Origin of the sequence: Bradyrhizobium sp. LA6.1, assembly GCF_040547805.1 — a bacterium.
In the GTDB taxonomy this organism is placed as follows: Bacteria; Pseudomonadota; Alphaproteobacteria; order Rhizobiales; family Xanthobacteraceae; genus Bradyrhizobium; species Bradyrhizobium barranii.
In genome coordinates this window covers 1-186,687 of the sequence record NZ_JBEPQK010000021.1, presented here as the reverse complement: position 1 = coordinate 186,687, position 186,687 = coordinate 1, and the positions used below count along the sequence as shown (strand labels likewise).

Annotated in this window: 167 protein-coding genes, 1 pseudogene and 1 riboswitch; of the genes and pseudogenes, 89 read left to right on the top strand and 79 right to left on the bottom strand. The window is 63.8% G+C overall.

Features of this window, described 5'->3' with window-relative positions; translation table 11 throughout:
• Window positions 1-208: 208 nt before the first annotated feature.
• The 5 genes from ABIB99_RS37165 to ABIB99_RS37145 form a co-directional block, all read right to left on the bottom strand.
• A complete protein-coding gene (locus tag ABIB99_RS37165) occupies window positions 209-1,039 on the bottom strand; it encodes an MlaD family protein (protein ID WP_354180547.1) in 831 nt (276 codons plus the stop codon).
• A 145-nt stretch (window positions 1,040-1,184) separates the two neighbouring features.
• A complete protein-coding gene (locus ABIB99_RS37160; RefSeq protein WP_354180545.1) occupies window positions 1,185-3,404 on the bottom strand; it encodes an acetate--CoA ligase family protein in 2,220 nt (739 codons plus the stop codon).
• 218 nt (window positions 3,405-3,622) lie between these two features.
• Window positions 3,623-4,615 carry a glycosyltransferase family 2 protein gene (locus tag ABIB99_RS37155; protein ID WP_354180543.1) on the bottom strand — a complete coding sequence of 331 codons (993 nt, stop codon included), beginning with the start codon at window positions 4,613-4,615 and terminating at the stop codon, window positions 3,623-3,625.
• 153 nt (window positions 4,616-4,768) lie between these two features.
• Window positions 4,769-5,338, bottom strand: a complete 570-nt coding sequence (locus ABIB99_RS37150) for a class GN sortase (RefSeq protein ID WP_354180541.1) — start codon at window positions 5,336-5,338, stop codon at window positions 4,769-4,771.
• A gap of 175 nt (window positions 5,339-5,513) precedes the next feature.
• Window positions 5,514-7,778, bottom strand: a complete 2,265-nt coding sequence (locus ABIB99_RS37145) for a marine proteobacterial sortase target protein (protein WP_354180539.1) — start codon at window positions 7,776-7,778, stop codon at window positions 5,514-5,516.
• Between the two features lie 187 nt (window positions 7,779-7,965).
• Here ABIB99_RS37145 and ABIB99_RS37140 point away from each other — a divergent pair, with 187 nt between their 5' ends.
• Window positions 7,966-8,736: a helix-turn-helix domain-containing protein gene (locus tag ABIB99_RS37140; protein ID WP_354180537.1), complete on the top strand. Its 771-nt coding sequence runs from the start codon at window positions 7,966-7,968 to the stop codon at window positions 8,734-8,736.
• 48 nt (window positions 8,737-8,784) lie between these two features.
• Window positions 8,785-10,275 carry a glycosyltransferase family 2 protein gene (locus ABIB99_RS37135; protein WP_354180535.1) on the top strand — a complete coding sequence of 497 codons (1,491 nt, stop codon included), beginning with the start codon at window positions 8,785-8,787 and terminating at the stop codon, window positions 10,273-10,275.
• Here the strand turns inward: ABIB99_RS37135 and ABIB99_RS37130 are convergent.
• A complete protein-coding gene (locus ABIB99_RS37130) occupies window positions 10,272-11,492 on the bottom strand; it encodes an ABC transporter substrate-binding protein (protein ID WP_038954632.1) in 1,221 nt (406 codons plus the stop codon). The two genes, ABIB99_RS37135 and ABIB99_RS37130, sit on opposite strands and share 4 nt — an antisense overlap.
• 88 nt (window positions 11,493-11,580) lie before the next feature.
• Window positions 11,581-13,131 carry an acyl-CoA synthetase gene (locus ABIB99_RS37125; RefSeq protein WP_354180533.1) on the bottom strand — a complete coding sequence of 517 codons (1,551 nt, stop codon included), beginning with the start codon at window positions 13,129-13,131 and terminating at the stop codon, window positions 11,581-11,583.
• A 267-nt stretch (window positions 13,132-13,398) separates the two neighbouring features.
• Here ABIB99_RS37125 and ABIB99_RS37120 point away from each other — a divergent pair, with 267 nt between their 5' ends.
• The 8 genes from ABIB99_RS37120 to ABIB99_RS37085 all read left to right on the top strand — a co-directional run bounded on the left by ABIB99_RS37120 (window position 13,399) and on the right by ABIB99_RS37085 (window position 23,346).
• On the top strand, window positions 13,399-14,535 hold the full coding sequence (locus ABIB99_RS37120; protein WP_283017843.1) for an acyl-CoA dehydrogenase family protein: 1,137 nt from the start codon (window positions 13,399-13,401) through the stop codon (window positions 14,533-14,535).
• Between the two features lie 133 nt (window positions 14,536-14,668).
• Window positions 14,669-15,832 (top strand): acyl-CoA dehydrogenase family protein, encoded by a 1,164-nt coding sequence (locus tag ABIB99_RS37115; protein WP_354180556.1) that lies wholly within the window; start codon window positions 14,669-14,671, stop codon window positions 15,830-15,832.
• Window positions 15,832-16,488, top strand: coding sequence for a glutathione S-transferase family protein (locus ABIB99_RS37110; RefSeq protein ID WP_354180530.1), 657 nt, complete (start codon window positions 15,832-15,834; stop codon window positions 16,486-16,488). The genes ABIB99_RS37115 and ABIB99_RS37110 overlap by 1 nt, the downstream gene beginning before the upstream one ends.
• A 175-nt stretch (window positions 16,489-16,663) precedes the next feature.
• Complete coding sequence (locus ABIB99_RS37105; RefSeq protein ID WP_063979985.1) at window positions 16,664-17,464, top strand: helix-turn-helix domain-containing protein; 801 nt, start codon at window positions 16,664-16,666, stop codon at window positions 17,462-17,464.
• A gap of 198 nt (window positions 17,465-17,662) precedes the next feature.
• Window positions 17,663-18,529 carry a beta-keto acid cleavage family enzyme gene (locus ABIB99_RS37100; protein WP_354180528.1) on the top strand — a complete coding sequence of 289 codons (867 nt, stop codon included), beginning with the start codon at window positions 17,663-17,665 and terminating at the stop codon, window positions 18,527-18,529.
• Between the two features lie 114 nt (window positions 18,530-18,643).
• Window positions 18,644-20,260 carry an acyl-CoA carboxylase subunit beta gene (locus ABIB99_RS37095; RefSeq protein ID WP_354180526.1) on the top strand — a complete coding sequence of 539 codons (1,617 nt, stop codon included), beginning with the start codon at window positions 18,644-18,646 and terminating at the stop codon, window positions 20,258-20,260.
• Window positions 20,257-22,233, top strand: coding sequence for an acetyl/propionyl/methylcrotonyl-CoA carboxylase subunit alpha (locus ABIB99_RS37090; protein WP_354180524.1), 1,977 nt, complete (start codon window positions 20,257-20,259; stop codon window positions 22,231-22,233). Before ABIB99_RS37095 ends, ABIB99_RS37090 begins: the two co-directional genes overlap by 4 nt.
• Before the next feature lie 300 nt (window positions 22,234-22,533).
• Complete coding sequence (locus ABIB99_RS37085; protein WP_354180522.1) at window positions 22,534-23,346, top strand: hypothetical protein; 813 nt, start codon at window positions 22,534-22,536, stop codon at window positions 23,344-23,346.
• On the opposite strand, the gene ABIB99_RS37080 is transcribed toward ABIB99_RS37085, so the two are convergent.
• The 7 genes from ABIB99_RS37080 to ABIB99_RS37050 form a co-directional block, all read right to left on the bottom strand.
• A complete protein-coding gene (locus tag ABIB99_RS37080) occupies window positions 23,318-24,304 on the bottom strand; it encodes an ABC transporter ATP-binding protein (protein ID WP_354180520.1) in 987 nt (328 codons plus the stop codon). The two genes, ABIB99_RS37085 and ABIB99_RS37080, sit on opposite strands and share 29 nt — an antisense overlap.
• Window positions 24,301-25,308 (bottom strand): ABC transporter ATP-binding protein, encoded by a 1,008-nt coding sequence (locus ABIB99_RS37075; protein WP_354180518.1) that lies wholly within the window; start codon window positions 25,306-25,308, stop codon window positions 24,301-24,303. Before ABIB99_RS37075 ends, ABIB99_RS37080 begins: the two co-directional genes overlap by 4 nt.
• A complete protein-coding gene (locus ABIB99_RS37070; RefSeq protein ID WP_166347925.1) occupies window positions 25,308-26,201 on the bottom strand; it encodes an ABC transporter permease in 894 nt (297 codons plus the stop codon). The genes ABIB99_RS37075 and ABIB99_RS37070 overlap by 1 nt, the downstream gene beginning before the upstream one ends.
• A gap of 9 nt (window positions 26,202-26,210) precedes the next feature.
• Window positions 26,211-27,158, bottom strand: coding sequence for an ABC transporter permease (locus ABIB99_RS37065; RefSeq protein WP_354180515.1), 948 nt, complete (start codon window positions 27,156-27,158; stop codon window positions 26,211-26,213).
• A gap of 35 nt (window positions 27,159-27,193) precedes the next feature.
• On the bottom strand, window positions 27,194-28,792 hold the full coding sequence (locus tag ABIB99_RS37060; RefSeq protein ID WP_354180513.1) for an ABC transporter substrate-binding protein: 1,599 nt from the start codon (window positions 28,790-28,792) through the stop codon (window positions 27,194-27,196).
• Window positions 28,793-29,165: 373 nt separating this feature from the next.
• Window positions 29,166-30,716 (bottom strand): AMP-binding protein, encoded by a 1,551-nt coding sequence (locus ABIB99_RS37055; RefSeq protein ID WP_354180511.1) that lies wholly within the window; start codon window positions 30,714-30,716, stop codon window positions 29,166-29,168.
• Window positions 30,717-30,734: 18 nt separating this feature from the next.
• On the bottom strand, window positions 30,735-31,889 hold the full coding sequence (locus ABIB99_RS37050) for an iron-containing alcohol dehydrogenase (RefSeq protein ID WP_354180509.1): 1,155 nt from the start codon (window positions 31,887-31,889) through the stop codon (window positions 30,735-30,737).
• 497 nt (window positions 31,890-32,386) lie between these two features.
• On the opposite strand from ABIB99_RS37050, the gene ABIB99_RS37045 reads away from it, so the two are divergent.
• From ABIB99_RS37045 to ABIB99_RS37035, 3 genes are all read left to right on the top strand, one after another.
• Window positions 32,387-33,598 carry an efflux RND transporter periplasmic adaptor subunit gene (locus tag ABIB99_RS37045; RefSeq protein WP_063979975.1) on the top strand — a complete coding sequence of 404 codons (1,212 nt, stop codon included), beginning with the start codon at window positions 32,387-32,389 and terminating at the stop codon, window positions 33,596-33,598.
• A complete protein-coding gene (locus ABIB99_RS37040) occupies window positions 33,595-36,765 on the top strand; it encodes an efflux RND transporter permease subunit (RefSeq protein WP_354180507.1) in 3,171 nt (1,056 codons plus the stop codon). Before ABIB99_RS37045 ends, ABIB99_RS37040 begins: the two co-directional genes overlap by 4 nt.
• A 292-nt stretch (window positions 36,766-37,057) precedes the next feature.
• Window positions 37,058-38,251, top strand: a complete 1,194-nt coding sequence (locus ABIB99_RS37035; protein WP_063979973.1) for an ABC transporter substrate-binding protein — start codon at window positions 37,058-37,060, stop codon at window positions 38,249-38,251.
• 207 nt (window positions 38,252-38,458) lie between these two features.
• Here the strand turns inward: ABIB99_RS37035 and ABIB99_RS37030 are convergent, their stop codons facing one another.
• Genes ABIB99_RS37030 through ABIB99_RS37015 form a run of 4 tightly spaced genes read right to left on the bottom strand, consistent with a single transcriptional unit; the run spans window position 38,459 to window position 43,057 of the window.
• Window positions 38,459-38,845: an MAPEG family protein gene (locus tag ABIB99_RS37030; protein WP_354180504.1), complete on the bottom strand. Its 387-nt coding sequence runs from the start codon at window positions 38,843-38,845 to the stop codon at window positions 38,459-38,461.
• Window positions 38,846-38,872: 27 nt separating this feature from the next.
• Window positions 38,873-39,955, bottom strand: coding sequence for a lipocalin-like domain-containing protein (locus ABIB99_RS37025; RefSeq protein WP_354180502.1), 1,083 nt, complete (start codon window positions 39,953-39,955; stop codon window positions 38,873-38,875).
• Window positions 39,945-42,407, bottom strand: coding sequence for an FtsX-like permease family protein (locus tag ABIB99_RS37020; RefSeq protein ID WP_354180500.1), 2,463 nt, complete (start codon window positions 42,405-42,407; stop codon window positions 39,945-39,947). The genes ABIB99_RS37025 and ABIB99_RS37020 overlap by 11 nt, the downstream gene beginning before the upstream one ends.
• Window positions 42,404-43,057, bottom strand: a complete 654-nt coding sequence (locus ABIB99_RS37015; protein ID WP_354180498.1) for an ABC transporter ATP-binding protein — start codon at window positions 43,055-43,057, stop codon at window positions 42,404-42,406. The genes ABIB99_RS37020 and ABIB99_RS37015 overlap by 4 nt, the downstream gene beginning before the upstream one ends.
• A 146-nt stretch (window positions 43,058-43,203) precedes the next feature.
• Between ABIB99_RS37015 and ABIB99_RS37010 the strand changes: the two genes are divergently transcribed.
• A complete protein-coding gene (locus ABIB99_RS37010) occupies window positions 43,204-44,541 on the top strand; it encodes an MFS transporter (protein ID WP_063979969.1) in 1,338 nt (445 codons plus the stop codon).
• Window positions 44,542-44,730: 189 nt separating this feature from the next.
• On the opposite strand, the gene ABIB99_RS37005 is transcribed toward ABIB99_RS37010, so the two are convergent.
• The 11 genes from ABIB99_RS37005 to soxX all read right to left on the bottom strand — a co-directional run bounded on the left by ABIB99_RS37005 (window position 44,731) and on the right by soxX (window position 54,333).
• The gene (locus ABIB99_RS37005; protein WP_231143707.1) at window positions 44,731-46,446 is read right to left on the bottom strand and encodes an N-acyl-D-amino-acid deacylase family protein; all 1,716 of its coding nucleotides are present in this window, start codon (window positions 46,444-46,446) and stop codon (window positions 44,731-44,733) included.
• 188 nt (window positions 46,447-46,634) lie between these two features.
• Window positions 46,635-47,843, bottom strand: a complete 1,209-nt coding sequence (locus ABIB99_RS37000; RefSeq protein WP_063979968.1) for an MFS transporter — start codon at window positions 47,841-47,843, stop codon at window positions 46,635-46,637.
• A 282-nt stretch (window positions 47,844-48,125) separates the two neighbouring features.
• Window positions 48,126-48,293, bottom strand: a complete 168-nt coding sequence (locus ABIB99_RS36995; RefSeq protein WP_187387843.1) for a hypothetical protein — start codon at window positions 48,291-48,293, stop codon at window positions 48,126-48,128.
• A gap of 81 nt (window positions 48,294-48,374) precedes the next feature.
• Window positions 48,375-49,412, bottom strand: coding sequence for an MBL fold metallo-hydrolase (locus tag ABIB99_RS36990; protein ID WP_166071018.1), 1,038 nt, complete (start codon window positions 49,410-49,412; stop codon window positions 48,375-48,377).
• Between the two features lie 294 nt (window positions 49,413-49,706).
• Entirely contained in the window at window positions 49,707-50,162 is a 456-nt protein-coding gene (locus ABIB99_RS36985; protein ID WP_354180494.1) for a DsrE family protein, read from the bottom strand.
• Complete coding sequence (gene soxB, locus ABIB99_RS36980; protein ID WP_071909083.1) at window positions 50,159-51,910, bottom strand: thiosulfohydrolase SoxB; 1,752 nt, start codon at window positions 51,908-51,910, stop codon at window positions 50,159-50,161. Before soxB ends, ABIB99_RS36985 begins: the two co-directional genes overlap by 4 nt.
• 56 nt (window positions 51,911-51,966) lie before the next feature.
• Window positions 51,967-52,272: a hypothetical protein gene (locus tag ABIB99_RS36975; RefSeq protein ID WP_028151965.1), complete on the bottom strand. Its 306-nt coding sequence runs from the start codon at window positions 52,270-52,272 to the stop codon at window positions 51,967-51,969.
• Window positions 52,269-53,132: a sulfur oxidation c-type cytochrome SoxA gene (soxA, locus tag ABIB99_RS36970; RefSeq protein WP_063979963.1), complete on the bottom strand. Its 864-nt coding sequence runs from the start codon at window positions 53,130-53,132 to the stop codon at window positions 52,269-52,271. The genes ABIB99_RS36975 and soxA overlap by 4 nt, the downstream gene beginning before the upstream one ends.
• Window positions 53,132-53,443, bottom strand: coding sequence for a thiosulfate oxidation carrier complex protein SoxZ (gene soxZ, locus ABIB99_RS36965; protein WP_063979962.1), 312 nt, complete (start codon window positions 53,441-53,443; stop codon window positions 53,132-53,134). The genes soxA and soxZ overlap by 1 nt, the downstream gene beginning before the upstream one ends.
• A 10-nt stretch (window positions 53,444-53,453) precedes the next feature.
• Window positions 53,454-53,939, bottom strand: a complete 486-nt coding sequence (soxY, locus tag ABIB99_RS36960) for a thiosulfate oxidation carrier protein SoxY (RefSeq protein ID WP_063985941.1) — start codon at window positions 53,937-53,939, stop codon at window positions 53,454-53,456.
• A gap of 37 nt (window positions 53,940-53,976) precedes the next feature.
• Window positions 53,977-54,333 (bottom strand): sulfur oxidation c-type cytochrome SoxX, encoded by a 357-nt coding sequence (soxX, locus tag ABIB99_RS36955; protein ID WP_028151969.1) that lies wholly within the window; start codon window positions 54,331-54,333, stop codon window positions 53,977-53,979.
• 246 nt (window positions 54,334-54,579) lie between these two features.
• On the opposite strand from soxX, the gene ABIB99_RS36950 reads away from it, so the two are divergent.
• Window positions 54,580-55,251: a DUF938 domain-containing protein gene (locus ABIB99_RS36950; protein WP_063979961.1), complete on the top strand. Its 672-nt coding sequence runs from the start codon at window positions 54,580-54,582 to the stop codon at window positions 55,249-55,251.
• Between the two features lie 104 nt (window positions 55,252-55,355).
• Here the strand turns inward: ABIB99_RS36950 and ABIB99_RS36945 are convergent, their stop codons facing one another.
• Entirely contained in the window at window positions 55,356-57,425 is a 2,070-nt protein-coding gene (locus tag ABIB99_RS36945) for a prolyl oligopeptidase family serine peptidase (RefSeq protein ID WP_354180490.1), read from the bottom strand.
• 198 nt (window positions 57,426-57,623) lie between these two features.
• On the opposite strand from ABIB99_RS36945, the gene ABIB99_RS36940 reads away from it, so the two are divergent.
• Both ABIB99_RS36940 and ABIB99_RS36935 read left to right on the top strand, forming a co-directional pair.
• Window positions 57,624-58,871 carry an MFS transporter gene (locus ABIB99_RS36940; protein WP_038942180.1) on the top strand — a complete coding sequence of 416 codons (1,248 nt, stop codon included), beginning with the start codon at window positions 57,624-57,626 and terminating at the stop codon, window positions 58,869-58,871.
• A gap of 175 nt (window positions 58,872-59,046) precedes the next feature.
• A complete protein-coding gene (locus ABIB99_RS36935; protein ID WP_354180487.1) occupies window positions 59,047-60,282 on the top strand; it encodes an MFS transporter in 1,236 nt (411 codons plus the stop codon).
• Window positions 60,283-60,409: 127 nt separating this feature from the next.
• Here the strand turns inward: ABIB99_RS36935 and ABIB99_RS36930 are convergent, their stop codons facing one another.
• The 3 genes from ABIB99_RS36930 to ABIB99_RS36920 all read right to left on the bottom strand — a co-directional run bounded on the left by ABIB99_RS36930 (window position 60,410) and on the right by ABIB99_RS36920 (window position 61,688).
• A complete protein-coding gene (locus ABIB99_RS36930; RefSeq protein ID WP_166347996.1) occupies window positions 60,410-60,904 on the bottom strand; it encodes a VOC family protein in 495 nt (164 codons plus the stop codon).
• 90 nt (window positions 60,905-60,994) lie between these two features.
• Entirely contained in the window at window positions 60,995-61,540 is a 546-nt protein-coding gene (locus ABIB99_RS36925; RefSeq protein ID WP_354180485.1) for a carboxymuconolactone decarboxylase family protein, read from the bottom strand.
• 19 nt (window positions 61,541-61,559) lie between these two features.
• Window positions 61,560-61,688, bottom strand: a complete 129-nt coding sequence (locus ABIB99_RS36920) for a hypothetical protein (protein WP_354180483.1) — start codon at window positions 61,686-61,688, stop codon at window positions 61,560-61,562.
• On the opposite strand from ABIB99_RS36920, the gene ABIB99_RS36915 reads away from it, so the two are divergent.
• Both ABIB99_RS36915 and ABIB99_RS36910 read left to right on the top strand, forming a co-directional pair.
• On the top strand, window positions 61,687-62,886 hold the full coding sequence (locus ABIB99_RS36915) for an acyl-CoA dehydrogenase family protein (protein ID WP_354180481.1): 1,200 nt from the start codon (window positions 61,687-61,689) through the stop codon (window positions 62,884-62,886). The two genes, ABIB99_RS36920 and ABIB99_RS36915, sit on opposite strands and share 2 nt — an antisense overlap.
• Window positions 62,887-63,027: 141 nt before the next feature.
• Entirely contained in the window at window positions 63,028-64,167 is a 1,140-nt protein-coding gene (locus tag ABIB99_RS36910; RefSeq protein WP_354180479.1) for an acyl-CoA dehydrogenase family protein, read from the top strand.
• Window positions 64,168-64,458: 291 nt separating this feature from the next.
• Here ABIB99_RS36910 and ABIB99_RS36905 read toward each other — a convergent pair whose 3' ends face one another.
• From ABIB99_RS36905 to ABIB99_RS36860, 10 genes are all read right to left on the bottom strand, one after another.
• Window positions 64,459-65,496, bottom strand: coding sequence for an amino acid ABC transporter substrate-binding protein (locus ABIB99_RS36905; protein WP_063985936.1), 1,038 nt, complete (start codon window positions 65,494-65,496; stop codon window positions 64,459-64,461).
• Window positions 65,497-65,551: 55 nt separating this feature from the next.
• On the bottom strand, window positions 65,552-66,145 hold the full coding sequence (locus ABIB99_RS36900; RefSeq protein ID WP_028151979.1) for a L,D-transpeptidase: 594 nt from the start codon (window positions 66,143-66,145) through the stop codon (window positions 65,552-65,554).
• Between the two features lie 449 nt (window positions 66,146-66,594).
• Window positions 66,595-67,569 carry a hypothetical protein gene (locus ABIB99_RS36895; protein WP_354180478.1) on the bottom strand — a complete coding sequence of 325 codons (975 nt, stop codon included), beginning with the start codon at window positions 67,567-67,569 and terminating at the stop codon, window positions 66,595-66,597.
• A gap of 84 nt (window positions 67,570-67,653) precedes the next feature.
• Complete coding sequence (locus tag ABIB99_RS36890) at window positions 67,654-68,217, bottom strand: thioredoxin family protein (RefSeq protein WP_354180477.1); 564 nt, start codon at window positions 68,215-68,217, stop codon at window positions 67,654-67,656.
• A 31-nt stretch (window positions 68,218-68,248) separates the two neighbouring features.
• On the bottom strand, window positions 68,249-68,947 hold the full coding sequence (locus tag ABIB99_RS36885; protein WP_085403979.1) for a cytochrome c biogenesis CcdA family protein: 699 nt from the start codon (window positions 68,945-68,947) through the stop codon (window positions 68,249-68,251).
• Between the two features lie 556 nt (window positions 68,948-69,503).
• Entirely contained in the window at window positions 69,504-70,115 is a 612-nt protein-coding gene (locus tag ABIB99_RS36880; protein WP_028151983.1) for a sigma-70 family RNA polymerase sigma factor, read from the bottom strand.
• Window positions 70,116-70,437: 322 nt separating this feature from the next.
• A complete protein-coding gene (locus ABIB99_RS36875) occupies window positions 70,438-71,169 on the bottom strand; it encodes a response regulator (RefSeq protein WP_028151984.1) in 732 nt (243 codons plus the stop codon).
• Between the two features lie 24 nt (window positions 71,170-71,193).
• Window positions 71,194-72,939: an ATP-binding response regulator gene (locus ABIB99_RS36870; protein ID WP_063979952.1), complete on the bottom strand. Its 1,746-nt coding sequence runs from the start codon at window positions 72,937-72,939 to the stop codon at window positions 71,194-71,196.
• A complete protein-coding gene (locus tag ABIB99_RS36865; RefSeq protein ID WP_223154137.1) occupies window positions 72,909-74,909 on the bottom strand; it encodes a sensor histidine kinase in 2,001 nt (666 codons plus the stop codon). Before ABIB99_RS36865 ends, ABIB99_RS36870 begins: the two co-directional genes overlap by 31 nt.
• Window positions 74,910-74,992: 83 nt before the next feature.
• A complete protein-coding gene (locus ABIB99_RS36860; RefSeq protein ID WP_354180474.1) occupies window positions 74,993-75,988 on the bottom strand; it encodes a TRAP transporter substrate-binding protein in 996 nt (331 codons plus the stop codon).
• A gap of 201 nt (window positions 75,989-76,189) precedes the next feature.
• Here ABIB99_RS36860 and ugpB point away from each other — a divergent pair, with 201 nt between their 5' ends.
• From ugpB to ABIB99_RS36810, 10 genes are all read left to right on the top strand, one after another.
• Entirely contained in the window at window positions 76,190-77,515 is a 1,326-nt protein-coding gene (gene ugpB / locus ABIB99_RS36855; protein WP_502917540.1) for a sn-glycerol-3-phosphate ABC transporter substrate-binding protein UgpB, read from the top strand.
• 191 nt (window positions 77,516-77,706) lie between these two features.
• Entirely contained in the window at window positions 77,707-78,654 is a 948-nt protein-coding gene (locus ABIB99_RS36850) for an aminoglycoside phosphotransferase family protein (protein ID WP_354180472.1), read from the top strand.
• A 259-nt stretch (window positions 78,655-78,913) separates the two neighbouring features.
• The gene (locus ABIB99_RS36845; RefSeq protein ID WP_354180470.1) at window positions 78,914-80,536 is read left to right on the top strand and encodes an ABC transporter substrate-binding protein; all 1,623 of its coding nucleotides are present in this window, start codon (window positions 78,914-78,916) and stop codon (window positions 80,534-80,536) included.
• A 254-nt stretch (window positions 80,537-80,790) separates the two neighbouring features.
• Complete coding sequence (locus ABIB99_RS36840; protein ID WP_354113881.1) at window positions 80,791-81,804, top strand: ABC transporter permease; 1,014 nt, start codon at window positions 80,791-80,793, stop codon at window positions 81,802-81,804.
• A gap of 3 nt (window positions 81,805-81,807) precedes the next feature.
• Window positions 81,808-82,707, top strand: a complete 900-nt coding sequence (locus tag ABIB99_RS36835; protein WP_014491237.1) for an ABC transporter permease — start codon at window positions 81,808-81,810, stop codon at window positions 82,705-82,707.
• 91 nt (window positions 82,708-82,798) lie between these two features.
• Window positions 82,799-84,604, top strand: a complete 1,806-nt coding sequence (locus ABIB99_RS36830; protein ID WP_354180467.1) for a dipeptide ABC transporter ATP-binding protein — start codon at window positions 82,799-82,801, stop codon at window positions 84,602-84,604.
• Window positions 84,605-84,634: 30 nt separating this feature from the next.
• Window positions 84,635-84,814 carry a DUF4089 domain-containing protein gene (locus ABIB99_RS36825; protein ID WP_071909097.1) on the top strand — a complete coding sequence of 60 codons (180 nt, stop codon included), beginning with the start codon at window positions 84,635-84,637 and terminating at the stop codon, window positions 84,812-84,814.
• A 7-nt stretch (window positions 84,815-84,821) separates the two neighbouring features.
• A complete protein-coding gene (locus ABIB99_RS36820) occupies window positions 84,822-86,216 on the top strand; it encodes an AtzE family amidohydrolase (protein ID WP_354180464.1) in 1,395 nt (464 codons plus the stop codon).
• Window positions 86,217-86,228: 12 nt separating this feature from the next.
• Window positions 86,229-86,621, top strand: coding sequence for an oxalurate catabolism protein HpxZ (hpxZ, locus tag ABIB99_RS36815; protein ID WP_014491241.1), 393 nt, complete (start codon window positions 86,229-86,231; stop codon window positions 86,619-86,621).
• A gap of 4 nt (window positions 86,622-86,625) precedes the next feature.
• On the top strand, window positions 86,626-87,348 hold the full coding sequence (locus ABIB99_RS36810; RefSeq protein ID WP_014491242.1) for a GntR family transcriptional regulator: 723 nt from the start codon (window positions 86,626-86,628) through the stop codon (window positions 87,346-87,348).
• Window positions 87,349-87,459: 111 nt separating this feature from the next.
• Here ABIB99_RS36810 and atzF read toward each other — a convergent pair whose 3' ends face one another.
• Both atzF and ABIB99_RS36800 read right to left on the bottom strand, forming a co-directional pair.
• Window positions 87,460-89,265: an allophanate hydrolase gene (atzF, locus tag ABIB99_RS36805; protein ID WP_354180461.1), complete on the bottom strand. Its 1,806-nt coding sequence runs from the start codon at window positions 89,263-89,265 to the stop codon at window positions 87,460-87,462.
• 192 nt (window positions 89,266-89,457) lie between these two features.
• Window positions 89,458-89,964, bottom strand: a complete 507-nt coding sequence (locus ABIB99_RS36800; RefSeq protein ID WP_354180459.1) for a MarR family winged helix-turn-helix transcriptional regulator — start codon at window positions 89,962-89,964, stop codon at window positions 89,458-89,460.
• A 148-nt stretch (window positions 89,965-90,112) separates the two neighbouring features.
• Here ABIB99_RS36800 and ABIB99_RS36795 point away from each other — a divergent pair, with 148 nt between their 5' ends.
• A complete protein-coding gene (locus ABIB99_RS36795; RefSeq protein ID WP_354180457.1) occupies window positions 90,113-91,963 on the top strand; it encodes a feruloyl-CoA synthase in 1,851 nt (616 codons plus the stop codon).
• Between the two features lie 347 nt (window positions 91,964-92,310).
• Here ABIB99_RS36795 and ABIB99_RS36790 read toward each other — a convergent pair whose 3' ends face one another.
• Window positions 92,311-92,817, bottom strand: coding sequence for a MarR family winged helix-turn-helix transcriptional regulator (locus tag ABIB99_RS36790; protein ID WP_247312848.1), 507 nt, complete (start codon window positions 92,815-92,817; stop codon window positions 92,311-92,313).
• 83 nt (window positions 92,818-92,900) lie between these two features.
• Here ABIB99_RS36790 and ABIB99_RS36785 point away from each other — a divergent pair, with 83 nt between their 5' ends.
• Genes ABIB99_RS36785 through ABIB99_RS36775 form a run of 3 tightly spaced genes read left to right on the top strand, consistent with a single transcriptional unit; the run spans window position 92,901 to window position 95,709 of the window.
• Window positions 92,901-94,109, top strand: a complete 1,209-nt coding sequence (locus ABIB99_RS36785; protein ID WP_247312845.1) for a cytochrome P450 — start codon at window positions 92,901-92,903, stop codon at window positions 94,107-94,109.
• A 12-nt stretch (window positions 94,110-94,121) separates the two neighbouring features.
• The gene (locus ABIB99_RS36780; RefSeq protein ID WP_247312842.1) at window positions 94,122-94,445 is read left to right on the top strand and encodes a 2Fe-2S iron-sulfur cluster-binding protein; all 324 of its coding nucleotides are present in this window, start codon (window positions 94,122-94,124) and stop codon (window positions 94,443-94,445) included.
• 52 nt (window positions 94,446-94,497) lie between these two features.
• Complete coding sequence (locus tag ABIB99_RS36775) at window positions 94,498-95,709, top strand: ABC transporter substrate-binding protein (protein ID WP_354180454.1); 1,212 nt, start codon at window positions 94,498-94,500, stop codon at window positions 95,707-95,709.
• Window positions 95,710-95,929: 220 nt separating this feature from the next.
• Here ABIB99_RS36775 and ABIB99_RS36770 read toward each other — a convergent pair whose 3' ends face one another.
• On the bottom strand, window positions 95,930-97,192 hold the full coding sequence (locus ABIB99_RS36770) for an NAD(P)/FAD-dependent oxidoreductase (RefSeq protein ID WP_354180452.1): 1,263 nt from the start codon (window positions 97,190-97,192) through the stop codon (window positions 95,930-95,932).
• Window positions 97,193-97,491: 299 nt separating this feature from the next.
• On the opposite strand from ABIB99_RS36770, the gene ABIB99_RS36765 reads away from it, so the two are divergent.
• Window positions 97,492-98,664 carry an ABC transporter substrate-binding protein gene (locus ABIB99_RS36765; protein ID WP_354180450.1) on the top strand — a complete coding sequence of 391 codons (1,173 nt, stop codon included), beginning with the start codon at window positions 97,492-97,494 and terminating at the stop codon, window positions 98,662-98,664.
• A gap of 283 nt (window positions 98,665-98,947) precedes the next feature.
• Here the strand turns inward: ABIB99_RS36765 and ABIB99_RS36760 are convergent, their stop codons facing one another.
• The 9 genes from ABIB99_RS36760 to ABIB99_RS36720 form a co-directional block, all read right to left on the bottom strand.
• Complete coding sequence (locus ABIB99_RS36760; RefSeq protein ID WP_354180448.1) at window positions 98,948-100,819, bottom strand: bifunctional sugar phosphate isomerase/epimerase/4-hydroxyphenylpyruvate dioxygenase family protein; 1,872 nt, start codon at window positions 100,817-100,819, stop codon at window positions 98,948-98,950.
• Window positions 100,816-101,553, bottom strand: a complete 738-nt coding sequence (locus ABIB99_RS36755; RefSeq protein WP_085399238.1) for an ABC transporter ATP-binding protein — start codon at window positions 101,551-101,553, stop codon at window positions 100,816-100,818. Before ABIB99_RS36755 ends, ABIB99_RS36760 begins: the two co-directional genes overlap by 4 nt.
• Before the next feature lie 9 nt (window positions 101,554-101,562).
• Window positions 101,563-102,306 (bottom strand): ABC transporter ATP-binding protein, encoded by a 744-nt coding sequence (locus ABIB99_RS36750; RefSeq protein WP_071909112.1) that lies wholly within the window; start codon window positions 102,304-102,306, stop codon window positions 101,563-101,565.
• Window positions 102,303-103,301 carry a branched-chain amino acid ABC transporter permease gene (locus ABIB99_RS36745; RefSeq protein WP_354180445.1) on the bottom strand — a complete coding sequence of 333 codons (999 nt, stop codon included), beginning with the start codon at window positions 103,299-103,301 and terminating at the stop codon, window positions 102,303-102,305. The genes ABIB99_RS36750 and ABIB99_RS36745 overlap by 4 nt, the downstream gene beginning before the upstream one ends.
• Window positions 103,298-104,173 carry a branched-chain amino acid ABC transporter permease gene (locus tag ABIB99_RS36740; RefSeq protein WP_063979909.1) on the bottom strand — a complete coding sequence of 292 codons (876 nt, stop codon included), beginning with the start codon at window positions 104,171-104,173 and terminating at the stop codon, window positions 103,298-103,300. The genes ABIB99_RS36745 and ABIB99_RS36740 overlap by 4 nt, the downstream gene beginning before the upstream one ends.
• A 237-nt stretch (window positions 104,174-104,410) precedes the next feature.
• Window positions 104,411-105,541, bottom strand: a complete 1,131-nt coding sequence (locus tag ABIB99_RS36735) for an ABC transporter substrate-binding protein (RefSeq protein ID WP_354180443.1) — start codon at window positions 105,539-105,541, stop codon at window positions 104,411-104,413.
• Between the two features lie 58 nt (window positions 105,542-105,599).
• Complete coding sequence (locus tag ABIB99_RS36730; protein ID WP_354180441.1) at window positions 105,600-106,478, bottom strand: shikimate dehydrogenase; 879 nt, start codon at window positions 106,476-106,478, stop codon at window positions 105,600-105,602.
• A 144-nt stretch (window positions 106,479-106,622) separates the two neighbouring features.
• Complete coding sequence (locus ABIB99_RS36725; protein ID WP_063979906.1) at window positions 106,623-107,561, bottom strand: LysR family transcriptional regulator; 939 nt, start codon at window positions 107,559-107,561, stop codon at window positions 106,623-106,625.
• Window positions 107,562-107,814: 253 nt separating this feature from the next.
• Window positions 107,815-107,991: a hypothetical protein gene (locus ABIB99_RS36720; RefSeq protein ID WP_014491261.1), complete on the bottom strand. Its 177-nt coding sequence runs from the start codon at window positions 107,989-107,991 to the stop codon at window positions 107,815-107,817.
• A 165-nt stretch (window positions 107,992-108,156) separates the two neighbouring features.
• On the opposite strand from ABIB99_RS36720, the gene ABIB99_RS36715 reads away from it, so the two are divergent.
• The 9 genes from ABIB99_RS36715 (at window position 108,157) to ABIB99_RS36675 (ending at window position 116,934) form a co-directional block, all read left to right on the top strand.
• Window positions 108,157-108,894, top strand: a complete 738-nt coding sequence (locus ABIB99_RS36715) for a helix-turn-helix transcriptional regulator (RefSeq protein WP_354180438.1) — start codon at window positions 108,157-108,159, stop codon at window positions 108,892-108,894.
• Window positions 108,895-108,977: 83 nt separating this feature from the next.
• Window positions 108,978-109,637, top strand: coding sequence for an acyl-homoserine-lactone synthase (locus tag ABIB99_RS36710; protein WP_071909116.1), 660 nt, complete (start codon window positions 108,978-108,980; stop codon window positions 109,635-109,637).
• Between the two features lies 1 nt (window position 109,638).
• Window positions 109,639-109,857, top strand: a complete 219-nt coding sequence (locus ABIB99_RS36705; protein WP_254146823.1) for a hypothetical protein — start codon at window positions 109,639-109,641, stop codon at window positions 109,855-109,857.
• Between the two features lie 301 nt (window positions 109,858-110,158).
• Window positions 110,159-111,076: a branched-chain amino acid ABC transporter permease gene (locus tag ABIB99_RS36700; protein WP_028148057.1), complete on the top strand. Its 918-nt coding sequence runs from the start codon at window positions 110,159-110,161 to the stop codon at window positions 111,074-111,076.
• Window positions 111,073-112,017, top strand: coding sequence for a branched-chain amino acid ABC transporter permease (locus ABIB99_RS36695; protein WP_354180434.1), 945 nt, complete (start codon window positions 111,073-111,075; stop codon window positions 112,015-112,017). Before ABIB99_RS36700 ends, ABIB99_RS36695 begins: the two co-directional genes overlap by 4 nt.
• Window positions 112,010-112,777, top strand: a complete 768-nt coding sequence (locus tag ABIB99_RS36690; protein ID WP_063979902.1) for an ABC transporter ATP-binding protein — start codon at window positions 112,010-112,012, stop codon at window positions 112,775-112,777. Before ABIB99_RS36695 ends, ABIB99_RS36690 begins: the two co-directional genes overlap by 8 nt.
• Window positions 112,770-113,498, top strand: a complete 729-nt coding sequence (locus tag ABIB99_RS36685; RefSeq protein ID WP_354180432.1) for an ABC transporter ATP-binding protein — start codon at window positions 112,770-112,772, stop codon at window positions 113,496-113,498. The genes ABIB99_RS36690 and ABIB99_RS36685 overlap by 8 nt, the downstream gene beginning before the upstream one ends.
• Before the next feature lie 152 nt (window positions 113,499-113,650).
• Complete coding sequence (locus ABIB99_RS36680; RefSeq protein WP_208067625.1) at window positions 113,651-114,532, top strand: helix-turn-helix transcriptional regulator; 882 nt, start codon at window positions 113,651-113,653, stop codon at window positions 114,530-114,532.
• A 110-nt stretch (window positions 114,533-114,642) separates the two neighbouring features.
• Window positions 114,643-116,934: a TonB-dependent siderophore receptor gene (locus ABIB99_RS36675; RefSeq protein WP_354180429.1), complete on the top strand. Its 2,292-nt coding sequence runs from the start codon at window positions 114,643-114,645 to the stop codon at window positions 116,932-116,934.
• Window positions 116,935-117,246: 312 nt separating this feature from the next.
• On the opposite strand, the gene ABIB99_RS36670 is transcribed toward ABIB99_RS36675, so the two are convergent.
• The gene (locus ABIB99_RS36670) at window positions 117,247-118,683 is read right to left on the bottom strand and encodes a glutamine synthetase family protein (RefSeq protein WP_354180427.1); all 1,437 of its coding nucleotides are present in this window, start codon (window positions 118,681-118,683) and stop codon (window positions 117,247-117,249) included.
• 163 nt (window positions 118,684-118,846) lie between these two features.
• Window positions 118,847-120,205 (bottom strand): aromatic ring-hydroxylating dioxygenase subunit alpha, encoded by a 1,359-nt coding sequence (locus ABIB99_RS36665; RefSeq protein ID WP_354180425.1) that lies wholly within the window; start codon window positions 120,203-120,205, stop codon window positions 118,847-118,849.
• Between the two features lie 113 nt (window positions 120,206-120,318).
• Between ABIB99_RS36665 and ABIB99_RS36660 the strand changes: the two genes are divergently transcribed.
• The 4 genes from ABIB99_RS36660 to ABIB99_RS36645 all read left to right on the top strand — a co-directional run bounded on the left by ABIB99_RS36660 (window position 120,319) and on the right by ABIB99_RS36645 (window position 123,535).
• Window positions 120,319-121,104 (top strand): IclR family transcriptional regulator domain-containing protein, encoded by a 786-nt coding sequence (locus ABIB99_RS36660; RefSeq protein ID WP_354180423.1) that lies wholly within the window; start codon window positions 120,319-120,321, stop codon window positions 121,102-121,104.
• Window positions 121,105-121,172: 68 nt separating this feature from the next.
• Window positions 121,173-121,505: a PRC-barrel domain-containing protein gene (locus ABIB99_RS36655; protein ID WP_247312794.1), complete on the top strand. Its 333-nt coding sequence runs from the start codon at window positions 121,173-121,175 to the stop codon at window positions 121,503-121,505.
• A gap of 85 nt (window positions 121,506-121,590) precedes the next feature.
• On the top strand, window positions 121,591-123,324 hold the full coding sequence (gene ybaL, locus ABIB99_RS36650; protein WP_354180421.1) for a YbaL family putative K(+) efflux transporter: 1,734 nt from the start codon (window positions 121,591-121,593) through the stop codon (window positions 123,322-123,324).
• On the top strand, window positions 123,275-123,535 hold the full coding sequence (locus ABIB99_RS36645) for a hypothetical protein (RefSeq protein WP_063979895.1): 261 nt from the start codon (window positions 123,275-123,277) through the stop codon (window positions 123,533-123,535). Before ybaL ends, ABIB99_RS36645 begins: the two co-directional genes overlap by 50 nt.
• A gap of 64 nt (window positions 123,536-123,599) precedes the next feature.
• Here ABIB99_RS36645 and ABIB99_RS36640 read toward each other — a convergent pair whose 3' ends face one another.
• Both ABIB99_RS36640 and ABIB99_RS36635 read right to left on the bottom strand, forming a co-directional pair.
• Window positions 123,600-123,995, bottom strand: a complete 396-nt coding sequence (locus ABIB99_RS36640; protein ID WP_354180419.1) for a group II truncated hemoglobin — start codon at window positions 123,993-123,995, stop codon at window positions 123,600-123,602.
• Window positions 123,996-124,260: 265 nt separating this feature from the next.
• The gene (locus ABIB99_RS36635; RefSeq protein ID WP_256376492.1) at window positions 124,261-125,277 is read right to left on the bottom strand and encodes a helix-turn-helix transcriptional regulator; all 1,017 of its coding nucleotides are present in this window, start codon (window positions 125,275-125,277) and stop codon (window positions 124,261-124,263) included.
• A 28-nt stretch (window positions 125,278-125,305) separates the two neighbouring features.
• On the opposite strand from ABIB99_RS36635, the gene ABIB99_RS36630 reads away from it, so the two are divergent.
• The 5 genes from ABIB99_RS36630 (at window position 125,306) to boxB (ending at window position 131,830) form a co-directional block, all read left to right on the top strand.
• Complete coding sequence (locus tag ABIB99_RS36630) at window positions 125,306-126,847, top strand: benzoate-CoA ligase family protein (RefSeq protein ID WP_354180417.1); 1,542 nt, start codon at window positions 125,306-125,308, stop codon at window positions 126,845-126,847.
• A gap of 247 nt (window positions 126,848-127,094) precedes the next feature.
• The gene (locus ABIB99_RS36625; protein WP_354180415.1) at window positions 127,095-127,913 is read left to right on the top strand and encodes an alpha/beta fold hydrolase; all 819 of its coding nucleotides are present in this window, start codon (window positions 127,095-127,097) and stop codon (window positions 127,911-127,913) included.
• Between the two features lie 18 nt (window positions 127,914-127,931).
• The gene (locus tag ABIB99_RS36620; RefSeq protein WP_354180413.1) at window positions 127,932-128,459 is read left to right on the top strand and encodes a DUF309 domain-containing protein; all 528 of its coding nucleotides are present in this window, start codon (window positions 127,932-127,934) and stop codon (window positions 128,457-128,459) included.
• 116 nt (window positions 128,460-128,575) lie between these two features.
• Complete coding sequence (boxC, locus tag ABIB99_RS36615) at window positions 128,576-130,264, top strand: 2,3-epoxybenzoyl-CoA dihydrolase (protein ID WP_354180411.1); 1,689 nt, start codon at window positions 128,576-128,578, stop codon at window positions 130,262-130,264.
• 129 nt (window positions 130,265-130,393) lie between these two features.
• On the top strand, window positions 130,394-131,830 hold the full coding sequence (gene boxB, locus ABIB99_RS36610; RefSeq protein ID WP_063985931.1) for a benzoyl-CoA 2,3-epoxidase subunit BoxB: 1,437 nt from the start codon (window positions 130,394-130,396) through the stop codon (window positions 131,828-131,830).
• Window positions 131,831-132,005: 175 nt separating this feature from the next.
• Here the strand turns inward: boxB and ABIB99_RS36605 are convergent, their stop codons facing one another.
• Together ABIB99_RS36605 and ABIB99_RS36600 are read right to left on the bottom strand one after the other, a co-directional pair.
• Window positions 132,006-132,806 (bottom strand): SDR family oxidoreductase, encoded by an 801-nt coding sequence (locus tag ABIB99_RS36605; protein WP_063979889.1) that lies wholly within the window; start codon window positions 132,804-132,806, stop codon window positions 132,006-132,008.
• 182 nt (window positions 132,807-132,988) lie between these two features.
• The gene (locus ABIB99_RS36600) at window positions 132,989-134,047 is read right to left on the bottom strand and encodes a polysaccharide deacetylase family protein (RefSeq protein ID WP_354180408.1); all 1,059 of its coding nucleotides are present in this window, start codon (window positions 134,045-134,047) and stop codon (window positions 132,989-132,991) included.
• A 164-nt stretch (window positions 134,048-134,211) separates the two neighbouring features.
• Here ABIB99_RS36600 and ABIB99_RS36595 point away from each other — a divergent pair, with 164 nt between their 5' ends.
• From ABIB99_RS36595 to phoB, 13 genes are all read left to right on the top strand, one after another.
• Window positions 134,212-135,606: an OmpA family protein gene (locus tag ABIB99_RS36595; RefSeq protein ID WP_354180406.1), complete on the top strand. Its 1,395-nt coding sequence runs from the start codon at window positions 134,212-134,214 to the stop codon at window positions 135,604-135,606.
• Between the two features lie 2 nt (window positions 135,607-135,608).
• Window positions 135,609-135,905 (top strand): hypothetical protein, encoded by a 297-nt coding sequence (locus ABIB99_RS36590; RefSeq protein WP_063979886.1) that lies wholly within the window; start codon window positions 135,609-135,611, stop codon window positions 135,903-135,905.
• A gap of 124 nt (window positions 135,906-136,029) precedes the next feature.
• Complete coding sequence (locus tag ABIB99_RS36585; RefSeq protein ID WP_354180404.1) at window positions 136,030-136,620, top strand: TetR/AcrR family transcriptional regulator; 591 nt, start codon at window positions 136,030-136,032, stop codon at window positions 136,618-136,620.
• Entirely contained in the window at window positions 136,617-137,549 is a 933-nt protein-coding gene (locus ABIB99_RS36580; protein ID WP_354180402.1) for a haloalkane dehalogenase, read from the top strand. The genes ABIB99_RS36585 and ABIB99_RS36580 overlap by 4 nt, the downstream gene beginning before the upstream one ends.
• An 11-nt stretch (window positions 137,550-137,560) precedes the next feature.
• On the top strand, window positions 137,561-137,788 hold the full coding sequence (locus tag ABIB99_RS36575; RefSeq protein ID WP_354118930.1) for an Rdx family protein: 228 nt from the start codon (window positions 137,561-137,563) through the stop codon (window positions 137,786-137,788).
• A 453-nt stretch (window positions 137,789-138,241) separates the two neighbouring features.
• Window positions 138,242-139,297 (top strand): putative bifunctional lysylphosphatidylglycerol flippase/synthetase, encoded by a 1,056-nt coding sequence (locus tag ABIB99_RS36570; RefSeq protein WP_063979882.1) that lies wholly within the window; start codon window positions 138,242-138,244, stop codon window positions 139,295-139,297.
• 31 nt (window positions 139,298-139,328) lie between these two features.
• Complete coding sequence (locus tag ABIB99_RS36565; RefSeq protein ID WP_063979881.1) at window positions 139,329-140,627, top strand: ATP-binding protein; 1,299 nt, start codon at window positions 139,329-139,331, stop codon at window positions 140,625-140,627.
• A gap of 144 nt (window positions 140,628-140,771) precedes the next feature.
• Window positions 140,772-141,785: a phosphate ABC transporter substrate-binding protein PstS gene (gene pstS, locus ABIB99_RS36560; protein WP_063985930.1), complete on the top strand. Its 1,014-nt coding sequence runs from the start codon at window positions 140,772-140,774 to the stop codon at window positions 141,783-141,785.
• A gap of 143 nt (window positions 141,786-141,928) precedes the next feature.
• Window positions 141,929-142,918 (top strand): phosphate ABC transporter permease subunit PstC, encoded by a 990-nt coding sequence (gene pstC / locus ABIB99_RS36555; protein WP_063979880.1) that lies wholly within the window; start codon window positions 141,929-141,931, stop codon window positions 142,916-142,918.
• Between the two features lies 1 nt (window position 142,919).
• A complete protein-coding gene (gene pstA / locus ABIB99_RS36550; RefSeq protein ID WP_063979879.1) occupies window positions 142,920-143,765 on the top strand; it encodes a phosphate ABC transporter permease PstA in 846 nt (281 codons plus the stop codon).
• Complete coding sequence (pstB, locus tag ABIB99_RS36545) at window positions 143,762-144,583, top strand: phosphate ABC transporter ATP-binding protein PstB (protein WP_063979878.1); 822 nt, start codon at window positions 143,762-143,764, stop codon at window positions 144,581-144,583. Before pstA ends, pstB begins: the two co-directional genes overlap by 4 nt.
• An 11-nt stretch (window positions 144,584-144,594) precedes the next feature.
• Complete coding sequence (phoU, locus tag ABIB99_RS36540) at window positions 144,595-145,311, top strand: phosphate signaling complex protein PhoU (RefSeq protein ID WP_028155152.1); 717 nt, start codon at window positions 144,595-144,597, stop codon at window positions 145,309-145,311.
• 15 nt (window positions 145,312-145,326) lie between these two features.
• A complete protein-coding gene (phoB, locus tag ABIB99_RS36535) occupies window positions 145,327-146,034 on the top strand; it encodes a phosphate regulon transcriptional regulator PhoB (protein WP_014491300.1) in 708 nt (235 codons plus the stop codon).
• A gap of 235 nt (window positions 146,035-146,269) precedes the next feature.
• On the opposite strand, the gene ABIB99_RS36530 is transcribed toward phoB, so the two are convergent.
• Window positions 146,270-146,782: a GcrA family cell cycle regulator gene (locus ABIB99_RS36530; protein ID WP_166348149.1), complete on the bottom strand. Its 513-nt coding sequence runs from the start codon at window positions 146,780-146,782 to the stop codon at window positions 146,270-146,272.
• A 456-nt stretch (window positions 146,783-147,238) separates the two neighbouring features.
• Between ABIB99_RS36530 and ABIB99_RS36525 the strand changes: the two genes are divergently transcribed.
• From ABIB99_RS36525 to ABIB99_RS36515, 3 genes are all read left to right on the top strand, one after another.
• Entirely contained in the window at window positions 147,239-148,447 is a 1,209-nt protein-coding gene (locus ABIB99_RS36525) for an aspartate aminotransferase family protein (RefSeq protein WP_212095151.1), read from the top strand.
• Entirely contained in the window at window positions 148,447-149,370 is a 924-nt protein-coding gene (argF, locus tag ABIB99_RS36520) for an ornithine carbamoyltransferase (RefSeq protein ID WP_354180396.1), read from the top strand. The genes ABIB99_RS36525 and argF overlap by 1 nt, the downstream gene beginning before the upstream one ends.
• Before the next feature lie 256 nt (window positions 149,371-149,626).
• Window positions 149,627-150,634 (top strand): Hsp33 family molecular chaperone, encoded by a 1,008-nt coding sequence (locus ABIB99_RS36515; protein WP_354180394.1) that lies wholly within the window; start codon window positions 149,627-149,629, stop codon window positions 150,632-150,634.
• 143 nt (window positions 150,635-150,777) lie between these two features.
• Here ABIB99_RS36515 and apaG read toward each other — a convergent pair whose 3' ends face one another.
• Window positions 150,778-151,170, bottom strand: coding sequence for a Co2+/Mg2+ efflux facilitator ApaG/CorD (apaG, locus tag ABIB99_RS36510; protein WP_014491305.1), 393 nt, complete (start codon window positions 151,168-151,170; stop codon window positions 150,778-150,780).
• A 180-nt stretch (window positions 151,171-151,350) separates the two neighbouring features.
• Here apaG and ABIB99_RS36505 point away from each other — a divergent pair, with 180 nt between their 5' ends.
• The 3 genes from ABIB99_RS36505 to ABIB99_RS36495 are packed head-to-tail and all read left to right on the top strand — an operon-like array spanning window position 151,351 to window position 154,397.
• Complete coding sequence (locus tag ABIB99_RS36505; RefSeq protein WP_063979876.1) at window positions 151,351-152,616, top strand: OpgC domain-containing protein; 1,266 nt, start codon at window positions 151,351-151,353, stop codon at window positions 152,614-152,616.
• The gene (locus tag ABIB99_RS36500; RefSeq protein ID WP_063979875.1) at window positions 152,616-153,395 is read left to right on the top strand and encodes an SGNH/GDSL hydrolase family protein; all 780 of its coding nucleotides are present in this window, start codon (window positions 152,616-152,618) and stop codon (window positions 153,393-153,395) included. The genes ABIB99_RS36505 and ABIB99_RS36500 overlap by 1 nt, the downstream gene beginning before the upstream one ends.
• A gap of 12 nt (window positions 153,396-153,407) precedes the next feature.
• The gene (locus ABIB99_RS36495; RefSeq protein ID WP_354180391.1) at window positions 153,408-154,397 is read left to right on the top strand and encodes an SGNH/GDSL hydrolase family protein; all 990 of its coding nucleotides are present in this window, start codon (window positions 153,408-153,410) and stop codon (window positions 154,395-154,397) included.
• 155 nt (window positions 154,398-154,552) lie between these two features.
• Here the strand turns inward: ABIB99_RS36495 and ABIB99_RS36490 are convergent, their stop codons facing one another.
• Window positions 154,553-155,749 (bottom strand): O-succinylhomoserine sulfhydrylase, encoded by a 1,197-nt coding sequence (locus ABIB99_RS36490; RefSeq protein ID WP_354180389.1) that lies wholly within the window; start codon window positions 155,747-155,749, stop codon window positions 154,553-154,555.
• Between the two features lie 71 nt (window positions 155,750-155,820).
• Window positions 155,821-155,900: riboswitch (SAM riboswitch) on the bottom strand.
• A gap of 80 nt (window positions 155,901-155,980) precedes the next feature.
• On the opposite strand from ABIB99_RS36490, the gene ABIB99_RS36485 reads away from it, so the two are divergent.
• The 4 genes from ABIB99_RS36485 to ABIB99_RS36470 all read left to right on the top strand — a co-directional run bounded on the left by ABIB99_RS36485 (window position 155,981) and on the right by ABIB99_RS36470 (window position 160,407).
• The gene (locus tag ABIB99_RS36485) at window positions 155,981-157,117 is read left to right on the top strand and encodes a 2'-deoxycytidine 5'-triphosphate deaminase (RefSeq protein ID WP_371496797.1); all 1,137 of its coding nucleotides are present in this window, start codon (window positions 155,981-155,983) and stop codon (window positions 157,115-157,117) included.
• 114 nt (window positions 157,118-157,231) lie between these two features.
• Entirely contained in the window at window positions 157,232-157,645 is a 414-nt protein-coding gene (locus tag ABIB99_RS36480) for a PAS domain-containing protein (RefSeq protein WP_063985928.1), read from the top strand.
• Window positions 157,646-157,749: 104 nt separating this feature from the next.
• Window positions 157,750-158,802, top strand: coding sequence for a hypothetical protein (locus ABIB99_RS36475; RefSeq protein WP_063979871.1), 1,053 nt, complete (start codon window positions 157,750-157,752; stop codon window positions 158,800-158,802).
• A 162-nt stretch (window positions 158,803-158,964) separates the two neighbouring features.
• Window positions 158,965-160,407, top strand: coding sequence for an MATE family efflux transporter (locus ABIB99_RS36470; protein WP_231143699.1), 1,443 nt, complete (start codon window positions 158,965-158,967; stop codon window positions 160,405-160,407).
• Here the strand turns inward: ABIB99_RS36470 and ABIB99_RS36465 are convergent.
• The 5 genes from ABIB99_RS36465 to ABIB99_RS36445 all read right to left on the bottom strand — a co-directional run bounded on the left by ABIB99_RS36465 (window position 160,404) and on the right by ABIB99_RS36445 (window position 163,512).
• Window positions 160,404-160,907, bottom strand: coding sequence for a hypothetical protein (locus ABIB99_RS36465; RefSeq protein WP_063979869.1), 504 nt, complete (start codon window positions 160,905-160,907; stop codon window positions 160,404-160,406). The genes ABIB99_RS36470 and ABIB99_RS36465 overlap by 4 nt on opposite strands.
• A gap of 100 nt (window positions 160,908-161,007) precedes the next feature.
• The gene (locus ABIB99_RS36460; RefSeq protein WP_028148013.1) at window positions 161,008-161,409 is read right to left on the bottom strand and encodes an SRPBCC family protein; all 402 of its coding nucleotides are present in this window, start codon (window positions 161,407-161,409) and stop codon (window positions 161,008-161,010) included.
• Between the two features lie 176 nt (window positions 161,410-161,585).
• The gene (locus ABIB99_RS36455; RefSeq protein ID WP_063985927.1) at window positions 161,586-161,945 is read right to left on the bottom strand and encodes a VOC family protein; all 360 of its coding nucleotides are present in this window, start codon (window positions 161,943-161,945) and stop codon (window positions 161,586-161,588) included.
• A 55-nt stretch (window positions 161,946-162,000) separates the two neighbouring features.
• Window positions 162,001-162,840, bottom strand: coding sequence for a helix-turn-helix transcriptional regulator (locus ABIB99_RS36450; RefSeq protein ID WP_231143698.1), 840 nt, complete (start codon window positions 162,838-162,840; stop codon window positions 162,001-162,003).
• Between the two features lie 96 nt (window positions 162,841-162,936).
• Window positions 162,937-163,512, bottom strand: coding sequence for a methylated-DNA--[protein]-cysteine S-methyltransferase (locus tag ABIB99_RS36445; RefSeq protein WP_063985926.1), 576 nt, complete (start codon window positions 163,510-163,512; stop codon window positions 162,937-162,939).
• A gap of 343 nt (window positions 163,513-163,855) precedes the next feature.
• Here ABIB99_RS36445 and ABIB99_RS36440 point away from each other — a divergent pair, with 343 nt between their 5' ends.
• Entirely contained in the window at window positions 163,856-164,974 is a 1,119-nt protein-coding gene (locus ABIB99_RS36440) for an integrase arm-type DNA-binding domain-containing protein (protein WP_354180384.1), read from the top strand.
• A 13-nt stretch (window positions 164,975-164,987) separates the two neighbouring features.
• Here the strand turns inward: ABIB99_RS36440 and ABIB99_RS36435 are convergent, their stop codons facing one another.
• A complete protein-coding gene (locus ABIB99_RS36435; RefSeq protein ID WP_354180382.1) occupies window positions 164,988-165,359 on the bottom strand; it encodes a DUF2934 domain-containing protein in 372 nt (123 codons plus the stop codon).
• Between the two features lie 211 nt (window positions 165,360-165,570).
• Here ABIB99_RS36435 and ABIB99_RS36430 point away from each other — a divergent pair, with 211 nt between their 5' ends.
• The 4 genes from ABIB99_RS36430 (at window position 165,571) to ABIB99_RS36415 (ending at window position 170,360) form a co-directional block, all read left to right on the top strand.
• The gene (locus ABIB99_RS36430; RefSeq protein WP_354180380.1) at window positions 165,571-166,047 is read left to right on the top strand and encodes a DUF3833 family protein; all 477 of its coding nucleotides are present in this window, start codon (window positions 165,571-165,573) and stop codon (window positions 166,045-166,047) included.
• 824 nt (window positions 166,048-166,871) lie between these two features.
• Window positions 166,872-167,090 (top strand): helix-turn-helix transcriptional regulator, encoded by a 219-nt coding sequence (locus ABIB99_RS36425; protein ID WP_354180378.1) that lies wholly within the window; start codon window positions 166,872-166,874, stop codon window positions 167,088-167,090.
• A 716-nt stretch (window positions 167,091-167,806) separates the two neighbouring features.
• The gene (locus tag ABIB99_RS36420) at window positions 167,807-168,250 is read left to right on the top strand and encodes a hypothetical protein (protein ID WP_354180376.1); all 444 of its coding nucleotides are present in this window, start codon (window positions 167,807-167,809) and stop codon (window positions 168,248-168,250) included.
• On the top strand, window positions 168,240-170,360 hold the full coding sequence (locus ABIB99_RS36415) for a type IV secretory system conjugative DNA transfer family protein (RefSeq protein ID WP_354180374.1): 2,121 nt from the start codon (window positions 168,240-168,242) through the stop codon (window positions 170,358-170,360). The genes ABIB99_RS36420 and ABIB99_RS36415 overlap by 11 nt, the downstream gene beginning before the upstream one ends.
• Before the next feature lie 39 nt (window positions 170,361-170,399).
• Here ABIB99_RS36415 and ABIB99_RS36410 read toward each other — a convergent pair whose 3' ends face one another.
• Complete coding sequence (locus ABIB99_RS36410) at window positions 170,400-170,585, bottom strand: hypothetical protein (protein ID WP_354180372.1); 186 nt, start codon at window positions 170,583-170,585, stop codon at window positions 170,400-170,402.
• 197 nt (window positions 170,586-170,782) lie between these two features.
• On the opposite strand from ABIB99_RS36410, the gene ABIB99_RS36405 reads away from it, so the two are divergent.
• Window positions 170,783-171,739, top strand: coding sequence for a replication-relaxation family protein (locus ABIB99_RS36405; protein WP_354180549.1), 957 nt, complete (start codon window positions 170,783-170,785; stop codon window positions 171,737-171,739).
• A 616-nt stretch (window positions 171,740-172,355) separates the two neighbouring features.
• Window positions 172,356-172,988: a LabA-like NYN domain-containing protein gene (locus ABIB99_RS36400; protein WP_354180370.1), complete on the top strand. Its 633-nt coding sequence runs from the start codon at window positions 172,356-172,358 to the stop codon at window positions 172,986-172,988.
• Between the two features lie 1,234 nt (window positions 172,989-174,222).
• Here the strand turns inward: ABIB99_RS36400 and ABIB99_RS36395 are convergent.
• Window positions 174,223-174,585, bottom strand: a complete 363-nt coding sequence (locus tag ABIB99_RS36395; protein WP_354180368.1) for a response regulator — start codon at window positions 174,583-174,585, stop codon at window positions 174,223-174,225.
• Between the two features lie 8 nt (window positions 174,586-174,593).
• Window positions 174,594-174,995: a response regulator gene (locus ABIB99_RS36390; RefSeq protein ID WP_354180366.1), complete on the bottom strand. Its 402-nt coding sequence runs from the start codon at window positions 174,993-174,995 to the stop codon at window positions 174,594-174,596.
• A gap of 818 nt (window positions 174,996-175,813) precedes the next feature.
• On the opposite strand from ABIB99_RS36390, the pseudogene ABIB99_RS36385 reads away from it, so the two are divergent.
• From ABIB99_RS36385 to ABIB99_RS36375, 3 genes and pseudogenes are all read left to right on the top strand, one after another.
• Window positions 175,814-176,078 (top strand): annotated as a pseudogene (locus tag ABIB99_RS36385) (transposase); the annotation flags it as partial.
• A gap of 344 nt (window positions 176,079-176,422) precedes the next feature.
• Complete coding sequence (locus ABIB99_RS36380; RefSeq protein WP_354180364.1) at window positions 176,423-176,941, top strand: septal ring lytic transglycosylase RlpA family protein; 519 nt, start codon at window positions 176,423-176,425, stop codon at window positions 176,939-176,941.
• Between the two features lie 358 nt (window positions 176,942-177,299).
• Complete coding sequence (locus tag ABIB99_RS36375; RefSeq protein ID WP_354180362.1) at window positions 177,300-177,566, top strand: hypothetical protein; 267 nt, start codon at window positions 177,300-177,302, stop codon at window positions 177,564-177,566.
• Between the two features lie 482 nt (window positions 177,567-178,048).
• Here the strand turns inward: ABIB99_RS36375 and ABIB99_RS36370 are convergent, their stop codons facing one another.
• Window positions 178,049-178,234, bottom strand: a complete 186-nt coding sequence (locus ABIB99_RS36370; protein ID WP_354180360.1) for a hypothetical protein — start codon at window positions 178,232-178,234, stop codon at window positions 178,049-178,051.
• Window positions 178,235-178,608: 374 nt separating this feature from the next.
• Between ABIB99_RS36370 and ABIB99_RS36365 the strand changes: the two genes are divergently transcribed.
• Both ABIB99_RS36365 and ABIB99_RS44540 read left to right on the top strand, forming a co-directional pair.
• Entirely contained in the window at window positions 178,609-179,334 is a 726-nt protein-coding gene (locus ABIB99_RS36365; protein WP_354180358.1) for a hypothetical protein, read from the top strand.
• Between the two features lie 618 nt (window positions 179,335-179,952).
• Window positions 179,953-180,396, top strand: a complete 444-nt coding sequence (locus ABIB99_RS44540; protein WP_502917538.1) for a DKNYY domain-containing protein — start codon at window positions 179,953-179,955, stop codon at window positions 180,394-180,396.
• Between the two features lie 33 nt (window positions 180,397-180,429).
• On the opposite strand, the gene ABIB99_RS36355 is transcribed toward ABIB99_RS44540, so the two are convergent.
• Window positions 180,430-183,135, bottom strand: a complete 2,706-nt coding sequence (locus ABIB99_RS36355; RefSeq protein WP_354180354.1) for a hypothetical protein — start codon at window positions 183,133-183,135, stop codon at window positions 180,430-180,432.
• Between the two features lie 689 nt (window positions 183,136-183,824).
• Between ABIB99_RS36355 and ABIB99_RS36350 the strand changes: the two genes are divergently transcribed.
• Together ABIB99_RS36350 and ABIB99_RS36345 are read left to right on the top strand one after the other, a co-directional pair.
• A complete protein-coding gene (locus ABIB99_RS36350) occupies window positions 183,825-184,142 on the top strand; it encodes a hypothetical protein (RefSeq protein ID WP_354180352.1) in 318 nt (105 codons plus the stop codon).
• Window positions 184,143-184,337: 195 nt separating this feature from the next.
• Window positions 184,338-184,643 (top strand): hypothetical protein, encoded by a 306-nt coding sequence (locus ABIB99_RS36345; RefSeq protein ID WP_354180350.1) that lies wholly within the window; start codon window positions 184,338-184,340, stop codon window positions 184,641-184,643.
• Window positions 184,644-184,746: 103 nt separating this feature from the next.
• Here the strand turns inward: ABIB99_RS36345 and ABIB99_RS36340 are convergent, their stop codons facing one another.
• From ABIB99_RS36340 to ABIB99_RS36330, 3 genes are all read right to left on the bottom strand, one after another.
• Entirely contained in the window at window positions 184,747-185,226 is a 480-nt protein-coding gene (locus ABIB99_RS36340; protein ID WP_354180348.1) for a hypothetical protein, read from the bottom strand.
• A 65-nt stretch (window positions 185,227-185,291) separates the two neighbouring features.
• The gene (locus ABIB99_RS36335) at window positions 185,292-185,645 is read right to left on the bottom strand and encodes a helix-turn-helix transcriptional regulator (protein WP_354180346.1); all 354 of its coding nucleotides are present in this window, start codon (window positions 185,643-185,645) and stop codon (window positions 185,292-185,294) included.
• Window positions 185,646-185,895: 250 nt separating this feature from the next.
• On the bottom strand, window positions 185,896-186,687 hold a 792-nt coding region (locus ABIB99_RS36330; RefSeq protein WP_354180344.1), incomplete at its 5' end, for a hypothetical protein.

The window sequence follows — 186,687 nt, the reverse complement described above, 5'->3', positions numbered from 1 at the left end:
CGCGGGGCGTTGGGGGGGGCTGGGGGGGGGGGGCGCGCCCCCCCCCCCCGGGGGGGGGGGGGGGGGGGGGCGCGCCGGGGGGGGGGGGGGGGGGCATCTCTCCACTCGGGCACTGCATGCTGGGAAGCACTTTCACCCCACCTCGGATCGCATTTCGCTTTGCTGCATGCGATCCGATCCTCCCCCTCCAGGGGAGGATAAGAAGACATCACTGCTTCTTCTGCGGAGGCTTGCGCGGCGGGCGCGGGGCGGCGGCAGGCGTGGGCGTGCCAGCCATCTTGTTGGCGGCGTCGCTGACGTCGAGCAGCGAGCGGCGGATGTCCTCGACGTAAGCAGCCGACTTCTTCTTCATGGCGTCGGCGAGCTCGTGCAGTCCCCTGATCTTCTCGAACAGCTCGTCCGCCTTGCCGTCGGCGAAGCCGGGGACCACGCCTTCGATCTTGGTGACCGCCTTGTCGAAGCCCGCGAAGGCGCTGTCGACCTTGGCCATGACGGAGTCGATTTCGCCGCCCTTGCTTCTGAGATCGGCGGTGTAGTTCTCGAACGTGCGCAGGCCGTCCTTGATCGCAGGGGCATTGCTGACGATCGTGCGATCGACGCTGTGCAGGGTGTCGACGATGGATTCGGCGTCGCTGAGATCGGCGATCAGCATGGGGACGCCGTCCGTATCCAGCGGCACCGGCGGCGCGGAGGGCGCGCCGCCGATCAACGAGATCGCGGCGACGCCGGTGAGACCCTGGAACTCGATGCCCGCAACCGTGTCCTTGCGGATCGGCGCGGTGTTGTCGAGCATCACCAGCGCCACGATCTTGCGCGGATTATCCAGCTTGATCGACAGGATCTGGCCCGCGGGAACACCGTCGAAATTGACCGGCCCGCCGCGGCGCAGTCCGCTGGCGGAGCCGCCCTCGAACACCACGCGTAACTGGCTCCGGCTCTGGGCGGTGCGCCATTTCTGCACGCCGAGCACGGCGCCGAACGCCACGGCGATGACCGCCAGCGTCGCCGTTCCGATTACGAGGTTGCTCGCGCGTGCCATGCAGGGGCGATTTTACGGCCAAAGCGGGATGGTTGGAAGGACGATGCTGCGGCCGCAATACTAGAGCGGGCGGGTTAACGACTTGTCCGCCGTAGCTCGAAGAGCGAAGGCGGAAGCGTAACCCGCCAATCCGCCTTACGCGACATCAATGCCCGGCCGCGCGTTTTGCAGCAGCATTATTCAATACGATCAGCGCGTCGACGGCGACGCCCGTTTTGGTGTTGATCAGGAACGGGTTGACGTCGATCGAGGCGATCCGGTCGCCGGCATCTGCGATCAAATTGGACAGGCCGACCAGCGCTTTCACCGCGGAGGCCTCGTGCAAGGCCGGCTTGCCGCGATAGCCGCGCATCTTGATGCCGGCCTTGGTGCGGCCGATCAGGAGCCGGGCCTCGGCCTCGCCGAGCGGTGCGCCGGCGAGTGCGACGTCCTTCATCAGCTCGATGTCGATGCCGCCGGTGCCGAACAGCACGACCGGACCCATCTCGGCATCGAGCGACGCGCCGACCACGAGCTCGAGATCGGCCTTGACCTGCTGCGCGATCAGGATGCCGTCGAGCTTCGGCTTGCCCTTCAACTTCGCCACCCGCGCGGTGATGTCGGCGAATGCCTTCTTCACCTCCGCCGCGCCGGCGAGGTTCAGCACCACGCCGCCGATGTCGGATTTGTGCAGGATCTCGGCGCTGACGACTTTTGCCACGACCGGGAAACCGATCTGCTTCGCGATCTTCGCGGCGTCCGCCGCCGTCTGCGCAATCGCCTCCTTCGAGATCGGGATGCCGTAGGCCTTCAGCAGCTTCTTCGAGGCAACCTCGTCGAGCGCGGCACCGCTCGCCGATTTCAGCGCCTTCTCCAGCACGGCGCGGGCTGCAGGCTTCGAGCTCGAGGCGATGTCGGGCACTGCCTTGCGCAGCTTCGCATAGTCGAGCAGCGATTTGATCGCGGTCACCGCGCGGTCCATGCCCTGCATGACCGCGAGATGCGGCAGCGATTTGCGCAAGCCTTTGGTGAATTCGGTGAAGCCGACCGACATCGCGCTGATGTAGATCACCGGCTTGCCGGCCCGGCTCGCCATCCCATCGACGATGCGCAGATTGCGCTCGCGCAACTCGTGCGGCGCCTTGGGCAGTTCGGCATCGATGATGACGATGTCGATATCGGGGTCGTCGATCATCAGCTCGATCGACTTCATGTAGACGGAGGGATCGACCACCGCGGCAAAGCCGGCATCGAGCGGATTGCCCACGATCGAGCCCGGCCCGAGCATCTTCGCCAGTTCGGAGCCGACGTGCGGGCTCAGCGGCGCAAAGTTCAGGCCTTCGGCATAGAAGGCGTCAAGCAGCATGCCACGCTTGCCGCCTGATAGTGTGACCGCGGCGAGCCGGTCGCCCTTGGGCACGGCCGCGTGAACGAAGCATTCGGTGGTCTCGATCAGCTCGTCGAGCCCGCCAACCCGGATCACGCCTTCACGGGTCGCGATGGCGTCGAACGTCTCGATTGAGCCTGCGAGCGCACCGGTATGCGCCATCGCCGCCGCGCGGCCGCCCTCGGACGAACCGAGCTTGAGCGCGATGACCGGCTTGCTTGCGGCGCGCGCGGCCTTGCAAGCGTCGCGAAACGCCTTGGTGTTGCGCACGCCTTCGAGATAGACCACGATCACCTTGATGCTCGGATCCTCGGCGAAATAGCGCATCAGGTCCGGCGTCTCGAGCCCGGCCTCGTTGCCGGTCGTCACCATGTAACCGACCCCGACGCCGCGATCCTCCAGCGCCTGCCGGATCGCCATCACGATGGCGCCGGATTGCCCGGCGATCGCCACCGCACCCTGTTCCATGGTGACGACACGGTCGTCGATATTGGTGAAGAGCTTTTCGCCCGCGCTCAGATTGCCGAGGCAGTTCGGGCCGGTGACGGCGAGCCCCGTTTCGCGTATCGCGGCTTGCAATTCGGCAGCGAGCTTCTGGCTCTCCTCATCCTGCAACTCGCTGAAGCCCGAGGTGACGATGGTGGCCGAGCGCGCGCCGCCGGCGGCGGCGTCGCGGATCACCTGCACGGCAAAGCGCGCGGGCACCAGCACCAGCACGTGATCGGGCTTTTCCGGGAGGCTCGCGAAATCCTTGTAGCAGGGCACGCCCCAGACGGTGTCGCGCTTGGCGTTGACCGGATAGAGCCCGCCCTCGTAGCCGTACTTGACGAGGTTGTTCCAGATGCGCTCGGCATAATTGCCGGGCTTGTCGGTCGCGCCCACCAGCACAATGTTGTGCGGGTGCAGCATGGCGTGGATGCCCTTGACGATGTCGCTGGCATCGGGCGCTGGAGACCATGGACGCGGAGAAACGGACGCAGCAGGTACCTTGGCTTCCATGGCGCTTCCTCACCTCTTGTTCTTGTTGCAGCGCGCTGTCTTGCGCCGGCGTCTGGCGGGACTGATCGTGATGGCTCAATGCCGCGTGGCGGAATGGCGGGTGCTTCGCGACAAGGCTAGCATCACCAGACTCTTGGCGAAAGTGCGAACGATCGGACGACGTGCCACGACTGCGTGACGCGCATTCTTTCAAATGGTGATCACGCCTCTGCTATCGTTCAGTAACGCAGCAGGCGCAGCTTGTAGGCGTAGTGATAGGCCAACTGCTTCGCGAGATAGGAAGCGATGGCGCGCCGGATCTGCATCTGCGTCGGATCGAAGCCGAGAACGCGGCGCCGCAGGATGCCCATCTCCCTGACGCCGAGCGCGCAGGTCGAAGCCGTCTTCTGTGCATCGTGGATGCGGAAGCAGGCGAGAAATCGTGGCAGGCGCACGAATTTGAATTCCGCGGCTTGCGCCCGCAGGATGAAATCCCAATCCATCGCGTAGTGGAGGCTCTCGTCGATGGGCCCGATCCTGTCCCACACGCGCTTGCGCCAGAACATCGTCTCCTGCGGGATGTAGTCGGCATATTGCAAAGCCTTGCCGTCATGGGGCGGCAGCACGGCGCGTCCGACCTCGAGCCCCTCGCGGTCGACGAAAACACGATGGCCGTAGACGACGTCGACATCGGGATGCGACATGAAATAGTCGGTGACATAGGCGAGCGCTCCGGGCAGCAGCATGTCATCGCTGTTGAGATAGGCCATGATCTCGCAGTCGGCACCGGCGAAGCCGAGATTGATGGCGTTCGACTGCCCCTCGTCCGGCTCGCTCGTCCAGCTGATGCTCTCACCTCGGCTCTTCAGGAGATCGATCGTGCCGTCGATCGAGGCGCCGTCCTGCACGTGATAAGTCAGCTTCGGATAGTTCTGACTGACGATGCTCTCGATCGTGGCGCCGAGATATTGCGCCTGATTGTAGCTCGGTGTGACCATCGTGATCCGCGGCGCATTCGCCGGGATCGCGGGCGCAGGCGGGAAGGCAGTCAGGTTGAGCAGGCGCGGCGGATATTGCTCGAAGATCCACATCGGCGGGCGTCGCCAGAGGCTCCGCAGCGAGGACCGTCTCTGTCCGGCAGCAATGAGGTCCTGATTCCGTTCAAGGAGCGCGACACGATTTTCGAGTTGCTCCAGCCGCTGTTCGAGGCGCTGCCTGAACTCGTCGTCCATTACAGGTTGTCCTGAAAATTACAGCGCCAAAAGATCAATCGGCTGTTCTTACAGGTCTATGGGAGACGACGCCAGTTCAGCGGCCCGATCAAGCGCGGTTCCCCGGCTGTTCGGCGCGGTCTCTATCGATCCCGGATGGCCGATTGCGAACCGCTATTCACCTGTTTGGATCAAGGTGGCATGCAGGACGTAGCGCTCGGGCCCGGGCGTGACGGCGTCGAAGGGCCAGCAGGTCGTGAGCACCAGTTCGACATCTTGCGCCGCGGGATCGATGCCGGACTCATCGAAGCGAACCACAGCGGAGGAATCCGCCCGATAGCGAAAGTGCTTTCCGTCACGGCGTGTGACATCGATTACGTCACCAATGGCGACATTCCGCAGGAAGCGGAAATGTGTATCGCGGTGCGCAGCATATACCGCAATGCCGCGCTCGCCGGCATCAGCCGTTTGGTGTATATGGCCGGGTCCGAACGCGAGGGCCTGGCCGCTGGTGCCTTCCAGCACGATCGCGCTGGCGCCGATCCGCTTCACCTCGATCCGTGCGACCGGCCAGGTGTCGGCCCATGACCATGGCTTGACCGCCTCGCCGGTCGCAACGCTCCTGTCGAACGCGCGCTCCAGCAGCACCTGGGCGAGCCAGGCCTTGGCATGGATGTAGGCGCCGTCGCCGAACAGGATGAGGCCGACAAGTGCAAGAGCGAGAGGAGAGATCAGGCGGAGCATTGTTTCCACACGCGTCATTGCGAGCGCAGCGAAGCAATCCAGAATCCTTCCGCGGAGGCAGCCTGGATTGCTTCGCTGCGCTCGCAATGACGGCAAGAAGAAAAGGCGCGCGCGGCCGTTGGTATGGGACGGGCAGCCGCGCGCGCTAACAGAGGAGTTCGGGGGGGCTCCTCTCTCAAGCGGCGTCAGTGAGCAAGGGCTGACGCCGGTTGAACACGTACAGGATCAGGGCGAGCACGATCAGGATGAAGCCTGCGATCATCTTGAGCTCGGCCGAGGTCGCGGTCTTGGGCAGACGGATCGTATCGGGCGCGGCGGGCGTCGGCCGCCTCGTTGCCGGCTGGTTGCGCGCATCCGCATGGCGTTCGCGCAATTGTGTGGGCGTCAGATGCGGTCGCTCGCCAAAGACCTTCTCGAAATCCCAACCGGCCGGCAGGTTGAGCGGCAGCTCGCTGAGCTTGAGCGGCGCGCCCTCGGGGCGGCTCGGCGTCTTGTCGACCGCGACGAGGCTGGTGAGCCGCGTGACGATCTGATGGTCGAGCGCCAGCGCGAGGATCGCCTTGTCGGAGTCTTCGGGCGTCATCTCACGCATGGTACGCGCCACCTCGGCGTCGCCGATCTTGCGCTTGGCCCAGAGTTTTGACAGGCCCTTGCCTTCGGCGGCGTTTTGCAGCGGCAGCGTCACCGACCACGGGCGGTCGCCGACGCGTCCCTTGATCTCGAGCGAGCCCGCGAGCTTGTCGAGCTTTGCCGCCAGCACCAGCGGTTCGTCGCGATAGACGTCGGGAATGATCGCAGGCGTCACGTCCGCCTTGGCGTCGGAGAACTTTACGCTGAGGCCGGTCACGGCCGGGTTTTCCAGCTTGGCGAACAGGCCGCGCATGCGCTCCTCGACCTGCTCGACGGAGCCGATATGGGTGAAGGCCCCGCGGCCGAGCTCGGCGGCGCGCGTCATCAGATAGGTGTTAGGTGCGGATCCGATGCCGACCATGAACACGCGCGAGCGGCCTCTCATCGCTGTGATCGTTTCGAACAATTGCTGCTCGTTGCCGATCGCGCCGTCGGTCAGGAACACCACCTGGCGGACCATGCTGGTATCGCCAGCCTTGTCGGTCAGCGCCGCGCGCATCGCCGGCACCATCTCGGTGCCGCCGCGGGCCTGCAAGGCACTGACGAACGAAGTGGCTTCACCGACATGCGTGGCGTCGGCCGGCACGGAGGTCGGGAACAGCACGTCCATGGTGTCGTCGAAGCGGATGACGTTGAAGCGGTCGTTCGGTTGAAGGCGGGAGAGCGCGTAAGTCAGGCTGGCCTTGGCCTGAACGATCGACGTACCGCCCATCGAGCCCGAATTGTCGATCACGAACACGACCTCGCGCGGCAGCAGCTTCTGCGTCGCCTGCTCGGCGCTGGGCGGGGTGACGAAGGCGAGCAAATAATCGGCACCGCCGACACGCTCGCGGAACAGGCCAACCGACGGAGCCTTCTCCGCGGCCGGCTTCCAGGTCAGCTCGAAATCGCGGTCGGCGGCCACGGCGCCGTCAGCGAGCGAGACGATTCGCGTCGCATTGTCCGGGCTCTCGACCTTGACGTTATGGTGGGGACTCCTGACCTCGCGGAGCGCGAAGCCTGCCTTCAGGCGCACCGTGATGCTGGTCGGATTGACCGGCGCGTTCCTGGCGGGATCCAGCACCGGCGGCGAAATGCGGTCGCGGTCCGGCACCGGCTCCGAATTGGTCGCGCCCCAGCCCGAGCCGTCCTTGCGGAAGTCGACGCTCTGCACGATCGGCGCCGGATTGTAGCGCGGCCCGACCACCAGCGGCAGCCGCAGCGAATACTCATTGCCGGATTGATGCACCGGCTCCTGATATTCGATCTGCACCAGCACGGTTTCGCCGGGACCGATATTGGCGACCGAATTGGTGAAGATGTTCGGCCGCTCCTGCTCGGTGAGCGCGGCCTTCTGGCCGGCGCGGCGCGCCTGCTCGTAGATCACGCGTGCCTGCTGCCGCTCCTTGATGTCGCCGATGATGACGCGGTCGCCGACCACCATCTTCAGCGTGTCGACAGTGCCGCCGGTGGGAAGCGGATAAACGTAGGTCGCCTCGACCCAGTCCTTGGTCGGATTGCGGAAGACCTGGGTGACGCGGGCGCGCAGCGTCGGGCCTGATACCGTGATGTCGACGTCGATGCCGAGGCGGATCGCCTCCGTGTAGGCACCGTCCTCCTTCAGGAGAAGGGTGCCGGATTTGGCATCGCCGGGCTGGAGCAGGCTGGCCTGCTCCGTCGTCGCCGACCATCCGGGCTCAAGACTCACGAGCAGGGCCACGAAGGCGACCAGCATCACCGCGATGCCCTGCACCAGAAGAAACAATCCGAGCTTGATCAGCCGCCCCAGCATGGGGTGCTCGTCGCTGTCGGCTGTGTCGTAGGTATCCATTTCGCCTGCTCCCGAAGCGTGTTTGCTGGCTCCGAGCATCCGTCGGGAGCGCCTGAATGCGCGAGCAGAATGATCGGCAATGTTCCGCCGCGGCCGGCCCCGGCAGGCCAAGGCCGGGATCGCCATGTACGGTTTTGTGCTGCTTTGTCCGCCCTGCTAGACTGGTGTCCGTGGAGCAGGGTTGACGATGCAGACGCAGGATAAATTCACCGACAGGCAGCTTTCGGACGAGCAGAGCCGCGAGATCGCGGAGACCATTCGCGAGGAGCTCGCCAGGCGCCGGATGTCCCGGCAGGCGTTGGCCGAGCAGGCCAAGCTCAGCCTGTCGACGCTGGAGAAGGTGCTCGGTGGCCGGCGGCCGTTCACACTGGCAACAACCGTGCGGCTGGAGCAGGCGCTGGGCGTCTCCTTGCGCAAAAGCACAGCCGTGGTGACGCCTCCGGCCGCAAACGATGTCGCGCCCGACAGCCTCGGCTCCTATGCGCATCGCGCGGTGACCTGGCTCGAGGACGTCTACATCACGCTGCGGCCGTCCTTCGGCGACAAGGATGCGATCTTCGCCTATCGCACCGAGATCGTCTGGGAGCCGAAGGTGTCTTCACTGGTGTTCCGCGAGGGCGAGCGGACCGATGCCGCCTATGAGCATACCGGCGAGGTTGCGGTGCCGCATCAGTCCGGCTTCATCTATCTCGTCATCATCAAGCACGGCCAGCATCGCGTGATCACGGTGTCGCGGCCGACGGTTGCCGGCGAGATGTACGGCATCATCTCGACGCTCCGCGCCGGACCCGGCTCGCAACTGACGCCGATCGCAGCGCCGATCGCCTATGTGCCGCTCCGCAATGTCGCGAAGCCGTCCCTGGGACGGGTCGGCCCCGACGATGCCAACCATGCATTGTATGGAAAGCATCTGCGCCGCACGGTGGAGGAATCGTTCGCGTTGTTTCTGTCGGTATAGTCCGCGAGAAAGAGTCCGGAATGGCGTCACGTGCGTCTATAAGGGAACATGCAGGACGTGCCCGCACCATACGGCGGTGAATCTCCGCTGTTCTCCATCATCATCCCGCTGGAACATCACCGCGGGCAGTGGGAGCTGTCCTGGCTCGGCTGGACGTCGCAAACCGCCGACAAATCGCTTTACGAAATCATTCTGGTGGTGCCGCCTGATTTCAAGGCACTCAACGAGCTGAAGGCGCTGGCCGGCGGCAAAGCGCGCCTCGAGTTCACCAATTCGGACCATGACATCGGGCTCTGCGCCTTCGGCGCCGCCAAGGCCCGCGGCAAATATCTGTTCTTCACGGAGTCACATTGCCGGCCCGAGCCTGACGTGATGGAGGCCTGCACCCGCGCGATTGGCGCGCGTCCCGACTGGGCTGGGTTCTCCTGTCAGTCGGTGCCGATCTGCCATAACCGGCTGTCCGTGGCGGAGGCCGCCATGTACCAGGCCGACATCGAGTTCGGCATGAAGCAGCATCCCTGGCGCAAGGTGCTGGACCAGTGCTTCGTGACGCGGCGCGACGTCTATTGGGAATGCGGCGGCCTGCGCGAGGAGCTCGGTCATTTCGCCGAATGGGTGCTCGCCGCCGCGTATCACGCGAGGGGCCATACGATCGGCTATCTCGAGGAGGCGCGCTTCCATCACTACTATATCGGCGAAATCGGCGAGCTGAAGACATTCACGCTCGATTTTGTGCGGGGCGAGATCCGCTATCTCAGCGAAGCGCGCAACGATCCCGGCAGCGAGCTGCTCGACATTCCGATCGAATGGAGCAGCCGCGGCGATTTCAACGTCGCGCTGGCGCGTAGCGCCTTTGGTGCACGGATGCGCGCCGGCCGCGTGACAAGCGAAGGCCTGCAGGCGATCGGGCGTTGGGGCGCGATCGCACTGGCCGGCGACCGCCTTGCGCTTGGTCTTGCACGTTTGTCGGCAGGCTATGCGCGCTGCAGTCTGACCCTGCTCACCATGGGCGGTTCTCGCGGCAGCATCGCGCGCTGGCTGAAGCGTTATATTGCCGCGCTGATCCACTATCAGCGCCTCTATTGTATCCGTGGCATTCGGGGGAGCCTTGGCGGAGCTGCGCAGAGTCTCGGCGATCAGATGGTCGCACAGGCCGGCTTCCATGCCTGGGAGGTCTGGCAGAGCCGCAGCTTTCGCTGGAGCGAGCCGGAAGCCGCCTTGCGGATCGAGGCGCCGCCTGGGCGCACCATCATTCGCATCGCGTCGCCGGAGATTCGCGGGCCGCTGGATCGGATCGGGGTGCAGTTCTATCTCGACGGCGTGCGCGTTGCGGATACCGCGACCGCGATCGACGCGGGTGCCATCGTTCTTCAGCTCGATCTGCCGCCATCGGGCAGGGCGATCCTGGCATGGGCCTGTCCGCGCTTTGCGGCCATCGATGACCCGCGCCGGCTCGGCCTGCCGGTCGCGGGGATCGACGTCAGTGCGGGCGAAGACGTCAGCTGGACGTCTCCACCCGTTGCTGCGATGCGTGGCTAGCCGCCCGTTTCGGCGCTGATGATGTCGCCGAACAGCTCCCACTGGCCCTTCTTGAACCGCCACATCTTGAGCTGCTCGATCGGCGCGAAGTCCGTGGCCGAGGTGTTGATCTTGATCCCCGGGATCAGCGTGTCAGGGACGAAGTCCTTCAGGCTCGCGGCCTGCTTCATCACGTTCTCACGGGTCAGATTGTCGCCCGACTGCTTCAGCACCTGCACCATCGTCTGGGCTGCGGCATAGGCGTACACCAGATTGGCGTCCGAGATGTTCGCACCGGGCATGTACTTGTCGATGAAGGTCATGAACTTCTTCATGCCCTCGTCGTCCTTCCACTGCGGATCCGATGCATCCTTCAGATAGCCGGCCGACAGCACGCCCTCGGATGCCTCGAGGCCGGCCGGCTTCATCACAGCGCCGATCGAGACCGAGACGTCGGTCATCAGGTGCATCGGCTTCCACTCCAGCTCGGCGATCTTCTTGATGGCCTGGGCCGCGAATTTCGGGGTCGCGATGTTCACGAAGACATCGGCGCCGGTGCCCTTGAGCTTGACGATGTGGGCGTCGATCGACGGCTCCGAGGTCTCGTAGCTCTCTTCGGCCACGATCAGCTTCGACGCCTTGTCGCCGAACACGTCCTTGATGCCGGCGAGGTAGTCCTTGCCGAAATCGTCGTTGGCATAGAAGATCGCGACCTTCGCGTCCGGCTTCTCCTTCAGAATGTATTTTGCGAAGATTTGTGCCTCGACCCGGTAGCTGGGCTGGAAGCCCATGGTCCAGGGAAAGTTCTTCGGATCGTTCCACTTGCTGGCGCCGGTGGCGAGGAAGAGCTGCGGCACCTTCTTGGAATTGTGATATTTCTGCACCGCGGTCTGGGTCGGCGTGCCCAGCGCGTTGAAGACGAGGAACACTTCGTCACTTTCGATCAGCTTGCGGATCTGCTCCACGGTCTTCGGCGGCGAGTAGCCGTCGTCATAGGAGATCCAGTTGATCTTGCGGCCGTTGATGCCGCCCTGGTCGTTGATCATCTTGAAATAGGCTTCCTCGGTCTTGCCGATGATGCCGTAAGCGGAGGCGGGACCGGAATAGGCCTCGACATTGCCGATCCTGATCTCGGTGTCGGTGACGCCGGTGTCGTACGCCTTCTGCGCATACGCGGACGGGGTCGCAAGCAGCGTCAACGCCGTTGCTGCGGCAAGCAGGGAGAGTTTCTTGTTCATGAAAATTCCTTGGGGTTTTCTTTGCGGTTTCTTCTGGGTTGGAGCAGGCACGTCAGAAACGAAGAAGCGCCCGCAAGGGGCGCTTTGATCAGGCGTTGGCGACTTTCTTGTCGACTTCGGACGCCACCGAGAATTCTTTCCGCAAGGTCGGCTTGTGGATCTTGCCGGTGGCGTTGCGCGGCAGCGCATCGACGAAGCGCACCTGTCGTGGGCATTTGAAGCGCGCGAGATTGGCCGCGCAGTGCGCAAAGACATCAGCCTCGGTCAGCCGCTGACCGGGCTTGGCTGCGACGATGGCGAGCCCTACTTCGCCCCATTGCGGATCGGGAATGCCGATCACGGCGGCTTCCGCGATCGCGGTGAGCTGATGCAGGACGTTCTCGACTTCGGCCGGATAGACGTTCTCGCCGCCCGAGATGTACATGTCCTTCCAGCGGTCGACGATATAGTAGAAGCCTTCCTCGTCGACGCGCGTCGCATCGCCCGTGTGCAGCCAGCCGTCGGTGAAGGATGTCTTGTTCGCCTCCGGCCGGTTCCAGTAGCCCGGCGTGATGTTCGGGCCCTTGACCCAGAGCTCGCCGAGTTCGCCGACATCGGCATCGCTGCCGTCGGGGCGCACGATCCGCACCTCGGTGTGCAGCACCGGCTTGCCGGCCGAACCCGCCTTGCGTGCCGCATCCTCGCGATCCAGCACCAGCACGGCCGGTGAGGTCTCGGTCATGCCGTAGCCCTGCTGCAGCGCGACGCCGCGCGCCTCCCAGACTTTGAGCAGCGGCACCGGCATCGGCGCGCCGCCGACACCGCAAACGATCAACCGGGTCAGGTCGGTGGTCGCGAAGGCCGGATGCTGCGCCATGAACTGATAGATCGCGGGCACGCCGAAGAACACGTTGATGCCCTTTGCGGGATCGTTGATCAGACCGAGCGCCGTGCCGGGATCGAAGGCGCGCATGATCATCACGGTGCCGCCGGCATGCAGCACCGGGTTGGTGTAGCAATTGAGCCCGCCGGTGTGGAACAGCGGCAGCACGGTCAGCAGCACCGAGGCCGGCCCGATGCAGGCGGGGCCGCCAAGATTGACGCAATTCCAGAACGTCATGCCATGGGTGATGGTCGCGCCCTTGGGATGGCCCGTGGTGCCCGACGTGTACATGATGGTCGAGACGTCATCGAGCGTGACCTCCTCGGCGCGGGCGAGCGGCTTGGCGGACGCGATGCCGGTCTCGTAAGCGCCGCCGGGGCCGAGCAGCAGGCTGCTCGCGACGTTGCAGAGCTTTGCGACGGCGAGCGCGGTCTCGGCGAGATCAGTGTCGTGGATCATCACCTTCGGCGCGCAATCGCCGGTGATGAACTGGAGCTCGGGAACGGTGAGGCGGGTGTTCAGCGGCACGAAGACGGCGCCGAGCCGTCCGCAGGCGAACTGCACCTCCAGCGTATCGGTCGTGTTCAGCGCCAGCACCGCGACGCGGTCGCCGCACGACACCTTGAGCGCGTCACGGAGAAATCCGGCCAGGCGCGAGACGCGGGCATCGAGCTGCGAATAGGTGAAGCGGCGCTCGCTCGCGAGGTCGATGACCGCGACCTTGTCAGGCGTGCGGCGGCCGTGATGGACGATCCAGTCGTAATAACGAACGGCCAAAAATCCCTCCCTCGGCGGTCTTGTGCCGCCTGCGTCCCTATTTGCCGGGCACCATACCCGGCGTGGCCCTGGGGCCAGCCGGAGTTTGTGCGCCACGTCTTTTTTTGCCCCGGAGTTGGCCTGCGAGCGGCGAAAATCGTCTTGCGTTGAGTTGCTAGGCCCTAGGCTGCGTGGGGTGGTTCCCCCGGTCAGCCACTCTGCGCAAGTGAGCGGCAGATGTTCCGGCCATGGTGGACAACACGAATCCGCCAGCAGGGCGAAACGACGATGAAGAGCCCGTTTTATACCGCCGAGCATGATGCCTTCCGCGAGGTGATGCGCCGCTTCGTCGAGAAGGAGATCACGCCCTTTGCCCATGAATGGGACGAGGCCGGCGAATTTCCCCGCGTGCTCTATCGCAAGGCGGCCGAGATTGGCCTGTTGGGGCTCGGATTCCCCGAGGAATATGGCGGGATCGCCGCCGACCAGTTCATGAAGATCGTGGCGAGCCAGGAATTGGCGCGCGCCGGGGCCGGCGGGGTCAGCGCCAGCCTGATGAGCCACACCATCGGCTCGCCGCCGATCGCGCGGGCGGCGCGCCCGGAGATCAAGGCACGCGTGCTGCCGCAGGTGCTGTCGGGCGAGAAGATTTCCGCGTTGGCGATTACCGAGCCGGGTGGCGGCTCGGATGTGGCGAACCTCCGCACCAGGGCGCGGCGCGATGGCGATCACTACGTCGTGACCGGCGAGAAGACCTTCATCACCTCAGGGATGCGCGCCGATTATCTGACCGTTGCGGTGCGTACAGGCGGCGAGGGCGCCGGTGGCGTCAGCCTGCTCCTGATCGAGGGTGACACGCCCGGCCTGTCGCGGACGAAACTGAAGAAGATGGGCTGGTGGGCCTCCGACACCGCGACGCTGCATTTCGACGACTGCCGCGTGCCGGCCGAAAATCTGATCGGCGAGGAAGGCCAGGGCTTCAAGATCATCATGCGGAATTTCAACAGCGAACGCATGGGCATGGCGGCGGGCTGCACCGCCTTCGCGCGGGTCTGCCTCGACGAGGCGATCGCCTATGCCAAGGAGCGCAAGACTTTTGGCAAGCCGCTCGCCCAGCACCAGGTCATCAGGCACAAGATCGTCGACATGGCGCAGAAGGTCGCGGCATCCCAGGCGATGCTCGAAATGCTGGCCTGGCGGCTGGAGCAGGGCGAGAGCCCGGTCGCCGAGATCTGCATGATGAAGAATCAGGCGACGCAGACCATGGCGTTCTGCGCCTCGGAAGCCGTGCAGATCTTCGGCGGCGCCGGCTTCATGCGCGGCATCAAGGCCGAGCGCATCTACCGCGAGGTCAAGGTCAATGCCATCGGCGGCGGCACGGAGGAGATCATGAAGGATCTGGCGTCGCGGCAGATGGGATTATAACCGCTTTCTCCGTCATGCCCGGGCTCGTCCCGGGCATCCACGTTCTTGCTGCCGGGTGACGAAAACGTGGATGGCCGGGACAAGCCCGGCCATGACGAGCACATTAGAGATACCGAGAGCTGAGCTGACAAAAATGCTATTCACCGCCGACCACGACGACATCCGCCGCTCCTTACAAAAATTCATCGCCAGCGAGATCAATCCTCATGTCGATGAATGGGAGAAGGCCGACATCTTCCCGGCGCATGAGCTGTTCAAGAAGATGGGCAGCCTCGGTTTCCTCGGCTTGAACAAGCCGGTCGCGTTCGGCGGCTCGGGCCTCGACTATTCCTACGCCCTGATGATGGCGGAGGAGCTTGGCGCCATCACCTGCGGCGGCGTGCCGATGGCGATCGGGGTGCAGACCGACATGGCGACGCCGGCGCTGGCGCGGTTTGGCTCGGACGAGGTACGGCGCGAGTTTCTGGCGCCCTCGATTGCCGGCGACTTTGTCGCCTGCATCGGCGTCTCCGAGCCCGGCGCTGGCTCCGACGTCGCCTCGATCAAGACCAATGCGCGCTCTGACGGCGATGATTACGTCATCAATGGCGGCAAGATGTGGATCACCAATGGCACGCAGGCCGACTGGATCTGCCTGCTCGCCAACACCGGCGATGGGCCGGTTCATCGCAACAAGTCGTTGATCTGCGTGCCCATGAAGAGCAAGGGCGTCACGGTGGCACGAAAGCTCGACAAGATGGGCATGCGCTCCTCGGACACCGCGCAGATCTTTTTCGACAATGTCCGCGTGCCCAAGCGCAACCGGATCGGCGAGGAGGGCAAGGGGTTTACCTACCAGATGATCCAGTTCCAGGAGGAGCGGCTCTGGGGCGCGGCGGCCTGCCTGAAGGCGCACGAATACATCATCAACGAGACCATCGAGTACACCCGCAACCGCAAGGCCTTCGGGAAGTCGATCCTCGACAACCAGGTCGTGCACTTCAAGCTCGCGGAGATGCAGACCGAAGTCGAGCTGTTGCGCGCGCTGATCTATCGCGCCGCCGAGCAGCTCGTGGCTGGCGAGGACGTAACCAAGCTTGCGACCATGGCCAAGCTCAAAGCCGGCCGGCTCGGCCGCGAGCTCACCGACGCCTGCTTGCAATATTGGGGCGGAATGGGCTTTACCAACGAGACGCCGGTCAGCCGTGCCTATCGCGACAGCCGCCTGACCTCGATCGGCGGCGGTGCTGACGAGGTCATGCTGATGGTCCTGTGTAAGATGATGGGCACGCTGCCCGGCAGTAAAGGTATTTCCTGATGATCACGCTCTATCACTGCGACGCCGCGCGCTCGTTCCGTCCGCTCTGGATGCTGGAGGAGATGGGGCTTCCGTATGAATTGAAGATGCTGCCGTTCCCGCCGCGGGTCTTCGCCAAGGAGTACCTTGCGCTCAATCCGCTCGGCACCATTCCCTTCATGGTCGACGGCGAGACGAAGATGACCGAGTCCTCCGGCATCTGCCACTACCTCGGAATCAAGCACGGACCGACGCCGTTGATGGTCGGACCCGAAGATCCCGCCTATGGCGCCTTCCTGAACTGGATGTATTTCAGCGACGCCACGTTAACCTTCCCGCAGACGCTGGTGCTCCGATACACCCAGCTTGAGCCGGAGGAGCGCCGCAATCCGCAGGTCGCCACCGATTACGCAAAATGGTTCCGGGGGCGGCTGCGCGCGGTCGAGGCGGCGACGGCCAATGCCGAAACATTGTGCGCAGGCCGCTTCACCGCCGCTGACATTGTCATCGGCTACGCGCTCCGCCTCGCCAACAACGTCGGGCTCGCCAAGGATTTCGAGCCAAATGTCGCAGCGTATTGGGCGCGTTTGCAGCAACGCGACGGATTCAAGCGCGCGGTTGCTGCGGAGCAGAAGGCCGGCGTCGAGCAGAATGTTGCGCCGCGCGTGAGGGCGTAAGCATTCCGTAGGATGGGACTGCGGTCTCATCGCGGTTCCGGGACGACTGATCATCGTCCCGGAATGGTAATCTTTTGCGCGCCATGACAGCGCTATCGCGCCGTGACAGCGCCCAAATTTCCGCTAAGGTGACCTCCGTCCGCAGCGGCCAAAGAGCCGCGCGAGGAGGATCCCAATGGAAGATAACGGTCGCGAATCCGACCATCTGATGCTGATCACGCCGGAGCGGGTATTCTATGCAGGCCTGCTCGGCCGCCCCCGCAAGCGCACCCCTGGCTGCTGCCACGTCTATGTCGCGGTGAAGGGCAGCCTGCATCTGACGATCGACGACGTTCTCGCCACCGGCGAGCTGTTCGTGACCCTGCCGAACCAGCGGCATTCCATCGCCAGCGATTACCGCACTGCAATCAGCGTGACGCTCGAGCCGGAAAGCATGCCGGACGGCGTGATCGAGGCCCTGGCCGCGCGGCTGACCGGACCCGACCGGGCCGTCTATGCCCGCAAGATCCTCGCCGCCTATACGCTGCTGCGCCAGCGCCGCTATGGCGACATCACCACCGCCGAATTCGACGAGATGTGCTTTGGCGAGGCGTTACCGCGTCGCGTGCTCGATCCGCGCGTGATGCGCGCCGTCGCCCGCATCGGTCGCTTCTCCGGCGAGCCGGTGACGGCGGATACGTGCGCGGCGGAAGCGGGCCTCTCGGCCTCGCGCTTCCTGCATCTGTTCAAGGAGGAGACCGGCATCTCGTTCCGTTCCTTCCGTGCCTGGAAGCGTGCGCGGCATTTGCTGCACTTCGCCAACCAGGACCTCAATCTCGCCCATCTCGCGCAGGACATCGGCTATCCCGACTCGACCCATTTCAGCCATTCGATCCGCCGCTTCTATGGATTGAAGCCGCGCGCGATCTTCGTCGGCTCGCGCGACCTCGCGATCTACCGCAGCACCGAGACGGTGAGGCTCGCGGAGGCGAGTTAGGCGCGCTCTCGTAGGGTGGGCAAAGCGAAAGCGTGCCCACCATCTTCGTTCAGCGCCAAGACGTGGTGGGCACGGCGCGAGAGCGCCTTGGCCCACCCTACGATAGCCGTGCCTTCCAGCTTCTCCGCGCAAGAAGCCGCATGCCGCTCATCACATGATCGAAAGCGTTGAATTCTCAACGTGCGAGACATTTTTGGCATGAGCGACAAGGCCGTCATCACCTGCGCGCTGAACGGCGTGCTCACCGATCCGAAGCAGCACAACGTGCCTGTGACGCCCGAGCAGATGGCACGCGAAGCCAAGGCTGCGTTCGATGCCGGCGCCAGCATCATGCACATCCATCTGCGTCAGCAGGCGCCAGACAAGGGACATCTGCCATCCTGGGACGTGAGTGTCAGCAAGGAGATTCAGCAGGCCATCCGCGAGGCCTGCCCCGGCGTCATCATCAATCACACCTCGGGCGTCTCAGGGCCGAACTACAGCGGCGCGCTCGATTGCATCCGCGAGACCAGGCCGGAGATCGCGGCCTGCAATGCCGGCTCGCTGAACTATCTGAAGGTGAAAGCCGACAACACCTGGGCCTGGCCGCCGATGATGTTCGACAACGCGGTCGAGAAGGTGAAGGACTATCTCGACGTCATGAACGCCGTCGGCACCATCCCCGAGTTCGAATGTTTCGACGTCGGCATCGTCCGCTGCGTCGGCATGTATCACCAGGTCGGCATGTACAAAGGCCCGCTCGAATATAACTTCGTGATGGGCGTTGCCTCCGGCATGCCGTCCGATGCTGATCTGCTGCCGATCCTGATCAAGCTGAAACGGCCCGAGGCGCATTTCCAGGTCACCGCGATCGGTCGCGAAGAGATCTGGCCGCTGCACCAGCGCTGCGCCGAACTCGGCGGCCACCTGCGCACAGGTCTGGAGGATGCCTTCTATCTCGCCGACGGCAAGAAGGTGACCTCGAACGGCCAGTTGATCGAGGCCATCGCCGCCTGCGCCCGCCGTGCGGGCCGCGAGATCGCAAGCCCCGCCGAAGCGCGGAAGATCTTTGGGACGAATAGGTAAGGTATCGCCTCAACCGTCATTGCGAGCGAAGCGAAGCAATCCAGGGTCTTTCCGCGGTGACGGTCTGGATTGCTTCGTCGCTTCGCTCCTCGCAATGACGAGCAGGATAGAGTTATGTCCATTCTCGACAACACCACTTCCCCCGGCAGCACTGCCTATCATGCCAATCGCGACGGCATGCTCGCGCTGATCGACCGCATGCGCGCGCTGGAAGAGCGCACGCGTGCGGCGTCGGCGGCGGCAAAGGATCGCTTCCACAAGCGCGGCCAGCTGCTGCCGCGCGAACGCGTCGCGCTGGTGCTCGATCCCGGCGCGCCCTTCATCGAGCTGTCGACGCTCGCCGGCTACATGTTCGACGTATCAGATGCGAACAAGAGCGTGCCCGGCGGCGGCGTCATCTCCGGCATCGGCTTCGTCTCCGGCGTCCGCTGCATGGTCAGCGCCAATGACGCCGGCATCGATGCCGGCGCGCTCCAGCCTTACGGCCTCGACAAGACGCTGCGGGTGCAGGAGCTCGCGCTGGAGAACAAGCTGCCTTACGTCCAGCTCGTCGAAAGCGCTGGAGCCAATCTGCTGCGCTACCGCGTCGAGGACTTTGTTCGCGGCGGCAACATCTTTCGCAATCTCGCGCGGCTCTCGGCGGCAGGGCTGCCGGTCGTCACCGTCACGCACGGCTCGTCTACCGCGGGCGGCGCCTACCAGACCGGCCTGTCCGATTACATCGTCATGGTCCGTGGCCGCACCCGTGCGTTCCTCGCCGGGCCACCTCTGTTGAAAGCCGCAACCGGCGAGATCGCGACCGAGGAAGAGCTCGGCGGTGCCGAGATGCACACGCAGGTCTCAGGTCTTGGCGATTACCTCGCGGAGGACGACCGCGATGCGCTGCGCATCGCGCGCGAGATCATGGCAGCGCTGGAATGGGAGCGGCCGGGCCGCGCGGCTCCGCAGTTCAAACCGCCGCGCTACGACCAGGACGAGCTGCTCGGCATCATGCCGATGGACCACAAGCGCACCGTCGACATGAAGCAGGTGATCGCGCGCATCGTCGACGATTCCGACTTCACCGAGATGGCGCCCAATTACGGCCCCGCCACCGTCTGCGGTCACGCCCGCATCGAAGGCCAGGCGATCGGCATCATCACCAACAACGGCCCGCTCGATCCCGCCGGCGCCAACAAGGCGACGCATTTCATCCAGGCCTGCTGTCAGACCCGCACGCCGATCCTCTATCTCAACAACACCACCGGCTACATGGTAGGCCGAGCCTATGAAGAAGCCGGCATGATCAAGCACGGCTCGAAGATGATCCAGGCGGTGACCTCGGCGACGGTGCCGCAGATCACCATCTATTGCGGCGCCTCGTTCGGAGCCGGCAATTACGGCATGTGCGGACGCGGCTTCCATCCGCGCTTCTGCTTCTCCTGGCCCAACGCCAAGACCGCCGTGATGGGTGGCGAGCAGGCCGCCGAGACCATGGCGATCGTGACCGAGGCCGCCGCCGCGCGTCGCGGCAAGCCGGTCGAGAAAGAAAAGCTCGACGCGATGAAGGTGCAGATCATCGGCGTGTTCGACGGCCAGATGGACGTGTTCTCGACCAGCGCGCGCGTGCTCGACGACGGCGTGATCGACCCGCGCGACACCCGTGCGGTGCTGTCCGAGGTGCTCGCGATCTGCCGCGAAGGCGATGCGCGCACGCCCCAGCGCATGCAATTCTCGGTGGCCCGCCCATGAGGAACGGATCAGTGCAGCACCGGCCGTTCTTCAAGGTTTTGGTTGCCAATCGTGGCGAGATCGCGCTGCGCGTGATGCGCAGTGCGCGGCAGCTCGGCCTCGGCGTCGTTGCGGTCTATTCGGATGCCGATCGCGATGCGCTCCACGTGCGGCAGGCCGATCAAGCCGTGCGCATCGGCGAAGCCCTGCCGGCGCAATCCTATCTCAACATTTCCGCGATCATCGCAGCCGCCAGGGCGAGCGGCGCGGATGCCGTCCATCCCGGCTACGGCTTCCTCGCCGAGAACGAGGACTTTGCGCAGGCCTGCAAGGAGGCCGACCTCGTCTTCATCGGTCCCTCGCCGCAGGCGATCGAGGCCATGGGTAACAAGGCCGGCGCCAAGGAGATCATGAGGAAGGCCGGCGTGCCCTGCGTGCCCGGCTATCAGGGCGCCGACCAAAGCGACGAGGTCATGCTCGCGGAAGCCAAAAAGATCGGCTTCACCGTGATGATCAAGGCGGTCGCGGGCGGCGGTGGCCGCGGCATGCGGCTCGTCACCGATGCCGCATCCTTCCCCGATGCGTTGCGCAGTGCGCGGTCGGAGGCAAACGCCGCCTTTGGCGATCCGACCGTCATCCTAGAACGCGCCATCCAGAATCCCCGCCACATCGAGATCCAGGTGTTCGGAGACAGCCACGGCAACGCCATCCATCTCGGCGAGCGCGACTGCTCGGTGCAGCGGCGACATCAGAAGCTGATCGAGGAGGCACCATCGCCGGCAGTCACGCCGGAGCTGCGTGCGAAAATGGGCGAGGTCGCGGTAGCGGCAGTCAAGGCGCTGCGCTATGAGGGCGCCGGCACGCTGGAATTCCTGCTCGACGCCAGCGGCGAGTTCTACTTCATGGAGATGAACACGCGCCTCCAGGTCGAGCATCCCGTCACCGAGGCGATCACCGGGCTCGATCTCGTCGAGCTGCAGCTGCGTGTCGCGCGCGGCGAGCCATTGCCGGTGAAGCAGCAGGACATCAAGTTCTCAGGCCACGCCATCGAGGTGCGGCTGTGCTCAGAAGATGCCGCGCAGGATTTCATGCCGCAGTCCGGCCGCATGGCGCGCTGGCAGGTACCTGACAGCATCCGCGTCGAGCACGCGCTGCGATCGGGTGCGGAGATTCCGCCGTTCTACGATTCCATGATCGCCAAGGTGATCAGCCATGGCGCGACACGGGAGGAGGCGAGGGGGCGGCTGATTGTCGGCCTGGAGCAACTCACTGCGTTTGGCGTGACCACCAATCAGGCGTTCCTGATGTCCTGCCTGCGCCATCCCGGATTTGCCAGAGGCGAGGCGACGACAGCTTTCATCGGTGCACATCGCGACGAACTGTTGGCGCCGCCGGCGAATGCTGCATTCAATACGGCGCTGGCGGGCCTGCTGCTCTATGTCACCAATCCGCGCGCGCCGTCATGGCAAGGTGGCCGGAGCCTGGCGGCAACATTCCCGCTGCCGGCGAAAGTCGAGATCGCCGGCCACACCCACGAGCTCGAAGTCACGCGTGAGCGCGATGGCGGCTACATCGTCGCCGCCGACGGCCGTCAGGACAAGTTCGAGATCGACCAGCTCGATCCCGACGCCATCCGCTTTCGCCACGACGGCGTGATGGACTGCGCAAAATTCCTGCGCGATGGCGACCGGCTCTACCTCCAGCATCGCGGCATCCCGCTTGCGGTCACCGATCTCACCCTCGCCGCGCCGAAGGCGGCCGCAACCAACGGCGGCGATGGTAAAGTCCGCGCCGCCATGAACGGCCGCGTCGTCGCCGTGCTGGTCAAGCCCGGTGACCGCGTCACCGCCGGTCAACCGGTGATGACCCTGGAAGCGATGAAGATGGAGCACGTCCACAAGGCCGGCATCGACGGCGTTATCGCCGCGATCGACGTCGCCGAAGGCGAGCAGGTCACCACGGGTAGGGTCGTGGCGGAGATCGGGGCGGGGTAGCGCTCTCGCCATTATCGCGAGGAACGACTTGTCCGCCCTAGCTCGAAGAGCGAAGGTGGAGGCGACGAAGCAATCCCGTCTCACTACTCGGAGGGGCCCGGATTGCTTGGCTGCGCTCGCAATGACGATGGGGTGAGATGCTCCGTCGAGCCCTGCCGTGGCAGCTCTTCGTTTTCGCGCCGAAATTTGAATGATTTCAATCCGATAGTTACCAGTTCGTGCTCAAGCGCAGTTTTATTGAACAATATTCACTTTCGGCTTACTACTATTGAACGATGTTCAATTCACGAGGAGGCCTGTATGTTGCGCGCAACTGATCCCGGCCGAAACACAGCTGCCACGCTCCCTTCGCGGTCCAACCGACTGCCGTTCGCCGCACCTCAGATCCGCGAAAAATATTTGATCGGTGCGCTCTTCGTCTTGACGCTGGTGGCGCTCCTCGCACCCGCGATGCCCGCCACCGGCTGGCACATCCCGCATTTCGTCGACACCCGCACCTGGCTGGGCGTGCCCAACGCCGGCGACGTGCTGAGCAATCTTGCCTTCCTGGCGATGGGCGCTTGGGGCTTGCTGCGCCTGCGTGCCCACCCTGATGCGCCCGCGGGTGCAGGTTGCCTCTTCGTGGGTCTGATCCTCACTTGCATAGGATCGTGCATCTATCATCTGGATCCCGACGCGCCGCAGCGGCTGGTGGCCGATCGTCTCGGTATGGCGGTGGCGTTCGCGGGCTTTCTGGGCATCGCGGCCAGCGAGCGCATCAGCGTGCGTGCCGGTCAGGCGGTGGTGGTGCTGGTGACGGTTGCGGGCCTGCTCGCGGCCTGGGTGGCACGCGAGAATCTCACGCCATGGGTGGTCGTGCAGTTCGGCGGCATGGCGTTGGCCGTGGGACTGGCGTTGACACGGCCCCGGCCCGGTGCGCTTGGCGTGTCTCTGGGCGGCGTGATCTTCTTTTACGCGCTGGCCAAGCTTTTCGAGCTGGGTGACGTGACCATATTTGAAGCGACAGGCCACATTGTCTCGGGCCACACGCTCAAGCATCTGGCCGCCGCGCTGGCGGCCTGGCCGGTGATCCGGGCGTTGCGGCCTACTGGCTCCGTCCCGTGCCCTCGTTGAGCAGGCACGCCACCTGATGCCTATCACCCGCGTCCACCAGCGCCGGCCGCTCCGTCTTGCACCGCTCGATCGCAAACCGGCAGCGGGTGTGAAACGCGCAGCCGGAGGGCGGATTGACCGGGCTCGGCACGTCGCCGTCGACCAGCGGCGCGAGCTTCTTGGCAAACGGGTTCGCAACCGGCACGGAGGCGAGCAGGGCCTGCGTGTAGGGATGGCGGGGATTGCGGAACAGCTCGTCCTTGTCGGCGATCTCGACGATGCGGCCGAGATACATCACGGCGACGCGATGGCTGATATGGGCGACCACGGCGAGGTCATGCGCGATGAAGAGATAGGAGAAGCCGTGCTGCTTCTGCAGGTCGATCAGGAGATTGATGACCTGCGCCTGGATTGAAACGTCGAGCGCGGAGACCGGTTCGTCGCAGACGATCAGGCGCGGCCCGAGCGCCAGCGCGCGTGCGATGCAGATGCGCTGGCGCTGGCCGCCGGAGAATTGATGCGGGAAGTTGCGCATCTGATCGGGCCGCAGGCCCACCTGCTCGAACAGTTTTGCGGTGCGCGCTTCCAGCTCCTTGCCGCTTGCGAGCCCATGCACGGCGAGCGGCTCGCCGACGATGTCGCCGGCGGTCATACGCGGATTGAGCGAAGCGAACGGGTCCTGGAACACGATCTGCATCGAGCGGCGATGCGGCCGCAGCGCGGCCTTGGAGAGACGGGTGATGTCCTCGCCATCAAGGCGGATCTGGCCCGAAGTCGGCTCGACCAGCCGCAGCACGCTGCGTGCCACCGTCGACTTGCCGCAGCCGGATTCGCCGACAAGGCCGAGCGTCTCGCCGGTATGAACCGAGAACGAGACGCCGTCGACCGCATGCACGGTGCCGACCTGCCGCCGCAACACGCCGGCGCGCACCGGATAGTGCTTCTTGAGATCGGTGACTTCGAGCAGCGCCTCGGTCATGCCACCTCCGCCACTTCGGCCGCGCGCCAGCACGCCGCGAGATGGCCGCCGCCCCAGTCCGCCAGCGGCGGATATTCGGCCTCGCAACGCTTGATCGCGAGCTTGCAGCGCGGCGCGAAGGCGCAGCCTTTCGGCAGCCGCACCAGCGACGGCACGGTGCCGGGAATTTCGTTGAGCCGCGCCTGCACCGGAACACCTGACGCCGGTACGGCCGGGATCGAGGCCATCAGCCCGCGCGTGTAGGGGTGCTTGGGATCGGCGAACAGCGCTTCCACCGTTGCCTCCTCCACCTTCTTCCCCGCATACATCACGATCACCCGCTGCGCGGTCTGCGCGACGACGCCGAGATCATGCGTGATCAGCACGAGCCCGGTGCCGAGCTCCTTCTGAAGGTCGAGGATCAGCGCCAGGATCTGCGCCTGGATGGTGACGTCGAGCGCGGTGGTCGGCTCGTCCGCGATCAGCAGCGCCGGACGGCAGGCCAGCGCCATCGCGATCATCGCGCGCTGGCGCATGCCGCCGGAAAGCTGATGCGGATACTCCCGCGCGCGCCGCGCCGGTTCGGGAATGCGGACCAGCCGCAGCATCTCGACCGCGATGTCGCGCGCTTCTCTGGCCGGCATCGCCCGGTGCAACCGGACCGCCTCGACGATCTGGTCACCGATCCGCATCACCGGATTGAGCGAGGTCATCGGCTCCTGGAAGATCATGGAGATGCGATTGCCCCTGACGGCGCGCATCTCGGATTCATCCAGCGCCAGCAGTTCGGTGCCTTCGAGCGAGACCGACCCGCCGACGATGCGGCCGGGCGGATCGGGCACCAGCCGCATCAGGGACAACGCGGTGACGCTCTTGCCGCAGCCGGATTCGCCGACGATTGCGAGCGTCTCCCCGCGCCTCACGGTGAAGGAGACATCGTCGACGGCTTTGAACAGGCCGGAGTTGGTGAAGAACACCGTCTTCAGGTTATTCACATCGAGCACGAGATCGGATTTGTTTGCCATCAGCCGCGCTGCCGGGGATCGAGGATGTCGCGCAGGGCGTCGCCGAACAGATTGGCGCCGAACACGGCGAGGCTGATCGCGATGCCGGGGAAGATCACCAGCCATGGCGCGGTACGGACATACTCGGCGGCGGATTCCGAGAGCATGCGGCCCCATGACGGATAGGGCTCGGGAATGCCGAGGCCGAGAAAGGACAGCGAGGCTTCGGTCAGGATGGTCGAGCCCAGCTGCGCGGTCGCGAGCACGATCAGCGGCGCCAGCGTGTTCGGCAGCACGTGGCGTAGCGCGATCCGCACCTCGCTCATGCCGATCGACTTGGCGGCTTCGATAAAGGGCAGCTCGCGCAGCGCCAGCGTGTTGGCGCGAATGACGCGCGACACGGTCGGGATCAGCGGAATGGCGATGGCGATGATGACGTTCGGCAGGGACGGACCGAGTGCGGCGGTCATGATCAACGCCAGGACCAGCAGCGGAAGCGCTTGAAGAATGTCGGAGACACGCTGGAACACCAGATCGACCCAGCCGGAGAGATAGCCGGAGGTCAGCCCGACGATGACGCCGATCGTGCCGCCAAGTGCCGTCGAGCCGATACCGACGGCGAGTGAGATTCGTGCACCGTGGATGATGCGGCTGAACACGTCACGGCCGAAGGAGTCCGTGCCCATCCAGTGCGCCAGGCTAGGGCGCGCCAGCGCGCGAGCGGCGTCGATCGTCAGGGGATCGTAGCGCGCGATGAAGTCGGCAAAGATCGCCGTGAACACGAACAGCGTCATGATGATCAGCCCGGCCGCGCCCAGCACATGCCGCTGCGCCAAATACAGCACGCGCCGCCAGCCGCCAGTCGCATGTGCGCCGGCCCGCCTCAGTTCGAGATCATAGTCAATCGCGGCCAAGCTGATCTCCTAATCCGTATACCGGATGCGCGGATCGAACACCGCGTAGAGCATGTCGACGATGAAGTTCGCGCTGACCACCACGACCGCAATCAGCATCACGAGGTTCTGCACGATCGGGTAGTCGCGCCAGCGGATCGCTTCGACCAGGAAGCGTGCGACGCCGGGGATGTTGAACACGGTCTCGGTCACGATCAGGCCGCCGATCAGGAACGCGGCCTCGATGCCGATCACGGTGATGACGGGCAGGATCGCGTTCTTCAGCGCATGCTTATAGTTGACGGCGGCGTCGGAGGCGCCCTTGGCGCGCGCGGTGCGGATATAGTCCTGCCGCAGCACCTCGAGCATCGAGGATCGCGTGATGCGCATGGTCAGCGCCGCGCTGCGGAAGCCGACGGCGGCCGCCGGCACGGCGTAGGTCGCGAACGCCTCGAGCCAGGTCTGCGGATTGGGATTGAAGATCGGCATCTGGTTGAACATCGCCACCGAAGCGGTGAGGATCAGCAGGCCGAGCCAGAACGAGGGCAGCGACAAGCCGCTGAGGCTGACGACGCGCAACGCGTAATCGAGCCGTGTCCCCTGCTTCACCGCGCTGATGACGCCGAGCGGAATGCCGATCGACGCCGAGAACAACAGCGCCAGCCCGGCGAGCCGCGCGGTGATCGGGATCCGCGGCAAAATCTCCTGAAGCGCGGGCTTCTCGGAAACATAGGAGTAGCCGAAATCGCCGCGCAGAAAACCGCTGATCCAGTGCCAGTACTGCACGATCAGTGGCTGGTCGATGCCGAGCTCCTTCTCCAGATTGGCCTTGTCGGCGGGATCGACATAGCCGGCCGCGGCAAACAGGATGTCGACGATGTTGCCGGGCACGATGCGCAGCAGGAAGAAGATGACGACCGAGATCCCGAACAGGGTCACGAGCATCAGGAACAGGCGCCGCACCAGATAGGCAAACATGCATCGCCTCCTGTCGAAACCGCCAGCCGCCTGCGCTACTTGTCCATCCAGACGTCCTCGTAGCGATATCCATTATAGGAGCTGTTCGACATCACCGTTACGCCCTTGACATAGGGCTGCCAGCAGGAGCCGGTGCGCGCGTGGAAGATGATCGGGCGGGCGACGTCCTCCTGCAGCTTCTTGTCGATGTCCCACACCAGCTTCTTGCGCTTGTTGATGTCGGTCTCCTGCGACTGCACGTCGAACAGCTTTTCGATCTCCTTGTTGCAGTAATTGGTGTAGTTGCGCTCGGAGCCGCAGGAATAGTTCTCGTAGAACGACTGGTCGGGATCGTCGACGGCGTTGCCGGTCAAATTGAGCCCGAGCATGTAGTCCTTGCGTGCGATCTTCGGGAACCAGTTCGCGGTCTCGACCACGTCGAGCTCGCCGTCGATATAGATGCTCTTGAGCTGGTCGATCAGGATCACCGCGGGATCGCGGTAGACCGGGATGTTGCGGGTCGAGACCTTGACGGCGAGATGCTTGTCCGGCCCGTAGCCGGCCTTCTGCATCAGCTTCTTCGCCTCCTCGCGGTTGGCGTTCACATCGGGGCCATAGCCGGGAATGGTCTCGAGCATCTCCTTCGGCATGCCCCACAGCCCGTTCGGCGGCGGCAGCATGGTGCCGCCGACATCGCCCTGGCCCTCGAACATGATCGAGATGAACGCCTTGCGGTCGAGCGACAGCGCCATGGCGCGGCGGATGTCGATATTGTCGAACGGTGGCGCGGAGGAATTGACGATGATGTTGGTGGCGACATTGTTGGGCTCGACCACGCAGACCGCTTTCGGCGCCTGCGATTTGACGTCCTTCAGCAGCGGAATGCTCACTTCGGTCGGGAACGCCATGTCGAACTTGCCGGCGACGAAGGCGAGGATCGCGGTCGAACGGTTCGGGATGATGGTGAACTCGATGCCGTCGAGATAGGGCCGCCCCTCGCGCCAATAGTCGGGATTGCGGGTCAGCTTGATCGATTCATTGGCCTTGAACTCGACGAATTTGAACGGGCCGGTGCCGATCGGGTGCGTGCGCATGTCGCCGGGCGAGACGTGACAGGGATAGACCGGCGTGTAGCCCGAGGCGAGCAGGGCCAGCAGCGACGGCTGCGGCCGCTTCAAGTTGAAGGAAACCTCGAGGTCGCCGTTGGTGGAGACGTCGTTGACCTGCTCGTACCAGGTCTTGCGCGGATTCTGCCGGAACTTCTGCTGCGACTTGCCCATCAGCATGTCGAAGGTGCATTTGACGTCCGCGGAGGTGAACGGCTTGCCGTCATGCCATTTCACGCCCGGGCGCAGCTTGAAGGTCAGCGTCTTGTTGTCGTTGACCCAGGCCCAGCTCTCGGCGAGTTCCGGAATGATGTTGTCCATCCTGTTCTGCGCCTCGTCCTGCTTGTAGATGACGAGGTTGTTGAACACAGGCATGAAGGGAACATTGAGCGAATAGGTCGCGCCTTCATGGATCGAGGCATTGCCGGGGCTGTCGCGGTGGTACATCCGCAGGATTCCGCCCTGCTTGGGCCCGCCGGCGAGCGCGGTGGTCGAGGCCGTCAGCACAGATAGCGCCGCCACTGCGGCGAGCGCCCACACGCTCCGCATGCTCATCCTCCCTGGACATTAGTCTTTTGGGCCTTTGCGGCCTGTTTGTCAGACGATAGCGACGCACGTGCAGCGAGGCAACCGGCAAGGCCGCTCGCCGCCTCGACAATTCGGATGACGGAAGGCCGCAGGCGTTCACACTCTCTTCATGTGAGAGTGCAGGTGCGAAGGGATGGTTCCTGTGCAGATGTTGCGGGCAGCTGCCTCAACAAACTCCGCCGTCGTCCCGGACAAGCGAAGCGCAGATCCGGGATCCATAACCACAGGAAGTCGTTTGATGAAGACTCGGAGTTACCTGCTCGCGCGACGACTCCTGCCGGTGGTTATGGGTCCGGGTTCGCGACTTCGTCGCGCCCCGGGACGACAGTGGGGCTCACACGATCCGTGACGTCTTGTTCCCCCAATAGCGGTCCCGCAGCAGCCGCTTGTACAGCTTGCCCGTCGGCAGCCGCGGCAGTTCCTTCTCGAAATCGACCGAGCGCGGCACCTTCTGCCGCGACAGCGATTGGCCGCAGAAGGCGATCAGTTCTTCGGCGAGCGCCTCGCCCGGCACGATGCCGGGCATCGGCTGCACCACCGCCTTCACCTCTTCGCCGAGATCGGGATTGGGCACGCCGAACACCGCGGCATCGGCGACCTTCGGATGGGTGATGAGCAGGTTCTCGCATTCCTGCGGATAGATGTTCACCCCGCCGGAGATGATCATGAAGGTCGCGCGGTCGGTCAAATAGAGGAAACGATCCTCGTCGACATAGCCGACGTCGCCGACCGTGCTCATGCTGCCGTCGGCCGAGCGCGCCTCCCTGGTCTTCTCGGGGTCGTTGAAATATTCGAACGACGATGCCGTCTTGAACCAGACCTGGCCCGGCGTGCCGGTCGGGCACGCCCTCATGTTCTCGTCGAGAATGTGGAGGTCGCCGAGCAGCACCTTGCCGACGGTGCCGCGGTGGCTAAGCCATTCCTCGCTGTTGCAGGCGGTGAAGCCGAGGCCTTCGGTCGCGCCGTAATATTCGTGGATGATCGGCCCCCACCATTTGATGATGTCGTCCTTGACCAATGCCGGGCAGGGCGCTGCGGCGTGGATCGCAATCTCCAGCGACGACAGGTCGTAGCGGTCGCGCACCTCCTCCGGCAGCTTCAGCATGCGCGAGAACATCGTCGGCACCAACTGGGTGTGGGTGATACCCCATTGCTGGACGAGCTGGAGATAACGTTCGGGATCGAACGTCTCCTGGATGATCACGGTGCCGCCCATGCGGATCGTGAGGTTCACCGCGGCTTGCGGCGCGGAGTGATAGAGGGGGGCAGGCGAGAGATAGACCATGCCCTCGCGGTAGCGCCAAAGCTTTGTCAGGAAATCGAACAGCGGCAGATTGTGCTTCGGCGGTTCCTCCGGCAGCGGGCGCAGGATGCCTTTCGGCCGTCCGGTCGTGCCGGATGAGTAGAGCATGGCGGTGCCGAGCCATTCATCGGCGATCGGAGCCTCGGGCAGGTCGGCGGTCACCTCGGCGAGGCCGACGATACGGTCGCTCTCGCCGGGGCCGTCGGCGACGATGCAGAGCTTGATGTCCGGACAGGCCTTGATCGCCTCGCGGGCGATGTCGAGTTTCGCAACGGACGTGATCAGGATTTTCGACCGGCTGTTGACGAGGAGATAGGCGAGCTCGCCCGGCGTCAGGAACGAGTTGATGCAGGTGTAGTACAGCCCGGAGCGCTCGCCCGCGCCGCAGGCTTCGAGGTAGCGCGAATTGTTCTCCATGAAGATCGAATAATGGTCGAGCCGCTTCAAGCCGTGCTCGCGGAACAGATGCGCCAGGCGGTTGCTGCGCGCATCGAGCTCGCGATAGGTGACGGCCTCGCCGGTTGCAGCCATGATGAAGGCGGGCTGGAGCGGGCGTAGACGAGCATGCTGACCTGGATACATCAGTCCTCCGGCTTGAAATTATGCGGCGAGAAGCAGGATTTCGCGAATGTCGGCGGGGCCGCCGATCTTGCGCGGGTTGCGCGGGATCCAGTTCGTGCGCATCGCCTGTTCGGCGATGGCGTCGAAATGCTCAGGCGAGACGCGGACGTCGGCGAGGCTGCGCGGCATGCCGAGCGAGCGGATGAAGGCGTCGAGCACGTCGCCGGCGTTGTGGCCGGGAAAACCCATCGCGGCGGCGACGATCATCTGGCGCTCGGAATTGTCGCGCGCATTCCAGCGCATCACCGCCGGCAACATGATGCAGGAGGTGTAGCCATGCGGCACGTCGAAGGCCGCACCCAGCACATAGCCAATGCCGTGGCTCGCACCCATCGGCACGCCGGCGGCGAGCGCGCCCATCGACAGCCAGGTGCCGATCTGCGCATCCATGCGGGCGTCGAGGTCGGCAGGGTCGGCCTTCACCCGCGGCAGCGCGTCGGCGAGCATGGCGAGGCCCTTCACCGACTGCGCGTCGGCATAAGGGTGCGTCTCGCGCGAGCAGATCGCCTCGACGCAATGGTCGACGGCGCGGATGCCGGTGGAGAGAAACAGCCATTCCGGCGTGTGCACGGTGATGGCGGGATCGAGGATGGTCGCGCGCGGCACCGTGAGCGGATGCCGCAGCATCTGCTTTACATGCGTGGCGCGGTCGGTGACGCCGGCGATCGCGCTGAACTCGCCGCCGGCGATCGTGGTCGGCACGCTGATCTGCCGCACGTCAGGGGCGGTCATCTCGGGCGCGACGCCCTTGTGGACGCGAATGCGCTCGATGCCCTCGACGTCGTCGATGCCGTTGGCAAGGCAGAGCTGCACCGCCTTGGCGCCGTCGGTGATCGAGCCGCCGCCCACGGTGACGATCAGGTCGGCGTTCACTTCGCGTGCGGCATTGGTCGCCGCGATCACCGCCTCGCGCGGTGTGTGCGCCGGCATGGCGTCGAACAGGCCGGCGCAACGCGCGCCGAGCGCCTGTTTGATCTTCGCGATTTCGTCGGTCTGACGGTTCAGCGTGCCCGAGACCATCAGGAAGGCGCGGCGCGTCCCCAGCCGGTCCATCTGCGCAACGACGGCCTCGGCCGCGGGATGGCCGAACACGACCTCCTCGATCGCGCCGTAAACGACACGTCCCTGGTGCACGCCTGTCCTCCCAGGACAATTCGGCTTTGTTTTTCTGGGAGTAATCTAGCCGAGCGGACGGTGTCCGTCATGTGCGAAGACGCTAGCGGCCTTCTTACCCTCCCCTGGAGGGGGAGGGTCGATCGCGCGTAGCGCGAGCGGGGTGGGGTGATCTCTCAACACGGGCACTGCTCAACGCGGAGAGACCGTCACCCCACCCCGTCTCATGTCTGGCTTCGCTCAACATGAGCCGACCCACGGGCGAGCTACGCTCGTCCCGGACCCCTCCAGGGGAGGGTGGCGAGCGCCGCGTCTTGATTGCTGACCTTACGCCGACGCGCATCAGCTGCCGCTTGTCATCATCTCTCTCGCTGTCAACCCGTCATCCCGCTAGGGCATCCTCCCAAACGTTGCGCGCGCTTTCGTCTTGAAGATTTCATCATTGAAACCCATCTTGTGTCGCCCGCGGGTAGGCGAGTACGCTGCTTTTGCTGCGGCAAATGTGCGAGGGACTTGGGATGAGCGGACCGGACCGAAACGAGCATTTTGTCAAAACGCACGATTTCGTCCTACCTCGACTTTGCGCAATTGCCGGGCTCCTCGCCGCGACGTTCGCTCTCACTGGTTGCGGACAACCGGCCTCGCAGGCCGCCGCCCCACCGCCGCCGCCGGTGACCGTTGCCCAGCCGGTCAAGCGCACCGTGACCGATTGGGACGAGTTCACCGGCCGCTTCGAGGCGGTCGAGGAGGTGCAGGTGCGCCCCCGTGTCGGCGGCTTCGTCAACTCCGTCGAGTTCCAGGACGGCGCGATCGTGCATCAGGGCGACCTGCTCTACGTCATCGACCCGCGCCCGTTCGAGGCGGTGGCCGAGCAGGCGGACGGCCAGTTGTCCGACGCGCGTGCCAAGGTGGAGCTTGCCAAGCGCGAGCTCGACCGTGGCCTGAACCTGGTCCAGACCAGCGCGGTCTCCGAGCAGGCCGTCGACCAGCGTCGCCAGGCCTTGCAGGCGGCGCATGCCGCGGAGACGCAGGCCGCAGGCGCGCTGAAGGCCGCCCGGCTCAATATCGAGTTCACCCATGTGACCGCGCCGCTCACCGGCCGCGTCAGCCGCCATCTCGTCAGCCCCGGCAATCTCGTGCAGGGCAGCGATACCGGCACCTCGACGCTGCTCACCTCGATCGTCGCGCTCGATCCGATCTACGTCTATTTCGACATGGATGAAGCGACCTTCATCAAATACAGCAAGCTGTGGTTCGAAGGCCGCCGCCCGAGCTCGCGCGACACCGCGAACCCGGTGCAGGTGACGCTCGCCGGCGAGACGAAGCCGTCGCATGAGGGCACCATCAACTTCCTCGACAACCGCCTCGATGTCTCCACCGGCACACTGCGCAGCCGCGCCGTGATCAAGAACACCGATCTCTCGATCCTGCCGGGCCAGTTCGGCCGCGTCCGGCTGATCGGCAGCGCGCCCTATGAGGCGCTGCTGATTCCCGACGTCGCGGTCGCGACCGACCAGTCCCGCAAGATCGTGTTCGTCGTGAAGCCGGACGACACCGTCGAGGCGCGCCCCGTGGTGCTCGGTCCGCTCGATGAGGGTCTGCGCGTGATCCGCGAGGGGCTGAAGGCGGAGGACCGCGTCATCGTCAACGGCATCCAGCGCGCCCGCGTCGGCGCCAAGGTCGCTCCGTCTCCCGCGCCAGCGCCGGCCAAGTCCGGTGACAAGTCATGAACCTTGGCCGTCTCTCCATCAACCAGCCCATCCTGGCGATGGTGCTGTCGATCGTGCTGCTGATCGTCGGCGCGCTCGCCTATACGACGCTGCCGGTCTCCGAATATCCGCAAGTGGTGCCGCCGACCGTCGTCGTCACCACGCAATATCCCGGCGCCTCGGCGCAGACCGTGTCCGACACGGTCGCAGCTCCGATCGAGCAGCAGATCAACGGCGTCGAGGACATGCTGTATCTCTACAGCCAGGCGACCTCGAATGGGCAATTGACGATCACCGTCACCTTCAAGCTCGGCACCGACCTCGACAAGGCGCAGGTGCTGGTCCAGAACCGCGTCGCGATCGCACAGCCGCAGCTGCCGGACGAAGTGCAGCGCAACGGCGTCGTCACGCGCAAGAACTCGCCCGACATCCTGATGGTCGTGTTCATGCTGTCGCCGGACGATACGTTCGACCAGCTCTACATCTCCAATTACGCGCTGCTCCAGGTCCGTGACCAGCTGCTCCGGATCGACGGCGTCGGCGATATCCAGATCTTCGGCGCACGCGACTATTCGATGCGGCTCTGGCTCGACCCTGATCGTATCGCCAATCTCGGCCTGACCTCGACCGAGGTGCTGGCGGCGATCCGTGCCCAGAACGTCCAGATCGCGGGCGGCCAGATCGCCGAACCGCCGATCGCCGACCGGGCCTTCCAGCCAAACCTCGTTTTCACCGGGCGCCTGAAGGACCAGAAGCAGTTCGAGGACATCCTGATCAAGGCCGGCTCCGACGGCCGCACGGTGCGGCTGCGCGACGTCGCCCGCATCGAGCTTGGTGCTCTCGCCTACTCCACCAACAGCTTCCTGTTGCGCAAGTCGGCGGTTGCCATGCTGGTGACGCAGCGGCCGGGATCGAACGCGCTCGCGACGGCAAAGAGTATCTCCGACACCATGGTGAAGCTCAAGGAGAGCTTTCCGAAAGGCCTCGACTACAATATCGGCTACAATCCGACCGAGTTTATCGCGCAGTCCGTCCACGAGCTGATCAAGACCATCTATGAGGCCATGCTGCTCGTGGTTATCGTGGTGCTGGTGTTCCTGCAAGGCTGGCGGCCCGCGATCATTCCGATCATCGCGATCCCTGTCTCGCTGGTCGGCACCTTCGCGGTGATGGCGGCGCTCGGCTTCTCCATCAACAACCTCACCTTGTTCGGCCTCGTGCTTGCGGTTGGCATCGTGGTCGACGACGCCATCGTGGTGGTGGAGAATGTGGAGCGCCATCTCGAGCACGGCTTAAGTCGGCGCGATGCGGCGCTGAAGACCATGGAGGAGGTCGGCGGCGCGCTGGTCTCGATCGCGCTGGTGCTCTGCGCCGTGTTCGTGCCGACCGCATTCATTGGCGGCATCTCCGGGCAGTTCTTCCAGCAATTCGCCGTCACCATCGCGGTGGCGACCGCGATCTCCTGCTTCTGCTCGCTGACGCTGTCGCCGGCGCTGGCTTCGATGATCCTCACGCCGCACGCAGAGAAGCGACCGCCTGCCGCCTGGAATCTCCTCGCGCGTGGCTGGAATGCGTTCACCGGCGTCTTCAACCGCGTGTTCGACCGGCTCTCGCATGGTTATGCCGGCCTCGCCAATTTCGTGATCCGCCATTCGGTGGTGATGATCCTGATCTATGTCGTGCTGATCGGCAGCGCCGGCTGGCTGATCGCGACCACGCCGCAGGGCTTCATTCCCGCGCAGGATCGCGGCTACGTCATCATCTCCGTGCAATTGCCGGGCGCGGCGTCGCTGGCGCGCACCACCGAAGTCGTGCGCGAGATCGAGCGGATCTCGCTGGACACGCCCGGCATCGTCCGCGTCGCCGCCTTCGCCGGCTTCTCGGGCGCCACCCGCACGCAGGCGGGCAATGCTGCGGCGCTGTTCCCGGTTTTCGACGATCCCGAGGCGCGGATGAAGAAGGGATTGTCTGCGAACGCCATCACGGTCGAACTGCGTAAGCGCCTGTCCGCGATCCAGGGCGCCTTCATCATCGTGATTCCGCCGCCGGCCGTGCCCGGCATCGGCACCGGCGGCGGCTTCACCATCCGCATCCAGGACCGCCAGGGCCGCGGGCCTGAGCTGCTCGCCGCGGCCACCGACGAGCTTGTCGCCGCGGCGCGCAAATCGCCGTTGCTGCTCGGCCCCACGGTTTTCTCCCCGTTCTCGGCCAACACGCCGCAGCTCTTCGTCGACATCGACCGCACCAAGGCGCAGAAGCTCGGCGTGCCCATCGCCAGCATCAACGACACGATCCAGACCTACTTCGGATCGACCTACGTCAACGACTTCAACCTGTTCGGCCGCACCTATCACGTCACCGCGCAGGCTGACTTCCCGTTCCGAAAAGAGCCCAGCGACCTCTCGCGCCTGCGCACGCGCAACGCCTCCGGCGACATGGTGATGCTGGGCAGCGTGGTCGAGTTCAAGGACGTCTCCGGCCCCGACCGCGTCGCGCGCTACAATCTCTATGCTGCGTCCGAGCTCCAAGGCGAGCCGGCGCCGGGCACCAGCTCGACCACCGCGCTCAACACCATCAAGAAGCTCGCGGACGACATCTTGCCGAGCGGCTTCACCTTCGAATGGACCGATCTCTCCTACCAGCAGGTCACCGGCGGCAACGCGGGCCTGCTCGTGTTCCCGATCTGCGTGCTGTTCGTCTATCTCGTGCTCGCCGCGCAATATGGCAGCTGGACGCTGCCGTTCGCGGTGATCCTGATCGTACCGATGTGCCTGTTGGCCGCCACCATCGGCGTGCGCATCATGGGGCAGGACGTCAACATCCTCACCCAGATCGGATTCGTCGTTCTGGTGGGGTTAGCTGCAAAGAACGCGATCCTGATCGTCGAGTTCGCACGCGACATCGAGAAAGAAGGCAAGCCGCGGCTGGAGGCGGTGATCGATGCCTGCCGCCTGCGCCTGCGGCCGATCCTGATGACCTCCTTCGCCTTCATCCTCGGCGTGCTGCCGCTGGTGATATCGTCCGGCTCCGGCTCGGAGATGCGGCAGGCGGTCGGCGTTGCCGTGTTCTTCGGCATGATCGGCGTCACCCTGTTCGGCCTGCTGTTCACCCCGATCTTCTATGTGGTGGTGCGGAACCTGGCGGAAGGGCGGAACGAGGGGAAGAAGCCGGAGGTGGTGGCTTCTTAGTTGTTGCGGGTGGCCACTGGCGTATCCACACCCTCGCTGTCGTCCCCGCGTAAGCGGGGACCCATACCCCCAGGGGGAAATTGCGGCGCGAGACAGGTAACTCCGAGCCTTCGCAAAGCTTCTCCCTGTGGTTATGGGTCCCGGGCTCGCGCTACGCGCGCCCCGGGACGACAGCGGTGGTTGGCGCGCAGAATCCCATACTAACGGCCTACGCCGAAATGGATGGGCAGGCGCGGGGTTCTTCACTAGTATCCGCGCGATTTCAAAACAGAAAACTGCTGGGAGCCAACATATGAAATCAGCACTTTTGGCCGCTGTCGCAACGTCTGCTCTGTTGCTCGCTGCGCCGGCCTTTGCGCAAGGCGTCAAGATCGGCATTCTCAACGATCAGTCCGGCGTCTATGCCGACTACGGCGGCAAATACTCGGTCGAAGCCGCCAAGATGGCGATCGAGGATTTCGGCGGCGAAGTGCTTGGCCAGAAGATCGAGATGGTCACCGCCGATCACCAGAACAAGCCGGATCTCGCCACGTCGATCGCGCGGCGCTGGTACGACGTCGAGAACGTGGACATGATCACGGAGCTGACGACCTCCTCGGTCGCGCTCGCGATCCACGAGCTCTCCAAGGAGAAGAAGAAGATCGACATCGTCGTCGGCGCCGCGACCTCGCGCCTCACCGGCGATGCCTGCCAGCCCTACGGCTTCCACTGGGCCTATGACACCCGTGCGCTCGGCGTCGGCACCGGCGGCGCGCTGACGAAAGCCGGCGGCGACACCTGGTTTTTCCTCACTGCCGACTATGCCTTCGGCTACGCGCTGGAGAAGGACACCAGCGAGATCGTCACCGCCAATGGCGGCAAGGTGGCCGGCTCGGTCCGCGTGCCGCTCAACTCGTCGGACTTCTCCTCCTTCCTGCTCCAGGCGCAGAGCTCGAAGGCGAAGATCGTCGGCCTCGCCAATGCCGGCCTCGACACCACCAACTCGATCAAGCAGGCGGCCGAGTTCGGCATCGTCTCCGGCGGCCAGAAGCTTGCCGGCCTCCTGATGACGCTCGCCGAGGTGAACGGTCTCGGCCTGCAGGCCGCGCAAGGCCTGGTGCTGACCGAGGGCTACTACTGGGACCTCAACGACCGCACCCGCCATTTCGGCGAACGCTTCTTCAAGCGCACCAGCCGGATGCCGAACATGATCCAGGCCGGCACCTATTCGGCGACGCTGAGCTATCTCAAGGCGGTCAAGGCCGCCGGCACCAAGGACCCCGACGCGGTCGCCAAGAAGCTGAAGGAGCTGCCGGTCGACGACGACTTTGCGCAGGGCGGCAAGGTGCTCGAGAACGGCCGCATGGTCCACGACATGTATCTGTTCGAGGTCAAGAAGCCGTCGGAGTCGAAGAAGCCGTGGGACTATTACAAGCTGCTTGCAACCGTCCCCGGCGACAAGGCGTTCTTCGCCGCCAAGGACAGCGGCTGCCCGCTGACGAAGTAGCGAGGCGCAAGGGGGCAACGCTGGCGCCACACCCTGGCTGTCGTCCCCGCGAACGCGGGGACCCATAACCCCAGGGAGAAGTGTGGTGCGAGATGCCCACTCCGAGCCTTCGCCAAACCATTCCCTGTGGGTATGGGTCCCGGATCGGCGCTCCGCTTCGCTGCGCTTGTCCGGGACGACGACGGAGTTTGTGGTCGCCGCCCCGCCTCACACGATCCGCAACACCACCGCCCCCAATGCCCCCGCCCACAGCGCGATCGCTGCGATGCCCTGGATCGCAAAGCCCGGGCCGCGCTTTGCCGCCGCCTTCGAATAGCCGATGAAGTAGACGATGCGGCCGATGATCCAGACCGCGCCGATTCCGGCCGCAATGGCGTCGCCGATATAGATCGCGAACAGCCAGAGCGCCGGCAGGAAGACCGGCATCCATTCCAGCGTGTTCGCCTGGATGCGGAAGGCGCGCTCGAAATCCGGGTGGCCCGAGATCGCCGGCACCTTGACCCCGGTCTTGGTGCGCGCGCGCGAGACGTTGATGCAGGTGAACATGTAGAATGCGATCGCCAGCAGCGTGACGAGGGCGGTGAGATGATACATCGCAGATCCTTTTGCGGAGGTCGCGCTTCAATAGCCGGTCAGCTCGAGATAGCCAACGCCGTCATGCGTGCCGGCAAAGCTGATCGGCCCTTCCCAATAGGAGAAGCCGGTCCCCATCCAGGCTTTTGGGTTAAGCGGCTTGCAGGCAATCGAGAGCGATCGTGAGGGGATCGCGATCTGCCATTCCACCGGCAGCTTGCGCCCCGCGATCTCGGCGGTCGCTTTCGGACTCATCTGGATATCGCCACCCGCGATCATCTGCGTGTCACCCGCGGCGCTGATCCAGTTGCCGAACGGATACTCCTGGCCGTCCTTCTGCCGCAGCCGGTACAGCATCAGCTTGTCGCCGGATGCGAGATGTAGCGACAGCCAGTCCCAGCCGGTCTGGTCGGCATCGAGCGGCTGGCTGCTCCACTCGCGGTCCATCCAGGCCTGGCCCGAGACATCGACGGATTTGTCGTCGATCGTGAGGCTGCCGCGAGCTCGGTAGAACGGCTGGCTGTAATAGTAGGACGCCTGTCCGCGCTCGGACTTGCGGCTGTAACCGTGATCACCTTGCAACACCACCGGTCGATCGGCCTCTAACGTCAGCGCGTAGCTGAAGTCGGTGCCCGATGCTTTCAGCGCCAGCGGTGCCAGGGCGCGATCGTCGGTGCGCTCAAAACCCTTCATCTCCCAATCGTCAATCCACGCCGCAAATGGCTTTGCGGTGACGCCGGCCTGTCCAATGCCGCCGCGTGCAAACACCTCGCTGAAGCGGTGAGTATCAGCGCGCGTCACCGCCGCATGCGCCATCCAGATCTGCTGATTGGCCCAGCCCTCTCCTTGCGGGCCCGGCTGCGTCGCCTGGCGGAACAGCGTCCATTGCAGGCCGCACGCCGCGCCGCTGCCATCGACGAGGTTCGCGGTGAGATACCACCATTCGATGCGGAACTCCGGATGCGGGCCGTGATCGGCCGGGAAGCTGAACGTCTTTCCCGGCGTCACCTTCGCAAAGCCGTCGGCGGTCTCGCCGAGCCCGGCATAACCTTGCGCGCCAGCGCGGCGGCCAGCCGCGAGTGCGGCGATGCCGCCGGCAAACGCGCGCCGCGTGATTTTATCAGCGCTCATTGGCAAACACCTTGACGAGGCTCGCCGGCTGCATCCGCGCCAGTCGGATCATCGGCAACAGCGCGGCAAGCAGCGAAGCGATCAGCGCGACCGCGACCAGCTCCACCAGCTGCAGCGGAAACACGTGGAACGGCAGCCGCCAGCCGAACGCCTTCACATTGACGATCGCGATCAGGCACCACGCCACCAGCAATCCGAGCGGCACGGCCAGCAGGGAGGTGAACAGCGCAACCGACAATGTCTTGGTCAATTCGATCGCGGCAAGGCGCGGCCGCGTGACGCCGATCGCCCAGAGTGGCGCAAGCTGCGGCAGGCGGGAATTTGCGAGCGTCAGCAGGCTGGTCAAGAGCGCAATGCCGGCAACGCCTAGCGTGAAGGCATTGAGCGCTGATGTCACTGCAAAGGTGCGGTTGAAGATGCGGATCGATTCCGCCTTCACTGTTGCCTGATCCGCGACGCTGCGGTCGTCGAGCGCGAATTGCTTCTGCAACGCCGCGATCAGGCCGGGGATATTTTCCTTCGCGACGATCAGCCCGATCCGCGTCTGCGGCGTCTGCGGAAAGTGCCGGATCAGCGCCGCGACGTTGACGGCGAGCTGCCCCTTGGGGTTGCCGTAATCGGCATAGATGCCGGCGATGTCGAGCTCCCAGGTGCCGCCCGGCGCCGGCACCTCGATGACATCGCCGACGCGGACGTTGAGACGGCGGCTCAGCTGCTCGCTGATGAAGGCGGCATTGCCCGGCACGAGCTGGGTCCAGGCGCGCGGGGCGGTCTCCAGCAGTGGCCAACGTTCGCGATAGAGCGCGTGATCGGGCAGGCCGAGCAACTCGACCGGCTGGCCCTGAACCTGCGTGTCGGCGCGTCCGCCTGACAGGATCGCCTGCACGTCGCTGCGCTCCTTCAGCCAGCTCCGGATCGCGACGCCTTGCGCATTGTCGGAGGCGCTGATGTAGACGTCGGCGGCAAGCCGGCCGTTGAGCCAGCCAACGAAGGTACGGCTGAAGGTCTCCACCATGGTGGACACCCCGACATTGACGGCCAGCGCGAGCAGCAGCGCCATCAGGGCCAGCGACAAGCCGGAGAGCTGTTGCCGGCTGTCCGCCCAGAACCACAGCGCGAGCGGCCCCTTCGCCCAGCGCTGGCCCACGAGCAGGATGATTTCGAGGAATGCCGGCAGGATCAGCGCCGCACCGAACATCAATGCGGCCAGCACGCCGAATCCCGCAATCAGCGATTGCCCGTAGTGCAGGAGCAACAGCGCGACCGCGAACACGGCGCAGGCCGCAATGCTCTGCAGGACGAGCCAGCGGCGTTGCCGCTGCTGCCAGGCGTACGGCTGCGCGGTCGCCAGCACCGGCATCCTGATCGCCTTGATCAGGCTGGTCGCCGCGGCCACGAGTGCACCCGCAATGCTGATGCCGATACCGGCAAGCCACCATTCGGAGCGCAATGTGAGCTGTCCCGGGATCTGCGCGCCATAGAGCCCGCGCAGCGACGCCGCGACATCGGGCAACAGCGCGGCCGCGATGAAATAGCCGCAGACGAGCCCGATCAGTCCGGCGACCAGCGCCAGCGCCACCAGCTCGACCACCAGCACCGTGTTGACCAGCCGCGCCGAGGCACCGCAGGCCCGCAACGTGCGCAGCATCGGCAGCCGCTGCTCGAAGGCGAGGCCGACGGCGGAGTTGACGATGAAGAGACCGACGAAGAACGACAGCAGGCCGAAGGCGGTCAGGTTGAGATGGAAGCTGTCGGTGAGGCGCTCCAGCTCCGTCTCCGCATTCGGCTCGACCCGCTGCAACTGCTCGCCGACGATGCTGGCCAGCGGCGCCGGCTTGCCCTTCGGCTTGCCGATCAAAAGCCGCGACACCTGGCCCGGCTTGTTCAGCAGCCGCTGCGCGACGCCGATGTCGACGACGAGCACGCCGGACACGAGCTGCGGCAGCACGCGCAACGGCGGCAGCTTTGCGCCGCTGCTGATCGGCGGTGCCGCGCCTTCCTGTTCCTGCAGATCGCTCAGCGTCTCCCGCGCCACCAATGTCTGGCCGGGCGGCGCAACGAAACTGCTCAAATCCGGGGCGCCGAGGCGCGGGGCGTTACCGACGTCGGCCGGCATCGTCACCGGCTCGATGCCGAGCAGCCGCACCGAACGCCCGTTGACCTGGACGCGGCCTTCCAGCACGGGCGAGACCGGCCAGCCCGCGCGGCGGAGTTTTATGAACAGCTCCTGCGAAAAGGTCGCCGCATCAGGCGCCACCAGCATCGCCGTGCGCACGCCGCCGAACGTCGCTGCCGCGCGGTCATAGGCATTGCGGGCCTGCTGATTGATCGCCTGCACGCCGCTCCACAGTGCGGTCGCCGCGATCAGCCCGATCAGCAGCGTCGCGAACTGCATCTTGTGCCGTCGCCAATGGCTCAGCAGCACCGCGAGGACCCACAGCGCGCGCCTCATGCGATCCGCCCCGCGTGCAAGGTCACGTGGCGGTCGAGCGTGCCGGCCAGATGCAGGCTGTGCGTCACCATCAGGAAGCCGCAGCCGGTGCGCGTGACGAGGTCGCGCGTCAGCGCCAGCACGTCGTCGGCGGTATCCTCGTCGAGATTGCCGGTCGGCTCGTCCGCGAGCAGCAGTGATGGCTTTGTCGCCAGCGCCCGGCCGATCGCGACCCGCTGCTGCTGGCCGCCTGACAATTGCTCTGGATATCGCTTGAGCAGGCCGTCGAGCCCGAGCCGTTCGACCAGCTCCCTGGTCCATGCCGCATCGTGACGGCCGGCGATCCGCGCCTGGAAGGCGAGATTGTCCGCGACCGACAGGCTCGGGATCAAATTGTACTGCTGAAAAACCAGGCCGATCCGGTCGCGCCGCAGCCCCGCGCGCCCCGCATCGGAGAGCTCAGTGACCTCGGTACCCTCAAGCCGGATCGAGCCGTCGTCAGCGGCATCCAGACCCGCGATCAGGTGCAGCAGCGTGCTCTTGCCGCTGCCGGACTCGCCGGTCAGCGCGACGCGCTCGCCGGCCTTGAGGTCGAGGTCGACGCCACGCAGCACATGGACCGGCTCGCCGGCCGAGGAGAAGGTCTTTGAGAGGTTTCGGATGCTCAGCAAGGTCAATGCGCCGGACGGAATTAACTCAATGCTGCGTAGCACACTTGCCGTGGAAATGCCGGGGTTGCGTTGGCCTTGAAGCCGTTGTTAGCTCCCAAAACGGCCAAATCAAAAACGTGCCGACAAAAAGACATACGGGGAGATTGATGAGCGCTCAGGGAACGCCCGACGTTGCGGGCAGGACGGCAGGGGAAACCAAGGCAACGCCGAAGGGCGCCTGGACCGTCACTTTTCTCCTCTTTCTCTTCATGGTGGTGAACTTCGCGGACAAGATCGTCGTCGGTCTCGCCGGCGTGCCGATCATGACCGACCTGAAGCTCGATGCCGAGCAATTCGGCCTGCTCGGCTCCTCGTTCTTCTTCCTGTTCTCGATCTCGGCCATCGTGGTCGGCTTCATCGTCAACAAGGTGCCGACGCGCTGGGTGCTGCTGACGCTGGCGGTGATCTGGGCGCTGGCGCAGTTCCCGATGGTGGGCACCGTCTCGTTCACCACGCTCCTGATCTGCCGCATCGTGCTGGGCGCTGGCGAAGGACCTGCCTTCTCGGTCGCAGCCCACGCCATCTACAAATGGTTCCCCGACGAGAAGCGCACGCTGCCGACCGCGATCCTGTCGCAAGGCTCGGCCTTCGGCGTCATCCTGGCCGTGCCGGCGTTGAACTGGGTCATCGTCAATCACTCCTGGCACTACGCCTTCGGCGCGCTTGGCGTCGTCGGCCTGCTCTGGGTCTGCGCCTGGCTGACGTTCGGCAAGGAAGGCCCGCTCGAGGATACGCAGGTTCTCGCCGTCACCGAGCCGAAAATCCCCTATGTGCAGCTTCTGACCTCGCGCACCTTCCTCGGCTGCGTGATCGCGACCTTCGGCGCCTATTGGGCGCTGTCGCTCGGCCTCACCTGGTTCACGCCCTTCATCGTCAAGGGCCTGGGCTTCTCGCAGAGCCAGGCCGGCTACGTCTCGATCCTGCCCTGGGTGTTCGGCGCGACCGTCGTCATCCTCACGGGGTGGGTCTCGCAGGTGATGATGGCGCGCGGCTACACGACGCGCATCTCGCGCGGCGTGCTCGGCTCGGTGCCGCTGATCATCGGCGGCCTGATCCTGGCGATGATGGCGCATGTGCAGGGTGCTGGCCTGCAGATCGCGCTGCTCGTCGTCGGCTCCGGCTTGTGCGGGGCGATCTACGTCGTCTGCCCGCCGATGCTCGGCGAGTTCACCCCGGCCTCGCAGCGCGGCGCGGTCATCGCGATCTACGGCGCGCTGTACACGCTGTCGGGCATCATCGCGCCGAACGTGATGGGCACCGTGATCCAGCGCGCCGGCAACATGGTTGACGGCTACCTGACCGGCTTCACCATCAACGCGGTGGTCATGGTCGGCTCCGGCGTCATCGGTCTGATGCTGCTCTGGCCGAACACGGAAAAGGCCAGGCTGACCCGCGGTGCGGCCCCGCAGGCCGCGGCGCTGAAGGGCGCGGTGTCGCCGACGTAAGGGGCGCGCTTTCTTACCCTCCCCTGGAGGGGGAGGGTCGATCGCGCGCAGCGCGAGCGGGGTGGGGTGATCCCTCCGCTCGGGCACTATTGGATGTGGAGAGACTGTCACCCCACCCCGCTACACATTCCGCTTCGCTACATGCGTAGCGACCCTCCCCCTCCAGGGGAGGGTAAGCGGCAAGCTCGCTTAATTCACCCCCTGCGCACCCCGGATCAACTTCCCCGGTCGCCTGCCGGTGGCCTCACCGTGCCGCCGCGTCACCACGCCCGACACGATCGTCGCGTCATAGCCGTCGACATCCTGCAACAGTCGCCGCCCGCCGACCGGCAGATCGTAATGCACCTTCGGCGGATGCAGATGCAGCCGGTCGTAGTCGATCACATTGACATCGGCCTTATAGCCGGGAGCAATGAGCCCGCGATCGGTGAGGCCGACCGAGAGCGCGGTCTTGCGTGACTGCGCGGCGACCACGAAGGGGATCGTAAGCTTCTCGCCGCGCGTGCGGTCGCGGGTCCAGTGCGTCAGCAGATAGGTCGGGAAGCTCGCGTCGCAGATGATGCCGCAATGCGCGCCGCCGTCGGAGAGGCCCGGCACCGATTGCGGATCGATCAGCATCTCGCGTGTCGCGTCGAGATTGCCGTCGGCATAGTTGAGGAAGGGCACGTAGAGCATGCCCTTGCCCTCATCCGACAGCATCGCATCGTAGGCGAGCTCTTCCGGCTGGCGGCCCTGCTTGCGCGCCTGCGGGCCCAGCGCGTTCTCCGGCGGCTGCTCGTAATCGGGGGGATCGCCGAGCAGGAACATCTTGTCGTAGTTGGGCCGGAAGAACAGCGGATCGTCGGTCGCGGTCGCCGTCTCGCTCAGGATCGCGTTGCGTACGTCCGGCTGATGCAGCCGCGCCAGGCGCTCCCTGAGCGGCAGATGCGCGATCGCCTTGTAGCTCGGATGGGTCTGAAATGGATTGCGCGACAGCTCCAGCCCAAGCAGCAGGCCGACCGGGCGCGCCGCGATCTGCGCGGTGATGGAAAGGCCGCGTTGTGCGGCCGCATTGATCTCGTCCAGCGTCTGGCGCCAGCGGTTTGGCGCCTTGTCGTTCTGCGTGATCGAGAACGAGATCGGGCATTTGGTGGCATCCGCCACCCGCAGCATCATCGGCAGATCCTCGTGGAGGGTGGAGAGGTCGAGCACGAATTGCAGCACGCTGCGGCCCTGGCTGTGCATCGCGCCGGCAATCGCGGTGAGCTCGTCCTCGCCGGCCTTGAGCGTCGGCGTGAAATCGCCGGTCGAGGTGCGGTGGTTGAGCGTGCGCGAGGTCGAGAAGCCCAGCGCGCCCGAGCGCACCGCCTCGCCCGCGAGCTTCGCCATCGCCGCATTGTCCTCGGCCGTTGAGGGATCGCGGCGCGCGCCGCGTTCGCCCATGACGTAGACGCGCAGCGCGGCATGCGGCAGCTGCGCGCCGACATCGATGTCGAAATCGCGCTTCGACAGCCAGTTCATGTAGTCCGGAAAGCTCTCCCACGCCCAGGGAATGCCGGCGCTCAGCACCGGCTCGGGAATATCCTCGACCCCCTCCATGAGCTGGATCAGACGGGTGTGGTCGGCGGGCTTGCACGGCGCGAAGCCGACACCGCAATTGCCCATGATCGCGGTGGTGACGCCGTTCTGCGACGACGGCGTGATGTCCTGGCTCCAGGTGACCTGGCCGTCATAATGAGTGTGCACGTCGACGAAGCCCGGCGTGACGAGCTTGCCGCGCGCGTCGATCTCTTCCTGTCCCTTCGCGGAGATCTTCCCGACCTCGGTGATCTTGCCGGCAGTGATGGCGACATCCGCCTCGAACAATTCGCCGCCGCTTCCATCCGCGACGGTGCCGCCGCGGATCACGAGATCAGGGGTGCTCATGATGTTTCTTCCCGTTTTGTTGTTTTACGTTTTTCTATTCGTCGTCCCGGACAAGCGAAGCGCAGATCCGGGATCCATAACCACAGGGAGCAGTGTTGCGAAGACTCGGAGTGACCAGTCTCTTGCCGCAATGTCTCCCTGGGGTTATGGGTCTCTGCGTTCACAGGGACGACAGTTGAATTTGTGGCTTAAGCCTTGGCTTGCGGCTTCCGCTCCGTGAACGGCGACAGCACCACGGTTGCGACCATGAAGATCACGGACGCCCCGAACACCCAGTGCGGCGCGCTCTGGTCCATGATCCAGCCGAACAGCAGCGGGCTGACGATGCCGCCGAGATTAAAGCCGGTGGAGACGATGCCGAAGGCGCGACCCGCGGCGCCAGGAGGCGCGGCGTTGCGCACTAGCATGTCCCGCGACGGCGCGATCACGCCGGAGAGGAAGCCCGCAGTCGCCATCGTGACGGTCAAAGCCCAGCCCGGCAGTGTCACCAGCGCGATCAGCAGCACGATCAGCGCATTTGCGGCAAAGCAGGCGGCTGCGACATAGCCATGGCGCTCGGTGTAATCAGCGAGGAAGCCGCCCGCGAGCACGCCCACAGCGCTGGAGCCGAGAAACGCCGTCAGCGCGACGTTGGCGGCGGAGTAGGACGCGCCGTAGCCGCTCATCAGCGCCACCACGCCGAAATTGTTGATGCCGGCGACCGACAGGCTGAGCAGCATGAACAGCGCGGTGAGCGTGATCAGCGCCGGCGTGATGACGGCCTGCTTGGGCAGGTTCGCGTTGCCCGGCTTGGTCTTGTGCGCGCCGGCATCGGGAATGTTCATGACGATCAGCAGCAGGGCCACCAGCACGGCGATCGCGCCCGACGCGATCAGCGCACCCGTGCCGCCGGAGACGGTGACGAGCGCCGCGACGATCGCCGGCGCTACGGCGCCGCCGAGATAGCCGGCAAAGGTGTGGACCGAGAAGGCACGGCCCATCCGCGCCTCATCCATATGCTCGGCCAGGATGGCGTAGTCAGCGGGGTGGTAGACGCTGTTGGCAAGACCCAGCAGTACCGCGCAGGCAATCAGCGAGGCATAGCTGAGGTGCAGGCCGAGCAGGATCAGCGTGAAGCCGCCGAGCGCGAGCCCGCCCAGCAGGATCTTGCGCGCGCCAAAATGGTCGACGAGATAGCCGGTCGGCGCCTGCGTCAGGCCGGATACGACCGCCGAGACGGTGAGCGCGAAGCCGAGCTCGATATAGCCGACGCCGAGCTGGCTCTTCAGGAACGGAAACAGCATCGGCAGGACCAGCAGATGGAAATGGCTGACCCAATGCGCGATCGAAATCCCGGTCAGCGTGCGCAGCGCGCTGTCCGCCTTGCCTTGTTGCGGTGCGGCGAGAACGTCGACCATTGCAGTTCCGTTTCACGTCCTTAAGCGGACGCGCAAACTATCGGGCAGAGCCGTTATTTGTCCATGAACGCGGGCGCATGGCAGGTAGCGCGGGTGGGGGAAGTGAGGGGCGTTAGGGCGCCTCCACGCACCCATAACCCAGGGAGCAGTTTGGCGGAGGATCGCTGCTCTGTACTGTGACCTGTCACAGTCGAGATATCACGCGGTATGGGTCCCTGCGTTCGCAGGGACGACAGCGGGGTGTGGGCAGCGCTAGCACGCGATCAAAATCCGCGGCCGCCCTCACAACGGCTCGTCATCCGAACCGTAGCGGTCGCGTTTCGGCGTCGCGATGTCGCCGTCGTCGTAATCGTCGTCGTCGAGCGGAGGCGAGGGCTTCTTCGCCCTGTCGTCCGCTTGCTTGTTATCAACGACTTTGGGCGGCTTGCGCGGCTTGGCGGTCTTGGCCATGGGTGATCCCGGATGGTGATGCGTCATCCGCTTCTACCCCAAAAATATGTGCGGTTCCTGACTTACCGCAAGAAGGGGGCGTCAGTGCACCACAGGCCCGCCCGCCTTCTTCCAGGCATCGATGCCGCCGGCGATGTGGGCAGTGTTGGAAAGGCCGGCTTCCTTGGCGGCGGCGACAGCCATCGCCGAGCGTTCGCCGAAGGCGCAGAAGAACACGACGCGGCGGCCGGTGGCGGCCGCGACCTCGCGCAGCATGCCGCCGGGCTTCAGGCTGTCTTCAACGGACGGGTAGGGCGTATGCAGCGCGCCTTCGAGCATGCCGTGCTTCATCCGCTCATTGGTCTCGCGCAGATCGACCAGCAGGATATCGGGACGGCCAAGCGAGCGGATCGCCTCGACGGCGCTGACCGCGCGGCCCTCTTTCTCCAGCTCCTCCTGATGCAGGCCGACATGCATGTTGGCGGGCACCGCGACGTCCATCATCTTCGGATTGGGCAGCTTCAGGTTCGCCATCAACTCGATATATTCGTCGACCGAACGCACCTGGAGCCGCGGATTGTAGCGCTTCTCCTCGCCGATGGTGGAGACGGTGTCGCCCTTGTAGTCATGCGCCGGGAACACCATCGTCTCGTCCGGCAGCTTGAGCAGGCGATTGAAGATCGAATCGTATTGCGCGCGCGACGAGCCGTTCTGAAAATCGGTGCGGCCGGTGCCGCGGATCAGAAGCGTGTCGCCGGTGAAGACGCGGTCGCCCATCAGATAGGAGTAGGAATCGTCGGTGTGGCCGGGCGTATACATCACGTCGAGCGACAGGCCCTCGATCGTCACCTTGTCGCCGTCGGCGACCCGCATCGCCACAACGTCGGCCTTGGTCTGGTCGCCCATCACGGTCATGCAATGGGTGCGGTCGCGCAGTTCGCCGAGGCCGGTGACGTGATCGGCATGCAGATGGGTGTCGACGGCTTTCACCAGCTTGAGGTCGAGCTCGCGCAGCAGCTGGCAGTAGCGATCGACCTTCTCAAGCACGGGATCGAGGATCAACGCCTCGCCGCCGGGGCGGCTGGCGAGGACATAGCTGTAGGTGCCCGAAACGCTGTCGAAGAGCTGGCGAAAGATCATGGCAAGACCCGGCGTGGAACTGGTTTCGAGGATTCTACTACGCCAGAGGCTGGAAAGAGAAGCAATTCACTGTATAGAGAGTGAAATTTAGAAAATTATTATTCTGCGTGATGGGGTGGGGGGCGGTTTTGCCGTAGGTCCTTGCCCCACCACCGCTGTCATCGCCCGCGAAGGCGGGCGATCCAGTATTCCAGAGGCCGTGGTGGGATACGGAGGGCCCGCGGCGTACTGGATTCCCCGCTTTCGCGGGGAATGACACCGAGGGTGGCGCGGCGCCGTGCCCCGACAAAAAGGTCAGGGCCGCACCACCGTGTACCCATTCTCCGCCAGGAACAGGATCTGCCCGACGCCCACCTGCACCGGCGTCGCAGTCGGAATGAACTCCGGCCGTCTTCCGGTCTCCCGCTCGATCGTGTCGACCGTGTTGAGGCAGATATCGAAGCGCACGCCCTGCACGATCAGGCTTTCGACCTGCTTGCGGCGCTCGCTGCCGGGGAACAGGAGATCAATGCCGGGACCGAACGCCACCACCTCGATCGCGACCTTGTCCGGATCGTAGGCCTTCAGGAGATTGTTGGCGACGCTCAGCACCAGCGCGTGCTTCTTCGCATCGCCGTCGGAGAGCTGAAGCACGATCTTGTGCTCGGCGAACGGCTTGTCCTGGAGCGGCACTTGCTGTGCCGAGGCCCATGGCGTGGCGAAGGCGAGCGCCGCCAGCAGCATCGCGCAGCAGATTTGCGATCGCATCATCCCTGTCCTGCAATGCCTGGATTGCCCTCGACGCCCTTCAGCGTCACGCCGGAGCCGAGCCGCTCCTGAAACATCCGGCCCGAGCGCAGATATTTGGCGACGACATCCCACACCGGTGCGCCCTGCTGGCCGTTGACCGAGGCCCAGCCGGCGACCTTGTAGCGGTTGCTCGCGCTGAGCGCCTTGCCGCCATTGAGCTTCAGTTCGGAGATGCGGCTGCCGATCGCAGCCGTCGGCGTGCAGGTGTAGCTGAGCCCGCCGGCGCGCACCATGTCGCCGCCCTGCTGGTAATAGGGATCGGGGTTGAAGAGGTTGTCGCAGATGTCTTCCAGCACCTCCTTGATCTGGGCGCCGGTCATCTCCTGCACATAGGTCTCGGGATAGGTGATCGCGGTTTCCGCGAGCACATCCTCCATGGTCAGCGGCTGGCCGGACAGTGCGGTGACGCCCCAGCGGAAGCCCGGCGACAGCGCGATCTCGGCATCGAGCTCGCTGCGCAGCGCGGTGCAGATCAGCTCGTCGACGGGGCCGGCGAAATTGTCGCGGCGATACAGCAGGCGGTCGGGCGTTGCGATCTTCTCCGACCAGTCGGTCACATGCGGCGCGCGCACCCGGCCGATCAGCTCGGCCATGCCAGGGTCGGGCTTCAGCAGCTCGGAATAGACCGGCAGCAGATGGTACCTGACATCGCCGACCTTGCCCTTGTCGAGCGCGAGATCGAGGACGCCCAGAAATTTTCCGTTGGAGCCGGCATTGGTGACGAGCGTCGTGCCGCTGGCGTTCTTCACCGCGATGGGCTGCGGGATCGCATCATGGGTATGGCCGCCGAGGATGACATCGATGCCGGTGACGCGGCTCGCGAGCTTGAGATCGACGTCCATGCCGTTGTGCGACAGCAGGATGACCGCATCGACCTTCTCGGTGCCGCGCAAGGCATCGACATGCTTCTGCAACTCCTCCTCGCGGATGCCAAAAGTCCAGTCCGGCGTGAACCGCTTGGGATGCGCGATCGGCACATAGGGGAAGGCCTGGCCGATGATCGCAACGCGATGGCCGCCGAGCTCCTTGATCATCGAAGGCTTGAACACGCGCCCGCTCGCCTTGTCGAAGGCGGGGGCGTCGTTGAACGCGGCCTCCTCGGTCAGGAAGACGTTCTGCGCCAGAAATTCGCCCTTGAAGCGCTCGAGATTGTCGCGTAGCGCCTGCTCGCCATAGGTGAATTCCCAATGCCCGGTCATCGCCTCGATGCCGAGCAGATTGGCGACCTCGACCATGTCGCGGCCCTGCATGATGTTGGCAAGACCCGTTCCCTGCCAGAGGTCGCCGCCGTCGACGAGCACGGAGTGCTTTTCGCCGGCATCGCCGCGCAAGCGATCGATCAGTGTCTTCAGATGTGCGAAGCCGCCGAGCTTGCCGAAGCGGCCCGCGGACTTTTCGAACTCGAAACAGCTGAAGGCATAGGCATCGGCGCTGTCGGAGCGGATGCCGAACCGTTCGAGGAAAGCGCGGCCAACCAGATGCGGCGGCCGTCCCGCCATCTCACCGATGCCGATATTGACGCTGGGCTCGCGGACATAGACCGGGTTGAGCTGCGCATGCGTGTCGGTGGTGTGCAGGATGCGCGCATTGCCGAACCGTTCGAGGTCGTAAATGCTCGCAGTCTCGGCGCCGCGCGCGAGCCGCGGCAGGCTGAGCGATGTGGCGACAGCAGCGGTGCTCTTCAGGAAATCGCGGCGGCGGATGGCCATCCAGAAATTCTCCGCGCCTCTCAACGGCAATTCGACGGTTCCACGAGATTTTTAGTCTAGCGGATTTCCATCGCCTTCCACGCCTCTTTTTCTGACGTCGCCTGGAAGATCGAGGCCTTCGCCAGCGCCTCGGCCTCCTTCGAAGCGGCAACCGCGCGGTCGAAATCGCCGCCGTCGGCCGCCTTCTTGGCTGCCGCCAGCGCAGATACGGTCACGGTCCACTGGTTGCGCATGCCGGCTGCCTCCTTGGAGGCGGCCTCCGCAGCGGCATAGGCCGCCTTGTAGTCTGCCTCGTTTGCCGCGCGCGCTGCTGGCGCGAGGCTCAATGCGAGCAACATGGCGAGAGGAAGTGACAGCTTCATGGCCGCGCTCCCGGCCCTGAAATCGGTAGGCCGTTGGCGACGTAGGACAGGAAATATTCGACGTCGCGATATTCATCGGCCTGCGGCTCCAGCGGAACCGCGCGGGTCTGGCTGTTGCAGGTGACGAAGCGGCGGCTGGTCGTGCCCATGCCGCTCCATTCGGAGCGGTAGATCGGCATCGCGTTCAGAATGCCGAGCGCCGGCGCCAGGATCTCGGCGCGGATGCGCTCGCCCGGGCTCTGCACATGGCAGCTCGCGCAGGAGAAATTCATCTGGCCGCGGCGCGTGTAGAAGTAGCGCTTGCCGTTCTCGTACGCGGCGAGCGCGCGCGGGTCGTCGGGAATCTTGATGTCCATCGGCTTGCCGCGCGAGGTGAACGCCATGTAGGCGGTGAGCGAAGCCATCTCGTCCTTGACGTAGGAGTAGGGCGCCTCGCCATTGGCCTCGCGGCAGCGGTTGAGCGCGAGCTCCAGCGTGACGACCTTGCCTTCCCCAGTGTCGAAGTAAGGATAGTTCTGGCGGATGCCGATGCCGCCGTTCGGGAAGCAGTCGGCATAGGTCTTGCCGTTCTTGAACGGGGTCGCGAACATCTCCTTGCCGGCGTCGAGCGCGAACTCGTAGGGCGCAAATTCCTCCTTCTCCTGCCACTGCCGCTTCATGTCCTCGTTCATCGAATAAGGACCGTTGACGAAATCGTCGTGCTTCACGGTCGGAAACTTCTGGAAGAAGAAGTTCTGGAACGCTTTCGCATCGGCAACGGGATCGACCTTGTCGGCCGCGATCACGCGCGGAGAGGTGAGGGCGAACGCGACCAGCGCGGCGCTCAACGAACCAAGCAGGAGATAGAAGCGGACATTCATCACGAAATCTTCGCGGTGGTCGTGTCCGACCCGCCCTTGTTGTCGGTCCAGGAGACCTTGAGGTCGTCGCCCTTCTTGGCGCCCTTGAAGCTGAACTTGACGTAGGGGTCCTTCGAGACCGCGGTGCCCCAATCGGCGACGAAGACATCCTTGCCGTTACATTCGAACTTCAGTCGCTGGATGAAGTGCGCCGGAATCACCTCGCCCTTGGAGTCCTTGACCAGGCCGGTGTCCATGGGGTGCTGGATCAGTACCTGCACCTCGGTGATGTCGCCGTTGGCGGTGGCGCGGACGCGAATGCTGGATGCCATCTAAATTCTCCTAACCGCCGCAGCCGCCGACTGTGACTTTGACTTCCTTCGTCGCGCTGTAGAGCTTGCCGTCGGCTTCCACGATCGCTGTCACGTTGGTGGTCTTGGCCATCTTCAGGCGGTTGGCGACAGCAGGGATCGTGCCATCGGGAATCTTGTAGCTCGCCGCGAGCGCGCTCGGATTCTCGGCCACGAAGAACGAGATCGAGGTGACCTTGTCGAGCGTCGTCGTCACCGAGATCGGCACCACGCCGCCGTTCTCGGCGATCTCGGGCGCGTCGAGCTTGACCTTGTCGGACGGCTCGGCGGTCTTGCCGTAGAGCGCCTTGATCGCGTCCGCCTCGCTCTTCTGCTTGAACGCTTCTTCCGGGTATTTGTCGTTGGCCGCCGCACGCGCGGGCGCGAACGGCAGGTTGCCGAGGCCGAGCAGCGCGACGCCGGCTGCGCCCTGAAGGATCAGGCGCCGCGTCGGATGAGGGCCGGTGGTGATGGTCATCTCGAATCTCCTGGACATTCTCTTGGCGTGCCGGCGGTCACAGGGTCTGGAGGAAATCAACGATCGCGCTGATCTCCTGCTCGGTCAAAATCCGGTTCCGGCCGAACGGCGGCATCATGGTCTGCGGATTGCGCTTGGTCTCGTCGAAGATGATCGCGACCAGCTCGTTGCGATCAGGGTATTTTGACTTGATGTCCTTGAGCTCCGGTCCGATCGTGCCCGGCAGGTCGCCGCCCTTGATGACGTGGCAGGTCAGGCAATTGCCCTTGCCGCGGTCGAAGGCGAGCTTCTGGCCATCGGCCACGGCGGATTGCGCCCGCGCGGGGCCTGCGGCAAGCCCGGCGGCGATCGCCAGCAGGACGTAAAGGACGGGCGTCCGTGGAAAGGCGGTCAAGGCGTCATTCCGAGGCGTTATGTCGATGATCTCGTTCGCGGAAATATAGTGTTCCAAAGCACAAAGGGCATCGGCTGACAATCAAGACTATGCGCGCGGCAAAATGGAGTTAATATCTTCCGCATTGCAACTAAAGAGCTTATTTGTCCGGCGGATTCGGGCCAGGGGTGCTGGCCGGCTGTTTTCGGGGCGTTTGGGCGCCCATCGTGTTTTTTTCCCGTTCTCGTTTTTTCAAGGGGACCTCAATTGGCTGAATATGTCGTCGAATTTGGCAGGGACGGCGGACGGGTGGAGTCGGATGGGCGGCTCGATGCACCGGCATTTCATCGCAATCACGAGCCGCTCTGGGCGGCGCTGGAAAAGCATCTCGCAGGCCTGACCGGCAATGTCGTCGAGCTCGGCAGCGGAACCGGCCAGCACGTGGTCCATTTCGCGCAGCACACGCCCGGCCTGATCTGGTGGCCGAGCGACCTCAACCAGCGCCACCTCAAGAGCATCGAGGCCTGGCGCGTTCATTCGGGCCTGCAAAACATCCGCTCGCCGCTGCGGATCGATCTCACCGACCCCGACTGGTGTCCGGAGATGCGAAGCGGGCAGGGCCCGACGAGCCTGGCCGCATTGTTCTGCGCCAACGTGATCCACATCGCACCATGGAGCGTGGCCGAGGGCCTGTTCGCCGGTGCCGGCCGTTACTTGCGGGCCGACGGCAAGCTGTTCCTCTACGGTCCGTTCAAGCGCGACGGCAAGCACACCGCGCTCAGCAACGCCGTGTTCGACACCTCCTTGCGCGAAGGCAATCCCGAATGGGGCGTGCGTGATATCAGCGACGTCGAGACGCTCGCCCGCGGAGCGGGGCTGAGCCTCGTCGATACGATCGAGATGCCGGCGAACAATCTGACGCTGGTGTTTTCGCGCTAAGCCACGAAGGCGGTGCGCTCCCTCCCCCGCAAGGGGGGAGGGAATGAGAGAGCAGTGGCCGCCTCACGTCGTGATGCGATCAAAGTCCACGAGGGGCTGCGCGCCTACGCCTCCCCGTCCTTCCACCCGATCCTGTCCTTCAAGAACCGGAAGCCGATCACCTCGAAGCCGGCGCGCTCCTTGTTGTCCTTGCCGTAGCCGTGGCCGCCGGCTTCCGGCTCGTAGAACCAGGCCTCGTAGCCCATCGCCTGCAGCTTTGCGGCCATCTTGCGCGCGTGGCCGGGATGAACGCGGTCGTCGCGGCGTGTCGTGGCGATCAGGATCGGCGGATAGGACTGGCCGGCCTTCACGTTGTGATAGGCCGAGTAAGTCTGCAGCCACTCCCACTCTTCGGGTTTATCAGGGTCGCCATATTCCGCGATCCAGCTCGCGCCCGCGAGCAGTTTTGTGTAGCGGCGCATGTCGATCAGCGGAATGGTGCAGAACAGCGCACCAAAACGCTCGGGGTAGCGCACCAGCATGTTGGTGATGAGGATGCCGCCGTTCGATCCGCCTTGCGCCGCGATCCGTTTTGGCTTCGTCACGCCGCGTCGCACGAGATCGGCGGCAACGGCCGCGAAATCGTCATGCGAGAGCTTCTTGCCGGCGAGGCGCCCGGCGTCGTGCCAGCGGGTGCCGAACTCGCCGCCGCCGCGCAAATTCGCCTGCACGATGGTGCCGCCGCGCTCGAGCCACAGCTTGCCGAGCGAGGGGTTGTAGTACGGCTTCACCGCATGGGCGAAGCCGCCATAGGCGCTCATATAGACCGGCGCATCGCCGGTCTCCCCAGTGGGGCCCGTCTGCACATAGGGAATGCGCTCGCCGTCGATCGAGATCGCCTCGTGCTGTGTGACCACGAGGCCGTCGGCGGTGAACGTCTTCGGCGCCTGCTTCAGCACGGTCGGGCTTGCGACGCCGCGTTCGATCAACAGCAGCGAGGGCGGCGTGAGCGGATCCTGGACATTGGCGAGCAGATCGCCATTGCTCTCGGACGGATGGCGATCGAGCGGCCAGATGTCGACGACGCCGATTTGCGGGAGTCCGGGAAGCGTCTCGCGGCTCCAGCCGCCGGCGGATGGTGTGAAGATCTCGAAGCGCGGCTGCAGCTCGTCGAGGATCGACAGCACCAACTTTCCCGCCGCCCAGAACAGACCTTGCAGGGCCTGCCGCGGCCCGGGTTCGAACAGGACGATGAAATCGCGGCTGCCGGCGAGGAATGCCGAGAGCGAGATGCCGAGCACGGTGTCGGTGGCGTAGGTCCGCCCCTCGACCGTCCAGTCCTTGCGCAGCTTCATCGCGAACCAGTCGCCATGCGCCTGCATCCAGATGCCGGTCGGCAGATCGAGCTTCGTCGTCGTGCCGGCCGCATCGCGCAGCCAGATCGCATGGTTGAAGAAATCGATCTGGTCGACGATCCAGACCCGAGGCGCCGGTCCCGTGTCGTCGGCCATGCCTGACATCGCCATGTGATCGGCCGTGGTCTCGAGGATCGTTTGCGCCTGATCGACAGGCTGGCCGCGCCGCCACACGCGAACGGTCCGCGAATATCCGGAAGTAGTCGCCATGCCCTCGCCATGGGCGCTCGACAGCAGCAGCGTATCGGCATCGATCCAGTCCACGCCGCCCTTGGCTTCCGGCAGCACAAAACCGTCCGCGACGAAGCTTTTCGTGTCGAGGTCGAATTCCCGCAGGGTGACGGCGTCGCTGCCGCCGCGCGACAGGCTCAGAATCGCCCGCGAGCGTCCGGGCATCGTGGCGATCCCGCTCAGCAGCCAGTCCTCGCCTTCGCTCGCCGCGAGCTGGTCGATGTCCAGCATGATCTCCCACGCCGGATGCGCTTTGCGAAATTCCGCTAGCGTGGTTCGCCGCCACAGGCCGCGCGGGTTGGTGGCGTCCTTCCAGAGATTGTGAAGATCGCTGCCGCGCCGGCTGACATAGGGGATGTTGTCGGGACGATCGTAGATCGCCGCGAGGACATCGCGGTCGCGCTCGAAGGCCGCGCCCCCGAACGCGGCGAGCGTCAGTTGATTCTGCCGCGCGACGAAATCGAGCGCCTGCTTGCCTTCGATCTCCTCCAGCCAGAGCCAGGGATCGTCGTCGGGAGCGCTGAGCGTGGGTCGGTCGTCGACAGACATGAACGAAACTCCCAAGGATCGCGGCGGATAGGATTTGATCGAGCGCAAGCCGTCAAGCGCGCAGGCCCGGTATCATCCGCCCGATTGCGTCAGAGGCATGGCCTGCGCCCGTTTGCGCCGGTTGCCCGCCCTCCCGCGCCCCTCCATAGTGCCGGGAATCAACAAGTCCTCTTTAAAGATCCTTGGGCGGAAATGCCGATGTTAGACGTGACTACAGCCCACGAAATCGCTGCCGACGCCCGTGTGCGTGCCAATGTGGTGCGCCTTGCGGCGGCGCAAGCGCTGACCGGCGCCAACTCGGCGGTGATCTTCGCCACCGGCTCGATCGTCGGCGCGACGCTCGCGCCCGACATGTCGTTCGCGACGGTGCCGATCTCGATGTATGTGCTGGGGCTCGCCGCCGGCACGCTGCCGACTGGCGCAATCTCGCGCCGCTTCGGCCGCCGCGCGGCCTTTATCGTCGGCACGGGTCTGGGCACGCTCACCGGCCTGTGCGGCTCGTTCGCGATCTTGCATGCGTCGTTCGCGCTGTTCTGCGTCGCGACCTTCCTCGGCGGTCTCTACGGCGCGGTGGCGCAATCCTATCGCTTCGCCGCCGCCGACGGCGCGAGCGCGGCCTACCGGCCGAAAGCTGTGTCCTGGGTGATGGCCGGCGGCGTGTTCGCCGGCGTGCTCGGTCCGCAGCTCGTGCAATGGACCATGGATGTCTGGTCGCCCTATCTGTTCGCCTTCAGCTTCCTGGTGCAGGCTGCGGTGGCGCTGGTCGCGATGGGCATCGTCGCCGGCGTCGATATGCCCAAGCCGGCACCGGCAGATCTGCACGGCGGCCGGCCGCTGCTCGACATCGTGACCCAGCCGCGCTTCATCGCGGCCGCGCTGTGCGGCGTCATCTCCTATCCCATGATGAATCTGGTGATGACCTCGGCGCCGCTCGCCATGAAGATGTGCGGCCTCAGTGTCAGCGATTCCAATTTCGGCATTCAATGGCACATCGTCGCCATGTACGGCCCGAGCTTCTTCACCGGCGCGCTCATTGCGCGTTTCGGCGCGCCCAAGATCGTCGCCGCCGGCCTGCTGCTGGAGGCCGTGGCTGCCGGCATCGGTCTCTCCGGCCTCACCGCGATGCACTTCTGGGCCACGCTGATCGTGCTCGGCGTCGGCTGGAATTTCTCCTTCATCGGCGCCTCCGCGCTGGTGCTGGAGACGCACCGGCCGCAGGAGCGCAACAAGGTGCAGGCCTTCAACGATTTCCTGGTGTTCGGCATGATGGCGATCGGCTCGTTCTCCTCCGGCCAGCTGCTTGCGAATTACGGCTGGTCCGCGGTGAACATGGTGGTGTTCCCGCCGGTGGTGCTCGGCCTCGCCGTGCTCTCGCTGGCGTCGTGGGCCCGCCGCCGCAAGGCGCGGCTGGACGCGGCGATGGGCGAGTTCCCGGATGCGATCTGAATTGGCGGGAGGCTGTCAGCAACGTTGATAGTTCGATCGCTGTCGAAGTGATTTTCGGGTGAGGGCTATTTAGATGTCGTCATGGCCGGGCTTGTCCCGGCCATCCACGTCTTGGGACGTCGAAGAAAGAACGTGGATGCCCAGGACACGCCAGGGCATGACGGAGTAAGCGGCAATGCTCGATAATCCTCAGACTCCACCCATCGACGAATCCTCCCTCCGCTACGAAGGCTGGCGCATCGTCGCGGTCTGCTTCCTGCTTGCGACCTTCGGCTGGGGGCTCGGCTTTTACGGCCAGAGCGTCTATGTCGCCGAGCTCCAGCGCGCGCGGGGCTGGCCGGCCTCGCTGATCTCCTCGGGCACGACGTTCTTCTATCTGTTCGGCGCGCTGCTCGTCGTCTTCGTTGGCGAGGCCGTCAGAAAATATGGCCCGCGGCTCTGCCTGATCGCCGGCACGCTGGCGATGGCGGCGGCCGCGGTCGCGATCGGCGCGGTGCGCGAGCCCTGGCAGCTCTATCTCGCCGACGCCGTGCTCGCCTTCGGCTGGGCCGGCACCAGTCTCGCCATGATCACCAACACGATCAGCCTGTGGTTCGACCAGAAGCGCGGCATGGCGATCAGCCTTGCGCTGAACGGCGCCAGTTTCGGCGGCATCGTCGGCGTGCCGCTGCTGGTGACCCTGATCGGCCATGTCGGCTTCGCCAGCGCGATGTACGCCGCCGCCGGCGCCATGCTGGTGTTGCTGCTGCCGGTGATCCTCCTTCTCGTCGGCCGGCCGCCCGATCTTCACGGCTGGCATGCGACGGCGAAGGCCAGGCCGCAATCGTCGACGGAGATCCGCGCATGGGCGCTGCGCGATATCGGCTTCCTCACGGTGACAATTGCGTTCGCGCTGGTGCTGTTCGCGCAGGTCGGCTTTATCGTGCACCTGATCTCGTTCCTCGATCCCGTGATCGGCCGCGAGCGCGCGGCGGTGGCGGTCGCGGTGCTGACCGCGATGGCGGTGATCGGCCGGGTGCTGTTCTCGATGGTGATCGACCGCCTCAACCAGCGGCTTGCGTCAGCGCTGTCGTTCCTCAGCCAGGCCGCGGCGCTTTGCGTCGTCATCAATTTGCACAACGACTATGTACTGATCGCGGCTTGCGCGGTGTTCGGCTTCTCGGTCGGCAATCTCATCACGCTGCCGTCGCTGATCGTGCAGCAGGAATTCGACTCCGCCTCGTTCGGCGTGCTGATCAGCCTCAACACCGCGATCAACCAGGTGACCTATGCGTTCGGTCCGGGCGTCGTCGGCTTCCTGCGCGATTTCTCGGGCGGCTATACGCTGCCGTTCTATCTCTGTATCGCGCTGGAGGTGGCGGCTGCGGCGCTGATCATGGTGCGTGGGACGCCGCGAGCGAAAACGGCATAGAGGCGCGACGGCGCCTCAACACGCTCCGCCATTGCGAGCGCAGCGAAGCAATCCAGGCTGCCACTGCGGAAAGATTCTGGATTGCTTCGTCGCTTCGCTCCTCGCAATGACGAGGAAAGAGCGGTATTTAAGCCTCGCGCTGCTTCAGCAACGCCTCGACATCCAGTCGCTTCGTGAACATCGCAAGCTTGCCATCCGGCCCGAGCGGCCATTGCTCTTTCGGCTTGTCCCAATAAAGCTCCACGCCGTTCTCGTCGGGATCGCGCAGATACAGCGCCTCGCTGACGCCGTGATCGCTGGCGCCGTCGAGCGCAATGCCGGCCGTGAGCACACGGTGCAGCGCATCCGCCAGCGCGGGCCGCGTCGGATAGAGGATCGCGGTGTGGAAGAGGCCTGTCGTGCCCGGCGGCGGCGGCGAGCCGCCCTTGCTCTCCCAGGTGTTGAGCCCGATGTGGTGATGGTAGCCGCCGGCCGAGATGAACGCCGCGCCCGAGCCCATGCGCTGCATCAGCTCGAAACCAAGCACGCCGCAGTAAAAGCCGAGCGCACGATCGAGATCGGCGACCTTGAGATGAACGTGGCCGATCCTTGTGCCGGCATTGACGGCTGGGCTTTGCGACATGGTGCTGCTCCGTTGACCAACTCCAGATAAGGCCGGCTCCGGGACAGTGCTACCTGCCTATCCCGAAACCCATCGTTTCCGGATACGAAACTATGAGAGCTCCGGCACCTCGCCCTCCGGCAACTCGAACTCGAACGTGTTCAGCGTCATCGACACCATTGTGTAATAGCCGCACAGCCCGATCACCTCGACCACGCCGCGCTCGCTGAGGACCTTTACCGCCGCATCGTAGAGGCCCTTCTCGACGCCATGGCCTTCATGCAGCGACTTCGCGACGTCGTAGATCATCCTGCCCTTGGGATCGTCGAAGTCAGGCGTGCGGCGGTCGCGGATCGCGTCGATGATTTCAGGGTCCATGCCGCCCTGGAGCGCCAGGCGCTTATGCGCATACCATTCGTAATGCGCAGTCCAGTGCCGCGCCGTCACCAGGATCGCGATCTCCGAAAGCTTGGCGGGGAATATCGTGTCGTAGCGCAGCACTTCGCCGAGCCGCGTGGCGTGACGGGCCATGTCGGGGCTGTTGAGCCAGGCCATCATCGGCGCCGGCGGCTTGCCGCGCTTGCCGGCAATCGACTCGTCATAGGTCTGCCGCTGGCTCTCGTTCATTTCGCCAGGCGAAAGTAGTTTCAGGCGCATTCTCGTTTCCTCTTTGTTTTCAAACGGCCATGCCATCGACTATAGCCGAATGCGGCGCGGCATGCGCGGTACGGAAGTGGTTGAATTCCACGGTGCGATGGCTCAGAGTCGCGCCCAACAAGTCTTTTTGATTGATGGAAACGACCATGAGCGAATCTGAAGCCGCCGATCTCGAACAATTCCGCGAGCAAACGCGCGCCTGGCTGGAAGCCAACTGCCCGCCGGAGATGCGCAAGCCCGTGACCTCGGACGGCGACGTGTTCTGGGGCGGGCGCAATACGAAATTCGCCTCCGAGCCGCAGCGCATCTGGTTCGAGCGCATGCGCGACAAGGGCTGGACCGTGCCGGACTGGCCTAGGGAATATGGCGGCGGTGGCCTCAGCGCTGCCGAGCACAAGGTGCTGCGCGCCGAGATGGCCAGGATGGGCGCGCGTCCGCCGCTGTCGAGCTTCGGCATCTGGATGCTGGGGCCGGCGCTGCTCAAATACGGCAACGAGGCGCAGAAGAAGGAGCACCTGCCTGACATCGCGGCGGGCCTGATCCGCTGGTGCCAGGGCTATTCCGAGCCGAACGCCGGCTCCGATCTCGCCTCGCTCCAGACCCGCGCCGAGAGCGACGGCGACGATTTCGTCATCACGGGGTCGAAGATCTGGACCTCCTACGCCAACTACGCCGACTGGATCTTCTGCCTGGTGCGCACCGATCCTGCCGCGAAGAAGCACGACGGCATCAGCTTCATCCTGTTCGACATGGCCTCGAAGGGCGTGACGACCAAGCCGATCCTGCTGATCTCCGGCTATTCGCCGTTCTGCGAAACCTTCTTCGACGGTGTCCGCGTTCCGAAGTCGCAATTGGTCGGCACCGTCAACCGCGGTTGGGACGTCGCAAAATATCTGCTCCAGCATGAGCGCGCGATGATATCAGGCATGGGCGAGCGCGGCGTCGGCCGGCCGCTCGGCCAGATCGCGGCGGATTCCGTCGGCACCGATGCACAAGGCAAGCTCGACGATTCCATGCTGCGCGGCCGGATCGCGAGCTTCGACGTCGACGAGGCCGCGCTCGCCGCTTGCGCCGAACGCGCGGTCGATCTCGCCAAGGCCGGCCAAGCGCATCCGGCGTTCTCGTCCGCGATGAAGTACTACGGCACCGAGCTCAACAAGCGCCGCCACGAGATCCTGATGTCGGCCGGTGGCGTCAACGCGCTGGAATGGGAGAGCGAGCGCTCCAGGCAGGGTGCCCGCCCGCGCGCCTGGCTGCGCACCAAGGCCAACTCGATCGAGGGCGGCACGACGGAGGTGATGCTCGGCATCGTCGCCAAGCGCATCCTGGATTTGCCGGGGGCGTGAGCCACGCTCTCACCACGGCGCCGCGTCAGCGGCGAGCCCGGAATCCATAAACATCAGTCGGGAGTATGGATTCCGGGCCTGCGCCTACGGCGCATCCCGGAATGACGAACAAAAAGTAGATTTCGAATCGGAAACACGCACATGGCCCTCGTCCTCACCGAAGAACAATCCATGCTCCGCGACTCCGCGCGCGGGCTGATCAGCGACAAGGCGCCGGTGTCGCACCTGCGATCCCTGCGCGACGCCAAGGATCCCACCGGCTTCTCCAAGGAGCTGTGGCATTCCTTCGCCGAGATGGGCTTTGCCGGCCTCCTGGTGCCGGAAGAGTTCGGCGGCAGCGGCCTCGGCTTCATGGAAGCCGGTGTCGTGATGGAAGAGATCGGCCGCACCTTGATGCCGTCGCCGTTCCTTGCCACCAGCGTCGTCGCGGCTTCGGCGCTGAATCGCGGCGGCAATGCCGCGCAGAAGTCGGAATTCTTGCCGAAAATTTCCAACGGCTCGCTGCTCGCGACGCTCGCGATCGACGAAGGTGCAAAACATCGCCCGCTCCAGACCAGCCTGCAGGCGGTGCGCGCCGGCAACGGCTTCAAGCTCAGCGGCGCCAAGGCGCTGGTCGTCGACGGCCACGTCGCGGACCTCTTCATCGTCGCGGCGCGTACCGCTGGCGCCGCCGGCGAGCGCGACGGCTTGACGCTGTTCCTGGTCAATCCCAAGGCCAAGGGCGTTGCGATCGAGCGCACCATCATGGTCGATGCGCACAACGCGGCACGGATCGAGCTTGCCAATGTCGAGGTCAACGCCGACAGCGTGCTCGGTGAGGTCGATCAGGGTGCAGCGCTGCTCGACGGCGTGCTCGACATCGGCCGCGGCGCGGTCGCCGCCGAAATGGTGGGCCTGAGCGAAGAAGTCTTCAACCGCACCGTCGAGTACCTCAAGAACAGAAAGCAGTTCGGCAAGCTGATCGGCGAATTCCAGGCGCTGCAGCACCGCGCCGCCGAGCTCTATGTCGACATCGAGATCACCCGCGCCGCCACGATGAAGGCGCTCCAGGCACTGGATGCCGACGTCGCCAAGGCCGCATCAAGCGTCGCCGTGGCAAAAGCCCGCGCCGGCACCACCGCCACGCGCGCGGTGCAGGAGGGTGTGCAGATGCATGGCGGCATGGGCATGACCGACCAGTTCGACATCGGCTTCTTCATGAAGCGCGCACGGGTGTGCGAGGAGCTGTTCGGCGATGCGAACTACCACACCGAGCAGCTGGCAAGGGCGCGGGGGTATTGAGCTGAGTTGAGGAGAGGCGCGAGGGGCGCGCCTCACACGCGGTGTCGTCGCCCGGCTTGACCGGGCGACCCAGTACGCCGCGGCCTGTCCGCATACGATTGATGTCTCGGAATACTGGATCGCCCGGTCAAGCCGGGCGATGACAGTTGAGAGTGTGGAGAGCGCCTGCCCCAAGCTCCGTCATGGCCGGGCTAGTCCCGGCCATCCACGTCCTTGCGGTGCCTCAAAAACGTAGATGCCCGGGACTAGCCCGGGCATGACGATTGAGAGCGTGGCTGCAACCGAAGTCTATTACCGCATCGGCGGCGCGTATTGCACGCCGCCGGCGTTCCACAGCTGGTTCATGCCGCGCGGGATCTTCAGCTTGGACTTTTCGCCGATATTGCGCTCGTACATCTCGCCGTAATTGCCGACGTTGCGGATGATGCGGACGACCCAGTCCTTGGTGAGGCCGAGCTGCTCGCCGTAATTACCCTCGGTGCCGACCAGGCGCATCACTTCCGGCTTCTTCGACTTCAGCGCCTCGTCGATGTTCTCCGAGCTCACGCCGAGCTCTTCGGCGTTGATCATCGCGTAGAGCGTCCACTTCACGATCATCATCCAGTCGTCGTCGCGCTGGCGCACCACGGGCGCGAGCGGCTCCTTTGAGATCATGTCCGGCAGGATCATATGGTCGCCGGGCTTGGAGAGATTGAGCCGCAGCGCGTAGAGCTGCGAGACGTCGGCGCTCAGCGTGTCGCACTTGCCGGAGTCGTAGGCCTTCACCACGTCATCCAGCTTGTCGAACTTCACCTCTTCATACTTCATATTGTTGGCACGGAAGTAGTCGGCGACGTTGAGCAGCGTTGTCGTGCCAGCCTGCACGCAGACCTTGCTGCCGGTCAGGTCCAGCGACGTCTCCTTGTTGCGTGAACGCGGCAGCATGAAGCCGGCGCCGTCGTAATAGGCCACCGCCGGGAAATAGAGGTCATAGTCGAGCTCGCGCGCCATGCTCCAGGTCGAGTTGCGCGAGAGGATGTCCACCTTGCGGCTCTGCAATTCCTTGAAGCGCTCGCTGGCGTCGAGTGGAACGAACTTGGCCTTGCCGGGATCGTTGAAGATGGCGGCTGCCACCGCGCGACAGAAATCGACGTCGAATCCGGTCCAGTTGCCCTTGTCATCGGGGATCGAGAAGCCCGGCAGGCCCTTGTTGACGCCGCACAGCACCTCGCCGCGGCGAACGGTGCGCTTCAGGGTGCGGGTATCGTAGAACTCATAGATCACCGCCAGGGCGCCGACCAGTACGGCAACGGCGAGCCCGATCAGCAGGCCGCCTCGAAAAGTGCGCATCATGTTGCTCTCTCGAAATAATCGGGAAAAGGACTATTCGCTAAGGCGAGGAAGATCAGAGTTCGGGCTTCTGTCGGATGACCACCTTGGTGCCAACCGGGACGCGATCGTAGAGATCGGCGACGTCATGGTTGACGAGACGGAAGCAGCCCGAGGATACCTTGGTGCCGATCGTATCAGGACGGTTGGTGCCGTGGATGCGGTAGACGGTGGTGCCGAGATACATGGCGCGGGCACCGAGCGGATTGCCGGGGCCGCCGGCCATGAAGCGCGGCAGATAGGGCTGTCGCTGGATCATCTCCGGCGGCGGCGTCCAGTCCGGCCACTCCTTCTTGTTGGTGATGTTCACCAGCCCCTGCCACTGGAAGCCGTCGCGGCCGACGCCGATGCCGTAACGGATCGCGCGCCCGCCCGGCTGCACCAGGTAGAGGTGGCGCTCAGCGGTCGAGATGATGATGGTGCCCGGCGTCTCGGTGGTGCGGAAGTAGACCACCTGCTTCTGCCATTCCGGCTCGAGCTGATAGGCGTCGTCGGCGACCAGCCCCGGCTCATCGCCGCGGTCGGGCTGTTGGGCGGAGGCGTATGAGGTGGTCAGGACCAGGCCCAGCGCCGCGATGAACGCCCCGGTCAGGCGACGATAATCCGTCATTTCAAGCTCTCCCCGCTGCCACAGCGTAAATCATTTGGACCATCTGAACTCAGGGGCAGCTTCGTGGCAAGTTCATGGCACGCCCGGCTGGTATGTCACGAGAATGCTTTGGTTTTTTGACGAGGCCGGGCAATGCCACAAACAGGGGATGGCGCGAAAAGCCTAGATTGTCGCGGCAATGGTGGTGCGCTCCCTCCCCCGCTTGCGGGGGAGGACGATCGCACAGGAGTTCCTAGCGGCGGTCTGAGCGCGCGCCTCGTCCTTCGAGACGACCGCTTCGCGGTCTCCTCAGGATGAGGCTAAGACGCATCGGAGCCCGTCGAAATTGTCGCCGCGCACTCCGTCCTCATCCTGAGGGCCCGCCGTAGGCGGGCGTCTCGAAGGATGGCCGCAGGCGACTCTGTCAGATCGCCTTCAAATGCGATCGCGACGCCGCAAGCGGGGGAGAGCTAAATCTTGTTATTCTCCGCCGCGATCCCGAGCCGCCGGACGATTTCGGTCCCCACCGCGCGGGCCTCGATCCGCGACCCGATTCGTGGGCTGCGAAAGCGTCGCCCCGAGCGCAATCGGATCGTGACGATGCAGTGCTCGTCCTCGGACCGGCCGCGGCGGTCGACGGTGATCGTCTTCACGTCGTGCCCCTCGATATGGTCGGCGCGCGGCGTGCCGTCGCCCCACAGGCGTTCGACGCGGATATCGCTCTCGCGGATGATCCAGAACGCGCCGGTCACGAGGTTGGCGTATCTGTAAACCGCGAATGCGGCGATCGCGCCGAGCGGAAGCAGCAGGATGTCGACATGGCTGGGCGGCCATCCACGCCAGAGCTTGTAGGCGTAGGGAACGGCGGACAAGGCGACGGCGATCAGTGCGACGATCCTTATGTCCCGCGCGGAAAACGCCTCGAGCGGCTCGCCGAGACGCATCTCGGGATTGCTCGCATCAAGCGGATTGACGGGTGACTCGACATCGGGGACATCGAACTGTGCGGCGATCCGCGCCACGGTGTCGCGAACATGCGTGACGTCGGAGATCGGCGGGGACGTCAGGCGTTCCCCCGAGGCCAGCGTGAAGGCCAGCTGGAAACGGGCTTTCGCCCGCTTGCTGCCGGGAACCTGTAATCCCCTGATATCGTCCTTCGCGACGATCCTGGTCCGGAGCTTTCCGAACGGACGCTGTTGCCCGATCAGGATCTCGTTCGGCGTGATGATCCACACCACCGCCGGCGCCAGCATGATGCCGACGACGAACGCTGCTCCGACGAGGAGCGCGGCCACCGAGACGATCACCTCCAACGTGTCGTGCGTGAACAGGCCCGGCGTGAAGCACAGCGCCACGGCGGCCGCAAAGCCGGACATGACCAGCCGCTGCGCGATCGAGGCGCCTTCGCGAAGGCGAATGTCGGTGCTGGTGGTCGCGTCGTCCATTGCGGGCGCTGATTCCGTCGCTCGGGAAACTCCACGGACGGGTCCGTGGAGTCAAGCAACAACGGCGGCAGCGGCGATCCGGCCTCAGCTGTTGGCGTTCAGCAGCTTTGCCACGGTGCGGTCGATCTCGTCGTAGCGGCCCTCGCCCTCGTGCTGGAACACGATCTTGCCGGTCTGGTCGATGATGTATTGCGCCGGCCAATACTGGTTCTGGTAGGCGTTCCAGGTCTTGGAATCATTATCCTGCGCCACCGGATAGGTGATGCCGTGGCGCTTCAGCGCGGCCTGCACATTGGCGGCGGAGCGCTCGAACGGGAATTCCGGCGTATGCACGCCGACCACGACGAGGCCCTTGTCCTTGTACTTGGCATAGAGGTCGGTGACGTGCGGCAGCGTGTTGACGCAGTTGACGCAGCCATAGGTCCAGAAGTCGACCAGCACGACCTTGCCGCGGAGGTCGGCGATGCTGAGCGGTTTCGAGTTGAACCAGGTGTTGATGCCGGTGAAGTCAGGTGCGGTCTGCTGGCTTGCGGCAGCGGTGACGACAGGGGTGGCGCGCGCGGCCTCGTCGCAGATGCCGGGGATGACGGCGCCTGTCACGGCCATGCCGATCAGTGCGGCGGAGACGGCGAGCAGTTTGAAAGTCATGGAAGCGTCCTCCGGTGAAGATGAGGGATAATCACAGGCCGATCTGGCCGGTGGGATAGAATCCGGTGAGCCACGCCACGATCAGCGTGTCGTATTGGAAATAGGCGGCGACCGCGAAGGCGATCACGACGACACCAAAGCCCTGCTGCAGCCGCGGCGAGATCCGCGCGAGGCTGCGCACGCGCGTGGTCGCAGCCTGTCCGCCATAGGCGATCGCGAGCATCGGGATCGCTGCGCCGATGGCATAGGCAATCAACAGCACGCCGGCCCAGCTGGCGTTCTTCGACGTCGCGACCAGCGTCAGGATCGAGCCGAGCACGGGACCGGCGCAGGGCGTCCAGACCAGGCCGAGCGTGGTGCCGAGCACGAGGCCGCCGAGCGCGCCCTCGCGCTGCACGGCGCCGGAATTGCCGAGATCGAGCCAGCCATTGAGCCGGATCGAGAGCCATTCGAACGGCGCCGGCCACAGCATCAACAGGCCGAAGCCGAGCAGCAGGATCGACGCGGCCTCGCGCAGCACGTTCGGATCGAAATCGAACAGCCGCGTGATCGCACCCAACAGCAGCGCGGTCGCCGAGAACGAGACGACGAAGCCGAGCGCGATCATCGCGGGCCGCAAGTGGCCCGCCCGCCCGATCGAGGCGCCGAGCAGGATCGGCAGCATCGGCAGCGTGCAGGGCGCGGCGATGGTCAGGATGCCGGCAAGGACGGCGAAGACAAGCTCGAGCATCGGGCACTCGTGAAGGAGGTCACGAGGGCAGTTCGGGATGGCTGCGCGGGTTGTTACGTGGCGTCACGCCTTCGTGAGGGGCGGCTGCCTGGTGTGGGGCGTGCCGGGCGGCATTGCGAGGCAGCCCTGTTGGCCACAGCGCCAGCGCGCTCCCTCCCCCCTTGCGGGGGAGGACGGGGGAGAGGGGTGGCCCCGGGAAAGGTCTATCCATCCGCGATCGTGCCGTGCACGACAAATCGAGGGAGTCCCCGTGCGGTACCCCTCTCCCTGCCCCTCCCCCGCAAGGGGGGAGGGAATGATGGAGCGGTGCCCGCCTCACTTGGGTGGCGAGAATGGGCCTCAGCCACCCCCAAACACAAAACGACCCGGAGGGGGGGCATCCCGTCCGGGTCGTTGGAGGTCTTGGGAGGTTTAACGAAACCGTATGTGAGCTTTATAGGAAGGAAGTTTTTCCGCGTGATGTTGTGCTTTGTTTCAATTGTTTCGTCGGCGGTAACACTTCCGTGTCCGGGGACAGGGCCGAAAGTTCGGTCTTATCCCATTGAAATCCTTGGTCTTAGGCGGCGAAACGGTCGACGCCGGCGCCCTTAAGCAAATCGGCCAGTTGCTTGCGCGCATAGAACATCCGGGTCTTCACCGTGCTCTGCGGGATGCCGATGATCTGACCGACCTCCTCCACCGACTTCTCATGGTAGTAGACGAGGTTGATGATCTCGCGATGCGCGGGCGACAGTTTTTGCACGCAGGCGCGCAGGATGGCGCTGGTGTCGTTGCGGTCGAGCGAGGTCTCGGGCGTCTCGGCATCGTCAGGAATCTGGCGGACGTCGTCCTGGTCGATGTCCTCGAAGCGGCGCTGGCGCATCGCGGTCAGCGCCTTGAAGCGCGCGATCGAGAGCAGCCAGGTCGAGACCTGCGAGCGGCCCTGGAACTGGCCTGCCGTGCGCCACACGTCGAGGAACACCTGGCTGACGAGGTCTTCCGCGGTGGTCGCGTCACGCACGATGCGCAGGATGAAGCGATAAACCCGCACATTGTGCCGGCAATAGAGGATGTGCATGGACGTCCGGTTGCCGTCCGCAATGCTCTCCAGGAGCATGTCGTCCGAGGTCGCCTGAGCGGCAATGATGCTCTGGCTGGCTTGGGCGTTGATGGCGATGACGTTCGGCATTGACTTAGCTCCCCGTAGCGCCGCAACCGAGCGGCGTTTCCTTGGACCAAAGTGTTAATCAGCGAACGTTTCGGGACGTCTGCACGAAAAGCGAAAAATGGTTTCGTGCGCCGCCAAATTGTTTCGTCGGACAGGCCGCGACGAAACATTCGGGGTGAAAAGCCGTGGAATTTCAATGTACGGAAAATACGGGGGTGGGGATTGGGGAGCGCCCGAGGCAGCCGGGAACGAAATTCCGGGCTTTGCGTTCGGTCGCGCCACCCATGCCGTCATTCCGGGGCGCGAAGCGAGCCCGGGACGACAGCGGTAGGTGCCGCGCGACTTACGCCTTCTCGCCCGCGGGCGAGAACAGATAGCCGCCGCCGCGGATGGTGCGGATCACGGCTGGCTTGGTCGGGTCGGGTTCGATCTTGCGGCGGATGCGCATGATGCGCAGATCCACGGCGCGGTCGAAGGCTTCGGCGTCGCGGGCATTGGCCAGTTCGAGCAGGCGTTCGCGCGACAGCACGCGCTTCGGATTGGCCGCGAACACCTTCAGCAGCCCGAACTCGGACGCGGTGAGCGGATGCTCGTTGCCTTCGTCGTCGCGCAAGGCCTGCGCTTCGAGGTCGAGCCATTTGGTGCCGAAGCGCACCAATTGATCCTTGTCCGATTTGGCGGGCGCGGTCTCGGCCGCCTTCACCGGCGTGCTCCGCCGCAACACCGAGCGGATGCGCGCCATCAGCTCGCGCAGCTCGCAGGGCTTTGCCACGTAATCGTCGGCGCCGAGCTCGAGGCCGACGACGCGGTCGATCGGGCTCGCGGTCGCCGTCAGCATGATCACGGGCACGTTGATGCGACTCTTGAGGTCGCGGATGATCGAGAGGCCGTCTTCCTCGGGCATGTTGAGGTCGAGCACAACGAGGTCGGGCATGCTGCCGTCGATCGCGGTGCGCAAACTCTTGCCGCCGTCGCACAGCGTCACGGTGAAGCCGTGCATCTTGAGGTAATCGCCGACCATCTCCCTGGCCGGGGCCTCGTCGTCGACGATCATGATGTGCTGGCTTTGGGTCATATCACTCAGATCTCGGTACTCGAATCACGGCAACTCGGTCGCGGGCAGGGTGATGGTGAAGGTCGATCCCTTGCCGGGACCGTCGCTCTCGGCCGTCACCTCGCCGCCATGCATGTCGATAATACGCTTGACGATGGAAAGCCCAAGCCCCGTCGAGCTCTCGCCCGCGGTCGGTTTGGCCGACAGCCGCTGGAACCGGCCGAACAGGCGGCCGAGATCCTCCGGCGACAGGCCGGCGCCCTCGTCGCTGACGCGGACGACGGTATCGCTGGCCTCATGGGTGACGGCGACGATGATCTTGCCGCCGATCGGGCTGTATTTGATGGCGTTGCTGATCAGATTGTCGATCGCCTCGCGGATGCGGTCGGTGTCGCACATGGTGACGATGTTGGGTGGCGCCGTGACGCTGATCGCCTGCTGCTTGTTGACCGCGAGCGGGTGGTTGGCATCGGCGACCTCTTTCACCAGCGCAGCGACGTCGACCGGCTCGCGGCGGATGGTGATGTCGAAGGCATCGGCCATCGCGTCCGAGATCAGATGATCGACCATCGTGGTCAGGCGCTTCGTCGCATCGCGGATGTGATCGACCTGGGCGACCACGCCGTCGGACGAGGCGCCGGTCGAGATCAGCTCCTTCAGCATCTCGGTGCGGCCGAGGATGACGCCCAGCGGGTTCTTGAGGTCGTGGGCGACGGTGCCCAAAATCTCGTTCTTGAAGCCGTTGGCGCGCTGCAGCCGCAGCCATTGCGCCGAGAGGCGGCGGTTGGCCTGCATCAGCGCGCGGGTGCGCTGGGCGACGCGGTCCTCGAGCTGCGTGTTGGCGTCCTGGAGCTGCTGGTAGAGGATGACGTTGTCGAAGGCGATCGAGAGCCGGCTGGAGAAGATCTCGACCAGCGAGCGGTCGGTCTCGGACAGCTCGCGCTCGGCCTGCAGCAGCACCACCACCTCGCGGCCGGAGCCGGTCCGCAGATAGATCACGCTGCGGTGGTCGGCGAATTCGTTCTTGCGGCCCTGGAACGCGGCTTCCACCATCGTCCGCAGATCGGGGTCGAGCGCCTTCGACGAGGTCGTGCCGATGAAGCGGCTGTAGCAGCCGCTGCCGGCGAGCACGGAGAGCTCGGGGTCCACGCCGCCATTGTCGCGCAGCACCAGTATGCCGGCGCAATCGACATTGAGCAGCGAGGCGAGCTGGGTCAGCACGCCCTCGGCGAGCCGCTGCATCGACTTGAAGTCGTACAGCGTCGAGGCCGCGTCGATGATGATCTCGAGCCCGCGCCGCGTCTGCACCATGCGCTCGAGCTGCTGATAGGAGCGCAGCGCCGCGGTCAGCGAGGTGAACAGCTTGTCGGCGGTGAGCTCGGTCTTGGCCTTGTAGTCGTTGATGTCGTACTGGACGATCACGCGCCGCTCCGGCGCCTGGCCGGGTTGTCCCGTGCGCAGGATGATACGTACGGTCTCGTTCTTGAGCTCGTTGCGGATGAACTCGACCAGCTCGAGGCCGGCGACATCGGTCTCCATGATGACGTCGAGCAGCACGGCGGCGATGTCGCCATGCGCGGCCATCAGCTTGCGACCTTCCGCCGCGGAATGGGCGGAGAGGATCTCCAGCCCCTGGCCGTTGAGGCTGTAGTCGGACAGCGCGAAGCGGGTGCCGTCGTGCACGGCCGGATCGTCGTCGATGACGGCGATCTTCCACTTTCGTGCGTTCTGGTCCTCCGGTGCGGTACCGGTATCGTCGATCAGGTGGAGGACATCGTCCTGTTCGGCCATTGAGAAGTCCCGTCAGTCTCTGTGCTTTGCGCGCCGCCCTTGGCGACCCGGGGCATGATAATGCGAAAAGTAGTGCCTTGTCCCAGCTTGGATTCCAGCATCATGCGCCCGCCGAGCTGCTGGGTGACAAGGTTATAGACGATATGCAAGCCGAGTCCCGTACCACCTTCATTGCGCCGGGTGGTAAAGAATGGGTCAAAGGCCTGGCGCTGCACGTCAGGGGTCATGCCGGCCCCGTCATCGGCGAAGATGATCTCGATGTCGTCGGTCCCGCGCGGCCGCGCCGAGATCGTGATCGTGCCGGCGCGGCCGTCGGCAAAGGCGTGGTTGGCGGCGTTGAGGAAGAGGTTGGTCAGGATCTGGCCGTAGGAGCCGGGATAGCCGTCGAGCAGGAGCCCCTCGGGCACGTCGGCCTGGAGCGTGATCGGCGAGCGCTTCAGGACCGGACGCAGGCTGGCGATGATCTGGTCGGTGGCTTCGCTGAGTGAGAACTGCCGCCGCTCGGCATGCGAGCGGTCGACCGCGACCTGCTTGAACGACTGGATCAGCTCGCCGGCGCGGGTGAGGTTGGCGACGAGCTGCTGCGAGGCGTCGCGCGAGGACTGCACGAACTCCTCCAGCTGCGAGCGGCGCAGGCCGCCGTCGCCTTTGAGCTGGGCCTCGAAGATCTCGGTGCGCCGGGCGAAGCTGGAAGCGACGGTCAGGCTGATGCCGATCGGGTTGTTGACCTCGTGCGCGACGCCGGCGACGAGGCCGCCGAGCGCCGCCAGCCGTTCGGCGTCGATCAAATTCTGCTGCGCGGTGTTGAGCTCGAGCAGCGCGCTCTCGGCCTTCTCCTTGGACGCGCGCAGCTCGTCCTCGGTCTCGCGCTTCGCGATCGCGTTCTCGCGGAACACCTCGACGGCGCGCGCCATGGCGCCGACCTCGTCGCGTGCCTTGGTGCCCTGCACCTCGCGGTCGAGGTCGCCGAGCGTGATCGCGCGCATCGCGGTCATGATCTGCTGCAGCGGCAGGCGGATCGACAGCGCGATCAGCACGCCCGCGGTGAGGATGATGCCGAGGAAGATCACCGCGATCGACAGCACCCGCCGCGAGATATCGGCCAGGGTGCGATCAAACGTCTCCTGCGCCTTCTGCTCGCGCTGGCGCATCTTGGTGGAGAGATCGTCGATGGCGCCGATCGCCTCGGCCTGGCTGGCGTCGATGGTGTTGCGCAGCAATTCGGTGCGGCTCGTCAGCTGCTCGGAGAGTTTTGCAAAACCCTCGCGCAGCGCCATGGTGCGGGTCCCGAGCCGTTGCAGCGCCATGCGCTGCAGGTCGTTGTCGGCGAGATCGATCATGACCGGAATGGTCTTCTCGATCGTCTCGGTGTTGCGGCGCGCATCGTCAGCGGCACCGGGCGAGAGCGACAGATAGTAGGAGTTGGCGGCCACCAGCATCGCGGTGAAGGCTTCGCGGGACTTGCCGAGCGAGGGCCAGATCAGGGCGTCGCGATGGCCGGTGGCACCTTCGATGATGGAATAGAGACCGGCCATGTCCCTGGCCGGGCCCTGCACCTGCTCCTCATAGGTCTTGGCGATGGTCGCCTGCACGCTGCGCAGCTCGCCGAAGCCGTTGAGGAAGCGGTCGGTGGTGCGCTCCAGCTCCTCGACCGAGCCTGACAGCATCGGGTCCTTGGCGGCACGGTCGGTCAGCGTGCCCAGCACCGCCTCGCGCAGCAGCAGGATCTCGGCGAACAGGTCCGGGCTCGGCTGGTTGATGTAGCGGTGGATCAGATTGTGCAGGCGCCCAGTCTCGCTCTCGAGCAGCGCCAGGATACGGTCGGACTCGCGGACCTGGCGGACGTCGCCCCAGGCCGAGCCCAGCACCTGCGTGCCGTTCCAGATCAGCCCCACCAGCACCACGACCACGGCCGAGTTCAGTGCCGCGATCGACAGGATGCGCCAGCGGATCGGCACCGCGCGGAGCATCCCGACCAGGCGTGCGCGCAGCCGCCCGAGCGGGCCGGGCGGCCTGTCTGCGTGCTCGCTGTGTCCAAGTGCAGCCAAGCGGCTCACTCCACCTTGCGAATGCGTTCGATCAGCGCGGCCGCGGCGGGATCGCGCCCCGCCTTGGCATAGATCGCAGCCATCGCGTCCTCGAACGGCTTGCGGTCGATATCCCTAGCGACGGTGATGCCGGCGGCTTCAGCCTTGTGCTGCGACTGTTCCTCGAGGTCGTGCCACTTCTCGCGCATGAACCGGCTGGAGCGAGCCGCGGCCTCGCGGAAGATCTGCTGGTCGTCCGCCGACAGGCTTTTCCAGGCCTTCAGCGAGATCACCAGCACTTCCGGGCTCATCGTATGCTCGGTGAGCGCGAGGTGGCCGGCATGTTTGTAATGGTCTGTCGTCACGAAAGATGGCCAGTTGTTTTCGGCGCCGTCGATCAGATGGTTGGCAAGCCCGGTGAGCACCTGCCCATAGGGCATCTCGACCGGCTCGGCGCCGAGCGAGCGAATCATCTCGCTCATCAACTCCGACTGCTGCACCCGGATCCGCAATCCCCTGAGGTCGGCGACAGTCCGTATCGGACGGACGCCGTTGTAGATCGACCGCGCGCCGGAATCGTAGAAGGCGAGCCCGACGAAGCCGTAGGGCTCGAAACTGCCGAGGATCTCGCTGCCGATCGGCCCGTCCAGCACCTTCTGCATGTGCTCGATGGACCGGAACAGGAACGGCATGGCGAGCACGTTCATCGCCGGGACGAAGTTGCCGATCAGCGCCACATTGGTCCGGTTGAGGTCGATCGCGCCGACCCTGGTCTGCTCGATGGTCTCCTTCTCTTCGCCGAGCTGACGGGAGTGGAACACCTTGATCTCGTGCCGGCCGCCGGTGCGCTCGGCAATCAGCGCGCCCATGTAGCGCAGCGCCTGGACGGTCGGGTAATCCTCGGCCTGGGTGTCGGCGGCGCGGAATTCGCGCGCAGCTGCGCTCGTCGCGCAGACCGCGAGCAGAAGCGCGACGAAGATCAACCCGGTCCGCGAGAGTTCGGCACGGTTCAGCACTGGCACACTCAACCCCTCAGTGGTGGAGTCTATGGCGAAGCCAAAAGGTTCAACGCAATCTAGCAGATGGTTGAGGGAAGGCCATCCCGCCGCACCCGGCGGCGCGATTGTGCGGCGCGGCCGCCGTTCATTCCCGGTTGAAACAGGAAATGCCGCGCCTTAAGCAGGTATGGTCGCCTTTTGCCGCGCGACACGGGAAGAGCCATCGTGATTTCAGCATCGAGTCTTTTGCGGATCGTCGCCGCTTTCATCGTCCTCGCAATGCCTCTTCAGGTGCGCGCCGCAACCGACATCGCGCTGTGGCACGCCATGTCCGGCGAGCTCGGCCGGCAGCTCGAGAAGCTCGCCGCCGATTTCAACGCCTCGCAATCCGATTACCGCATCGTGCCTGCTTACAAGGGCAACTACACCGAGACCGTGACGGCGGCGATCTTCGCCTTCCGCTCGCGCAGCCAGCCGGCGATCGTCCAGGTCAACGAGGTCGCGACCGCCACCATGACCGCGGCCAAGGGCGCGATCTATCCCGTGTTCACCATGATGCGGGACATGAACGAGCCGTTCTCGCTCGGCGATTACCTTCCCGCAGTCTCCGGCTATTACACCGACGCGGCCGGCAATCTGTTGTCCTTCCCGTTCAATTCCTCGACGCCGATCCTCTATTACAACAAGACCATGTTCCGTGACGCGGGCCTCGATCCGGAGACGCCGCCGAGGACATGGCCCGAGCTTGGGCTTGCCGCAAAACGCCTGCGCGAGCGCGGCGCTGTGTGTGGCTTCACCACCTCCTGGCCGTCCTGGATCCACATCGAGAATTTCTCTGCCTTCCACAATCTGCCGCTCGCGACGCGGACCAATGGCTTTGCGGGGCTGGATGCCGAGCTGACCATCAACAACCCGGTCGTCGTGCAGCACATCGCCCAGCTCGCCGAGTGGCAGAAGGATAAGGTGTTCGATTACGGCGGCCGCGGGCAGTCGGCCGAGCCGCGCTTCCAGAAGGGCGAATGCGGCATCTTCATCGGCTCCTCGGCGACGCGGGCCGACATCAAGGCGAATTCGAAGTTCGACATCGGCTACGGCATGATGCCGTATTGGCCCGATGTGAAGAACGCGCCGCAGAACTCGATCATCGGCGGCGCCACGCTATGGGTGCTGCGCGACCGCCCGCGCCAGGAATACAAGGGCGTGGCGCGGTTCTTCGCCTATCTGTCGCAGCCCGGCGTGCAGGCGGCCTGGCACCAGAACACCGGTTATCTGCCGATCACCCGCGCCGCCTTCGAGCTGACGCGCGCGCAGGGTTTTTACGAGCGCAATCCGGGCTCCGCGATCTCGTTCGAGGAGATCACGCTGCATCAGCCGACGGAGAACTCGAAGGGCATCCGGCTCGGCTCCTTCGTGCTGATCCGCGGCGCAATCGAGGACGAGCTGGAGCAGGCCTTTACCGGCCAGAAGGGCGCGCAGGCAGCGCTCGATGCCGCGGTCGAGCGCGGCAACAAGCTGCTGCGCCAGTTCGAGCGCGCCAGCCCGGACCGGTAGCGCATGCGGGAGTGCGCGCCTCGTCCTTCGAGACGACCGCTTCGCGGCCTCCTCAGGATGAGGCTAAGCGGCATCGGTGCCTGCCAAAATCGCTGCCACGCACTCCGCCCTCATCCTGAGGAGCCCGCCAAAGCGGGCGTCTCGAAGGATGGGCCGAGAGGGGAACTGCTTTTGAAATGCATAAGGTTGCGATGTCGATGAAACTACCTCACTTCACCGACGCGGACAGCTTTCTCGCCTTTCGCTCTGATCCACGGCAATGGCTGGGAATTGCGCTCGACATCGCCCGCAGCCACGGTCTCGATACCAGTTCGCCGCACGTGTTTGCGACCGGCACCAATCTCGTCGTCGGCCTCAGTGAGAAGCTGATCCTGAAAATCTTCCCGCCGCTCTTGCGCGCGCAATTCGTCTCCGAACGCGGGTCGCTGGCGCAGCTTGCCGGCCGCCTTCATCTGCCGATCCCGGAGATCGTCGCGGAGGGTGAGCGCGATGGCTGGCCCTATCTCGTCATCACGCGTCTTGCCGGCACGCTCGGCTCGGAGGTGTGGCCGCAATTGGCCGAAGCGCAGAAGGAGCGCCTGCTGCGGCAGATCGGCGAGACCATCGCCGCCGTGCAGCGCGCGCCGCTTGGATCGCTGGCGGAGATCGAGCCGCGCTGGGCCGCGTTCATGCGCGCCCAGATGCAGGGCTGCAAGGCGCGGCACATGCGCCTCGGCCTTGCACCGAAATTCCTCGAAGGCCTCGACGATCTCCTGCGCGACGCGGCCGAGCTGATTCCGATGGAATCGCCGCCGGTGATCCTGGTCGGCGAATATATCCCCCAGAACTTCCTGCTCGCCTGCCACGACGATCAATGGTCGCTCGCGGGCCTGTTCGACTTCGGCGACGTGCTGACGGGATGGCGCGACTACGATCTGCTCGGCCCCGGCGCCTTCATGGCGGCGGGCCGGCCGGGGAGGGTGCGCAGTCTGCTCGAGGGCTTTGGCTATGCAGAGCCGGACTATGCGCTCAAGCGCCGGCTGATGGCGCTGATGCTGCTGCACCGCGCCAGTGACCTTAACAGCCACGTCTGTATCGAGGGCTGGCAGGACAGGGCGAACGATCTCGTCGAGTTGCAGGATCTGATCTGGGCGGGCTGAACCCGCCTGGCCATCTGCGAAGTGGGCGCCGCGACGGCCTGCTCAATCCGGCAGCGCTCAATTTATCAGCTTAATTTTCGAGCAGAATCGCATCTTTGTATGCAATTCAGCGGCTTGCCCAAACGCGGCCCAATTGCCGAGATTTTAAAAAGATTTTCGAAATCAGTGCCTTATCTGGAAGTTAAGGCCTCGTTAAGCGCTGGCACGAACCTTGCGAATCCCTGTTCCAACCAGAAACTTTTGCGTTGGAGCATTTTCCATGAAGCGCCGCGATTTCCTCAAGTCCGTGTCCGGATTGGCCGCAGGCGCGGCGCTTCCGGCGATGCCACAGGTCATCTCCACCGCCTATGCCGATGCGCGTTCGGAGACGCTGCTGATCGTCTCGGAAGGCGGCCCGAACAATCTCGACATCCACGGCGTCGGCACCAACGTGCCCGGCTACGAAGTGTCGTGGAATTGCTACGACCGCCTGATCAGCCACGAGATGAAGGCCGGCCCCGGTGGCGTACCCTATTACGACCGCGACAAGTTCAAGGGCGAGCTCGCCGAGGAGATGAAGATCGACGACATGTCGGTCACCTTCAAGCTGCGCAAGAACGCCAAATTCCACGACGGCACGCCCGTCACCGCCAAGGACGTGAAGTGGTCGCTCGACCGCGCCGTCAGCGTCGGCGGCTTCCCGACCTTCCAGATGAGTGCGGGCTCTCTCACCAAGCCGGAGCAGTTCGTCGTGATCGACGACACCACCGTGCGCGTCGATTTCCTGAAGAAGGACAAGCTCACGATCCCCGATCTCGCGGTCATCGTGCCCTGCATCGTCAATTCCGAGCTGGTGAAGAAGAACGCCAGCGAGAAGGACCCCTGGGGTCTCGAGTTTACAAAACAGCAGACCGCGGGCTCCGGCGCCTACAAGGTGACGAAGTGGACCGCCGGCACCGAAGTGATCATGGAGCGCAACGAGGATTGGGTCTGCGGTCCCTTGCCGAAGATCAAGCGCGTGATCTGGCGCATGGTGCCGCAGGCCGGCAACCGCCGCGCGCTGCTGGAGCGGGGCGACGCCGACATCTCCTACGAGCTGCCGAACAAGGATTTTCAGGAGATGAAGGCGAACGGCAAGCTCAACGTCGTGTCGCTGCCGTTCTCCAACGGCATCCAGTATATCGGCATGAACGTCACCAAACCGCCGTTCGATAATCCAAAAGTTCGCCAGGCGGTTGCCTATGCGCTGCCCTATCAGAAGATCATGGACGCGGTGATGTTCGGCCTCGCCAACCCGATGTTCGGCGCGCCCAAGGACAGGCCGACCGAAGTCGCCTGGCCGCAGCCGCACAAATACAACACCGACATCGACAAGGCGAAGGCGCTTCTCGCCGAGGCCGGTTACGCCAGCGGCTTCGAGACCACGATCTCGTTCGATCTCAACTTCGCGGGCGTCAACGAGCCGCTCTGCGTGCTGGTGCAGGAATCTCTCGCGCAGATCGGCATCAAGACGACCATCAACAAGGTGCCCGGCGCCAACTGGCGCACCGAGCTGAACAAGAAGGAGATGCCGCTCTTCACCAACGTGTTCTCGGGCTGGCTCGATTACCCCGAATACTTCTTCTACTGGTGCTATCACGGCAACAATTCCGTCTTCAACACCATGAGCTACAAGTCGGCGGAGATGGACAAGCTGATCGACGGCGCGCGCACCGCCGCCGCCACCGGCGACACCGCGACCTACGACACCGACGTGAAGGGTTTTGTCGATCTCGCTTTCACCGACATCCCGCGCATCCCGCTGTACCAGCCCTTCGTCAACGTCGCGATGCAGAAGAACATCAGCGGCTACCAATACTGGTTCCACCGGAGGCTGGATTACCGCACGCTGGTGAAGGGGTGAGCCGTCATGAGCGCGCGCGACACGGCCGCGTCTCTCTGGGTGTCTTGGTCGAGTGAGGTGAGCGCAACTCTCTCATTCCCTCTCCCCTTGTGGGAGAGGGTGGCTCGCCGCGTTTCGGCGAGACGGGTGAGGGGTAGCCACGAACTCCGATCTCGCTCGGGGCTACCCCTCACCCCAACCCTCTCCCACAAGGGGAGAGGGGGCGCAGCGGTGTGCGCGGCGAGCAGCGTGCGCAATACGTGCAGGAGCACCCCATGCTGACCATGATCGGCAAGCGTCTGATGTTCGCGATTCCCTCGCTGATCGGGGTCGTCATCGTCACCTTCCTGCTGACGCGCGCGTTGCCCGGTGATCCCGCCGCGTACTTCGCCGGTCCCGCAGCGACCAAGGAAGCCGTTGAGCAGATCCGCAAGAAACTCGGCCTCGACAAGCCGCTGATCGAGCAGTTCTTCCGCTATACCAACGATCTCGCCCATGGCGATTTCGGCAACTCGCTCACCACGGGACAGCCGGTCGCGGCCGAAATCCGTAACCGCCTGCCGGCTTCCGCCGAGCTCACGCTGCTCGGCCTCATCGTTTCGGTCGTGATCGCCATTCCGCTCGGCGTGTTGGCGGCGACGCGACCGGGATCATGGGTCGACCATCTCTGCCGTGTCACGACGACGGCGGGCGTGTCGTTACCCGTGTTCTTCACCGGCCTCGTGCTGGTCTATGTCTTCTATTTCCGGCTCGGCTGGTCGCCGGCGCCGCTCGGCCGTCTCGACGTGTTCTACAGCGCGCCGCCGACCATCACCGGCTTCTATCTGATTGACACGCTGATCGCGCGCGACTTCGAGGCGTTCCGCTCGGCGCTGAGCCAGCTCATCCTGCCGGCGACGACGCTCGCGATCTTCTCGCTGGCGCCGATCGCGCGCATGACGCGCGCCTCGATGCTGGCGGTGTTGTCGTCGGAGTTCGTGCGCACGGCACGCGCCAGCGGCCTGTCGCCGACAACGGTCATCGTCACCTACGCGTTCCGCAATGCGATGCTCCCCGTGATCACCACGCTCAGCATGGTGTTCTCGTTTCTGTTAGGGGCCAACGTGCTGGTGGAAAAAGTGTTCGCCTGGCCCGGCATCGGCTCCTACGCGGTGGAGGCGCTGATCTCGTCCGACTTCGCGCCGGTGCAAGGTTTTGTGCTGACCATGGCGGTCATGTACGTGCTGCTCAATCTCGTGATCGACATTCTCTACGGCGTGATCGATCCGCGTGTCAGGTTGGAGGGCTAAATCATGAGCTCCGTTGCGCCTGCTGTTGAACCCGTCGGCCCCGCGCGCACCTCGGGGCTGGTCGCGATCCTCGAACAGACCCGCTACGTTCTCGGCGAGAACAAGGTCACGGGCTTCGCCTTCGCGCTGCTCATCGTGATCCTCATTGCCGCGATCTTCGGTCCCTACGTGGTGCCGTATGATCCACTCGCTTCCGATACCGCGGCAGCGCTGAAGCCGCCGTCGATGGCGCACTGGTTCGGCACTGACCAGCTCGGCCGCGACATCTTCAGCCGCGTCATCGTGGCGACGCGGCTCGATACGTTCATCGCCGTCGCCTCCGTCGTGCTGGTGTTCCTGATGGGCGGCCTCGCCGGCATCGCGGCCGGCTATTTCGGCGGCTGGACCGATCGCATCGTCGGCCGCATCGCCGACACCATCATGGCGTTCCCGCTGTTCGTGCTGGCGATGGGCATCGTCGCCGCGCTCGGCAACACCGTGCAGAACATCATCCTGGCCACGGCCATCGTGAACTTCCCGCTCTACGCCCGCGTCGCCCGCGCGGAAGCCAATGTCCGCCGCAATGCCGGCTTCGTGCAGGCCGCGCGTCTCTCGGGCAATGGCGAATTCCGCATCCTGCTGGTGCATATCCTGCCGAACATCATGCCGATCATGATCGTGCAGATGTCGCTGACCATGGGCTACGCCATCCTCAATGCCGCGGGCCTCTCCTTCATCGGCCTCGGCGTCCGCCCGCCGACCGCCGAATGGGGCATCATGGTCGCGGAAGGCGCGGGCTTCATGGTGTCGGGCGAATGGTGGATCGCCCTATTCCCCGGCCTCGCTCTGATGATCGCCGTGTTCTGCTTCAACCTCCTCGGCGACGGCCTCCGCGACATCGTCGACCCCCAGCGGAGGACGTGATGACAAATTTCCGTCAAAAATTCTCCAATGATTACAATGCCACTCTACTGTGCATGGGGTTGTTTTCGACATTTTTGATCGGGAGGCCCTCATGACCGCGCAGCCCCTGCTCGACGTCCAGGACCTCACGGTCGAATTCACCACCCGCCGCGGCATCGTCAAAGCCGTCCAGCACGTCAACATCTCCGTGGCCAAGGGCGAGACGCTCGCCATCGTCGGCGAGTCCGGCTCGGGCAAGTCGGTGACGTCCTATGCGGTGATGCGCATTCTCGATCGCGCCGGACGGATCGCCGAAGGCTCGGTGATGTTTTCGGGTATCGACGTGAAGGCCGCGACCGAAGACCAGATGCGCGATCTGCGCGGCCGCGAAGTCTCGATGATTTTTCAGAACCCGCGCGCGGCACTCAACCCGATCCGGAAAGTCGGCGACCAGATCGAGGACGTGCTGCGTACTCATGTGCAGCAGGCGATGGTTTCGGACCACGGAGAAAAGGCGATCGAGGCGCTGGAGCAGGTCAAGATCGCCCGCCCGCGCGAGCGCTACCACGCCTATCCGTTCGAACTGTCAGGCGGCATGTGCCAGCGCGTCGTCATCGCGCTTGCGCTCGCCTGCAATCCGCAGCTCCTGATCGCGGACGAGCCGACGACGGGTCTCGACGTCACCACCCAGAAGGCGGTGATGGATCTGATCGTCGAGCTGACCAAGCGCAAGGCGATGTCCACCATCCTGATCACCCACGACCTCGGCCTTGCGGCTGCCTATTGCGACCGCGTCGTCGTGATGGAAAAGGGCCGCGTCGTCGAGACCGCGAAAGCCGCCGATATCTTCGCCAACCCGCAGCACCCCTACACCAAGAAGCTGATGCGCGCGACGCCGCGGCTCGGTGTGAGCCTGCGGGATCTGTTGCCCGAGGAGGAGGCCGCTGCCTTCGCCTCTCCCCGCACGCGGGGAGAGGCCGACGCACGAAGTGCGGCGGGTGAGGGGGGCTCTCCCAGCACCGTGCTCGCGGAGAGTCCCCCTCACCCCGACCCTCTCCCCGCAAGCGGGGAGAGGGAGAAGACGCCCCTCCTCCTCATCGAAAAGCTCGTCAAGGAGTATCCCCGCCAGGGCGCCACCGCCACACTCGGAAAACTGTTCGGCCGCAAGCCGCCGGTGGAGCCGGACGTGTTCCGCGCCGTCGACGGCATCAGCCTCTCCATCGGCCATGGCGAGAGCGTCGGCCTCGTCGGCGAGTCCGGCTGCGGCAAATCGACGACGTCGATGATGGTGATGCGGCTGCTGGATCAGACCTCGGGCCTGATCCAGTTCGACGGCGAGGATATCGGCGCTATCCAGCCGGCGTCCTTCGCCCGGCTGCCGCAGCGCAGCCGCATCCAGATGGTGTTCCAGGACCCGACCGACAGTCTCAACCCGCGTTTCACCGCCGCCCGGGCCATCGCCGACCCCATTATGCAGCTCGGCGACATCAGGGGCAGCGATGCGCTGCGAACGCGCTGCGAGGAGCTGGCCACCATGGTCGGCCTGCCGCACAATCTGCTGGATCGGTTTCCGCACCAGCTGTCCGGCGGCCAGAAGGCCCGCGTCGGCATTGCGCGCGCCATCGCGCTGCATCCAAAACTCGTCATCCTGGACGAGCCGACCGCGGCGCTGGACGTCTCGGTCCAGGCCGTGGTCCTCAATCTGCTTCAGGACCTGAAAGCGCGCTTAGGTATGAGTTATCTGTTCGTCTCGCATGATTTGAACGTAGTGCGCTTGTTGTGCGATCGTGTCATTGTCATGCGGACAGGTCGAATCGTCGAAGAGGGCTCTTCCGAAAAAGTCCTCAGCGATCCGCAGGACGACTACACCAAGGAGCTGCTGACGGCGATCCCGCATCCGCCGTTGCAGGTCCACTAAGAGTGCACTGAGAGATTGTTTGGGAGCGTGATGGCCGAGCCGCTGGACGATTATATCGACGCCGTATCGAAAGCGCTGGCGCTGCCGGTCGAGGAGGCCTGGAGGCCGGCGGTGCGCGCCAATCTCGAAGTCTCGCTCCGGCTTGGCCGACTGGTCGACGAATTCAGGCTGCCGGACGAGACCGAGCCGGCGCCGATCTTCACGGTCTGACCCCGCCATGACCACCAAGCCAGAGATGACGGCTGCGGACATCGCCAAGGCTGTGGCCGGCGGCAAGATGTCGGCACTCGATGCCACCGAAGCTGCGCTTGCGCGCATCAAGCAGCACGATGGCGTCCTCAATTCCTTCACCGACCTCACCGCCGATCGCGCCCGTGCGAAGGCGCGTGCGATCGACGCCGACATCGCGGCGGGCAAGGAGGTTGGCCCACTCGCCGGCGTTCCCTTCGCGGTGAAGAACCTGTTTGACGTCGCAGGCCTGCCGACACGCGCCGGCTCGAAGATCAACCGCGACCTCGCGCCGGCCAAGCGCGACGCCACGCTGATCGAGCGGATGGAAGCCGCCGGTGCCGTGCTCGTCGGCGCGCTCAACATGGGCGAATACGCCTACGACTTCACCGGCGAGAACGTCCATGACGGTCCCTCGCGCAATCCGCATGACACGACCCGGATGACCGGCGGCTCGTCCGGTGGCTCGGGGAGCGCCGTCGGCGGCGCGCTGGTGCCGATCGCACTCGGCTCGGACACCAATGGTTCGATCCGCGTGCCGTCCTCCTTCTGCGGCATCTTTGGTCTGAAGCCGACCTATGGCCGGCTGTCGCGCGCGCGCTCGTTCCCGTTCGTCGCGAGCCTCGATCATCTCGGCCCGTTCGCGCGCTCGGCGACCGATCTCGCGCTCGCCTATGACGCGATGCAGGGACCGGATGCGGATGATGCTGCCTGCACCACGCGCGGTCTGGAGCCGACGCTGCCGCTGCTCGCCAATCCGGTGTCGGACCTGCGCATCGCGATTGCCGGCGGGCACTTTCAAAAGAACGTGTTTCCCGAGGCCGTCGAAGCGGTGAGCCGCGTCGCCAAGGCGCTCGGCGCGACGAAGATCGTTGACGTGCCCGAAGCCTCGCGCGCCCGCGCGGCGGCCTATGTCATCACCACCACCGAAGGCGCCTCGCTGCATCTCGATCGCCTGCGCAAGCGCCCAAACGATTTCGATCCCGCCGTGCGCGACCGGCTGATCGCCGGCGCCATGGTGCCGGCGCCGCTGGTCGACCGCGCGCAAAAATTCCGCCGCTGGTATCGCGCGCAGCTCGCCGAGATCTTCAAATCCGTCGACGTGCTGATTGCACCGGCTACGCCCTGCACCGCGCCGAAACTCGGCCAGGTGAATTTCACGCTCGACGGCGTGGAGTTGCCGGTTCGCGCCAACATCGGCATCCACACCCAGCCGATCTCGTTCATCGGATTGCCGGTGGTCGCCGTGCCGGTGCCGCTCGAGCCGCTGCCGATCGGCGTGCAGATCATCGCCGCGCCCTGGCGCGAGGACATCGCGCTGCGCGTCGCGCACGCATTGGAGAAGATGGGCGTGGTCTCCGCGCCGTCGCCAAGGGGACTTTGAGAGGGATTTAGAATGGAGATCGATCTCCCCGAGGTGATCGCGGAAGTGAAGGCCGCGTTCGAGCGCTATGAGCAGGCGCTGATCACGAACGACGTCGCCGTGCTCGGCGAACTCTTCCGCAATGATCCCCGCACGCTGCGCTATGGCATCGGCGAGAACCTCTACGGTTATGAAGCGATCTCCGGCTTCCGCGCCGGACGTTCGCCGGTGGGCCTCAACCGCCGCACCGCGAAAACCGTGATCACCAGCTACGGCCGCGATACGGCCGTGGCCTCCACCCTGTTCTATCGCGATACGGCTCCCGGCAAGGTCGGCCGGCAGATGCAGACCTGGATTCGCTTCCCGGAGGGCTGGCGCGTCGTCGCCGCCCATGTCAGCATCATCGACGAGTCGAAAGAGACCTGATCGTATGACGCTTGACGATCTTCCGCCCGGAACATTGCCGGCCGAGCCGGTGGTGCCGCGCGTTGACCGGGCTCAGCCCAGCGTGCACAAGATCACGCGCGCCGAGGAACTGCGGCTTCAACTCGCCGACGAGATCGTGCGCGGAACCCTGGCCCCCGGCGCGCCGCTTGATGAAACCGACATCGCGCGGCGCTTCAGCGTCTCGCGCACGCCGGTCCGCGAGGCGTTGCGCCAGCTGGTGGCGAGCGGCCTCGTCGAATCGCGCGCCCATCGCGGCGCGGTGGTGGCGCAGCCTTCGGTCGAGCGGCTGAAAAGCATGTTCGAGGCAATGGCGGAGCTCGAGGCGCTGTGCGCGGGCCTTGCCGCCGAGCGCATGTCGGCGGCCGAGCGCCACGGTCTCGAAGCCATCCACGAAGAGCTGCGCGTGCTCAGCTACGCCGGCAATCCCGATCGCTTCCACGAGGTCAACGAGCGCTTCCACAACGCGATCTATGCGGGATCGCAGAACGGCTACATCGCCGAGATCACGCTGGCGACGCGCGTCCGCGTGCAACCGTTCCGCCGCGCCCAGTTCCGCAACCTCGGCCGATTGGCAAAGTCGCAGGCCGAGCACGACCGCGTCGTCGTTGCCATCATGCGCGGCGACAAGCAGGGCGCCGCCGCCGCCATGCGCGCGCATATCGAGCTGGTGCGCGGCGAGTATGAGATTTACGCGGTGTCGGTTTAGGGCGGCAAACGCGGTACCGTAGGGTGGGCAAAGGCGTAAAGCGCCGTGCCCACCATCTATCCTAACTAATGCTGTTGGTGGGCACGCTACGCTTTGCCCACCCTACGGCAGCTACCCCTTCGCCTTCTCCGCCATGAACTTCCGCCAGCCGCCATACGCCGTGATGTCTCGCGCCTCGCCCAGCACCTCCGGCTCGACGAGAAACCCTTTCACGCTGCGGCCGTCCGCAAGCCTGATTGTGCCGATTGCCATCGGTGCTGGAATCGCATTCACGAACTTGCCGAATGCCGACGACGACAGCGACCAGATCTCCAGCTCGATCGACGCGCCCTTGCCGGCCTCGACCCGCAGCATGCCGGGCTTCGGCGGCGTGGTCTGGAGCGCATAGAGCTTGTAGTCCGGCGCTGTCCTGGTCGCCTCGACCAGCTTTCCGTTGAGCGCCTTCAATTCGCCGTTCAGCGCCATACCGGACAGGTGAGCGCCGACCACTGCGATCGGAATCTCGTCGCTGCCGTTTGCTGCGAGCGGCGCTAGCGAGGCCTGCACCACGCCCTTCGCGCCGACGGTCAGTTTCGTGTCCGCATGGAAAACGCGGCCGATGCTCGCGAGCAGTGCATCGCGTCCTGCGGGCGCGAGCAGCGTGATGCCGAACGGAATGCCGTCGGTGCGCATCGACGCCGGTACCGCGAGGCCACAGAGATCGAGCAGGTTGACGAAATTGGTGTAGGTGCCGAGCCGGCTGTTGAGCTCGATCGGATTGGCCAGCACCTGCGCGGTCGTATACGCGGTCGGCGTGGTCGGCAGCACCAGCGCGTCGATATTGGCGAAGGTGCGCTCGGCGATCTTGCGCAGGCCCTGCAAACGGTAGAGCGCAGAGAAGGTTTCCGCAGCGGTCAGCCGCGCGCCGGCGACGGTGATCTCGCGCGTCACCGGATGAATCGAATCAGGCGCGGACGCCAGCAGATCCTTGATCACGAGATAGCGTTCGGCGACCCACGGCCCCTCATAGAGCAGCCGCGCCGTCTCGTAGAACGGCTCGAGGTCGAACTCGACCAGCTTAGCGCCGAGCGCGGTCCAGCGCTTCAGCGCATCGCCGTAAGCGGCTTCCGCCTTCCTGTCGCCGAAGAAGATCAGCTGCCCGTTGCGCGGCACGCCGAGGCGAAAATTCGCGGGGAACGGCGTGATAGCGCCGAGCGGCCGGTCGCGCGAGAACGGGTCGGCCTGGTCCGGCCCCGCCATCACGGCGAGCGCGAGGGCGGCGTCGTCGACGGTCAAAGCGAATACCGAGATGCAGTCGAGCGTGCGGCATGCCGGCACCAGGCCCGCATTCGAGATCATGCCGAGGCTCGGCTTCAGCCCGACGATGTTGTTGAGCATCGCCGGCACCCGGCCGCTGCCGGCGGTGTCCGTGCCCAGCGACAGCGGCACGAGTCCGGCACCGACCGTGACCGCCGAGCCCGAGCTCGAGCCTCCGGGAATGAGATCCTCGCGGATCGAATTTTTGGGGATGCCGTAAGGCGAGCGCACGCCGACGAGGCCGGTTGCGAACTGGTCGAGATTGGTCTTGCCGATGATGATCGCGCCGGCCGCGCGCAGGCGTTCCACCGCAGTCGAATCGTGCGCCGGCGTATACGAGAAGGCCGGGCAGGCCGCGGTGGTCGGAAATCCCAGCGCATCGATATTGTCCTTCACCGCGACCGGCACGCCGTAGAGCGGCAGGCTGGTGGCGTCCCTTGCGGCAAGCTTCTCGGCTTCCGCGATCGCGTCCTTCTCGTCGCGCAGGCTGATGAAGATTGCGGGATCGTTGTGATCGCGGATGCGCTGATAGGTTCGCGCGACGGTCTGCGCAGGCGTGATCGTGCCCGCGCGATGCGCGGCCACAATCGCGGCGATCGTTTCAGGCTGCTCAGCCCCCATGGTGACAAAACTCCGGCAACAGGTCTTACCCGGATTGAAGCAAGCGATGTGCCATTGTGTACACAATCCGGGCAGGCGCGATGCCTCGGATATTATCGAAGGATCAGTGGCTTGTAAGATATTTCGAGGATTGTTGGGCCGTCGTGCCAGCGCCCCGATACGGGCATTTGCGCAAATATTGGGCAGCGTCGATCAGGTGAAGCCGGCGAGGATCTGGAGCAGCCGCTCCCGGTTCTCCTTGCCGATCTTCTCCACGACATGCCGCTCGTGCTCGGCGGCGAGGCGCTTGAATTTGGCAAGCGCCGTCTCCCCCGATGCGGTGAGGTGCAGCGCGTGAGAGCGGCGGTCTGCCTTCGACTTGATCCGCTTCACCAGCTTGCGCTGTTCGAGGCTGTCGAGCAGATGCACCAGCCGGGCGCGCTCGATGCCGAGACGCTTCGCCACCGCCATCTGGGACAGGCCCGGATTGGCGCCGATCACCGTTAGCACGGAATACTGCGTCGGCTTGATGTCGACCTCGCCAAGCGTCTTTATGAAGTCCTGAAAGATCCAGATCTGAAAACGACGCACCGCGTAACCGGCGTGCCCGACCAGGGCGTCGAGGCCGATCTCGTCCGCGTCGTTCGGCCGCGCCGCGCCGTTGCCGGCACGCTTGCGTGGGGAGGGGCGGGGCTCAGTTCGGGCTGCGCTGGCTGTCACGTGATCTCTCCTGCCGTGCAACCTTAGCGCCTCGAACGCCTCTGCGGAAGATTGTTGTTGACGACAACAATTGTCGTGCCCAACAATATGGCCAAAGCGGCCCGGAACGAGGCTGTAGCCGATCCCTGATACGGGCGAGGAGGAAACCATGACAACCGCCGCACGCGGTGACGCTTCGAGCCTGTTCGCAACGCCCAAGACCGTCGCCGAGCATCGCCCCGACGGCAGCATCGTGCTGCGCTCGCCGGAACCCTTGCGCGACAGCGCGCGTTGCATTGGCGACTGGCTGGAGCAATGGGCGCGGCAGACGCCTGATGCGATCTTCCTCGCCGAACGTGACAGCGCCGACACGCCCTGGGCCACCATGACCTACGCGGGCGCCCTGCGGCGGGTACGCGCAGCGGCGAGCTGGATTTTGGCGCAACAGCTCAGCGCCGAGCGTCCCGTCGTCATCCTCTCCGACAACAGCATCGATCACGCGTTGCTTGCGCTGGCCGCCCAGCATGTCGGCGTTCCCTCGGCCGCGATCTCGCCGGCCTATTCGCTGATGTCGAAAGATTTCGACAAGCTTAAGAGCATGATCGCGCTGCTCGAGCCTGGCGCCATCTATGTCTCTGCAACCAAGCCATTCGCTGCCGCGCTCGCGGCGATCAAGCCGCTGCACAAGGCGCAGATCATCAGTGGCAATGCCGGCGATGCCGATGCGCTGGCCTTCCGTGACATCGCGGCGACGCCCGAAACGGGCGACGTCGCAAAAGCCTTCGCCGCCGTGACTCCGGATACGATCGCAAAATTCCTGTTCACCTCGGGCTCGACCGGCACGCCGAAAGCAGTCATCAACACCCAGCGCATGCTGACCTCGAGCCAGCAGGCCAAGGCGCAAACTTGGACGTTCCTGGAGCAGGCTGCCGGCGATCTCGTCATTCTCGATTGGCTGCCCTGGAGCCATACCTTCGGCGCCAACCACAATTTCAATCTCGTGCTGCGCAACGGCGGGTCGCTCTATATCGACGGCGGCAAGCCCGCGCCCGGTCTCTTCGCAGCGTCACTCGCCAATCTGAAGAGCGTGATGCCGACGGTCTATTTCAACGTGCCGCGCGGCTTCGACATGCTGATCGCAGCGCTGCGCGGCGACGAGGAGCTGCGCCGCCACTTCTTCGGCGAGGTGAAATTCGCCTTCTATGCCGGCGCCGCGTTGCCGCAGAACCTCTGGGACGCGCTCGAGCAGCTTTCGGTGGAGACTGTTGGTCGTCCGCTGCCGATGGTGTCGGCCTGGGGCTCGACCGAGACGTCGCCGCTGGCGACCGACTGTCATTTCCTCGCGGAGCGCTCGGGCAATATCGGCGTGCCCATTCCCGGAACCGAGCTGAAGCTCGTCACGTCGGGCGACAAGCTGGAGGTGCGCGTGCGCGGCCCCAATGTCACGCCGGGTTACTGGAAGGCGCCGGAGCTGACGAAGCAGGCTTTCGACGACGAGGGCTTTTATCTCATTGGCGATGCCGTGAAGCTTGCCGATGCGAACAGGCCGGAGCGCGGATTGTTCTTCGATGGTCGTGTTGCGGAAGACTTCAAGCTCAATTCCGGCACCTGGGTCAGCGTCGGCACGCTGCGCGTCGCCGGCATCGCGGCACTCGCGCCGCTGGCGCAGGATATCGTCGTCGTCGGCCATGGCGGCGACGAGGTGCGCTTCCTGGTCTTCCCGAACATGGCCGCGTGCCGTGCCCATGCCGGCTTGCCCGAGACGGCAGGCGTCAACGATGTGCTTGGCGATGAGAGGGTCAGGGCTGCGATCGCGCAGGGCCTGGCGAAGCTGAAGCAGCAGGGCACCAACTCCTCCGGCCACGCGACGCGCGCGCTGCTGCTCGCCGAGCCGCCGTCGGTTGACGGAGGCGAGATCACCGACAAGGGTTACATCAACCAGCGCGCCGTGCTGACGCGGCGTGCCGATGCGGTGGCGCGGGTGAATGATGATGCGTCGGGTGAGTGGATCGGTCTGTAGCCACGGGCAGATCAGGTCAGAGTGAGGCCACGCTCTCTCCACATCGTCATTGCGAGCGCAGCGAAGCAATCCAGAATCTTTCCCCGGAGGGGCTTTGGATTGCGTCGCTGCGCTCGCAATGACGGGGATAGAGCTGCCGCCAACTAAGCCAGCCATTCTGCCGCAATATCCTGCATGATTCTTTTGTTGCTTAAGCAACTAATTTGTGCGAACCGTTCGAGACAGGGATGACGGCGGGGGAACCGCTGCGCCTGATCCTGGAGGAAACGATGCTCGGCAGAGAGGGTGCCGCGGGCAAACGCCGGCGTATGCCTGAAGGCGGCGATGCCGCGCGCTTCACGCGCGCGTCAGGTGGTGCTGCTGCCGGTCACTGCGCCGAGATTTTCGTGCAGCCGGCGCAGCAGATCGATCAGCACCTCGCGCTCGTCCTTGCTCAGGCAGGACAGCAGCCGCCGCTCGCGCTCGAACGCCGCGACGATCACCTTGTCATGGGTGGCGCGGCCCTTCGCCGTCAGCGAGATCGAATGGGTGCGGCCGTCATTCGGGTCGGTGCGGATCGACACCAGTCCGCGCTTCTCCAGCCCCGCGAGCGTCCGGCTCACCGGTCCCTTGTCAAAACCGATGACGTGGCAGATGCGCGAGGCGGGAATACCAGGCTCGATCGCCAGCAGCGACATGATCCGCCATTCGGTGACGTTGACGCCGAACTCGCGCTGGTAGAACGCGGTGGCGCTGTTCGAGAGCTTGTTGGCGATGAAGGTGATGAAAGCCGGGACGTAACGGTCGAGATCGAGCGTCGGCCCGGTTTCGGAGGGTGCGGGCCTTTGGCGGGCTCTGGTCGAAGACGGCGGCATATCGATCTTTTGTCTCGCGGCGTGTCCGAAGACCTAAGGGCAAGCGCGGCCCTTTCACAAGATCAAAATGAGGGAGGACTTCAATGAGCGCACCTGGCTCCGCCGTATCAGGCGTCCCGCATCTCGACGTCGATCCCTTCGACATGAATTTTTTCGCCGACCCCTATCCCACGCACGAGCTGCTGCGGGAGGCAGGTCCGGTCGTCTATCTCGACAAGTGGAACGTCTACGGCGTGGCACGCTATGCCGAGGTCCACGCCGTGCTGAACGATCCCGCGACGTTCTGCTCCAGCCGCGGCGTCGGCCTCTCCGATTTCAAGAAGGAGACGCCGTGGCGGCCGCCGAGCCTGATCCTCGAGGCCGATCCGCCCGCGCATACGCGGACCCGCGCCGTGCTCTCGAAGGTGCTGTCGCCGACCGTGATGAAGCAGGTGCGCGACCGCTTTGCCGCGACGGCCGAGGAGCGGGTGGACGCGCTGATCGAAAGGCGCAGCTTCGACGCGATCGCCGACCTCGCCGAGGCCTATCCGCTCTCGATCTTCCCGGATGCGCTCGGGCTGAAATCCGAGGGGCGCGAACATCTGATTCCCTACGCGAGCGTCGTGTTCAACGCATTCGGGCCGCCCAATGAGCTGCGCCGGGAGGCGATTGCGCGTTCAACGCCCCATCAAGCCTATGTTGCCGAGCAGTGCCAGCGCGAGAACCTTGCGCCGGGCGGCTTTGGCGCCTGCATTCATGCCCAGGTCGACGAGGGTGCGATCACGGCCACCGAAGCGCCGCTGCTGGTGCGCTCGCTGCTGTCGGCTGGCCTCGACACCACTGTCAACGGCATCGGCGCGGCCGTCTATTGCCTCGCGCGCTTCCCCGAGCAATGGCAGCGCCTGCGCGGCGATCTCACGCTCGCGCGTAGCGCCTTCGAGGAAGCGGTTCGTTTCGAAAGCCCGGTGCAGACCTTCTTCCGCACCACGACACGTGAGGTCGAGCTGTCAGGCGCGACGATCGGCGAAGGTGAGAAGGTGCTGATGTTCCTTGCCGCCGCCAATCGCGATCCGCGCCGCTGGGACAAGCCCGACAGCTACGACATCACGCGCCGCTCGTCCGGCCATGTCGGCTTCGGCTCCGGCATCCACATGTGCGTCGGCCAGCTCGTCGCGCGTCTCGAAGGCGAAGTGATGCTGACGGCGCTGGCGCGGCGTATCGCGAAGATCGAGATCACGGGCGAGCCGAAACGCCGCTTCAACAACACGCTGCGCGGGCTCGACAGCCTGCCGATCACCATCACCCCGGCCTGACGAGGAGCCTTGATGCCCGCCATCACTTTCATCCATGCCGACGGCCAGTCCGATCGTGTCGAAACTTCAGGCGACGAAAGCGCCATGCAGGCCGCGACCCGCCATGGTCTCGACGGCATCCTGGCCGAGTGCGGTGGCAATGCCATGTGTGCGACCTGCCACGTCTATATCGACGCAGCCTGGCTCGCGCGCCTGCCCGCGATGGCTGATGACGAAGACGCGCTGCTCGACGGCACCGCCGCCGAGCGGCTGCCGAACAGCCGGCTGGCTTGCCAGATCATGATCACGCCCGCGCTCGACGGGCTGGTGCTGAGATTGCCGGAACGGCAGGTCTGAATTCCAGAACGTGCCGGCGGCGACCGGCGCGACACACAAAGGGGAGGGAACGATGAAACACCTGAAATGGACGCTCGCGCTGGCGGCGAGCCTGATGAGCGGCGCGGCAAGCGCCGAGATCTCCGACAATGTCGTGCGCGTCGGCGTGCTCAACGACATCTCGGGCATCTTCCAGGACACCAACGGTATGGGCTCGGTCGAGGCTGCGCGGATGGCGGCCGAGGATTTCAACGGCGGCGGCAAGAACATCAAGGTCGAGATCGTCTATGCCGACCACCAGAACAAGGCCGATGTCGGCAACGCCATCGCGCGCAAATGGCTCGATGTCGAGGGTGTCGATGCCATCGTCGACGTGCCGAATTCGGCCGTCGGCCTCTCCATCAACACGCTGCTGCGCGACAGCCGCATGACCTTCCTGGCGTCGTCGACCGCAAGCTCGGATCTCACCGGCAAGGCCTGCTCGCCCAATACGATCCAATGGGTCAACGATGCCTGGGCGACCGGCAACACCACCGCTGCCGCGATGATGTCGCGCGGCGGCAAGGACTGGTATTTCCTCACGGTCGACTATGCGCTCGGCAAGGGCATCGAGGCGGAGGCGCAGAAATACATCGAGGCGCACGGCGGCAAGGTGCTCGGCTCCTCCAAGCACCCGCTCGGCACGTCGGACTTTGCCTCCTTCCTGTTGCAGGCGCAGGGCTCGAAAGCGCAGGTGATCGGCCTCGCCAATGCCGGCGGCGACACCATCAACGCGGTGAAGCAGGCTGCCGAGTTCGGCATCCAGCAAGGCGGGCAGAAGCTCGTCGCCTTCCTGCTCTTCATCAACGACGTCCATGGCATGGGCATCAAGGTCGCCCAGGGCCTCCAGCTCATGGAAGCGTTTTACTGGGACATGAACGACGACACCCGCGCCTTCGCCAGGCGATTTGCGGCGCGGCCCGGCATGAACGGCAAGATGCCGAGCGGCAACCAGGCCGGCGTCTATGCCTCGACGCTCGCTTATCTGAACGCAGTCGCCGCGACCGGCAGCGACAATGCGAATGACGCCGTGCCCGAGATGAAGAAGTTCAGGGGTAAGGACAAGCTGTTCGGCGACACCACGATCCGCCAGGACGGGCGCGTCGTGCATCCCATGTATCTGTTCGAGGTGAAGAAGCCGGAGGAGTCGAAATATCCGTACGACTATTACAAGCTGGTCTCGACGATACCAGCGGACCAGGCGTTTAGGCCGCTCGCGGAGGGCGGATGTGAGTTGGTGAAGTAAAAGATAGCTACGAGCGCTGCTGCACCCTCGCCCCTTGTGGGAGAGGGTGGCTTCGCGAAGCGAAGCCGGGTGAGGGGTCTCTCTCCTCACGAATGGTCGTGCGAGTGGAGAGAACCCCTCATCCGGCGCCATAACCGAAGCTTTGCTTCGGCGTTCTTGAGAACGGCGGCCGAAGGCCGCCTATGCCACCTTCTCCCACAAGGGGAGAAGGAAGAAAGATCTACGCCACCTTGCTACTTCCCTGCGTGATCAACCTCGCCGCGCGCTGGTCGCGGGCGTAGATCCAGAGCCAGCTCAGGGCGACGCTGAGGCGGTGGCGCAGGCCGATCAGGAAGTAGATGTGGGCGATGCCCCAGATCCACCATGCGATCGTGCCGCGCAGTTTGACCTTGCCGAAATCGATCACGGCGAGCCGCTTGCCGATCTGTGCGAGGCTACCGGAGTGCTTGTAGCGGAATGCACCTTTATTCTCGCCACGCAGGCGCGTCTTGATGGTTTCGGCGACGTGCCGGCCCTGCTGCTTGGCGGCCGGAGCGATGCCGGGCACCGGCTTCCCCTCCCAGGCATTGATCACAACGGTGTCGCCGATCGCAAAGATTTCGGGATGACCAGGTATCGTCAGATCGTCTTGGACCTCCACGCGCCCGGCGCGATCGCTTGGTGCGCCCAGCCATTCGGCGGCGGGCGAGGCGCGCACGCCGGCGGCCCAGATCCGCGTCTTTGCTTCGAGCAGCTTTCCGCCGAACACGACGCCCTCACGGTTGATCTCGGTGACGGCCTGGCCCAGCACGACCTCGACGCCGATCTTTTCCAGCGAGGCCTGCGCATAGGCCGAGAGATCATCGGGGAAGCCTGCGAGCACGCGCGGTCCGGCCTCGATCAGCACCACGCGTGCCTTGTGGGTGTCGATGTTGCGGAAGTCGGCGGGGAGCGTGTGGTGCGCCATTTCGGCGATGGTGCCGGCGAGTTCGACGCCGGTGGGGCCGGCGCCGACGATGACGAAGGTCAGCCGCGCCGCGCGTTTGGCCGGATCGGTCTCGCGCTCGGCGCGCTCGAATGCCACCAGGATGTGACGGCGCAGCGTGGTCGCGTCTTCGAGCGTCTTCAGGCCGGGGGCGAACTGCTCCCACTCGTCATGGCCGAAATAGGCATGGCGGGCGCCGGTGGCGAGCACCAGCGTGTCGTAGGGCACCTCGCTGCCGTCGTCGATCAGCACGCAGCGCCGGTCGGCATCGACGCCGCTCACCGTCGCAAACAGGGTCGTCACCTCGCGCCGGTCGCGCATCAGGTGCCGGACCGGCCAGGCGATTTCGCTGGTCGCGAGCGAGGCGGTCGCGACCTGGTAGAGCAGCGGCTGAAACAGATGGTGGTTGCGGCGGTCGATCAGGGTGATCTCGACCGGGCTGCCGGCGAGCCGGTGGGTTGTCTCCAGCCCGCCGAACCCGGCTCCGACGATGACGACGCGATGGGGATTTGCGGCCATGATACACCCTCGAATCTCGCTGCTGCTCTCCTTCATCTAAGTGCGCATTGGGCGCCGTAGTCCAATAGCCGTCATCAATCGCGGCATAGGCCGGGCGTATCGTCATCCCGCGAAAAAGCGCCGCAGCCTCGGTCGAAGTGAGTAGAATTATATTTCTTGCCATCCTCGATTGGGGCGAAATATGGTGCAGGGGCGGGCGCTGAGCCATTGGCGGCGCGACAGATTTTACGTTCAATAGAGACGACCCGGGGGCGGCGATCACCCCGTTTCCGGGATCAATAATAAGGAGGGGAGTGGTTATGAGGACGGCATTCTGGCTGGCGGGCGCAGCGGCGCTGGTGCTGGCAAATCAGGCTATCGCCGGCGACACCATCAAGATCGGCTTCGTTTCGACCTTCAGCGGCCCGACTGCCGTGATCGGCAACGACATGCGTAATTCCTTCGAGCTCGCGCTGGATCACATCGGCCGCAAGATGGACGGCAAGCCGGTCGAGGTGATCTACGAGGACGACGGGCAGAAGCCCGATGTCGGCAAGCAAAAGACCGAGAAGCTGGTGCAGTCCGACAAGGTCGACTTCATCGTCGGCTACATCTGGTCGAACGTGCTCCTGGCATCGCTCAAGACCGCGGTGGATTCGCAGACCTTCCTGATCTCGGCCAATGCCGGTCCGTCGCAGCTCGCCGGCGAACTGTGCTCGCCTTACGTGTTTTCGACCTCCTGGCAGAACGACCAGACGCCCGCCGCCATGGGCCTCTACATGAACCAGAAGGGCGTCAAGAGCGTGTTCCTGATCGGGCCGAACTACGCGGCCGGCAAGGACATGCTCGCGGGCCTGAAGAGCACGTTCAAGGGTGAGGTCAAGGGCGAGGAATATACGGTCTGGCCGAGTCAGCTCGACTTCTCCGCCGAGCTCTCCAAGGCGCGCGCCTCGGGCGCCGAGTCGATCTTCGTGTTCTATCCCGGTGCGGCCGGCGTGCAGTTCCTCAATCAATATGCGCAAGCCGGACTAAAGAGCACGATGCCGCTCTACACCGCCTTCACCGTGGACGAGCTGTCGCTGCCGCTCCAGAAGGAGAACGCGCTCGGCGTGCCCGGCGCGCAGGAATGGGTCAATGACCTTCCGAACGAGCAGAACAAGCGCTTCGTCGCCGACTACCGGAAGAAGTACCCCAATCTGCGCCCGACCTATTACGGCGCCCAGGCCTATGACGCGGCCCAGCTCATCAACAGCGCGGTGGTCGCGGTGAAGGGCGACACCAGCAAAAAGGACGCGATGAAGGCCGAGATGGAGAAGGCCAACTTCAAGTCGCTGCGCGGCCCGTTCAAATACGGCAAGAACCACATTCCGGTGCAGAGCTTCTATCTCCAGGACGTGGTCAAGGACGGCGAAGGCCAGCTCTCGCTGAAGACGGTCGCGACCATCGTGGAGAACGATCAGGATCGCTTCCACGACAAGTGCGCGATGAAGTGAGTTGATGCCTCTTCGCCTCTCCCCGCCTGCGGGGAGAGGGGCAGAGTGAGGGGGAGTCTCCGCGGGGACGGAGGTCATTGTATTCCTCGATAGTCCCCACATCGTCATTGCGAGCGCAGCGAAGCAATCCAGACTGTCTCCGCGGAGGGACCCTGGATTGCTTCGCTGCGCTCGCAATGACGTGTTGAGAGAGCGTTGCTCCTGGGGACATATGAGTCCCCCTCATCCGGAATTTGCTGCCGCAAATTCCGGCCTCTCCCCCCCTGCGGGAAGAGGCGAAGACCTACACCCGCGGCATGCTCGCGGGCCTTACCTCGCGGGCCTGCGCAGCGAGCCTGATCCCGGCATTGGCCGCGCCGAATCCCTGATAATCCCGTCGCTCCACGATTTCGAAGAAAAAGCGCTCATCGAAGATGTGGGTGTAGACCTGGAAGAACTCGCCGTCGCCTTCGCGGTCGTAGAGGATGTGGTTGGCGCGCAGCTGCGCCATCAGGTCGGGCGCGAGGTCATATTTGGCTTCGATGTCGTCGTAGTAGTTATCGGGGATATCCAGAAAATCCGCGCCACGCTTGCGCATCGCGGCGACCGTCGCAAAAATGTCCCGGCAGGAGAACGCGACGTGCTGCACGCCCGAGCCGAAGAACTCCGAGATGAAACGCGCCGGCAGGGTGCGGTTGGCGGATGAGCCGTTGAGCACGAAGCGCAGGCTCTGGTCGGCGTTGATGACCGCCTGGCTCTGCACGAGGCCACGCGGGTCGGCGATCTCCATCTGCGGCAGCCGCTTCAGGTCGAGAATGCCGGTGTAGAACAGCAGCCAGGACAGCATCTCGTCATAGGGCATCGACTGCGCGATGTGATCGACGGCGAGCAGGGCGTCGGCGTTCGCGTCACTTGCGACCGGCTCGAAATCGGTGTCCCAGTTCTTGCCGGCCTGATCGAGGAAATAGAGCAGGCTGCCGCCGACGCCATGGATTGCGGGAATCTCCAGCTCGCCCGGCCCGACCGGCTGGTAGAAGGTGCGCGTCTTCAGCGCTTCGGCGCGCTGCATGGCAAGACCGGCATTGTCGACGTCGAGCGCAATCGCGCAGACGCCGGGGCCGTGCGTGACGTAGTGCGAATGCGCAAAGCCGTCGGTCTCGCAATTGATCACGATCTCGACCTTGCCTTGCGACCAGCGCTCCACGGCCTTGCTGCGATGCTTGCCGGTCTTGCGGAAGCCGAGCTGCGCGAGCAGGCGGGCGAGGTCGACCGCCTTGGTCTCGTTGACGGCAAACTCGATGAAGCCGGTGCCGTGGCTCCTGGCCTTCGGCGCCAGCGGCTCGCTGACAAGCTTCGGCCAATCCGGCGCAAGCTGGTCCTCCAGCAGGATCAGCGAACGCAGGCCGTCGACCGCGGTCTGCGCGGACGAGCCGGCGCGGAACTGGTCGTTGAAGATTTCGAGCGACAGCGGCCCGGCATAGCCGGTCGCCGCGATGGCCTGCATGAATTCACCGACCGGGAGGTCGCCCTGGCCGGGGAAGGAGCGGAAGTGCCGGCTCCATGAGAGGATGTCGAGCTCGAGCTTCGGCGCGTCGGCGAGCTGCACCAGAAAGATCTTGTCGCCGGGGATCGAGGCCATTGCGCGAACCGGAAAGCCGGGTGCGAGTGCGTGAAAGCTGTCGAGGATGACGCCGATCGCGGAATGATCGGCGCGGCGCACGATCTCCCAGGCGTCGCGGTAGTCGTTGACATGGCGGCCCCAGGCCAGCGCTTCATAGCCGACGCGCAAGCCGCGCTTGGCCGCGCGCTCGCCGAGCTCGCGAAAATCGTCCGCGGCGCGATCGATGCCGCCGAGCGAGGCGGGCGAGACGTTGGAGCAGATCAGCAGGAGGTCGGTGCCGAGTTCCTGCATCAGGTCGAACTTGCGCTCGGCGCGGGCAAAGTTGCGTGTCCGCTGCGGCTCCGGCATGCCCTCGAAATCGCGGAACGGCTGGAATGCGCAAATCTCGAGATTGAGGTCCTTGCACAGCTGCGCCACCTCGCGCGGGCCCGAGCCGAACGACAGCAGATCGTTCTCGAAGATCTCGACCGAGTCGAACCCGGCTGATGCGATGGCGCGGAGCTTCTCGTCCAGGCTGCCCGAGAGCGAGACGGTCGCGATCGAACGCTTGTTCATGCTGCGTTGTCCTCCATGGCGCCGCCGAGAAAGAGCTGGCCGATGCGCGGATCGTTCAGAATTCGCTTCGCGCCGTCGACCATGCGGGTCTGGCCGAGCTCGAGCACGATGCCGATGTCGGAAATCTCCAGCGCCGAGCGCGCGTTCTGCTCGATCATCAGGATGGTGACGCCGCGGTCGCGCAAGCCTTTCAGGATGTCGAAAGTCTGCTGCACCATCAGCGGCGACAGGCCGATCGAGGGCTCGTCGATCAGCACGAGCTTTGGCTCGAGCAGCAGCGAGCGCGCGATCTCGAGCTGCTTCTGCTCGCCGCCCGAGAGTGTGGAGGCCTGCTGCGCCGACTTGCGGCGCAGCGCGGGAAACAGGTCGAGCGCGGCTTCGATCCGTGCGGACAGGTCGATGCCCTTGCCGGCGGAGACGCCGCCGAGCTCGATATTGTGGCGCACCGACAGTTCGGGAAAGATGTTGCGGCCCTGTGGCACGTAGCAGATGCCGGCATTGAGCAGCGCGCGCTGGCTCAAATTGGTGACGTCGCGGCCCGCAAAGCTGATCTTGCCTTCGCGCAGCTTCAACAGGCCGAAGATCGCCTTGAACACGGTCGACTTGCCGGCACCGTTGGGGCCGATGATGGTGGTGATGGTCGCCTGCGGCACGGCAAACGTCGTGCCGTTCAAAATCGTCATCTTGCCGTAGCCGCCGACGAGATTGTGAACCGAGAGGATCGGGTCGCTCATGATGGCTTCCTAATGTCCGAGATAGGCTTCGATCACGGCGGGATTTTTCCGCACTTCGTCCGGCCGCCCCATCGCCAGCACCTTGCCTTCCGCCATCACCATCACGCGCGAGCACAGCGACATCACGAATTCCATGTTGTGCTCGATCACGACGAAGGTGGCGTTCTTCTCGCGGTTGATCGCGACCAGGCGATCCTTCAGGTCCGACAGCATCGACGGGTTGACGCCGCCGGCGGGCTCGTCGAGCAGGACGAGGCGCGGCCCGCCCATGAAGGCCATCGCGGCATCGAGCAGTTTTTGCTGGCCATAGGAGAGCCCGCCGGCCGGCTCGTCGGCGAGATGGTCGAGCTTGAAGAAGCCGATCATCTGGTTGGCGATCTCGGTCAGCCCGGCATCGGAGCGGCCGACCAGGCGCGAGGCCATATTGCCCTGGTGCTCCTGCCCCGCGAGGATCAGGTTCTCGCGCACCGAGAGCTTTGGGAAGACCTGCAGGAGCTGGAAGGTGCGGCTGACCCCGAGCTTGTTGAGCTCGGCGGGACGCAGGCCCGTGACCACCTTGCCGTCGAGCTTGACCTCGCCGCCTGATGGTGTGAGCTGGCCGAGGATGCAGTTGAACAGGGTCGACTTGCCGCAGCCGTTCGGGCCGATCAGGCCGAGGATCTCGCCCTCGCGGACGTCGAATGAGACGCCGTCGACGGCGCTGATGCCGCCGAAATTCTTCTTGATGCCGGTGACTTCCAGGACCGCGCTCATTGCACCGTCTCCAGCCGGGACTTTGCAACGGCCCGCAGCGCGGAGGCCGCCTTGGTGCGGCGCTCGGCGAGATAGCGGTCGAGAATTCCCAGAATGCCGGTCGGCGACCAGATCAACAGCATCATCACCGCGACCGCGTAGAGCATCAGATAATACCCTTCCGTGAAGCGCAGCCATTCCGGCAACAGCACCGCGATCATCGCGCCGAGGAAGGGGCCGAAATAGAAGCCGGCACCGCCGACGATCACCATCATCAGGAGGTCGAGCGAGAGCGATAGGTTGAACGGCACGGGATCGATATATTGCGTCAGCGGCGCGTAGAGCGCGCCGGCGATGCCGCCGAGCGCCGAGCCGATCGCAAAGGCCATCAGCGTATAGCGCCTCGTATCGACGCCGAGCGACTGCGCGCGCAGCGGATTTTCGCGCAATGCCATGAAGGCGCGGCCCCAGGGCGAGCGGATCAGCCACCACACCGCCAGCGACACGATCGCAAGCGAGCCGAGGCAGACATAATAGAACGGCAGCGGCTTGTTGGTCGCGATGCCGAAGATGTGCGGCCGCGGAATGTTGGAGATGCCGTAGATGCCGCCGGTGAGCCAGCTTTCGTTGCGGAACACCAGGAAGGCGAGGGTGGAGAAGGCGAGGGTGACGAAAGCGAGGTAATGGTGCTGCACGCGCAGCGCCGGATAGCCGAGCACCCAGCCGACCGCGAAGCTCAAGGCAATCGCGACCACGATCGCCGCCGGCAGCGGCCAGCCATGGGTCGTCATGATCGCTGCCGCATAGGCGCCGATCCCGACGAAGGCGCCTTGCGCCAGCGAGACCTGGCCGGCATAGCCGAGTGTCAAATTGAGCCCCATCGCGGCGATGCTCATCACCGCCCACTGGCTCAGGATGAACAGGCCGTAGCGGTTGAAATTCATGGGGACGATGATCAGGCCGGCAATGACGATGAGGCCGAGCGCGATCTTCAACGGTTTGGCGAAGCCGCTCATACGGTGCGCTCCTCGGCGCGGCCGAGCAAGCCCTGCGGCCGGAACAGGATGACGGCGATCAGGAAGATCATCGGAACGGCGGCGCGGTACTGCGTCGAGACATAGGCGGCTGCGAGATTGTCGAGCACGCCGATCAGGAGGCCGCCGGCGATGGCGCCGCGCACCTGGTTGAAGCCACCGACGATCGCGGCGATGAAGGCGGCCTGGCCCAGCACTTCGCCGGAGGAGAATTTTGCGAGGTAGATCGGTGTAATCAAAAGCGACGCCAGCGCGACCAGGAAGGCGTTGATCAGGAACGTCAGCAGGATCATGCGCTCGACCGGGACGCCGATGATGCGCGCTACTGTCGGGTTCTGCGCCGCCGCCTGCATCTGGTGACCGAGCGAGGTGCGGTTGAGAAGGCTCGTCAGGCCGAAGACGGCAAGAATGGCGAGGACGAGGACGCCGATGCTTTGCAGCGATACGGCATGTCCGAGAATGGAGATATCACCGGTCGGCACGATCGAGGGGAAGGGCGAGGCCTCCGCGCTGAAGAACTGCTTCACGGCCTCCTTGATGCCGATCGCGAGCGCCATCGTCGCGATCGCCAGCGGCAGCACGCCATGGCGCATCATCGGATCGACCAGTAGCATCTTGAAAGCGAGGCCCAGCAGGAGCATCGAGAGCAGGATGCCGAGGATGATCGCAAGCCAGAACGGCGCGCCGGCATGCATCGCCGCCAGCATCAGGAACGCCGGCAGCATCACGAACTCGCCTTGCGCGAAGTTGATGGTCTGCGAGGTCTGCCACAGCAGCGTGAAGCCGACCGCGACCAGCGCATAGATCGCGCCGGTGGCAAGTCCCGCGACCAGAAGATCGAACAGATTGGACATTTTCCCCTCTCGTGTCCCTACCGCCGCGCTGTCGTCTTCCTCGCCCCGTTCTTACGGGGAGAGGGCGGGGTGAGGGGCTGTCTCCGCAAGCTCATCTCTCACCGTCTGCGCAGAAGCACCCCTCACCCCACCCCTCTCCCCGCGAAGAGCGGGGCGAGGGAGAAGAGAGGCCCCCGCATCCGCCTTCGCTGAAGCTTCGGCGGGACGGGCGCGGGGAGAGGTGAAAGATCACGTCCCTCACTTCACCTTGGGTAGCACCTGCTTCACCACCTGCTTGCCTTCGACCACCTCGACCAGAAAGCTCTGCCGGTCGATGTCGCCGGTCTCGCTGAAGGTGACGTCCATCAGAATGCCCGGCTCGTCCGCGGCCTTGATGGTCAGGCCGTGCAGCGTGTCGGCGAACGCCTTGCTGTCGACCTTGCCCATCTTCTCGGTGGTGGCCTTCACCATGTAGACGGCGAGGTAGCCCTTCAGGCCGTTATGGTCCGGCACGTAATTGTACTTCTTGGCGAACTTGTCGCGGAACGCCTTGATCAGGTCGACCGGTGCGTCCGTGGTGAGGCCGACATGGCCGCGCGCACCGTTGGCGGCATCGCCGGCGAGCTCGATCACCTTCTGGCCGATCAGCGTGGTCTCGCCCATCAGCGGCGCGGTGACGCCCTGGCGCTTCAGCTCTTTCAGGATGCGCGCGCTCTCTTCTTCATTCAGGTAGACAAACACCGCATCGGGATTGGCGGCCTTGATCTTGCCGACGTCGGCGGCGAAGTCGGCTTGTCCCGCTTCAGTCGAGAGATCGGCGACCACCTTGGAGCCAAGCCGGTCGAGTTCCTTCACGACGACGTCGCGACCGCCGCGGCCGAAATCGTTGTTGACCCAGACCACCGCGACCGTCTTCGCCTTCATGTCGTCATGGATGTATTTTGCGACCTTCGGCATCGACGATTGCTGGCCGAACGAGGTGCGGAACAGGAACTTGTTGCCGGCTTGCGTCAGCTCGGCGGCTTCGCCGCCCATGATCTGCGCGATGCCGGCTTCGGCCGCGAGTGGCGCCGTCACCTTGACCGAGCCGGAATAGCCGGGCCCGAGCAGCACATAGGGCTCGGCGTCGAGCGCCTTCTGCACCTGGGCGCGGGCAACGCCGGGGTTGGACTGCGAATCGGCGTGGCTGACCTCCAACTTGCGGCCGAGCACGCCGCCCTTGGCGTTGATCTCCTCGATCGCGAGGTCGATGCCGTTCTTCCAGTTGGTGCCGACGGTGGCGCCGCCGCCCGAGAGCTCGGCGACGTCGGCGAGCTTGATCGCCTGCGCGTGGACGCTGGTTACAGTCGCGAAGGCAAGCAAGGCGCCTGCCACTAGGGTCGATTTCATGGTCACTCCTCCCATTTTTCGTTGATGTTGTCCGCGGCCTTGTGTCCGGCCGCTTCGGTTACGCTGCGTGGTAGGCCGCACTTCGTGCCGCCATCACCTCGTCGAATGCCTCTCCCATGACCTCGGTCGATGGGGCAAGGCCGGTGAACAATTCGAAGGCGTCAGCGGCCTGGTAGATCGCGAGCTCCCGCCCGGTCATGATCCGCGCGCCCTTGGCCTGTGCCGCTGCCAGCAGTGGCGTGATCAGCGGCGAATAGACGGCGTCCGCGACCCACATTTTCTCGTGAAGCAAGGCTGCCGGGACCGGCATGCCCCGGTTCGGCAGCATGCCGACCGGCGTGCCGTTGACGAGGCCGGTTGCGCCATCGAGCGCGTCCTCGACGCTTTTCGCCACCGTGGCGCCACCGTGCCTGGCAAGCAATGAAGCGAGCTTTTCGGCGCGCACCGTCTCGCTGTCGAAAATGCGGAGGCCGGAGACCTTCAGGCTCGCAAGCGCAAAGGCGATCGCCTTGCCGACGCCGCCCGTTCCGATCACGGCGACTGCATTTCCGGACGGTGCCAGCAGCGGCGCGACCGCGCGCGCAAACCCGGTCGTGTCGGTGTTGTGGCCGATCAGCCGGCCGTCCTTGACGACGACGGTATTGACCGCGCCCATGGCGGCCGCGCCCGGCGCCAGCTCGTCGAGCAGCGGGACCACCGCTTCCTTGTAAGGGTAAGTCACGTTGACGCCGGCAAAGCCGAGCCGCCGTACGCCCTCGAGCATCATGCGGAGCCCGGCCGCATCGGCGCCGGCGACCTCGATGAGCTGGTAGTGACCGCGCAGGCCAAGCGCCTCGGCGGCCCGCTCGTGCATGGCAGGGGAGGCGGAATGCGCGATCGGCGCCCCGATCAGGCCGGTGAGAAGCTTCTTGCTGGCGGCGTATCCGCGCTTGGACATGGTTGGTTATCGTCTCGTTGGGAGCGTTGGGTCCTAGCCATTAGCGGGGAAATCCGCACAATTCCAAGGGGGCTTCCAGTTGCGACGATAGCCTTTCCCGTGCCTAACACAATTACCCATTTATTGGGCAAACCTAACATAATGTTATTTCTTCCGCGCGCGTGCCGGGGCGGCGTTGCCCTCGCTGCGGGACGGCTCCACCGCGCGCATCTCGGCGCGCAGGGACTCGATGAAATACTCGACATGGAGCGACAGCGGCGCGCCGCGCTTCACCGCGATATAGGTCTCGAACCGCGTCGGCTCGGTGATCTTCAACAGCTCGATTCCCGGATAGCCGCCATGGGCCACCGTGAACTGGTCGATGATGGCGATGCCGAGCCCTGCCTTCACCAGCGCACACACCGTGGTGCCGAAGCGCGCGCGGATCGTGATGTTGTAGTCGAGCCGGTGGCGCGCAAAGATCCCGGCCATGATCCGGCCGTAGGGATCGTTGGGATCGATGCCGATCAGCGGATAGCGGGTGATCTCGGCCGCCGAGACCTGCTTGCGGCCGGCAAGTTCGTGACCCGGCGGCACGATGCAATAGAGCTCACCCGAGGCGAGCGGCATGAAGTCGAGCCCGGAATGCTCGAGCCGATAGCTCATCGCCACGCATTCGCCGCGGCCGAGCAGGAGGTAGTCGATGGCCTCCTCGAGCTTGAGGATGTTGATGTCGATGCCGAGATCGGGGTAGCGGCGCCGGACGCGCTCGATCGCGCGCGGCACCATCACCTGGGAGATGCTCGGCACCGAGCCGATGCGCAATTCCGACAAACCGCCGCGGCCGATCTTGGAGATGAGCTCGGAGAGGTCGTCGACCTTCTTGTAGACGCCGTTGATCTGCTCAAAGATGTTCTCGGCTTCCGGCGTCGGGAAATAGCGCCCGTTCTGGCGCTGGAAGAAGCGAATGCCGAGCGTGCGCTCGGTGTATTTGACCAGCCGGCTGATCCCCGGCGCCGACACGTTGAGCAGCTTCGCCGCGCCGCCGATGGTACCCGTCACCATCACGGCACGGATCACTTCAACCTGGCGCAGCGTCATCATGTCGTGGGCATCCCAAAGAGGATCGTGGTGGCGATCATCTCACGAGAGCCGTGATGTCATCCAGCGGCAAGTGTGATGTGGACGGAGCGGGCGGCGCTTCACCCTCCCCCTCCGGGGGAGGGTAAGAGCGCAGCTCGCTCACCGGCAACAACTGCTGATTAACTTCGCAGTCAGAATGTTTCGGCCAAAATCGGCACGTTCGAATGGAAGGGCGCCGCTCGCGCAGAACGTACGCCTCACCTGTAACCGCGTTCTAGCTCGCCGGGCTCTCGGGCGACGCGCTGCCGGGCCGCTCCGCGCGTTCGCGCTGCAGCACTTCGCGCGCGTACTCGATGATCTTCTGCTTGTTTGCCGTTTCGCGGACGGCGAAAAACACGCGGTTGAGTTCCAGGCCGAGCACGCTGTTGAGGGCGATGTCCTCGTCTTCCATCGTGATTTTCCCGCTTCAGACGCCATAGGTGTAACTTGACGTCACTTCCTCCACAAGTAGATTAAATCTCGGGTGCAGACGAGGGCCGGTAAACTACGGAAGCAGCGAATTGAGGCAGCTCCCAAATACGTGCTATACCTACGGCGAGGCTCAGGAAACGTACCGATGTCCGCCGTAGACGCCGTAGATTATGGCCGGGAAGCGCTCGACTTCATCGAAGGCCTGGGGACCTATCGCAAGGTACCGGACGCCATGAATGCGCTTGAGGCGGCGTTCGGTCGCTTCGGCTTCGAGACTATCATCGTGACGGGGTTGCCGAATCCCGATCAGCGGTTCGCGCAGATGGTGCTCGCCAAGCGCTGGCCGGCAGGATGGTTCAATCTCTACATCCAGAACAATTACGACCGAGTCGACCCCGTGGTGCGGCTGTGCCGGCAATCGGTCAATCCGTTCGAGTGGTCGGAAGCGCCCTATGATGCCGAGCTCGAGCCGAGCGCGGCCGAGGTGATGAACCGCGCCGGCGATTTTCGCATGTCGCGCGGCTTCATCGTGCCGATCCACGGGCTCACCGGCTACGAGGCGGCGGTGTCGCTCGGCGGCGTCCATCTCGACCTCAATCCCCGCAGCAAGCCGGCACTGCACCTGATGGCAATGTATGGCTTCGACCATATTCGCCGCCTGCTGGATCCGGCGCCGCATCTGTCGACGCGTCTCACCCCGCGCGAGCGCGAGGTGATCGCCTGGGCCTCGCAGGGCAAGTCGGCCTGGGAGATCGGCGAGATCCTGCACATCACGCAGCGCACCGCAGAAGAGCATCTTGCAACCGCCGCGCGCAAGCTCGGTGCCGTCAACCGTACGCATGCGGTTGCACTGGCGATTCGCAACAAGCTCATCAATCCCTAAGCGACGTACTGGGAAATTTCCCAATATCGAACCTGCCTCTTTTCGCAGAGGCTGCCCCTCATTCCGGCTGAATGGGGGTTTTCATGATTCACGCAATTTCTTCGGTCAATCGCCACCTTTACGAAGACGTACTCGAGCAGCACTTCCGACTACGCCACGACATCTTCGTCGAGGAGCGGCACTGGGAGACGCTGCGCCGGCCTGATTGCCGCGAGGTCGATTCCTACGACGACGAGGACACCGTCTATCTGCTCGCGCTGGAAGGCCGGCGCGTTGTCGGCGGTCACCGGCTCTACCCCACCACCAAACCCTCGATGATGAGCGAGGTCTTCCCGCATCTGGCATCGGTTCGCGGCTGCCCTGCGAATCCGCTGGTCTGGGAATGGTCGCGCTACTTTGTCGTGCGCGATCGCCGCGACGGCACTCTCAACCTGCAACTGATGGCAGCGGTGCAGGAGTTCTGCCTCGATCAGGGAATCGCGCAGGTCAGCGCGATCATGGAGACCTGGTGGCTGCCGCGCTTCCATGAGGCCGGCTTCGTCGTGACGCCGCTTGGTCTGCCCGAGCTGGTGGAGAACGCCTGGACCATGGCGGCGACCATCGACATTCGCCGCGAGACCCTCGATGCCCTGCATGATCGCATCGGCATGGATTCGATCGTACAACAAGACGGCCCGCGTCTGGACGCCGTCGCCCGTGCCAACCTCTGCGGCCTTGCTGCCGCGCAACGAAAGAGCGCCTGAAATGTCGAACATGATGCGGGACAGCCAGATCATGGCGCAGACCAAGGACGAGAATCTCGGCTACATGTCCGACATGGCGCTCGAGCTGGCGCAGATGGCGGAAGACACCGGATTGGCAACGCTCGCCTATCTGTTCCGGATGGCGGCGCTGGAAGCCTCGACGGCCAACAGCGTGCTGGCCGATCCGGATGATCTTCCCCGGCAGATGACGTCGCACTAGACGCCTTCTGCTACTGTCCATCGACCTTCGCGCCCTCTCCCCGGTATGCCCGGGGGGAGGGCGATTGTTTGGTGGGTGCGGCAGGTTGACCCATCCTGCGCGGCAGCCTTCTTGCAAGGCCAATTTCGATCGCATGCACCGGCATGCAACAAAGTGCATGTCTGGTGTTGAATCGCTCTTGCCTCGGAACGATACTGCCATTACCCATTTTTCCGCCTTGAAGAGGCAGGGGGAGCTCTTTCACTGATGGCGACCGTGTTCGAACATCGGCGCGACACCGCGTGCGCCTGAAAGAGTTTTGATGCTGCTCGTCGTCGAACAGTTCTTGAACGGATTGCAGTTCGGCCTGCTCCTGTTCCTGCTCGCCGCCGGCCTGACGCTGGTGTTCGGGATCATGGATCTCGTCAACCTCGCGCACGGCTCGCTCTACATGATGGGCGCCTATTTCGCCGCAACCTTTGCGGCCTGGACCGGCAGCTTCCTGCTCGGTGCGCTGATGGCGTTAGGTGCGACTTTGGTGCTCGGCATCGTGCTGGAGATGACGGCGCTGCGGCATCTCTACGGGCGCGACCATCTCGACCACGTGCTCGCGACCTTCGGCCTGATCTTGTTTTTCAATGAAGCGGTGCGGCTGATCTGGGGTCCGGCCGGGCTTGCGCTGCCGCTGCCGGCCTGGCTCACGGTGCCGGTGCCGATCCTGCCCGGCATCCACTATCCCGCTTATCGTCTCGCCATCATCGTGGTGGCGCTGCTGGTCGCGCTGCTGCTCTATCTCGGCGTGATGCGCACCCGCATCGGCATGCTGATCCGCGCCGGCGCCTCCAACCGCGAGATGATCGGCGCGCTCGGCATCAACATCAAGCTGCTCTACACGCTGGTGTTCGGCCTGGGCGCCGCGCTCGCCGGCCTCGCCGGTCTGATGCAGGCGCCGATCCTCACCGTGCAGATCGGCATGGGCGAGAACATCCTGATCCTCGCCTTCGTCATCATCGTGATCGGCGGCATCGGCTCGATCCGCGGCGCGTTTCTGGCCGCGATCTTCGTCGGCATGATCGACACGCTCGGCCGCGCCTTCCTGCCCAACCTGTTGCGGCAGGTGCTGAGCGGAGCCGCCGCCTCCACCGCCGCGCCCGCGCTGTCGTCCATGCTGATCTATCTGCTGATGGCGATCGTGCTGGTGGTGCGCCCGGAGGGGCTGTTTCCGGCCAACCGTCGATGAAGGCTTTCACCGTGAGCAAGGCCGTCACGGCCCTGATGCTGGCGGGCCTCGTGCTGCTGCCGCTTTATTCGCAGCTGTCCGGCAACATCTTCATCCTGACGCTGTTCACCCGCATCGTCATCCTGGCGCTGGCGGCCGCGAGCCTCAACCTCATCATGGGTTTTGGCGGCATGATGAGCTTCGGCCACGCCGCCTATCTCGGCATCGGCGGCTACGCGGTCGGCATGCTCGCGCAGGAAGGCGTCGGAAGCGGCTTCATCCAGTTCCCGGTCGCGCTCGCAGCTTCCGCGATCTATGCGCTGGTGATCGGCGCGCTCTCGCTGCGTACGCGTGGCGTCTACTTCATCATGATCACGCTGGCGTTTGCGCAGATGGCCTATTACGTCGCCTCGGGCCTCGCGCGTTACGGCGGCGACGACGGTCTCACCGTCTACAAGCGCAGTGACTTCTCCGGGCTGATCAATCTCGGCAATCGCACGCAGTTCTATTATCTCTGCCTCGCCTGCCTGTTCGCCGTGATCGTCCTGATCTGGCGCATCGCCAATTCGCGCTTCGGCCTCGTCTTGCAGGGCCTGCGCTCCAACGAGCAGCGGATGCAGGCGATCGGCTTTCCGGCAAAACGCTACCAGCTGGTCTGCTTCGTCATCTCCGGTATGATGTGCGGCCTTGCCGGCGCACTGCTCGCCAACAACACCGATTTCATCAGCCCGGCCGTGATGTACTGGACCCGCTCCGGCGACCTCATGGTGATGGTGATCCTGGGGGGCATGGGCACGCTGTTCGGCCCGGTGATGGGCGCGGTGGTGTTTTTGCTGCTGGAAGAATTCCTGTCGCAGATCACCGAATACTGGGCGCTGATCATGGGCCCGCTTTTGCTGCTGATCGTGCTGTTCGGCCGCGGCGGCATCATGGGCCTGCTCGGGAGGCTCAATCGTGGCTGAACCGCTGCTCCGCGTCGAAAAACTGGTGCGCCGCTTCGGCGGCATCGTTGCGACGGACAACGTCTCGCTCGACGTAGCTAGCGGCGAGTTGCACGCCATCATCGGCCCGAACGGTGCCGGCAAGACCACGCTGATTAGTCAGCTCACAGGGCACCTCGAACCGCATTCCGGCAGCGTCTCGCTCGGCGGCCGCGATATCACCTATCTGCCGGCCTATCGCCGCTGCGCGCTGGGGCTCGCCCGTTCGTTCCAGATCACCTCGCTGCTGCTCGACTTCACCGCCGCCGACAATGTCGCACTTGCCGCGCAGGCGCATGCAGGCCACTCGTTCCGCTTCTTCGCCAATGCGCGCAAGGAGAAGGGCCTGCGCGATGCCGCCCATGCCGCGCTCGACCGCGTCGGGCTCGGCCATCGCGCCGATGTCCTGGTGTCCAGGCTCAGCCATGGCGAGCGCCGCCAGATCGAGCTCGCGGTCGCGCTCGCGAGCAAGCCGAAGCTGCTGCTGCTGGACGAGCCGATGGCGGGTCTTGGCGTCACCGAATCCCAGCGCATGGTGCAACTGCTTCAGGAGCTGCGGAAGGAAGTCTCGATCGTGCTGGTCGAGCACGATATGCCGGCGGTGTTCGCGCTGGCCGACCGCATCTCGGTGCTGGTCTATGGCCGCGTCATCGCCTCCGGTGATCCAGCCGCGATCCGCGCCAACGAGGACGTCAAGCGCGCCTATCTCGGCGACCAGCACGTGGTGACGCACCATGTCTGAAAAGGCGATGGCTGACACGCTGCTCGACGTCGACGGCATCGAGACCTGCTACGGCCTCTCCCAGGTGCTGTTCGGCCTGTCGCTGTCGATCAAGCCGGGCGAGATGGTCTCGCTGATGGGCCGCAACGGCATGGGCAAGACCACCACCATCCGCTCCATCATGGGCCTGACACCGGCGCGCGCCGGAACGATCCGCTTCGCCGGCGCAGAAGTGCGGCAGCTTCCATCCTACAGAATTGCAAAACTCGGCGTCGGCCTCGTCCCCGAGGGACGCCAGATCTTCCCGAACCTCACCGTGCGCGAAAATCTCGTCGCGGCCGCCGCCGATCGCTTCGCTAGCCCCAATCCCTGGACGCTGGCCGCGATCTACGTGATGTTCCCCCGCCTTGCCGAGCGTGCCTCCAACATGGGCAACCAGCTCTCCGGCGGCGAGCAGCAGATGCTCGCGATCGGCCGCGCGCTGATGACGAATCCGAAGCTGCTGATCCTGGACGAAGCGACCGAGGGTCTTGCGCCGCTGATCCGCGAAGAAATCTGGAACTGCCTGTCGCTGCTGAAGCGCCGGGGACAGTCGATCCTGGTCGTCGACAAGAACGTCGACCACCTCGCCCGCATCTGCGACCGGCACTACATCATCGAGCGCGGCAAGACGGTGTGGAGCGGCACGTCCGTCGAGCTGATGGCGGAGCCGGATCTGCAGCATAAATATCTGGGCATCTGACGCGCTCCTGGATCTGGTTGCCGTATCGTCCGTGCAGATCGCCTCGCGCGCAGAACCTCGTCGAGGACGTCAGTTTCGAAGCTCTCCAAACTGCGCGCAGAGGTCTTGAGTGCGCCGCCGCCAGCCGCCAATGTCGCGGCCTAGCGGATTCGATGCAGGACTTTTACAATCAAATTGCCGGACGGCCTGACGACGACATCATCGGCTCCGCACAGCGAGGCGCTTCGACAGCGCCTCAGTGGCTGGATTTCCCGGGCTGTGTGTTCATCAGAGGTGAGTTTCGCGCCGATCCCGATCGGCCGGCGATCGCAGGGCCGGGCTTGTTCATCTCCGTTGCGCTCGATGAAGGCGCAGGCCGCGGCATTCTGACGCGCACAACCGGTGCAGGGCAGATGACGGCGATTGCCGTGCGCGAATCCGTCGCCCTAGGAGGCTCGGTTCGCTGCGGCGAACGTCCTGCGATCGGCCTGGCGCTTCCCCAAGCCTCCATCGACGGGCTCGGACTCGGCGACGAGGTTCGGGCGCTGTTCAAGACCGACGCGTTGGGCACGGCCATCGTCTCTCTCCCGGCGTCTCCGCGCGTGCAGGCCCTCGCGGCAGAAATGTTCTCGCCACCGGTGGCCGGAAACGCGACGCAATTGCTGCTGTCGGCGCACGCCGCCGAGATCGTGGTCCACGCCTTGTTCGGCGAGCGCGGGATCGCGCTCGATCCTGCAGCCGACCTCCAGCGGGTGCGGTTGCAATCGGTCAAGGCGCGGATGGATGCCGATCTCGCTTATCCCTGGAGCATCGACGAACTGGCGCGGAATGCGGGGCTGAGCCGCCGGTCCTTCAACCAGAAATTCCAGATGGCGTATGGCGAGAGCGCGATCGACTATTTGCGGGCCCGCCGGCTCGATGCCGCACGTGACCTTCTGATTCATCAACGGTTGTCGGTCACCGAGGCGGCCTTTCGGGTCGGCTATGCCCATCCGGCCAATTTCGCGACGGCGTTCCGCAGGCACTTCGGCTATTCGCCGAGCCGCTGTCAGTGAACTTGAACGCCTCCACGTGCGATCAAAGGTGATTTGCGCGCGCGCAAAGGCGGTGTGCGCCTCGATCTGGTTACTCCCGGGTTGTTCGAACACGGAACTCGGGGAAGACAATGACGCGCAACGACGGGCGGACGCTCGGCTGGGAACGGATGGCGAGAACTGGTCTGGGAGCGGCCGGCCTGGGAATAGTCCTGCACGCAACGCCGTCGGTCGCACAGACCTCCGGGACCAATGCGACGTCGACGGCGGCGACATTGCCTCCCGTCACGGTGGAGGCACCGATCCAGGCGCGTCCGCGCACCCAGCCCGCTCAGCGAGCTTCGCAGTCGTCGCGCGGCCGCGTCGCGACGCAACGCAATGCCGGGCCCGCGCCAGCCGGAAATTCGGGCGCGCGCGAGGCCGGTGCCGGTCGCGCCAACGCGTCGAGCGAGAGCAGCTATGTTGCAGACAGCAGCTCGGCGGGTACCAAGACCAACACGCCGTTGCTCGAGACGCCGCAGTCGATCTCGGTCGTGACGCGCAAGGAACTCAACGACCGCGCCGTCCAGACGCTGACGGAGGCGGTTGGCTATGAACCCGGCGTCCGTATCGATGCCTCCGGCTACGATCCGCGTTTCGACGCCATCGCGATTCGCGGCTTCGACATCACCTATAACGGCGTTTATCTCGACGGCCTGCGCCTCGTCGGAGCAGGTCTCAGCGTGTTCAAGACCGAGCCTTATGGGGTCGACAGCATCACCGTGGTCCGTGGGCCGAGCTCGGCACTCTACGGGCTCGGCTCGCCCGGCGGACTGATCGACCTGTCGAGCAAGCTGCCGACCAGCCAGCCGTTTCACGAGGTACAGACGGTGTTCGGCGACCGCGATCGCATTCAGGGCAATTTCGACCTGTCGGGCCCGGTCGATGCCAACGGTCAGTTTTCGTATCGGCTGACCGGCGTGATGCGCGACGCGAACGTGTTCGTGCCCGGCGGCAAGGATAACAGGACCTACATCGCGCCCGCCGTCACCTGGAAGCCGGATCAATCGACGACCCTGACGATTCTCGGATCCTATCAGAAGTCGAAGACGCCCGGATCCATGTTCACCTACTCCACGGGCACCGGCACCGCCACGGACATCTTCACGGGCAGTCCGTCCTACAATTCGCTCGACCAGGAGCAGGGACGCGTGGGCTACCTGTTCGAGCATGCGTTCAACAACGCCGTGACCGTCCGCCAGAAATTCCGCTACGTCGATGTCGACGCGGTCACCCGCTATGTCGGCTTTCTCGGGGCGCCGGTGGGCAATGTCGTCTCGCGCTATACCGGCTACGTCCACGACACGCTGCAATCGGCCATCATGGATAACCAAGTCGAGGCCAGGCTATCGACCGGGCCCGTGCAGCACACACTCCTGGTCGGCACCGACTACACCTCGTCGAAGTTCAACGACAAGCAGGGGTTCGGCTTCGGCGTCTCCGATCTCAACCTGGCCGCGCCGGTCTACGCGCCGGAATCCATTCCCGATCCCGCGATCTCGTCCTCGACAGCCCAGCGGCAAACCCAGTCCGGCGTGTATGTTCAGGACCAGGCCAGGCTCGATCACTGGATCCTGACATTGAGCGGCCGCAGCGACTGGGTCAGCACCACAGGTGAGGATCTGTTCGCGCTGACCAGGCAGACGCAGTCCGATCAGGCCTATAGCGGGCGAGCCGGGCTGACCTATGTGTTCGATTCCGGCGTTGCGCCTTACGTCGCCTATTCGACCTCGTTCTTTCCCAATCTCGGCGTCGATCCGTCGGGCGCCTTCTTCAAGCCGACCACCGGCAAGCAGACCGAAGTCGGTGTGAAGTACCAGCCGCAGGGCACGAGGAGCTTCATTACCGCGGCGGTGTTCGATTTGACCCAGGACGGCGGCCTGGTCACGACGGGGACAGGCGTAACGGTCCAGCGTGGCGAGATTCAAAGCCGTGGCTTCGAATTGCAGGCGCTTGCAAGCCTGGGCGGTGGTTTCGACATCACCTCGTCGTACACCTATCTGGACATGGTGACCAAGCAGGCCGCGGACGACTCGCTGATCGGCAAGTTTCCTTCGGGCAATCCTCCGCACACGGCGACGCTGTGGGCGAACTATGCCCTGCCGCTGGCCGGACCGTTTGCAGGATTGAGCGTCGGTGGTGGTGCGCGTTACATGTCCTGGAGCTACGGCGATGATGCGAACACGTTCAAGAACAGCTCGGTAACCCTGATCGACGCGGCGCTGAAATATGATTTTGGCCAGGCGGCGAAGGAGCTGAAGGGCCTCCAGTTCCAGGTCAATGCCAAGAACCTGTTCAATCTGCACTACACCACGTGCCAGGTCGGTTATTGCTACCGCGGCGCGCCGCTGACCGTCATTGCAACGCTCGGCTATCGCTGGTGAACCAGCTTGCGCATGAGAACCCCGGTTATCCGGTCAATATGTCTTACCCAAATCGCTGGCGCCGGCGACTAACGCGCCAGGTGGTGGGTGCCGATTTCAACCAAGGTGGTCCGGCAGGACAGGCGGTAGATCAAGCTGAACAATTGAACCCACATGATCGAACTCCACTGTTGATCACATGCGGGATATTAGGCCCCCAGTCTTTCCGGCCGTTTTCGAGGGACAGGGAAAATGGCTTCGTCGGCGAGCGCCGTGATGTCGTCGGAACAGACCGGACGAAGTCGCCTCACGCGGGCGTGAGACGTATCTCCGTCAAAACACCTCGAAATACTCGCGGTGCTCCCAGTCGGTCACCTCTGACAGGAAGCGTTCGATCTCGGCATTCTTGATGTGGGTGTAGTAGTCGACGAACTCAGGCCCGAACTTCTCGCGGAAGAACGGATCGTCCTTCAGCGCGGCGACCGCATCGCGCAAGCTCTTCGGCAACGGCGGCGCCTTGGTCTCGTAGGGCGTGTCGGCGGACGGGCCGGGGTCGAGCTTGCGGTCGACGCCGTCGAGGCCCGACAAGATTTGCGAGGCCATGTAGAGATAGGGATTGGCGGCGGGCTCGCCGATGCGGTTCTCCAGGCGCGTTGCGGCATCATTGGCGCCGCCGAGCACGCGGATCATCACGCCGCGATTGTCGCGGCCCCAGATCGCGCGGTCCGGCGCCAGCGAATAGGAGCGGTAGCGCTTGTAGCCGTTGATGGTCGGGGTGGTGAACACGGTCGAGGCGCGGGCGTGGTCGAGCAGGCCGGCAAGGTACGCCCGGCCGAACGCGCTGAGCGGCTCGCTGCCGTCTTTCGCCATGAACTGATTTTCGCCAGACGCGCGCGAGACGATCGACTGGTGCAGGTGCCAGCCGCTCGCGAACGCATTCGGCAGTTTCGGCCGGCACATGAAGGTGGCGTGATAGCCGTGGCGGCGCGCGATCTGCTTCACCGCAGAGCGGAACAGCACCATGTTGTCGGCGGGCTCCAGCCCCTTCCTCGGCGCGAAGGTGAATTCGCACTGGCTCGGCCCGAACTCGACCTCGACCGAGCGCAAGGGCAGTCCGAGCGCGACGATATCGCGGCGCAGGATCTCCAGCACCGGCTCCATCTGATCGAAGCGCTGCTCGGTGAGGTATTGATAGCCGTGGCTGAGCAGGCTCACCGACGGCGGCGTGCCGGGCTGGCCGGCATCTTCGGGCCGCATATGCGCGTCGTCGAGCTTGAAGATGTGGAATTCAACCTCGAGGCCGGCGACGAAATCGTGGCCGCGGCCGCTGAGATCATCGAGCACCTTGCGATAGAGGCCGCGGGTCGCGAACGGCACGGGACGGCCGTCGCCAAAATAGAGATCGCAGAGCACCCAGCCCGTCGCGGGCGCCCATGGCAGCACGCGGAACGTGGCTGGGTCGGCGACCATCAACACGTCGGCCGCGCCCTCCATCTCCTTCATGCCGAATCCGCCGCCTGACGTGAACACCGGAAACACCGTGCGGTGCGAGGTGTCCTTGGCGAGCATGGTCGTGGTGATGGAGCAGCCGCTCTCCAGCGAGGCGATCGCCTCGGCGGCGATGATGGTCTTGCCGCGCAAAATGCCGTGCTGGTCCGGGAAGGCGAGGCGGATGACCTCGAGGTTCTTTTCCTCGACGATGCGGCGCAGGCGCGCTGCGGCGTCCCTCTGCTCATCCGACCACAGCGCATGACGCGCGACGAAAGTCACTCGGTTGCTCCTTCAGTCCGTGCTGTCATCGCCCGCGAAGGCGGGCGATCCAGTATTCCAGAGACGGCGACGTGTCCACGAGAGGCCGCGGCGTACTGGATGCCCCGCCTTCGCGGGGCATGACAGTGGAGTATGCGGCGCCCGCCGCTGATTGACGGCATTATCACTCCGCCGCCGTCAGCCGGTGCACGTTGTCGGCGATCTCCTTCGGCACCGGCGCGGCCCAAGGTGCGCCGCGGCGGCGCTTGACGTCGACCTCCATCCAGTAGAGCTCCCAACCCTGGGTCGGCCCGATGCCGTCCATGGTGGCCGGTCCCTGGATGCTGCGCGCCCTGCTCTCGTCCAGGAACAGCATCGGCTTTTCGCCGCCGCCGACCTTCTCGATCTCAGCCCGCAGCAGGCGGCGGTACTGCACGATCGCCTTGTCGCTCGAGCCGAGATGCTCCTTGGTACGGTCCTGGATCGCGCCCATCGATTCCACCGCCCACTGGTCGTGCACGTTGATGTCGGTGCCCATGCCGGTATAGGTCGCGGTCGCCTGCTCGTGCGGATCGAAGCCGTAATCGTTGCTGCGGTTCTTGCGCGACTTGTAGTCGGGCAGCTCATAGAGCTCGAGCCGCTGATCGCGCATCTTCTGCTTGTCGACCGGGTTGGTGTAGCTGGTGAAGATCGCGTACCAGTAGCAGTTCTCGTCGTCGACCGGCACGTGCCACTGCGTGATCGTCATTTCCGTGCTCATGGGGATGACGAAGCCGTGCGGGAAGAGCTGGTTGGTGACGCGCACATGGGTGCGCTCCTCGTCGATCTCGCGCAGCGCGATCAGCCGCAGGCCATATTCGGTGTGCTCGACATTGATGATCGGCCGGTCGTATTCGCGCAGGATCTTTGTCATCGGCAGATCGGAGCCGGCGGAGGCGCCGCGGAACTGCTTGCCGTAAGCCGTCGACGTATCCTCGTCCTCGAAGAAGCGGTGCAGATAGGAGGCGTGCGCGGGATCGATGCCGACCTCGAGGGCCTGAAGCCAGTTGCAGGCCATGTGGCCCTTGAACGCAAAAGTGTGCGTGCCGGGCGCGACAAAGCAGTCGAGCTCCGGAAATGCCGGCGGCTCACCCTCGCCGAGATAAGCCCAGACGATGCCGCTCTTCTCGACCACGGGATAGGAACGCTGGCGAATGTTCTGGCAGAGTTTTGAGTCCTTCGGCTCGGCCGGCGTCTCGATGCACTGGCCGGTGGCGTCGAACAGCCAGCCATGGAAGGCGCAGCGCAGGCCGCCATGTTCGAGACGTCCGAAGGCGAGGTCGGCGCCGCGGTGGGCGCAGTGACGATCGATCAGGCCATAGCGTCCGCTCTCGTCGCGGAACAGCACCAGGTTCTCGCCGAGCAGTTTGACGGGACGGATCGGGCGCGTGCCGTCCAGCTCATCGACCAGCGCCGCCGGCTGCCAGTAGCTCCGCATCAGCTTGCCGCAGGGGTCCTTCGGGCCGGTACGGGTGATCAGGTCGTTCTGCTCCTGGCTCATCATGGCGGGTGCGTCCTTTGTCGGAGAGGCGATTGTTCGCCTATTGAACGAATGGGCGAATTATGCCATGCCTTGGTCCGGCGGCAAGCAATATTTTGCAGGATGTTCCCGGACCTATGCCCAAGCTGAAGCGTGGCGAAAACGACGAGCGGGCGACGGATTTCGTCGAGAGCCTCGATCGCGGCCTGCGCCTGCTGCAATGTTTCGGCGCAACCACCGGTCCGATGACGCTGAGCGATCTCGCCCGGGCCGCAGAGCTGCCGCGCGCCACTGCGCGGCGCATGCTGTTCACGCTTCAGCGCGGCGGCTTCGTCGCCGGCGACGGAAAGCTGTTCTCGCTGACGCCGCACGTGCTGACGCTCGCTGCGTCCTATTTGCGCTCCAGCCAGCTCGTCGCCGTGCTTCAGCCGGTGCTCGATCGCGTCGCCACGGCAGCGCAGGAAATCTCCTCGCTCGCGGTGCTCGACGGCGACGACGTCGTGTTTGTCGCACGCAGCAGCCCGGCGCGGATGTTTTCGGGGGGGCTCGAGATCGGCTACCGGCTGCCGGCGTTCTGCACCTCGGTCGGCCGCGCCATGCTGGGGCAGTTCGATGATGCAGCGCTTGCCGCACGCCTGAAGACAATGAAGCGCGAGATGTTGACGCCGCAGACGGTGACCGATCCGAAGGCGCTGCTGGCCAGCATCACAGCCGATCGCGAGCAAGGCTATTCGCTGGTCGATCGCGAGGCAGAGCCGCATTTCCGCTCGATCTCGGTTCCGGTGCGCCGCTACGACGGCGTGATCGTCGCCGCCATCAACATGGGCGCCCATGTCGACCGCGTGCCGGCAGGGGAGCTGGTCGACCGGTTGCTCCCGCTGCTCCGCGAAGGCGCGGAGTCCGTGCGGTCGCAGCTGCTCTAGCAACGATCGTTGGCGCCGCGCGTCCGCGGGCCTATAATCTCGTCACGCAAGACAACAGGGAGGACGCCATGAAACACACCATGGTTCCCAGTGATCGCGTGGAGCACGTCGGCGTCTACGGGCGCGACGGCGCGAAGCTCGGCTCGATCGAGCGGCTGATGCTCGACAAGGTGACCGGCACGGTCGCCTACGCCGTGATCAAGACTGGCGGGCTGCTCGGCACGCACCACCATTATCCTGTGCAGTGGGGCGCGCTGAAATACGATCCCGCGCGGCAGGCTTTTCGTGTCGAGGTGACGCAGGACGAACTCGCCAGCGGACCGTGCGAGTTCGATGGCGACGAATTCGACTGGGGCGATCGTTCGCAGCCCTACGCGCACCCAAATTATTGGTCGATCTGACGGCGCGATTGCCGCAGGCGTCGCGCGCTGAGCCGCCTCACTTGGTCGCGGTGCGCCGGCGCGCGCGCTGTGTCAAAAGGCAAAAATGCCGCATGACACACCTCTCATCGCCACCATCGTCGTCGGACTTGGACTCGCCTTCGTACTCGGAACTATAGCGCAGCGGTTCCGCATTCCGCCGCTTGTCGGCTACCTGCTTGCCGGCGTTGCCGTCGGGCCGTTCACGCCAGGCTTCGTCGCCGACCAGGCACTTGCGACCGAGCTCGCCGAACTCGGCATTATCTTGCTGATGTTCGGCGTCGGCCTGCATTTTTCGCTCCAGGATCTGCTGAGCGTCCGGCACATCGCCGTTCCGGGCGCCGTCGTGCAGATTGCGGTCGCCACACTGATGGGGCTCGGCCTTTCATGGCTGATGGGCTGGAGCGTCGGTGCGGGGCTCGTGTTCGGGCTGGCGTTGTCGGTCGCGAGCACGGTGGTCCTGCTTCGCGCGCTGCAGGAGCGGCGCCTGATGGAGACCGATCGCGGCCGCATCGCGGTCGGCTGGCTCATCGTCGAGGACCTCGCGATGGTGCTCGTGCTGGTGCTGTTCCCGGCGATCGCAAGCCTTCAGGGCGGCGGCGACAAGCCGGCCTTCGAGCCGCTGGCCGCGCAGGCCGGCTTCGGGCTTGCCGGCATCGTGATGCTGACCCTGGCCAAGATCATCGTGTTCATCGGGCTGATGCTGGTGGTGGGGCGCCGGGTGATTCCCTGGATCCTGCACTACATCGCGCATACCGGCTCGCGCGAATTGTTCCGTCTTGGCGTGCTTGCGATCGCGCTGTGCATCGCATTCGGGGCGACGAAGCTGTTCGACGTCTCGCTGGCGCTGGGCGCGTTCTTCGCCGGCATGATGCTGCGGGAATCGCCGCTCAGCGCGCGCGCCGCGCAGGAATCGCTGCCGCTGCGCGATGCCTTCGCCGTGCTGTTCTTCGTCTCGGTCGGCATGATGTTCGATCCGATGAGCGTGGTCCGCGAGCCCTGGCCGCTGCTGGCGACGCTGGCGATCATCATGCTCGGCAAATCACTCGCGGCGTTCCTGATCGTGGTGCTGTTCCGGCATCCGGTTGCGACCGCGCTGACGATCTCGGCGAGCCTGTCGCAGATCGGCGAGTTCTCCTTCATCCTGGCCGAGCTCGGCGTCGCCTCGCAGATCCTGCCCAGCGACGGTCGCGACCTGATCATGGCCGGCGCGATCCTCTCCATCATGCTCAATCCGCTGATGTTCGCGGCCGCCACCTGGCTCGCGCCGCGTCTCGACCCGCGCCGGGATTCACCGCAGGCCGCGGCAGCCGTGCCCGAACCGATCCGCACCACGGACCTGACCGACCATACGATCGTGATCGGCTATGGCCGCGTCGGCGCGCTCGTCGGCGATGCCCTGAAGCAGCGGCAATTGCCGTTCCTTGTCGCCGAGGTCGGCGAGAGTGCACTGGCGAAGCTGAAGCAGGGCGGCATCGAGACCGTCATGGGCAATGCCGCGCAGCCCGAAATTCTCGGCGCCACCAATCCGTCACGGGCGCGGCATCTCGTCATCGCGATCCCCGAGGCGTTCGAGGCAGGGCAGATCGTGCAGCAGGCGCGTGCGGCCAATCCGGACATCCGCATCATCGCGCGAGCGCATGCGGATGCCGAGGTCGATCATTTGAAGGGGCTGGGGGCGGATGTCGTCATCATGGGCGAGCGGGAGATCGCGCGCGGCATGATCGAGGAGCTGGAGAGGAGAAATCCGGATGCTGCCCAGCAAGATCCACGTGCGCTCGCGGTCGGTTCGGTCGTTTGACCTGATCACGCCGAAGGGCCGGACCTACCGCTTTCCGCCGCCGACATTGTTGCAGCGGTTGTTGCGGTGGGGGCTCGCGCATGCGGAGACAATGGCGATCTCCGCGGCGATCCTGGCATTGATTTATGTGGCGGGCTTTGTGGCCGAGGCGCTGGATCGCTCGGTGTTTGACGCGTGCAATGACAGGGCTGGGGTGCGCAGGGTGGGTTAACCTGCAGCTGCGCGAAGCGCAGTCCGCTGGAGTAGCCCACCGCGTCCCCGCCTCGCGTTCTGTGTCACTGCCGATTGCGCATCCAGTCGGCAAGGCCCGATATCGCCTTGTCGAGGTCCTGCCGCGCGGCGGCGTCCGTGACCGTCTCGTCCAGCGCGCCGCGCATGCAGAGCAGCCACGCATCGCGCTCGGCGTCGCCAATGGCAAAGCCGATATGCCGCTGCCGCAGCCGCGGATGGCCCTTCTCGACGGAATAGAGTTTTGGGCCGCCGGTCCATTCGGTGAGATAGCGCTTCAGCACGTCCCTGATCAGTCCGAGGTCATCCGCGTGCATCGCGCGGATTATTTTCGCCTCCGGCAGCGTGTACATGCGCTCGTAGAAACGGTCGACCAGAGAGTCGATCGTCGCGCTGCCGCCGATCCGCTCGAACATGGAGGTGGTGACGTCGCTGGAGGTCATCGTGAGTCCTGTCTGGTGCAAGGCTCTTCATATCGTCTCCCTTTGCGAAACGAAAAGGGGACGCATGGCGTAGCTGCGCGCTCAGCTCTGCTCCCTCCTCCCTTGCGGGGGAGGGCAGGGGAGGGGTCGCCCAGGAAATGGTGTTGGTTGTCGCGAAGAAGAAGCGCGTTGCGCGAGTGATGGAGTCCCCGTGTGGCACCCCTCTCCCTAACCCTCCCCCGCAAGGGGGGGAGGGAACGCAGCGAGCGTGCCGTGAGAGATCGCCTTACAGCGCCACGCTGCGCAGGCCGAAACTCCGCGCTTCGTTTTGCAGCACCGGCCGCACCGCATCGATCAGCCGTGCAGCCGCCGCATCGACCGACAGCCCTGCCGTATCGACCACCGCCGTCGCGCGCGAATACAACGGTTCGCGGCTCAGCAAGATGTTGCGCAGCTCGGCCATTGCGGAGCGGTCGTCCGCCATCGGGCGCAGGTCGCCCTGGCGGCGAACGCGGGCCATGTGCTCCTCGGGCTCGGCCTTCAGCCAGATCGTGTAGAACGACGACAGGATCTGGTCGAAGGTCAACGGCTCCGACACGATGCCGCCGCCGGTCGCCAGCACCATCAGCTCGTTGCGCGCGAGCAGCTGTTGCAGCGCTGCCTGCTCCATGCGGCGAAAGCCTTCCTGGCCGTAGAGCGCGATGATCTCGGCGACCGAGAGCCCGTTCTGCTGCTCGACCTCCTTGTTGAGCTCGACGAAACTCCAGCCGACCTTCTTCGCCAGCATCCGCCCAAGCGTCGATTTGCCGGCGCCGCGCAGGCCGATCAGCGCGATGCCGCAGAACGGCGCGCGCCGCGGCGCCGACGCGCTGCCGCCGGCGAGAACGTCCTTGGCCTGAGCGATCTGCGCCGGCGTCGCCTTGCGCAGCAGGTCGCGAAACATCTGCCAGTCCGGCGTCGGATCGGCCGAGGGAAGCAGGTCTTCCAGATGCGCACCCATCGCGTCGGAGACGCGGCGCAGCAGCACGATGGAGACGTTGCCCTTGCCGCTCTCGAGCTGCGCGATGTAGCGCTCCGAAATCCCTGATACCTTGGCGAGCACCTTGCGCGACATGCCGCGCAGCGCGCGCATGGTGCGCACGCGCTGGCCGAGCTGTTCGAGAAATCGGGATTCGGCGTCGGGACTGTCGGTCATGGACTGCAGATCATGGGCCTTCTTTAGTTGATGCCCTGCGGCGCGTTTTAATGAAACATAATGCCTGCCAGCATTGACAGCAAGCCGCCGCGGTGTCTTTCTATGAATTATAATTCTGAATTCGGGGGAGAAGTCCGTGAGCGAGGGATCCTATAACGCGGTGACCTGGCTGCTCGACCGCAACGTCGAGGACGGCAGGGGCGGCAAGCTCGTCTTCGACGACACCGTCTCGCGGCTCACCTATGGCGAGCTCCAGCGCGAGACCCGGCGCGCCGCCAGCATGCTACGCCGGCTCGCGGTCCGCCGCGAGGAGCGCGTGGCGATGATCATGCTGGACACGGTCGATTTCCCGATCGTGTTCCTGGGCGCGATCCGCGCCGGCATCGTGCCGGTGCCGCTCAACACGCTGCTGACCGCGGACCAATACGCCTACATCCTCGCCGATTGCCGCGCGCGCGTGCTGTTCGTCTCCGAGGCGCTCTATCCTGTCATCAAGGACGTCGTCGGCCGCATGCCGGATCTCGAGCACGTCGTGGTCTCCGGCGCCAAGATGAACGGCCACAGGCAGCTCGCGGAAGAGATCGCCGGCGAGAGCGACCAGTTCACGACCGCCGCGACGCATCCGGACGAGCCTGCGTTCTGGCTGTATTCGTCGGGCTCAACCGGCATGCCCAAGGGCGTGCGCCACATCCATTCGAATTTGCAGGCGACCGCGGACACCTATGCAAGCCAGGTGCTCGGCATCCGCGAGAACGACGTCTGCCTCTCCGCGGCAAAATTGTTCTTCGCTTATGGCCTCGGCAATGCGCTGACGTTTCCGATGTCGGTCGGCGCCACCGTGGTGTTGAACAGCGAGCGCCCGACGCCGGCGCGCATGTTCGACCTGATGAACAGGTACAATCCCTCGATCTTCTACGGCGTGCCGACATTGTTCGCGGCGATGCTCAACGACGAGGCGATGAAAGCCGAGCGCGGCGGCAAGTCGCTCCGCATCTGCACCTCGGCCGGCGAGGCGCTGCCGGAATCCGTCGGCAACAGCTGGAAGGCACGCTTCGGCGTCGACATCCTCGACGGCGTCGGCTCGACCGAGCTCTTGCACATCTTCCTATCGAACGCGCCCGGCGACATCAAATACGGCTCGTCCGGCAAGCCGGTGCCGGGCTATGCGGTGCGGCTCGTCAACGAGGCCGGCCGGGATGTCGCCGACGGCGAGGTCGGCGAGCTCCTGGTCGATGCGCCCTCCGCCGGCGAGGGCTACTGGAACCAGCGCCACAAGAGCCGCCGCACCTTTGAAGGTCCATGGACCCGCACCGGCGACAAATATGTCCGGGATGGCGAGGGCCGCTACACCTTCTGCGGCCGCGCCGACGACATGTTCAAGGTCTCCGGCATCTGGGTCTCGCCGTTCGAGGTCGAGAGCGCGCTGATCACGCATCCCGCCGTGCTCGAAGCCGCCGTCGTGCCGGAAGCCGATCCGGAAGGCCTGCTGAAGCCGAAGGCCTTCGTCGTGCTGCGTCCGGGCGCGGCGACGGCGGACTTGCAGGAGATGTTGAAAGAGCACGTCAAGCAGAAGATCGGCCCGTGGAAATATCCGCGCTGGATCGACGTGGTGGAGTCACTGCCGAAGACGGCGACGGGGAAGATCCAGCGGTTCAAATTGCGCGAGGGCGCGAATTGAGCGTGCAGGCGGCGGACTCGCTTGCTTACCCTCCCCTGGAGGGGTCCGAGACGAGCGAAGCTCGCTCGTGGGTCGCTTCGCATGGAGCGAAGCGCAATGCGGAGCGGGGTGGGGTGATCTCTCCACTCGGGCACCGCATCCGCCGAGAGACTGTCACCCCACCCCGTCTCACATCTCGCTGCGCTCCATGTGAGCCGACCCTCCCCCTCCAGGGGAGGATGCAGACGGAGCGAACAGGAATGCGACCATGACCAACCTCATCCCCACCGGCTTCCTGACCATCGGCAGCGCCAGCCTCGAATACAAATGGCTCGCGCCGCAATCCGCCGACGCGCCGACCATCGTCATGCTGCACGAAGGCCTCGGCTCCGTCGGCCTGTGGGGCGACTTGCCCGAGAAGCTCCAGCAAGCCACCGGCGCGGGCATCTTGGTCTATTCGCGCGCGGGCTACGGCCAGTCGAGCCCGGTCACGCTGCCGCGGCCGCTCGATTACATGCAGCGTGAGGCGCTGGATGTGCTGCCGAAGATCCTCGATGCGGTTTCCTTCAAGCGCGGCCTCCTGCTCGGCCATTCCGATGGCGCTTCGATCGCGACGATCTATGCCGGCGCGCATCAGGATCACCGTCTGCAAGGCCTCGTGCTGATGGCGCCGCATTTCATCGTCGAGGACATCTCGGTGAAATCCATCGCAGCGATCAAGACGACCTTCGAGACCACCGACCTCAAGGCGAAGCTGGCGCGCTGGCACAAGGATGTCGACAACGCCTTCTATGGTTGGAACGGCGCCTGGCTCGATCCGAAATTCCGCGACTGGGACATCTCGGAATACCTCGCCTACATCCGCGTTCCCATCCTGGTCGTGCAGGGCAAGGACGACCAATATGGGACATTGCGACAGGTCGATATTGCGCAGGAAGAGTGCTACTGTCCGGTAGATTTGAAAATTATTTCAGACGCGGGACATTCCCCGCATCGTGAAGCGCCGGGGGCGACGCTTGACGCGATTGAGCAATTTGCAAAAGCGGCCCTGCGCGACGATCAGGGACTTCAGGGACGCGCCGCATGATCCTGCGGAGGCACATCCATGAATGTGCCTTCGGATGCAAGCGGTCCGTTGCCGTGGCCGCGATGGGCCTATGTGCCGGGCGAGACCGACGGGGTCGACGCGGATTACGAGACGCTTGACCTGGCCAAGGCGCTGGTGCCCTCGGCCTTCCGCGGCTACGTGCCGGCGCGCCATCCGGCGCTGCGCTATGGGCTCGCGCTCAACGACCGCGGCTATTTCTGGGAATCGCAGGAGGTGCTGGAAGCGGTCTGGGCCGCAGCCCCGCAAGGCGGCCGCGAGCGCATTCTTCTGCGCGCCTGCATTCACATCGCCAATGCCAATTTGCGACTGCGCATGCAGCGGCTGCATTCGGCCGCGCGCCTGTTCGGCGACGCGCAGGCAGAGTTGCGGGCGCTGAGCTCGCGCAAGGCGGCCGCGGGTGGCGACGGCTTTGTCGAGAGCTTCCCCATTCCGGCGCTGACGGCTCTGCTCCAGGCCAAGCTGGGCCGTTCCGAACTCTCCAAGGCGGACTGGATCACCCTCGGCGCCATCGTGCGGTCTCAATAGGTCTCATGAAACAAAGTGCATGCGATGGCCGTTAAGGGCTAGACGCTTTCAAAAAGATGCACTATTGTGCATCTAACGCTACAGCCAAAACGCATAACCAAGCTCAAGGGTGGCCCATGGCCGGGGAAGATCGGCGCCTCGCAGGCGGCGCGACATTCATCGATTTCCAGACCGAACCGTCCCGCTACAAGCACTGGAAGCTTGCGGTCGATGGCGACGTCGCCACCCTGACCATGGACGTCGACGAGAATGGCGGCCTGTTCGAGGGCTATCTGCTCAAGCTCAATTCCTACGATCTCGGCGTCGACATCGAGCTGGCGGACGTCGTCCAGCGCCTGCGCTTCGAACACCCCGAGGTGAAGGTCGTGGTGATGCGCTCGGCCAAGAACCGCGTGTTCTGCGCCGGCGCCAACATCCGCATGCTCGCGGGCTCGACGCATGCCCACAAGGTGAACTTCTGCAAATTCACCAACGAGACCCGCAACGGCATGGAAGATTCGTCGGAGAATTCCGGCCAACGCTTCATCACGGTGGTGAACGGCTCGGCCGCCGGCGGCGGCTATGAGCTGGCGCTCGCGACCGACCACATCATCCTCGCCGATGACGGCTCGTCGGCCGTTGCGCTGCCGGAAGTGCCGTTGCTCGCGGTGCTGCCGGGCACCGGCGGCCTCACCCGCGTCGTCGACAAGCGCAAGGTGCGGCGCGACCACGCCGATTTCTTCTGCACCATCGAGGAAGGCGTGAAGGGCAAGCGCGCCGTCCAGTGGCGTCTCGTCGACGAGATCGCGCCGAACTCGAAGCTCGAGGCCAAGATCGCCGAGCGCGCCAAGGAGTTCGCGGGCCAGTCGAAGCGCAAGGGCAGCGGCAAGGGTATTGCGCTAACACCGCTCAGGCGCGTCATCGACGAGACCAGCATCCGCTACGGTTTTGTCAGCGTCGACATCGATCGCACGGCGCGCATCGCCACCATCTCGATCAAGGCGCCGGAGACCGCGCCGCCGGCCGACATCGACGGCATGATGGCGCAGGGATCTTCGTTCTGGCCGCTCCAGGTCGCGCGCGAGCTCGACGACGCGATCCTGCATCTGCGCATCAACGAGCTCGAGATTGCGATGCTCGTCTTCAAGAGCCATGGCGACCGCGCCCATGTGCTGGCATCCGATGCCTTCCTCGAAGCCAACAAGGCGCACTGGCTGGTCAACGAAATCAGGCACTATTGGAAGCGCGTGCTGAAGCGCATCGACGTCACCTCGCGCACGCTGGTGACGCTGGTCGAGCCCGGCTCCTGCTTTGCCGGCACGCTCGCCGAGCTCGTCTTCGCCGCCGACCGCTCCTACATGCTGATCGGCGCGCGCCAGGGCGACAACCGTCCGCCGCCGTCGATCGAATTGTCGGCCATGAACTTCGGTCCGTATCCGATGAGCCACGGCCTGACCCGGCTGGAATCGCGCTTCCAGGCCGATCCGTCCGACGTCGAGCGTGCGGAAGCCACCATGGGCACCGCGCTCGACGCCGAGCAGGCGGAAGAGCTCGGCCTCGTCACCTTCGCGCTCGACGACATCGACTGGGACGACGAGGTGCGCGTGTTCCTCGAGGAGCGCGCCAGCTTCTCGCCCGACAGCCTCACCGGCATGGAAGCGAGCCTGCGCTTCGTCGGCCCCGAGACGATGGAATCGAAGATCTTTTCGCGTCTGACCGCGTGGCAGAACTGGATCTTCCAGCGCCCGAACGCGGTCGGCGAGGAAGGCGCGCTGCGCCGCTACGGCAGCGGCCAGAAGCCGAAATTCGATATGACGAGAGTTTAGCGAGTAGGGAGTGGTGAATGGCGAATAGGGATTTCCATTCGCTACTCACCATTCGCCATTCGCAAGCTCACGGTTCGATGCAAATCGTTGAATGAATCAGTCCCCCACGGGAGGTCCACCATGAACATCATGAACGTCGACTACTCGACCAAGATTCCCAACAACGTGAATCTCGCCGAAGACCGCCAGGTGCTGAAGGCGCTGGAGGGCTGGCATCCCGGCTATATGGACTGGTGGAGCGACATGGGGCCGGAAGGCTTTCAGGAGTCGCTGGTGTATCTGCGCACCGCCTATTCCGTCGATCCGCGCGGCTGGGCCAAGTTCGATTATGTCCGCATGCCCGACTATCGCTGGGGCATCCTGCTTGCGCCGCAGGAGGAAAATCGCGTCGTTCCGTTCGGCGAGCATTTCGGCGAGCCTGCGTGGCAGGAAGTCCCGGGCGAGTATCGCGCCATGCTGCGCCGCCTGATCGTGATCCAGGGCGACACCGAGCCGGCTTCCGTCGAGCAGCAGCGCCACCTCGGCAAGACCGCGCCCTCGCTCTACGACATGCGCAATTTGTTCCAGGTCAATGTCGAGGAAGGCCGCCACCTCTGGGCGATGGTCTACCTGCTCCAGAAGTACTTTGGCCGCGACGGCCGCGAGGAAGCGGATGACTTGCTGCGCCGTCGCTCGGGCGATGCCGATGCGCCGCGCATGCTCGGTGCCTTCAACGAGGCGACGCCGGACTGGCTGTCCTTCTTCATGTTCACCTACTTCACCGACCGCGACGGCAAGATGCAGCTGCACTCGCTCGCGCAGTCGGGCTTCGATCCCTTGTCGCGCACCTGCCGTTTCATGCTGACGGAAGAAGCGCACCATATGTTCGTCGGCGAGACCGGCATCACCCGCGTCGTGCAGCGCACTTGTGACGCGATGCGCGAAGCCGGCATCACCGATCCCACCGACATCGCAAAGGTTCGCGCGCTCGGCGTGATCGACCTGCCGACGATCCAGAAGAAGCTGAACCTGCACTACACGCTGTCGCTCGACCTGTTCGGCTCGGAGGTCTCGACCAACGCGGCCAACGCCTTCAACACCGGCATCAAGGGCCGTTATCACGAGACCCAGATCGACGACGATCACCAGCTCAAGAACGCCACCTATCCGGTGCTCAAGTTCATCGACGGTGAGATCAAGCTGGTCGACGAGCCGGCGCTGACGGCGCTCAACATGCGCCTGCGCGACGATTACAGCCAGGACTGCGTCAAGGGCATGCTGCGCTGGAACAAGGTGATCTCGACCGCCGGCTATAACTTCCAGCTCAAACTGCCCAACGTCGCTTTCCATCGCCATATCGGCGAGTTCAAGGGCATCCATGCGACGCCGGATGGTCTTTTGATCGACGATGCCATTTGGGCGAAGCGCAAGGACGAGTGGCTGCCCTCGACCGCCGACGGCGACTTCATCACCTCGCTGATGCAGCCCGTCACCGAGACCGGCCAGTTCGCCTCCTGGATCTCGCCGCCGAAGGTCGGCATCGACAACAAGCCCGGCGATTTCGAGTACGTGAAGATCGAGTCGTAAGAGTCAGGGTTCGACCCTCGCACAATGCAAATGGTGTCATCACCCGCGAAAGCGGGTGATCCAGTATTCCAGAGGCGGCAGAGATAGATCGAGACGCTGCAGCGTACTGGATGCCCCGGTCAAGCCGGGGCATGACTGCGGAGTGTGACGCGCGCTCTGTGCTGAAACGCCCCGCCTACCCGGCGATCTCCAGCCCCGCATTGGCGTACACCACGCCGCCATCCACCGCGATGGTGTTGCCGACCACGTAATCACCCGCGCGCGAGGCGAGGTAGATCGCGACGCCGGCCATGTCCTCATCGGTTCCGATACGCCGCGCCGGAATGCGCTTTGCGACCTCGTCCGCATGGTCGCGCGCAGCGCGGTTCATGTCGGACTTGAACGCGCCCGGCGCGATCGCGGTGACGTTGATGTTGTCCTTGATCAGCTTCGTCGCCATGCGCCGTGTCAGATGGATCACGGCGGCCTTGCTGGCGGCGTAGGAATAGGTCTCGCTGGGATTGACGAAGATGCCGTCGACCGAGGCGATGTTGATCACCTTGGCTGGCCGCTCGTGCGAGGCCGCCGCGCGCAACGGCTTTGCCAGCGCCTTGGTCAGGAAGAACAGCGACTTGACGTTGAGGTCCATCACCTTGTCCCAGCCGCTCTCCGGGAATTCGTCGAAATCCGCGCCCCAGGCCGCACCCGCATTGTTGACGAGGATGTCGAGCTTCGGCTCCAGCTTGATGATTTCGGAGGCCAGCCTGTCGCAGCCCTCGATGGTCGAGATATCGATCGGCAGCGCGACGCATTCGCCGTCATATTGGGCGGAGAGCTCTTTCGCCGTCGCCTCGCACGGCCCGGCCTTGCGCGCGGTGATGTAGACCTTCGCCGCGCCTTGCGCGAGGAAGCCCGCCGCGATCATCTTGCCGATGCCGCGCGACCCGCCGGTCACGAGCGCGACACGGCCTTTGAGCGAGAACAGATCGTTGAACATGGTGCCTCCCTTGGTTGACGCCGTTTTGAGCGCGGCCGAGAGGGGAGTCAAGGAAGGCGCTGGCCAGCTCCGCCCTCATCCTGAGGAGCGCGTGAGCGCGTCTCGAAGGATGCGGGCGGCCATCCTTCGAGACGCGCTCCTTTGGAGCGCTCCTCAGGATGAGGTCTGAGTGTGTTGATGGATCAGGCCGCCGCGATCCGGCGAAAGCCGTTCCACATTGCGGTCGCGGCGCCTGAGGTCAGCACCGGCAAAATTCGCGCGTCTTGGTAATTGCCGTTGAGCGAGACGCGCGGCAGCGCGGTCATGTGGCCGGCATTTTCTGCGAACAGCATGCCGGGCCGGGTCGTCACCGCGGTCTTGAAGCCGGCCGATGCAGCGAGAGCGAATTCGCGCTCGCCCGCCGCTTCGCGGTCACCATAGGGGTAGGCGAAGTGCAGCACGGTACGGCCGAGCGCCTGCTCGATCCGCGCGCGGCTTACCGCCATCTCCTGTGCGGCGATCCCCTCGCTCTGCCTGGCGAGATTGCAATGGCTGATGGTGTGCGCGCCGATCGTGACCAGCGGATCTGCGGCAAATGCCTTCACCTCGTCCCAGGACAGACACAGGCTGCGGCACAGCGCGGCCATGTCGACGTCGTATCTGGCGCAGAGCGCCTCGATCTCGCGCTTGAGATCATGTTCGCCCGGCAACGCGCGCAGCCAATCGTGCAGGCGGTCGAACGCCATTTGTTTTGCGGCAGGGGTCGTTGCATCCAGCCGCAGTGCGGAATTGCCGATCTGGATGTCGATCTGTTCGGTCTTGGCGATGACGGCTTCCAGCGCGGTCCACCACAGACGTCCGGTGCCCTCGGCGAACTCGCTCGCGACATAGACGGCCAAGGGCGCGTCAAATTCGCGCAGAACCGGCAGCGCGAATTCGAGATTGTCGCGGTAACCGTCGTCGAGGGTGAAGGCGGCGAAGGGGCGGGTGAACCGGCCCTGCACCAGCCGCTCATGCAGCTCGTCCATACTGACGATGTCGATCCCGCGCGAGCGCAAATGGCTCAGCGTGGCGCGCAGGAAATCGGGGGTGACTTCGAGGTGCCGGTTCGGCTGGAACGCGGCCTCGCGGGCCGGCCGCACATGGTGCAGCATGAAAATGGCGCCGACGCCCGACAAGAGCGGGCGCAACAGGTGGTGCGCCCCGCTGAAATAGAGTGCCCCCAGCCCGGCGCGGATGACGTTGTTTCGGAGTTGTTTCATGACCGGCTGGCGAACTCTGGCATTCCACTTTCAACTTACGGAAGAACCCTTGAAGAAAAAGTTATTCCAATTGTCGACGCATGGCCTTCGGAAGGGCATCATTTCCGGTTTGACAGCCCGCCAAGGGTTTGTTTTGTCTCCGGTTCCAGAGTTCGGGTCGTTGAATGCAGAAGCTTTTCAGGTGGGCCAGCAAATGGTGGCCAGGGCTGATCCCCCTGGCCGTCATGTGGGGATTTGCGGCCTGGAATAATACCTTGCCGGTGGAGGCGGACCTGTCCGCCCGCAGCTCGGCGGCGCTCAAGGAGACCGTTCTGGACAAGACCCGGATCGCGGTGGACGGCCGGGACGTCGGCTTGGCTGCGGACGCCTTTTCCGAGGAGGGGCGCCGCGATGCCGTGATGGCGGTCGAGCTCGTCCCGGGCGTGCGCCTGGTCGACGACCGGACCCGCCTTGTTCCCGAAGCAACGCCCTTCGTCTGGAATGCCGAGCGTGACGTGGTGCGGGTGACGCTGTCCGGCTCCGCGCCCCTGCCGTCGATGAAGGCGCGCCTGACCGAGGCCGCGCGCAAGGAGGTCAACGGGACCGAGGTCGCCGATCAGATGGGCCTGGCGCGCGGCGCGCCGCCGCGGTTCGAGGCGGCCGCGATGCTGCTGCTCGACCAGATAGGCAAGCTCAAGGACGGCAAGATCACGATCACCGACACCAAGGTCAATCTGTCGGGCATGGCGCGCGACCTCGGCGGTCGTGAGGCGATCGCGGCCGCGCTCAAGAACCTGCCCGAGAGCTTTTCGGTCACCGCCAACGATGTCAAGGCGCCGCCCTACATCTTCCAGGCCTACAAGGATCCGGTTGCCGCGACCGTGACGCTGACCGGCTACGTGCCCGACAACAGCGTGCATGCGGCCATTGCAACGAGTGCCTCGCGAAAGTTCTTCACCGAAAAGGTCGTCGACAATCTCAAGGCCAGCGTCGGCGCACCCGGCTCCTTCAATACTGCCGTGGTCGCCGCGCTCGGCGCGTTGTCGCGGTTGTCGACCGGTACGCTCGTGGTGTCCGATCGCGAGGTGAAGCTGTCGGGCGATGCGCTCTATGAAGGGGCCGCCAACGACATCCGCGCGGGCCTCGGCAAGGACTTTCCGAAGAACTGGCAGTACAAGCCGGAGATTACGGTGAAGCCTGCCGCGGGCCCGGTCGACGGCACGGTCTGCCAGCAATTGTTCTCGGAGCTCCTGAACAAGGGCAAGATCCGCTTCGCAACGAAACGCGCCGACATCGACCCGGATTCCGCCGGCATTCTCGACCACCTGATCGAGACGGCGCTGCGCTGCCCCACCACCAATATCGAGGTGGCCGGGCACACCGATGCCGATGGCGAGGACTCCTTCAACCAGGCTCTCTCGGAGAAGCGCGCGCAGGCTGTGATCGACTATCTGGTCAAGGCCGGGCTGCCGGCCACCCGCTTCACTCCGGTCGGCTATGGCGCCACGCAACCCCTCGCCGGCAATGACACCGACGAAGGCAAGGCGCAGAACCGCCGCATCGAATTTCTGGTGAGGTGATGATGCCCTATCTCGTCTCGTTCCATCTGGGTTGGCTGATCGGCTCGCTGCTGCTGGGCTTTTGCATGGGCTGGATCTCGGTGGTCCAGCGCGGCAACGGCACCTCGAAGGTGACCGCGCGCTGGCTCGCCGTGCTTGCCGCCGCCCTGGTCGCAGCCTCGTTCGCGCATGTGGTGCCCGGCCGCTTCGGCTATTGGCTCGATCTCGGGCTGGTCATGTTCGCCTGCTACCTCGTCGGCTGCACCATCGGTGCCTGGCTGCGCGACAGGGTGGTCTCGCGGAGCCAGCCGGCGGCTTAGATCTTCAGGCTCGCTCGGAGGGCGGGCCTCTATCCAACATTGCAATAGCGGCTTGATCGGCAAGCAAATTGCCGAACGATCACAATGCGCTTGACATTAATACGTACGTACGTATTATTTTCTTATGCCCAAGCCCTCACTCAAAGACGCCATCCTCGATGCCGGCCTGAAGGTCATGTTCCGGACCGGCTATCACGGCACCAGCGTGCGCGACGTCACCGCTGCGGCAGGCGCGCCGCAGGGGTCCTTCACCAACCATTTTCGCTCCAAGGAGGTGTTCGCCTCCGAGGTGCTCGACCGCTACTTCGACACCACGAGGGGGCTGGTCGCGGAGGCGCTCGACGACACCTCGCTGACGCCGCGCGCGCGGCTGCGGCGCTATCTCGACATCATCACCGGCCGGCTGGAGGCTGACGGCTATGGCCGCGGCTGCCTGATCGGTGATCTCAGCCTGGAGGCATCAGCCAGCAGCGAAATGCTGCGCGCGCGTCTCGCCGAAATCTTCGCCCAATGGCGCGCGCCGTTCGCCGCCTGCATCAGGGACGCCCAGACGTGCCGCCAGATCGCATCCGATTTCGAGCCCGAAGAGCTTGCCGATTTCCTGCTCGCGTCCTGGCAGGGCGCGATCCTGCGCATGAAGGTCGACCGCAATCCCAACGCCCTCGAACGTTTCAAGACCATCGCCTTTCAAACCGTCTTCAGGGAGCTGACATGAGCAAGCCAACTGAAATCGAGATTCTCAAAGCGTCCGTGCTGGGAAGCACGATGGCCTATCGCGAGGCGGGAGATCGCGATGCGCCCGCTGCCCTGTTCCTGCACGGCAACCCGACGTCGTCGCATATCTGGCGCAACATCCTGCCGCTTGTATCGCCGGTCGCACATTGCATCGCGCCCGATCTCGTCGGCTTCGGCCAGTCCGGCAAGCCCGACATCGGTTATCGCTTCGTCGACCACGTCCGCTATCTCGATGCATTCATCGAACAGCGCGGCATCAAATCGGCCTATCTTGTCGCGCAGGACTGGGGCACCGCGCTCGCGTTCCATCTCGCTGCGCGCCGGCCGGATTTCGTGCGCGGCCTTGCCTTCATGGAGTTCATCCGCCCGATGCCGACCTGGCAGGACTTTCACCACACCGAGGTCGCGGAGGAGCAGGACCACGCCGAGGCGGCGAGGGCGGCGTTCCGCAAATTCAGGACGCCGGGCGAGAGCGAAGCGATGATCCTCAAGGCGAACGCGTTCGTCGAACGCGTGCTGCCCGGTGGCATCGTTCGCAAGCTCGGCGAGGACGAGATGGCGCCTTACCGTGCGCCATTCCCGACGCCGGAGAGCCGCCGGCCCGTTCTCGCCTTCCCCCGCGAACTGCCGATCGCAGGCGAGCCCGCCGACGTCTACGAGACGCTCCAATCCGCGCATGCGGCGCTGGCTGCATCGTCCTATCCGAAGCTGTTGTTCTCGGGCACGCCCGGCGCGCTCGTCGCGCCCGAATTCGCCGAGCGGTTCGCAGCCTCGCTGAATCACTGCGCATTGGTGCGCCTCGGACCCGGGCTGCACTTTCTCCAGGAGGATCACCCCGAGGCGATCGGCCGCTCCGTCGCCGGCTGGATCGCCGGCATTGAAGCCGTGCGCCAGCAGCGCGCTGCCTGAAGGCGGGCGAGATGGCTGATGTGACCATCATCTATTGCCGTCCCTGCGGCTACGAGAAGCGCGCCAAGGACGCCGCTGCTGCGCTGCGGCAGCATCTGGCGCTGGAGGCGGCTCTCGTGCCCGCCAAGGGTGGGATCTTCCAGGTCAAGGTCGGCGACAGCATCGTCGCCAGCCGCAGCAAGGGCCACTTTCCCGGTACCGACGAAATCGTGGCCGCCGTCACTTCCGCGTGGCACTGATCCGGGGCGGATTCCGATCGCTTCCTGAGGCCGCGGCCGTCGCCGCGGCCTTTCGGCCCACCTGAAATCCCTGAACAACAGCGCCGGCCACCCCCTCTTTCGCCAGGCGGGGGCGGCCCATAGATTGACGTCGGCTTAAGTCGTGACGGAACATTGTGCGGTCGAAATCATCAAAACTTCATGGCGCCTGCGCAGGATTGCCATGGAGATTCGCGTCAGTCTTGCCGCCGAAAGCGCCAATCCGTGCATCAGGAGCCCGCAACCCTGCCTAAAATATTGAAGGCACGAGTTTTTGTTCGAATTGCTGAATTCCACTCCGCCCCAAAACGCGCTAGTGGAAGGGCATGGGGCATGCGCGATGCCGGAGCCGGCGGCAAGGGTTCGTTGAATGCCTGTGCGTCGTCCGCCTGTCCGCCGGCCACCCCGGCCGCTGAAGCGTTGTTCGAGGTCTAGATGCTGGAAGCCATACGCAGGGCGATGACGTTTCTGCGCCAGAAGCAAGTCCTGCATAAGCTTGGAGTTGTGATCAGCGTCGCGGTCATCGGCATCGCTTGCTATGTGCTCTACCACATGCTGCGGGGCATCGACGTCAACGAGGTCCTCGAAGCGATCAAGAGCACCGAGCCGAGCCAGATTGCGATGGCGGCGCTGTTCGTGGCCGCGGGCTATTTCACCCTGACCTTCTACGATCTGTTCGCCGTGCGCGCGATCGGCCACGCCCATGTGCCCTACCGCATCAATGCGCTCGCCGCCTTCACCAGCTATTCGATCGGCCACAATGTCGGCGCGAGCGTCTTCACCGGCGGCGCGGTGCGCTACCGCATCTATTCTGCCTATGGCCTGAACGCGATCGACGTCGCAAAGATCTGCTTCCTCGCCGGCCTGACCTTCTGGCTCGGCAATGCCGCGGTGCTCGGCCTCGGCATTTCCTACCATCCGGAAGCCGCTGCCGCGATCGACCAGCTTCCGCCCTGGCTGAACCGGATGCTGGCGATGATGATCATCGCGGGGCTGGTCGCCTATGTGGTCTGGGTCTGGACCCAGCCGCGGGTGGTCGGCCGCGGGCCCTGGACCGTGGTGCTGCCGGGCGGCCCGCTGACGCTGCTCCAGATCGCCATTGGCATCATCGATCTCGGCTTCTGTGCGCTCGCGATGTACGTGCTGGTCCCGGACGAGCCCAATCTCGGCTTCGTCGTGGTCGCGGTGATCTTCGTCTCGGCGACGTTGCTCGGTTTCGCCAGCCACTCGCCGGGAGGGCTCGGCGTGTTCGATGCCGCCATGCTGGTCGGGCTCTGGCAGATGGACCGCGAGGAGCTGCTGGGTGGCATGCTCCTGTTCCGCGTCCTCTATTATCTCTCCCCCTTTGTCATATCTGTAATCTTGCTGACGTTTCGCGAGGTTATAATCGGCGCTCGATCGAAGCGCTTGCAGCAGGCGGCGCTCAAGCTCGACCCCGGCCCGGCGCGTGAAGCCGCCTATGTGAGAGAGCGCAGCGACACCGGCGCCTGACCGGCGCATCCCCTAGGAGAAGCCCGCCCCGATGGCGATCGACGCCCCATCTTCTCCCTCCGCGCAGCCCTGGTCCGACCGGCTGCGGCATTCGACCGTCATCCTGATCGCCGCGGCGCTGGCGCTGTCGGTGGTGGTCTCGCTCGGCGAATTGTCGGTGATGCGGGCGGCGACGGTGTTCCTCTGCATCGCGGCCGCGGCGCTGATCCCCTGGCGGCTGCACGACAATGCCGCCTCGCGCGACGACACCCGCCGCGTCAACCCGGTCGAGAGCGCGGCGGTGGCCGCGGTCGTCGCCGGCATGCCGGATCCGGCGGTGCTGCTCGACCGCGCCGGGCGTGTCATCCATCTCAATGCCGCCGCCGCCCAGCTGGCGCCGGCACTGCGCAAGAACGAGCTCGCCCAGTTCGCGCTGCGCTCGCCGGAGATCATCACGGCGCTGCGGGAGTCGATCGCGACCACCGAGCCGCGGCGCACGACCTATCTCGACCATGTGCCGGTCGACCGCTGGATGGAGCTGACCATCACACCGGTGCCGGTGCCGACCTCCTTCGGCGGCGCCGACAAATGCATGCTGATGACATTCCACGACCAGACGCCGCTGCGCCGGGTCGAGGAGATGCGCGCAGACTTCGTCGCCAATGCCAGCCACGAGCTGCGCACGCCGCTCGCCGCGCTGTCGGGTTTCATCGACACGCTCCAGGGCCAGGCCAAGGACGATCCCAAGGCACGCGAGCGGTTCCTCGGCATCATGCACAACCAGGCGACCCGGATGGCGCGCCTGATCGACGATCTGCTCTCGCTGTCGCGGGTCGAGCTGTCGGCCCATGTGCGGCCCGACACCCTGGTCGACCTGCTGCCGATCATCTTCCAGGTCGCCGACGGGCTCGAGCCGCTGGCGCGGGAGCGCCAGGTCGAGGTCGAAACCCATCTGCCTGAGACCCCGGTGATGATCGCGGGCGATCGCGAGGAATTGCTCCGCCTGTTCGAGAACCTGATCGAGAACGCGCTCAAATACGGGGCGTCGGGCGGACGTGTCATCGTGTCGCTGGCCGCCGCGGCAGCCACTGATGGAACTCAGGAAATCCGGGTCCTGGTCCGCGATTTCGGACCCGGCATCGCGCCCGAGCATCTGCCGCGACTGACCGAGCGGTTCTACCGGGTCGACGTCGGCGACAGCCGCTCGCAGGGCGGGACGGGGCTCGGATTATCGCTGGTGAAACATATTCTTAACCGCCATCGCGGCCGGCTTTTGATCGAGAGCGTGCCCAAGCAGGGCGCCGTTTTCACGGCCTGTTTTCCCCAGGCGAAGACCGCGGCTTCAACCTGATATTCAAGCGATTTCAATCGCTTGGCCGTGTCATCCAGCTGTCACGAAACCTTCGTAAAAGCACAGCCGACCGCTCCTAAAGGGGCGGCACGGGGAGCGCGATCGGGCGCGGATGGCGCTTCGCTCCCCTGTATGGAGACCACCATGAATTTCATCAAAACTATCGTCGCTGCCGGCTTGGTCGCCGCATCGGCGACGGCGGCGTTTGCTGCCGACATCACGGGTGCCGGTGCGACGTTCCCGTTCCCGATCTATTCCAAGTGGGCTGACGCCTACAAGAAGGAGACCGGCAACGGTCTGAACTACCAGTCGATCGGCTCCGGCGGCGGCATCAAGCAGATCCAGGCCAAGACCGTGACCTTCGGCGCCAGCGACGCGCCGCTCAAGGCCGAGCAGCTCGAGAAGGACGGCCTCGTCCAGTGGCCGATGGTGATGGGCGCCATCGTTCCGGTCGTCAACATCGAGGGCGTGAAGCCCGGCGAGCTGGTGTTCGACGGCGAGACCCTGGCCAGCATCTATCTCGGCAAGATCACCAAGTGGGACGACGCCGCGATCAAGAAGCTCAATCCGAACGTGAAGCTGCCGTCGGACGCGATCACCGTGGTCCGCCGCTCGGATGGTTCGGGCACCACCTTCAACTTCACCAACTACCTCGCCAAGGCCAGCGCGGACTGGAAGAGCAAGGTCGGTGAGGGCACGGCGGTCGAGTGGCCGGTCGGCGTCGGCGCCAAGGGCAACGAAGGCGTGTCGGGCAACATCAGCCAGACCAAGAACTCGATCGGCTACGTCGAGTACGCCTATGCCAAGCAGAACAAGCTGACCTACACCGGTCTCGTCAACAAGGCCGGCAAGCCGGTGCAGCCGACCGTCGAGGCCTTCCAGGCCGCGGCTTCCAATGCCGACTGGGCCAAGGCGCCCGGCTACTACGTCATCCTGACCGACCAGCCCGGCGACAAGTCCTGGCCGATCACGGCGGCGACCTTCATCCTCATGCACAAGGATGCCACCGACAAGGCAGCCTCGCAGGAAGCCATCAAGTTCTTCCGCTGGGCCTTCAAGAGCGGCGGCAAGGCGGCTGAAGAACTCGACTACATCCCGATGCCGGACCCGGTCGTCCAGCTGATCGAGAAGACCTGGGCTGCCGAGATCAAGAGCTAAGCGCTCTTGTCCCGGACTGGGCGCCGGGATCTCACAAGACCTCCGCTCCGGATCGGCCTCGCGCCGCATCCGGAGCGCAAGACCAACAACAAGACCGACAACAAGCGTATATCAAACGGGCACAGGGGATCGGCGTGGCAGAGATGGCCGTTCAGAGCGATGTAATCGACGACGCCGGACCGTATGACCGCGCCAAGGCCTTGGGCGCCTTCAAGCTCGGCGACCTCACCTTCTACTGGATCACGCGGCTGTCCGCGATCTCGGTGCTCCTCATCCTCGGTGGCATCATCATCTCGCTGATCGTCGGCGCGTTCCCGGCGATGAAGGAATACGGCTTCGCCTTCCTGTGGACGCAGCGCTGGGCGCCGTCGGCAGATCCGCCCGTGCTCGGCGCGCTCGGCCCGATCTACGGCACGCTCATCACCTCCTTCATCGCGATGGCGATCGCCATTCCGGTCGGTCTCGGCATTGCGATCTTTCTGACCGAGCTCTGCCCGCAATGGGCGCGCCGCCCGATCGGCATGGCGATCGAGCTGCTCGCCGGCATTCCCTCGATCATCTACGGCATGTGGGGCTTCTTCGTGCTCGGCCCGTTCCTGGCCAACACGTTCCAGCCCTTCATGATCAAGATCTTCGACGGCGTCCCCGTGCTGGGCGCGATCTTCGCAGGCCCGCCGTCCTATCTCAGCCTGTTCAACGCGGCGCTGATCCTCGCCATCATGGTGCTGCCCTTCATCACCTCGATCTCGGTCGACGTGTTCAAGACGGTCCCGCCGGTGCTCAAGGAAGCCGCCTACGGCGTCGGCTGCACCACCTGGGAAGTCGTGCGCAGCGTGGTGATCCCCTACACCCGCGTCGGCGTCATCGGCGGTGTCATGCTGGCGCTCGGCCGCGCGCTCGGCGAGACCATGGCGGTGACCTTCATCATCGGCAACTCGTTCCGCATCTCGTCGTCGATCTTTGCCCCGGGCACCACGATCTCGGCGGCGATCGCATCGGAGTTCGCCGAGAGCGACGGCCTGCACCAGTCCGGCCTGATCCTGCTCGGCCTGCTGCTGTTCGTGCTGACATTCTTCGTGCTCGCGGCTGCACGGTTGATGCTGATGCGTCTTGAAAAGAAGGCGGGGAAGTAACATGAACCCGATCTACGCACGCCGCCGCCGCATGGACATCGTCATCCGTGTGCTCTGCCTGGCTGCCGCTGCCTTCGGCGTCACATGGCTCGCGCTGATCCTGATGACGCTGCTCTACAACGGCATTGCCGGCCTGAACCTGGAGCTCTTCGTTGCGGACACGCCGCCTCCGGGCTCGACCGAGGGCGGCCTGCGCAACGCCATCGTGGGTTCGATCATCATGACCGTGCTCGGCGTCGGCATCGGCGCGCCGCTCGGTCTGTTCGCCGGCACCTATCTCGCCGAGTACGGCCGCAACGACCGCCTGACCTCGGTGATCCGCTTCATCAACGACATCCTGCTCTCGGCGCCCTCGATCATCATCGGCCTGTTCATCTATGGTGCGGTGGTGGTGCCGATGCGCGGCTTCTCGGCGATTGCCGGCTGCCTCGCGCTTGCGGTGATCGTCATCCCGGTGGTGCTGCGCACGACCGAGGACATGCTGCTGCTGGTGCCGAACGCACTGCGTGAGGCGGCCTCGGCGCTCGGCCTGCCGCGCTCGCTGGTGATCAAGCGCATCGCCTATCGCGCGGCGCGCTCGGGCCTCATCACCGGCGTGATGCTGGCCACCGCCCGCGTCGCCGGCGAGACCGCGCCGCTGCTCTTCACCGCGCTGTCGAACCAGTTCTTCAGCCTGGGTCTGAACAAGACGATGGCGAACCTGCCGGTCACCATCAATAATTTCGTGCAGAGCCCCTACGCCTACTGGAAGCAGCTCGCCTGGAGCGGCGCGCTGCTCATCACCCTGACCGTTCTTGCCCTGAATATTGGCGCGCGCATTCTGAGCGCCGAGAGGACCGCAAAATGAGTGATCTTTCCGTATCGATGAGCGCGGCCGGTGGTTTGCCCCAGGCGCCGGTGCTGCCCGAAGCTCCGGCCAAGGTGACGGTGCGCAACCTCAATTTCTATTACGGCGAGCACCACGCGCTGAAGAACATCAATCTGGCGCTCGGCACCAACCGCGTCACGGCGTTCATCGGCCCGTCGGGCTGCGGCAAGTCGACCCTGCTGCGCATCTTCAATCGGATGTACGACCTCTATCCGGGCCAGCGCGTCACCGGTCAGCTCATGCTCGACCAGACCAACGTCCTCGACCCCAAGCTGGACCTCAATTTGCTGCGCGCCCGCGTCGGCATGGTGTTCCAGAAGCCGACGCCGTTCCCGATGACGATCTACGAGAACATCGCCTTCGGCATCCGCCTTTACGAGAAGATCTCGAAGTCCGAGATGGACGACCGCGTCGAGAAGGCGCTGCGCGGTGGCGCGCTGTGGAACGAGGTCAAGGACAAGCTCAACGCCTCCGGCCTGTCGCTCTCCGGCGGCCAGCAGCAGCGCCTCTGCATCGCCCGCACGGTCGCGGTGCGGCCCGAGGTGATCTTGTTCGACGAGCCCTGCTCGGCGCTCGACCCGATCTCGACCGCCAAGGTCGAGGAGCTGATCCAGGAGCTGTCCGAGAACTACACGATCGCGATCGTCACCCACAACATGCAGCAGGCGGCGCGCGTCTCCGACAAGACCGCCTTCATGTATCTCGGCGAGCTGATCGAGTTCGACGACACCAGCAAGATCTTCACGTCGCCGACCGACCGGCGCACGCAGGATTACATCACCGGCCGGTTCGGCTGAGGAGACGGAACATGGGTTCTGAACATACCGCAAAGGCCTTCGACACCGACCTCCAGGAGCTCACGCGCCTGGTCGCCGAGATGGGCGGCATCGCCGAGCGCATGATCGTCGATTCCGTCGACGCGCTTATCCGCCGCGACGTCGCGCTCGGCCAGCGCGTCGTGACCATCGACGCCGAGCTCGACGCGCTCCAGAAGAAGATCGAGGAGCGCGCCGTTCTCACCATCGCGCGCCGCCAGCCGATGGCGGTGGATCTGCGCGAGATCGTCGGCGCCATGCGCGTCGCGACCGATCTCGAGCGGATCGGCGACCTCGCCAAGAACATGGGCAAGCGCGTCGCGGCGCTGGAGACGGATTTCCATCCGCTCAAGCTGTTCCGCGGTCTGGAGCACATGACCGACCTCGTGCAGCAACAAGTCAAGTCGGTGCTGGATGCCTATGCCGCGCACGATCTGCCGGCGGCGATGGCGGTGTGGAAGGGCGACGAGGAAGTCGACGCCATCTGCACCTCGCTGTTCCGCGAGCTCCTCACCTACATGATGGAGGATCCGCGCAACATCTCGTTCTGCATCCATCTGATGTTCTGCGCCAAGAACATCGAGCGCATCGGTGACCACGCCACCAACATCGCCGAGACCGTGTTCTACATGATCGAGGGCCAGGCGATCACCGACAAGCGGCCGAAGGGCGACATGACGACCTTCGCCACGACGGTCCCGAACACTTAAGGAGCGACGAACACCATGGGCGCACGCATTATGGTGGTTGAGGACGAGGAAGCTCTCACCGAGCTTCTCCGCTACAACCTCGAAGGCGACGGCTATGACGTCGAGACGGTGATGCGCGGCGACGACGCCGACACCCGCCTCAAGGAGCACATCCCCGATTTGATCGTGCTCGACTGGATGCTGCCGGGCCTCTCCGGCATCGAGCTGTGCCGGCGGCTGCGCACCCGGCCCGAGACCAAGCAGCTCCCGATCATCATGCTCACCGCGCGCGGCGAGGAGAGCGAGCGGGTGCGGGGCCTTGCGACCGGCGCCGACGACTACATCGTCAAGCCGTTCTCGGTCCCGGAGCTGCTGGCACGCGTGAAGGGCCTGCTCAGGCGCGCCAGCCCGGAGCGGCTTGCCACGGTGCTCGCCTATGGCGACATCGAGCTTGACCGCGACAAGCGTCGCGTGGCGCGTTCGGGCCGGCCGATCGATCTCGGTCCGACCGAATATCGTCTGCTGGAGTTCTTCCTGGAGCATCCCGGCCGCGTGTTCTCGCGCGAGCAGCTGCTCGACAGCGTCTGGGGCCGCGACATCTACATCGACGAGCGCACCGTCGACGTCCATATCGGCCGCCTGCGCAAGCTGCTCAATCTCGGCCGCGAGCAGGACCCGATCCGCACCGTCCGCGGCGCGGGCTACGCACTGGACGATCGTTTTGCGAAGGCGGAGCAGGCGTAAGGGGTTGCTGTGGCAGACGTGATTTAGCGGGCTGCCACCGCATCCTCGATGTCGTCCCTGTGAACTCAGGGGACCCATAACCACAGGGAGTGGTTTGGCGACGACTCGGAGTGATCATCCCGCGCAATAACTACGCGCCGGGATTATGGGTCCCTGCGTTCGCAGGGACGACACCGAGTGAGTTGAGCCGTCATCGCGTGACGGCGCCGTCTTCGTAGTCAGCTAATCCGATACCTCAGCGCGGACCCGGCTTCACCGGCGCGCGCCGGCGATCGGCCGCGGGCTGATACGCCACGCGCGAGTGCTGGGCGCAGTAGGGCAGGCCGGAGAGCGCCTTGCCGCCGCAGAAGAAGAAATCCGGGCTCGAGGGATCGCCGACCGGCCAGTGGCAGGTCGCCTCGTTCAGCTCCAGCAGCGACAGCCGCTGGCTCATCGGCACGACGTTGTCGTAGGTGACCGGTTCGGCCTCGACCTCGACTTCGAAGGCCTGCGCCAGCGCGGTGTTGCCGCGCGCGATCGGGCGTGTCACCCGCATCATGTGCTGGGCGGGGCGCGCCTTGCGCGGCCGCGGCGCTGCCGATGAAGGGCTCTTGGCGCGGCCCGACAGGCCGAGCCGGTGCACTTTGCCGATTACGGCATTGCGGGTCACATTGCCGAGTTCAGCGGCGATCTGGCTGGCCGAAAGCCCGGCCTCCCAGAGCTTTTTCAGCTGCTCGACGCGATCATCCGACCAGGTCAAAACGGTCATTGCACCCTTTCCTTCGCCGGCGCCTGCCATCCTGGCGGCCGCACGGCGAATGCCTAAGCTTCGAAAAACCCGTGCCGCCAGAATCCCTTAAGGCTCGCCGGGCGCACCAGATGCGCCCGAACGCTTACGCCGGTACATGAGGACTTAGAGGATCAGAACTGCTGCACGAGATGTCGTATCTGACAAGCCAAACGCTACAATATGGCGTGACTCACGCGCAAGAGTCCGCCGACTCGCTTCCACATGTTCCGTGGCGGAAATACGCAAAATCGCCACCGCAAGACTACGGATTCTGCGTTTCGCGAGGCTTTCCGGGCGGCATTGACACCGGTTTCACCAGGCATAAGATAGTCACACGTGCCGCCCTTAAAAGGCGGCACGTTTCGTTTTCCGGGCCGGTCAATGGTGCGTTGCGCAATGCACGCTCACACCGTCCGCAACATTCAAGTGATCGTCATGACTAACAGCGCAGCGCCGCATTTGCTCCCCGTTTTTGCCAGGTCCGACCTCGGTTTCGAGCGCGGTGAAGGCTGCTGGCTGATTGCGACCAATGGCGATCGCTATCTCGATTTCACCTCGGGCGTGGCGGTGAATGCGCTCGGCCATGCTCATCCTGCGTTGGTCAAGGCGTTGCAGGAGCAGGCCACCAAACTCTGGCACATGTCGAACCTGTTCCAGAGCCCGGACGGCGAGAAGCTCGCCGCGCGTCTGTGCAACGAAAGCTTCGCGGACTTCGTGTTCTTCTGCAATTCCGGCGCCGAAGCGCTGGAAGGTGTGATCAAGCTCGTCCGCCATCATCACTTCTCCAAGGGTCATCCGGAACGTTACCGCATCATCACCTTCGAAGGCGCCTTCCACGGCCGCACGCTGGCAACGCTCGCCGCGACCGGTTCGGCAAAATATCTCGAAGGGTTTGGCCCGCCGATGGACGGCTTCGACCAGGTCCCGCATGGCGATATCGAAGCCGTCAAGAAGGCGATCGGTCCGCAGACCGCCGGCATCCTGATCGAGCCGATCCAGGGCGAGGGTGGCGTGCGTTCGGCAACGCCCGCCTTCCTGAGGGCGTTGCGCCAGCTCTGCGACGAGAAGGGCCTGCTGCTCGCGTTCGACGAGGTGCAGACCGGCATGGGCCGCACCGGCGATCTGTTCGCGCATCGCCGCACCGGCGTCACGCCTGACGTGATGTCGCTGGCCAAGGCGCTCGGTGGCGGCTTCCCGATCGGCGCGGTGCTGGCGACCGCGGATGCGGCTGCCGGCATGGGGCCCGGCTCGCACGGCTCGACCTTCGGCGGCAATCCGCTCGCGATCTCAGCTGCCAACGCCGTGCTCGACGTCATGCTCAAGCCCGGCTTCTTCGACCACGTGCAGAAGATGTCGCTGCTGCTCAAGCAGAAGCTCGCCTCCGTGATCGATCGTTATCCCGACATCGTCAGCGAAGTGCGCGGCGAAGGCCTTCTGATCGGCATCAAGGCCGTGGTGCCGTCAGGCGATCTCGGCGCGGCGTTGCGCAACGAAAAATTGCTCACGGTCGGCGCCGGCGACAATGTCGTGCGCTTCCTGCCGCCCTTGATCGTCACCGAAGCCGAGATCGAGGACAGCGTCGGGCGGCTCGAGCGCGCCTGCGCCGCGATCTCGTCCAGTCAGACCAAGCGGGCGGCAAGCTGATGAGCAAGTCCCCGAAGCACTTTCTGGATATCAACGAGCTCCCGTTGTCGGAGCTCAAGAGCATGCTCGCGGCCTCCTCCGCCATGAAGGCGAAGCAGAAAGCGCACCAGCCGGTGAAGCCGCTGGAAGGCAAGACGCTGGCGATGATCTTCGAGCGTCCGTCCACGCGCACCCGCGTCTCGTTCGACGTCGCCATGCGCCAGCTCGGTGGCGAGCCCATCATGCTGACCGGCGCCGAGATGCAGCTCGGCCGCGGCGAGACCATCGCCGACACGGCGCGCGTGCTGTCGCGCTATGTCGACGCCATCATGATCCGCATCCTCAATCACGAGGCCCTGCTGGAGCTGGCGGAATATGCGACGGTGCCCGTCATCAACGGCCTGACACGGCGCTCGCACCCTTGCCAGGTGATGGCCGACCTCATGACCTACGAAGAGCATCGCGGCTCGATCGAGGGCAGGACGGTGGCCTGGACCGGCGACGACAACAATGTGCTGGCGTCCTGGGCGCATGCCGCCGAGCGTTTCAAGTTCAAGCTCAATGTCGCGACGCCGCCGGAGCTTGCGCCGAAAAAGGTGATGCGGGACTTCATCAAGGCCACCGGCGCGCCGATCGTGCTCGGCACCGATCCCGAGGCCGCCGTGAAGGGCGCCGACTGCGTCGTCACCGACACCTGGGTGTCGATGGGCGACAAGGAAGGCGAGCACCGTCACAACGTGCTCAAGCCCTATCAGGTCAATTCGAAGCTGATGTCGCTGGCCAAAACCGATGCGCTGTTCATGCATTGCCTGCCCGCCCATCGCGGCGAGGAGGTCACCGACGAGGTGATCGACGGCCCGCAATCGGTCGTGTTCGACGAGGCCGAAAACCGCCTGCATGCGCAGAAGGGCATTCTGGCCTGGTGCTTTGACGCGGTGAAGTAATCTCACTTGTAGCCCGGATGGAGCGCAGCGAAATCCGGGTTTGTGTCCGCAGTTGGAGTGGTCCCGGATTGCGCTACGCTCCATCCGGGCTACGCGGGCTATCGCGTAATCCTGTGGCTATGGGTCCCGTATCAGCGCTTTGCGCGCCCCGGGACGACATCGAATTTGCAGGATCCTGTGCGATCATAAGTGCATCCGGAACACACCGCCCTTGAGCCCTCTTCCATTTTCCTCCATCGACCCCAGATAAAGCGCCATGGTTTCCCAATCCCCTGACATGAATACCGGGCCTGAAGGCCCGGTTCGCGCACCATCAGCGGTTCCCATCGATGACGCCGTGCTGCCGTACGAGGTCGACGCACTCGACGTGCGCGGCCGCCTCGTGCGGCTCGGTCCCGCGCTCGACGAGATCCTGACCAAGCACGATTATCCCGCTGCCGTGGGCAAGCTGCTCGGCGAGGCCATCGTGCTGACGACGCTGCTCGGCTCGGCGCTGAAGTTCGAGGGCCGCTTCATCCTCCAGGCCCAGACCGACGGTCCGGTGTCGTTCCTGGTCGTCGACTACATGGCGCCGGATCGCCTGCGCGCCTATGCGCGCTACGATGCCGAGCGCCTCGGCGAGACAAAGGATTCCGGCACGCTCCTCGGTAACGGTCATCTCGCCATGACCATCGACCAGGGTCCCGACATGAGCCGCTACCAGGGTCTGGTCGCGCTCGACGGCGGCAGCCTGGAAGATGCCGCCCACGAATATTTCATGCGCTCCGAGCAGATCCCGACGCGCGTGCGTCTCGCGGTCGGTGAGGAGTGGCGCTCGAACGACGGCGGCAAGCATCGCTGGCGCGCCGGCGGCATGCTGATGCAGTTCCTGCCGAAGGCGCCCGAGCGCGCGCGTCAGGCCGATTTGCATCCCGGCGATGCGCCCGAAGGCGCCGAGGTGCATGCTGTCGCCGAAGACGACGCCTGGGTCGAGGCGCGTTCGCTGGTCGAGACCGTCGAGGACGTCGAGCTGATCGACCCCGAACTCTCCGGCGAGCGGCTGCTGTTCCGCCTGTTCCACGAGCGTGGCGTGCGCGTGTTCAATCCGCTGGTGCTGAAGGCGCAATGCTCCTGCTCGCGCGACGCGGTCGGTGCGATGCTGAAGAGCTTCTCGCCCGACGACCGCGCCGCGATGGTCAAGGACGACAAGGTCGTCGTGACCTGCGAGTTCTGCTCGTCGGTGTACCAGTTCACGCCGCACGAGGCGGGCGTGGAAGACGCGTAGGCATCGCATCCTCCGTCATTGCGCGCGCAGCGAAGCAATCCAGCCGTAGGGTGGGCAAAGCGCAGCGTGCCCACCATCTTATGCGCCACGTTTGGAATGGTGGGCACGGCGCTTTGCGCCTTTGCCCACCCTACGGCACCGCGCTAATTCAACACCCGCTTGTTGTCCGGGCTGTCCAGCGAGAATGTCGGCACGTCGATCTCGAAGCGTTCGCCGCTTTCGCTGACCATCTGGTAGCGGCCGGTCATGAAGCCCGAGGCGGTCGCGAGCGGCACGCCGGAGGTGTATTCGAAGCGCTCGCCGGGAGCCAGGGTCGGCTGCTCGCCGACGACGCCCTCGCCCCTGACCTCCTGCTGGCGGCCGGTGGCGTCGGTGATGATCCAGTGCCGCGTCTTCAGCTGCACGGTTTCGTCGCCGGAATTGGTGATGACGATGGTGTAGGACCAGAAATAGCGGGAGCGGTCAGCCGACGACTGCTCCGGAACAAAGTTCGGCTCGACGGTCACTTCGATCTGGCGGGTCACGGCGCGATACATGGCTGCCATCATAACGAAAACCCGGCCGGGAACCAACGCCCGCAGGCGGTTTTGGTGACATCGTGCCGCCAGAATTGCCGAGGAAGTAGACCCAATGTGATCCGGCCGCTTTGCGAGACGACGGCCAGACCTGTACACTCCATGACACGTCGCGATTTGCGGAAGGGTTTCGAACCCCCGATGACCATTGCCGACCAAGTGACGGGATCGACGATCGCGGGAACCGGCAAGCCTGCGGAGGCCAGACCTGCGGAGGCGAAGCTGCGCTCCGCCGCGCCGGCCATCACGCTGCCCGCCATCGGCGAGCGCGAGCTCCGGCTCGACCTGTTCCGCGGGCTCGCACTGTGGCTGATCTTCGTCGACCATCTGCCGCCGAGCCTTTTGACCTGGTTCACGATCCGCAATTACGGCTTCAGCGACGCCACCGAGATCTTCATCTTCATCTCCGGCTACACCGCGGCGTTCGTCTACGGTCGTGCCATGCTCGAAAGCGGCTTCGTCGTCGCTACCGCGCGCATCCTACGGCGCGTCTGGCAGATCTATGTCGCCCACGTCTTTCTGTTCACGATCTTCCTCGCCGAAATCTCCTACGTTGCGACCAGGTTCGAGAACCCGCTCTACACCGAAGAGATGGGCATCATGGATTTCCTCAAGCAGCCCGACGTCACGATCGTGCAGGCGCTGCTGCTGCGCTTTCGTCCGGTCAACATGGACGTGCTGCCGCTCTATATCGTGCTGATGCTGGCGCTGCCCTTGATCTTGTGGCTGATGAAATGGCGGCCCGACGTGACGCTCGGCCTCTCGGTTCTGCTCTACGCGGTGACCTGGGAATACGACCTCTATCTGTCGGCCTATCCGAACGGCTTCTGGGCGTTCAATCCCTTCGCCTGGCAATTGCTTTTCGTATTCGGCGCATGGTGTGCGCTCGGAGGTGCGCGACGCATGTCGCGCATCCTGGCGTCCCGCGTCACGATGTGGATATCGATCGCCTATCTGGTCGCGGCGTTCTACGTGACGCTGACCTGGTATGTGCCGCAGCTCTCCCACTTCATGCCGAGGCGGCTCGAGCAGTGGATGTATCCGATCGACAAGGCCGATCTCGACGTGCTGCGCTTCACGCATTTCCTGGCGTTCGCCGCACTCACCGTTCGCTTCCTGCCCCGGGAATGGCCGGGCCTGAAATCGCCCTGGCTGCGGCCGCTGATCCTCTGCGGCCAGCATTCCCTGGAGATCTTTTGTCTCGGCGTCTTCCTCGCCTTCGCCGGCCATTTCATCCTGGCCGAAGTCTCCGGCGGCGCAGCCATGCATGCGCTGATTAGTCTCTCCGGAATCCTGATCATGTGGGGCGTTGCGTGGGTGATTTCGTGGTACAAGCGCGTGGCTGACAAGAGCGGTGCGAAAACCAAAAACGCCGTCGGCAACGCCGATCTGGCGGGAGGGGGCTGATGAAGGCGAAGGTTCTCCTGAGCCTGGTCCTGCTGTGCGGTAACCTCGCCGCGCCCCTGGCGCGCGCGGGCGATGCCGTGCCGGCTGCTCCGGCCGCGCCCCCAGCCTGCGAATTGCCATCCTATCTGCTCACCACTGAAAGCCAGCTTCCCCGGGTCGCCGATGCCATCAAGGCCGGCAAACCGCTGGAAATCCTGGTCATTGGCAGCCGTTCGACCACGATTCCGGCCTCGGAGGACAGCTCCTATCCGGCGCGCATGCAGGCCATCCTGCAGGACAGGCTGCTGCCGTCGGAGACTGTGCACGTCTCCGTAGAAATACAGAGCAAGAAGACGGCCGAGGAGGCGGCCGCCACCTTCGTTAAGCTGATGGAAGCAAAAAGGCCTACTTTGGTCATCTGGCAGACCGGGACTGTGGATGCTATCCGAGCGATTGATCCCGATGATTTTCGCGGGGCGGTGACCGAAGGGGTTTCCGCGCTGCAAAAAGCAGGGGCTGACGTCGTGTTGATGAACTTGCAGTACAGCCCGCGTACCGAAACCATGATCTCGGTGCCGCCCTATCTCGACAATATGCGGGTGGTGGCGCAGGAGCATGACATCCCGCTGTTCGACCGTTTCGCGATCATGCGGCAGTGGAATGATCAGGGTCAGTTCGACCTGTTCAGCCCGTCCCGCGGGCCAGAGCTGGCGAAACAGGTCCATGACTGCCTTGGCCGGGCGTTGGCACAGTTTGTGATCGACGCAGCCCATCTGGGGCCGGCCCAGCAGCAAAATTGAGGTCTAGCGTTAATGAGTTCTCTCCGCCCTTTTTGGTTGACGGCATGGCTGGCTGCGCCCGCGGCGGCTCTGCTGATGCTGACGCCGGTGTCGCTGGCACCAGTGCAGGCGCAGGCCACGCAGGCAACGCCCGCGCCGCAGCAGGCCGCTAGTCCGGCTTCCGCTTCGCCCTCCCAGACCACCGTCGCCGCGACGTCCCACGAGCAGCGCGGCGTGACCGCCCGCGCCATCGACAAGGTGAAGCAGGTCGCGAAATCCGCCGGGGACATTTTCAGCCGCGTGCCCTGCCTCACGCCGAAGGGTGGCTCGAAGGCGATGGGCTCGCTGCCGCATGTCGCGGGCAAGCTCGTCGCCGGCAAACCCGTCGTGATCGTTGCGTTCGGCTCGTCGTCGACGGCAGGCTATGGCGCGAGCTCGCCCGATTTCAACTATCCGAACCGTCTCGCCGCGCAGCTCCGCCGGCAATATCCGACCGCCGACATCACCGTCATCAACGCCGGCGTCGGCGGCGAGGACGCACCCGAGATGATGAAGCGCCTCCAGAAGGAGGTGATCGACGTGCATCCGGATCTCGTGATCTGGCAGGTCGGCACCAATGCGGTGCTGCGCAATCTCGATCCCGGTGACACCGCCAAGATGGTCGAGGACGGTATCTCCCGCATCCAGGCCGCTGGCGGCGCCGACATCGTGCTGGTCGATCCGCAATATTCGCCAGCCGTCAACCAGCGCAAGGAGAGCGCCGGCAAGATGGTGCACCTGCTCGGGAAGGTCGCCGAGCTCCGTCACGTCGGCATCTTCCCCCGCTTCGAGGTGATGCGCGACTGGCACGAGAATCAATCGATCCCGGTCGAGAGTTTCGTGATCGCCGACGGCCTGCATATGAACGATTGGGGCTATGCCTGCTTCGCGCAGATCCTCGGCGACGACATCATCCGCTCCGTCGGCCAGATCAAGCTCGGCGTCAACGTGCCCGCGGACGTGCGAACGTATCGGCCGATGTAGGCTCGGTGCCGTAGGGTGGGCAAAGGCGCGCTCTTCGCGCGCCGTGCCCACCATCTATCGGCGATATGATCGTGAATGGTGGGCACGCTTCCGCCTTCGCTCTTCGAGCTACGGCGGACAAGTCGCTTTGCCCACCCTACAAGAGCCCAATCGCCTCACGCCTTCTCCAGCGCCGCGGTCAGATCCTCGATCAGATCGTCCACATGCTCGAGCCCCGCCGAGAAGCGGATGAAGCCCTCGCTGATGCCGAGCGCGGCGCGGTCTTCCGGCTTGAGGCGCTGATGCGTCGTGGTCGCCGGATGCGTGACGAGGCTCTTGGCATCGCCGAGATTGTTCGAGATTTTTGCAAGCTTGAGCTCGTTGAGCACGCGGAACGCACCCTGCTTGCCGCCCTCGACCTCGAAGCCGACCAGCGTCGAGCCGCCGCGCATCTGCTTCTTCACGAGAGCTGCCTGCGGATGATCGGCGCGGCCGGGATAGACCAGCCGCGAAATCTTCGGATGGCTCGCCAGCACGTCGGCGATGCGTCCCGCCGTCTCGGTCTGCGCGCGCACGCGTACGCCCAGCGTTTCCAGGCCCTTGAGCAGGACCCATGCGTTGAACGGCGAGATCGACGGGCCGGTCTGGCGCATGAAATTGTGGATGTGCTCGGCGATGAACGCTTCCGACGACAGGATGATGCCGCCGAGACAACGGCCCTGGCCGTCGATGTGCTTGGTCGCGGAATAGACGACGACGTCTGCCCCTAGCGCGAGCGGGCTCTGCCAGATCGGCGTCGCGAACACGTTGTCGACGACGAGCCGCGCGCCGCCGCTGTGCGCGATCTCGGCGATCCCTGGAATGTCGAGCACGTCGAGCGTCGGGTTGGTCGGGCTCTCCAGGAAAAACGTCTTGGTGTTCGGCCTCAAGGCGCGCTGCCACTGGTCGAGATCGGCTCCGTCGACCAGCGTGGTCTCGATGCCGTAGCGTGGCAAGAGATCCTGAATGACGTAGAGACACGAGCCGAACAGGGCACGGGAGGCCACCACATGATCGCCGGCCTTCAGCGGCGCCAGGATCGCGGTCGTCACCGCGGCCATGCCGGTCGCCGCCGAGCGGGCGGCTTCGGCGCCTTCGAGCTCGATCATGCGGCGCTCGAACATCGAGATGGTCGGGTTGGAATAGCGCGAATAGATGAAGCCGGGGTCCTCGCCCTTGAACCGCGCCTCGCACTCCTCGGCGCTGTTGTAGACGTAGCCCTGGGTCAGGAACAGCGCCTCCGACGTCTCGCCATATTGCGAGCGCAGGGTGCCGGAATGGACCAGTCGGGTTTCGGGACGGTATTGCGTGGTGGACGCCGGGGACTTCGACATAGGACCTCCTCTGCGTGACCATCGAAAATGGTCACAAAAAAACCGGCCTGGATAACTTCCACGGGCCGGGATCACAGAGGTCCCCGGCCTGTTTAGCGACTTATTTAACGTGGCTGCAAGCCGGCCGGCTCAAATCACCACGGGATAAGTGATGCTCATATTCCGCAATGGCCTTTCCGTCAAGGCGTCCATCGGATAGCCGTAAAAGGCTGCTATTTCCCGCATGTCCGGATGCATTTGACCCCTGACGAGGACCCCCGGTTGAGCTTCACGGTTGCCGCCGACGCCAATGGTATCCTGCCCGACCGCATGATCGCGGCGATGGCGAAGGCGGGCCTCATCCTGCCCGCTTATGACTTCGTCGAAAGCCAGATCCAGCCGGCGAGCCTCGACCTTCGCCTCGGCGACATCGCGTATCGCGTTCGCGCCAGCTTCCTGCCGGGTCCCGGCGCGACCGTCGCCGAGCGCATCGACGAGTTGAAGCTGCACGAGTTCAGCCTCGCCGATGGCGCGGTGCTGGAGACCAACTGCGTCTACATCGTGCCGCTCCTGGAAAGCCTGGCGCTGCCGCCGGAGATCGTCGCCGCCGCCAACCCGAAAAGCTCGACCGGCCGGCTCGATGTCTTCACCCGCGTCATCGCCGACGGCACCCGCCGCTTCGACATGATCGGCGCCGGCTATCACGGCCCGCTCTACGCCGAGATCAGCCCGAAGACGTTTCCGGTGCTGGTCAGTGAGGGCTCGCGCTTGAGTCAGGTGCGCTTCCGCACCGGAGATGCGATCCTCAACATCGACGAGCTCGAGGCGCTGCATGCGACTGAGCGTCTCGTCGATCTCGATGATGCCGATCTCACCGGCGGCGTCGCCGTCTCCGTCGATCTCTCCGGCGAGAAGGCCAACGGCTTCGTCGGCTATCGCGCCAAGCGCCACACCGGTGTCGTCGACGTCGACCGCCGCTCCGGCTATGCGGTGGAGGATTTCTGGGAACCGATCTCGGCGCGTCCCGACGGCAGCCTGATCCTCGATCCCGGCGAGTTCTACATCCTCGCCTCCAAGGAAGCCGTGCAGGTGCCGCCCGATTACGCCGCGGAGATGGTGCCGTTCGATCCCCTGGTCGGCGAGTTCCGCGTGCACTATGCCGGCTTCTTCGATCCCGGCTTCGGCTATGCCGGCGCTGGCGGGCAGGGATCGCGCGCCGTGCTCGAAGTGCGCTCGCGCGAGGTGCCGTTCATCCTCGAGCACGGCCAGATCGTCGGCCGTCTCGTCTACGAGAAAATGCTGTCGCGCCCCGACGCGATGTACGGCCAGCGCATCGGCTCGAACTACCAGGCGCAGGGGCTCAAACTATCGAAGCATTTTCGGGTGTAGCTACACACCCTACTGTCATGCCCCGGCTTGACCGGGGCATCCAGTACGCCGCAGCCTCTCGATTGACTACTGCCGGGATGCAAGCTGAAATCCGGCTGCATGCGAGGTGGCGAGATGAGTGTTCAATCCGAACTCGACGCAAGGATCGTCGACGACGTCGCGGACGCGCTGATCTATTCGGATCGCTCCGGCACCATCACGCGCTGGAATCGCGCATCGACCACACTGTTCGGCTTCTCGGCGGACGAGGCGCTCGGCCAGAACCTCGATCTGATCATTCCCGAACATCTGCGTGCCGCGCACTGGAAGGGCTTCGAAGCTGCGCTTGCCACCGGGGCGATGAAGCTCGCGGGCAGGCCGACGCTGACCCGCGCGTTGCACAAGAGCGGACGCAAGCTCTACATCGAGATGACCTTCGCGCTGGTGCGCGATGCCGGTGGTGCCGTGGTCGGATCGGTCGCGATGGCGCGCGACGTCACCGAACGCGTCGAGCGCGAGCGCGCGGCCAGGCTTGCGCAAAATTCGTGATGCGGAATTGACGGGCTGGCGTGCAGGGCGCTCTGCTTGAGCGTCAGGTTGCCTCGTACAGGGCGCAGTGACACACTCGATCAAAACAACGATCGGGAGCGAACATGACCGCCGCAACAGACGCAGCAGAGGAAGCGCAATGGAAGCGCTGGCGTGCGGTCGCCGACCTCTATCACGCCTATTTCACCGGACTCATCCTCACCGTCGTCACACGGCGCGGCACGGCGGATGCTGCCGAATTCGTCTTCCGCGTGTTTCGCCGCCAGCAGCAGGAGCGCTTCCTGCCGGGGCTCGAAAAGCTCGGTCTCAGTCATCTGCCGCCTGCGGTGGCCGCCGCGCAATATCACTATCTCTCCAACTGGATCGGCGGCGTGCATGTCGAGTACATGTATGAGAGCGATCGCAAAGCCTGGATCCGCTATCCGCCGCCGCGCTGGATCTGGAAGGGCACCGCGATCTGCGGCGTGCCGGGTGAGGTCAGCCGCGCGATGCTGCGCGGCTGGCACGCCAACAATGGCGTCGCGCTCGGCGATACCAGGCTCGGCTTCGTCTGCACCAAGCAGAGCGTCGACGGTCAGGATGGGCTCGAAGGCTATTATTATCAGTACGACCACCCGCTCGAGCTGGATCAGCGCCTGGTCTTCGCGCGTCATCTGGAAGCGCCGCTGTTCGATGCGAAGAGTGCGCCTGCGCTACCTGTTTCGAGCTGGCCAAAACCGCGGCTGGAAAAAGCCTATCGCAACTACGCGATGGAATATGTGCGCACCGCCGCGCCCGTGATGGTGCAATTGTTCGGCCCGGAAGACGCCGGCTATCTCCTGCACCTCACCGGCAAGCTGATCGGGATGCAGTATTTTGACGAGGTCGCGGCGGCACTGTCCATGAGCCGCGGTGGCGCCAGCGAGTTCGCAGCGTTCCTGAATGCGCTGATTGCCGCGCAGGATGACTCTGCCGAGACGACCGCGTCAGAAGGCACGTTTGAATTTCGTCAGCAGAGCTGGAAGCTGATGGATGACGTCGCCGACTATCATCGCGCCTGCACCAAGGTGCTGGAAGGGTTGTTCGAGGGGCTCGCTGCCGGATGCGGGCGGCACATCGGCGTGCACCTGCGCCCGACAGCGGGCGGTCGGCCGCCGCTGGTGTGGACCATTGAGTAATTCCACCACTTGAAATGCGCTGCCGCAGGGCACGCCTGCATCCGGCGCAGGAGGAATCGGCAATTGCCGTGCTAAGCCTGTCGCCGCGCCTTCCGCGCGAAGAAATTTATTGGCACACCTACGCATTGCCGCGCCGCGAATGGCCTGCGCCCGGGAGAGGACATGTCCGACATCGCCGAAATCCCGGTCGATGAACAAGAGCGTCCGTTGCCGCCGCCTCCGCGGCCGGTACGAAGCGCGCTGATGGACGGGCCGATTCTGCGCACGCTGCTCGGCCTCGCCTGGCCGAACGTGGTCGCGCTGTCGGCCGGCACCTGTGTGGTGATCGCGGAGACCTCCTATATCGGCCGGCTCGGCGTCGAGGCGCTGGCGGCAATGGCGCTGGTGTTTCCGACAGTGATCCTGACCATGACCATGTCCGGCGGGGCCATGGGCGGCGCCGTGGCGTCGGCCATCGCGCGGGCGCTCGGCGCAGGCGACCGCGAGCGCGCCGGCACGCTCGCCGCACATGCGCTGCTGATCGGCATCACCTTCGGCCTCGTCTTCATGCTGGGCATGCTGATCTTCGGGCCGCGCGTTCTGGAAATGCTCGGCGGACGGGGGGATGTGCTGACGCATGCGGTCGCCTACACACAGGTGTTTTTTGGCGGGGCCGTGCTGCCGTGGCTGCTCAACACCATGGCGGGCGTGTTGCGCGGCACCGGCAACATGAAGCTGCCCTCGCTGTTGATGCTGAATTCCGCGGTCATGCAGGTTGTGCTTGGCGGCACGCTGGGCCTCGGGCTCGGGCCCGTGCCGCAGTTCGGCATGCGCGGCGTCGCGGCCGGCTCGCTGATCGCCTATTCCGTGAATATCTGCGTGATGGGCTGGTACCTGTTATCCGGCCGCGCCCGAATCGTGCCGAAACTGCGCGGGCTTCGCGTTCAATGGGCGATGTTCTTCGATATCCTGAAGGTCGGCGCCATCGCCTGCTTCTCGCCGCTGCAATCGGTGCTGACGATCTCGATCTTCACCCACATGCTGGCAAAGTTCGGCACTGCGATCCTCGCCGGCTACGGCATCGGCGCGCGGCTGGAATTTTTGCTGACCTCGATCGCGTTCTCGTTCGGCATCGCTTCGGTGCCGATGATCGGCATGGCGATCGGCGCGGTGCGCATCGCGCGCGCCCGGCGCATCGCCTGGATCGCCGGTGCGAGCGCGTTCGTCGCCGTCGGCGCGCCGGCGTGCCTCGTCGCGCTGTTCCCGGATCTCTGGGTCAACATCTTCACCGACAGCGCAACGGTGCGTGCGACCAGCCATCAATATCTGTCGACGGTGGCGCCGTTCTACGCCTTCATCGGGCTCGCCTCGACAATGTATTTCTCGTCGCAGGGCGCGGCCAAGGTGATCGGGCCGGTGCTGGCGCAGACCGCGCGCCTGATCTACATCGCGGCGATCGGCTGGTGGCTGTCGACGCACGACGCCACCGCGCAGAGCTTCTTCTGGCTGGCCGCGAGCTCGATGGTCGTGCTCGGCCTGCTCTCGAGCTCCAGCGTGGTGCTGACACGCTGGGGGCCGCGCGAGAGCAAGCCTGCGATCAGGCCGGCTCTGTCGGCTGCCGATTAGCGGTGCCTGTGGCGGCGATGGCCGCCACCGCCGCCGACATTGGCGAGCCGCATCAGCTGCGGAATCATCGCCATCATGTCGCCGCCGCCGGAACCACCCAGCATACCCATGATGTCGCCGCCACCCATGCCGCCCATTCCGGTCGGCATGTAGCCGCCTGCGCCCATCGGCGTGTAGCCGCCGTAGTTCGGCGCGCCGAAGCCACCGCCGAAATTGCCGCCACTCAGGCTGCCGCCGCCCCCCATCATGCCGCCGAGCCCGCCGCCGCCGTTCTCCATCATGCGGCTCATCATCGGACCCATGGTCTGCATCAGCATGGCGAAGCGGCGCTTGCCCATCTTCGCCTTCATCATCTCCAGCATCGGCGCCATCTGGGTCATCATGTCCTCGCCGCCGGCGCCTCCGCCGCCGAGGAACTGCGCCTTTGCCGGCGCGCTCGAGATCGAAAACAGCAGCAGCACGGCGGCCGCCTGGCAGATCACCTTATCCGCACCTCTCATGGCCTGCTCCTCGCGTGCGTGGCTCCGCCGGGAGAGCGGAGCCAACCGGACGCACGCGGCCATGGTTAGGGCCGGCGAGGGCAGGGCTCTGTGCGAAAGATCACGCAGCCACGGCCGGGAACGCCCGGTGTATTGCGGCGACGGCGTCCCTGGTCTGCCCCTGGACATAAGCCGCAAGCTCGTTCGGCAGCATGTCGATGATCCAGACAAGGCGGCAGCTCGCCTCGCCCTCGGCGATCACCTGCACCGAGGCGCTGTAATGCCTGAGCCGCTCGTTGTTGATGGCGTAGACCAGCCGCTGCCGCGCATCGTCGCAATCGACCAGCACCTCGCGCGCCACTGATCCATTGGCGAAGGTTACGATGCGTGCATCACCGTCGAGCGTGCAGGCGGTGACGAAGCCCGGCGCCAGCCGCTGAGGCAGCGCGCCGAAATCGCGTACGGCGTCCCAGACGTCGCGGGCGGGAACGGGGAGGGGGATGTCGTTGTGGATGGAGGCCATGAAGGTGTCCTTGATTGAGAGGTTCGTAGGGTGGGCAAAGGCGCGCTCTTCGCGCGTCGTGCCCACCATTCATCGGCACAGTCGCACGCGATGGTGGGCACGCTTCCGCCTTCGCTCTTCGAGCTACGGCGGACAAGTCGCTTTGCCCACCCTGCGAGTGCTCGTGCGCGGCGGGCTCACACGCAAACCGCCTCGATGTTGTTGCCATCGGGATCAATCAGGAACGCCGCGTAGTAGGTCGGGCTATAGTCCTTGCGCGGGCCGGCGCCGCCATTGTCACGGCCGTCGCTCTTCAAGCCTTCGCTGTGGAATGCCTTGACCGCATCATGGTCCTTGGCGCGAAACGCGATATGCGCGCCGTCGGCCTTGCGTCCCTTGTTCAGGTGCAGCCAGAGCGCCGGCTCGCCCTTCGGCCCGAAGCCCGCATAGCCGTCGCCGCTCGAGCACAGGGCGTAGCCGAGCGGCGCCAGCACCGCGGTGTAGAAGCGCGTGGCGGCGTCGAGGTCGGCAACACGCAGTCCGATGTGGTCGTACATGATCGTCTCCATTGCAAAGCGCGCCGCAACTGGCGCGCGCCGGAGACGACCCTATTCAGTTGAGGGTCGCGCGCTCTTGGAGAATCTTGCGCTCGCCCTTCGACGCCTGCCGGAACTTCGTCGGCGACACGCCGGCGGCGCGATGGAAGGTGCGGACGAAATTGGAGAGATCGCCGAAGCCGACGTCATAGGCGATGTCGGTGACCGCGATGTCATCATCTGTCAGCAGCCGCGCCGCATGGCGTAGCCGCGAGCGCACCAGATATTGATGCGGGGTGACGCCGAGCACGGCCGAGAACAGCCGCAGGAAATGGAACGGGCTGAGGCCCGCCTGCCGCGCCGCCTGTTCGAGGTCGACCTCGGCATGCGAGTTGGCGTCGATCCACAGCGCGGCTTCGACTGCGCGGCGGCGGTCGCGTGCGGTGGGCGTGGCCGGCTTGCGCGCCTTGCCCGAGACGACATCGATGAAGCGGCCGGCCAGAATTTGACCGACCTCGTCGAGACCGAGGTCGCTGTTGCCATCTGCCGCCGTCTGGGCGAGCTCGCCCAGCACCATCAGCTCGGGCAGCGGCGGTGTCGCGCCGACCTGCCAGATCTCGCGCCGTCCCCCGAGGGCATCGACCAGGTCCTCGCTGAAGAAGAAGCCCAGGCAGACGTCGCCGCTGACGTGCTCATGCGTGCAGGTGTATTCCTCGCGTGGAGCGCCGACCAGCATCGAGCCCGCCACCAGCTCGAAGAAGCCGGCGCGGCACTGGCAGCCGAAGCTGCCGGAGCGGACATAGGCAATGGAATGCCCGGTGCGGCACTCCGCGAACGGCTTGTCGTCCGGTCCCGCATCGCAGCGAAACTCCGAGACCGTCATCGATTGCGTGGTCAGCAGCGTGGTCGCATCCATGCCACCTATCTAGGCATGGTCCGGACAAGTGTGTAGCGGTTGTCCGACAAGATCATGCCCAAAAAAACAAAGCTAAGGTGCGATTCCGATCGCGCCTTAGCTGGGCCTCGGTGGCGCAACGGGCAGCAGCACCTCGAACAGCGTCTTGCTCGCGACCGGATGGGCGCCCTCGAGCGCCAGCAGCCGCCGCTTGGAGATCACCCCGCCGTAAGGCGAGAGTCGGTCGGCGTAATTGCCGGCCTCCAGCACCCGGTGACAGGGCACGATCAGCATGTAGGGATTTTTGGCGATCGCCTGCGCCACCGAATGCGCGGCGCCGGAGGCGCCCAGCGCCTTGGCGATCTCGTGATAGGTGCGGGTCTCCCCGCGCGGAATGGCGCAGGCGGCTTCATAAACGCGCCGATGGAAGCCGGGGACGCCGCCGGCGTCCAGGCTGACCTCGGAAAAATCAGGGTCGCCGCCCTGCAGCAAGCCTGCGATGCCCTCGATCGCAAGCTCGGCATTCAGCGGAGGCTGCTGCTCGCGCGCCTCGGGATGGACCGCGAAAATCCGGCGGCGGGTATCGATCTCCCGCGCCTCCGGCAATTGCACGGCGACCACGCCGGTGCTGCTCCAGACGATGCCGCAGCGCCCTATGGCCGTGTTGAATATCGTGTAGCCACGCCCCAGCATGCACACGCCCCACTCAGTGCACGTCTCTCCCCAGACGCGCGATCATAACACCGCCACAATCCGGCGCACCTGGAATCTTACTGAAACGTTAAGAAGCGTCCGGCCGGGTGCGCCAAACCGCTTGGCGGGAGGCGCCGTCTCGGCTAATCAGAGCGGGCGCTGCATGCGCATAAGCGGGCGTAGTTCAATGGTAGAACGGCAGCTTCCCAATCTTTTGTGAAGCCTCTCCACCGTTACACATTGTGCCCGCAAACCCCTTGTTTTACAGTGGTTTTCGCGACTCGACCCTCGTATAGTTCGGCATGGTTATCCGCCTCAATCCATATGAAAGGCGTGCCAAATCGTGCCAATTCTTGGACTCACAGATCTCTCCGTTCAGTCGCTGAAGCCCGGCCTCTACATGGATCGGAAGACGCCAGCTTTTGGCTTGCGTGTCGGCAAGCGTCGAAAGACCTGGATCGTCCTCAAGGAGCCAAATCGCACCAAAATTCGGCTGGGTCACTATCCTGATCTCAAGCTCGCGGAAGCGCGCCGTCGCGCCTTCGTCGCCCTCGGCACTCCGGTCGGGCAGAAGGAAATCAGCATTGAGTTCGACCAAGCGAAGCTCGTCTTCGTTGAGGAAAATTACAAAGGCAAAAGCGGGCGCACAAAGTCTGAAACCCTTCGCCTCCTTAACCGCTTAGATTTTCGATGCACGCTCGATGAACTTGACGATGCAACGATTGAGCGTGAACTCGGGAAGCTTTCCGACGTGCCCAGTGAACAGCTTCACGCATTCCGCGCACTCCGGACGATGCTCCGATGGTGCACGAAACCTCCCCACCGCTACATCAAGCGCAGTCCGCTCGAAGGCTACCCGGCTCCGGGCAATGATAGGAAACGTAGCCGCATCCTGAGCGACGCTGAGCTCAAGAAGGTGTGGCATGTGTGCGAGGGCTTTTTCGGCGATATGATCCGGCTCATTATTTTGTGGGGATGTCGGAACGGCGAAATAGGACGGCTGCAGCGAGCCTGGCGTGAAGGGCGCGTGGTCACCATCCCCGGAGAATTCACAAAGAATGGGCGCGCGCACGCAATCCCGATCCTGCCGACGGCGCGTGCGATCCTCGATCGACAAGAAAAGATGGGCGACAATTGGCGAGACAAGAATACCGACTACTACTTCCCCGGTCACATCAAAGGTGCGCACTTCAACGATGGCTCGTGGGGGAAACTCAAAAAGGAGATCGACAAGCGATCAGGTGTGACTGGATGGCAGGTGCGCGATCTTCGGCGGACCTTCCGATCCATGCTCGCGCGCCTCGGAATATCGCGTGAGATCGCAGAGATCATGCTCAACCACGTGACAGGCGGGGGCAAAACCGACCTCGACGAGATTTACGACAGGTACGATTACTTACCCGAGAAGCGAGCTGCGCTGCAAAAGCTCGAAGCTCACGTAAAAAAATTAGTAGTTGCCTAGGAGGTCCTACGGCTCAGAGGGTATCAGGTGTTTTAAGCTCGTGCTTGATCTGCTCCGCTTTGAGCTGCCGCTCGGCCTCGTACCAGAACTCATCCATGCGCCCTTCCGGCTTCCCGGCCGCTTCCCAGAGCTTATACGCACGTGCTCGTATGTCGTCCTCGTAGACATGCGTCATGTGAACCTCCCAATGAGGCGCGACCTCGAAAGCGGGCCTGCTGGTTTGCTCGCATAGCGTGACGGCTTGGAGCTGATCGAGCCTGCCCTTGATCTCATCTGCGAACCTTGCCAGACGCTCCGCCGTCCCCTCATCGCTGATCAGGGGAATCGCGCGGTTGGCCAGTTCGAACTGATGTTGCAGCCTTTGAAGTTCTTCTCGATAGCCCATGAGCTGCTCCGGCTGCTTATATGACGCAGCAGAGCGAAGAATGTTCGTAGGATTACCCCAATGATCCGGGGCCTAAGGATTTCTTCGGTAGTGATTGTCGCACGGCCGCGTTGCTTCAGAATCGAGGCCCGTCGTGCTGTGAAGCGCCGATCGGAACCGATGGGTAACAGGAGACTTAGTTTTGGGGAGCATTCCTGAGCGGGATCCGCCAATGGCAATCGACGATTTCAAAGGGACAAGGCCGATATTTCTTCCCGAGCAATTTTTTGTGGGACGGATCGAAGGTTGGGCGGTGGTAGAAAGTCTGGTGGGCGGGTTGCTGAAGCGCGCGACAATCGCGGCGCACGGTGAATTCGAGTCAGACACGCAAATCGCTCTATTCACCGAGACTTACACATTCGATGACGGACATTCTGACACGTTGCATTGGACGATACGAAAAGGCGACGAGGGTAGGTACACCGGCCTCGAAAACCGACTCGAAGGCGAGGCCATAGGTGAGCAAGCAGGTTGCGCCTTCCATTGGAAGTATACCCGCGACACCCCGCAAATCGGTGGCAAATCTTTCAAGCTGAATTTCGACGATTGGTTCTATGCAATCGACGATCGCGCCTGCATCGTGCGTGGGAGTGCTGGACGTGCGGGCATTCCGTTTGCGACGGCGCACGTAACATATCGGAAGTTATGAAAAACCGTCGGATGAGCGGAGCTCGCCACGGACCAGTATGTCGCCGTCTATCAATCGCGGAATAACCAATCGCTTCTTTCGCAATATCAAAATCCGATCGTAGGCGTGTTCTCCTGTACTTGCAGGCCATGCGCGCCTGGGCCAAGCGAGCCAGGAACACCGAGCGGGCCGAGCTGCTCACGCGCCATGTCGTCCTGAGATTTTTCGAGCTCCACGTCGTTGATGGGGCGCGGCCCCATGCTCCGTCTTCCCAGACCCATCCACAGTTAGTCTTGCGATTCGCCGCGGGCCGCTCCAGAGCTCGACCACCGGATGCGCTTCGAGGAATTTCAATGATCGACGTCTCGCGTCGCCGTCGTCGCCGCACTCTAGCTCGTAGATCGCATGCGCGACTCCCCATAGATCGACAGCGTATGCCACGTAACGCATGGTCGTGCACTCATACGGCGATGGCGGACCGCCTCCGGCAGAAAGACAAGGCTCCTGAATTCACTTCGGATCAGCTTGTTTGTTCCTGCCAATTGCAGAAATCTTGGGCCGATCGAGCGCGCGATATGCAATCGCCCAAATGAATGCGCCCTATTAGTTGGCCGGCCCGGCTCGTGACGCTTTTCGCGCTGCGAGATTTACGAAGGCTGCCCGTTTTACGCCGGTCCCCGCTCGATGCGACAGGTATAATTACCTACCTGAAAAATGCCCCGCGCTGCGAAAGCTCGAAGCTTATTTGAAAAAACGGCTCGGCTAACCAGCAACTTCGGTTAAGCTCTCCTCGTCGGCTGACTTAACAGCCGTCGCGACGGCTCCAACCCCAATGGAGCTAAGCGATGACTGGCAAGGAAGTGGTCAACTGGCGTGGACTTAAGGCACTTGGAATCCCTTACAGCCGCACGCACTGGTTCAGGATGTGTTCGAGTGGAGAGGCGCCGCAGTTTTTCAAACTCGGCCGCCACAGAAACAGCCCGCCCGTGTGGTGGCTGCACGAGATCATCGAGTGGCTCGAAGCTCGCGCAACAGCCAAACCTGCCGACGCTCCAACAAAGTAGGAGCGGGGCTGGCCCTCCAAAGCCAGCCCTTCCTTCTTAGAGGCTTCCTGTCGACCTCGACCTTATGCCCCGCGGTACGCCCCGCCTTTAAGGTAAGGCGGGGTCAACGGTTAGCGGGCGCCAGCATGGGGCAGCATGCATAATCGACCAACCCGACGTTGACGTGCGACTTCATGCTTAGCGGCCTCTTTTGATGACGTCAGCCCCGCCATCGTCATAGCTGACGTTATGTCCTCAAGAGGTCTGCAGACAGAAGTAGGAATAGCCAGAGCATGTGGAATTATATTGAAGTGTTGAAAGGGAAACCACAAAGGAGAACCACGAACTGATGCTAGTAGGAGCTATGGCGAGAACTCTTGGACCTTGAACGTTCCTCGTGACGAGTCCTCGAATGAGTCGGCCTTTGATTTCCAATTTTATGTTTGTCCACTTTTTCGTTTTTCGTGAGTTTTGAATTTCAAGTTTTGCGATTGCGAAACGAGCAAGTCGCGCCTCGATCGGGTCGACTTGTCTATCAGCCATTGACGCGCGCCAATTCAGGACAAGAATCCAAAAGCTGTTCGCTCGTTTGATGCGATGCACGCACTATGACTTCAGTTCTCAAGTTCCTCGTTGTCCCGCCCGGCATGTCCCACAGACAGCGTCCGTCACGGGAATATCTGGTCATTCGTATGTTAAAAGTGCATACTTTGATCTTTGCAGAGGAGGGGTACTCCATGCAACTAAAGCTCAAGCGCTCCCAGCGCGCGGGCGGCATGCTCGGCAGCAAGGTCATATTTGGTCTCGATGCACGCACCGATCTCACGCCCGATGAAAAGGGATTGGTAAGCAAATACAGCCTTGGAAAGCTCGTCGTATACGACAGCGAGGCCCGCAAGAAACATGGCGAGGCCGCCTACGGCCATTTCGATGAAGGCGCAAGCAGCACAATTGGACGCTCGCTTTGGAAAAACGCCCGTGGAATTGCAAGCGCCGCCATGATGACGCTTTCGCTACGGGTCACCGTCGACAGCCTGACGGCCGGTCAACACATTGAATGCAAAGATCTCGACGAGCTGCTTGGTGCCGAGGCGGCCATTCTCAACGCCTGCAAGAGCCTCAAGGCATATCTTGAAACCGCGCAAACCTTCGACGGGCGGGAGGAGGTCGTTGAGTTCTAAGTTCCCAAAATACGAACGCCCTTCCCCCTTTACCCCGTTCCTGCGTCGCTTCACAGACGAGCGGGCACGCGATCTGGCTGAGACGATCGCGCTCTATAATGAGGTGCGCACCACGCATTTAGGTTCTGTCTGGGCCCATCCCGATGCCATCGAGCACCTCAACAGTTTAGTGGCCGAGCGGGTCGGTGAGATTGTCGCTCTGCCGACATCTTCTGGCCTGCTAAAGGCGCTCGACCACTGCCAGCAAGAAGTGCTCGCCCTCGAGACCACGATCTTTTCTTTCCCCGAACTGGACCTGAATGCTGCCGTGCTTTCGCTCAAGGAGCATGTTGATCTTCGCCACTATCTGCGGGCCAAACAACACTTCCTTGCCAATGACCCTCGCGTCAGTGAACTGCTCATTACGGCTCTGCGCGATGCCTGTTGGGGCCTTATTTCCAGCCTGCCTAACTTGTCCGAAAGCGTGGATGCTGCGCCGCTCACGGTTCCGCTCGTCTGTGTGCTGCGCGATCCTCACCAAGTTGTGGATCGGATTATCGGCACCATCTGCAGGAAGGAGAACATAGAGGCCGGCCTGTTTACGACGCTGTACCAGCGATTGTACGCCAATTTGTGCGAGGCCTCTGGGATCTCTCCTGAGGACGAGAAACCTCGCAGGCCAATGATTTACGCCGCCGAATCCGAGCTCCCGCCTATCGAATTGATCGAGACGTATCTGAAGGGCACTCCCTTCGTTGACCTCTGTATGTGCCCGGTGCCCTTTAGCATTCCTGCAAAGACCCGCTTCGAGCACCAATGGATCGTTGCGCCGCCAGGGGCCGGGAAGTCGACCCTCCTTCAATACCTGATTTTGCGCGACATCGAGCTTGTGGCCGCGGATCAAGCGTCGATCGTCGTCATGGAAAGCAACCGCGACCTCATCAAAGCGATCGAAGGTTTGCAGGTTTTCGCGCCCGGAGAACGCCTGGAGGGCAAGCTCGTCGTCATTGATGCCGAAGACATCGAATGGCCGGTCGCCCTTAATCTTTTCGACGTGGGAATCGAGGAGACGCAGTCCTACTCCCCCGCCGAGCATGAAGGCTTCCGCAACGCCGTGCTCGCGCTATACGACTACATCTTCAGCTCGTTGTTGTCGGCGGAAATGACCAGCCGTCAGAACACATTGTTCCATTTCACGATCGAGCTGTTGCTTACCATTCCGTCAGCCACGATCGATACCCTCATAGACCTGATGCAGCCCCGCGGCCTCACCCAATTCGAGCAGCATCTGTCAAAGCTCGATCCGGATGCTCGGCGCTTTTTTGAGCTGAAGTTCAACAGCAAGGAGTTTGACCGCACCAAGGAGCAGGTCGTTGATCGCCTGTTTGCCGTCAAACGCATCCGCACCTTGTCTCGGATGTTTGCAGCGCCAAGGTCCAAGTTCGACTTTTTCACGGAAATGGGCGCTGGGAAGGTTATTCTCATCAACGTGCCGCAAAGCCTCCTTCAAGAGGAGGGCGTGGAGATCGTGGGCCGCTTTTTCATTTCAATGATCTTGCTCGCCGCGCACAAGCGTCAGCTCCTTCCAAAGGAGCGGCGCCTCCCCTGTTTCGTCTACATCGACGAGTGCCAGGATTTCATCAAGCGCGATCCCAAGATACCGGTCATCCTTGACCAGGCACGTAAGCTCAATGTCGGTTTGGTCCTAGCGCATCAGCGCTTGCAGCAAATGCAGCCGCATGTCCTTGACGCGTTGTATGGTGCAACCGCAATAAAATTCGCTTCCAAAATCAGCGACGCGGCTGCTCATGCGCTCGCGCGCGACATGCGGACGACCCCAGAGTTCATTCTCAATCAGCCGCCATATCATTTTGCGGCATACATCCGCGGCATGACAAATGCCGCGCTGTCGGTCGGCGTGCCGGGGACTGACATGAATGCGATGCCGCGCATGACGCCGACTGAACATGCTGCCGTACGCAAGAGCATCCGAGAACGCTATTCGGTCAGGCCAGAGGCGCCGGCAGCTTTTCAGACGGATACGGGGGCGCGGGGTGCAACGTTAATAGAGCCGCCTGATGCTGGACCGGCGGCAGCGCCAGACCTTGGCGGCGATGATTGGCGCTCATAGGGGATAGAAGAAAGCCCGCGCGAAGCGGGCGTGAGGTTGTTACGCGGCGTCGGCTGTTTTTGAAGTACATGTACTCGCCCGGTGTCCCGGCTCGTTACAGATCGAGCACTTCGGAACGCGTCGCTCGCGAGCCGCGCCACCAAGAAGCCCATTGAGTTCGGCGTCCAATTCTTCGCGCTTGGCGATCAGCTCTTTGACCCGCGCGATCTTCCCGTCCAGATCCATTTGCACCACCTCCTTTCAGAAAACAAATAGGGGTTCGAGTGCCGCTCGTCTGCTCCATTCAGCGATACCCACCGGACGCGTGCTCCGCTATGTGCTGCCACGTGAAAGGACGAGCCACAGTGGTGACTGTTCACTTTTTGTTGGGCACAGGGACCGAGCGTCTGCACGCGAGGTCGGAATCTGCTACATTGCTGTCGATGGATGGTATCTCAGTCTTAGCTACCAAGCGTCGGCCTCGCTTCCGCCGCTCGCCAGAACCAGTTGCGTTTCGGGTCACCGAAGGTGACGTGCTGATCCTGCGGGAACTGTTGCGCCATCGATTCTTGCGATCCACGCACATTGCCGCGCTCGTCGGCCGCTCACTCGATCGCACCAATGACCGACTATGTCGCCTGTTTCATGCCGGATATGTCGATAGGCCGCGGGCGCAGCTCGACCACTACCCCACCGCGGGGTCGGCACCGATGGTGTACGCGCTTGGGGAGTTCGGTGCTCACCTTCTTTCCGAGCGCGGGGTGGACTGCCCAAACCACGTAAACCTGGACCTGACGCGAAATAATCGAGAAGCGGGCCGGCCGTTCATTGAACATCAGCTGGAGATCGTGGATTTTCACGTCGCCTTGGAGCGATCCACACGTGGCCGGAGCGACCTGCGACTCATTCATCCCGAGGAGATCATCGCGAACTCGCCTGAACACATTCGAAACATACGAAACCCGTTCGCACTTCGGGCTACAATCTCGCAGAGCGAGCGGGCGCACGACGTCGTTGTAGTTCCCGACCTCGTGTTCGGTCTCATGTTTTCTGACGGCTCGCGCCGTTGCTTCATGGTAGAGATCGATCGCGGTACGATGCCGATCTCGCGCTCAGATTTTCGGCAAACTAGCTTCGAGCGAAAGATGCAGGCGTATCTCACCGCGCACAGCCAAGGACAACATGCTCAACAGTTCGGTTGGAAGACATTTCGCGTGCTCGTTGTGACCACTGATCGCCAACGTACCCTATCCATGGTCGAGACGCTGCGACGACTGGATATGCCGCAGAGCCCAGGACCTTCCCTCTTCCTGTTTAGCTTAGCTAACGAATTGCAGAGGAATGATCTGTTGGCCCACTTTTGGCGGGATGGCAGCGGCCGTGCGACCCGCTTGAGCTAGGTAGTCGATGAGACCAGTGTGCCCCCGCCCCAATCGGGGCCCAACGCTACCCCGGTTACAGGCGCACGGCGCTATGAGGCCATCCTTCGCTGTGGCTGGTCCGGCGAGTGCTTTGCTCTTTCAGCCGGACCCCTTTTGGAGGCCTTCGATGACGTCGACCGATAGGACGCCGAGAGCAGCAGCAGAAAAAGCGCTCGGGCTGCTGTGTATCTGGCAGCGGCGCGGCTGTCCTCCCGTCCTGACATCAGGGTCGTCTCTTCGCCAGTGCACACGCACCAGGTCCACCCTCGGCCTCGCCTCTTCAAGGCGACATCATAGATTGGGAATTGATGAGACATTGCACTGCGAAAGGATTAGGGACGGTCTGAGAATAGTTCAAAGGCCTGACCCGATCCACAGGTGCCGAGGCGCCTTTTTTTAGGCGCCCGGGGGAATTTTCGCTCGAATGAGGTGTTCGAATTAATCTTTGCGGCTGCAAAACTGTTTGAAGGTTAAAGGACCTCGGTATAGCATCGAGGTTCGGCTTTGATGAAAGTTTTTAGAAGTGCCGCCTCATTGGCGGGTTCACATATGCGCCCCCGCAGCACGGCACTTCCTCTTCCAGAGATCACGCATCATGTCATCTCCTAGCAAGATTGCGCTCTTCATTGATGGGGCCAATCTTTACGCCACGGCGAAAACGCTCGGTTTCGAGATCGACTACAAGCGCTTGCTGGGCGAATTTCAGAGTCGCGGTACGCTCTTACGCGCCTTCTATTACACCGCCATTATCGAGGATCAGGAATTCTCCTCAATCCGCCCGCTGATCGATTGGCTCGACTACAACGGCTACACCGTCGTCACCAAGCCGACGAAGGAATTCATCGACGCCGGCGGCCGCCGCAAGGTCAAGGGCAACATGGATATCGAGCTTGCCGTCGATGCCATGGAGCTCGCCGAGCATATGGACCAGATGGTTCTGTTCTCCGGTGACGGCGACTTCCGCTCGCTGGTCGAGGCCGTCCAGCGCCGCGGCGTGCGGGTCACCGTGATCTCCACGATCGCCTGCCAGCCGCCGATGATCGCCGACGAATTGCGCCGCCAAGCGGACGTCTTCACCGACCTTGTCGAGCTCCAAGCTAGGATCTGTCGCAGCCCCTCTGAACGGCCGCCGCCGCGCCCGCGCGAGGCGCGCTATCGCGCGGAGCAGGTCCGAGAGCGTGAGACCACCGCGGGGCTCAAGGGAAATGATAGCGTGCTCGAGGAGTGAGCCCCCGTGGCGCGATCCAGTCATTCGTACAAGATCGGTGCCGGCGCACGGGCCCGGAGACAAGCGCGGCGAATAAGCCCGGCATTTGCGCCGGGCTGATCGCAATATGGTTCGGTTCTCAGCAACGGACGAATTAAAGAATAGTCCTCGCGGCCGGTCGGTTCGGATTCTGACATTGTCTGCTTGCTCGCGAGCTTCGCATGATCGTTCCGCGCGCTCTTCGATGCGCGCGCGATGATGCCGGGTGCGCTTTAACGCGCAACAAAGATCCAAGGCGACGAGCGTCCGAAATTGAGGTGAAACCCAAACCGAAACTAGTTCCTGTCAGCTTCGTTGCGGAACCTAATTGTCTGCCGCTAAACGACAAATTTGATTATTTTCGATAATCATGATGCTCCATCGCAAAATTGAAAAATATGCTTGGGAAAAACATGGGAGGTTGGAATGGAAGCTGCCCGCCGCTTTCGCGCAATGGCGTTGCTTTGCCGACAGACTGCTGCGCGTCAACCTGAGAGAAGCTGGAAACTGCTCGCGGAGGCAGAGTACTGGGAGCATCTGGCGGCTGCGGCTTTGGTTCACTGAGGTTTGGTGCCGCTTGCCGGCCATCCTCGCGTCTGCCGTAATTTGGAGGAAGGCTGGCGCCTTCACCCCGCGCACTAGCGAGCCGCGGCGACTGTGGCCCTGCGACATGTCCGCAACCTGCCAGGCCGGCGTCCCTCCCAGTGTTCGAACTAACTCGGCCGCGAGACCGGCCGTCTATTCAGAATCGCGCGGTCACCCCGATTTTCGTTCGACGTTGCATCTCGGAACACAGCAATAAATCGATCGCCGTCCCAAAGCTCAACGTCGTGCTCGCCACACATTTGCTCGGCTCGACGTCTCGCAGCCTGCTCGTCAACGCAGTCGAGCTTTGCGGCGCAGATCAGTCGCCTGCTGTCCACCACGAAAACTTTGTACCGCATGATGGCGGTCCCATCCAAAAGAGGGACCATCATCGTAATCGAATGTCCGTCTAAGGGAGTGCCAATCTAAGTGCGGCGCGCGGATCTTTTGTACGTGTGGCAATTCGGCTATACCAACTTCTGGACTTCATCAATCGCGCGGCGTCGCGCGCGTATTGAACGAGACCCGGCATGAGCTACATGCCAGACCTCGTGCCCCGAACAACTTGGGCGGCAAGCCGTCGTTAGGCACTAAATGGTCTACGTTGCTCCGCGACGTTGTCTTGCGCTTTTTAAGTTTTTCCGTTCGATAGAATAGCATCGATTGTGCGGTTGAGCGTCTCCAGCGTACATGGCTTGAGTGTGACCGGCGTTCTTTCAAACCCCCTAGGCACGCCCATGCTGCCGTACCCACTCAAGAAAAAGAATGGCAGCCCTCGGCTCCTTACTGCTTCGGCAACGGGCGCCGCGCTCGTGCCATGCAAATTGATGTCGAGGATCGCGAGATCGTATTCCTCAATCTGTGCAATACATTGCCCATCGACCACATTCCCCGCTTCAGCGACGACCCTGTGTCCGAGCTCCTCGAGCATTTGGACAAGCATCATTCGAATAAGCGCCTCATCTTCCACGAGGAGAATCGATGCCAGCGTCATGTCTCACCTTAAGCCTTGCCTAAATCGGCCGCCGAGCGCTCGTTAAGGAGCTGAGAGATCGCCGTTGTAAGCTGCACGGGGGCAAACGGTTTCTGAAGAATTATGCTGTTGGGAACGCCTTGCACCGGCCATTCGTGAGCTGCTGCGCCCGATATATAGACGACGGGAAAATTGGGATCGGCCTCGCGCGCCGCCCGCGCGACATCCCAGCCGTTGAACCGTCCTAACAGATTGATGTCAGTCACAAGAGCGCAGTACGCAACGAGCCGACTCTTGAGCAGCGTCACGGCCTCCTCGCCGGTCTTGGCGCTGGCAGCCTCGAAGCCTCCCTCGCTCAATGCATCCTCGACAATGCCTTGGATCGCATCGTCGTCTTCTACGAGCAGGACTATCGGCAGCAACTCCGTCAAAGTTTTCCCCCCGGGGAACACGTGAACTGGATGTTACAAAGTGCACACAAGCCAAAAGTTCCCCAGCTGCCGGGAAAATTCGGCAGCCAATTCGGCAGCCTAAGAAACCTCCGGGTCTAGCTCCTGTCGGAGGATTTCCTGGCTTTGGCCTTTCGGCGAATGAAGCTGACCTGCAACTCATCGCCGTTTACTCGTTCGAGCGACAGCGACGATAAGCAAGTCCTATGGGCGAAAGCTGAAGAAAGAACTCGTTCAGGGTCAACCCCTCAATCGAAGCCTCAACTTGAAGTTTCGCCCCGATATCATAGACATCCTTAAGCGTGCACGCGCGATGCCACGTGCCATCGATAGCCATCATTTGCGCGGGCAACGGATGCTCGACGGTGACCCGTCGGTCTTCTTGCTCTTTTTCTGCGGGCATTGGGTAAACAGAAGTGATCCCGCCGTAATAATCCCCATCAACCAAAAAGAAGTAACCGAGTCGCGAAAAATTGGCAATTTAGCCCGGACCATTCTGATGAGAACGGAGGCACGTACTCTGGGGGCTGCTCTTTAACGTTCAAAAATAGACGTCGGGGTCTTGCCTCGTGGCGCAGCACACAGTGGTCTCGGAGCTTATGATGTCGCCCTTGGGTCAAAGCACCTCCACGCTGGCCCACTCAAGACGAGAACCACAGTCCGGCATGAAACAGGCGGCCCTTTTTGGGGCCACCTGATTTAGCCTCAGAGCGGATGACCTATTGGCAGAGATGCCGGAGACCGTCTGCACCATTGCAATAGGTGCCGGGCCTGCAGACGATGCCGTTGCGGGCAGCATACTTGCGCTGACGCCCCGCGAGGCTCACGATAATCGGCTTGCTGGAAAACTCCTGTCTCGCATAAAGCCTGGATCGCGGACCGTGGCTATGACGTCGATTGGATTAGAGCCCTTGCGATGAAGAAACGCGCATGGGCCAACATCCCGCCCAAAAGCGACCCAGCCAGCCGATCTGTTTTAGTCCTTGGCTTATCGCGCGCCCGCAATCGAGTTGAGAGTTCTTCAGCAGGATCAAGCAATGTCGTCGGGTGGCGACCCGTTACGACTAGCTTGCCGCCAACTACCTCGCCTCCGTTCAACTCGCCTCGATCAGGCTGTTCTCCGTGCAATGAGTCCACATCCTAAGTAGTGGTTTCGGTGGGCGTGTAAATTTTCCGATTGGCCGCCCCTGTTCTTGTAGAGACGCGACGCCTCGGGACTGCCGGCCGATCCACGTGATGCGCTGCAATGAGACGGCTGCTTTGCTGCGGCGCGCCTAAGCGCATCTCGCTTCCAAGGCCGGCAACATCGGTATGCAATCACCTTTTGCCGACACATGAATGCTGTCTTCAGGAACACCCCTCATGAGTTTGCATTGTCCTGTTGTTTTCGATTTGTAGTGAGGCCGACCATGCGTCTTCTTTATAGAATAGTCGCGATTGCGACAGTCCCGGCTTGGATGTGGACACATGCAGAGTCGGCTGCAGCCCAGGACTTCAATGAGAGATGGTCGATCATTCCAAAAGCACACGCCGAGCCGGCTCCTGAGCCACCGGAGCAGACCAATCAGAGCCCGCCGCCGCAACCTCGGATTGGAGAAGAGCCGACGCGTAGTTCGGAAGATCATTCAGCCCCTCGATCATTCAACCGAGTGTTCTCCGGGAAGGCCTCCTACTACTCGTATCCGAAAAGAAAGACCGCGAGCGGCGCCAAGTTTGATCGGAATTCGCTAACTGCAGCTCATCGCAACCTGCCGTTCGGCACGTACGTTCGCGTCACTGATTTGAAGAGCAGCAAATCGGTGGTCGTTCGTATCACCGATCGCGGACCGTGGGTTCGCGGCCGCGTCATCGACCTTTCGCTTGGCGCCGCGCGCAGCTTGGAGATTACCGATCGTGGCGTCGCCCAGGTTCGCGCAGAGGTGCTTTAGCTAGTATCCCTTGGCCGTCACGACGGCCGAACTCATTCCGGTTAGCCTTATAAAAACGCTCGGGTCGCGAGGCGCTCCTTGCGAGCTAATGTACCACGCTCAGGTAGTGTCGCGACTTGAGCCAACGGGTCCCCCCCAGCCCAGAACTTCAGGTCTGATTGCATTCCGGCCGGTCTAAGAAATGGCCAACCGATGCTCGGGAGAGCTTCCTGAATTTGATACTTATGGTTCCGCGATTCACGACCTTACTATCCCAGCGGGAACTTGCGTGAAGAATGAGCAGCCTGACGCCAGGTATTCTGGGAACGAATTGTCGCACGCAGACATTCTCCAACGCAACAAATTGAAGGAGAAAAGCATGCGCAAGTACTTGTTTGCTGTGGCGATCGTGAGTGCGATCGCGACACCCGCAATTGCGGATGAAGTTGGTGTCGGAGTTCACGCCGGTCCGGTAGGCGGAGGCGTCACAGTCGGAGAGTCTCATGAAAGCCGGCCCGTTGATCGAGACCGCACAACGGTCATCAAGGAGCCCGAGCATCGGGAAAGTGATAGAACGACCGTCATTAAGAAAGAGAATGAGGACGGCAGTCGAGAGAAAACCGTGATTCATCACGATAACGACTAACAAAAAGCCCGGACCACGGTCCGGGCTTTTCTCATGCCTTGCGAGCACAGAGACGGTCTGCTTGTTTCGCTACTTCTTACTCGGATCGTCGACTGGATTGACGTAAGCAATCCCGAATCGACCTTGACCGTGAATTTGTACAACGGAAGGACTGCTTGTCCAACCGTAGTGATTCACTTAGGCGGGGCGCTTCGGCGTATCCGCCCGCTGTTAGCTCAATTGTTAACAGTGAGAGCTCCGCTGACCTTGGCTTGCCAACGCTCGGACGAAAAGATCGAAGATTTCGGCCGGTTGCATTTTTCTCGCTTGAGCCTTACGCAGCAACGGCTTCAACCCGTGAGCCCATCTTTCCGCGCACCGCTGTGTGGGTTAACCACACCAAGCGAGCGGCCTCATTTTGGACCAACTTGATCATGACCGTTGGCCCGCTCTGCACAGGGAGCCGCCGCGTGATTAGAATCGTCGTGCTTGGAGTGGCTTGCCTAGTTGGACTGGGCGCTATTGCTGCAGCCGCGAAGAAATCCGCGCCGTCGCCCGCGCCAGAAGTTGTCATGCCAGTAGTAGCCGGTAACAAGGCTGATCGCCTGCCATTCACAATCAAACTGGACATGCCAGCTGCCGCTGAGCGCGCGGATGTTGCGTACGTCCAGCCTGGCGAAGAAGAGCAAGCTGATTTACCGCCATCCGCACCAAAGCAAGTCGCTCTTCCACCGCGTCGCGACTTTACTCCTCGTCATTGGCACGACCCGCATGACCTGAACGCCAGGGCCGCAAACAAAAGAGCCGACACCGCAAAAGGACCAAGAAAGGGCGCGGCTGATCAGCCTCTAAAGCAGGTTGAAACTAGGCGGTGCCGTTCAGATGGGCTTGATCCACTCTTAAGAAAGCTGAACTTATCGCCCCCGTGCGATTCATGACTCACTTCAGCAGTAGTCGCCCTCCGCGCAATGCTCCTAATCATTATTCGTCTGACGGCTCATTCGCCGTTAATGATTGATTTAGTTCGCAGCATGATCATTGGGGAGCCACAAGGGATCCGGTCATGCGATTGCGCCAGGCGAATACCTTGGAAGAGATCGAGGCGAGGGTCGCTGAAGCCAGCGAAGACCCAATGGCGCGTGTGACGCTGAACGCGCGGGATTTCTCGAGTCCCAGCCGAGAAGAGGTTCTGGCGATATTGAAGCCAGACGGCGATCGAAGGCGCACCATTTCGCTGGTCGCAGGCGCACTGATGGCTGGATTGGTATTGGGATGGGCTGGCGGCTTTGCTTGGTACGGTCCTATGACTCTCGCCGCGCTCAATTCAACCACTCAGGCAGAAGCGCCTTCGCGTCGAAACGCCGAAACAAAGTCAGGCAAAGCCGAAGGTTCACGAAAGGTGGCATCGATTTTTGCTTTGCGAAGACCGCCAAGCGCAAGTCAGGTCTCAGCAGTCGGAGCGGGCATCTCCTCCAAGCCCACGCTCACGGGAACGGACGGCGCTTACCTTTCTCCCGCGTCTGCGACTATTCAACCGGAAATGACGGTGACCGGCTCGATAGCACCCAGCGGACCGCTCATGCCTATGCCGGAGACAAGACCGACAACTGTTGAGGGTTGGACGGTGCTTGATGTTCGAGGTGCAACGGCGGTACTCGAAGGCCCCGATGGGGTTCGGATGGCAACGCGGGGCGACACAGTCCCCGGCATTGGTCGGATCGACTCTATTGTGCGTTGGGGCAACCGCTGGATCGTCGCAACAGCCAGCGGATTGATCTCGACGCCATAGGCGTGCACGCTTGCGACGAAAAGGCGAGCGATGTCGTGCTGTCCCAATAAGAAAAGATTGGGCTCGAATTGGCGACCCTTCGAGAACAAGCCACACAGGAGTTGGAAGCGTTCTCAACCCCGAAACGAAAGCGTTCGTACGAAGGCTGGAATCGACGCACAAGTATAGAAGATCGTAACTGCAATAAGGAAAGGCCCGCGCGAATACGGGCTACAGGTTTTCCTCAGGTGGCATCCATGTCAGTCGCTCTCTTGCTCATGCTATGCTTCACTCATGCATCGTATTATGCGCCCTCTCACAATAATTGCATTCGTTAGCTTCATTGTCGCTGCTTTCTCAATGTTCCTGCATCGGCAGGGCGCCCGCTCGCAGCATCCGCTCGCACCTATCACGAATCAGACGGGCACACCTACCGACCTAGGCAAGGAGACTATCCCTGCCGATGAATCAACGGCCTCTCCTCGAGGAAACTCATACAATCTCCCTACTTCTCTCACAGATACGTATGGTTGCTACTTTCAACTCGGTGATGCCGTCGCGTTGGGTACACAAGCAACCGCGACGCCCGAGACTATAACGCTAGCGGGCGCAGACCTGCCAACATTTCGGGATCTGAGCGTGTTCGGACTTTGCTTCGGCAGGGACGAGAATCACGCTTATTTCTATGATCAGGAACTCCAATGGGCAAATCCAAGGGCCTTCGAAGTGCTCGCGTACTTCCGCGGCGGCGGATTATTTTTAAGGAATGGGGATGAAATCATCGCGTGGAGACCTGGCACCACCAACTCTCAAAATGTCAGCACGGACTGCACAGCCGGGATCTCAGCAGGCTTCTGCCTTGTACCCGAAGGCGACGCCCCCAGCTTCGAGAAGATCAACGGCGCATACGACATCGCGCCCTGGGCGAAAGATAAGAACAATGTTTATTGTAATGGACAAGTTATCCAAGGCGCCGACCCCTCAACCGTCCAGCTGGTGAACAATAATTTGGATCTACGTGTCAAAGTCGGGGACGCGCCAGCCACCTACCACATTTGCCAGCGCGTGGACGGGAAACATTAACTCATATGCGTCCCTTCCATCCTGGTTTGGCGCTCAAATCAGATGAAAGTCGTTTTGATGAGCCTGCAATTGAGTGATCGTAAGGCCCGTCAAAGTAACTGAATTTCCGTGCCCATCTGCAATGACAACGTCCGCTCCATGCTGCGACGCGTGAGAAGGAGAAAGGACTGCCGCTGCATTCGCGAAATGCGAACCATCGAACTCGATGACGTCCTTCTGCAAATTAAAGTTCGTAATTGTGCTCTGGCCGAAGTCGCCGACAAACACAAACGTGTCAGAGCCGGCGCCTGCCTGAATTACCGAGCTGATTGCTTTGACCGTGTCAGTCCCATTTCCAAGAGTTATCATGCTACCCGCGCCCGCGGCTATTGAGTCGTTACCGTTTCCTACTTTCACAGTGCTGTTCAGGCCGACACTGATCGTATCGTTGCCATTGCCTATTACAATTGTGCTGTTCGATCCGGCGACAATCGTGTCAATACCATTGCCGAGAGAAATGGTATTACCGAAGCCGACAAGAACCGTATCATTTCCATTGCCCGCGGCAATCGTGTCAATATTTCCGCCCTGCACCACATCACGACCCTGGCCCAGCGTGATCACGTCATTCGATCCAGCTGTAACGAAGTCGTTTCCATTGCCCGCAGTGATCGATTGGTTCTGGAGCTTACTTCCATCGAGGAAGGCTGCCGCGTTTCCGTAGGTTAGCGCTTGCCCCGGCGTTCCGGTGACAGTGGTCCCGGTGAATGAGCTACTTGGCCCAGTTTCCAGTCTGCTAACGTAAGCAACATCTGCGTTAAGAACTTCCCTACCAAACTGCCCGCCGGGGTTGAATGCGTGCTCACTGACCATAACTGGTCCTGCTCCGGAACCGGCAAGGTGATTTGGATCGGTGTTGTCGATGACCAGCCAATTTCCTTGACCGTCTTTCGAAATCACAATGAAGGAATGACCCTCCTGCAGCGCATCGCGAGCGACGTTCGTCGCAGGAATGCGAACAAGATCACCCGGTTGCACAATCGACCGCCAGTCCGAGGTTTGGACTGTGAGCCAAGGGCCGTATTGGGTTGGCACGTTTGGAGGAATAACAAATCCCTGATCAGGAATGTGTGTCGGGTCGCTCGTAAACCCAGGAACGTCAGACTCCTTCTCACCGAACGGCTGACCAACCGCCTCAGTCACCGCCCACACCAACCCAGTACAATTATCGGAATTCCACAGGCTGTTTTGATATTGGACGGCTGCACGAACGACATCGGCGGGAGTCGCATGGCCGGGGTTTGCATCCACGTATGAAATGTATGGATCAAAGACAACATCCACAATCACCGTCTGCAGCACTGTGCCTCCGTGGAGATCGTCGATTTGAACTACCGCGGTCAGTCTGATTGACGTGTCAAGCGCGCTCAAAAAGCTTAGAGACTGATTTGGAAGACCAAATTTCCAGTCTATCGCTCCATTGTTCGTGTTTCCCGCTTCTGGTGCAATCATAAAAGCCTGCTTGAGGAGGGTGGTTTGAGCATCAGTTAACGTATCAATCGTTCCATACGCGTCCTTAGCGATCACAGTTTTGCTGACGATGGAAGGTTCCGGTCGATCTGACAGATCTTGGTCGTCGAATGCGACAATGCCCCTCGCGCTGTCAATTCCGCTCGTGCTCGCCTTGGAAATAGTGGCAGTTAACACGGATTGCGCCGCGTCGATTAGGGGTGAATGATTGGCCGTGAGAGAAGGAGCATAGGTCACCTGTGCATATCCAGAGGCGTCCGCCGAAAGGTTAAACCCGCCTGCAACGTAAGAACCTGAGAGATGAATTGTCGTAGAAGAGCTACCATTGGACACGTTCAACGCATCGGTTGTCGGGTCAAATTTGAGCGTGCTGCCACTGTATTGTAAACCCGAGAAGTCAATCCGGTCACCGGTCGTGAATCCTGACAAGGTGCCCGTAAAAGCGGCGCCAAATCCAAGTTGGAGAATCCCATTTGCTCCAGGATCAAAGGTCGTGTTTTCCGCAAACGACGCTCCGATGAAAAGGGTGCCGCCATTCCTGATCTCTGCGGTACCTGAACCGCTGACGGAATTCGGGTTGTTAATTTGAATAGTGCCTCCATCAGCTACGAGATGACCCGAATTGGTGATGGCGCCGATTGCGGAGAAAAGATCGACGACAGAACCTTGGCCGAGCGCTTCAATCGTCCCTACGTTTGTGAATGATGACGTCGCGACAAAAGTGCCGCCGATTGTGATGATGCTTCCGCCAATTGCTTCGATGATCCCGTTATTAGTGAATGACACAGGACCAGCGACAGGGTTGATGTTGAAAGAGATCTCGGCGTCATTGATTGCCTCAATTTTCCCGGAACTTGTGCTGGTGCCCGTCGGCTGCAAATAACCCACTACATGCGGAGAAACCGTAGGCGTTGGCCCCCCGAAAAAATCAATGACACCTGTATTGTTTAATGCACCGAATACAGCCAGATCGGAATAGACGTGAATGGTCCCATTGTTGGTGTCGGCTCCAAAAAAATCCAGATCAAACTCACCATTGACAATCTCCAACGTGGCTCCAGCTACCATCGTCAAACTGTGTACTGTCCGAGCGCGTGAGCTTTCTACAGTGTATGTTCCACTGGCATCGATGAGTGCGTCATCAAATGAACTCGGCACCGTTGCCGTGATCCATTTCGACGCATCATCGAAATTGCCGCTAATACCAGACTTCCAATGAATCGCTGTCATTCGTCACTCCATTGGATAGGTGGCAGTCGAGATGAGGTTACGCTTTCGCAGTGCGCATCGGCGGCAGGTGCCGTTTCCGGGGGTGTTGTGACAATGAACCGTGTACCGCGCGTTCAGGACTGCCGCGGACGCGCAAGCTTTGCCACCTAATTCGAACAAAGGATTCGCGCGAAGCAGTTCGCAGCGCCTGCACTGCCCCAGATTGTGCTGCAAGGCGCTTTGCAATTGGTATCGCACCAAGCACCTCGTTGAGCATGGCTAGCCCTGGCGCTAGTCGAGAATACCGCAATGGCGAGAACGAAAACTGATCCAATCATGCCAATCCCCATCAATGAAATTGATGCGCAATGGGATTATCAGGGCTAGGTGGCTCGCAGCGCGTCGCTGCACTGCTGACTTGATTCCGGCGAAAAAAGACGAAACAGGTCGATCCTGTCTTTGCCTGCCGATGGCATTGATGCTGCCAGTTGAGGGAGCGGAGACTTCGGTGTGTCGCCGTTTTGTGGGCAGCAGTCAGGGCCAAATAAATGGTGCCCATTAAACGATAGTTATTCGCCCAATTCAGCTCAAAAGCAAGAGAGATCCCCTAAGCAGTAGAGTTTGGTGATTTTCGAAGCATTTAAAGAGAGTTGCTATATAGTTAGCTACTTCGCAGTTGCGGTATTTAATGTATTTGGAGTGCTTAGGTCATGGCTCACTCTCCTTCGATCGTACCTCATGCGCCCAAGGATCAAGATGTGTATCTTGTGCTTGAGGATTTTGGCGGCCGGCTTGGGCGCGCTTGGTGCGAAACCGACGAAGAGGATAGCAATCGCGCGACGCTGGTGCGGCGCCTGATGGGAGGACAATACGAATGTCCTGCTCGCATTGTGGCCTTCAACACCACTGAAGGATGGTCGCGCGACGTTACAGTCGAGATTGCCGATGAGCTGCGTCGCCGGTTTGTAGAGTTCGATGAGGTTGCACCATCCATGCTTGGGTTTTTAGAGAGAGCGGTGAGGCGCTGATTTTGGCGCGCTTCCGAATTCTTTAAGTTTCGCCACCATGATGAACCGACGGCGCCAGTGCGTCAGGTGGCAGTCACCTACAAATCATCGGGTGCGATTCCCACCAGCCAGTTGACGGCCTAGATCGACAGCAGGAAAGAGGATAAGCTTACGAATCGATTTGATTCACGGTCCGAATTAGCTGGGAGGCATTACATGGCAAAGCCAGCTGTGTCCCGCCATGATTTTCGAGGCCTTTTCGCATTTTATGCCGCCAAAGCGAGGCACGATCACAGACAGCAGGGAGAGTATCTTCTAGCGCGGTTGTTCGCGACGAGCGACAATATCTCTGACGGCTTGCTCGATTTGTGGTCAGAGCGCGTTGCTAAGCTTGATCCCGAAATGGTAGGCGACGTACTTTGCCCGCGCGCTCGCGAAGTTGCCGAAGGCCGCACCGCCTACGATCACGCCAGTGACTTCCTGCATGCGTTGCTCAGAGACTTGGAGCAAAAGCAACACTGAGTGCCTCGTTTGACAAGGACGAAGCGATCCCCGAAGCAAAGCTCGCTTCACCGAGGGTAGTGCGGAACTGAGATATAAGTCGCGGCTGGGATGGGGCGCTCAATCAAATCGATGAAAGCGAATAAGGATGCTGAGGCGATTGCGCTGAACCGTCTTTCTTTTTAAAGAACACCAGTCCCAACGCCGCTGCATCAAAGAGCCCCATTCGGCGGTCCTCGCTCATCCAAGGTTTGCGAGGCGGCGGGACAAATCGCTCGAAGGCGGGAATGTACTTCGCAATCAGCTCAGCCAGGCTATGCTTGTTCGGGCACTCGTGGCGCTCAAACGCGGCTCGGACCTGATCGCGCGAATATGCAAAAACGGAAATGTCGCGGTCGTTCGCTAACACAGCGATCGACGCATTTAGAGCCGTGATCCACCGCGCTCGTTTCGTGCCGTGCTCGGAGGTGTCCTGAATAACGAGAACATCGGGAGCATATCGATCGACAACTTGCGTGATACGCGTGAGACATCCTTTGCGTTTTCGAGGTCCGCGTATCTCGCGTATTCCCCAATCGAGTGGCGATACGTGGCCTTCGAACACGACGAATGCGAAGCCGCGCGTGTTTAGGTAGATTGAGAGAGTGAGCCCATGTCGACTGGCTTGCCTCATACGGCACGAAGCATGCGCGTCGCAGCTCGTTCCAGTAACCTCTCAAGAAAGTCCAACTTGAATTGCGTCGTGTTAGAAGGGTTTCCTTGAAGCTCTTCGTAGAGATCATTTGCGCGCCGAACGGTGACCTCATGAAGTTCCAACATCAGCCCGGGAAATAGCTCCGACGGAGTGGTATCAAACAGCAGCGCGAATATAAACGCAGCCTCAAGGCTGGGTTTGCGCTTCGCGCCTTCAAGGCGCGAGATCGCAGTTCGGCACTTGGCTCCGATAAGGAAAGCAATCTCCTTTTGCGTGAAGCCAAAGCGGCGGCGAAGAGGTCGAATGTATGATTTGAGATCGTGATGCATAGCGTGGTGGCCTTATGACAGGCACACACGCAATTATTCACCTGAGAACACCTCGGTTCGAGACGCGAAAAAGTGCCGCCTCGTCACCGAAATAAATCGCCGTACCCCATTGTGGCTTAGTCAATAGTGCTGGCGCTTCGATGAAAGGAGTGTGGAGCGGGACAAGGGGACGTGGGGAGTTCGCATGGCGTGACCGTGAGCTCGATAACGGCGAGCATCCCGCAAGCGGCGCAGCTCTATCGCGCGCCTGCTACGTCCCCGAAGTCCCCACGTCCCCTTCTGTATCCATTACTAGATTATCGGCGAAAATATTGACGCCGTACCGGTTGCATAGAAGCTCCACTTTCTCCTTCTCGCTCAGCGGGATGACATATATCCCGTGGGATTTGTATGTCTGGAGATTGAGCTTGTTGCGCAGGACGCTCCCTATCCACCGGTTCGTGATTGGCCGCTCATATTCGGCGCCGTACCGATTGATGAAACTCATCGTAATCTCTCCGACGGCAAGAACGGGCCGCCTGGAAATCCACATCAGCTCAGTAACGATTTCTAGCACTTGAGCTTCCATCAGAAGACCGCGCTCAGCAATCAACGAGAGCTGGGTACGCTGTGCGGCCTGCTTAAGCTTGTCGCGAAGGGCCGCATCACCGACGACGCTGAGCAGCGGCAGCATGATCTGATTAATGCGCGGTTCGAGCTTTGGATCTACAAGACTAGGATCGAGCTTAACCTCGTGTCTTCTATGGAAACGATACAGCAGCAGCTTGTTACGCAGCTCGCGTGCTTCCTCCTTGAATGTCTCAGGCAGATTGATGGGGATGTCAGGGCGTAACGGCCGTCCGCCGGTCTCCTCCGTGATAAAGCGGCTTTCCAGCGCCCTGTCCTCGTACCGTCCTCGTGTGGCGACGATCTTTGGGCCGAACACATGGAACGCCCGCGGATTGAACGTCTCCCTCCGGCGAGGGCCGCCTTGTTGGATTAGTCCAATTGGTGCGTAACAGTCCTTATGGACAGCCATAAGCGCAGTACTCAGCTTGAACGG

Coding starts and splice junctions, on each gene's coding strand:
- ABIB99_RS37165 (WP_354180547.1), bottom strand. CDS start 1,039: ATGGCACGCGCGAGCAACCTCGTAATCGGAACGGCGACGCTGGCGGTC.
- ABIB99_RS37160 (WP_354180545.1), bottom strand. CDS start 3,404: ATGGAAGCCAAGGTACCTGCTGCGTCCGTTTCTCCGCGTCCATGGTCT.
- ABIB99_RS37155 (WP_354180543.1), bottom strand. CDS start 4,615: ATGGACGACGAGTTCAGGCAGCGCCTCGAACAGCGGCTGGAGCAACTC.
- ABIB99_RS37150 (WP_354180541.1), bottom strand. CDS start 5,338: ATGCTCCGCCTGATCTCTCCTCTCGCTCTTGCACTTGTCGGCCTCATC.
- ABIB99_RS37145 (WP_354180539.1), bottom strand. CDS start 7,778: ATGGATACCTACGACACAGCCGACAGCGACGAGCACCCCATGCTGGGG.
- ABIB99_RS37140 (WP_354180537.1), top strand. CDS start 7,966: ATGCAGACGCAGGATAAATTCACCGACAGGCAGCTTTCGGACGAGCAG.
- ABIB99_RS37135 (WP_354180535.1), top strand. CDS start 8,785: ATGCAGGACGTGCCCGCACCATACGGCGGTGAATCTCCGCTGTTCTCC.
- ABIB99_RS37130 (WP_038954632.1), bottom strand. CDS start 11,492: ATGAACAAGAAACTCTCCCTGCTTGCCGCAGCAACGGCGTTGACGCTG.
- ABIB99_RS37120 (WP_283017843.1), top strand. CDS start 13,399: ATGAAGAGCCCGTTTTATACCGCCGAGCATGATGCCTTCCGCGAGGTG.
- ABIB99_RS37115 (WP_354180556.1), top strand. CDS start 14,669: ATGCTATTCACCGCCGACCACGACGACATCCGCCGCTCCTTACAAAAA.
- ABIB99_RS37110 (WP_354180530.1), top strand. CDS start 15,832: ATGATCACGCTCTATCACTGCGACGCCGCGCGCTCGTTCCGTCCGCTC.
- ABIB99_RS37105 (WP_063979985.1), top strand. CDS start 16,664: ATGGAAGATAACGGTCGCGAATCCGACCATCTGATGCTGATCACGCCG.
- ABIB99_RS37100 (WP_354180528.1), top strand. CDS start 17,663: ATGAGCGACAAGGCCGTCATCACCTGCGCGCTGAACGGCGTGCTCACC.
- ABIB99_RS37095 (WP_354180526.1), top strand. CDS start 18,644: ATGTCCATTCTCGACAACACCACTTCCCCCGGCAGCACTGCCTATCAT.
- ABIB99_RS37090 (WP_354180524.1), top strand. CDS start 20,257: ATGAGGAACGGATCAGTGCAGCACCGGCCGTTCTTCAAGGTTTTGGTT.
- ABIB99_RS37085 (WP_354180522.1), top strand. CDS start 22,534: ATGTTGCGCGCAACTGATCCCGGCCGAAACACAGCTGCCACGCTCCCT.
- ABIB99_RS37080 (WP_354180520.1), bottom strand. CDS start 24,304: ATGACCGAGGCGCTGCTCGAAGTCACCGATCTCAAGAAGCACTATCCG.
- ABIB99_RS37075 (WP_354180518.1), bottom strand. CDS start 25,308: ATGGCAAACAAATCCGATCTCGTGCTCGATGTGAATAACCTGAAGACG.
- ABIB99_RS37065 (WP_354180515.1), bottom strand. CDS start 27,158: ATGTTTGCCTATCTGGTGCGGCGCCTGTTCCTGATGCTCGTGACCCTG.
- ABIB99_RS37060 (WP_354180513.1), bottom strand. CDS start 28,792: ATGCGGAGCGTGTGGGCGCTCGCCGCAGTGGCGGCGCTATCTGTGCTG.
- ABIB99_RS37055 (WP_354180511.1), bottom strand. CDS start 30,716: ATGTATCCAGGTCAGCATGCTCGTCTACGCCCGCTCCAGCCCGCCTTC.
- ABIB99_RS37045 (WP_063979975.1), top strand. CDS start 32,387: ATGAGCGGACCGGACCGAAACGAGCATTTTGTCAAAACGCACGATTTC.
- ABIB99_RS37040 (WP_354180507.1), top strand. CDS start 33,595: ATGAACCTTGGCCGTCTCTCCATCAACCAGCCCATCCTGGCGATGGTG.
- ABIB99_RS37035 (WP_063979973.1), top strand. CDS start 37,058: ATGAAATCAGCACTTTTGGCCGCTGTCGCAACGTCTGCTCTGTTGCTC.
- ABIB99_RS37030 (WP_354180504.1), bottom strand. CDS start 38,845: ATGTATCATCTCACCGCCCTCGTCACGCTGCTGGCGATCGCATTCTAC.
- ABIB99_RS37025 (WP_354180502.1), bottom strand. CDS start 39,955: ATGAGCGCTGATAAAATCACGCGGCGCGCGTTTGCCGGCGGCATCGCC.
- ABIB99_RS37020 (WP_354180500.1), bottom strand. CDS start 42,407: ATGAGGCGCGCGCTGTGGGTCCTCGCGGTGCTGCTGAGCCATTGGCGA.
- ABIB99_RS37010 (WP_063979969.1), top strand. CDS start 43,204: ATGAGCGCTCAGGGAACGCCCGACGTTGCGGGCAGGACGGCAGGGGAA.
- ABIB99_RS37005 (WP_231143707.1), bottom strand. CDS start 46,446: ATGAGCACCCCTGATCTCGTGATCCGCGGCGGCACCGTCGCGGATGGA.
- ABIB99_RS37000 (WP_063979968.1), bottom strand. CDS start 47,843: ATGGTCGACGTTCTCGCCGCACCGCAACAAGGCAAGGCGGACAGCGCG.
- ABIB99_RS36995 (WP_187387843.1), bottom strand. CDS start 48,293: ATGGCCAAGACCGCCAAGCCGCGCAAGCCGCCCAAAGTCGTTGATAAC.
- ABIB99_RS36990 (WP_166071018.1), bottom strand. CDS start 49,412: ATGATCTTTCGCCAGCTCTTCGACAGCGTTTCGGGCACCTACAGCTAT.
- ABIB99_RS36985 (WP_354180494.1), bottom strand. CDS start 50,162: ATGATGCGATCGCAAATCTGCTGCGCGATGCTGCTGGCGGCGCTCGCC.
- soxB (WP_071909083.1), bottom strand. CDS start 51,910: ATGGCCATCCGCCGCCGCGATTTCCTGAAGAGCACCGCTGCTGTCGCC.
- ABIB99_RS36975 (WP_028151965.1), bottom strand. CDS start 52,272: ATGAAGCTGTCACTTCCTCTCGCCATGTTGCTCGCATTGAGCCTCGCG.
- soxA (WP_063979963.1), bottom strand. CDS start 53,132: ATGAATGTCCGCTTCTATCTCCTGCTTGGTTCGTTGAGCGCCGCGCTG.
- soxZ (WP_063979962.1), bottom strand. CDS start 53,443: ATGGCATCCAGCATTCGCGTCCGCGCCACCGCCAACGGCGACATCACC.
- soxY (WP_063985941.1), bottom strand. CDS start 53,939: ATGACCATCACCACCGGCCCTCATCCGACGCGGCGCCTGATCCTTCAG.
- ABIB99_RS36945 (WP_354180490.1), bottom strand. CDS start 57,425: ATGTCTGTCGACGACCGACCCACGCTCAGCGCTCCCGACGACGATCCC.
- ABIB99_RS36940 (WP_038942180.1), top strand. CDS start 57,624: ATGTTAGACGTGACTACAGCCCACGAAATCGCTGCCGACGCCCGTGTG.
- ABIB99_RS36935 (WP_354180487.1), top strand. CDS start 59,047: ATGCTCGATAATCCTCAGACTCCACCCATCGACGAATCCTCCCTCCGC.
- ABIB99_RS36930 (WP_166347996.1), bottom strand. CDS start 60,904: ATGTCGCAAAGCCCAGCCGTCAATGCCGGCACAAGGATCGGCCACGTT.
- ABIB99_RS36925 (WP_354180485.1), bottom strand. CDS start 61,540: ATGCGCCTGAAACTACTTTCGCCTGGCGAAATGAACGAGAGCCAGCGG.
- ABIB99_RS36915 (WP_354180481.1), top strand. CDS start 61,687: ATGAGCGAATCTGAAGCCGCCGATCTCGAACAATTCCGCGAGCAAACG.
- ABIB99_RS36920 (WP_354180483.1), bottom strand. CDS start 61,688: ATGGTCGTTTCCATCAATCAAAAAGACTTGTTGGGCGCGACTCTGAGC.
- ABIB99_RS36910 (WP_354180479.1), top strand. CDS start 63,028: ATGGCCCTCGTCCTCACCGAAGAACAATCCATGCTCCGCGACTCCGCG.
- ABIB99_RS36905 (WP_063985936.1), bottom strand. CDS start 65,496: ATGCGCACTTTTCGAGGCGGCCTGCTGATCGGGCTCGCCGTTGCCGTA.
- ABIB99_RS36900 (WP_028151979.1), bottom strand. CDS start 66,145: ATGACGGATTATCGTCGCCTGACCGGGGCGTTCATCGCGGCGCTGGGC.
- ABIB99_RS36895 (WP_354180478.1), bottom strand. CDS start 67,569: ATGGACGACGCGACCACCAGCACCGACATTCGCCTTCGCGAAGGCGCC.
- ABIB99_RS36890 (WP_354180477.1), bottom strand. CDS start 68,217: ATGACTTTCAAACTGCTCGCCGTCTCCGCCGCACTGATCGGCATGGCC.
- ABIB99_RS36885 (WP_085403979.1), bottom strand. CDS start 68,947: ATGCTCGAGCTTGTCTTCGCCGTCCTTGCCGGCATCCTGACCATCGCC.
- ABIB99_RS36880 (WP_028151983.1), bottom strand. CDS start 70,115: ATGCCGAACGTCATCGCCATCAACGCCCAAGCCAGCCAGAGCATCATT.
- ABIB99_RS36875 (WP_028151984.1), bottom strand. CDS start 71,169: ATGACCCAAAGCCAGCACATCATGATCGTCGACGACGAGGCCCCGGCC.
- ABIB99_RS36870 (WP_063979952.1), bottom strand. CDS start 72,939: ATGGCCGAACAGGACGATGTCCTCCACCTGATCGACGATACCGGTACC.
- ABIB99_RS36865 (WP_223154137.1), bottom strand. CDS start 74,909: ATGCTCCGCGCGGTGCCGATCCGCTGGCGCATCCTGTCGATCGCGGCA.
- ABIB99_RS36850 (WP_354180472.1), top strand. CDS start 77,707: ATGTCGATGAAACTACCTCACTTCACCGACGCGGACAGCTTTCTCGCC.
- ABIB99_RS36845 (WP_354180470.1), top strand. CDS start 78,914: ATGAAGCGCCGCGATTTCCTCAAGTCCGTGTCCGGATTGGCCGCAGGC.
- ABIB99_RS36840 (WP_354113881.1), top strand. CDS start 80,791: ATGCTGACCATGATCGGCAAGCGTCTGATGTTCGCGATTCCCTCGCTG.
- ABIB99_RS36835 (WP_014491237.1), top strand. CDS start 81,808: ATGAGCTCCGTTGCGCCTGCTGTTGAACCCGTCGGCCCCGCGCGCACC.
- ABIB99_RS36830 (WP_354180467.1), top strand. CDS start 82,799: ATGACCGCGCAGCCCCTGCTCGACGTCCAGGACCTCACGGTCGAATTC.
- ABIB99_RS36825 (WP_071909097.1), top strand. CDS start 84,635: ATGGCCGAGCCGCTGGACGATTATATCGACGCCGTATCGAAAGCGCTG.
- ABIB99_RS36820 (WP_354180464.1), top strand. CDS start 84,822: ATGACCACCAAGCCAGAGATGACGGCTGCGGACATCGCCAAGGCTGTG.
- hpxZ (WP_014491241.1), top strand. CDS start 86,229: ATGGAGATCGATCTCCCCGAGGTGATCGCGGAAGTGAAGGCCGCGTTC.
- ABIB99_RS36810 (WP_014491242.1), top strand. CDS start 86,626: ATGACGCTTGACGATCTTCCGCCCGGAACATTGCCGGCCGAGCCGGTG.
- atzF (WP_354180461.1), bottom strand. CDS start 89,265: ATGGGGGCTGAGCAGCCTGAAACGATCGCCGCGATTGTGGCCGCGCAT.
- ABIB99_RS36795 (WP_354180457.1), top strand. CDS start 90,113: ATGACAACCGCCGCACGCGGTGACGCTTCGAGCCTGTTCGCAACGCCC.
- ABIB99_RS36790 (WP_247312848.1), bottom strand. CDS start 92,817: ATGCCGCCGTCTTCGACCAGAGCCCGCCAAAGGCCCGCACCCTCCGAA.
- ABIB99_RS36785 (WP_247312845.1), top strand. CDS start 92,901: ATGAGCGCACCTGGCTCCGCCGTATCAGGCGTCCCGCATCTCGACGTC.
- ABIB99_RS36780 (WP_247312842.1), top strand. CDS start 94,122: ATGCCCGCCATCACTTTCATCCATGCCGACGGCCAGTCCGATCGTGTC.
- ABIB99_RS36775 (WP_354180454.1), top strand. CDS start 94,498: ATGAAACACCTGAAATGGACGCTCGCGCTGGCGGCGAGCCTGATGAGC.
- ABIB99_RS36770 (WP_354180452.1), bottom strand. CDS start 97,192: ATGGCCGCAAATCCCCATCGCGTCGTCATCGTCGGAGCCGGGTTCGGC.
- ABIB99_RS36765 (WP_354180450.1), top strand. CDS start 97,492: ATGAGGACGGCATTCTGGCTGGCGGGCGCAGCGGCGCTGGTGCTGGCA.
- ABIB99_RS36760 (WP_354180448.1), bottom strand. CDS start 100,819: ATGAACAAGCGTTCGATCGCGACCGTCTCGCTCTCGGGCAGCCTGGAC.
- ABIB99_RS36755 (WP_085399238.1), bottom strand. CDS start 101,553: ATGAGCGACCCGATCCTCTCGGTTCACAATCTCGTCGGCGGCTACGGC.
- ABIB99_RS36750 (WP_071909112.1), bottom strand. CDS start 102,306: ATGAGCGCGGTCCTGGAAGTCACCGGCATCAAGAAGAATTTCGGCGGC.
- ABIB99_RS36745 (WP_354180445.1), bottom strand. CDS start 103,301: ATGAGCGGCTTCGCCAAACCGTTGAAGATCGCGCTCGGCCTCATCGTC.
- ABIB99_RS36740 (WP_063979909.1), bottom strand. CDS start 104,173: ATGTCCAATCTGTTCGATCTTCTGGTCGCGGGACTTGCCACCGGCGCG.
- ABIB99_RS36735 (WP_354180443.1), bottom strand. CDS start 105,541: ATGAAATCGACCCTAGTGGCAGGCGCCTTGCTTGCCTTCGCGACTGTA.
- ABIB99_RS36730 (WP_354180441.1), bottom strand. CDS start 106,478: ATGTCCAAGCGCGGATACGCCGCCAGCAAGAAGCTTCTCACCGGCCTG.
- ABIB99_RS36725 (WP_063979906.1), bottom strand. CDS start 107,561: ATGATGACGCTGCGCCAGGTTGAAGTGATCCGTGCCGTGATGGTGACG.
- ABIB99_RS36720 (WP_014491261.1), bottom strand. CDS start 107,991: ATGGAAGACGAGGACATCGCCCTCAACAGCGTGCTCGGCCTGGAACTC.
- ABIB99_RS36715 (WP_354180438.1), top strand. CDS start 108,157: ATGTCCGCCGTAGACGCCGTAGATTATGGCCGGGAAGCGCTCGACTTC.
- ABIB99_RS36710 (WP_071909116.1), top strand. CDS start 108,978: ATGATTCACGCAATTTCTTCGGTCAATCGCCACCTTTACGAAGACGTA.
- ABIB99_RS36705 (WP_254146823.1), top strand. CDS start 109,639: ATGTCGAACATGATGCGGGACAGCCAGATCATGGCGCAGACCAAGGAC.
- ABIB99_RS36700 (WP_028148057.1), top strand. CDS start 110,159: ATGCTGCTCGTCGTCGAACAGTTCTTGAACGGATTGCAGTTCGGCCTG.
- ABIB99_RS36695 (WP_354180434.1), top strand. CDS start 111,073: ATGAAGGCTTTCACCGTGAGCAAGGCCGTCACGGCCCTGATGCTGGCG.
- ABIB99_RS36685 (WP_354180432.1), top strand. CDS start 112,770: ATGTCTGAAAAGGCGATGGCTGACACGCTGCTCGACGTCGACGGCATC.
- ABIB99_RS36680 (WP_208067625.1), top strand. CDS start 113,651: ATGCAGGACTTTTACAATCAAATTGCCGGACGGCCTGACGACGACATC.
- ABIB99_RS36675 (WP_354180429.1), top strand. CDS start 114,643: ATGACGCGCAACGACGGGCGGACGCTCGGCTGGGAACGGATGGCGAGA.
- ABIB99_RS36665 (WP_354180425.1), bottom strand. CDS start 120,205: ATGATGAGCCAGGAGCAGAACGACCTGATCACCCGTACCGGCCCGAAG.
- ABIB99_RS36660 (WP_354180423.1), top strand. CDS start 120,319: ATGCCCAAGCTGAAGCGTGGCGAAAACGACGAGCGGGCGACGGATTTC.
- ABIB99_RS36655 (WP_247312794.1), top strand. CDS start 121,173: ATGAAACACACCATGGTTCCCAGTGATCGCGTGGAGCACGTCGGCGTC.
- ybaL (WP_354180421.1), top strand. CDS start 121,591: ATGCCGCATGACACACCTCTCATCGCCACCATCGTCGTCGGACTTGGA.
- ABIB99_RS36645 (WP_063979895.1), top strand. CDS start 123,275: ATGCTGCCCAGCAAGATCCACGTGCGCTCGCGGTCGGTTCGGTCGTTT.
- ABIB99_RS36640 (WP_354180419.1), bottom strand. CDS start 123,995: ATGACCTCCAGCGACGTCACCACCTCCATGTTCGAGCGGATCGGCGGC.
- ABIB99_RS36625 (WP_354180415.1), top strand. CDS start 127,095: ATGACCAACCTCATCCCCACCGGCTTCCTGACCATCGGCAGCGCCAGC.
- ABIB99_RS36620 (WP_354180413.1), top strand. CDS start 127,932: ATGAATGTGCCTTCGGATGCAAGCGGTCCGTTGCCGTGGCCGCGATGG.
- boxC (WP_354180411.1), top strand. CDS start 128,576: ATGGCCGGGGAAGATCGGCGCCTCGCAGGCGGCGCGACATTCATCGAT.
- boxB (WP_063985931.1), top strand. CDS start 130,394: ATGAACGTCGACTACTCGACCAAGATTCCCAACAACGTGAATCTCGCC.
- ABIB99_RS36605 (WP_063979889.1), bottom strand. CDS start 132,806: ATGTTCAACGATCTGTTCTCGCTCAAAGGCCGTGTCGCGCTCGTGACC.
- ABIB99_RS36600 (WP_354180408.1), bottom strand. CDS start 134,047: ATGAAACAACTCCGAAACAACGTCATCCGCGCCGGGCTGGGGGCACTC.
- ABIB99_RS36595 (WP_354180406.1), top strand. CDS start 134,212: ATGCAGAAGCTTTTCAGGTGGGCCAGCAAATGGTGGCCAGGGCTGATC.
- ABIB99_RS36590 (WP_063979886.1), top strand. CDS start 135,609: ATGCCCTATCTCGTCTCGTTCCATCTGGGTTGGCTGATCGGCTCGCTG.
- ABIB99_RS36585 (WP_354180404.1), top strand. CDS start 136,030: ATGCCCAAGCCCTCACTCAAAGACGCCATCCTCGATGCCGGCCTGAAG.
- ABIB99_RS36580 (WP_354180402.1), top strand. CDS start 136,617: ATGAGCAAGCCAACTGAAATCGAGATTCTCAAAGCGTCCGTGCTGGGA.
- ABIB99_RS36575 (WP_354118930.1), top strand. CDS start 137,561: ATGGCTGATGTGACCATCATCTATTGCCGTCCCTGCGGCTACGAGAAG.
- ABIB99_RS36570 (WP_063979882.1), top strand. CDS start 138,242: ATGCTGGAAGCCATACGCAGGGCGATGACGTTTCTGCGCCAGAAGCAA.
- ABIB99_RS36565 (WP_063979881.1), top strand. CDS start 139,329: ATGGCGATCGACGCCCCATCTTCTCCCTCCGCGCAGCCCTGGTCCGAC.
- pstS (WP_063985930.1), top strand. CDS start 140,772: ATGAATTTCATCAAAACTATCGTCGCTGCCGGCTTGGTCGCCGCATCG.
- pstC (WP_063979880.1), top strand. CDS start 141,929: ATGGCCGTTCAGAGCGATGTAATCGACGACGCCGGACCGTATGACCGC.
- pstA (WP_063979879.1), top strand. CDS start 142,920: ATGAACCCGATCTACGCACGCCGCCGCCGCATGGACATCGTCATCCGT.
- pstB (WP_063979878.1), top strand. CDS start 143,762: ATGAGTGATCTTTCCGTATCGATGAGCGCGGCCGGTGGTTTGCCCCAG.
- phoU (WP_028155152.1), top strand. CDS start 144,595: ATGGGTTCTGAACATACCGCAAAGGCCTTCGACACCGACCTCCAGGAG.
- phoB (WP_014491300.1), top strand. CDS start 145,327: ATGGGCGCACGCATTATGGTGGTTGAGGACGAGGAAGCTCTCACCGAG.
- ABIB99_RS36530 (WP_166348149.1), bottom strand. CDS start 146,782: ATGACCGTTTTGACCTGGTCGGATGATCGCGTCGAGCAGCTGAAAAAG.
- ABIB99_RS36525 (WP_212095151.1), top strand. CDS start 147,239: ATGACTAACAGCGCAGCGCCGCATTTGCTCCCCGTTTTTGCCAGGTCC.
- argF (WP_354180396.1), top strand. CDS start 148,447: ATGAGCAAGTCCCCGAAGCACTTTCTGGATATCAACGAGCTCCCGTTG.
- ABIB99_RS36515 (WP_354180394.1), top strand. CDS start 149,627: ATGGTTTCCCAATCCCCTGACATGAATACCGGGCCTGAAGGCCCGGTT.
- apaG (WP_014491305.1), bottom strand. CDS start 151,170: ATGTATCGCGCCGTGACCCGCCAGATCGAAGTGACCGTCGAGCCGAAC.
- ABIB99_RS36505 (WP_063979876.1), top strand. CDS start 151,351: ATGACCATTGCCGACCAAGTGACGGGATCGACGATCGCGGGAACCGGC.
- ABIB99_RS36500 (WP_063979875.1), top strand. CDS start 152,616: ATGAAGGCGAAGGTTCTCCTGAGCCTGGTCCTGCTGTGCGGTAACCTC.
- ABIB99_RS36495 (WP_354180391.1), top strand. CDS start 153,408: ATGAGTTCTCTCCGCCCTTTTTGGTTGACGGCATGGCTGGCTGCGCCC.
- ABIB99_RS36490 (WP_354180389.1), bottom strand. CDS start 155,749: ATGTCGAAGTCCCCGGCGTCCACCACGCAATACCGTCCCGAAACCCGA.
- ABIB99_RS36485 (WP_371496797.1), top strand. CDS start 155,981: ATGCATTTGACCCCTGACGAGGACCCCCGGTTGAGCTTCACGGTTGCC.
- ABIB99_RS36480 (WP_063985928.1), top strand. CDS start 157,232: ATGAGTGTTCAATCCGAACTCGACGCAAGGATCGTCGACGACGTCGCG.
- ABIB99_RS36475 (WP_063979871.1), top strand. CDS start 157,750: ATGACCGCCGCAACAGACGCAGCAGAGGAAGCGCAATGGAAGCGCTGG.
- ABIB99_RS36470 (WP_231143699.1), top strand. CDS start 158,965: ATGTCCGACATCGCCGAAATCCCGGTCGATGAACAAGAGCGTCCGTTG.
- ABIB99_RS36465 (WP_063979869.1), bottom strand. CDS start 160,907: ATGAGAGGTGCGGATAAGGTGATCTGCCAGGCGGCCGCCGTGCTGCTG.
- ABIB99_RS36460 (WP_028148013.1), bottom strand. CDS start 161,409: ATGGCCTCCATCCACAACGACATCCCCCTCCCCGTTCCCGCCCGCGAC.
- ABIB99_RS36455 (WP_063985927.1), bottom strand. CDS start 161,945: ATGTACGACCACATCGGACTGCGTGTTGCCGACCTCGACGCCGCCACG.
- ABIB99_RS36450 (WP_231143698.1), bottom strand. CDS start 162,840: ATGGATGCGACCACGCTGCTGACCACGCAATCGATGACGGTCTCGGAG.
- ABIB99_RS36445 (WP_063985926.1), bottom strand. CDS start 163,512: ATGCTGGGGCGTGGCTACACGATATTCAACACGGCCATAGGGCGCTGC.
- ABIB99_RS36435 (WP_354180382.1), bottom strand. CDS start 165,359: ATGGGCTATCGAGAAGAACTTCAAAGGCTGCAACATCAGTTCGAACTG.
- ABIB99_RS36430 (WP_354180380.1), top strand. CDS start 165,571: ATGGCAATCGACGATTTCAAAGGGACAAGGCCGATATTTCTTCCCGAG.
- ABIB99_RS36425 (WP_354180378.1), top strand. CDS start 166,872: ATGACTGGCAAGGAAGTGGTCAACTGGCGTGGACTTAAGGCACTTGGA.
- ABIB99_RS36420 (WP_354180376.1), top strand. CDS start 167,807: ATGCAACTAAAGCTCAAGCGCTCCCAGCGCGCGGGCGGCATGCTCGGC.
- ABIB99_RS36410 (WP_354180372.1), bottom strand. CDS start 170,585: ATGGATCTGGACGGGAAGATCGCGCGGGTCAAAGAGCTGATCGCCAAG.
- ABIB99_RS36405 (WP_354180549.1), top strand. CDS start 170,783: ATGGATGGTATCTCAGTCTTAGCTACCAAGCGTCGGCCTCGCTTCCGC.
- ABIB99_RS36400 (WP_354180370.1), top strand. CDS start 172,356: ATGTCATCTCCTAGCAAGATTGCGCTCTTCATTGATGGGGCCAATCTT.
- ABIB99_RS36395 (WP_354180368.1), bottom strand. CDS start 174,585: ATGACGCTGGCATCGATTCTCCTCGTGGAAGATGAGGCGCTTATTCGA.
- ABIB99_RS36380 (WP_354180364.1), top strand. CDS start 176,423: ATGCGTCTTCTTTATAGAATAGTCGCGATTGCGACAGTCCCGGCTTGG.
- ABIB99_RS36375 (WP_354180362.1), top strand. CDS start 177,300: ATGCGCAAGTACTTGTTTGCTGTGGCGATCGTGAGTGCGATCGCGACA.
- ABIB99_RS36365 (WP_354180358.1), top strand. CDS start 178,609: ATGCGATTGCGCCAGGCGAATACCTTGGAAGAGATCGAGGCGAGGGTC.
- ABIB99_RS36355 (WP_354180354.1), bottom strand. CDS start 183,135: ATGACAGCGATTCATTGGAAGTCTGGTATTAGCGGCAATTTCGATGAT.
- ABIB99_RS36350 (WP_354180352.1), top strand. CDS start 183,825: ATGGCTCACTCTCCTTCGATCGTACCTCATGCGCCCAAGGATCAAGAT.
- ABIB99_RS36345 (WP_354180350.1), top strand. CDS start 184,338: ATGGCAAAGCCAGCTGTGTCCCGCCATGATTTTCGAGGCCTTTTCGCA.
- ABIB99_RS36335 (WP_354180346.1), bottom strand. CDS start 185,645: ATGCATCACGATCTCAAATCATACATTCGACCTCTTCGCCGCCGCTTT.